Annotated in this window: 215 protein-coding genes, 1 tRNA gene and 1 pseudogene (2 of these 217 running past the window's edge); 105 read left to right on the top strand and 112 right to left on the bottom strand. The window is 56.8% G+C overall.

The features are described 5' to 3' along the window. A protein-coding gene (locus ACT2B1_RS11865; protein ID WP_481667803.1) for a selenium-binding family protein crosses the window boundary here: on the bottom strand, nt 1-1,063 show its 5' portion. Its footprint begins 293 nt before the window's first position; only the first 1,063 of its 1,356 coding nucleotides appear in the window; it begins with the start codon at nt 1,061-1,063; its stop codon lies beyond the left edge, outside the window. A 69-nt stretch (nt 1,064-1,132) separates the two neighbouring features. On the opposite strand from ACT2B1_RS11865, the gene ACT2B1_RS11860 reads away from it, so the two are divergent. Further along, complete coding sequence (locus ACT2B1_RS11860) at nt 1,133-1,894, top strand: IclR family transcriptional regulator (RefSeq protein WP_481667802.1); 762 nt, start codon at nt 1,133-1,135, stop codon at nt 1,892-1,894. A 96-nt stretch (nt 1,895-1,990) separates the two neighbouring features. Next, a complete protein-coding gene (locus ACT2B1_RS11855; protein ID WP_481667801.1) occupies nt 1,991-2,344 on the top strand; it encodes a putative quinol monooxygenase in 354 nt (117 codons plus the stop codon). 253 nt (nt 2,345-2,597) lie between these two features. On the opposite strand, the gene ACT2B1_RS11850 is transcribed toward ACT2B1_RS11855, so the two are convergent. The 4 genes from ACT2B1_RS11850 to ACT2B1_RS11835 form a co-directional block, all read right to left on the bottom strand. Beyond that, nucleotides 2,598-4,310 carry an adenylate/guanylate cyclase domain-containing protein gene (locus ACT2B1_RS11850; RefSeq protein WP_481667800.1) on the bottom strand — a complete coding sequence of 571 codons (1,713 nt, stop codon included), beginning with the start codon at nt 4,308-4,310 and terminating at the stop codon, nt 2,598-2,600. Between the two features lie 306 nt (nt 4,311-4,616). Then, complete coding sequence (locus ACT2B1_RS11845; protein ID WP_481667799.1) at nt 4,617-5,153, bottom strand: restriction endonuclease subunit S; 537 nt, start codon at nt 5,151-5,153, stop codon at nt 4,617-4,619. Then, nucleotides 5,150-6,670, bottom strand: coding sequence for a type I restriction-modification system subunit M (locus ACT2B1_RS11840; protein ID WP_481667798.1), 1,521 nt, complete (start codon nt 6,668-6,670; stop codon nt 5,150-5,152). The genes ACT2B1_RS11845 and ACT2B1_RS11840 overlap by 4 nt, the downstream gene beginning before the upstream one ends. A gap of 181 nt (nt 6,671-6,851) precedes the next feature. Continuing rightward, a complete protein-coding gene (locus ACT2B1_RS11835; RefSeq protein WP_481667797.1) occupies nt 6,852-7,289 on the bottom strand; it encodes a hypothetical protein in 438 nt (145 codons plus the stop codon). Between the two features lie 579 nt (nt 7,290-7,868). On the opposite strand from ACT2B1_RS11835, the gene ACT2B1_RS11830 reads away from it, so the two are divergent. Further along, nucleotides 7,869-8,345 (top strand): hypothetical protein, encoded by a 477-nt coding sequence (locus tag ACT2B1_RS11830; protein WP_481667796.1) that lies wholly within the window; start codon nt 7,869-7,871, stop codon nt 8,343-8,345. A 456-nt stretch (nt 8,346-8,801) separates the two neighbouring features. Beyond that, a complete protein-coding gene (locus ACT2B1_RS11825; RefSeq protein ID WP_481667795.1) occupies nt 8,802-9,065 on the top strand; it encodes a hypothetical protein in 264 nt (87 codons plus the stop codon). Nucleotides 9,066-9,361: 296 nt separating this feature from the next. On the opposite strand, the gene ACT2B1_RS11820 is transcribed toward ACT2B1_RS11825, so the two are convergent. Beyond that, nucleotides 9,362-9,571, bottom strand: coding sequence for a hypothetical protein (locus ACT2B1_RS11820; RefSeq protein WP_481667794.1), 210 nt, complete (start codon nt 9,569-9,571; stop codon nt 9,362-9,364). 502 nt (nt 9,572-10,073) lie between these two features. On the opposite strand from ACT2B1_RS11820, the gene ACT2B1_RS11815 reads away from it, so the two are divergent. Beyond that, nucleotides 10,074-10,871, top strand: coding sequence for a sulfotransferase domain-containing protein (locus ACT2B1_RS11815; RefSeq protein WP_171121110.1), 798 nt, complete (start codon nt 10,074-10,076; stop codon nt 10,869-10,871). A gap of 108 nt (nt 10,872-10,979) precedes the next feature. Here the strand turns inward: ACT2B1_RS11815 and ACT2B1_RS11810 are convergent, their stop codons facing one another. The 4 genes from ACT2B1_RS11810 to ACT2B1_RS11795 form a co-directional block, all read right to left on the bottom strand. After that, on the bottom strand, nt 10,980-11,999 hold the full coding sequence (locus ACT2B1_RS11810; RefSeq protein WP_481667793.1) for a glycosyltransferase family 2 protein: 1,020 nt from the start codon (nt 11,997-11,999) through the stop codon (nt 10,980-10,982). Beyond that, nucleotides 11,989-12,708 (bottom strand): hypothetical protein, encoded by a 720-nt coding sequence (locus ACT2B1_RS11805; RefSeq protein ID WP_481667792.1) that lies wholly within the window; start codon nt 12,706-12,708, stop codon nt 11,989-11,991. The genes ACT2B1_RS11810 and ACT2B1_RS11805 overlap by 11 nt, the downstream gene beginning before the upstream one ends. Then, nucleotides 12,683-13,453 carry a glycosyltransferase family 2 protein gene (locus ACT2B1_RS11800; protein ID WP_481667791.1) on the bottom strand — a complete coding sequence of 257 codons (771 nt, stop codon included), beginning with the start codon at nt 13,451-13,453 and terminating at the stop codon, nt 12,683-12,685. The genes ACT2B1_RS11805 and ACT2B1_RS11800 overlap by 26 nt, the downstream gene beginning before the upstream one ends. A gap of 281 nt (nt 13,454-13,734) precedes the next feature. Then, nucleotides 13,735-14,037: a DUF6476 family protein gene (locus ACT2B1_RS11795; protein ID WP_171122892.1), complete on the bottom strand. Its 303-nt coding sequence runs from the start codon at nt 14,035-14,037 to the stop codon at nt 13,735-13,737. Here ACT2B1_RS11795 and ACT2B1_RS11790 point away from each other — a divergent pair. Both ACT2B1_RS11790 and rpoH read left to right on the top strand, forming a co-directional pair. Beyond that, nucleotides 14,036-15,070, top strand: coding sequence for an RluA family pseudouridine synthase (locus ACT2B1_RS11790; RefSeq protein WP_481667790.1), 1,035 nt, complete (start codon nt 14,036-14,038; stop codon nt 15,068-15,070). The genes ACT2B1_RS11795 and ACT2B1_RS11790 overlap by 2 nt on opposite strands. Before the next feature lie 146 nt (nt 15,071-15,216). Continuing rightward, a complete protein-coding gene (gene rpoH / locus ACT2B1_RS11785) occupies nt 15,217-16,113 on the top strand; it encodes an RNA polymerase sigma factor RpoH (RefSeq protein ID WP_481667789.1) in 897 nt (298 codons plus the stop codon). A 48-nt stretch (nt 16,114-16,161) separates the two neighbouring features. Here the strand turns inward: rpoH and ACT2B1_RS11780 are convergent, their stop codons facing one another. Then, nucleotides 16,162-17,343, bottom strand: a complete 1,182-nt coding sequence (locus ACT2B1_RS11780; RefSeq protein WP_171239444.1) for a dipeptidase — start codon at nt 17,341-17,343, stop codon at nt 16,162-16,164. Between the two features lie 131 nt (nt 17,344-17,474). Between ACT2B1_RS11780 and ACT2B1_RS11775 the strand changes: the two genes are divergently transcribed. The 3 genes from ACT2B1_RS11775 to ACT2B1_RS11765 are packed head-to-tail and all read left to right on the top strand — an operon-like array spanning nt 17,475 to nt 19,680. Then, nucleotides 17,475-18,449 (top strand): Gfo/Idh/MocA family protein, encoded by a 975-nt coding sequence (locus ACT2B1_RS11775; RefSeq protein WP_481667788.1) that lies wholly within the window; start codon nt 17,475-17,477, stop codon nt 18,447-18,449. A 58-nt stretch (nt 18,450-18,507) separates the two neighbouring features. After that, nucleotides 18,508-18,777 carry a DksA/TraR family C4-type zinc finger protein gene (locus ACT2B1_RS11770; protein WP_481667787.1) on the top strand — a complete coding sequence of 90 codons (270 nt, stop codon included), beginning with the start codon at nt 18,508-18,510 and terminating at the stop codon, nt 18,775-18,777. 15 nt (nt 18,778-18,792) lie between these two features. Then, nucleotides 18,793-19,680 carry a DMT family transporter gene (locus ACT2B1_RS11765; RefSeq protein WP_171121117.1) on the top strand — a complete coding sequence of 296 codons (888 nt, stop codon included), beginning with the start codon at nt 18,793-18,795 and terminating at the stop codon, nt 19,678-19,680. Here the strand turns inward: ACT2B1_RS11765 and ACT2B1_RS11760 are convergent, their stop codons facing one another. The 3 genes from ACT2B1_RS11760 to ACT2B1_RS11750 all read right to left on the bottom strand — a co-directional run bounded on the left by ACT2B1_RS11760 (nt 19,681) and on the right by ACT2B1_RS11750 (nt 22,835). Beyond that, the gene (locus ACT2B1_RS11760) at nt 19,681-21,501 is read right to left on the bottom strand and encodes a M3 family oligoendopeptidase (protein WP_171239440.1); all 1,821 of its coding nucleotides are present in this window, start codon (nt 21,499-21,501) and stop codon (nt 19,681-19,683) included. It abuts the gene before it with no gap. 66 nt (nt 21,502-21,567) lie between these two features. Further along, the gene (locus ACT2B1_RS11755; RefSeq protein WP_481667786.1) at nt 21,568-22,545 is read right to left on the bottom strand and encodes an alpha/beta fold hydrolase; all 978 of its coding nucleotides are present in this window, start codon (nt 22,543-22,545) and stop codon (nt 21,568-21,570) included. Next, nucleotides 22,545-22,835, bottom strand: a complete 291-nt coding sequence (locus tag ACT2B1_RS11750) for an SCP2 sterol-binding domain-containing protein (RefSeq protein ID WP_171121120.1) — start codon at nt 22,833-22,835, stop codon at nt 22,545-22,547. The genes ACT2B1_RS11755 and ACT2B1_RS11750 overlap by 1 nt, the downstream gene beginning before the upstream one ends. Nucleotides 22,836-22,866: 31 nt before the next feature. Between ACT2B1_RS11750 and ACT2B1_RS11745 the strand changes: the two genes are divergently transcribed. The 6 genes from ACT2B1_RS11745 to ACT2B1_RS11720 all read left to right on the top strand — a co-directional run bounded on the left by ACT2B1_RS11745 (nt 22,867) and on the right by ACT2B1_RS11720 (nt 28,768). After that, nucleotides 22,867-23,475 carry a tetratricopeptide repeat protein gene (locus tag ACT2B1_RS11745; RefSeq protein WP_171121121.1) on the top strand — a complete coding sequence of 203 codons (609 nt, stop codon included), beginning with the start codon at nt 22,867-22,869 and terminating at the stop codon, nt 23,473-23,475. Between the two features lie 16 nt (nt 23,476-23,491). Then, nucleotides 23,492-26,305, top strand: a complete 2,814-nt coding sequence (locus tag ACT2B1_RS11740) for a helicase-related protein (RefSeq protein ID WP_481667785.1) — start codon at nt 23,492-23,494, stop codon at nt 26,303-26,305. A gap of 6 nt (nt 26,306-26,311) precedes the next feature. Continuing rightward, nucleotides 26,312-26,677: an RNA-binding S4 domain-containing protein gene (locus ACT2B1_RS11735; protein WP_171239437.1), complete on the top strand. Its 366-nt coding sequence runs from the start codon at nt 26,312-26,314 to the stop codon at nt 26,675-26,677. Between the two features lie 66 nt (nt 26,678-26,743). After that, entirely contained in the window at nt 26,744-27,082 is a 339-nt protein-coding gene (gene fdxA / locus ACT2B1_RS11730) for a ferredoxin FdxA (protein ID WP_171121124.1), read from the top strand. A gap of 285 nt (nt 27,083-27,367) precedes the next feature. Next, entirely contained in the window at nt 27,368-27,883 is a 516-nt protein-coding gene (locus ACT2B1_RS11725) for a CarD family transcriptional regulator (RefSeq protein ID WP_170348382.1), read from the top strand. Between the two features lie 114 nt (nt 27,884-27,997). Beyond that, nucleotides 27,998-28,768, top strand: coding sequence for an ion channel (locus ACT2B1_RS11720; RefSeq protein WP_171210602.1), 771 nt, complete (start codon nt 27,998-28,000; stop codon nt 28,766-28,768). Here the strand turns inward: ACT2B1_RS11720 and cobS are convergent. Further along, complete coding sequence (gene cobS, locus ACT2B1_RS11715; protein WP_371808560.1) at nt 28,765-29,577, bottom strand: adenosylcobinamide-GDP ribazoletransferase; 813 nt, start codon at nt 29,575-29,577, stop codon at nt 28,765-28,767. The genes ACT2B1_RS11720 and cobS overlap by 4 nt on opposite strands. 31 nt (nt 29,578-29,608) lie before the next feature. On the opposite strand from cobS, the gene cobT reads away from it, so the two are divergent. Continuing rightward, on the top strand, nt 29,609-30,622 hold the full coding sequence (cobT, locus tag ACT2B1_RS11710; RefSeq protein ID WP_481667784.1) for a nicotinate-nucleotide--dimethylbenzimidazole phosphoribosyltransferase: 1,014 nt from the start codon (nt 29,609-29,611) through the stop codon (nt 30,620-30,622). Nucleotides 30,623-30,647: 25 nt separating this feature from the next. Here cobT and ACT2B1_RS11705 read toward each other — a convergent pair whose 3' ends face one another. Continuing rightward, the gene (locus tag ACT2B1_RS11705) at nt 30,648-32,528 is read right to left on the bottom strand and encodes a monovalent cation:proton antiporter-2 (CPA2) family protein (RefSeq protein ID WP_481667783.1); all 1,881 of its coding nucleotides are present in this window, start codon (nt 32,526-32,528) and stop codon (nt 30,648-30,650) included. 19 nt (nt 32,529-32,547) lie between these two features. Next, complete coding sequence (locus ACT2B1_RS11700) at nt 32,548-33,003, bottom strand: Lrp/AsnC family transcriptional regulator (protein ID WP_171121128.1); 456 nt, start codon at nt 33,001-33,003, stop codon at nt 32,548-32,550. A 147-nt stretch (nt 33,004-33,150) separates the two neighbouring features. On the opposite strand from ACT2B1_RS11700, the gene hppD reads away from it, so the two are divergent. Then, nucleotides 33,151-34,248, top strand: coding sequence for a 4-hydroxyphenylpyruvate dioxygenase (hppD, locus tag ACT2B1_RS11695; protein ID WP_171239434.1), 1,098 nt, complete (start codon nt 33,151-33,153; stop codon nt 34,246-34,248). Nucleotides 34,249-34,303: 55 nt separating this feature from the next. Here hppD and ACT2B1_RS11690 read toward each other — a convergent pair whose 3' ends face one another. Further along, on the bottom strand, nt 34,304-36,229 hold the full coding sequence (locus tag ACT2B1_RS11690) for a hypothetical protein (RefSeq protein ID WP_481667782.1): 1,926 nt from the start codon (nt 36,227-36,229) through the stop codon (nt 34,304-34,306). A gap of 164 nt (nt 36,230-36,393) precedes the next feature. On the opposite strand from ACT2B1_RS11690, the gene ACT2B1_RS11685 reads away from it, so the two are divergent. Further along, on the top strand, nt 36,394-37,089 hold the full coding sequence (locus ACT2B1_RS11685) for an SIMPL domain-containing protein (protein WP_481667781.1): 696 nt from the start codon (nt 36,394-36,396) through the stop codon (nt 37,087-37,089). A 2-nt stretch (nt 37,090-37,091) separates the two neighbouring features. Here ACT2B1_RS11685 and ACT2B1_RS11680 read toward each other — a convergent pair whose 3' ends face one another. From ACT2B1_RS11680 to ACT2B1_RS11670, 3 genes are all read right to left on the bottom strand, one after another. Continuing rightward, complete coding sequence (locus ACT2B1_RS11680) at nt 37,092-37,802, bottom strand: GNAT family N-acetyltransferase (RefSeq protein ID WP_171239431.1); 711 nt, start codon at nt 37,800-37,802, stop codon at nt 37,092-37,094. A 3-nt stretch (nt 37,803-37,805) separates the two neighbouring features. Beyond that, nucleotides 37,806-39,098 carry an O-acetylhomoserine aminocarboxypropyltransferase/cysteine synthase family protein gene (locus tag ACT2B1_RS11675; RefSeq protein ID WP_171210610.1) on the bottom strand — a complete coding sequence of 431 codons (1,293 nt, stop codon included), beginning with the start codon at nt 39,096-39,098 and terminating at the stop codon, nt 37,806-37,808. A gap of 72 nt (nt 39,099-39,170) precedes the next feature. Continuing rightward, nucleotides 39,171-40,166 (bottom strand): hypothetical protein, encoded by a 996-nt coding sequence (locus tag ACT2B1_RS11670; RefSeq protein ID WP_171239430.1) that lies wholly within the window; start codon nt 40,164-40,166, stop codon nt 39,171-39,173. A 169-nt stretch (nt 40,167-40,335) separates the two neighbouring features. Here ACT2B1_RS11670 and ACT2B1_RS11665 point away from each other — a divergent pair, with 169 nt between their 5' ends. The 3 genes from ACT2B1_RS11665 to preA all read left to right on the top strand — a co-directional run bounded on the left by ACT2B1_RS11665 (nt 40,336) and on the right by preA (nt 43,813). Further along, nucleotides 40,336-40,968 (top strand): cupin domain-containing protein, encoded by a 633-nt coding sequence (locus ACT2B1_RS11665; protein WP_481667780.1) that lies wholly within the window; start codon nt 40,336-40,338, stop codon nt 40,966-40,968. A 160-nt stretch (nt 40,969-41,128) separates the two neighbouring features. Beyond that, nucleotides 41,129-42,463 carry an NAD(P)-dependent oxidoreductase gene (locus ACT2B1_RS11660; RefSeq protein ID WP_171121136.1) on the top strand — a complete coding sequence of 445 codons (1,335 nt, stop codon included), beginning with the start codon at nt 41,129-41,131 and terminating at the stop codon, nt 42,461-42,463. Nucleotides 42,464-42,508: 45 nt separating this feature from the next. Then, on the top strand, nt 42,509-43,813 hold the full coding sequence (gene preA, locus ACT2B1_RS11655; RefSeq protein ID WP_171121137.1) for an NAD-dependent dihydropyrimidine dehydrogenase subunit PreA: 1,305 nt from the start codon (nt 42,509-42,511) through the stop codon (nt 43,811-43,813). 30 nt (nt 43,814-43,843) lie between these two features. On the opposite strand, the gene ACT2B1_RS11650 is transcribed toward preA, so the two are convergent. Beyond that, nucleotides 43,844-44,452 (bottom strand): TetR family transcriptional regulator C-terminal domain-containing protein, encoded by a 609-nt coding sequence (locus tag ACT2B1_RS11650; RefSeq protein ID WP_171122934.1) that lies wholly within the window; start codon nt 44,450-44,452, stop codon nt 43,844-43,846. Nucleotides 44,453-44,622: 170 nt separating this feature from the next. Between ACT2B1_RS11650 and ACT2B1_RS11645 the strand changes: the two genes are divergently transcribed. From ACT2B1_RS11645 to ACT2B1_RS11605, 9 genes are all read left to right on the top strand, one after another. Beyond that, nucleotides 44,623-45,873, top strand: coding sequence for a Zn-dependent hydrolase (locus ACT2B1_RS11645; RefSeq protein ID WP_171239428.1), 1,251 nt, complete (start codon nt 44,623-44,625; stop codon nt 45,871-45,873). Nucleotides 45,874-45,964: 91 nt separating this feature from the next. Then, nucleotides 45,965-47,419 (top strand): dihydropyrimidinase, encoded by a 1,455-nt coding sequence (gene hydA, locus ACT2B1_RS11640; RefSeq protein ID WP_481667779.1) that lies wholly within the window; start codon nt 45,965-45,967, stop codon nt 47,417-47,419. A 55-nt stretch (nt 47,420-47,474) separates the two neighbouring features. Then, nucleotides 47,475-48,269 (top strand): ABC transporter ATP-binding protein, encoded by a 795-nt coding sequence (locus ACT2B1_RS11635; RefSeq protein ID WP_481667778.1) that lies wholly within the window; start codon nt 47,475-47,477, stop codon nt 48,267-48,269. Next, nucleotides 48,262-49,194, top strand: coding sequence for an ABC transporter permease (locus ACT2B1_RS11630; RefSeq protein WP_171121142.1), 933 nt, complete (start codon nt 48,262-48,264; stop codon nt 49,192-49,194). The genes ACT2B1_RS11635 and ACT2B1_RS11630 overlap by 8 nt, the downstream gene beginning before the upstream one ends. Next, nucleotides 49,191-50,036, top strand: coding sequence for an ABC transporter permease (locus tag ACT2B1_RS11625; RefSeq protein WP_481667777.1), 846 nt, complete (start codon nt 49,191-49,193; stop codon nt 50,034-50,036). Before ACT2B1_RS11630 ends, ACT2B1_RS11625 begins: the two co-directional genes overlap by 4 nt. A 59-nt stretch (nt 50,037-50,095) precedes the next feature. After that, the gene (locus ACT2B1_RS11620) at nt 50,096-51,085 is read left to right on the top strand and encodes an ABC transporter substrate-binding protein (protein WP_171239424.1); all 990 of its coding nucleotides are present in this window, start codon (nt 50,096-50,098) and stop codon (nt 51,083-51,085) included. Nucleotides 51,086-51,237: 152 nt separating this feature from the next. Further along, nucleotides 51,238-51,951, top strand: coding sequence for an ABC transporter permease (locus ACT2B1_RS11615; protein WP_171210617.1), 714 nt, complete (start codon nt 51,238-51,240; stop codon nt 51,949-51,951). After that, the gene (locus ACT2B1_RS11610; protein ID WP_171239423.1) at nt 51,944-52,678 is read left to right on the top strand and encodes an ATP-binding cassette domain-containing protein; all 735 of its coding nucleotides are present in this window, start codon (nt 51,944-51,946) and stop codon (nt 52,676-52,678) included. The genes ACT2B1_RS11615 and ACT2B1_RS11610 overlap by 8 nt, the downstream gene beginning before the upstream one ends. A 19-nt stretch (nt 52,679-52,697) precedes the next feature. After that, entirely contained in the window at nt 52,698-53,513 is an 816-nt protein-coding gene (locus ACT2B1_RS11605; RefSeq protein WP_481667776.1) for an ABC transporter substrate-binding protein, read from the top strand. Nucleotides 53,514-53,515: 2 nt separating this feature from the next. Here the strand turns inward: ACT2B1_RS11605 and ACT2B1_RS11600 are convergent, their stop codons facing one another. From ACT2B1_RS11600 to ACT2B1_RS11550, 11 genes are all read right to left on the bottom strand, one after another. Further along, nucleotides 53,516-54,388 carry a helix-turn-helix transcriptional regulator gene (locus ACT2B1_RS11600; protein ID WP_171239421.1) on the bottom strand — a complete coding sequence of 291 codons (873 nt, stop codon included), beginning with the start codon at nt 54,386-54,388 and terminating at the stop codon, nt 53,516-53,518. Next, the gene (locus ACT2B1_RS11595; protein ID WP_256367661.1) at nt 54,389-54,514 is read right to left on the bottom strand and encodes a hypothetical protein; all 126 of its coding nucleotides are present in this window, start codon (nt 54,512-54,514) and stop codon (nt 54,389-54,391) included. Between the two features lie 13 nt (nt 54,515-54,527). After that, nucleotides 54,528-55,790: a c-type cytochrome gene (locus ACT2B1_RS11590; RefSeq protein ID WP_481667775.1), complete on the bottom strand. Its 1,263-nt coding sequence runs from the start codon at nt 55,788-55,790 to the stop codon at nt 54,528-54,530. Beyond that, entirely contained in the window at nt 55,791-56,987 is a 1,197-nt protein-coding gene (locus ACT2B1_RS11585) for a formate dehydrogenase subunit gamma (protein WP_171239419.1), read from the bottom strand. Nucleotides 56,988-57,014: 27 nt separating this feature from the next. After that, nucleotides 57,015-57,365, bottom strand: a complete 351-nt coding sequence (locus tag ACT2B1_RS11580) for a putative quinol monooxygenase (protein WP_171121151.1) — start codon at nt 57,363-57,365, stop codon at nt 57,015-57,017. Nucleotides 57,366-57,475: 110 nt separating this feature from the next. Then, nucleotides 57,476-58,069: a formate dehydrogenase FDH3 subunit beta gene (gene fdh3B, locus ACT2B1_RS11575; protein WP_037307340.1), complete on the bottom strand. Its 594-nt coding sequence runs from the start codon at nt 58,067-58,069 to the stop codon at nt 57,476-57,478. Between the two features lie 12 nt (nt 58,070-58,081). After that, nucleotides 58,082-60,976: a formate dehydrogenase subunit alpha gene (locus ACT2B1_RS11570; protein WP_481667774.1), complete on the bottom strand. Its 2,895-nt coding sequence runs from the start codon at nt 60,974-60,976 to the stop codon at nt 58,082-58,084. A 104-nt stretch (nt 60,977-61,080) separates the two neighbouring features. Next, the gene (locus ACT2B1_RS11565; protein WP_039530250.1) at nt 61,081-61,269 is read right to left on the bottom strand and encodes a ubiquinol-cytochrome c reductase iron-sulfur subunit N-terminal domain-containing protein; all 189 of its coding nucleotides are present in this window, start codon (nt 61,267-61,269) and stop codon (nt 61,081-61,083) included. A 57-nt stretch (nt 61,270-61,326) separates the two neighbouring features. After that, nucleotides 61,327-61,935, bottom strand: a complete 609-nt coding sequence (locus ACT2B1_RS11560; protein ID WP_171121153.1) for a TorD/DmsD family molecular chaperone — start codon at nt 61,933-61,935, stop codon at nt 61,327-61,329. A gap of 4 nt (nt 61,936-61,939) precedes the next feature. Beyond that, nucleotides 61,940-62,539: a DUF3306 domain-containing protein gene (locus tag ACT2B1_RS11555; protein ID WP_481667773.1), complete on the bottom strand. Its 600-nt coding sequence runs from the start codon at nt 62,537-62,539 to the stop codon at nt 61,940-61,942. Next, nucleotides 62,536-63,090, bottom strand: coding sequence for a DUF3305 domain-containing protein (locus tag ACT2B1_RS11550; RefSeq protein WP_171121155.1), 555 nt, complete (start codon nt 63,088-63,090; stop codon nt 62,536-62,538). The genes ACT2B1_RS11555 and ACT2B1_RS11550 overlap by 4 nt, the downstream gene beginning before the upstream one ends. A 263-nt stretch (nt 63,091-63,353) precedes the next feature. On the opposite strand from ACT2B1_RS11550, the gene ACT2B1_RS11545 reads away from it, so the two are divergent. After that, entirely contained in the window at nt 63,354-65,306 is a 1,953-nt protein-coding gene (locus ACT2B1_RS11545) for a 4Fe-4S binding protein (protein ID WP_481667772.1), read from the top strand. Here the strand turns inward: ACT2B1_RS11545 and ACT2B1_RS11540 are convergent. Then, nucleotides 65,300-66,028, bottom strand: a complete 729-nt coding sequence (locus ACT2B1_RS11540) for a c-type cytochrome (RefSeq protein WP_171121157.1) — start codon at nt 66,026-66,028, stop codon at nt 65,300-65,302. The two genes, ACT2B1_RS11545 and ACT2B1_RS11540, sit on opposite strands and share 7 nt — an antisense overlap. Nucleotides 66,029-66,117: 89 nt before the next feature. Between ACT2B1_RS11540 and ACT2B1_RS11535 the strand changes: the two genes are divergently transcribed. The 3 genes from ACT2B1_RS11535 to ACT2B1_RS11525 are packed head-to-tail and all read left to right on the top strand — an operon-like array spanning nt 66,118 to nt 68,350. Then, the gene (locus ACT2B1_RS11535) at nt 66,118-67,179 is read left to right on the top strand and encodes an Mrp/NBP35 family ATP-binding protein (RefSeq protein ID WP_481667771.1); all 1,062 of its coding nucleotides are present in this window, start codon (nt 66,118-66,120) and stop codon (nt 67,177-67,179) included. After that, a complete protein-coding gene (locus ACT2B1_RS11530) occupies nt 67,176-67,871 on the top strand; it encodes a biotin/lipoate--protein ligase family protein (protein WP_171134776.1) in 696 nt (231 codons plus the stop codon). The genes ACT2B1_RS11535 and ACT2B1_RS11530 overlap by 4 nt, the downstream gene beginning before the upstream one ends. After that, nucleotides 67,871-68,350 carry a DUF6505 family protein gene (locus ACT2B1_RS11525; protein ID WP_481669020.1) on the top strand — a complete coding sequence of 160 codons (480 nt, stop codon included), beginning with the start codon at nt 67,871-67,873 and terminating at the stop codon, nt 68,348-68,350. Before ACT2B1_RS11530 ends, ACT2B1_RS11525 begins: the two co-directional genes overlap by 1 nt. Before the next feature lie 3 nt (nt 68,351-68,353). Here the strand turns inward: ACT2B1_RS11525 and ACT2B1_RS11520 are convergent, their stop codons facing one another. From ACT2B1_RS11520 to acs, 8 genes are all read right to left on the bottom strand, one after another. Further along, nucleotides 68,354-68,854, bottom strand: coding sequence for a flavin reductase family protein (locus ACT2B1_RS11520; protein ID WP_171239411.1), 501 nt, complete (start codon nt 68,852-68,854; stop codon nt 68,354-68,356). An 88-nt stretch (nt 68,855-68,942) separates the two neighbouring features. Continuing rightward, on the bottom strand, nt 68,943-70,355 hold the full coding sequence (locus ACT2B1_RS11515) for a 3'-5' exonuclease (protein ID WP_481667770.1): 1,413 nt from the start codon (nt 70,353-70,355) through the stop codon (nt 68,943-68,945). Between the two features lies 1 nt (nt 70,356). Next, nucleotides 70,357-70,875: a hypothetical protein gene (locus tag ACT2B1_RS11510; protein ID WP_171121162.1), complete on the bottom strand. Its 519-nt coding sequence runs from the start codon at nt 70,873-70,875 to the stop codon at nt 70,357-70,359. 25 nt (nt 70,876-70,900) lie between these two features. Beyond that, nucleotides 70,901-72,724 (bottom strand): DUF294 nucleotidyltransferase-like domain-containing protein, encoded by a 1,824-nt coding sequence (locus ACT2B1_RS11505; protein WP_481667769.1) that lies wholly within the window; start codon nt 72,722-72,724, stop codon nt 70,901-70,903. A 112-nt stretch (nt 72,725-72,836) separates the two neighbouring features. Next, nucleotides 72,837-74,621: a sodium:solute symporter family protein gene (locus ACT2B1_RS11500; RefSeq protein ID WP_171121164.1), complete on the bottom strand. Its 1,785-nt coding sequence runs from the start codon at nt 74,619-74,621 to the stop codon at nt 72,837-72,839. Nucleotides 74,622-74,626: 5 nt separating this feature from the next. Then, nucleotides 74,627-74,911 (bottom strand): DUF4212 domain-containing protein, encoded by a 285-nt coding sequence (locus ACT2B1_RS11495; protein ID WP_171121165.1) that lies wholly within the window; start codon nt 74,909-74,911, stop codon nt 74,627-74,629. 183 nt (nt 74,912-75,094) lie between these two features. Continuing rightward, the gene (locus ACT2B1_RS11490) at nt 75,095-75,778 is read right to left on the bottom strand and encodes an adenylate kinase (RefSeq protein WP_171239407.1); all 684 of its coding nucleotides are present in this window, start codon (nt 75,776-75,778) and stop codon (nt 75,095-75,097) included. 7 nt (nt 75,779-75,785) lie between these two features. Then, entirely contained in the window at nt 75,786-77,750 is a 1,965-nt protein-coding gene (acs, locus tag ACT2B1_RS11485) for an acetate--CoA ligase (RefSeq protein WP_481667768.1), read from the bottom strand. 429 nt (nt 77,751-78,179) lie between these two features. Between acs and dctP the strand changes: the two genes are divergently transcribed. The 3 genes from dctP (at nt 78,180) to ACT2B1_RS11470 (ending at nt 81,297) form a co-directional block, all read left to right on the top strand. After that, nucleotides 78,180-79,196: a TRAP transporter substrate-binding protein DctP gene (gene dctP, locus ACT2B1_RS11480; RefSeq protein WP_171123582.1), complete on the top strand. Its 1,017-nt coding sequence runs from the start codon at nt 78,180-78,182 to the stop codon at nt 79,194-79,196. A 64-nt stretch (nt 79,197-79,260) separates the two neighbouring features. Continuing rightward, nucleotides 79,261-79,893, top strand: a complete 633-nt coding sequence (locus tag ACT2B1_RS11475) for a TRAP transporter small permease subunit (RefSeq protein WP_171122984.1) — start codon at nt 79,261-79,263, stop codon at nt 79,891-79,893. After that, entirely contained in the window at nt 79,894-81,297 is a 1,404-nt protein-coding gene (locus ACT2B1_RS11470; RefSeq protein WP_171121170.1) for a TRAP transporter large permease, read from the top strand. Nucleotides 81,298-81,430: 133 nt separating this feature from the next. On the opposite strand, the gene ACT2B1_RS11465 is transcribed toward ACT2B1_RS11470, so the two are convergent. Both ACT2B1_RS11465 and rocF read right to left on the bottom strand, forming a co-directional pair. Further along, entirely contained in the window at nt 81,431-82,474 is a 1,044-nt protein-coding gene (locus ACT2B1_RS11465) for an ornithine cyclodeaminase (protein ID WP_481667767.1), read from the bottom strand. Beyond that, nucleotides 82,474-83,394, bottom strand: a complete 921-nt coding sequence (gene rocF / locus ACT2B1_RS11460; RefSeq protein WP_481667766.1) for an arginase — start codon at nt 83,392-83,394, stop codon at nt 82,474-82,476. The genes ACT2B1_RS11465 and rocF overlap by 1 nt, the downstream gene beginning before the upstream one ends. Nucleotides 83,395-83,480: 86 nt before the next feature. Here rocF and ACT2B1_RS11455 point away from each other — a divergent pair, with 86 nt between their 5' ends. Both ACT2B1_RS11455 and mprF read left to right on the top strand, forming a co-directional pair. Then, on the top strand, nt 83,481-83,909 hold the full coding sequence (locus tag ACT2B1_RS11455; protein ID WP_171121173.1) for an Lrp/AsnC family transcriptional regulator: 429 nt from the start codon (nt 83,481-83,483) through the stop codon (nt 83,907-83,909). Between the two features lie 100 nt (nt 83,910-84,009). Further along, on the top strand, nt 84,010-86,619 hold the full coding sequence (mprF, locus tag ACT2B1_RS11450; protein ID WP_481667765.1) for a bifunctional lysylphosphatidylglycerol flippase/synthetase MprF: 2,610 nt from the start codon (nt 84,010-84,012) through the stop codon (nt 86,617-86,619). Between the two features lie 3 nt (nt 86,620-86,622). Here the strand turns inward: mprF and ACT2B1_RS11445 are convergent, their stop codons facing one another. The 6 genes from ACT2B1_RS11445 to ACT2B1_RS11420 form a co-directional block, all read right to left on the bottom strand. Beyond that, nucleotides 86,623-88,185: an efflux transporter outer membrane subunit gene (locus ACT2B1_RS11445; protein ID WP_481667764.1), complete on the bottom strand. Its 1,563-nt coding sequence runs from the start codon at nt 88,183-88,185 to the stop codon at nt 86,623-86,625. An 11-nt stretch (nt 88,186-88,196) separates the two neighbouring features. Continuing rightward, nucleotides 88,197-89,342 (bottom strand): HlyD family secretion protein, encoded by a 1,146-nt coding sequence (locus ACT2B1_RS11440; protein ID WP_171121176.1) that lies wholly within the window; start codon nt 89,340-89,342, stop codon nt 88,197-88,199. A gap of 20 nt (nt 89,343-89,362) precedes the next feature. Continuing rightward, a complete protein-coding gene (locus ACT2B1_RS11435) occupies nt 89,363-89,725 on the bottom strand; it encodes a DUF3302 domain-containing protein (RefSeq protein ID WP_171239400.1) in 363 nt (120 codons plus the stop codon). A gap of 34 nt (nt 89,726-89,759) precedes the next feature. Continuing rightward, entirely contained in the window at nt 89,760-90,329 is a 570-nt protein-coding gene (locus ACT2B1_RS11430; protein WP_171239399.1) for a disulfide bond formation protein B, read from the bottom strand. Between the two features lie 9 nt (nt 90,330-90,338). Further along, a complete protein-coding gene (locus tag ACT2B1_RS11425) occupies nt 90,339-90,494 on the bottom strand; it encodes a DUF5993 family protein (protein WP_171121178.1) in 156 nt (51 codons plus the stop codon). Between the two features lie 115 nt (nt 90,495-90,609). Next, on the bottom strand, nt 90,610-91,371 hold the full coding sequence (locus tag ACT2B1_RS11420; protein ID WP_481667763.1) for a DeoR/GlpR family DNA-binding transcription regulator: 762 nt from the start codon (nt 91,369-91,371) through the stop codon (nt 90,610-90,612). 204 nt (nt 91,372-91,575) lie between these two features. Here ACT2B1_RS11420 and glpD point away from each other — a divergent pair, with 204 nt between their 5' ends. Further along, on the top strand, nt 91,576-93,159 hold the full coding sequence (glpD, locus tag ACT2B1_RS11415; RefSeq protein ID WP_481667762.1) for a glycerol-3-phosphate dehydrogenase: 1,584 nt from the start codon (nt 91,576-91,578) through the stop codon (nt 93,157-93,159). Between the two features lie 53 nt (nt 93,160-93,212). Here the strand turns inward: glpD and ACT2B1_RS11410 are convergent, their stop codons facing one another. The 10 genes from ACT2B1_RS11410 to ACT2B1_RS11365 all read right to left on the bottom strand — a co-directional run bounded on the left by ACT2B1_RS11410 (nt 93,213) and on the right by ACT2B1_RS11365 (nt 106,581). After that, nucleotides 93,213-96,350, bottom strand: coding sequence for an efflux RND transporter permease subunit (locus tag ACT2B1_RS11410; protein ID WP_171121181.1), 3,138 nt, complete (start codon nt 96,348-96,350; stop codon nt 93,213-93,215). A gap of 3 nt (nt 96,351-96,353) precedes the next feature. Further along, a complete protein-coding gene (locus ACT2B1_RS11405; protein ID WP_171239396.1) occupies nt 96,354-97,532 on the bottom strand; it encodes an efflux RND transporter periplasmic adaptor subunit in 1,179 nt (392 codons plus the stop codon). A 284-nt stretch (nt 97,533-97,816) separates the two neighbouring features. Beyond that, a complete protein-coding gene (metG, locus tag ACT2B1_RS11400; RefSeq protein ID WP_171239395.1) occupies nt 97,817-99,535 on the bottom strand; it encodes a methionine--tRNA ligase in 1,719 nt (572 codons plus the stop codon). Nucleotides 99,536-99,640: 105 nt separating this feature from the next. Beyond that, nucleotides 99,641-100,876 (bottom strand): MFS transporter, encoded by a 1,236-nt coding sequence (locus ACT2B1_RS11395; RefSeq protein ID WP_171121184.1) that lies wholly within the window; start codon nt 100,874-100,876, stop codon nt 99,641-99,643. 70 nt (nt 100,877-100,946) lie between these two features. Then, nucleotides 100,947-101,543, bottom strand: coding sequence for a YceI family protein (locus ACT2B1_RS11390; protein WP_171239394.1), 597 nt, complete (start codon nt 101,541-101,543; stop codon nt 100,947-100,949). Then, nucleotides 101,540-102,754, bottom strand: a complete 1,215-nt coding sequence (locus ACT2B1_RS11385) for an MFS transporter (protein WP_481667761.1) — start codon at nt 102,752-102,754, stop codon at nt 101,540-101,542. The genes ACT2B1_RS11390 and ACT2B1_RS11385 overlap by 4 nt, the downstream gene beginning before the upstream one ends. Before the next feature lie 64 nt (nt 102,755-102,818). Further along, on the bottom strand, nt 102,819-103,439 hold the full coding sequence (locus ACT2B1_RS11380) for an ImuA family protein (protein WP_481667760.1): 621 nt from the start codon (nt 103,437-103,439) through the stop codon (nt 102,819-102,821). A 48-nt stretch (nt 103,440-103,487) separates the two neighbouring features. Further along, nucleotides 103,488-104,069: a retropepsin-like aspartic protease family protein gene (locus tag ACT2B1_RS11375; RefSeq protein WP_171239391.1), complete on the bottom strand. Its 582-nt coding sequence runs from the start codon at nt 104,067-104,069 to the stop codon at nt 103,488-103,490. 41 nt (nt 104,070-104,110) lie between these two features. Next, the gene (locus ACT2B1_RS11370; protein WP_171121189.1) at nt 104,111-104,731 is read right to left on the bottom strand and encodes a MarC family protein; all 621 of its coding nucleotides are present in this window, start codon (nt 104,729-104,731) and stop codon (nt 104,111-104,113) included. Continuing rightward, complete coding sequence (locus ACT2B1_RS11365; protein WP_481667759.1) at nt 104,728-106,581, bottom strand: ABC-F family ATP-binding cassette domain-containing protein; 1,854 nt, start codon at nt 106,579-106,581, stop codon at nt 104,728-104,730. The genes ACT2B1_RS11370 and ACT2B1_RS11365 overlap by 4 nt, the downstream gene beginning before the upstream one ends. A gap of 109 nt (nt 106,582-106,690) precedes the next feature. Between ACT2B1_RS11365 and ACT2B1_RS11360 the strand changes: the two genes are divergently transcribed. Both ACT2B1_RS11360 and ndk read left to right on the top strand, forming a co-directional pair. Further along, nucleotides 106,691-107,893: a multidrug effflux MFS transporter gene (locus tag ACT2B1_RS11360; protein WP_481667758.1), complete on the top strand. Its 1,203-nt coding sequence runs from the start codon at nt 106,691-106,693 to the stop codon at nt 107,891-107,893. A gap of 99 nt (nt 107,894-107,992) precedes the next feature. Then, nucleotides 107,993-108,415 (top strand): nucleoside-diphosphate kinase, encoded by a 423-nt coding sequence (gene ndk / locus ACT2B1_RS11355; protein WP_170352964.1) that lies wholly within the window; start codon nt 107,993-107,995, stop codon nt 108,413-108,415. Nucleotides 108,416-108,469: 54 nt separating this feature from the next. Here the strand turns inward: ndk and ACT2B1_RS11350 are convergent, their stop codons facing one another. Then, nucleotides 108,470-108,817: a TfoX/Sxy family protein gene (locus ACT2B1_RS11350; protein WP_171210652.1), complete on the bottom strand. Its 348-nt coding sequence runs from the start codon at nt 108,815-108,817 to the stop codon at nt 108,470-108,472. A 487-nt stretch (nt 108,818-109,304) separates the two neighbouring features. Between ACT2B1_RS11350 and ACT2B1_RS11345 the strand changes: the two genes are divergently transcribed. From ACT2B1_RS11345 to ACT2B1_RS11335, 3 genes are read left to right on the top strand one after another with little or no spacing between them, the layout of a single operon-like run. Next, nucleotides 109,305-110,657: a CHAD domain-containing protein gene (locus tag ACT2B1_RS11345; protein WP_481667757.1), complete on the top strand. Its 1,353-nt coding sequence runs from the start codon at nt 109,305-109,307 to the stop codon at nt 110,655-110,657. A gap of 3 nt (nt 110,658-110,660) precedes the next feature. Further along, nucleotides 110,661-111,416, top strand: a complete 756-nt coding sequence (locus tag ACT2B1_RS11340) for a ParA family protein (RefSeq protein ID WP_171239388.1) — start codon at nt 110,661-110,663, stop codon at nt 111,414-111,416. Beyond that, nucleotides 111,413-111,880, top strand: coding sequence for a CYTH domain-containing protein (locus ACT2B1_RS11335; protein ID WP_171239387.1), 468 nt, complete (start codon nt 111,413-111,415; stop codon nt 111,878-111,880). Before ACT2B1_RS11340 ends, ACT2B1_RS11335 begins: the two co-directional genes overlap by 4 nt. On the opposite strand, the gene ACT2B1_RS11330 is transcribed toward ACT2B1_RS11335, so the two are convergent. From ACT2B1_RS11330 to ACT2B1_RS11295, 8 genes are all read right to left on the bottom strand, one after another. Continuing rightward, complete coding sequence (locus tag ACT2B1_RS11330; protein WP_481667756.1) at nt 111,861-113,171, bottom strand: sensor histidine kinase; 1,311 nt, start codon at nt 113,169-113,171, stop codon at nt 111,861-111,863. The genes ACT2B1_RS11335 and ACT2B1_RS11330 overlap by 20 nt on opposite strands. A gap of 49 nt (nt 113,172-113,220) precedes the next feature. Beyond that, nucleotides 113,221-113,901, bottom strand: a complete 681-nt coding sequence (locus ACT2B1_RS11325) for a response regulator transcription factor (protein WP_171121197.1) — start codon at nt 113,899-113,901, stop codon at nt 113,221-113,223. Nucleotides 113,902-114,084: 183 nt separating this feature from the next. After that, nucleotides 114,085-115,521: a Do family serine endopeptidase gene (locus ACT2B1_RS11320; RefSeq protein WP_171239385.1), complete on the bottom strand. Its 1,437-nt coding sequence runs from the start codon at nt 115,519-115,521 to the stop codon at nt 114,085-114,087. 751 nt (nt 115,522-116,272) lie between these two features. After that, nucleotides 116,273-116,872: a nucleotidyltransferase family protein gene (locus ACT2B1_RS11315; protein WP_171239383.1), complete on the bottom strand. Its 600-nt coding sequence runs from the start codon at nt 116,870-116,872 to the stop codon at nt 116,273-116,275. Nucleotides 116,873-116,903: 31 nt separating this feature from the next. Beyond that, nucleotides 116,904-119,321: a GcvT family protein gene (locus ACT2B1_RS11310; protein ID WP_481667755.1), complete on the bottom strand. Its 2,418-nt coding sequence runs from the start codon at nt 119,319-119,321 to the stop codon at nt 116,904-116,906. Between the two features lie 92 nt (nt 119,322-119,413). Then, nucleotides 119,414-120,721, bottom strand: a complete 1,308-nt coding sequence (locus ACT2B1_RS11305) for an HlyC/CorC family transporter (protein ID WP_171121201.1) — start codon at nt 120,719-120,721, stop codon at nt 119,414-119,416. A gap of 63 nt (nt 120,722-120,784) precedes the next feature. After that, nucleotides 120,785-121,738 carry a site-specific tyrosine recombinase XerD gene (locus ACT2B1_RS11300; RefSeq protein ID WP_171239381.1) on the bottom strand — a complete coding sequence of 318 codons (954 nt, stop codon included), beginning with the start codon at nt 121,736-121,738 and terminating at the stop codon, nt 120,785-120,787. 2 nt (nt 121,739-121,740) lie between these two features. Continuing rightward, the gene (locus ACT2B1_RS11295) at nt 121,741-123,264 is read right to left on the bottom strand and encodes a hypothetical protein (protein WP_481667754.1); all 1,524 of its coding nucleotides are present in this window, start codon (nt 123,262-123,264) and stop codon (nt 121,741-121,743) included. A 218-nt stretch (nt 123,265-123,482) separates the two neighbouring features. Between ACT2B1_RS11295 and ACT2B1_RS11290 the strand changes: the two genes are divergently transcribed. Both ACT2B1_RS11290 and aroB read left to right on the top strand, forming a co-directional pair. Beyond that, on the top strand, nt 123,483-124,070 hold the full coding sequence (locus tag ACT2B1_RS11290) for a shikimate kinase (RefSeq protein WP_171121205.1): 588 nt from the start codon (nt 123,483-123,485) through the stop codon (nt 124,068-124,070). Next, entirely contained in the window at nt 124,070-125,182 is a 1,113-nt protein-coding gene (gene aroB / locus ACT2B1_RS11285) for a 3-dehydroquinate synthase (protein WP_171239379.1), read from the top strand. The genes ACT2B1_RS11290 and aroB overlap by 1 nt, the downstream gene beginning before the upstream one ends. Here aroB and ACT2B1_RS11280 read toward each other — a convergent pair whose 3' ends face one another. Together ACT2B1_RS11280 and ssb are read right to left on the bottom strand one after the other, a co-directional pair. Next, nucleotides 125,183-126,253: a site-2 protease family protein gene (locus ACT2B1_RS11280; RefSeq protein ID WP_481667753.1), complete on the bottom strand. Its 1,071-nt coding sequence runs from the start codon at nt 126,251-126,253 to the stop codon at nt 125,183-125,185. Between the two features lie 18 nt (nt 126,254-126,271). Further along, nucleotides 126,272-126,781, bottom strand: coding sequence for a single-stranded DNA-binding protein (gene ssb, locus ACT2B1_RS11275; protein WP_171123044.1), 510 nt, complete (start codon nt 126,779-126,781; stop codon nt 126,272-126,274). A 209-nt stretch (nt 126,782-126,990) separates the two neighbouring features. On the opposite strand from ssb, the gene ACT2B1_RS11270 reads away from it, so the two are divergent. Continuing rightward, complete coding sequence (locus ACT2B1_RS11270; RefSeq protein ID WP_171123046.1) at nt 126,991-127,575, top strand: lytic transglycosylase domain-containing protein; 585 nt, start codon at nt 126,991-126,993, stop codon at nt 127,573-127,575. A gap of 59 nt (nt 127,576-127,634) precedes the next feature. On the opposite strand, the gene ACT2B1_RS11265 is transcribed toward ACT2B1_RS11270, so the two are convergent. The 5 genes from ACT2B1_RS11265 to miaA all read right to left on the bottom strand — a co-directional run bounded on the left by ACT2B1_RS11265 (nt 127,635) and on the right by miaA (nt 135,354). Continuing rightward, on the bottom strand, nt 127,635-129,722 hold the full coding sequence (locus ACT2B1_RS11265; RefSeq protein WP_481667752.1) for a dipeptide ABC transporter ATP-binding protein: 2,088 nt from the start codon (nt 129,720-129,722) through the stop codon (nt 127,635-127,637). Between the two features lie 94 nt (nt 129,723-129,816). Next, entirely contained in the window at nt 129,817-131,280 is a 1,464-nt protein-coding gene (locus tag ACT2B1_RS11260) for an ABC transporter permease (RefSeq protein ID WP_171121211.1), read from the bottom strand. Nucleotides 131,281-131,293: 13 nt separating this feature from the next. After that, nucleotides 131,294-132,340: an ABC transporter permease gene (locus ACT2B1_RS11255; protein ID WP_171121212.1), complete on the bottom strand. Its 1,047-nt coding sequence runs from the start codon at nt 132,338-132,340 to the stop codon at nt 131,294-131,296. Nucleotides 132,341-132,462: 122 nt separating this feature from the next. Continuing rightward, a complete protein-coding gene (locus tag ACT2B1_RS11250; RefSeq protein ID WP_171239376.1) occupies nt 132,463-134,133 on the bottom strand; it encodes an ABC transporter substrate-binding protein in 1,671 nt (556 codons plus the stop codon). Between the two features lie 327 nt (nt 134,134-134,460). After that, entirely contained in the window at nt 134,461-135,354 is an 894-nt protein-coding gene (gene miaA, locus ACT2B1_RS11245; RefSeq protein WP_171239375.1) for a tRNA (adenosine(37)-N6)-dimethylallyltransferase MiaA, read from the bottom strand. A gap of 96 nt (nt 135,355-135,450) precedes the next feature. On the opposite strand from miaA, the gene pyrH reads away from it, so the two are divergent. From pyrH to ACT2B1_RS11200, 9 genes are all read left to right on the top strand, one after another. Beyond that, nucleotides 135,451-136,203, top strand: coding sequence for a UMP kinase (gene pyrH / locus ACT2B1_RS11240; RefSeq protein ID WP_171121215.1), 753 nt, complete (start codon nt 135,451-135,453; stop codon nt 136,201-136,203). A gap of 240 nt (nt 136,204-136,443) precedes the next feature. Further along, on the top strand, nt 136,444-137,670 hold the full coding sequence (locus tag ACT2B1_RS11235) for an aminotransferase class V-fold PLP-dependent enzyme (RefSeq protein WP_171121216.1): 1,227 nt from the start codon (nt 136,444-136,446) through the stop codon (nt 137,668-137,670). A 45-nt stretch (nt 137,671-137,715) separates the two neighbouring features. After that, complete coding sequence (locus ACT2B1_RS11230; RefSeq protein ID WP_171239373.1) at nt 137,716-139,140, top strand: cryptochrome/photolyase family protein; 1,425 nt, start codon at nt 137,716-137,718, stop codon at nt 139,138-139,140. Between the two features lie 69 nt (nt 139,141-139,209). Then, nucleotides 139,210-140,418, top strand: a complete 1,209-nt coding sequence (locus ACT2B1_RS11225) for an SAM-dependent methyltransferase (RefSeq protein WP_171239372.1) — start codon at nt 139,210-139,212, stop codon at nt 140,416-140,418. Nucleotides 140,419-140,434: 16 nt separating this feature from the next. Next, entirely contained in the window at nt 140,435-140,875 is a 441-nt protein-coding gene (locus ACT2B1_RS11220) for a TrgA family protein (protein WP_171121219.1), read from the top strand. 28 nt (nt 140,876-140,903) lie between these two features. Further along, complete coding sequence (locus ACT2B1_RS11215; protein WP_481667751.1) at nt 140,904-142,019, top strand: NUDIX domain-containing protein; 1,116 nt, start codon at nt 140,904-140,906, stop codon at nt 142,017-142,019. A gap of 69 nt (nt 142,020-142,088) precedes the next feature. Next, the gene (locus tag ACT2B1_RS11210; RefSeq protein WP_171210669.1) at nt 142,089-143,123 is read left to right on the top strand and encodes a cysteine synthase A; all 1,035 of its coding nucleotides are present in this window, start codon (nt 142,089-142,091) and stop codon (nt 143,121-143,123) included. After that, entirely contained in the window at nt 143,123-145,564 is a 2,442-nt protein-coding gene (locus ACT2B1_RS11205) for a DUF3772 domain-containing protein (RefSeq protein ID WP_481667750.1), read from the top strand. The genes ACT2B1_RS11210 and ACT2B1_RS11205 overlap by 1 nt, the downstream gene beginning before the upstream one ends. A 90-nt stretch (nt 145,565-145,654) precedes the next feature. Beyond that, nucleotides 145,655-145,744: transfer RNA gene (locus tag ACT2B1_RS11200), tRNA-Ser, on the top strand. Between the two features lie 6 nt (nt 145,745-145,750). On the opposite strand, the gene nadC is transcribed toward ACT2B1_RS11200, so the two are convergent. The 3 genes from nadC to nadA are packed head-to-tail and all read right to left on the bottom strand — an operon-like array spanning nt 145,751 to nt 149,222. Beyond that, nucleotides 145,751-146,599 carry a carboxylating nicotinate-nucleotide diphosphorylase gene (gene nadC / locus ACT2B1_RS11195; protein ID WP_171123070.1) on the bottom strand — a complete coding sequence of 283 codons (849 nt, stop codon included), beginning with the start codon at nt 146,597-146,599 and terminating at the stop codon, nt 145,751-145,753. Beyond that, nucleotides 146,596-148,161 (bottom strand): L-aspartate oxidase, encoded by a 1,566-nt coding sequence (locus ACT2B1_RS11190; RefSeq protein WP_481667749.1) that lies wholly within the window; start codon nt 148,159-148,161, stop codon nt 146,596-146,598. The genes nadC and ACT2B1_RS11190 overlap by 4 nt, the downstream gene beginning before the upstream one ends. An 8-nt stretch (nt 148,162-148,169) precedes the next feature. Next, the gene (nadA, locus tag ACT2B1_RS11185) at nt 148,170-149,222 is read right to left on the bottom strand and encodes a quinolinate synthase NadA (RefSeq protein ID WP_481667748.1); all 1,053 of its coding nucleotides are present in this window, start codon (nt 149,220-149,222) and stop codon (nt 148,170-148,172) included. Nucleotides 149,223-149,680: 458 nt separating this feature from the next. Between nadA and ACT2B1_RS11180 the strand changes: the two genes are divergently transcribed. The 5 genes from ACT2B1_RS11180 to ACT2B1_RS11160 all read left to right on the top strand — a co-directional run bounded on the left by ACT2B1_RS11180 (nt 149,681) and on the right by ACT2B1_RS11160 (nt 153,922). Next, complete coding sequence (locus ACT2B1_RS11180) at nt 149,681-150,640, top strand: glycosyltransferase family 2 protein (protein WP_171210674.1); 960 nt, start codon at nt 149,681-149,683, stop codon at nt 150,638-150,640. Continuing rightward, a complete protein-coding gene (locus ACT2B1_RS11175; protein WP_171123078.1) occupies nt 150,637-151,023 on the top strand; it encodes a GtrA family protein in 387 nt (128 codons plus the stop codon). Before ACT2B1_RS11180 ends, ACT2B1_RS11175 begins: the two co-directional genes overlap by 4 nt. A gap of 9 nt (nt 151,024-151,032) precedes the next feature. After that, nucleotides 151,033-151,779, top strand: a complete 747-nt coding sequence (locus ACT2B1_RS11170; protein ID WP_171239367.1) for a methyltransferase domain-containing protein — start codon at nt 151,033-151,035, stop codon at nt 151,777-151,779. Continuing rightward, nucleotides 151,779-153,188, top strand: coding sequence for a hypothetical protein (locus tag ACT2B1_RS11165; protein WP_481667747.1), 1,410 nt, complete (start codon nt 151,779-151,781; stop codon nt 153,186-153,188). Before ACT2B1_RS11170 ends, ACT2B1_RS11165 begins: the two co-directional genes overlap by 1 nt. Nucleotides 153,189-153,319: 131 nt before the next feature. Next, on the top strand, nt 153,320-153,922 hold the full coding sequence (locus ACT2B1_RS11160; protein WP_171123084.1) for a YrbL family protein: 603 nt from the start codon (nt 153,320-153,322) through the stop codon (nt 153,920-153,922). A gap of 80 nt (nt 153,923-154,002) precedes the next feature. Here the strand turns inward: ACT2B1_RS11160 and ACT2B1_RS11155 are convergent, their stop codons facing one another. From ACT2B1_RS11155 to ACT2B1_RS11135, 5 genes are all read right to left on the bottom strand, one after another. Continuing rightward, the gene (locus ACT2B1_RS11155) at nt 154,003-154,563 is read right to left on the bottom strand and encodes a sarcosine oxidase subunit gamma (RefSeq protein ID WP_481667746.1); all 561 of its coding nucleotides are present in this window, start codon (nt 154,561-154,563) and stop codon (nt 154,003-154,005) included. After that, the gene (locus ACT2B1_RS11150; protein ID WP_481667745.1) at nt 154,556-157,498 is read right to left on the bottom strand and encodes a sarcosine oxidase subunit alpha family protein; all 2,943 of its coding nucleotides are present in this window, start codon (nt 157,496-157,498) and stop codon (nt 154,556-154,558) included. Before ACT2B1_RS11150 ends, ACT2B1_RS11155 begins: the two co-directional genes overlap by 8 nt. Continuing rightward, nucleotides 157,495-157,782, bottom strand: coding sequence for a sarcosine oxidase subunit delta (locus tag ACT2B1_RS11145; RefSeq protein ID WP_171121233.1), 288 nt, complete (start codon nt 157,780-157,782; stop codon nt 157,495-157,497). The genes ACT2B1_RS11150 and ACT2B1_RS11145 overlap by 4 nt, the downstream gene beginning before the upstream one ends. Before the next feature lie 13 nt (nt 157,783-157,795). Next, the gene (locus ACT2B1_RS11140; RefSeq protein WP_481667744.1) at nt 157,796-159,046 is read right to left on the bottom strand and encodes a sarcosine oxidase subunit beta family protein; all 1,251 of its coding nucleotides are present in this window, start codon (nt 159,044-159,046) and stop codon (nt 157,796-157,798) included. A 77-nt stretch (nt 159,047-159,123) separates the two neighbouring features. Continuing rightward, a complete protein-coding gene (locus ACT2B1_RS11135; protein WP_171121235.1) occupies nt 159,124-159,981 on the bottom strand; it encodes a LysR family transcriptional regulator in 858 nt (285 codons plus the stop codon). 107 nt (nt 159,982-160,088) lie between these two features. Between ACT2B1_RS11135 and ACT2B1_RS11130 the strand changes: the two genes are divergently transcribed. Genes ACT2B1_RS11130 through ACT2B1_RS11105 form a run of 6 tightly spaced genes read left to right on the top strand, consistent with a single transcriptional unit; the run spans nt 160,089 to nt 165,776 of the window. Then, nucleotides 160,089-160,688: an amino acid synthesis family protein gene (locus ACT2B1_RS11130; RefSeq protein ID WP_481667743.1), complete on the top strand. Its 600-nt coding sequence runs from the start codon at nt 160,089-160,091 to the stop codon at nt 160,686-160,688. Then, on the top strand, nt 160,660-161,439 hold the full coding sequence (locus tag ACT2B1_RS11125) for an alpha/beta fold hydrolase (RefSeq protein ID WP_171239361.1): 780 nt from the start codon (nt 160,660-160,662) through the stop codon (nt 161,437-161,439). The genes ACT2B1_RS11130 and ACT2B1_RS11125 overlap by 29 nt, the downstream gene beginning before the upstream one ends. Continuing rightward, nucleotides 161,436-162,356, top strand: coding sequence for a flavin reductase family protein (locus ACT2B1_RS11120; RefSeq protein ID WP_171239360.1), 921 nt, complete (start codon nt 161,436-161,438; stop codon nt 162,354-162,356). The genes ACT2B1_RS11125 and ACT2B1_RS11120 overlap by 4 nt, the downstream gene beginning before the upstream one ends. Then, nucleotides 162,356-163,390 (top strand): LLM class flavin-dependent oxidoreductase, encoded by a 1,035-nt coding sequence (locus ACT2B1_RS11115; protein ID WP_171121239.1) that lies wholly within the window; start codon nt 162,356-162,358, stop codon nt 163,388-163,390. The genes ACT2B1_RS11120 and ACT2B1_RS11115 overlap by 1 nt, the downstream gene beginning before the upstream one ends. 8 nt (nt 163,391-163,398) lie before the next feature. Beyond that, nucleotides 163,399-164,877: an aldehyde dehydrogenase gene (locus tag ACT2B1_RS11110; RefSeq protein ID WP_171239358.1), complete on the top strand. Its 1,479-nt coding sequence runs from the start codon at nt 163,399-163,401 to the stop codon at nt 164,875-164,877. 26 nt (nt 164,878-164,903) lie between these two features. Further along, nucleotides 164,904-165,776, top strand: coding sequence for an urea carboxylase-associated family protein (locus ACT2B1_RS11105; RefSeq protein WP_171239357.1), 873 nt, complete (start codon nt 164,904-164,906; stop codon nt 165,774-165,776). Here the strand turns inward: ACT2B1_RS11105 and argE are convergent. Next, complete coding sequence (argE, locus tag ACT2B1_RS11100) at nt 165,773-166,930, bottom strand: acetylornithine deacetylase (protein ID WP_481667742.1); 1,158 nt, start codon at nt 166,928-166,930, stop codon at nt 165,773-165,775. The genes ACT2B1_RS11105 and argE overlap by 4 nt on opposite strands. Then, nucleotides 166,927-168,111 carry a M24 family metallopeptidase gene (locus ACT2B1_RS11095; RefSeq protein ID WP_171123106.1) on the bottom strand — a complete coding sequence of 395 codons (1,185 nt, stop codon included), beginning with the start codon at nt 168,109-168,111 and terminating at the stop codon, nt 166,927-166,929. Before ACT2B1_RS11095 ends, argE begins: the two co-directional genes overlap by 4 nt. Nucleotides 168,112-168,197: 86 nt before the next feature. On the opposite strand from ACT2B1_RS11095, the gene ACT2B1_RS11090 reads away from it, so the two are divergent. From ACT2B1_RS11090 to ACT2B1_RS11055, 8 genes are all read left to right on the top strand, one after another. Then, nucleotides 168,198-169,241 (top strand): pyridoxal-phosphate dependent enzyme, encoded by a 1,044-nt coding sequence (locus ACT2B1_RS11090; RefSeq protein WP_171123586.1) that lies wholly within the window; start codon nt 168,198-168,200, stop codon nt 169,239-169,241. Beyond that, the gene (locus ACT2B1_RS11085) at nt 169,238-170,383 is read left to right on the top strand and encodes a M24 family metallopeptidase (protein ID WP_171239355.1); all 1,146 of its coding nucleotides are present in this window, start codon (nt 169,238-169,240) and stop codon (nt 170,381-170,383) included. Before ACT2B1_RS11090 ends, ACT2B1_RS11085 begins: the two co-directional genes overlap by 4 nt. Then, complete coding sequence (locus ACT2B1_RS11080) at nt 170,380-171,087, top strand: maleate cis-trans isomerase family protein (RefSeq protein WP_171239354.1); 708 nt, start codon at nt 170,380-170,382, stop codon at nt 171,085-171,087. Before ACT2B1_RS11085 ends, ACT2B1_RS11080 begins: the two co-directional genes overlap by 4 nt. A gap of 148 nt (nt 171,088-171,235) precedes the next feature. Continuing rightward, on the top strand, nt 171,236-172,327 hold the full coding sequence (locus tag ACT2B1_RS11075) for an ABC transporter ATP-binding protein (RefSeq protein ID WP_171239353.1): 1,092 nt from the start codon (nt 171,236-171,238) through the stop codon (nt 172,325-172,327). Nucleotides 172,328-172,425: 98 nt separating this feature from the next. Continuing rightward, the gene (locus tag ACT2B1_RS11070; protein ID WP_171121247.1) at nt 172,426-173,514 is read left to right on the top strand and encodes an extracellular solute-binding protein; all 1,089 of its coding nucleotides are present in this window, start codon (nt 172,426-172,428) and stop codon (nt 173,512-173,514) included. Nucleotides 173,515-173,582: 68 nt separating this feature from the next. Further along, nucleotides 173,583-174,854, top strand: a complete 1,272-nt coding sequence (locus ACT2B1_RS11065) for an ABC transporter permease (RefSeq protein ID WP_170649476.1) — start codon at nt 173,583-173,585, stop codon at nt 174,852-174,854. A 5-nt stretch (nt 174,855-174,859) separates the two neighbouring features. Further along, nucleotides 174,860-176,071 (top strand): ABC transporter permease, encoded by a 1,212-nt coding sequence (locus ACT2B1_RS11060; RefSeq protein WP_481667741.1) that lies wholly within the window; start codon nt 174,860-174,862, stop codon nt 176,069-176,071. A 162-nt stretch (nt 176,072-176,233) separates the two neighbouring features. Then, nucleotides 176,234-177,451, top strand: a complete 1,218-nt coding sequence (locus ACT2B1_RS11055; RefSeq protein WP_171121250.1) for an aminopeptidase P family protein — start codon at nt 176,234-176,236, stop codon at nt 177,449-177,451. 21 nt (nt 177,452-177,472) lie between these two features. Here ACT2B1_RS11055 and speB read toward each other — a convergent pair whose 3' ends face one another. Then, nucleotides 177,473-178,447, bottom strand: coding sequence for an agmatinase (gene speB, locus ACT2B1_RS11050; RefSeq protein ID WP_171134782.1), 975 nt, complete (start codon nt 178,445-178,447; stop codon nt 177,473-177,475). Between the two features lie 139 nt (nt 178,448-178,586). Between speB and ACT2B1_RS11045 the strand changes: the two genes are divergently transcribed. The 3 genes from ACT2B1_RS11045 to ACT2B1_RS11035 all read left to right on the top strand — a co-directional run bounded on the left by ACT2B1_RS11045 (nt 178,587) and on the right by ACT2B1_RS11035 (nt 180,975). Next, on the top strand, nt 178,587-179,429 hold the full coding sequence (locus ACT2B1_RS11045) for a glycosyltransferase family 25 protein (RefSeq protein WP_481667740.1): 843 nt from the start codon (nt 178,587-178,589) through the stop codon (nt 179,427-179,429). Between the two features lie 122 nt (nt 179,430-179,551). Beyond that, on the top strand, nt 179,552-179,920 hold the full coding sequence (locus tag ACT2B1_RS11040; RefSeq protein ID WP_171121253.1) for a group I truncated hemoglobin: 369 nt from the start codon (nt 179,552-179,554) through the stop codon (nt 179,918-179,920). Then, entirely contained in the window at nt 179,917-180,975 is a 1,059-nt protein-coding gene (locus tag ACT2B1_RS11035; RefSeq protein ID WP_481667739.1) for an adenylate/guanylate cyclase domain-containing protein, read from the top strand. The genes ACT2B1_RS11040 and ACT2B1_RS11035 overlap by 4 nt, the downstream gene beginning before the upstream one ends. Here ACT2B1_RS11035 and ACT2B1_RS11030 read toward each other — a convergent pair whose 3' ends face one another. The 9 genes from ACT2B1_RS11030 to guaA all read right to left on the bottom strand — a co-directional run bounded on the left by ACT2B1_RS11030 (nt 180,976) and on the right by guaA (nt 190,246). After that, nucleotides 180,976-181,590, bottom strand: a complete 615-nt coding sequence (locus tag ACT2B1_RS11030) for a TetR/AcrR family transcriptional regulator (protein WP_170384099.1) — start codon at nt 181,588-181,590, stop codon at nt 180,976-180,978. It lies immediately after the preceding gene. A gap of 103 nt (nt 181,591-181,693) precedes the next feature. Beyond that, nucleotides 181,694-182,563, bottom strand: coding sequence for a polyphosphate kinase 2 (gene ppk2, locus ACT2B1_RS11025; RefSeq protein WP_481667738.1), 870 nt, complete (start codon nt 182,561-182,563; stop codon nt 181,694-181,696). A 49-nt stretch (nt 182,564-182,612) separates the two neighbouring features. Further along, nucleotides 182,613-183,572: an alpha/beta fold hydrolase gene (locus ACT2B1_RS11020; protein WP_481667737.1), complete on the bottom strand. Its 960-nt coding sequence runs from the start codon at nt 183,570-183,572 to the stop codon at nt 182,613-182,615. Further along, a complete protein-coding gene (gene metA, locus ACT2B1_RS11015) occupies nt 183,556-184,473 on the bottom strand; it encodes a homoserine O-acetyltransferase MetA (RefSeq protein WP_171121257.1) in 918 nt (305 codons plus the stop codon). The genes ACT2B1_RS11020 and metA overlap by 17 nt, the downstream gene beginning before the upstream one ends. Before the next feature lie 39 nt (nt 184,474-184,512). After that, nucleotides 184,513-185,385, bottom strand: coding sequence for an ATPase (locus ACT2B1_RS11010; RefSeq protein WP_171239348.1), 873 nt, complete (start codon nt 185,383-185,385; stop codon nt 184,513-184,515). A 49-nt stretch (nt 185,386-185,434) separates the two neighbouring features. After that, the gene (locus tag ACT2B1_RS11005; protein ID WP_171239347.1) at nt 185,435-186,331 is read right to left on the bottom strand and encodes a DMT family transporter; all 897 of its coding nucleotides are present in this window, start codon (nt 186,329-186,331) and stop codon (nt 185,435-185,437) included. A gap of 98 nt (nt 186,332-186,429) precedes the next feature. Next, nucleotides 186,430-187,560, bottom strand: coding sequence for an OmpP1/FadL family transporter (locus tag ACT2B1_RS11000; RefSeq protein WP_171239346.1), 1,131 nt, complete (start codon nt 187,558-187,560; stop codon nt 186,430-186,432). Nucleotides 187,561-187,684: 124 nt separating this feature from the next. Continuing rightward, nucleotides 187,685-188,590: a DMT family transporter gene (locus tag ACT2B1_RS10995; protein WP_481667736.1), complete on the bottom strand. Its 906-nt coding sequence runs from the start codon at nt 188,588-188,590 to the stop codon at nt 187,685-187,687. A gap of 96 nt (nt 188,591-188,686) precedes the next feature. Next, the gene (gene guaA, locus ACT2B1_RS10990) at nt 188,687-190,246 is read right to left on the bottom strand and encodes a glutamine-hydrolyzing GMP synthase (protein WP_481667735.1); all 1,560 of its coding nucleotides are present in this window, start codon (nt 190,244-190,246) and stop codon (nt 188,687-188,689) included. Nucleotides 190,247-190,337: 91 nt separating this feature from the next. Between guaA and ACT2B1_RS10985 the strand changes: the two genes are divergently transcribed. Both ACT2B1_RS10985 and ACT2B1_RS10980 read left to right on the top strand, forming a co-directional pair. Continuing rightward, nucleotides 190,338-190,787 carry a GNAT family N-acetyltransferase gene (locus ACT2B1_RS10985; protein WP_171121263.1) on the top strand — a complete coding sequence of 150 codons (450 nt, stop codon included), beginning with the start codon at nt 190,338-190,340 and terminating at the stop codon, nt 190,785-190,787. A 124-nt stretch (nt 190,788-190,911) separates the two neighbouring features. After that, nucleotides 190,912-192,456, top strand: coding sequence for a trimethylamine methyltransferase family protein (locus ACT2B1_RS10980; RefSeq protein ID WP_171121264.1), 1,545 nt, complete (start codon nt 190,912-190,914; stop codon nt 192,454-192,456). Nucleotide 192,457: 1 nt separating this feature from the next. Here ACT2B1_RS10980 and ACT2B1_RS10975 read toward each other — a convergent pair whose 3' ends face one another. Next, nucleotides 192,458-192,757, bottom strand: a complete 300-nt coding sequence (locus ACT2B1_RS10975) for a DUF6477 family protein (protein ID WP_171239342.1) — start codon at nt 192,755-192,757, stop codon at nt 192,458-192,460. Between the two features lie 241 nt (nt 192,758-192,998). Here ACT2B1_RS10975 and ACT2B1_RS10970 point away from each other — a divergent pair. Further along, nucleotides 192,999-194,103 (top strand): annotated as a pseudogene (locus ACT2B1_RS10970) (DUF6456 domain-containing protein). A gap of 56 nt (nt 194,104-194,159) precedes the next feature. Next, the gene (locus ACT2B1_RS10965; RefSeq protein WP_171239341.1) at nt 194,160-195,083 is read left to right on the top strand and encodes a hydrogen peroxide-inducible genes activator; all 924 of its coding nucleotides are present in this window, start codon (nt 194,160-194,162) and stop codon (nt 195,081-195,083) included. Between the two features lie 42 nt (nt 195,084-195,125). Here the strand turns inward: ACT2B1_RS10965 and ACT2B1_RS10960 are convergent, their stop codons facing one another. Then, the gene (locus tag ACT2B1_RS10960; protein WP_171121267.1) at nt 195,126-195,674 is read right to left on the bottom strand and encodes a peroxiredoxin; all 549 of its coding nucleotides are present in this window, start codon (nt 195,672-195,674) and stop codon (nt 195,126-195,128) included. 260 nt (nt 195,675-195,934) lie between these two features. On the opposite strand from ACT2B1_RS10960, the gene lipA reads away from it, so the two are divergent. Then, nucleotides 195,935-196,885, top strand: a complete 951-nt coding sequence (gene lipA, locus ACT2B1_RS10955; protein ID WP_171121268.1) for a lipoyl synthase — start codon at nt 195,935-195,937, stop codon at nt 196,883-196,885. Next, nucleotides 196,882-198,033 (top strand): amidohydrolase, encoded by a 1,152-nt coding sequence (locus ACT2B1_RS10950; protein WP_171210704.1) that lies wholly within the window; start codon nt 196,882-196,884, stop codon nt 198,031-198,033. Before lipA ends, ACT2B1_RS10950 begins: the two co-directional genes overlap by 4 nt. Nucleotides 198,034-198,044: 11 nt before the next feature. Here ACT2B1_RS10950 and ACT2B1_RS10945 read toward each other — a convergent pair whose 3' ends face one another. Together ACT2B1_RS10945 and hpt are read right to left on the bottom strand one after the other, a co-directional pair. Next, complete coding sequence (locus ACT2B1_RS10945) at nt 198,045-198,401, bottom strand: hypothetical protein (RefSeq protein WP_171239339.1); 357 nt, start codon at nt 198,399-198,401, stop codon at nt 198,045-198,047. A gap of 108 nt (nt 198,402-198,509) precedes the next feature. Further along, nucleotides 198,510-199,052 (bottom strand): hypoxanthine phosphoribosyltransferase, encoded by a 543-nt coding sequence (gene hpt, locus ACT2B1_RS10940; RefSeq protein ID WP_171239338.1) that lies wholly within the window; start codon nt 199,050-199,052, stop codon nt 198,510-198,512. A 73-nt stretch (nt 199,053-199,125) separates the two neighbouring features. On the opposite strand from hpt, the gene ACT2B1_RS10935 reads away from it, so the two are divergent. Together ACT2B1_RS10935 and ACT2B1_RS10930 are read left to right on the top strand one after the other, a co-directional pair. Further along, on the top strand, nt 199,126-199,572 hold the full coding sequence (locus ACT2B1_RS10935) for a type II toxin-antitoxin system RatA family toxin (RefSeq protein ID WP_171123150.1): 447 nt from the start codon (nt 199,126-199,128) through the stop codon (nt 199,570-199,572). 38 nt (nt 199,573-199,610) lie between these two features. Then, entirely contained in the window at nt 199,611-200,906 is a 1,296-nt protein-coding gene (locus ACT2B1_RS10930) for an MmgE/PrpD family protein (RefSeq protein WP_481667734.1), read from the top strand. Here the strand turns inward: ACT2B1_RS10930 and pyrC are convergent. Then, the gene (gene pyrC / locus ACT2B1_RS10925; RefSeq protein WP_481667733.1) at nt 200,903-201,940 is read right to left on the bottom strand and encodes a dihydroorotase; all 1,038 of its coding nucleotides are present in this window, start codon (nt 201,938-201,940) and stop codon (nt 200,903-200,905) included. The two genes, ACT2B1_RS10930 and pyrC, sit on opposite strands and share 4 nt — an antisense overlap. Nucleotides 201,941-202,093: 153 nt before the next feature. Here pyrC and ACT2B1_RS10920 point away from each other — a divergent pair, with 153 nt between their 5' ends. Both ACT2B1_RS10920 and ACT2B1_RS10915 read left to right on the top strand, forming a co-directional pair. Continuing rightward, nucleotides 202,094-203,002: an AAA family ATPase gene (locus ACT2B1_RS10920; RefSeq protein ID WP_481667732.1), complete on the top strand. Its 909-nt coding sequence runs from the start codon at nt 202,094-202,096 to the stop codon at nt 203,000-203,002. A gap of 58 nt (nt 203,003-203,060) precedes the next feature. After that, nucleotides 203,061-204,317: a vWA domain-containing protein gene (locus tag ACT2B1_RS10915; RefSeq protein ID WP_171121276.1), complete on the top strand. Its 1,257-nt coding sequence runs from the start codon at nt 203,061-203,063 to the stop codon at nt 204,315-204,317. A 3-nt stretch (nt 204,318-204,320) separates the two neighbouring features. On the opposite strand, the gene ACT2B1_RS10910 is transcribed toward ACT2B1_RS10915, so the two are convergent. Beyond that, nucleotides 204,321-204,821, bottom strand: coding sequence for a hypothetical protein (locus tag ACT2B1_RS10910; RefSeq protein ID WP_171121277.1), 501 nt, complete (start codon nt 204,819-204,821; stop codon nt 204,321-204,323). Nucleotides 204,822-205,068: 247 nt separating this feature from the next. Here ACT2B1_RS10910 and ACT2B1_RS10905 point away from each other — a divergent pair, with 247 nt between their 5' ends. The 5 genes from ACT2B1_RS10905 (at nt 205,069) to ACT2B1_RS10885 (ending at nt 210,903) form a co-directional block, all read left to right on the top strand. Beyond that, nucleotides 205,069-206,037 carry an XdhC family protein gene (locus ACT2B1_RS10905; protein WP_171121278.1) on the top strand — a complete coding sequence of 323 codons (969 nt, stop codon included), beginning with the start codon at nt 205,069-205,071 and terminating at the stop codon, nt 206,035-206,037. Further along, on the top strand, nt 206,034-207,038 hold the full coding sequence (locus tag ACT2B1_RS10900) for a molybdopterin-binding protein (protein WP_481667731.1): 1,005 nt from the start codon (nt 206,034-206,036) through the stop codon (nt 207,036-207,038). Before ACT2B1_RS10905 ends, ACT2B1_RS10900 begins: the two co-directional genes overlap by 4 nt. Nucleotides 207,039-207,144: 106 nt before the next feature. Beyond that, nucleotides 207,145-207,630: a (2Fe-2S)-binding protein gene (locus ACT2B1_RS10895; RefSeq protein WP_171121280.1), complete on the top strand. Its 486-nt coding sequence runs from the start codon at nt 207,145-207,147 to the stop codon at nt 207,628-207,630. Nucleotides 207,631-207,655: 25 nt separating this feature from the next. Next, complete coding sequence (locus tag ACT2B1_RS10890) at nt 207,656-210,016, top strand: xanthine dehydrogenase family protein molybdopterin-binding subunit (RefSeq protein WP_171121281.1); 2,361 nt, start codon at nt 207,656-207,658, stop codon at nt 210,014-210,016. A gap of 95 nt (nt 210,017-210,111) precedes the next feature. Continuing rightward, nucleotides 210,112-210,903, top strand: coding sequence for an FAD binding domain-containing protein (locus tag ACT2B1_RS10885; protein ID WP_171121282.1), 792 nt, complete (start codon nt 210,112-210,114; stop codon nt 210,901-210,903). Nucleotides 210,904-210,942: 39 nt separating this feature from the next. On the opposite strand, the gene ACT2B1_RS10880 is transcribed toward ACT2B1_RS10885, so the two are convergent. Further along, nucleotides 210,943-211,959 (bottom strand): MurR/RpiR family transcriptional regulator, encoded by a 1,017-nt coding sequence (locus ACT2B1_RS10880; protein WP_371808248.1) that lies wholly within the window; start codon nt 211,957-211,959, stop codon nt 210,943-210,945. Between ACT2B1_RS10880 and ACT2B1_RS10875 the strand changes: the two genes are divergently transcribed. From ACT2B1_RS10875 to ACT2B1_RS10865, 3 genes are all read left to right on the top strand, one after another. Further along, nucleotides 211,932-212,699 (top strand): beta-keto acid cleavage family enzyme, encoded by a 768-nt coding sequence (locus tag ACT2B1_RS10875; protein ID WP_481667730.1) that lies wholly within the window; start codon nt 211,932-211,934, stop codon nt 212,697-212,699. The two genes, ACT2B1_RS10880 and ACT2B1_RS10875, sit on opposite strands and share 28 nt — an antisense overlap. After that, nucleotides 212,696-214,012, top strand: coding sequence for an aspartate aminotransferase family protein (locus ACT2B1_RS10870; RefSeq protein ID WP_481667729.1), 1,317 nt, complete (start codon nt 212,696-212,698; stop codon nt 214,010-214,012). The genes ACT2B1_RS10875 and ACT2B1_RS10870 overlap by 4 nt, the downstream gene beginning before the upstream one ends. 71 nt (nt 214,013-214,083) lie before the next feature. Beyond that, complete coding sequence (locus ACT2B1_RS10865) at nt 214,084-214,476, top strand: hypothetical protein (RefSeq protein WP_171211574.1); 393 nt, start codon at nt 214,084-214,086, stop codon at nt 214,474-214,476. A 44-nt stretch (nt 214,477-214,520) separates the two neighbouring features. On the opposite strand, the gene infC is transcribed toward ACT2B1_RS10865, so the two are convergent. The 7 genes from infC to cobA form a co-directional block, all read right to left on the bottom strand. Next, a complete protein-coding gene (gene infC / locus ACT2B1_RS10860) occupies nt 214,521-214,982 on the bottom strand; it encodes a translation initiation factor IF-3 (protein ID WP_480767506.1) in 462 nt (153 codons plus the stop codon). A 246-nt stretch (nt 214,983-215,228) separates the two neighbouring features. Next, the gene (locus tag ACT2B1_RS10855; protein ID WP_171125256.1) at nt 215,229-216,062 is read right to left on the bottom strand and encodes a ferredoxin--NADP reductase; all 834 of its coding nucleotides are present in this window, start codon (nt 216,060-216,062) and stop codon (nt 215,229-215,231) included. A gap of 111 nt (nt 216,063-216,173) precedes the next feature. Further along, the gene (locus ACT2B1_RS10850; protein ID WP_171121302.1) at nt 216,174-216,581 is read right to left on the bottom strand and encodes a DUF934 domain-containing protein; all 408 of its coding nucleotides are present in this window, start codon (nt 216,579-216,581) and stop codon (nt 216,174-216,176) included. Then, entirely contained in the window at nt 216,578-217,339 is a 762-nt protein-coding gene (locus ACT2B1_RS10845; RefSeq protein ID WP_481667728.1) for a phosphoadenylyl-sulfate reductase, read from the bottom strand. The genes ACT2B1_RS10850 and ACT2B1_RS10845 overlap by 4 nt, the downstream gene beginning before the upstream one ends. Continuing rightward, nucleotides 217,329-218,993, bottom strand: coding sequence for a nitrite/sulfite reductase (locus ACT2B1_RS10840; RefSeq protein WP_481667727.1), 1,665 nt, complete (start codon nt 218,991-218,993; stop codon nt 217,329-217,331). Before ACT2B1_RS10840 ends, ACT2B1_RS10845 begins: the two co-directional genes overlap by 11 nt. A gap of 65 nt (nt 218,994-219,058) precedes the next feature. Next, nucleotides 219,059-219,373 carry a DUF2849 domain-containing protein gene (locus ACT2B1_RS10835; protein ID WP_171121305.1) on the bottom strand — a complete coding sequence of 105 codons (315 nt, stop codon included), beginning with the start codon at nt 219,371-219,373 and terminating at the stop codon, nt 219,059-219,061. Continuing rightward, nucleotides 219,373-220,149, bottom strand: coding sequence for a uroporphyrinogen-III C-methyltransferase (gene cobA, locus ACT2B1_RS10830; protein ID WP_171240889.1), 777 nt, complete (start codon nt 220,147-220,149; stop codon nt 219,373-219,375). The genes ACT2B1_RS10835 and cobA overlap by 1 nt, the downstream gene beginning before the upstream one ends. Nucleotides 220,150-220,292: 143 nt before the next feature. Here cobA and ACT2B1_RS10825 point away from each other — a divergent pair, with 143 nt between their 5' ends. After that, on the top strand, nt 220,293-220,772 hold the full coding sequence (locus ACT2B1_RS10825) for an Lrp/AsnC family transcriptional regulator (protein WP_170442447.1): 480 nt from the start codon (nt 220,293-220,295) through the stop codon (nt 220,770-220,772). A 4-nt stretch (nt 220,773-220,776) separates the two neighbouring features. Here ACT2B1_RS10825 and ACT2B1_RS10820 read toward each other — a convergent pair whose 3' ends face one another. Further along, the gene (locus ACT2B1_RS10820; RefSeq protein WP_171240888.1) at nt 220,777-221,958 is read right to left on the bottom strand and encodes a cytochrome P450; all 1,182 of its coding nucleotides are present in this window, start codon (nt 221,956-221,958) and stop codon (nt 220,777-220,779) included. A gap of 47 nt (nt 221,959-222,005) precedes the next feature. On the opposite strand from ACT2B1_RS10820, the gene ACT2B1_RS10815 reads away from it, so the two are divergent. The 6 genes from ACT2B1_RS10815 (at nt 222,006) to ACT2B1_RS10790 (ending at nt 228,965) form a co-directional block, all read left to right on the top strand. Then, a complete protein-coding gene (locus tag ACT2B1_RS10815) occupies nt 222,006-223,745 on the top strand; it encodes a sensor histidine kinase (RefSeq protein WP_171240911.1) in 1,740 nt (579 codons plus the stop codon). Continuing rightward, on the top strand, nt 223,742-224,971 hold the full coding sequence (locus tag ACT2B1_RS10810; protein ID WP_171240887.1) for a sigma-54-dependent transcriptional regulator: 1,230 nt from the start codon (nt 223,742-223,744) through the stop codon (nt 224,969-224,971). The genes ACT2B1_RS10815 and ACT2B1_RS10810 overlap by 4 nt, the downstream gene beginning before the upstream one ends. Nucleotides 224,972-225,329: 358 nt before the next feature. After that, the gene (locus tag ACT2B1_RS10805) at nt 225,330-226,331 is read left to right on the top strand and encodes a DctP family TRAP transporter solute-binding subunit (protein ID WP_305849916.1); all 1,002 of its coding nucleotides are present in this window, start codon (nt 225,330-225,332) and stop codon (nt 226,329-226,331) included. 114 nt (nt 226,332-226,445) lie between these two features. Then, nucleotides 226,446-227,123 (top strand): TRAP transporter small permease, encoded by a 678-nt coding sequence (locus tag ACT2B1_RS10800; protein ID WP_171125241.1) that lies wholly within the window; start codon nt 226,446-226,448, stop codon nt 227,121-227,123. Then, on the top strand, nt 227,123-228,499 hold the full coding sequence (locus tag ACT2B1_RS10795) for a TRAP transporter large permease (protein WP_171211567.1): 1,377 nt from the start codon (nt 227,123-227,125) through the stop codon (nt 228,497-228,499). Before ACT2B1_RS10800 ends, ACT2B1_RS10795 begins: the two co-directional genes overlap by 1 nt. A gap of 154 nt (nt 228,500-228,653) precedes the next feature. Beyond that, nucleotides 228,654-228,965, top strand: coding sequence for a DMT family transporter (locus ACT2B1_RS10790; protein WP_171240885.1), 312 nt, complete (start codon nt 228,654-228,656; stop codon nt 228,963-228,965). A 3-nt stretch (nt 228,966-228,968) separates the two neighbouring features. Here ACT2B1_RS10790 and tpiA read toward each other — a convergent pair whose 3' ends face one another. Next, nucleotides 228,969-229,467, bottom strand: partial view of a triose-phosphate isomerase gene (gene tpiA, locus ACT2B1_RS10785; protein WP_171240884.1) — the 3' portion only. 251 nt of this gene lie beyond the right edge of the window; the window shows 499 of its 750 coding nt (coding positions 252-750); the start codon falls outside the window, past its right edge; it ends in the stop codon at nt 228,969-228,971.

Raw genomic sequence — 229,467 nt, 5'->3', positions numbered from 1 at the left:
GAGTTTTACCCAAAAGCCCTCCCATAAACACTTGGCCGGTTAGCTTGGGATTATGCGGGTCGGTGATGTCATACTGGCGCATATCTCCATGCAGCCAATTGTTCAGGTACAAGTATTTGTCGTCCATCGAGATCAGGATCGCCGACATTACCCCCGGCAACGGGATCGGCCATTCGGGGTGCATCTCGTTTTCCACGTCGATGATCTTTTCCCACTGCCACTTTTTAGCATCGTCTTGCCACCAATGGATCACATTGGTCGAAAGAGCTGCGCCACAGAACCCATGCGTGCTGTCGGGGTCATGGTGGAACTTGACTTCCAGTGGCAACAGCCCGTCTTCACCCAAATAGAAACTTTCGACCGGTTCGCGCTTTTCGAAATTCCAAAAATGCAGCTCCCGCCCATATTTCAGATGGCCCACTTCTTCCAGATCGAAGCCTGGCATGAAGGTATTGGGCGCAGCCCATTCGGAACTGACCATCACGTTGTGGCGTGGTTGGTACCAGAAGTCATAGCCGAATTTGATATCGCCCATCGAGGTTTCCCAGCGACCGACGATGTTGAACTCTTTGTCGAGATGCAGATAGCCTCCAGGAGCCTCACCCTTGGCATTTCCAAGGAAGGAAATGATAATTTCCGAGCCCAAACAATGCACCGTATGCGGGCCCGATAAATCTGCCTTGGCCTTGATTTCGGCCCCGTCGATGACCTTATGCAACCGCGGCGCACGCGGGTCAGTGGCTGTATCAACGATGTGAAGGTTGTTAGAGCGTACGCCCGGCAGGATCAGGTATTTGCGGGACATCGAGCCGTCGTCGTGACAGGACGAACAGGCGTTCCACCCCATGTGGTGAAGCTCGTCCCCAATCCCCGGCATTTCCAGCCTATTGATTACCTGAGAATAGGTCGGGCTGTCAGGGTCGACATCCACTGTAGCAAGGTAATCAGGTTTCTGGATCCCTGTCCCGGTGTAGATGGCGATCGTGTAGAGTAGCTTTTCTCGGGGGGCTTTGATGGCTTCTTGCGGACTCTTGAAGCCCGGTCCACAGCATTGTCCATCCATCGAGTGCTCCTCCCTTGATTCCCTAAATTGTATCGTATATCGAAAACTTAGTTATCAAAAAGTGAGAAAATGCATCTCGAACGATTAGCGCTGATTTTGGAAATCGTGGGTCAAAAAGGACGTGCGTCCGTAGCGGATATCTGTGCTCAGTCCGATATACCTAAACCGACGGCCTACAGGCTGGTTCAAGACCTTGTTTCGTCCGGCCTCCTTGAATCACCAACCCGCGGAGAGTTCGCGATTGGTAATAGGCTAAAGCGTATCACGTTGAGCGATCACTCTGATCCCGCTCTTTTGCAAGTGATTGCGCCTGTCCTATCTGGCGCCGCGAATGACTATGGCGCTGCGTTTTTCTTGTCTCGGCTACGGGGCCATTGGGTCGAGATTATTCATGTGGAGACACCGCAGACGGGCGTGTCTTTTCTTCATCCAGGTATGGGCAAACGACCAATGCACGCGTGCTCTTGCGCCAAGGCAATCGCCGCCGTTTCGCCTGAACTGCTGTCTCAAGACCGATTGGATGGTCAGCTTAAGCAGTACACAGATCGCACGATTACAGACCCCAAGGATCTGGCCGCGGAACTTGATGTCATTCGAGCCAAAGGGTATGCCGAATGTGTTGAAGAGCTCGAGCGCGGAATCAGTTCTGTCGCTACAACTCTGACGAAGACAGGTGTTGGCGCGACGCTTTCAATCGGCGCTACGGCGTCTCTTCGGGTGTTCACACCTTCCGAGCGAGAAAAGATTGGCCATACACTTACCACAATGTCACACGAACTTGCTCGCGCGCTAGGATGGGGTGAAGCAGATGAAGAAAGGATATCCGCTTAGGTTCATGGGTATCGCAGTGCTTTAGGTTTATGCCATCCAGCAGGATAGGTGTGTTTTGCGACCTTCGCCGCTTTCAGGTCAATGAGGGAGACAAATATGGACGATGCAATGTTTGGTGGGTTCTTCGTGATCAACGTAAAACCTGAGTATCGGCAGCCCTTTTTGGACGCCAGCATCTTCCAAGCGCAAAATGTTGTCAGTGAAGAACCCGAAGTTTTCCAGTTTCATATTATGGTGGATGAAACAAACCCAAATCGTTTCTATTTCTACGAAGTGTTCCGGAACGAAGCCGCAGTCCAGGATCATTGGGAATCTGAAGCCTTCAATAACTGGTTAAACACTGTCCGAAAGATGCTGGATGGTGAGATCGAACTTGTTGCTAGGATGCGCTCGCTTTTTCCGACACCAAAAGGTTTCGAGGCGCAAAAAGCAAGCCTGCTCCTATGGTGAAATTGACCGACGTTTGAAGCTACCACCGGTACGAGAAAATTATGAGATTTGGTGCTTGTCCGCTTTGGGCTCAACGCGGCCGTTCAGCAGAACTCAGTGAATGTCTGCTACGCGAACAGTAAGGATTTTGAGTGGGACAAAAGGTAAAAAGCCTTTACCACCGGGATTCAGTTTTCTTGGTTTCACATTTCTGAGATTTCGCTAACTTCGCGTGGAGTGGCGTCAATTTATGTTCACCAACCTTACCAGTCACCTATTGAGGCAGCCCTGCATTTTTCCAACCTTCACGCCAATTGCTTGCACAAGATGGAACAGTGAATATTGGTATTTGAGTCTGCGCTGAGGCTGCTGTCAGGCCCGGGCGTAATGCCTGAAGGTCCGCAACCGCTTGGCGAGCAGCAGCATCATCGGTGAGGTGTCCAAGGGCAGCAATCAGCATGAGATGACTCATAACGAAGCTTGAACGCACAGATAAGGCATTTCGACAAGCCTTAACAGATTCTTCATAGCGCCCAAGATGAAATAGTGCACTTGCTTGAGCGAGGTAAGCAGCATGGCGCAACGGATCGTGCGGGCTAAGGTCCACAGATTGAGTCGCGTGGCTGAGTGCCTCCTCGGGGCGATTAAGCAGAAACAGGTTGATGGACGCCAGCATGTGAACTGTTGCGGCGTTTGGGTTTTGCTCGAGAGCTTGTTTGAACGCAACCCGCGCGCGTGGTAAATCCCGCGCCAGCATTGAGATTGAATGCGCAGCATACGCCAGTGCAACCCCGTCTGCACGATCGCTAAGCAGCACCCGTTCGGCTGCTTTTACGGCCTCTTTCGGCCCTTCACCGATAGGTTCAAGCCCTTGGACCATGCGTTGAATATGCAACCAAGCCAACAAACCTGATGCGGACGCATATTCCGGGTCGCGACCCAGTGCGAGGGTCGTCAGCCTTATGGCCTCTCGATTGTCTTCATCCGTCAAAAGATGGAAGTGCGATTGAGCTCGCAGGTAAAGTTCATAGGCTTCCAAATTATCCGTGGGTTTCGCGCGCGCTCGGTTTGTTTCGGCGTGCCGTAGAGATGGCTCAATCGCTGTAACGACTTCCAGCGTGACTTTGTCTTGAAGGTCGAAAATATCATCAAGCACGCCGTCAAAGCGTTCTGCCCAGAGATGACTGCCGTTTTCCGCATCAATCAACTGCCCAGTAATGCGGACGCGTTGACCTGCTCGTCTGACTGAGCCCTCGAGAACATAGCGCACTCCAAGTATGCGACCAACTTCGCGAATATCCGTGCATTTGCCTTTAAAAGTGAAGGACGAATTTCGAGCCACGACCATCAGCCAGCGGAAACGAGACAACTCTGTGATGATGTCTTCTGTGATACCGTCCGCAAAGAAATCCTGTTCGGGATCATCAGACATATTGTCGAATGGGAGCACTGCAATCCCAGGTCTAACATCCGTTATTTGCGATAGGTTGGCTGAAGTGCCCTTAGGCCAGCACCAAACACCAATGCGGCGCGTGATGTTTTTGAGTTCCGTCTGCTCACCGCCGTCGAACTTGGATGCGTCGCCTCGATCAAGACTGTTGTGAGATGTATCCGACAACAATACCTGATCTGGCTCGGCCATTGCTTCGAGACGAGCGGCGACATTTATTCCATCACCAAAAATGTCGTCACCTTCGGTGACAACCTCGCCGGTATGAATGCCAATTCGAAGCTTGATACTGTCTGGTTTTTGAGCCGATTGTATTGCAATAGCGCAATCTGCAGCGTCTGATGTGGACTTAAACTCGGCGATCCAACCATCGCCCAAGCTTTTGATCATTGTCCCGCCATGGGCTTTCAGAAGCAATTGGAGCGTATCTTCACGAAATGATCGGAGCGCACTAATCGTACCTTCCCGGTCCTGATCCATCAGTGCTGAATAGCCGACAATGTCCGCGGCAAGCACCGTCGTAAGACGTCTGTCCATTCGTTCCCCCTGTTTTAAGGAACTTAACGCGACACTCGACTTCTGTCAGCCCGACAAGGTCGCCTTTCAAGGTCACCTTTGGACTCAAAGCAATCACCTGCTTCTTTTTGTTGGATAACGGGTTCTCCATGCTGAGCGAACATTGCGGTGACTGGTTCAATTAACTTCGCAGATTATTGTTCCCCAATTTGGGTCCCCTCACAGGCGGCTAAGGAAGAAGTTGGGGGAGTCGCTCGCAATCGAGACCAAATTGACTATCAGCAAGACAAATATGGTAAAAAGCGAGGCATTCTTCACCAGGTAATGCTAAGCTCGAGCCTTGGCGTGCACTGGGTCAAAATCAACGAACCATGATCGGTAGAGTGCCCGGGCCATTTCTTCGAGAGTGGTGGCAGTCGTGCGGTTCAGCTCGATCTTGTCGTCAAGAGCGCCGAGGATAGCTGCAATTTCATTCTGCTCACTAACTAAAGGCCAAAGAACTTGTATTGGATGAACATGGTTTCTATTCAAAGTTGGGTTTGAAGAACCCACATCCAGGCTCTTGGTATCCAGCGTCTGCAGAAAATAGTACACAAATCTTCTGCAGTTTCCTTTGAAATCTTTTACCCAAAGAGTCGTATCGTGCGGCCAGTAAGGCCCCTTTGACCAATGAACAGTTCCAAGACTACCCTTTCGCCCGATAACAACACCTGGGCCATCGTCAACGGCTGTATCATGGTAAGAACTAGGGCCACCGGATGAGATGACTGGGATATTACCAGGACGCGCCTGTTTCTTGGTGATATCCACACCTCGTTGCAGCGTGATTTGGTCACCAATTGTGCATCGTAACCATTGGTTCATTCCAGCGCTCCCAACCGGTCCGCGATTTCCGCTTCCAGCTTTCTTCCTTCAGCAAATTGCGCTTCCAGTTCTGCCTTCAGACGCTCGAACTTCTCCTCGAATGGCTCGTCGTCTTCTTCGGCAGCTCCAGCACCCACGTAGCGGCCCGGTGTCAGGACGAAGTTGTGTTTGGCGATCTCTTCCAAGGACGCTGATTTGCAGAACCCCGGTTCATCTTCATAGGTACCCGCGTCTGGCTCTCCGCGCCAAGCGTGGTAAGCGGTAGCGATGCGCGTGACTTCATCCTCGGACATTTCCTTTTGCTTCCGGCTGCCCGGTACCAGCGCCCCCATTTTTCTGGCGTCGATGAACAGAACCTCTCCGCGCCGGTCGCGAAGTTTGACGTCTCGTGCCACGCCGTTTGATTTATCCTTGGCCAGAATCCACAGGCAGGCAGGGATTTGAGTTCCATAGAAAAGTTGACCGGGCAGGGCGACCATCGCATCTACTGCGTCGGCTTCCACCATCGCGCGGCGGATATCGCCTTCGCCACCGGACATAGACGACATCGAACCGTTGGCCATTACCACCCCACCGATGCCCGATGCGGACAGGTGGTGGTAGATGTGCTGAATCCAGGCGAAGTTAGCGTTGCCTACTGGTGGAGCCGAGAATTTCCAGCGCACGTCTTCGCGCAATGACTCCCCGGACCAGTCAGAGATGTTGAAAGGCGGATTGGCGAGGATGAAGTCGAACCGCTCGTCTGGGAAGGCGTTCTTTACCAGCGTGCCTTCCGAATTCCAGCGGATGTCGCCAAAGATACCCCTGATTGCAAGGTTCATACGAGCGAGGCCGAAGGTGGTGTGGTTCCGCTCTTGGCCATAGATGGCGATGTCGGTCTTTTGACCTTTATGGGCCTCGATGAACTTTTCGGATTGTACGAAGAAGCCGCCGGTTCCGCAGCATGGGTCATAAACCCGGCCCTTGGTGGGTTCGATCATTTCGATCAGCGTGTCGACTACGGATTTAGGTGTGTAGAACTCGCCACCGCGTTTACCTTCGGACGAAGCGAATTCGCCGATACAGTATTCGTAGATGCGGCCAATAAGGTCGAAGTCTTGTTTGCTGCCCTCGAACTTGATGTTGGAGAAGAGGTCCATCAGCCCTGTGAGCATGGCGCGGTCGATACTGTCCTTGCCAAAGACTTTCGGCAGAGCGCCTTTCAGCGTCTCGTTGTCCTTTTCAATGGCGCGCATTGCGTCATCCAGCATAACGCCGATCCGGGAGTCCTTGGATTGCTTGGCGAGGTTCGACCACCGCGCTTCTTCCGGCACCCAGAACACGCTTTCCGCCAGATACTCGTCGCGATCTTCAGGGTCCGCGTAGTCATCCTTGGAAAGCTGGTCATGAAGCCGCTGAAACGACATCGACACATAGCGCAAGAACAGTAGGCCTAGTGCTATGTGTTTGTATTCGCCTGCATCCATAGAGCCGCGCATTTTGTCAGCGGCTTTAAACAGCGTTGCTTCAATTGTCATGGTTTGCCCCTAAGTCTTTGTTTCGCCTGCGATGGATTCGCCGGACGAGCATTTTCGGCTGATAGTTCCGCATCGCGTACCAGAATTCAATACAGTCTCAGGTTGAGCTTTGCGGAAATTTTGCTTTCTGCCTTGCTTGGGTTGTTTTGAACCTGCAGCTGCAGAAAACTATTTGGAAAGTTTAGTCCTCTACCTTCGATTTCAGTTTTACAAAGTCGGCATCCAGAGCTGCGCGGAGAGCTTTGGTTTGCGAAACCACTTGTTCTTCGCTGGCTCCATCGGCCACTACAAAAACGTATCCCGACCCGCTAGCTGGCCCCTGATCTGGCGGACAGTCATAGAGGGCTTCCACTGCGGGAAGAGCGTCGAGGAACTCGTGCATGTACCAAGCCTCTGTAGCGATTTCGATGGTGCTCCCACCGATATCAACACTGAGCTTTCGCCAACCCTCGTCGAGTTCGTCGGCGACCATAGCGTAATCGGACCAGTCAAAGTCAGCAATCGCGTCGAGATTTCCTCCGGCGGTGAAGTAGCCGTCAAAGATGTTCCCAAGATACCCCGGGGTCTCTTCCACCGGGATTGGATCACCGTTTGCGTCTTCGTAAATCAACTCCGCCATAACTTTCCCCTTCAACTTCATCAGTAGTCTTGGTCATTACGTGGGGTCACGCATCCCGGGGCGCTTGCGAAAAGTTGCCATTTCTAAATTAAATTAGAGGTTTAGTGGCAGGATAAATCAATCCGACGCATGATCGGAAAAATTAGGGCAGGGGTCGCGGCAACGACACCGCGCACCGGGCCGCTGATGAACCCGATCCAAGAGTGAATAGGCTGTCGTTAAACTGTCATAAAAGCGTGACGTTCCTGGACTAGACGATGCTTTGGTAGGTTGAACTCCTCCAACTACCGCTCCGCGTCCGTCTATCGTCTGTTTATCGTCCATCCCCGGGCGGCGCGGGGCTTTGTTTTGGTAGTGACAGTCCGCCGCACGTCCATGTTCTCAGCTGGTGCGTAATTCCTTTACATCACTCGCGGAACGGCCCGTGCCGCCAAAAGTGTCCCCTCTATCCAGCCGGTGGCACGGGTTTAAGGGATTGTGCCAGAAAGCCGCCAACTATCTGAAAAATTGGCATCAACTCACACGTCGCTTCATTTGACCAAGCCTACATGACGGTCAGATCATATGAAGGTGCGAGTTATGTTTAGGATAATACCATTCGCATTAGCGGCTGCGCTGGCGATCCCTGCGAGCGCAAAGGCTTGGATTCTGGAAGATATTGTAACTCCTGACAATCTCGAGAAGGTTGCCGTTAGGGTCTTTGACAGTGCTGAAAATGGCTGTTGGACCAACATTGGCGAAACGAGGACCTATGCCGAGGATAAACTGAAAGAGCTAGGTTATGTCGTCGTGAAAGACCCCCAAAAGGCTGATCTTCGGTTGGACTTATCTGTAAATAGCGAGCGATCTACGGGTGGATGTTGGGGATCCCTTGACGTCGAGCTAAAAACCCATGCTTCGCTTCTGTCGGGGTATGGATTCGCAGATGCAATAGTAGGCGAAATCGGAACCAGTTTTGTGGATTATGACAACGCTAACATACTGATGTTGGATTGCATCAAAGACATATTCGATGAGATGGAGAGTGCGGCGAAAGTCCACGAGATGGACACCTGACTTCAACATTGCCGGCTGCATCATTACTTCAGGTTCAGCAGGTAGCTGATCTTCTTCTTGAGTTGCTAAACAACTCGTTCACATCGCACGTTTCTCATCCACCAATAGCGATGAGCCGTATTTGAATACGTCTGGTTTATTGTCGACCGGACACTGCCCGTACTTTGGTTCGCAGCCCTGAACCGCAGTACGGGCAATCTGATCCAATCACATACATCCGCCGTAATATGAATGTTCCCGAACAGCCAGCCGGGATCGTCTCATGAGTGACTGCACCTCGCCTCCGTGCGGGGTGCAGTTTTTTTCGCAATCCAGTTTTCGACATGACGCGTATTACCTACGGTTTCAGCTTCCCCCTGAAACCCTACGTGGTTTGACTTGCCCCGCCTTAGTGCGGGGTTTTTTTTGGTCCGGAGCGCATTTCGACCCGTACCCCTTATAGAAGGGAGATAAGTCATGACCAATAGTTTCGACATAAAATCATCCTGGGCTTCGGTGATGGATGAAACCAAAAACCCGTTGAAAAAGTACTCTTTGCCAACTGCTCACATGCTGATGCAACTGCTAGCATGGATGTGGAGCGCAATCTTTTCACTGATGGTTGGCAGCTATTTTGTGTTTGGAGTTTCTGCAGTCGGTCACATGCTGTTAATCGGCGGACTGTTTGTAACGCTTATGGTTTTTCACAAAGCTGAAGCTGAGGAAAATCAAACCAACTGACCTAAAAATGACCGACCGGACCCCTTTGTTCTGGTTCGGTCGGTAGCGGGTGGTCGGGCGGCTCCACCCCGTGTTTGTTAAGCCACTCAAACACTGCACCCCATTCATCTTGTAGAGAGGGTGCGCTGCGGTATTCGCGCAGCTGTTCCAGCTTACATTTCAGATCAAAAGGGATGGTTCGCGGCCAGCTTCGCATGGGAACTTTGGTAGAACATTTGGGGGTTCAGTCAAGTTCAGATAACGCCAAAAATAGAAAGTGGGCACCGGGAGATGCCGATGCCCGACAGTACAGACGTTTACATTTTTGGATGCGCGTCAGCTCGCTGGGAGCTGTTGTTTTGAAGTTCCACAGCCGGATGGCGGTCTGCACTCTTTCCTAGAGGCAACATGCTCGCAAGGACGACACCCCAAAAAACCAAGACGGCAATAAACGGGCCGCCCAAGGCATATGTAATTCCGAACAGTACGAAGAAGGACGCCAGTACCAGCCAATGCTTAATGGTCATAATTGTCACTCCTTTTCTGTCTGAAACTCTCTGATCGTTACATGGGTGCTTAAACCGCACTAAGCATGTGAAAACCTGCCAAAACACAGTAAATTTTTGCCGCTTCTGAACACCGGCACCACGAGAGGCATTTCGGCTAATTGTGAATGACCTCTAAGGCACGGTCTTTATTAGCTTTTTGGGCCGATCCCCACTTCCTCTCGACCGCACCAATACAATCCTCCGGGTTTTCATAGGTTTTCATGCCATGTGTGACCAGACTGTCATAAGTCGTTATTTTGTCACTCTTTTCGCGCAGTGAATAGCGCTGATTGTTCATAGGACACCATTAAGCACGCCGTGCATGACGAATTGGTTGAGGCGGTCACGCGTCTTTATTATTAGTGCCTTAAATGCCTTTGGTATCTGAACACAATTTCCAGGAAATGCCGTGTCAGGCGCTAGGCTCAACGCAACAGCGAATTGACGTGTTCAAAACATCAACTCAAGAGAACTTTCCGCGATGAAGCCTAGATTTTTGTGCGTCGGTACACATCACAAGACTGGCACAATTTGGATGCGAAAGGTTTTTCGTGAAATCCATCAAGATCAATCCATCCCATTTATGCAGTGCTACAGAGCGAAAAGACTTGCTGACGCGGCTGAGACAGGGCCACAGATTATTGTGAATTGGTCGTCTAAATTTCCTAGAGAGCTCCTGGAGCTGGGTCACGCCAGATTTCTGCACGTTATCCGAGACCCGCGTGATGTGCTGCTGTCCGGCACCCGCTATCACCAGATAGCGCCGACCGGCAATGAGAAGTTTCTGCGAGAGACAAGAGTAGAATGGGATGGCAAGACTTACAAAGAGTATATTTCCAGCCTGCCAAATGAGCTCGACAAGCTCATGTTTGAAATGGAAAACAAGCACCATCAAACTCTGACCGAAATGATGGCTTGGCCATATGGTCATGAGAACGCGATAGACGTGAAGTACGAGGATTTGATCGAAGACTCGACGTGTGATTTGTTCCGAGAAATTCTTAGCAATTTTGACATTGAAGGATTGGATATCGACAAAGCCGTGCGGTCCTATTGGAAGCACTCTTTGTTTGGGGGCTTGAAAAAGAAAACTGACCGAGCGGAACGGATTTCGTTGCATATCGGGTCAGGGGCTAAAGCGCAGTGGCAAAGCAAACTGCCACGTGAAGTCGCCGAGGTTTATGAGGCGCGCTATGGTGGTGCTCTGAGGAAGCTTGGCTATGAAAGTAACTCGGATTGGGTGAAGACCTGCCCGCCAAGCAGTCAAATCTTCGCATAATTGCCGTCGAAAAACCGGAATAGCGTGGCTCGGTGTGTCGCGCCGCAATCGGTCGGATTCAAATGAGCCGTGACTTTGGCTTGCATCAAAGATGCAACGACCCATGCTTCATGAAGTTTCAGCTTCCGGTTTCGGAAAATACCCAGAATCCACAAACTCTCGAAACTCGGGCGCCTCAAGTTGATAATCCAGAACACGTCGCGCGCAGTCGTGGCAGGATCGAAGCAGAGCCGCCAGATCGCCATCTTTCAGCCAATCAGACATAATTGAACGAATGGCTGAGGTGTCGATTAAATCGTCATGGCTTGTGTTGATGTCGTATTTCCCAAAATACTCCATGTCGATGCGGTCTTTGTTTTTTGAATTGGCAGTTCCACGTAACCGCTTGAGCAAAAACTCTTCCCGGCTTTTGACCGCATAGTGATTTACTTGTGCAGTTTTGCCTGTGACGTTGTCTCTGTTGCCGCGCCATCCTTTTTGAAGAATATTCCCGCCCATTGGCTTTCCGTCCGCGTTTGTCCAACGCGCCATGTCTGGCTCGATCTCGCGGTGTTTGAAAAAGCGGGGGCGGTGCACTCCGAAATAGTCAAACGTTGAAGGGCGGAACAGCGTTTTGAAACCCCAGACCAAACCGTTTTCAGGGGCCTCGAAAGTTGATCCGCGCGTGAAGCGTTCCGTGACCAGAGCTTCTGGGTCCCAATGTTCCAGCCCACATGACCCCATAAGGCGCCAGTTGACGGATATCGCGTCTGGCGCGCCACAATTGTCGATCAATGCATCTATGCTGCGATCACCTACGTGGACGTTAAGGAATTCATCTGCGTCAAGTATGAGCACCCAATCGGCATCCCGCACCCAGTCCATTCGGTTCGCTCGTGAGTAGGCAGCGCGCTGCGGGTCCATCCTCGGGCCGATGGGGTTATCAAAGTGACGGACCACCCCCAATTGATCAAGGCGGTTGAGCATTAGATTGGTGCCATCGCTGCAGTCGTTGGAAAAGATGCAGAAATCGTCAATGCCAATTGATTTGTGATAGGCCAGCCATTCCAGCAGGTATATTCCTTCGTTTTTTACCGTAGAAAGCAACAGCTTGCGGCCTGCGTTCGGGGGGGTGTCTTCAGTTTTCATCCTCATCCCCGTTGGTCGGTCGTTTCAATGCCCCCTTGGCACTGTATCTGCCAACTGCGTGTTTCACGGATTGGGCTTTACCTACCACGTCAGAAACGCGGTTGTCGGCCTCATCTGCCGCTTGAGCAGCCAACGCCATTTTAAGGGTGCGGTCCTTGGACAATGGTACACCCAAACCTGCGGCAGCCTCAGTGTTCATAAATGGATTGTCCGGGCCGTTTTCGTCATCCATTCGGTTGTCGGCCCCCGGTTCGTCGCCTTCAAGGGCGTTTGCCGGGGCCTTGCCGGAAAGTTCAAGCAACTCGCGGCGCGTTTGACCTTTTTTCGCCGTCTGAGTCTGAGCGATCATTTTGGCAATCTCGCTGTCGGATACTCCTTGTGCCTGCAGCTCCTTGACCTTCAACTGCCATTCTTTTGGCAAGTGTTGAACAAAGAGAACTTCGTCAAGCTTATTCAGCGGAACCTGACCCGCTGTCTTCAACTCTTCCAGCCATCCTTCATATTCTTCGGTCTCGCGCAGTTGTCGAACGCGGTTCTCATGGTGGTGGATTGCTTTGTCCTGCAGTTCCCGCATTATCGGGTCGGCCAGGATCGCTTCGATTTTTCGCTTGGTCGCGCGAATATGACGCTTCACGTTGGTGGCTTCGGACTCGTTTCGATCAAAAAGCGCGAAATAGGCGGCGTTATACTTGTCTGGTTTGTTGTTCACATTGCCCCGAATGCGCCTGAGCAAATATGAACTCGTATGACTTGACCGCATAGTGGTTCATCTCGACCAAGTCATACCCCAAGGTCGGTTTCGTAGAGCGCCAGCCTGACAAAGAAAACTCGTGCGGCATGGGATCGCCTGATCCGTTTAGCCAGAACTGGTCCAAAAGCAGTTTGGCGTTGGCGGGAAGTTTCTTGGCTTTTTTTATGTGCGGTCGGTGGATGCCAAGTTTCATGTCCCGATATGGCTTGAAGAGGGTTTTCACCCCCCAGCCTTTTGGAAACCTATCCGGCGCGGATCGGGTGTAAGATTCGATTGCCAACCCTGGGTCCCATCGCGTCAGGTCATTCGATCCGAAAAAGCGCCAGGTAATGGCAATCCCATCTGCCTTGGGGTCAATGTTTTCCACAAGGTCTGTGATCCGGCCGCGCCCAACTTTGATGGAAAGGAATTCGTCCGCGTCCATCGTCAGAATCCATTCGCTGTCGGTCACTTCCGGATTTCTGGTTCCAAGCGCAAGGGCATTTGGCTGCGGTTTGCGCCCCTCGGGTACGTCGTTGCGGAAGTGTTGTACCCATCCCAGCTCTTGCAGACGGATCAGCATGTCGTCTGTGCCGTCGGTGCAGTCGTTTGTATAAACGACGATATTATCGAAACCTATGTGCTTGTGATAGGCGACCCATTCCACCAACGAATGACCTTCATCCTTCATCATGGACATGATCGTGAAGCGGTGTTTGGGCATTAGTTCTCCATGCCTATCAGTTCCGGCGATAAACAGCTCTTACGAGGGTCTTTCCCGATCCAAGCGGTTCGAGGTTTTTCGCGCATAGTGATGTTCACGGACATTCAGTAGCAAATTCAATGCTCAAGTTAAATTCCACAATCTGGCGAAAGCGGGTATTTTTGAACCTTTTGATGGAAGCCTGATGGCGCAAGCTGCGGGGCATTCTGCCTTGAGGTTGTCAAAATGGTTCGATCAGACGCAGCCAGACCAAATCAAACACAGCCTGTCCTTCCAAAGCGTTACTCGACCTGAACTTCGCTGCGCAGCTTTCCGGTTGTTTTGTCAAATATCAAAATACGATTGTCATCGGTCACGACCGCGTACCAATTGTTGCCAATTGTCACAGCCTGTGCCTTTGCGCCGCCCGGCAGTTCAATCTGGTCGGGCAGAGTGGGGGTTCGGTCCGATAGCCGGATGACAATCAGGGCGAATGTCACTAGAACGCCGCCAATCATCACCGCGGTCAGCAGCATGACCATTCGCCGCAACAATCTGATCTGCGGCGTTTCCAGCGGTTCTTGGGGTTCGGAAGGGACAGTCATGGGCACTCGCCAGATTGAATTTCACATCGCGGCTGATCCGCCGTCACGCCTTGATAAGGCGCTTTCGCGTGATGTGCCAGCCGAGGAAAACCTTTCGCGTACCCGGTTGGGGCGTCTGATCGAAAGCGGTGCTGTTCTGGTTGACGGTTCTCAGGTCACGGATCCTAAGGCCAAGGTCACAGAAGGGGCCACGGTCAAGATAACCGTCGCAGAAGCCGAGGATAGCCATATCGGACCCGAAGAAATTCCCTTGGATGTCGTGTACGAGGATGACGATTTGATCGTCATAAACAAACCAGCGGGGATGGTGGTTCATCCGGCGCCGGGGTCTCCGAACGGGACGCTGGTAAACGCGCTGCTGCATCATTGCGGATCGGATTTGTCCGGCGTCGGTGGTGTAAAGCGCCCCGGCATCGTCCATAGAATTGATAAAGAAACCAGTGGCTTGCTGGTTGTCGCTAAATCAGACGCAGCGCATCACGGGTTAGCCGCCCAGTTTGAGGCGCATACGGTCGAGAGGTATTACCGCGCTATCTGTTTCGGGGTGCCGGATGCGAACGAACCCAGATTGCGTGGGGTCAAAGGGGTCAGTTTTGAGCCCGGCAATGTCATGCGTCTGACCACGCAACTGGCCCGCCACAAGACGGATCGTCAAAGGCAGGCCGTTCTGTTTCATGGCGGCAGGCACGCGGTGACGCGGGCGCGGGTCGTTGAGACTTTTGGCGCTCCTGCTGGGTTGGCCCTGATCGAATGCTGGCTGGAAACGGGACGCACGCATCAAATCCGGGTCCATATGGCGCATGTGGGGCACGGTTTGGTCGGTGATCCGGTCTATGGAGGTAAGCGAAAGCTGGCCGTCAAAGCCTTTGATCCCGCAACTGTCGAAGCGGTGCGCGCCTTTCCCAGACAGGCCCTGCACGCGGCTGTTTTGGGTTTTGAGCACCCGATCACAGGCGAATCTTTGCGGTTTGAGGCAAATCTTCCCAAAGACATGGAGAATCTGATTGATCGGCTTCGCGCGCCACTGTCATAATGTGCAAACCATTGTGAGTAACGCGTTCTTATCTTTCCTTTATAGATCGTTAATTCCAAACTGTTACAGGTACCTCTTGAATGGATCGGGACGACCTCCCATATCCTATGTTAACGAACTAAACATTTGTCGGAGGGACATGAAACATGGCAAATTACGCAAATCTCCCCGCGCCGACGCCGGAAGGCGGACTGAACCGCTATATGCAGGAAATTCGCAAGTTTCCCCTACTGGAGCCGGAAGAAGAATATATGCTCGCCAAACGTTGGGTGGAGGAGCAAGATACTAAATCTGCGCATAAAATGGTCACATCGCACCTGCGATTGGCGGCCAAGATCGCCATGGGCTATCGCGGCTATGGATTGCCTCAGGCCGAGGTGATCTCTGAGGCCAATGTGGGTCTGATGCAAGCCGTGAAACGGTTTGACCCAGAAAAGGGCTTTCGCCTGGCGACCTATGCGATGTGGTGGATTCGTGCCTCGATTCAGGAGTATATCCTGCGGTCGTGGTCGCTGGTGAAGTTGGGTACGACTTCGGCGCAGAAAAAGCTGTTCTTTAACCTGCGCAAGGCCAAAGCCCGTATCGGCGCGTTGGAAGAGGGCGACTTGCGTCCCGAAAACGTGACACAGATCGCCAACGATCTGGGCGTGACCGAAGAGGAAGTGATCAGCATGAACCGCCGGATGTCCGGTGGCGATGCTTCGCTCAACGCGACGGTGGGGTCCGAAGGCGAAGGCACCATGCAGTGGCAGGACTGGCTTGAGGACGAAGATGCCGATCAAGCTGGTGACTATGAGGCGCGTGATGAATTGGACGCACGGCGCGAGCTGCTGGCCGCTGCTTTGGAGGTTCTGAATGACCGTGAGAAGGACATTCTGACTCAGCGCCGTCTGATGGATCAGGCCGTCACGCTGGAAGAGTTGAGCACGCAGTACAATGTCAGCCGTGAGCGCATTCGTCAGATTGAGGTGCGCGCGTTTGAAAAGCTGCAGAAAAAGATGCGTGATCTCGCGCGTGAAAAGGGAATGTTGGGAACGGTTTAAGCCACCCTAATTCTGGAAAAGCCCGCCGAAGTTGGCGGGCTTTTTTTGTTACTGGGCAAGCTGTTGCCTGAACACGCGCACCATGTTTCCGCCCATCACCTTGCGGATTTGATCCTCGGTCAACCCTTCGTAAAGTAGGGCAGAGGTCAGAGCCGCCAGTTCGGATGTGTCAAACGCGGTCTCGACCGAACCGTCATAATCTGACCCAAGCGAAACATGGTCTTCGCCAACCGTTTCAACGGCGGCCATGATCATCTTGGCGATACCGGTTGGCGTGATGTCCCCACAGGTGACGTCCGCCCAATATCCCATGCCGATGACGCCCCCGGTTTCGGCAATATCCAGCATCAGATCGTCAGGGTAGTTCCGTTTGACGGGGCAGAACCCATGCAACCCACCGTGGCTGACGATCAGGGGGACGTCTGTCATTGCGATCACGTCCCGCGCGACCTGCGGGCTGGAATGCGCAAGGTCGATCACAACTGGCATCGCTGCCAACTCTGCTACGACCTCACGCCCGAAATCTGACAGTCCGGTATTTGCCTGCCCGTGAAGCGATGCACCCAGTTCGTTGTCGAAAAAGTGGTGAAGCCCGAACACCCGATGCCCGGCGTCAAAAATGTCATTGAGATTGGCCAAATCACCTTCCAGTGGATGACTACCTTCGATGCCCAGAATTCCGCCTACGATTGGCTTGCCCGCGGCGCGCGCTTCAAGCACCTGTTCCAGATCACCGCGTGTCTTAACGACTTTAAGCTGGCCATTGGACGCGGCCTCGAACTGGTGGAGCTTTTCTGCCTGATATATCGCGCGTTCCTTCAGACTGCCCCATGTACGCAGCGGCCATAACTGACCGACGGCCAGAAGGGTGATGTTGTCAAACGACTCCGCGGAATTGGCTTCATAGTTCTGGCCCGCCGGGGATTTCGTTACAGCTGTGAAAACCTGCAGGGCCACGTTTCCTTCGATCAGGCGCGGGATATCGACCTGTCCGCGTGTACCACGCTCAGTCAGGTCCCGGCTCCACAGCAATGGGTCGGCGTGAAGATCACCGACGATGAGGGTCTCGTGCAAGGCGGCGGCATCATTCGTTACATCGTAGGGGGCGTGCGCAATGACATTGTTGCGTTCCGCTTCGATGTAAGGTGGTAGAAACACGAAGAAAACCAACGCCCCGATAACCACCGTGACGGCGATCAGGATACCAACCCATTTGAAAAACCTGCGCATTTGCTCTCCCTCTCCTTGTTGGCGCTAGGTTACGGAGAATGCCTGCCGAGAAAAGCCTGACTTAACGTCCACTGGTTGATAAAGAGGTCACGGCGGCACGGGCCGGCTGAGACTGGATTGGGAGGAGACACATGCAAAAACCTGTTCAATGGGGCGTTTTGGGCGCTGCCAATTTCGCGCGTCGCTATATGGCTCCGGCGATCCATGCGGCAAATGGTTCGCGTTTAGCCGGGCTTGCCACGTCTAGCGCAGAAAAAGTCCAGCCGTTTCAGGCGTTTTGCCCTGATCTGAAAGTCTATGACGACTATGAGGCGATGTTGGGGGATCCGAACATCGAGGCCGTCTATATCCCGCTGCCCAATCATCTGCACGTGGAATGGAGCCTGAAGGCGCTCGAGGCTGGCAAGCACGTATTGTGTGAAAAGCCGATGACGATGCAGGCCGCTGAATTCGATGCGTTGATTGCGAAACGTGACCAAACTGGGCTGCTGGCGGCCGAAGCGTATATGATCGTGCACCACCCCCAGTGGCAGTTCACGCGCAATCTTATTGCGGACGGAGCGATTGGGAAGCTGGCGCATGTGACCGGCGCATTCAGTTTCGACAATCGCACCGACACCGGAAACATCCGAAATCGGGCTGAGACTGGCGGCGGTGGCCTTCGCGATATCGGCGTCTACGTAATCGGAAGTGCCCGGTTTGCAACGGGGCAGGAACCCGTTTCGGTGCAGTCCGCGATCCGCTGGGAAGACGGCATTGACGCCTTTACCGAAATTCGTGCGCAGTTCCCGGATTTCACCTATTCCAGCTATGTCTCCATCCGAATGCATCCGCATCAGGAAATGGTGTTTCACGGCGAAGGGGGTGTAATCCGCCTTACGGCACCGTTCAACGCGCGGGTTTTCGGCGAGGCGCGCGTGGAATTGCATCGCCCCGGTCTGGAAGTGCAGGTCACGCGTTTTCCCGGCGACAATCACTACAAGCTGCAGGTCGAAGCGTTCTGCCGATCGGTCCGTGACGGTGCAGATTACCCATGCTCACTTGAATTCTCGCGCGGCACGCAAGAGGTTATCGACCGCGTTTTCGAGGGCGCGGAACCCCTCTGACTTGCACGCCGCCGCGCAACTGGACTAACCTGTCGGGTACCGGATGAGGAGAGTGCAAATGGCTGGCGGCTGGGCGCGCGATGGCGCGGTGGGTGAACAGATCGAGGCGTCAATTTCAGACGAGCTTGCTCGCATGCGGGCCCAAAAGCGCCCTGTGGGGCAAAGCCTGACCCATTGCGCTGAGTGCGAAGAACCGATCCCCGAAAAGCGGCGGGTCGCCATACCGGGCGTGAAACTGTGTCTGGATTGTCAGCAAGACCGCGACGGGACCTACAAGTCGCGCGTTGGGATCAATCGGCGCGGGTCGAAAGACAGCCAGCTTAAATAACGCCGGAGGTACCGCTTGTCCGACATCCGCACCCAGCAGTCGATATGGCAAAACGGGCTGGTTTTGGGGTTTATGGCGGCGTTCCTGTGGGGCACGCATAGTGTCATCGTTCGGTTTCTGACCAACGATCTTGGTGGAATGCAGATCGCCGTATCACGTCTGTTTATTGCTGCGCTGGCGATCTATGGCCTGCTGCGTGTTTTGAACGTTCCGGTGTCAGTCCGATGGCGCGATCGCTATTTTCAGCTTGCTGTCTTGTCCACCGTTATCAACTACATCCTCTTTCACATAGGCCTGGAACATACCGGGGCCGCAAATGCCATGGTGCTCGAGAACACGGCACCGTTCTTCGTGTTGGTATTTTTGTACTTTTTCGCCGAAACACCCGTTACCCGAACCGATGTTCTGGCGACGGGCCTCGCGATTTTGGGCGTGTTTCTGACCGTTTTTCAAGATTTTCAGGGCGGTGGCGAACCGTTGTTCGGCGATATTCTTGAAATCGGCGCGGGCCTGAGTTGGGCGGTATTCCTGATCGCAAGCAGCCGGGCAATGCGAAACTCGAAATCCACTGGCGAGCGTTTGAATTTTCTATTCGGGATATTCTTGTGCTCGGGACTGCTGTTGCTACCATTCGCGGCACTGTCCATGCAGGTGCCGACGGCAACAGACCTTGTGTTCCTGATCCTTCTTGGTGTTTTGCCGACGGCGTTGGCATATTATCTGTGGTACGAGGCTGCTGCGCGTGTCTCTACTCTGACCGCGACACTCATGTTCGCGGCCTCGGTCGTGTTCACATTCATCAATGCGGCGATATTCTTGGGGGCCGCGATCACGCCAATCGCGGCCACAGGTGCTGTACTGATTGTGATCGCCGTCTTTTTGACGACCAAGAAACAGACGTGATCAGTCTTCCATCGCTTCCAGTTCGTCGATGAAGCCCGAGATCATGCTTAGCCCTTTGTCCCAGAACTTCGGATCGCTCGCGTCCAGCCCGAAAGGGGCCAGCAAGTCTTTATGATGCTTTGACCCACCTGCGCGCAGCATTTCAAAGTACTTGTCCTCGAACCCTTCTGATCCGCTTTCGTAAACCGAGTAGAGCGCGTTCACCAAACCATCGCCAAACGCATAGGCGTAAACGTAGAAGGGCGAGTGGACGAAGTGCGGAATATAGGCCCAGAAGGTCTCGTACCCTTCCATGAACTCGAATGCGGGCCCAAGGCTTTCGGCCTGAACGCTCATCCAAAGGGCGTTAATGTCGTCGGGCGTCAGTTCACCTTCGCGGCGGGCTGCGTGGAGTTTGCATTCAAAGTCATAAAACGCAATTTGGCGGACGACCGTGTTGATCATGTCCTCGACTTTTCCGGCCAGCAGCACCTTGCGCTGTTCCGGCGTATCGGCCTGATCCAGCATCTTGCGGAAGGTCAGCATTTCGCCAAACACCGACGCTGTCTCGGCCAGAGTCAGCGGGGTCGAAGACAACATCTCACCTTGATCTGCAGCCAGTACCTGATGAACGCCATGGCCCAGCTCATGCGCAAGCGTCATCACATCGCGAGGTTTACCCAGATAGTTCAGCATCACATAGGGGTGCACGTCAGTCACGGTCGGATGTGCAAACGCACCGGGCGCCTTGCCCGGTTTCACCGCCGCGTCGATCCAGCCCTTAGAAAAGAAGGGGGCCGCGATCTCACCCATGCGGGGATCGAATGCATTATAGGCGTCCATCACCGTTTTCTCGGCCTCGTCCCAGCCTACGACACGCGTGTCTTCCATCGGTAGCGGTGCGTTGCGGTCCCAGACCTGCATGATGTCCAGCCCCAGCCATTTGCGTTTTAGCTCGTAATAGCGATGACTCAGCTTGGGATAAGCGGCCACAACCGCCTCGCGCAGCGCCTCTACCACCTCAGGCTCGACATCGTTTGATAGATGGCGACCGGTTTGGGCGGTCGGCATGTTACGCCAGCGGTCCACGATTTCTTTTTCCTTGGCCTGCGTGTTGTGAACGCGGGCAAAGGTCTTGATGTTGTCCTGAAAGACCGAGGCCAGCTCTCGCGCTGCTGCTTCGCGCTTGTTGCGGTCTTGCTCGGTCAAGAAATTCAATGTGCCTTCGATGTTCAGTTCTTCGCCGTCGACCGTAAAGGTCAGTCCGGCGATGGTTTCGTCGAAAAGACGTTCCCATGCGTCGCCAACCACACCGAGGTCATGCAAAAACTTTTCCAGTTCATCAGACAGTTGATAGGGTTTCATCGCGCGGATACGGCGGAATACGGGCTCATACCGGGCAAGATCAGCATTCTCCGCGAAATGCGTCTTCAGCACTTCGTCGTCGATGCGGTTGATTTCCAGGGTGAAGAAGACCAGCGGGGTTGTGAAGATCGTGATCTTCTCCTGCATGTCCGACAGGAATTTTGCGCGCTCGGCATCCGTGGTCAGTTGGTAATAGCGAAGCCCGGCAAAGGACATGATCCGTCCGGCTATCGCGTTGATCTTTTCGTTGCGCAGAACGCATTGCAGCAGGCCGTCGGCATCCAAATCAGCCAGCTTACCTTCGTAATCGGCGGCGAAAGAAGTACATTCCCCTTCCAGCCATTCCAGATCGGCAGCCAGTTCAGGCGCGTCCTCAGAGCTGTAAAGGTCCGTCAGGTCCCATTCCGGCAGGTCGCCAAGATTGTCGGCTCCTCCGATTGCATTTGCGTCACGGACGGGAAAGGGAAGGTCGCGCATGGATCACCTCGAAAATCTGCATTTGCAAACATCTAGGCGCGACGCTCAAGGATCACAAGCAGGGTCTTAGCTCGACAGGGCCGCTTTCGCCTCAGGGTCGGTGCTGGCTGCGCCGAAATGGGCTGCAAGCTGGTCAAATACGGGGCCGCGGACATCCGGCGCTTCCATCATCACTTCGTGTTCACCGTCTGGAATTTCGACCAGAGTTCCATTTGGCCAATTCGCCATACGCGCACGGATCGCCTTGCGGTCGACGATCTGCTCATGCGAGCCAAGGAAGGTCAAGCAAGGGGTGGAAGGGGCGGTCTGCGCCATCAGCCACGAACACTCATCCAGCGCCTCGCGCAGCCAGATGGTCGACGGCGCGCCCAAGGTCAGCTCAGGATGCGCGACCAGTTGATCCTGCATCATCTTGTACATGTCGGGATCGCGGGTCAGTACATTGCCGTCAAAGGGTTGGGACAGAACATAGCTTTCCAGCGACGTGGTCGGGGGCGTCTTTTCACCAAGGCCAAACCGAGGTCCCCAATAAGCCGTCAACCGGCCAAGAGGTTTCATCAGGGGCGTAAAGAAGATTCCCCACATCGGCCCGGTAAAGGCGCAGGCGGCAAAGCAGTCGTTTTCCAGTACCGCCCGCAAACCGATTGCACCGCCCATCGAGTGGCCGATGACATACGAGGGTTTTGGCAGGTTCTGACGCTGGGCCAGATCAAGAACGGCCCTTACGTCGTGTTGGTAATCGGTGAACTTGTCGACATGTCCAACACGATTGTCATCCAGCAGGCGATCCGCCAGCCCCTGACCACGCCAGTCAACAGAAAGAACAGCATACCCACGGCCCACAAATTCGGATGCGGCTTCGCCATATTTTTCGATATATTCTGTTCGCCCCGGGAATATCATTACCGTTCCGCGGGCTTCGTCTTTGGGCGACCAATGGGCGGCGCGAATGCGCACGCCATCTTCGGTGTCCAACCAGTGCGCCACACCGCCAGAGGGTGCGCCGGCCACGTCTTCAAACAAAGGGGCCGGCGACATTTTCATCAGGCCAGAGCCGATGCTAGCTGCATGGCGATACTCATGTCGCCATCAACGCTGAGTTTGCCGGCCATGAACGCACCGGTCGGGTTCAGCTCACCGCTGAGAATTTGTTCGAACGTGTCGACATCCGCGCTCATGGTGACGTCGGTTTCTTCATCGCCAACGCGTGCACCGCTGCCGTCCAGAACAATCGAACCAAGACCTTCGATGGCAAATTTGGCCGATGCGCCAAAACCGCTGCCGTCCAGTTTTTCGTTCAGCGCTGCTGCGGCTTTCTCCAGAGTGTCGCTCATGATTCTCCTCACTTTGATTTGAGCGCGAGGAATGGACATCCTTCTGCGCTACGCTACACTGAACGTTGTTATGGGCACTAATTACACAAATCTCAAAGGTATCGTTGCGGCAACCGCAATGCTAGTCACGTTTTCCATTCCTTGTGTCGCTCAGACCGCCGATTCCCGGGACGAAACCGAATTGCTTGAACAACTGGCGCAGTCGACGCCGGAACAGGCGCTGGGGTTAGACCGGCAGCTTAAGGCGCTGTGGGCTTTGTCCGGGTCTGCATCGGCGGACCTGTTGCTGGAACGCGGGCGTGAGGCATTGGATGACGGTGACACAAAGGCAGCAATTGATCACTTGACGGCTTTGACCGACCACGCGCCCGAGTTCGCAGAGGGCTGGCATGTCCGTGCCTCGGCGTTTTTCGGGATCGAGCGTTTTGGAATGGCTGCGGCCGATCTGGAGCAGGCCCTGACTTTAAATCCCAACAATTACGAGGCGATTTACGGCTTGGGTTTGATTTTCGAGATTGTCGGTCAGCCTGATAAGGCGCTTGCGGCTTATGAACGCGCGCTGGCTATACATCCCCATCACGAAGAAGTAACCAATGCCGTGAATCGACTGAAGCCTCAGGTCGAGGGCTCGGCCCTCTAAGGGGCAGGGGGCAAGAGTGAGCGGGTCATCCCGAATTGTGGCCGTACTTGGCCCGACGAACACAGGTAAAACCCATTACGCGATCGAGCGGATGCTGGGTCACCGGACAGGTGTGATCGGTCTGCCGCTACGCCTGCTAGCACGCGAGGTCTATGACAAGATCGTTGCCATTCGCGGGCCGTCTGTCGTGGCGCTGGTCACGGGTGAGGAACGCATTGTGCCCCCGCGCACCCAGTATTGGGTCTGCACCGTCGAAGCGATGCCCGAGGGCATGGGCGCTGATTTTGTGGCCATCGACGAAATCCAGCTCTGCACCGACCCCGAGCGCGGCCATGTCTTCACCGATCGCCTGTTGCGGTCGCGCGGCACAAGCGAAACGCTTTTTCTGGGCTCGGACACAATGCGCGGCCCCATCGCGGCGTTGGTCCCCGAGGCGCAGTTTGTGCGGCGCGAACGCATGTCTCAGCTTGTTTATGCCGGGTCGAAAAAGATCAGCCGGATGCCTCCGCGTAGCGCCATCGTCGGGTTCTCGGTCGATAGTGTTTATGCCATTGCGGAACTTCTGCGCCGTCAAAAGGGTGGGGCGGCGGTCGTCATGGGCGCGCTTAGCCCGCGCACGCGGAATGCGCAGGTGGACCTCTATCAGAGTGGCGAGGTCGATTATCTGGTCGCCACCGATGCCATCGGCATGGGGCTGAATCTGGATGTAAATCATGTGGCGTTTTCCTCGCTGACCAAATTCGACGGTCGGCGGATGCGACCCTTGGCCCCCAACGAACTGGCACAGATCGCTGGCCGGGCAGGGCGTGGCATGTCGGACGGCACGTTCGGCGTCACGGGCGAGGCCCCTCCGCTGGATGAAGGTGTGGCGCAGGCGATCATGGACAGCCGCTTTACGCCGATGAAAAAGCTGAACTGGCGGAATGCCGCCCTGCGGTTTGGCTCGATCGAGGCGCTGATCACATCGCTTGAGGTTGGCCCGGACAATGAAAACCTGCTCAAGGCGCGCCCGGCCGACGACCTGAACGTGCTGAAATCGCTGTCACAAGTGACCGAGGTCATGGCCCGCGCCAGCGATCCGCAATCCATCCGTCTGCTGTGGGATGTCTGCCGAATCCCCGATTTTCGCGGTATCAGCCATGCCGAACATGCCAGCCTGCTCGAGGTGATCTACGGCTATCTGCATGAGCGTCAGTCGATCCCTGATGACTTTATGGCGCGGCAAATCCGCCGGATTGACCGGACAGACGGAGATATTGATGCACTGTCCAAACGGCTGGCATATATTCGCACCTGGACATATGTTGCGCAACGAAACGGATGGGTGCGTGACGAATCCCATTGGCGTGAGGAAACGCGCACTGTAGAAGACAGGCTGTCGGACGCTTTGCATGACCGTCTGACCCAACGATTTGTGGACCGGCGCACATCCGTTTTGCTGCGGCGGCTCAAACAGAAGGAGGCCCTTTTGGCCGAAGTAAATGACAAGGGTGAAGTGACCGTCGAAGGCGAATTCGTCGGTCGTCTGGAAGGGTTCCGGTTCATTCCGGACAAAGCCGCGCAGGGGACCGAGGCGAAAGCCTTGAAATCGGCGTCCTTGCAGGCTCTCGCGCCGCAATTCCATCTGCGTGCCGACCGCTTCTACAACGCGCCCGATACCGAAATTGATTTCACCGAACAAGGTGGCCTGATGTGGGGCGAATATGCTGTCGGCAAGTTGGTCGCCGGGGCTGAGCCACTCAAGCCCATGGTTGAAGTCTTCGTGGACGAAGCCGCAGGCCCTGACGTTGAACAGAAGGTGCAGCGCCGTCTGCAACACTTCATCGACCGTAAGGTTGCCGCGCTGTTCGAGCCGCTGCTGAACCTGTCGCGGGACGAGGAACTGTCCGGTCTGGCCAAAGGCTTTGCCTTCCGCATGGTCGAAGCTTTGGGCGTGCTGCCCCGCGCGCAGGTCGCGCAAGAGGTCAAGGATCTGGATCAGGACACCCGCGGTGCGCTGCGCAAGCACGGCATCCGGTTCGGTCAGTTCACCATCTTCATGCCACTGCTGCTGAAACCCGCGCCGACGCGCCTGCGTCTGGTGTTGTGGGCACTGTCCAGCGGGCTGCAGGAATTCCCCGAAGCACCACCTCCGGGTCTTGTGACTGTTCCTGTCGCTAAAGATGCGCCCAAAGGCTATGACACAATGTGCGGCTATCGTGACGCAGGTGAACGCTCGATCCGCATCGACATGCTGGAGCGTCTGGCCGATATGCTGCGGTCTGAGGACAGCCGTGGCGGGTTCGAAGCCAAGCCCGACATGCTGTCGATCACCGGCATGACGTTGGAACAATTCGCCGACCTGATGCAGGGTCTGGGCTATAAGGCTGAGCGTGGCGAGCGTGAAAAGATCAAAGTCACGCCTGCGGAACAACCTGCGGTAGATGCGCCCGAGCAACCTGCCGCCGAAGAAACTCCGGCAGATGCAGTCGCGACAGATAATGCAACTGTATCCGCCGAGGCGCCAGCCGAGGCCACCGACAGCACCGAGGCGGCAGCCGAGGCTCCGGCTGCGGAACCCGTCACTGACGAACCCGAAGTTGAGGTGTTTTACACCTTCACATGGGGTCGTCAGCGCCAGCCGAACCGTGGCCCGCGCCGCGAGCAGGGGCAGGGCAAGGGCAAGCCGCGTGGCAAACCTCAGGACGGTCGTGGCAAGCCGCAGGGCAAAAAGGGTGGCAAGCCGCAGGGCGCGAAATCCTTCTCGGCCCGTCCGCCCAAGAAAGAAAAAGCCATTGATCCCGATAACCCCTTCGCCGCTGCGCTGATGGGGCTTAAGGACGGCAATTAAGCGCGGATGTCCGAGGCCAAGCTGCGGATCGACAAATGGTTGTGGCAGGCGCGGTTCTTCAAGACCCGCAGCCTGTCTGCCAAACAGGTCAGCGGCGGCCATGTGCGCGTTAACGGCAACCGGGTGCTGAAACCGGCGACAGCCATCGGCACCGGTGATGTATTAACCTTCCCGCAGGGCCGCATCGTTCGGGTTGTCCGCGTGGAAAAGCTGGGTGATCGTCGCGGGCCTGCGACCGAAGCTCAAACGCTTTATGTTGATTTGACCGAAAAACAGGACACACCGCCACGAAATCCCGGGTTCGAGGGAAAAGGTCGTCCAAACAAGAAAGATCGGCGTGCTCTTGATCTTTCTCGCACTCAAGATAGCTGATCCTATCTTGAAGCTGACGCCAGACTGATTTAGCTAGACGCCCAAAGCGCAAACGGGAATCCGACCATGACCTACGTTGTCACTGAAAACTGCATTGGCTGCAAATACACTGACTGTGTCGAGGTATGCCCGGTGGATTGTTTCTATGAAGGTGAGAACACGTTGGTCATTCATCCCGATGAATGCATCGACTGCGGCGTGTGTGAACCCGAATGCCCTGCAGACGCCATCCGCCCCGATACCGAGCCGGGGATGGATCAATGGGTCGAGTTCAACCGGAAATACTCGGAAATGTGGCCGGTGATCGTAACCAAGAAGGACCCGCTGCCCGAGGCCGAAGAACGTGACGGCGAAGAAGGTAAGATGGAGAAGTATTTCTCTGAAGCTCCGGGTGAGGGCGGCTAACCGATTCGTTTTTATCAACCGGTCAGTCAATATCGGAAATACCGCCTAAGCTATTGGACGCAAATAGTTTTGTAAGGCACCTGAACTGTGCTGCTTTCGTATGTCTCAGTTTTGTGATATACTCGAAAGCTGAATGATGACTGAGTTGGGGATGTGCTCCGTAAGTATGTGCGCTTTGGAGTTCTGATTTATTGACAAATACACCGCCTGACCGGGCCGAAGATGGCGCGGGCTGGTGTGTCTTGTTTTGTCTGTCCTTCGCTCTGGAAACAAGGATGAACCTGTATGTCTAAGTCGAAAAAGCTTGAGTTCCGCCCGAACGATTACGTTGTTTACCCTGCCCATGGCGTGGGTCAGATCATCTCGATCGAAGAACAGGAAGTCGCGGGATACTCGCTTGAGCTGTTCGTCATCTCGTTTGAAAAAGACAAAATGACCCTACGGGTCCCAACCAACAAGGTCACCGAATCCGGTCTGCGCTCGCTGAGTTCGCCAGATGTGATTAGTCAGGCGATGAAAACCCTAAAAGGTAAGGCCAAGGTAAAGCGGGCCATGTGGTCGCGCCGTGCGCAGGAATACGAACAAAAGATCAACTCGGGCGATCTGATCTCGATCGCCGAGGTGGTTCGTGACCTGCACCGCACCGATGACCAGCGTGAGCAGAGCTATTCCGAGCGTCAGCTTTACGAAGCTGCGTTGGAACGTCTGACCCGTGAAGTTGCCGCTGTTTCCGGCGCCGGCGAAGTGTCTGCTGCCAAACAAGTGGATGAGGTTCTGACCTCGCGCGCAGCCGCCGCCTGACCCGGCAGAATGACGATTTAAGGCCGCTCTGGTAACAGGGCGGCCTTTTTCGTGCCCGAGCGCTTGGTGAATTGCCTGATTGCGGGTAATTTCCCTGTAAACAGAGGCGGGTACATGGCCAAGGTAAAGCAGACCCTCAAGTATCTCTATATCGGGCGCGATCCGATCTCCGTCTGGTTCCGCTATGGGCTGATCCTGTTTGATCTGGTGACGATCGTGTTCTTTGTCGCTACGGCCCATGTTCCGCACGGGCCGGGGCTGACGGTTCTAAGCATGTTCATCGGTCTGTTGATCCTGTGCGATTTCTCGGCGCGGCTTTGGATATCAAAGGATCGGTGGAAACTTTTCTTCAAGGTCTACACGCTTGCTGATCTGGTCGTGATCATTTCGTTGATGCTGGATCCATTCGTTTCCGGCAATCTGGCGTTCCTGCGTATTCTGCGCGCGTTGCGATTGATTCACTCCTATCACCTGCTCAGAGATTTGCGCCGTGATGTTGAGTTCTTCCGAACCCACGAAGACGCCGTGATAGCGGCCATTAACCTGTTGGTGTTCGTGTTCGTGACCTCAACCGCTGTTCTGGTCTTTTTTATCCCCGAGGAGAGTCAGACTGCCTATATCGACGCGCTGTATTTTACGATGGCAACGCTGACGACCACCGGTTTTGGTGACATCACCTTGGCGACACCGGGGGGGAAGCTGTTTTCAGTGTTCATTATGGTTGTTGGCGTCGCGCTGTTTGTTCGATTGGCGCAAGCGATCTTTATGCCGCAGAAAGTGCGCCACAAGTGCCCAAGCTGTGGTCTGTTTCGCCATGATCCCGACGCAGTGCATTGCAAGCATTGCGGCGAAGTTCTGAAAATCGAAACCGGAGGCGTTTCTTAGGACGCTACGACCAGAACCAGCAGGAATGCGATTTCGGACACTTGTTGCGTTGCGCCCAGAACATCTCCGGTTTGGCCTCTGATCTTGGCTTTTGCGACAACGGCGATAACAAACAGGCATATGGCAATAACCAGTATCGCGGCCATTGCTGGGGCACCTACCAAAACCATCGCACATACCAGTGCAACCAACGCGCCCAATGCGACTGAACCAGCACTGGGTGCCCCGACCGAGTGGCTTAGGCCCGCGCGCCGTGCATTTGGAAGTGAGGCCATCAAAACCGGCATCGCTGCGCGGGAAACGATGCATGCGGCTAAGATGCCCGACAAGCCACCCTGGGACAGCAGCGTCGCTATCAAAACGACGCGCAGGCCTTGCGATATCAACAGAGCCAGGACGCCATAGGTTCCGATTTGGCTGTCTTTCATGATTTCAAGCCGTCGTTCGGGGGTAAACCCTCCCCAAAACCCATCTACCGTGTCCGCAAGCCCATCTTCGTGCATGGCACCCGTGCACAGTACCAGAACGGCAATGACGAGTATTGCGCTGGCCAAGGGCGGAAGGTTTACTGCAACGCTGGCCCACCCGATAGCGCTGGCAAGTAGGCCGACGACCAGCCCAACAACAGGGAAGGCCCAGGCCGCATCTGCCTGGCGTTCAAAAACGTGTTCAGGCAGTCGCGGAAGCGGTAGGCGTGTCAAAAGAACCAGCGCCACAGGAATATCCCATCTGGAAACGAGGTTGGTGTCGGTTTTTTGCACTCCCATGCCTTTCTGGGTCTTGCCGGATTGATCGCTTTGGTTAAACACGCAGGACCACTCTGATGCAACGAGGCTTTGAATGCTGCCCGAACTGACCGATCTGAATTCCTTTCGTCAAGCTCTGAGCGGGGCCCCCGGTCCTGACGATGATGCCGCGCAAGGTGCGGCTGAACGAAACGGTCAATTGACAAAACCACCGGGAGCGTTGGGGCGGCTGGAAGATCTGGCGATCTGGTATGCCGGATGGCGTCAAGATGCGCGCCCTCAGATAACCGCGCCTCAGGTCATCGTTTTTGCTGGCAATCATGGGGTCACTGCGCAGGGTGTATCAGCTTTTCCGCCTGAAGTGACCGTTCAGATGGTTGCGAATTTTGAGCATGGCGGAGCGGCGATCAACCAATTGGCCAAGGCCGCCGGTGCCACCATGGACGTACACGCGCTGAATCTGGATGTCCCGACAACGGATTTCACAACCGGACCAGCCCTGTCGGAAGATGAGTTGCTGCAGGCGTTGCAAACCGGGTGGAGCTCGGTGAACCCCAATGCTGACCTTTTGGTTGTTGGTGAGATGGGGATAGGAAATACCACCCCGGCGGCTGCGATTGCGTGTGCGTTGTTCGGCGGCGAGGCGTCCGATTGGACCGGGCGTGGAACCGGCGTTGACGATGCGGGTCTGGCAAACAAGACGCGGGTCGTCGCCGAAGGTGTGTCCTTGCATGCAGGCACGGGCGATGGTCTGGAAATTCTGCGCCGACTTGGGGGACGGGAAATCGCGGCCATGGCCGGAGCGATCGCTGCCGCCCGTGCATTGCGCATTCCTGTCATCTTGGATGGGTTCATCTGTTCTGCTGCCGCAGCTTGTTTGGCTGAGACGGTCAAAGGCGCGTTGGACCACACCGTAGCAGGCCATCAAAGTGCCGAAGGCGCGCATGGGGCCGTTTTGGCAAAGTTGGGTAAAGAGCCGCTCTTGAACCTTGGCCTGCGTCTTGGCGAAGGCTCTGGAGGGGCGTTGGCAATCAATATCCTGAAAAGCGCCGTGGCCTGCCATTCCGGAATGGCGACATTTGCCGAGGCAGGCGTGTCGGACGGGTGATCAATGCAGCCTGATCCACGACGGATCAGGCGGACTTTTCCGCGTGTTTTTCGGAAAGCTCCAGCAACTCGGTCTCAAGGTCTTTTTCCAGTTGCTGTGCGCGTTCGATGTATTTCTTGTTTTCAGCCGTCGGCATTCCGGGAACCCAAAGTTCAGCAAGCTCGCGGACGGACATCCTGTCGTGGTGATAAAAGGTCTGTTCAGCGTGGGCTGCCTCGTACTCACTAAGTCCGATATTTTCGAGGACATACCGGCCCGCACGTAGTGATCCGTCGAACATCTCGCGCACGATATCGTCCGCGCCGGCCTGGTACAGCTCATAAACATGGGTACGATCATGCGCGCGCGCGACGATGTGCAGGTCGGGGCGCTGGCGGCGTGCAAAACTGACAAGACGGGTGACCGTCTTTGGATCGTCCATCGCCGCAACCAGAACCGCAGCTTTCTCAAGCCCCGCGGCCCGCAAAAGTTCTGGTCGGGTGGGGTCGCCTAGGAACCCCTTGACCCCGAAGCGGCGCATAAGCTGGATCGTTTCGATGTCGTGATCCAAAACGATCGTCTTAAAACCGCTGGCGCGCACCAAACGGTTTACGATCTGACCAAAGCGACCGATGCCTGCAATGATCACTGGGCCTTTCTCGTCGATCTCATCCGGTTCAGGGGTTGGTGTTCCTTCGCCGATACGCCGCGAGAGCAGGTCGAAGATGATGAACAAAAGCGGTGTGATCAGCATCGTCAACGCGATGATCATCAACAGTTTTTGCGACAGGTCCGGGGGGATCACGTTCTGCTGGGTCGAAAAGGCCAGAAGAACAAAGCCAAACTCACCAGCTTGTGCCAGACCTAAGGTGAACAGCCAGTGATCACGTCCCCGCAGCTTAAATGCGCGACCAACCAGATACAGAATGATCCCTTTGGCCAGGATGACCAGCAAGGCCAACCCGATTAGATCAAACGGGTCATTGAAGAAATAACCGATATCAATTCCGGCGCCGACCGTGATGAAGAACAGGCCAAGAAACAGGCCTTTGAACGGCTCCAGATCGCTTTCCATCTCGTGACGGAATTCTGAGCTGGCGAGAACCACGCCGGCCAGAAACGCACCAAGGGCAGGGGACAGGCCCACGAGGGTCATCAGGAAGGAAATGCCGACAACGATCATAAGGGCAAGCGCCGTATACATTTCGCGCAGACGGGTTGCGTGGATAAAGCGGAACAAGGGGCGCGTCAGGTAAATCCCGGCAAGAATGACAAATGCAACCGCGCCGATGGTGACAAGCGTCACGGCCCAACCCGGTAGCCCTTCAACCAGCGACAAGCTGTGATGCGCGGTATCGTGAAGGTCCTTCACCCCACGGTCGATAGAGCCGTCATCTTCGAAATGAGGCATGGCAGGCATGGCCAAAAGCGGCAGCAACGCCAGAATTGGGATAACCGCGATGTCCTGTGTCAAAAGCACGGAAAAGGTGGCGCGCCCCCCGTTCGTTTGCATCAACCCCTTTTCCGAAAGGGTTTGCAAGACGATCGCCGTTGAAGACAAAGACAAGGTCAATCCAACGGCCAGGGCAACAGACCACGGATGGTTTGCATAAATAGCAACACCCGCGATCACAGCCGTCGATAGCAGGACTTGCAGACCACCCAAGCCCAACAGCCTGTCCCGCATATCCCAAAGGGCGCGCGGCTCAAGCTCTAGCCCGATCAGGAACAGCATCATGACGACGCCAAATTCGGCGACATGCTGCAGGCTTTCTGTTTCAGCCCCGACAAGGCCGAACATGGGGCCGATCACAATCCCGGCTGCCAGATATCCAAGAACAGATCCCAAACCCAGACGGGCCGACAAAGGCACGGCAATCACCGCGGCGGCCAGATAGATTGTCGCCTGATAAAGGAAGTCGTCCATTTTGGTCCTTTCGTTCGGGTCAGGTGGGCAGCGGCGCATCGCGCTTGAGCTGGTCCATCACAATCTGGCTTTGCACTCTGGCTACTGCAGGATGCGGCAGTATCACCTGGTGAAGCAAGCGGTTCAGGGCAGAAAGATCGTCGCAATAAACATGGAGCAAATAATCCGCTTCTCCAGTCATCGTCCACGCGCTGGTGATCTCTGGGCGGGTGTCGACCATGCGGGAAAAGCTTTCGGATTGCTCGGGGCCGTGGGTGCCCAGATGAACCTGTATGAAGCCTTGAACCTGTAGTCCCAATTTCAGCGGATCCAGCCGGGCAGCATAGCCTGTGATATAGCCTTCAGCCTCAAGCCTTTGCCGTCGCCGCCCTGCCTGACTAGGCGACAGGTTCAACATTTCCCCCAACTGATGCGCAGTCAAATGCGCATTCTTCTGCAGCTCGGACAAAAGGCGTGTGTCGGTGGAGTCCAGCATATGCGAAAATTCTCTAAAATATTCGTAAACCATGCGCAAATCGCGCGCTCTATATCAGGTTACACGAAAACAATGCGCAGAAAAAGCATTGGATAAGGCGTATTTTGGAATCAGCAAAGAAATTCCTGTTATTTACGGAGACGCGCCATGGGTCCTTTCCCGCACAACGCCCCGAAATCTGTCATCAGCTCTGAAAACCCCGCCGGAACCGACGGGTTCGAGTTTGTTGAGTTTGCTCACCCCGATCCTCAGGAACTGCGCGACCTGTTTGCCAAGATGGGGTTCGAACTGGTTGGGCATCACAAGGACAAGCCGGCGGTTGAACTCTGGCAACAGGGGGATGTGACATACATTCTGAACGCAGACGAAGATAGCTTTGCCGCGAAATTTGTGGCCGAGCACGGCCCCTGCGCCCCTTCGATGGGGTGGCGGGTAGTGGACGCCCAAAAAGCGTATGAGCACGCTGTGTCCAAAGGGGCAGAGCCTTATGACGCCGAAGACAAGACAATGAACGTCCCTGCGATCAAGGGGATTGGTGGGTCGCTGATCTATTTTATTGATCAGTATTACGATACCTCGCCCTATAACGAAGAATTCACCTGGACCAAGCAATCAAAGCCGCGCGGTGACGGGTTTTATTACCTCGATCACCTGACGCACAATGTCTACAAGGGCAACATGGACAAATGGTTCAAGTTCTACGGTGATCTGTTTAACTTCCGCGAAATTCGTTTCTTTGACATTCAGGGCAAGTTCACGGGCCTTTTCAGCCGCGCATTGACGTCGCCCTGCGGACGCATTCGCATTCCGATCAATGAAGATCGTGGCGAAACGGGCCAGATCGTGTCGTACCTGAAAAAGTACAAGGGTGAAGGCATTCAGCATATCGCCGTGGGCAGCGAAGATATCTACGCCTCGACCGACGCTATTGCGGAAAAGGGTTTGAAATTCATGCCAGGTCCGAACGAAGCCTATTACAAGATGTCTACGGATCGGGTCGCCGACCACGAAGAGCCGCTGGACCGGATGATGAAACACGGAATCCTGATCGACGGAGAAGGTGTTCTGGATGGGGGCGAGACCCGCATTCTGCTTCAGATATTCTCAAAGACCGTCATCGGTCCGATCTTCTTCGAGTTCATTCAACGCAAAGGTGACGATGGGTTTGGCGAAGGTAACTTCCAGGCCCTGTTCGAATCCATCGAGCGTGAGCAGATCGAAAGCGGAGAAATTTCCGCGGCTTAAAAGGGCTGGCTAACGTAATGCTCAGAGGGTGTGATCCAGCCTCTGAGCCTTTTCCTCAGCTTCGTGGCATTCGCAGGGTCACGTTCTGACCGCGTTTTTGATAGCGTAACTCGCTGTCACTAATGGCGACCACATTTCCGCCATCCAGCCGATCCCCGACCTTCAGCTTTTTGTAGCGGCCACTGGGAAGCCGCACCAGCGCGCGCCTGTTTGCCGGGGAGCCGTAGACGCCAATCAGATTAAGTTTGCGCAGGTTGATCGCATTGTCGATTGTCGCCTGACGGGCAACTGATGCAGATGACGGAATTTTCGGAGCAACGGCCCGTGCCTGGAAAGAACCCGCCTCATCGTTATTTTGTGGAACTGCTGCGGTTGACCCCAGCCGGGCCGTATTTGTTTCCTGTCTTTGAATAAGCCCTGCCGGGCGCGGTTTGGGGCGCGGTACGCGCACCACCGCCAGCGCCGTTGGCGTGTGATCAACCTGTGGCCGCTCTTGAACAGATTTGGGGCGCAGCTTGGGCCTGACGCTGGCCAGTTCTTCGCGCGTTCGTCCACCCAATTGCTGACGCTCGAAGCGCTCAATCAAGTCACTGGGCCGGGGTTTCGGGCGTAACTCTGCCAAACGCGAGGTCAGTTCTTCGACGATGGGTTCTTGTTCAAAGCGAACCGGAACGTCTGGCGGCACCTTCGCTGGGCGCCCTAAATAGACCACGATGCCATCGGGATTCAGTGTGCCATCCACTGTGGCCGCAACAAGCCCCCGGTCGTCCAGATCGAAACGCGTGCCGGGCTTGGTCGGGTCGGCGACCTGCTCAAACGGGGTGTCTGTGTCAAAGCTGCCGACCTCCGGCAGGGCGATCGCATCCCGCGAAAGATCGGATTTGTCGATTGACGTAAGATAGACCGTCTCAGGTACGGCGGGTTCGGGCTCAGGCAGGAGGGCGGGGACGACGATCCGTGCACTGGCATGTACCTGTACGGGCTCCGGCTCTGGGTCTTTTGCGACATCTTCAACGACCGTCGGGGCGATTTTTAGCGCCTCAAGAATTGCGGCGTCTGTCGGTGTTTCGTTCAACGCCTCAAGGATCGCGGCGTCGGTTGGGGAAATCTCACCCGCCAAGTCTTCATCTGCCGGCGGCGCCTTGGGTTCCGGTAGGGTGACGCTTGCCGTTTCCGATTCTTCGACGTCCAAAGCTTCGGTTTGCAAAGGCAACGGCACAGGTTCAACCGGTTCTTCCTGTACGTCGGCAAGTTCCGTATCCAAAGGCACATCGCCATCAGAGCCGAAAACGCCCCAACCGATCAAAACCACCGCGATCACCGCCGCTGCTGCCAATGGAATCGCAAGGCCTTGGGGCAGTTTCATTCCCGCAGTAGAACCTTGACCAGCGGTCGCTTGCGACGGGGCCGAGCGGAACTCAGCCGGGGTCGAAGATGCGGCTATCGCATGAACAGCAAGGCCGTCAGGCTCCTCTGGGGTGATGGGGGCGGCAGGGTGCGCAATCGGTTGGTCTGCCAAGGAAAACAGAGGGTCGGCCGGATAGTCCTGATCGTCCACTTGTGTTGTAAATTCTACCGGGATGAACCCGTGATCGGCAGCAAATGCCTGCGCCTCTTTCAGGGTCTGCTTGGCGACCGCGGCGATATAAGTGGTTGAGCCGCTGCTGACGGTGTCGAACGCCAATTCGTCCAGTTCATAGGGCGTTGCCTCGGACAAAGCGTTGCAAACGCGTTGCTCCGTCCCGGCAGGATCGGACGCATCGGTTTCGACCGAAAGGAACCGGGCCTGATCAGTTGGAAGGATCAGCCTACAGCTCAGGTCGTTTTCCAGTGCGAAACCCTTGTTGCGCAGGTCTTCGATCTGCGCGTTCAGGTCTTCCACATCCAAGGAAACTTCGCCAACGCAGAACCATTCATCGTCCGCGAAGTGGTGCAAAGAAATCCCGGCAGAAGAAAAAGACAGCGCAAAGGCAGGTTTCATATTCCGGAGGAACCACAATTGTCATCATCAACGCGGGCGATGTCTCGTCCGCAGACTGACATTAAAGCAGGATCCCGCCGAGGGAAAGAAAAAGCCAATCCTTCCCCTTGTTCGGCAGACCGTTGCCACCCCATCTTAGTATAAATGAATTTGGAGGGAAGACCTTGAAGAACCTTGCTTTTCTGGCCGCCGTGCTGGCCATAACCACTGCGGGAATGGCACATGCGGAAGAACGTCGCATCTCAGTCGCCGCCGCTGGCACCGTTCAGACGGCCCCGGATATGGCGACGATCAATCTGGGTGTCACGAATGAGGATGCGCAAGCGTCAACCGCGATGCAGGCCACGTCGGACTCTGTATCTCAGATCCTCAGCAGGTTGGAGGAACTGGGAGTAGAAGCGCAGGATATCCAGACCCGAGATATCTCTTTGTCGCCTGTGTGGTCTGGGCGCGGCAACCAGGCCGGAGAAAAGGCAGAGATCACGGGATTTGTCGCCTCGAACCGGGTGATCGTACGTGTTCAGGACCTTTCGCAGCTTGGATCGCTCATGGACGCTGTTATTCAGGACGGTGCTAATGACTTCGGCGGCCTCAGTTTCGGTGTCAAAGACCCGAAACCCCTTGAGGCCGAAGCGCGCGCCAAGGCCGTGGCCGAAGCGACCGCCAAGGCTGAACAATTGGCACAAGCTGCGAACCTGACGCTGGGTCCGGTCAAAACGATCAATGAGCAGGTGGCGAGCGTCCGGCCTGCCGCGCAAATGCGCGAGTTCAACATGGCGGATTCCGGTGGAGTGCCAGTCGCAGGCGGGGAAATCTCGATCTCTGTCACCGTTTCGATGGAGTTCGGAATTTCACAGTAACCCTAGCTTTTGGCGCGGGCCTGCAGCGATTGGCGTTGCTGGCCCGTTTGGTCGAAATTGTCGGGCGACAGCCATGCTTCGAACGCGGAACGGACGCGGGGCCATTCAGTGTCGAGTATGGAATACCAAGCCGTATCCCGGTTGCGGCCCTTGTAATGCGCGGCCTGCCGGAAAACCCCTTCGAATGTGAATCCCAGACGTTCGGCCGCGCTGCGTGACGGGGCATTCAGTGCGTCGCATTTCCATTCATAGCGCCGGTAGCCCAGCTCATCGAACACGCGGCGCATCATCAGAAACATTGTTTCGGTCGAGGGCGGCTTGCGCTGCAATAGCGGCGAAAAGTGGATGTGCCCAACCTCGATGACGCCCGCAGCGGGGTCGATCCGAAGGAACGAGGCCATCCCAACCGGGGTGCCCTCGTGATCCAGTACCGTGTGAAACATCGGATCAGCGTCTACGCACGATGCACGCGCCCAAACTTCAAAGTCTTCTTCGGCCTTGAACGGACCGTATGGCAGGTAGGTCCAGTTCCGTCCGTCAGTATCGTTGGCAAACGCCCGGTATAATCCGGGCGCATGCCGGTTCACGTCCAGTGGCACGACCGAACAATAGCGCCCCTCCATCGGCGTGTAGGGCGGAGTCGGGCGTGGAAACTCGCCCGAAACCGGCAATCCGATGGGTTGGCCCAAGTCGTTCGTTACGTGCTCGACCATGATTTAGGCCGACGCTTTTGCCAGTGCCTGATCCAGGTCAGCGATCAGATCGCCGGCGTCTTCGATCCCGATGGATACGCGCACAACGCCGGGGCCGGCACCTGCGGCCTCTTGCTGTTCGGGGGTCAACTGGCGGTGGGTGGTCGAGGCCGAGTGGATGATCAGTGACCGTGCATCGCCCAGGTTGGCCACATGGCTAAAGATTTCCAACGCATTCACCAGCTTGACGCAGGCGTCATACCCACCTTTGACAGCAAAGGTGAACAGCGCGCCAGCGCCCTTCTTGTACTGCGCCTTGACCCGGTCGTTGTAAGGCGACGAGGGCAGCCCTGCATAGGTCACGTATTCCACCCGGTCATCCGCTTCGAGCCAGGCCGCGATTTTCTGAGCGTTCTCGACATGGCGCTCCATCCGCAGCGACAGGGTCTCTATCCCCATCAACGTATAGTGGGCAGCTTGCGGATTCATCGTCATGCCAAGATCGCGCAGACCGATGGCGATGCCATGGAAGGTGAAAGCCAACGGGCCGAACGTTTCGTGGAACTTCAGGCCGTGATAGGCGGGTTCAGGCTGGCCGAGCGAGGGGAATTTGTCATTCGCCGACCAGTCGAATTTGCCCGAATCCACGACGCAGCCGCCCGTTACGGTGCCGTTGCCGGTCAGGTATTTGGTGGTCGAATGCACCACCAGCGTCGCGCCATGCTCAATCGGGCGGCACAGGTATGGGGTGGCCGAGGTGTTGTCGACGATCAGAGGAATGCCCGCATCGTCGGCGACATCTGCCAGCGCACGGATATCGGTGACGTATCCGCCTGGGTTGGCGATGGATTCGCAGAATATCGCGCGGGTGTTGTCGTCGATGGCGGCCTTCACCGCGTCTACGTCATCCGTATCCACAAATGTGGCGGACCAGCCAAAGCGTTTGATGGTTTGGCTGAACTGCGTAACGGTCCCCCCATAAAGGCGCGTCGAAGCAACGATATTGCAGCCCGGAGTCATCAACGGGAACAACGCCATGATCTGCGCCGCGTGGCCCGAAGAACAGCAGACAGCGCCCACACCACCTTCCAGCGTGGCGATACGCTCCTGCAGAACGGCCACGGTTGGGTTGGTCAGGCGAGAGTAGATAAAGCCGACTTCCTGCAGATTGAACAGGGCGGCCGCATGGTCTGCGTCACGAAAGACGTACGCCGTTGTCTGGTAAATCGGGGTCTGACGCGCCCCCGTTGCCGGATCAGGGCGCGCACCAGCGTGAATTTGAAGCGTGTCAAAGCCGTAGGTTGGACCGTCTGACATCGTTGAACTCTCCCTCTGGAATGTGTGTTGCTGACTCTCTAGGCGATTGGGCGCTTGCGCACAACAACCCAGTCAACGCATCCAAAGGCCGCTAGTTTTGATCCTGTTGCGAATGACTTGTTCGCGTTGGGGCAGGTTGTCGCGGTCGAACATCTGACGGATCTTATGCCCTTTGCGCTGGATCACCAGCTTTCTGATCGGCTCATACCCCTTGAGCACTTTCTTGATCTTGTTCGGTGCAACGACGGTTTCTAACACCTCGACCACATGGTCACTCTCGCGTGCGTATAGCAGTGGAAACAGGCGGTAATGGCAGCTCACCGATCCATCCAGCAGACCTTGGGGCAGGGTGTCACGCCCTCCGCCAAGCGAATGGATGACAAGGGGAAGTGCGATTTGATCCAACCAAGGGGTCAGCGTTTGCCCGGCCATTTCGGGGATGTCTTCGTCCCGGATGGTGCGGGCATATTCCAGATAGCGTTCCCCGAACTCTTTGGGACAGCGGTAATAGAAAAAACCGGCATTGAAATACAGATACCGCCGCCAGTAGTCGTGCGGCTGCGATCTGTCCAAAGAGCTGTCAAAATCCAGTCCGAACCGGCGGTACAATGCGCCCCAAATGCCATCAAAGCCGGGTCCATACAGTGTTGGGCGGGGCCATGTCCCCTCGACTTTTTGCGAGGCGCTTGGACGATCAAAATCGAATGCGACGCTGTTCAGATCCCCGATGATCAGCGTGTCGCTGTCAAAAAACACAAACGGCTCACCCTCGGGCAGCGCGAGCAAGGCTTCAATCTTGTTGCCGTTGGGATAGCTTTCACCAAATACGAGGTTGTCGAATGGCAAAACCTCGGCGTCCAACTGCTTCAAAGCCTTAAGTACATCCTCGTTTTGTAGCCCGGGGTCTTGGGACCAACGCGGCCCGGAATTGGGTGAGGCAACGAATAATCTGCCCGCAAAATCCGGTGAGCTGTGCCGCAACGAAGCGGCAAACAAAAGCGCCTCGTACTGTAGGCGGTTGTTCTGTCCGACGATTACGACGTTGAACTTTGGGGTCTTGGCCTGCATCGAGGGACTTTCGGAATTTGGCCGCTCATTGGCGCATTATTTGTGTTGCACGTACTGTACGCAGCAAGGCTCGTCAAAACCAGAGTTCACGCGGCACCAGAAATGGGAATTTTGAAATTGGCGGCAGCACGCCCATCTATTGGACACGGGACGAAACAGGAGAAGACTCATGAGGGTCAACGCAGATTTCACCAGGCGCGTGGCAGTTCATTTCGACGAAAACGAATGGGTCGCGTCCCCGGCTGCTGGGGTTGAACGGAAAATGCTTGATCGGATCGGCGAAGAGGTCGCTCGCGCGACGACGATTGTTCGGTTTGCACCGGGGAGCGCGTTTGCCGCGCATACCCATGATGGGGGTGAGGAATACCTTGTTCTGGATGGCGTCTTTCAGGATGAAACGGGTGACTTCCCTGTGGGCAGTTACGTGCGGAACCCGCCGACATCGTCCCATACGCCTTCGGCAAAGGAAGGAGCGACGATATTGGTCAAGCTGCACCAATTCGACCCCGAGGACCGGACCCAAGTGCGGCGTTCAATCAACGGAGAGGGCAACATGCAACTCTTCAAAGACGCGCAAGAGGACGTGCGGGTTCTGACGTTAGGCCCCGGCGAAACGGTGGAATTGGACGCTGCCGGAGGGCTTGAGCTGTTCATAATCGAAGGCTCGGTGCAGGAATTGTCCGAGGATTTTGCGGTCTGGGACTGGCTCAGGCTACCACCCGGAGAGAAGTCTAGCGCGCAAGCCGGGGCATCTGGCGCACGTGTTTGGATGAAGTCCGGCCACCTGAACCAGATGATCTGAATTCCGCGATTGCTTTAAAAACAGGCATTAGAACGGTGAAGCCGGGCTTTTTGGCCCGGTTTTTTCATTTTTTGACCAATTGGCAAATTTTACCAATTGATAAAAAATCAGATTGTGGCAAGCTGAGATCATAACGAACATATCTACAGGGAGTAGAGCGATGGCACAGGGCCAGATGGTCCCCGGCATAGTTTCCGGGCGACTTTCCAGCGATGAGCTGACCTCGAATTTCACGGATCTGCATCCGCCATTGGCCCCGCATGAGGCTGCCGTGGCTGCTGATCGGTGCTATTTTTGCTATGACGCGCCGTGTGTGACGGCTTGTCCCACAGACATCGACATACCGCTGTTCATGCGACAGATTCAGGCCGGACAACCCGAAGCGGCGGGTGAAACTATTCTGGCGCAGAATATCCTTGGTGGAATGTGCGCCCGCGTTTGCCCGACCGAAACGCTGTGTGAAGAAGCCTGCGTGCGCGAAACCGCAGAAGGCTCGCCAGTGGAAATCGGACGTTTGCAGCGTTATGCGACAGATAGCGTGATGGCCGATGGTGCGCACCCGTTTGAGCGTGCTGCACCTACCGGCAAGACAGTGGCCGTTGTAGGGGCTGGCCCTGCGGGTCTGGCCTGTGCGCATCGTTTGGCCATGCTGGGTCATGACGTTGTCATTCACGAAAGCAAACCCAAGCCGGGCGGATTGAACGAATACGGAATCGCGGCCTACAAATCGACCAACGATTTCGCGCAGGCCGAGGTGGATTGGCTGCTTGGAATCGGCGGGATCACCATTGAGACGGGTTCGGTTCTGGGCGAGGGGATTTCGCTGGAAGGTCTGTCTGCAAATTATGACGCTGTCTTTTTGTCAATCGGTTTGGCCGGGGTGAACGCCCTGCGCGCGGGTGGTGTCGACAAGGACGGTGTGCGGGCCGCAGTCGACTTTATTGCTGATGTACGGCAGGCCGGCGACTTGGCGGATTTGCCGGTCGGTAGGAATGTCGTGGTCATCGGTGGCGGAATGACGGCCGTAGATGCAGCGGTGAAGTCCAAGTTGCTAGGGGCCGAACACGTCACAATCGCGTATCGGCGCGGCCGTGATGCGATGGGGGCCAGCCGATACGAACAGGACTTGGCTGCTTCGCATGGGGTCAAAATCATGACCAACGTGCAGCCTGTGGCCGTGCACGGAAACGGGGCAGCCGCTGAGATCGAACTGGAGTATACTGCCAGCCATGACGGTCAACTGACCGGCACGGGTGAGATGGTCCGCGTTCCTGCTGATCAGGTACTCAAGGCGATTGGTCAGACATTGGAAGGCGCGCCGGAAGGCTTGGAACTGGACGGCAACAAGATTGCTGTAACTGGGGCCGGGCGTACTTCGATCGCAGGTGTCTGGGCCGGGGGCGACTGCGCTGCTGGTGGTGAAGACCTGACCGTGACTGCCGTGGCCGAGGGCCGCGATGCCGCAATGGATATCCACGCAAGCCTGACTGCGTGAAACCCACAGATAAAGATGCTGAACTGCATCAGGGAGGCCGGATAGATGGCTGATTTAAAAACAAACTTTCTGGGTATTGAAAGCCCGAACCCGTATTGGTTGGCCTCGGCGCCGCCGACCGACAAGGAATACAACGTCCGCCGCGCTTTCGAGGCCGGATGGGGTGGCGTGGTCTGGAAAACGCTCGGGGCCGAGGGGCCTCCGGTCGTGAACGTGAACGGGCCGCGTTATGGCGCGATCTATGGTGCCGATCGGCGGCTTTTGGGCCTGAACAACATCGAGTTGATCACGGACCGCCCGTTGGAGGTGAACCTTGAAGAAATGGCGCGGGTTAAATCGGATTACCCGGACCGTGCGCTGATCGCTTCGATCATGGTGCCGTGCGAGGAAGAGGCTTGGCAAGCCATCCTGCCGCGCGTGGCGGAAACCGGCGCAGACGGGATTGAGCTGAACTTTGGCTGTCCGCACGGGATGAGTGAACGCGGCATGGGCTCCGCCGTGGGGCAGGTACCGGAATATATCGAGATGGTCACGCGTTGGTGCAAAAAGTACTATGATCGCCCGGTCATCGTGAAGCTGACGCCGAACATCACAGACATTCGCAAACCTGCCGAGGCGGCAAAGAACGGCGGTGCCGATGCGGTGTCGCTGATCAACACGATTAACTCGATCACCAGCGTCAATCTGGATACGTTCAGCCCCGAGCCTTCGATTGATGGCAAGGGCAGCCATGGCGGGTATTGCGGCCCTGCGGTGAAACCGATTGCTCTGTCGATGGTGTCCGAGATTTCGCGGGCGCAAGCGACGCACGGCTTGCCGATTTCCGGCATCGGCGGCGTGACCACGTGGCGCGACGCGGCAGAGTTCATGGCGTTGGGATGTGGCACCGTTCAGGTTTGTACGGCGGCGATGACCTATGGCTTCAAGATCATCGACGAGTTGACCGCTGGCCTGTCCAAATGGATGGACGAAAAGGGCTATAAGGACGTTTCGGAAATTGTTGGTCTTGCCGTTCCGAATGTCACAGATTGGCAGTATCTGAACCTGAACTACGTGGCGAAGGCCAAAATTGATCAGGACCAGTGCATCAAGTGTGGCCGGTGCTATGCGGCTTGCGAAGACACCAGTCATCAGGCGATTTCCATGTCCGATGACCGCGTGTTCGAGGTCATGGATGACGAATGTGTCGCCTGTAATCTTTGCGTGGATGTCTGCCCGGTTGACGGCTGTATCTCGATGGTGCCGATGACGGCCGGAGAGGTTGACCCACGTACAGGACGCGAGGTTCAGCCAGACTATGCCAACTGGACGACGCACCCGAACAATCCCATGGCAAAAGCAGCTGAGTAAGCAAAGAAAGGGGCCAGCGCTGGCCCCTTTTTATGGCGTCAGTAGCTTACGATAGAGCGTATCAACGAACGGCTCGGCCCCTTCATATGGGTCTTCATCCCCTAGGATCGCCCGAACCTGAACGTCAAAATCCGCATAGTGCTGGGTCAGCGCCCAGATGGAGAAAATCAGGTGATAGGGGTGCAGTCGCGCAATCCTTCCCTGATCCATCCAATCGGACAATATCGCGGTTTTTTCATCGACCAGGGCCTTTAGGTCATTGGACAGCGAATCGTGAATGCGTGGCGCGCCCTGTACCAGTTCATTTGCAAACAGACGGCTTTCACGGGGCAGATCGCGGCTCATCTCTAGCTTGCGTTGGATATACGCCAGGATTTCTTCCATCGGGTCGCCTTGTGCATCAAGATCGTGCAAAGGGGCCAGCCATGTTTCCAGAAGGCCAGACAACAGCGCGGTGTGAATCGCTTCTTTCGATGGGAAATAATACAGCAGATTGGGCTTGCTTAATCCGGCTTCGGCGGCAATCTGGTCAACCGTTGCGCCACGGAATCCATGGGCTGAGAACACATTAAGTGCGGCGTCGAGAATTGCGGCGCGGTTCTTTTTCTGAATTCTGGTCGGGGCGCGGTCTTCAGGCATGTTTTCAGGGTGTCTCTTTTTCCGGCAGGCGGGTGCTGAATAGGGCAAAAAATCTGGCTGAGTCCTGCAATTTCTTGACTGATCTCGAACCCGTGATAGCGTGAGTTTGACCAGATGGTCAAATCAAGACACCAAAAGCGAGCCAAATCGCAAGCAACAGGGAAAACAAGATGGCAGCTCCGGCGCAGAACCTCAGGATCAATGGCGACAGGTTGTGGGACAGCCTGATGGAGATGGCCAAGATTGGCCCCGGTGTGGCGGGTGGCAACAACCGTCAAACGCTGACGGATGAGGATGCCGAAGGCCGCGCGCTGTTCCAAAAATGGTGCGAGGACGCGGGCTGTTCGATGGGGCTGGACCAGATGGGCAACATGTTCGCGCGTCGCGAGGGGACGGATCCCGAAGCCTTGCCAGTCTATGTCGGCTCGCATTTGGACACGCAGCCTACGGGCGGAAAATACGATGGTGTCTTGGGAGTTCTGGGCGGGCTGGAGATTATCCGCACTCTGAATGATCTGGGGATTAAGACCAAGCACCCGATCGTCGCGACCAATTGGACAAATGAAGAGGGCACGCGCTATGCACCTGCGATGTTGTCCTCAGGCGTGTTCGCAGGGATGCACACGCAGGACTGGGCCTATGATCGCGAGGATGCCGAGGGCAAGAAGTTCGGCGACGAATTGCAGCGGATCGGTTGGCGCGGGGATGAAGAGGTCGGAGCGCGCAAGATGCACGCCTTCTTTGAGCTGCACATCGAGCAAGGTCCGATTCTCGAAGCCGAAGGAAAAGACATCGGTGTCGTTACCCATGGTCAGGGCCTAAGCTGGACGCAAATCACAGTCACCGGAAAGGACGCGCATACTGGCTCGACCCCGATGCCGATGCGCAAGAATGCTGGCCTCGCCATGGCGCGAATTCTTGAAAAAGTAGATGAGATTGCGTGGTCCCATGCACCTCATGCGGTTGGGGCGGCGGGGCATATCGATGTCTTCCCGAACTCTCGCAATGTGATCCCCGGCAAGGTTGTGTTTACGGTTGATTTCCGGTCACCTGAACTGGATGTGATCAAAGATATGGAGGCGCGCCTTCGGGTTGCGGCTGAGGACATCGTGGAAGAGATGGGCCTTGAGATTGAGTTCGAAAAGGTTGGTGGGTTTGACCCGGTGAAGTTTGACGACAGTTGCGTCGCGGCGGTGCGGGATGCGGCCGAACGGCTGGGCTATTCGCATACCGATATCATCTCGGGGGCGGGGCATGATGCGTGTTGGATCAATCGGGTGGCGCCGACGGCCATGGTGATGTGCCCCTGTGTGGATGGGTTGAGCCACAACGAGGCTGAAGAGATCAGCAAGGACTGGGCGGCTGCCGGGGCGGATGTTCTGTTTCATGCGGTCGTCGAGACAGCGGAGATCGTGGAATAGGGGGCGCTGCCCCCGTCGCCCGAGGGCGACTCCCCCGGGATATTTTTAGCCAGATGAAGCAAGCGGCGCAGACCGCAACAGGGAGATCAAAATGAGCACTGTTATCAAGAACGGGACCGTCGTGACCGCGGATTTGTCCTATAAGGCGGATGTGATGGTCGAAGATGGCGTGATCACTGAAATCGGGATGGATCTGAAGGGTGACAAGGAACTGGATGCGACCGGATGTTATGTGATGCCGGGCGGGATTGATCCGCATACGCATCTGGAGATGCCGTTCATGGGCACCTATTCCAGCGATGACTTCGAAAGCGGGACGCGGGCGGCTTTGGCCGGGGGCACCACGATGGTGGTAGATTTCGCGCTGCCTAATCCGGGCGAAAGCCTGCTGGATGCGTTGAAACGCTGGGACAATAAGTCTACGCGCGCGAATTGTGATTATTCGTTCCACATGGCCGTCACCTGGTGGGGCGAGCAGGTGTTTGATGACATCAAGACCGTGATCGAGACGCGGGGGATCAACACTTTCAAGCATTTCATGGCCTATAAGGGCGCGCTGATGGTGAATGACGATGAGCTGTTCGCCTCGTTCAAGCGTCTGGCCGAACTGGGCGGGATTGCGATGGTTCATGCCGAGAATGGCGATGTGGTCGCTGAGCTCAGCGCCAAGCTGCTGGCCGAGGGTAATACCGGGCCGGAAGCGCACGCTTATTCCCGCCCTCCGCAGGTTGAGGGGGAGGCGACGAACCGTGCCATCATGATTGCAGATATGGCGGGGGTACCTTTGTATGTGGTCCATACCTCGTGTGAAGAGGCGCATGAGGCCATTCGCCGGGCCAAGATGCAGGGCAAGCGGGTTTGGGGGGAGCCTTTGATCCAGCACCTGACCTTGGATGAGAGCGAGTATTTCCACCAAGATTGGGATCATGCCGCGCGCCGGGTCATGAGCCCTCCGTTTCGGAACAAGCAGCATCAGGACAGCCTTTGGAACGGGCTGCATTCGGGAACGCTGAGCGTGGTGGCGACCGACCATTGCGCCTTTACGACCGAGCAGAAACGCTATGGCGTGGGTGATTTCACCAAGATTCCGAATGGTACTGGCGGGTTGGAAGATCGGATGCCGATGTTGTGGACCTATGGGGTGAATACCGGGCGTCTGACCCCGAATGAGTTTGTGGCCGTTACATCAACAAACATCGCTAAGATCATGAATTGCTATCCAAAAAAGGGTGCGATACTTGTGGGCGCGGATGCGGATATCGTGGTTTGGGATCCTGAAAAGACCAAGACGATCACTGCCGACGCGCAGCAATCCTCGATTGACTACAACGTGTTCGAGGGAAAAGAGGTCAAGGGCCTGCCGCGCTTTACTCTTACACGGGGCCAGGTTGCGGTTCATGATGGGGAAATTCGTACTCAGGAAGGACATGGTGACTTTGTGGCTCGAGAACCGAACGGGCATGTGAACCGCGCGCTGAGTACGTGGAAGGAATTGACGGCCCCGCGGCCCGTTGAACGGACGGGAATCCCGGCGACGGGCGTGTGATCTGGTTGGGCTGCTTTGGAAGCGGCCCATAACCGAACCTTTTCAAGGCACTGGAATGAATACTGAAAGCACTGCGCAGCCTGTAATAGAGGCGAAACAACTGGATCTCACCTTCCAGACAAACGACGGTCCGGTTCACGCGCTGAAGGACGTGAACCTCACTATCGACAAGGGGGATTTCGTCAGCTTTATCGGCCCCTCGGGCTGCGGCAAAACCACCTTTTTGCGCTGTATCGCGGCGCTTGAGACGCCGACGGCTGGGACGTTGACCGTCAACGGCATGACCCCGGATGAGGCGCGGCGGAACCGGGCCTATGGCTATGTGTTTCAGGCGGCGGGCCTGTATCCGTGGCGGACCATCTCCAAGAACATCAAACTGCCGCTTGAGATTATGGGCTATTCCTCAGCCGAGCAAGAGGATCGCGTCAAGAAGGTCTTGGAACTCGTTGACCTTGAAGGGTTTGGTGGGAAGTTTCCATGGCAGTTGTCAGGCGGGATGCAGCAGCGGGCCAGTATCGCGCGGGCATTGGCCTTTGATGCTGATATCCTTCTGATGGACGAACCCTTTGGCGCGCTGGATGAGATCGTGCGCGACCACCTGAATGAACAGCTTCTGGCGCTGTGGGCACGGACGGAAAAGACTATCGGGTTCGTGACGCACTCGATCCCCGAGGCGGTCTATCTCAGCACCAAGATTGTGGTCATGAGCCCCCGGCCGGGTCGGATTACGGATGTGATCGACAGCCCTCTGCCCAAAGAGCGGCCTCTGGATATCCGCGACACGCCGGAATTCATCGAAGTTGCCCATCGCGTGCGTGAAGGGCTGCGGGCGGGGCACTCGGATGAATAGTTCTGGTTTCAAAGCGTTCTGGGCGGTTCTTACTGTCCTCGCCGTGATCGTGGCCTTCTGGTATGCGGCGTGTGTTCCGATGAATATCAAAGGGGTTCTGACCGAGCAGGAACGCGCAGGTGCCGAAGTGCAGCCGCCTTCGGCCAAGGATCGCCGGGATATGTCCGAGCTGGGTCTGGTGCTAAACAACAGCTTTGCCATTCCCGCAACATGGGAACAGGATCGCCCCCGTCTGCCCGCACCGCATCAAGTTGCGATTGAGATGTGGGAGACGACGGTTCTGAAGAAGATTACCTCGAAACGGTCGCTGATCTATCACGGCTGGGTGACGCTCAGCGCGACGGTTCTGGGCTTTGCGATTGGAACAGGTTTGGGCATTTTGCTGGCGGTCGGAATTGTGCATAGCCGCGTTATGGATATGTCGGTGATGCCTTGGGCCATTGTCAGTCAAACGATCCCGATCATCGCTTTGGCCCCGATGATCATTGTGGTTCTTTATTCCGTAGGCATTCAGGGGATTATCCCCAAGGCCGTCATTTCGGCTTATCTGAGTTTTTTCCCGGTTGTCGTGGGTATGGTCAAAGGTCTACGAAGCCCCGATGCGATGCAGCTTGACCTGTTGCGCACCTATAACGCCAGTCGGTCTCAGGGGTTCTGGAAACTGCGCCTGCCTGCGTCGATGCCGTACCTGTTCACCTCATTGAAGATAGGTATCGCTGCCTCGCTGGTCGGGGCCATTGTCGGAGAACTGCCGACCGGTGCTGTCGCCGGGCTGGGAGCGCGTCTGCTCGCCGGCAGCTACTATGGTCAGACGGTGCAAATCTGGTCGGCGCTGTTTGCTGCCGCGATATTGGCGGCCTGTCTTGTCGGTTTGCTTGGGCTGATCGAACGGACGGTTCTAAAGCGGATGGGGATAGCGCAATGATGTGGGTTTTGTGTGCAATCCTGCTGTGGCTGTTTGGCTGGTGGCTAAACAGTCGCCTCGCCAGCGGGCCTTATGCGGATACGCGAATGGTTCGGTTCCTTGCACCGTTGATCTTTGGCCTGACGATTATCGGGATTTGGGAACTGGTCGTCCGCGGGCTTGAGGTGCCATTGGTCATTCTGCCGGCCCCGTCGGTCATCGCCGTGCGGTTTGCCGACAGTTTGCCCATCCTGTGGGCTGACTTTGTGCAGACCATCATCAAGGGGGCCTTGAGCGGGTATATTATTGGGTGCGGCGCGGCCTTCCTGACGGCAATCGCGGTGGATCGCTGGGACTTTCTTCGCCTAGGGCTACTGCCTGTGGGGAACTTCGTGGCAGCCCTGCCGATTGTAGGGACGGCGCCCATTCTGGTCATGTGGTTCGGGTTTGATTGGCAGTCCAAGGCGGCGGTTGTCGTTGTCATGGTGTTCTTCCCAATGCTGGTAAACACGGTCGCAGGGCTGCGCGAGGCGACTGCCATGCAGCGCGATCTGATGGAGACCTATGCCGCAACCTATTGGCAGAGTTTCCTCAAGCTGCGCCTGCCTGCTGCAATGCCGTTTATTTTCAATGGCTTGAAAATCTCTACGACCCTTGCTTTGATCGGTGCTATTGTGGCCGAGTTTTTTGGCTCGCCAACATTGGGAATGGGCTTTCGGATTTCGACCAGCGTTGGTCAGCTTTCGCTGGATATGGTCTGGGCGGAAATCGTGGTCGCGGCTTTGGCCGGAACAGCGTTCTATGGCTTGATGGCGATGATCGAAAAGGCGGTGACATTCTGGCATCCGTCGCAACGTGGATAACAACAAAACCTTAACAGACCCCGAAAACGGGGCATCAACAGCAACTAGGAGACATGAAGATGAAGAAGCTACTTAGCGGGGCGGTCGCCGCCTTTAGTTTGGCAGCCAGTGCTGCACTGGCAGCGGACGAAGTGACACTGCAATTGAAGTGGGTCACGCAAGCTCAGTTCGCGGGATACTACGTGGCCAAGGACAAAGGGTTCTACGAGGAAGAAGGGCTGGACGTCACAATTTTGCCTGGTGGTCCCGACATCGCGCCCACTCAGGTGATTGCGGGCGGCGGTGCGGATGTAACCGTTGAATGGATGCCTGCGGCGCTTGCTGCACGGGAAAAGGGTTTGCCGCTGGTGAACATTGCGCAGCCTTTCAAAAGCTCGGGCATGATGCTGACCTGCTGGAAGGATGCAGGTATTTCCTCGCCCGAAGATCTTAAGAACCGCACGCTGGGCGTCTGGTTCTTTGGCAATGAATTCCCGTTCATGAGCTGGATGAGCCAGCTTGGTATCGACACAGGCGGCAAGAGCGAAACCGGTGTCGAAGTTCTGAAGCAGGGCTTTAACGTTGACCCGCTGTTGCAGCATCAGGCCGATTGCATCAGCACTATGACCTACAATGAATACTGGCAGGTCATTGATGCAGGCGTCAGCCCCGATGAGCTGGTGACCTTCAAATACGAAGATCAGGGCGTCGCGACGCTGGAAGACGGTCTGTATGTTCTGGAAGAGAACCTTAGTGATGATGCATTCGTCGATAAGATGGAGCGGTTCGTACGTGCCTCGATGAAGGGTTGGAAATACGCCGAAGAAAACCCGGATGAAGCAGCGGATATCGTTTTGGAAAATGATGCGACGGGCGCTCAGACCGAAGAACATCAAAAGCGCATGATGGGCGAGATTGCCAAGCTGACCGCAGGTTCGAATGGCGCGCTGGATCCGGCGGATTTTGAGCGGACTGTTGGCACTCTGCTGGCAGGTGGTTCGGACCCGGTGATCACCAAGCAGCCTGATGGTGCCTGGACCCATCAAATTACCGATGCAGCCCTGAACTGAACCTGTTCATTAGAGCAACATTACGCGGTCCCATTCGGGGCCGCGTTTCTTTTTTCAGTGTCGTAAATGTGCGTGTACTTAACCCGAAAATGGCCTAGTATTATCCTGAAATTAGTGGCGTTTAGCGAGTATTTCACACCTGAAGGGAGAATATGCAAGGTTTTGCATCAGAATTCAGCGCAGCGATATCTCTGATCCTTGAAGGCGATTCAGAGCTTTGGGCGATTGTGTTGCTCTCCCTTAAGGTTTCGGTATTTGCGGTGCTGATTTCAGCGTTGATAGGGATGCCGGTTGGGGCGGCGCTGGCCGTTGCACGGTTTCCGGGACGAAGGGTTCTGATCATAGTCATGAACGCTTTGATGGGGTTCCCTCCGGTTGTTGTTGGCCTTTTGGTTTATCTGATGCTGTCACGATCGGGACCGTTGGGCGTGTTGGAGCTACTTTATACGCCGACGGCGATGATCATCGCTCAGGTGGTTTTGGTCACACCCATCGTCGCTGCGCTGACCCGGCAGGTGATCGAAATGCTGGCCGAAGAATACTCGGAACAGTTGCGGTCGCTTGGGGTGTCGCGCCTGGCCTCGGTCCCAGTACTTTTGTGGGACGCAAGGCTGGCTTTGATAACTGCGCTACTGGCCGGTTTTGGACGCGCGATTGCCGAAGTGGGCGCGGTCATCATTGTCGGCGGAAATATCAACCATGTGACGCGGGTGATGACCACGACCATCGCGCTTGAGACATCCAAGGGCAATCTTGCGCTGGCGCTGGCCTTGGGCGCGATCCTGATCGGAATAGCTGTGGCCGTGAATGCGATAGTCAGCACGCTTAGCCTGCGTGCCGAGCAAGAGGGGCTGCGCCATGCGTGATCTGACCCCCGAGATAGTCCGGCGTCTGTCCGTTCGCAATCTTGAGATAGCGCGCAACGGTAAGGCTCTGTTGACGGTGCCGCGTCTGTCTTTGGATGGCCCGGGGCCAACTTTGATCCTTGGCCCGAACGGGTCGGGGAAAAGCCTGCTTTTGCGTTGCCTACATGGGCTGATTGCACCGGATCGGGGGCAAGTCGAACAGGACGGAGCGCCACTTGGTCTGGAACACAAAGCTCGGCAGGCGATGGTATTTCAACAACCCGTTTTGTTGCGGCGATCCGTTGCGGCCAATCTAGATTTTGTTTTGAAGCGACAAGGCGTTCCACGCCGTATCCGCAAAGCCCGGATCGAGGAATTGCTGGGCGAGGGTGGGCTTGAAGGCAAGGCGCGCCAGTCTGCAAGATCGTTATCTGGGGGCGAGGCACAGCGCCTTGCTATCCTGCGTGCGCTGGCGTTGGACCCTGAAACCTTGTTCCTTGACGAACCAACCAGCGCACTGGACCCCGGTGCCACACAAACGATCGAAAGAATGATCCAGCGGGCCTCGAACCGGGGGGTGCGGATCGTCATGGTCACCCACGATATTGGACAGGCGCGCCGCTTGGCCGCTGATATCGTGATGATGCAAGGCGGGCGCGTGGTTGAACATGGGGCCGCCAAACAAGTACTGGATGCACCGGAAAGCGATGCATCGCGCCGTTATCTTGCCGGTGGGTTGGTAACATAATCAATTAGCGGAGATCAGAATGATCCGGAAATTCGTTCGGGCAGCATTGGTAACGCTCGGCCTGACAGTTACGGCAGCCGTGGCCGAAGCACCTTTTATCGTGGTGCAATCAACAACCTCGACGCAGAATTCGGGTCTGCTGGATTATATCCTACCGGGGTTTGAGGCAGAAACCGGGATCGACGTCAGGGTTGTTGCCGTAGGTACGGGGCAGGCGATACGCAATGCGATCAACGGGGATGGTGATGTTTTGTTGGTCCATGCAAAGCCGGCCGAGCAGAAGTTCGTGGCCGACGGATGGGGGGTCGAGCGGTTTGACGTGATGTATAACGACTTTGTCCTCGTCGGGCCAAAATCAGATCCTGCAAAAGTCAAAGGCGGGACAGATATTGCCGCCGCTTTGACGGCCGTATCACGGGCGGAGGCTCCGTTCGCCTCGCGTGGGGACGACAGCGGGACGCACAAGGCAGAACTAGATCATTGGGCGGCAGCAGGGATTGACCCGACCGAGGCGTCAGGCACTTGGTACCGCGAAACGGGGTCCGGTATGGGTGCGACGCTTAATGTCTCTAGCGGAATGGGGGCCTACGCCCTGACGGACCGCGCGACGTGGCAGTCATTCGGGAACAAGGGAAACCTTGATATTCTGGTCGAGGGCGACCCGCGCTTGTTCAACCAGTACGGAGTTATACTGGTTAACCCTGAAAAGCATCCAGGCGTTCGGGCTGCCGCAGGGCAGCGGTTCATTGACTGGTTGATCGGTCCTGACGGGCAGGCTGCGATCGAGTCCTACAAACTAGACGGTCAGCAGCTATTCTTCCCGAACGCGCAGTAAGATCAGCCGCTGGCCCCGTTATGGTGGATCGAGCCCAGCCCTGACAGGTCATATCCACCAAACTCAGCAGCGCGTGTGGCAAACCTGTCGGATTGAACAAAGCTGAGGAGCTTGAGCATAGGCTCATCAAAATAGGCGCGCCGCCAGATGGCAAGGTCCAGCCGTTCACTGTGGGTCGGCACGAACTCAAGATCGTAAAGGCCGGCCAATGCACCAAGGCCAAAACCCGCTTCGGCCTTACCGTCATGCAGGGCGATGGCCAGTTCTTCTTCGGTTCGGGCACAGGTTGGAAGGGTGTCCAGATCATCGCGCGTCAACCCGAGGGTGGCGAGCTGAGTGTCAAACAACCTTTGGCTGGCCGCGCTGTCCTGCCTTAAAATGACATGTCGGCCTTTCAGGTCACCGAACTCTGAAATTCCAGTGACACCGGGGGCAAGAAGCAATCCGCGTTGCCGCTGTGCTATCTCGTATAAGACGACGGGGGCTTCACCCAACTGATCCCGCAAAGCGCCTTCGTTGAACCCGTCATCTTCGTGAATGTGGAGGGCTGCGGCCTGCGCGGTTCGGTCCCGGAGCCGGTTCAAACCGTCGAACGAGCCATCGTAATATGTCGCAAGGCCAGAACCGCTTTCACGCAAGGCCCAATCCAGCAATGGATCATGGCTGCCCGCGACAATCGGGGGCAGGGGCGGTTCAGCCACCTGCGGGCCAGTCCGTGACGCGTTCAACCAGGCGATAACCTCGGCTCGTGGAAACAACAGCTTTCCCATCGCGCGCACACAAGGCACTTCGCCCGAAGAGGCAAGGTCATAGGCTTTACGCTCGCCAATGCGCAGCAGGTCAGCCAGCTCTTTCGTGGTCAGGTATTCGGGCATCTAGTCCAATCGCACGGATGAGCCGGTCCCGGCATCTGCGGCACTGAAACCAAGCTGGCCCAAAGCGTACGGGGCTGCCACGGTAATCACGACCATCGCGGCGACGGCGGCAAGAAAGGCTTTCATGTTCTCCTCCGGCTCAGTTTTCGGGCGCCGTGGCACGACGCAAGAAAGCGATAAGGTCTGTCCTGTCGCTGGGTTGCGTGATCCGCTGCATCGGCATCTTTGACCCCGGAATGTAGTGGTCAGGCCCTTCGTCGAAAAGAGCATTTATCGTTTCGCTATTCCAAACGATATCAGAGTCTTGCAGCGTCTCCGAGTAGAAATATCCCGGCAGCGTACCTGCCTTGCGGCCGAAGACACCGTGCAACGTCGGTCCGGCGCGCCGCTGACCATCGGGTGTCAGGCTGTGGCAGATCGAGCATTTGCGGGCGAATTGGCGTTCACCATTGCCCATTTCGTTTGGGTTTTTCAGAAAGCTGGGTTCGGAAGACGCCATCTTTTCCCGATCGCCAAGATCTGAAACCGGCCAGCTATACATGGCCTCATCAATGCCTCCGGCGTGGATATTGCGGCCATCTGCGGAAAAGGCCAAGGCCCAGACCGGTCCGCGCAGGGTGGCGCGAAAATCCTGTGCAATGCGCCATTCGACTGTGTCGATGACCATGATATAGCCTTCTCCGTCACCCACCGCCAAAAGGCTCCGGTCTGGGCTGAGGGCCAGGGCGAGGATCGGGCGTCGATCCAGGGTAAAATCCTGTTCTTCCCCGGTGGTCAGGTCCCGGATGCGGGTAACGCCGTCAACGGCCCCATATGCGATCCAATTGTCCTGAGAGTTCAGAATAAGCTCGTTGATGCCGAAACCATGCTCTACCAAACGCAAGGTTTCCTGACCTGTGCTCAGGTCCCACACCCGTAGCGCGCCATCCATTCCTGCGGAATATAGTTTCGATCCGTCAGGCGAAAACACCACTGTATTCACACCACTTCCGGTCGGGCCAAGCACCACGGGGGCTGACCCGTCCACCGGCCAAACGCCTATCGTGCGGTCCCAGCTTGCCGTTGCAATATGGGTTTTTGAGGCCGCGATACTGACGATCTTGCCTTGATGCCTCCCCACAACTTCACCACCGGGCCAGCGTCTGAGTGTGAAGTCATCCCCGGCGGAGTAAATGGATGTACCGTTGAACACGACGGAATTCACCGCCGCTTCGTGTCCTTCCAGCCATTCGGGAGTCTGGTCAGACCAAAGACCCACGGAATTGTCGAAACTTGCCGTTGCGATACGCCCGTCAGGTGCCGTGGCTATACCCATGATCGGGCCGCCGTGACCCTTGAGCGTAAAGAACTCCGCCCAGGCGGGCAGGGGTAGCAATACCAGTGCAAAGGCCAGAGCGCGCATTTATTCCGCAGGTGAGGCCGCTGCTTTTCCTGCCTCTTTTTCCTGCACCTCTTCCAGCCACAGGGAATGGTGTTCACGCGCCCATTGCTCCTCGACCTCTCCAGTGCCCATTGCGTCAAACGCGCCTTCCATACCGACAGACCCAAGGTAGATATGTGCGATGATTATGGCGATGAAGATATACGCAACCATCACGTGCCATACCTGCGCATATTGCATCTCTTCTTGCGGGGACATCTGCGTCGGCAGGTCCAGACCCAGCAGTTGGGGCAAGCCCGTTGCATTGGCAACCGAGAAGGTCTTGGCAAATAGCGGCATCTCAAACGGGAAGAGCAGGGACAGACCCGAGAGGCTGATCGAAATTCCCAACAGGATACAGGACCAGAAGATAATCTTTTGACCCGCGTTAAACTTCTTGGCGGGTGGGTGTGATCCCTTGGTGAAAAGCCCTCCGCCTGCGGCCAGCCATTTCAGATCGACGCGGTTCGGGATGTTGTGCGAAATCCAGTTGATAGTGACAATCACCAGCCCGATCATAAAGGCCCAGGCAAGGTTGTTGTGAAGCCATTTGCACCCCTGTGCGATCGTCGCAAATCCTTCCTTGCCAAAAATAGGCATCAGAAAATCTCGACCATAAAGCGTCAGCAGCCCGGTAATCCCAAGGATCAGAAACGACCCGGCAAACAGCCAGTGGCCAAAGCGCTCGAACCCATTGAATCGAAGAACGGTGCGACCCGTTTTTTCTCCGTCGATGCGGATTTTTCCACGGATCAGGAAGAACAGCAGAATGATCGCGGCCATGCCAGCAATGATATAGCTACCATATTCGCGCAGGGGGCCGGTGCGAAAGTTCAGCCACCACATGCCTCCGTCCTGAATAAGGACACTGGCGGCGGGTCCCTTCGAGGATACTGTGACATCGGCCGACCCATAGCGCAGCGCGCGATATACATCGCTGTCGGACGCAACGCCCCGCGTGCCAAGCTGGCCCAAAAGGCCCTCGGCATTTCCTTGACCGGTGTTTTCGGACCGGTACGAGTTATCGACCTTTTCGCCGCGCTGTCTGGCAAGGATGTCCTCTAGCGTGGTTGCCCCGCCGGTCGAGGCGCGTTCGGGCTCCTGAGCTTCGGAAGTGTCCTGCGCCCAAGCGACCCCTGTTAGGAATATCGAAACAAGCAGGAAGTAGATCAGGCGCATTTGGACACCCTCCTGTGGGTTAATGACTTAGCGGTCGAACCCGCCGATCTGTTGGTGAAAGACCGCGCCAACCGGGGATAGGGCCGCACGCAGGTCATCTTTCGCAGGTCCGTAAACTTCAAGTTGCACGGGTGTCAGTAGGGACATGAACCGCTCGGCGAAGTTGGCGCCGAAATTCTGCATATGGATCAGGGCATCGTCAGAGCTGGCGTAACGCTCATAGATATGGATCGCATTGCCGCTCTGGTGCCATTCATAGCTTTTGGCGCCGTTTTCCTGAAGGGTGGCCGCCACCATCTCGGCCATCAGTGCCTCGAAATCAGATTGTTTTTCGGGGTTCAGATCCAGCTTCAGCAGCCAGTAGATATCTTCGGTCATTTCAACTCCGTCACGGTCAAGTCGTACGGCGGAACCAATCAGTGGATGCCGCGCAAAATAGTGCGATAGCCCCCGACGTGACGCGGGGACTATCGTTTTGTTTTAAGGCCTTAGCCGTCTTTCTGGTCGTAGGCGGTGCCCCAACCCCACGCGCCCGAGCCAAACCCGCGCGCAACAACGCGCTCGCGGTAGATGGCCGAGACCACGTCGCCGTCACCGGCAAGCAGGGCCTTGGTGGAGCACATCTCGGCGCAGATGGGCAGTTTGCCCTCGGCGATCCGGTTGCGACCATATTTGGCGAACTCTGCGGTCGAGTGCGTTTCCTCGGGGCCGCCGGCGCAGAAGGTACATTTGTCCATCTTGCCGCGCGATCCGAAGTTGCCCGCCTGCGGATATTGCGGCGCGCCAAACGGGCACGCGTAGAAGCAATAGCCGCAGCCAATGCACAGGTCTTTGGAGTGCAGGACGACACCTTCTTCGTTCTGATAGAAGCAGTCGACCGGGCACACCGCCATGCAAGGCGCATCCGAGCAATGCATACAGGCCACCGAGATCGAGCGTTCGCCCGGGTTGCCGTCATTGATCGTTACCACCCTGCGGCGGTTGATGCCCCATGGCACCTCGTGTTCGTTCTTACACGCGGTGACACAGGCGTTGCACTCGATGCAGCGTTCAGCGTCGCAGAGAAACTTTGCTCTAGCCATTCGTTTTCCTCCTTACGCTGCCCAGATCTTGCAGAGAGTACACTTGGACTCCTGCATCTGGGTCACTAAATCGTAGCCATAGGTCTGGGCGGTGTTTGAACTTTCGCCCAAGACATAGGGGTCTGCACCTGCGGGGTACTTCGACCGCAGATCATCCCCCTGGAAATGGCCGCCAAAGTGGAACGGCATGAAGGCCACACCGGCACCGACCCTGTTGGTCAGCATCGCCATCACCTTGACCTTTCCGCCTTCGGGACCTTCGACCCAGACCTGTTGCCCATCACGGATACCAAGGTTGTTGGCATCCCGGGGGTTGATCTCGACGAACATGTCCTGCTGCAGTTCAGCCAGCCACGGGTTTGACCGTGTCTCATCACCGCCGCCTTCATATTCGACCAGACGACCAGACGTCAGGATCATCGGATAATCCTTTGAAAAGTCGTTCTTCTGAATCGAAGCGTAGAGGGTTGGCAGGCGATAGGCCTGACGGTCCTCGTAGGTCGGATAGTCCTCGACCAGATCGCGCCGGTTTGTATACAGCGGTTCGCGATGCAGTGGGATCGGATCCGGGAAGGTCCAGACGACCGCGCGGGCTTTGGCGTTCCCGAAGGGCGCACAGCCATGCTTGATCGCAACCCGCTGGATACCGCCAGACAGGTCGGTTTTCCAGTTGGTCTCTGGTCCCGCAACGGCGTCGATTGCCGCGCGTTCCTCGTCCGTGAGGTCGCCGTCCCAGCCAAGATCCATCAGCATCTGCATCGTGAACTCGGGATATCCATCCTGAATTTCCGATCCAACGCTATAGACCCCTTCGGCCAGCAGGTTGTCACCGTCGCGTTCCACACCGAAACGGGCGCGGAAAGTCAGGCCACCTTCGGCCACCGGCTTGGACATGTCATAGAGGTTCGGTGTCCCCGTATGACCCATTTCCGGTGTTCCCCAGCAGGGCCAGGGCAGGCCGTAATATTCGCCGTCGTTGGGTCCACCAATGGCTTGCAGCGTGGTTCTGTCGAACGTGTGCTGGTTAGCCATATGGCTTTTCAGACGTTCCGGCGACTGACCGGTGTAACCGATGGTCCAAAGACCCGAGTTGAACTCACGCGTGATGCTTTCAACATTCGGCGTTTCCGGGTCTTCCATCTCGATATTGCGGAAGAAACGGTCCGCCCAGCCGAACTTGTTGGCGAACTTGGCCATGATGACCTCGTCCGGCAAACTTTCGAACAGCGGATCAACCACTTTGTCGCGCCACTGCAGCGACCGGTTCGATGCAGTGGCCGAACCACGTGTTTCGAACTGCGTACAGGCAGGCAACAGGTAGACACCGTCGGTGCGGTCATGCAGCACGGCGGAAACAGTGGGATACGGGTCGATTACGACCAGCATATCCAGCTTTTCCATCGCCGTCTTCATTTCCGTCATGCGGGTCTGCGAGTTGGGCGCGTGGCCCCACAGAACCATGGCACGGACGTTGTTGTCCTGATCCATGTTGGCCGGATCTTCCAGAACACCGTCGATCCAGCGGGAAACCGGGATGCCACGCTCATTCATGAGCGGCTTGTCCTTGCCTTCCTTGTCCTTGATCGTGGCGAACTGACCTTTCAGCCAATCCAGATCTTCACCCCAGACACGGCTCCAATGGCCCCATGCCCCTGCGGACAGGCCGTAATAGCCGGGCAGGGTGTGGGACAGAACACCAAGGTCCGTCGCGCCCTGCACGTTGTCATGGCCACGGAAGATGTTGGTGCCACCACCCGAGGTGCCCATGTTGCCCAGCGCAAGCTGAAGAACACAGTAGGCGCGGGTGTTGTTGTTGCCGTTGGTGTGCTGTGTGCCGCCCATGCACCACACAACGGTGCCGGGACGGTTGTTCACCATGGTCCGTGCGACGCGGCGTAGCTGAGAGCCGGGCGTGCCGGTGACGCGCTCAACCTCATCCGGGTTCCACTTAGCAACTTCCTCGCGGATCTGGTTCATGCCCCAGACACGGGTGCGGATGAACTCTTTGTCCTCCCAACCGTTGTCGAAGATATGCCACAGGATACCCCAGACCAGAGCGACGTCGGTGCCGGGGCGGAAACGGACATATTCATCCGCATGGGCCGCGGTTCGCGTGAAACGCGGGTCGCAGACGATCAGAGGGGCGTTGTTCTGCTCTTTCGCACGCAGGATATGCAGCAGCGAGACGGGGTGCGCCTCGGCCGGGTTACCACCGATGATAAAGATGGCCCGGCTGTTGTGCATGTCGTTATACGAGTTGGTCATGGCGCCGTAGCCCCATGTGTTCGCAACGCCCGCAACAGTGGTCGAGTGGCAGATACGGGCCTGATGGTCCACGTTGTTCGTGCCCCAGTAGGCAGCGAACTTGCGGAACAGATAGGCCTGTTCGTTATTATGTTTCGCGGACCCCAGCCAGTACACGCTGTCCGGACCGGATTCCTGACGGATGTTCATCATGCCGTCGCCGATCTCGTCGATCGCCTGTTCCCAGCTGATGCGCTTCCACTCTCCGCCTTCCTTTTTCATCGGGTATTTAAGGCGGCGCTCGCCATGGGCGTGCTCGCGGACCGAGGCCCCCTTGGCGCAGTGTGCACCCAGGTTGAACGGGCTGTCCCAGCCGGGTTCCTGCCCGACCCATACACCGTTCTGCACTTCGGCAACGACGGTACAACCGACCGAGCAGTGAGTGCAGACGGATTTGATATTCTCAACGGCAGTGTTGGCCGCTGTCTGGGCACTGGCTGGCGTCACGGTTCCACCCGTGGCGCTGATCGCGGCAAGGCCGCCGATCGTCAGGCCCGAGCCACGCAGGAATGCGCGGCGATCGACGGTTTTCTCGCCGACCTGGGACAGGATACTTGTCCGCTGGGGGCGTCTCGCAACCCCGTTGGTCTTTTTCCTAAGCATTTCTTTCCTCCCTTGCTGGCCATGTAAGCCATGGCTGGCTTGGTACTGTTGGTGCCGACGTCAGGGCCAATCGCAACCGTCAGTCGGGTGTGACGTCGTCCGGCTTAGAACCGGGCGCTGTCGAGATAGGCGCGTGTGTGCGCTGTGTCCTGCATCCGGGTTTCGTCCGTCGGCAGCTCGGCTGCTTCGGCTTTCCCGGTCAGGCTGGCGGCGGCTACGGCAGCGGGCGCTGCGGTTCCGGCCAGTTTGAGGAAGTCGCGGCGCGTTGCGCCTTCTTCCTTGGTCTTGCTCATGGGCTCCTCCTGTCCCAATTGCGGTTTGATGCCCATCGGGCACCGGCGAGCGGCGGGTTACGCCGACATTCGGAAGGCTTCGCGCTCGATCTCCATAAAGACCCGACCGGCAGTACCGACCGAGGCATAAAGAACCGAGTTCTCGGCGCCTTCCAAATCTGAATAGAAATGCGTGGCCCAGGGGCCAATGTGCTTGTTCCAGAACGCTTTCTGGTCGTCCAACGTAGCAGGCGGTCCGAAACGCCCGACGATCATGCCCGCCATCATCTCCATCAACGAGGCGATGTTGTCTTCTGGTTCAAACACGTTCTGCGCGCGGGTTATCCCACGCGCGGCCATGTCATTGCGAAGCTGGGCCAAAGGTTTTTCGTTCAGGAAACCTGTCAGGTAGTAACTTGCATAAGGCAGCAACTCTCCGCGTCCCAAACCGATGAACAATGCGTTGAACTCGCGCTCGGCCGCTGCGGGCTTGGTGACCTTTGCCACCCGTGCCATTGCCTGAACGGCCTGACCCAGATCTGTATCATCCCCGCTGAGGCCCACCACCTGATCCAGCAGCAACTGATCCGGTGGACCTGACAAAAGCAGACCCAGAAAATTGTAGAAATCCGCGCGCAGGCGATCCTCGGCCGAGACATCCATCTGTTGCGCTTCATTTGCGGTCATTCGGTCATCCTTCGAATTCAAATTTCATACGGCGCGGGGCAGGGGCCAGTTCGACCTCGTCCGGCTCATCAAGTTCTATTTCGGCCGCCATCAAAACGGGTTCCGCATCGGGCGTGTCGGTTTCTTCCAACTCGATCTGAGGTTCTTCAGCCTCGCTCTCGTCAGCCTCGGTCTCGTCAGCCTCGGCCTCGTCAGCCTCGGCTTGGGCGGCCAATGCTTCGACATGAGCCAGCATTCCCTTACCGACCTGATAAGCGGTCTGCAGATTTTCGATGACACAGGCCGCGTCTGTGTAATCCTCGCCATAGTCAACAAGCCCGTCGACATTGGCCAGAACCGGGTTCAGCCGCCACAGCCGACGCAGTGCACGGCGACGCAGGCGGTCAGGCACAGCTTTGGCCATAAAGCCCGACACGTCATCTCCGGCCTGCAAATGATCGGGATCGGGCAGATTGAACTCGGCAAGAATTTCGGCGTCTGTCTTTTCTTCCAGTTCGGCCTTTTGCGCAGAAATTGCCTGTTCCTCGGCAGTCAGCAGTTCGGCATCGGCTTCGGCCTGAACAGCAGCCTTGCGGCGGGACCAGAAATCGCGCGCTTCGGTCACTGCAGAATCCTCCGCGGGGCACGGTAGACATCCGAGGTTTGCCGTATGCGTGCATCGCCCTTGCCATCTTCGACCAGATCAGTGCGTTTTTTGTCTCGCTTGCGTTTGACGAAGACCTCATCGCGGTGATGTTCCAACGCAAAATCCCGAACCCAGGCAATCAATCCTTCGGTCATCGGGATTTTTTCGACAATCTCTTCTCCGGTATCCGCATAGTCCTGCCCCTCGAACGGGGATGCGGTGACCAGAACTGCGTCCATCGGGCGCTTCCCATCCAGCGCATCACGCAAAACCAAATAGATCGACGGTTGCCCGTCCGACAGGTTCACCATGTAGGCTTCTGTTTCATCTGCCCAGAGGGTCAGTGGCAAGGTGGCGGCATGGTATTCAATGGCCTCACCTTCGCGTCGCATTTCAAGCCAATCAGCCGGTCCCGCACCGGGCAGAACGGCAACGGCGCGCCAGTTCCATTTGGCCCAGCGGGTTACACCGGGTGTTTTGCGCACGACGACGCCAATTGGCATTTCGATCTGGCTTGCGGCCTTCGCCACTTAATCCTCCCCGGAAGGCTCTCCCCTGCCTTCCCCTCGGTCCACTATGGTACACAAAATAGCTCTGTGCCAAGCCCGACATCTACGACCTTAGTCGTAGACCGTGATCGCAAGTTTGCGAGGAACCCGTGGGATGCCTTGGTTTTAAGGCTTGAATGGGATCATAAACCTGCACCCAACCGTTTTTGAGGTGGGGTTTACATTGCCAGTTTGGGAATACAGCCTACTGTGCTGAGAAAAGGCGCGACGTCCGGGGAGGGGATATGACCACCAAAATACTTCTTTGTGACTGCGCGGGGTCTCAATCCATTGACGCCGAAAAGCTGGCGTCGGCCTGTGATGTGGCGTGCTCAAAGGTTCACACCGCCCTATGTACCCGTGAGATCGAAGCGGCGGCTGCGTTAATGCAAGAAGGCGACACACTTATCGCCTGCGGGCAGGAGCAGGACGTATTTCGTGCGCTAGCGGAAGAATTGGAATTGGATGCGCCGGGGTTCGTCGACCTGCGGGATCGTGCAGGCTGGTCCGAGCAAGGGAAAGATGCAGCGCCCAAGATGGCCGCCCTTGCGGCCGAGGCTTTGTTGCCCCAGCCCATAACGCCAAGTATGGATGTTTTCAGCGAAGGGACCTGTTTTATTATCGGACCCGGAGCTGTCGCTTTTGACGTGGCCGAGCGGTTGGCAACCGCGCTAGCCGTCACAGTTTTGGTGACGGACGACGCCGAACCAATGTCGCGCGCCTACGACGTTGTTCGGGGGCGCATCAAATCGCTGAATGGGGCATTGGGCGGGTTCACCCTGTCGATGGACGCCTTGCAGCAACTTGAACCCGGTGGGCGAGGTGCCTTTGCCTGGAGCGAGCCGCGCGATAAGGCTAAATCGTCCTGCGACATCGTATTGGGCCTTACGGGCGGGACCCCGTTTGTGCAGGCCCCCGCCAAACGTGAGGGGTATCTGAGTGCGGACCCTAAGGATGCTGCCGCCGTCGAACGGATGATGTTCGACGCCGCGCAATTGGTCGGCACGTTTGAGAAACCTCTTTACGTTCGGGTTGAGGAAAGCCTTTGCGCACATTCCCGGGCCGAGCAGGTCGGGTGTACGAATTGCCTGGACATCTGCCCGACCGGAGCAATCACTCCGGCAGGTGAGCATGTGGCAATTGACCCGATGATTTGCGCGGGATGCGGAGCGTGCGCAGCACTCTGCCCATCGACCGCAATCACGTATGAAGACCCGCCTGTATCGGCCTTGCTGTCGCGGATGCATATCCTTGCGCGGACTTATCGCCGGGCCGGAGGGCAGGCCCCTCGGCTGCTGGTCCACGATTTACATGGGGCGGAAATGATCCGGCTTGCCGCTCGTTTCGGCAGGGGTCTGCCGTCAGATGTAATTCCGATCGAGTTGGCTGTGATTTCCGGTTTTGGTCATGCCGAAATGCTGGCTGCCCTGGCACACGGATTTGCACGGGTTGATGTCGTTCTTGCACCGACAACGGAACGGGACGCATTGGATCGTGAGCTTGAACTGGCGCAGGCGATTGCCGGAATTGGCGCGCTTGGTCTGATTGACGAGGCAGACCCGGATGCGCTGTGCGACGCGTTGTATGAACAAAACGCCCCGGTTCCGCTGGCTGATCCGGTTCTGCCGCTTGGCAACCGCCGGCAGATTGCGCGGTTGTCAGCTCAGGCCCTCAATCCACAAGCTGAGGCACCGTTGCCATTGCCCGAAGGCGCGCCCTATGGTGCCGTTGCGGTCAACACCGACGCCTGTACCTTGTGCCTGAGTTGCGTGTCGTTGTGCCCATCCGGAGCATTGATCGACAACCCGGACAAGCCGCAGTTGAACTTTCAGCAGGACGCCTGTCTGCAATGCGGGATGTGCAAAACGATCTGCCCCGAGAACGCGATTACGCTTGTTCCGCAACTGGACCTCAGCGATGCGGCCCTGTCTCAGCAGGTGTTGAATGAGGAAGAACCCTTCGCCTGTGTCGAATGCGGGGCGCTGTTCGGGGTCAAATCGACAGTCGAGCATATCATGGAAAAACTGTCGGGCACGCACCCGATGTTCGCAACCTCGGACAAGGCGCGGATGATCCAGATGTGCGACAACTGCCGCGTGAACGCGCAGTTTCAGCAGACGGACAACCCCTTCCAGTCCAATCCGAAGCCAAAGGTCGTCACCACTGACGACTATTTTTTAAAAAGAAAGGATCACTGAAGCTGAAGCGGCGCGCCAAGATCGGCGGCTTTTATGACGGATACGAAAGCCAAAATAGCCTCCAAGTCATCCAGCGTCATTTCGACAGGATGGATGGGGGACGGGCGTTCAGGATCGAACGGAGCAGTCAGCCCTTCAATTTGCGTGAAGGCCGGATGGGGGTTGAGGGCAAAAAACGCCTCAAACCGTTCAGACCAGTCAGGCATCGCGCGCAGCACCGCAAAAGATGGGGTAGAGCCCAGACCGTTCATTCGGTTCCTGGGGCCGATCACGTGGCACCGCCCGCAATGAGTCATCGACAGTTCTTCGCCCAATGCTGCATTGCCGTCGATTACGGTTTCCTGCTGAACGGCGGCGACCTCAAAGCTGGCAGAAAACGGCGGGCCGCTGTTGGGGCTGAACCCTTCCACGGTGCGTTTGCCGATATCCGAAAGCAGCCAGTCACGGAACCTTTCGTGTTTGGCGTCATCTTGGATACGCAAGTGGTAAATTACGCCGTTCCGGGCAAAGACAGGATCGCCCGGCGGTTCCGCCTCCAGAACAAGAACGCCTGTGTCATCCGTAATAACGCGTATCCCGGTCTTGAGAGAGAAGCGCGGAAGGATATGTTGCAACAGACCAGAGTCTGTAACCTCTGTGGGGGCAGCAAGTCCCAACGCCTCTTGCGACCAAGAGGGGGTAGCGGAGAGCGTCAGGCTCAGGCACAAAAGGACACGGCGCATGGCAGCAGCCTAAGGGCACCGCCCCGGATGCGTCAAATAAACAGAAAGAGACAAAGACACATGGTAGGTCAACTAAGTGGGTTTTCGGCATGAGCGTGCGTGACGCGGTTCTGGCGAACCTGAAGAAGATCACGGATCCTGTTTCCGGACAGGATATCGTCAGCGCGGGTGTTGTACGTGCACTGAATGTCGAAGGCGATAGCGTCAGATTTGTTCTGGAAATCGACCCGAAACAGGCCGAGCGGATGGAGCCGGTTCGCGCTGCTGCGGAACAGGCCGCGCAGATAGTGGACGGGGTTGCCAAGGTTTCGGCGCTTATGACCGCGCATTCGGACAAGGCACCGCCCGATCTTAAGCCCAAGCCCAAACCGTCGCAGACCGGACCGCAAGCTGTGCCGGGTGTTGACCGGATCATTGCCGTGGCGTCGGGCAAGGGGGGCGTCGGTAAATCCACTGTTTCCTCAAACTTAGCCTGCGCACTTGCAGCGGAAGGGCGACGTGTTGGCCTGTTGGATGCTGATGTGTATGGCCCGTCGCAACCCCGGATGCTGGGTGTTTCTGGTCGTCCTGCCAGCCCAGATGGAAAGACGATCCTGCCGCTGCGCAATCACGGCGTCACCATGATGTCGATGGGATTGATGACGAACGAAGGTCAGGCGGTTGTTTGGCGCGGGCCGATGCTGATGGGCGCACTGCAACAGATGATGAACCAGGTGCAGTGGGGTGCGCTTGACGTACTGATCGTCGACTTGCCGCCGGGTACCGGTGATGTCCAGCTAACGCTGAGCCAGAAGTTCAAGGTGGATGGGGCGATCGTTGTGTCGACTCCGCAGGATGTTGCCCTGATCGACGCCCGAAAGGGGATCGACATGTTCAACCAACTCAAGACACCGATCGTCGGGATGATTGAGAATATGTCCACTCATATCTGTTCGAACTGCGGGCATGAGGAACACGTGTTCGGTCACGGTGGCGTTGCCTCCGAAGCCGAGTCGCTGGGTGTTCCGTTGTTGGGGGAAATTCCCTTGCACCTGGACATTCGGGTCGCGGCGGATGGTGGAGCCCCCATCGTGGTCAGTAAACCCGACAGCCCTCAGGCCGAGGCATTCCGCAAGATTGCCCGCGACCTGATTGCCAAGGGCAACGTATGAGCGAACCGGTCTTTCCCCCATTGCTGACGGGTCACCCAGTTCAGGGCGGAGAGGACCCGTTCCAGCGTGCTCAGGCCATGGCCGCGCTGGGATGTGATGCGGGAACAGTGGTCTACAACATCCAGGCCGACCGCCTGCGGGTTGCCATTGTCTTTGCGCCCGAAGTTTCCTTGCAGGATGCAATGGCTATGCTGCCGCTTTGTTCGGTGGGATTCCAGAATGCGCTGGGTGCCTTGGCCCCGCCCGAGGTCGCGGTGCATCTGGATTGGGACGGACCGATCCGCGTGAACGGCGCCACGTGCGGTGTGTTTCACGTCGCGGCATCAACTAACGCGCCGGATGAGGAGCCGGATTGGTTGATTGTTGGTTGGGAACTGGCTTTGCTGCAAACCAGCGACGCGCCGGGCGAAAACCCAGATATAACAGCACTTTATGACGAAGGGTGTGCCGAAGTCACGGCGCCCCAGTTGGTCGAAAGCTGGTCGCGCCACACGCTGACATGGCTCAACCGCTGGCAAGAGGACGGTAACGCGTCGCTCCATGCTGAATGGATGGGTCTATTGCGTGGGGTTGGTGAGCCTTATGGCGATAAGGGCGTTTTTCTGGGAACGGATGAAAGATTCGGTATGCTGATCCGAGATGGGTCAGACACACACCTGGTGCCGCTGACGGAGTTATTGGAGAACGGATGATGAAACTGGCCCGAGCCATCCATTTCGATGAAAGCGACTTGAATGTGTTTCAATCTCCGGCCCGAACGGGTGAGTGGTGCATTTCCGGTGGGTTCGAGTTCTCGAACTGGGGCGAAGGCGATCTTGAAGGCAAGGCACGGCAGGCTTTTGCAAATGGGTGGTTGGGGCTGGAAACCTTTGGTCGTGTGACTTTTGTTGCCGTCACGCAAATTGAACAGGCCGAGATTGATCAGATCACCCGGAACCTTGCTGAACACTTCGTTCACCTTTACGGGGCACCATCCGTCGATGCGGCGTTGGACGTCGCGCGGTCTGAAATCGCGCACATGAACGAACTGTGCGAAGAACACGCGCCCAATACGTTGCTGACGGTTGCCCGTGAATTGTCAGATACAGGTGTTCATGAGGCGTACCGGATAATCACGCCACAAGAAACGCAGCTTGAAGCATTGGCCGTTCACGGCTCGCTTGACGACTGACGCCTAAAGCAGGTCGGCGAAACCGCCAAATTGACCGCGTTTGAAGATCAGGCCTTTACCAGTGCGATACATGACTTTTTCGACCAGACCCACAAGGATCAAGTGATCCCCCGCTTCGTGACAGGCGTGCAGGTGACAGTCGAACCGCGCCAGACAATTCTCCAGTTGCGGGCGGCCGATATGGTCAGAAACCCAATCCGCATGCGAGAAGTCCTCGCCATTCCGCGCGAATTTCACGGCCTGTTCCTGTTGTTCCTCGGCCATCACGTGAATGGAATAGTGCCGACAATCCTTGAACGCATCGTATCTGTTCGAGTCCTTGGCCAGACACCACAACACGAGAGGCGGGTCCAAAGACACGGATGAGAACGAATTCACCGTGATTGCCCGCGGCCCCTGTGCCGTATTGGTGGTTACAACGGTTACACCTGTGCCAAAGCACCCCAAGGCCTCGCGGAACGCGGTGCTTTGGTCTGTCGTTGGTGTAAAGGTGTTTTCCGTCATCTTCCGCTCAATCCGTGGCCGCGCATCAGGTGCCACGGCATGTGGGGATTGTCCACGAAAAGCTGAGTCTGCGGCGTATTTTTCCCGCTCAGTTCAGGTCTTCCAGCAGTCGACCGTGCTGACGCGTTGCTTCGATCACCGCCCCAAACGTGTTCATCCCGCGCGCCTGTAGCATCGGCAGCATTTTGACGAGGGCTTCAGCCGTCGCCACCGCATCACCTAGTGCCGTATGGCGCAGTTCAACCGGGATGGTGATGTCTAGCCTGTCGCACAAAGCATCCAGCGTGTGTTTGTCGCTGGCACCGAACAGCACGGCCGACAAAAGAACTGTATCAAGTATCGGGTGGTTCCAATCCACATCCATCCGTTTCGCGTGCCGTCGCAGGAACGCCATGTCAAACGGTGCATTATGGGCGACGATGACCGCATCACGCGCGAATTTGTGGAATACGCGCCCGGCTTCCGTGATGTCCGGCGAGTCTTGGACCATCCGGTCATTGATCTTGTGCACTTTGGTCGAAGCCGGCGGGATGGGTATGCCGGGGTTCACCAATATTTCAAGGTTTTCACCTGCAACGATGCGCCCATTCACAACCCGGACTGCTCCGATCTGAACGATCTCATCCTTATGCGGTAAAAGCCCCGTGGTTTCGGTATCGAATACAACAAAACACAAGTCCCGCAACGCCTTGGAGTCAAACTCGGTGTCAGTGTCAGAGTTCAAAAGGTCAAAATCATACACAAGTGGTCGGGCTGCCTCGGGCGAAATGTTGGCCGCGCTGTCTTCGAGGATCAACATATATCCCGGCGCATCCCCCAGGGGTTTCATCCGGGCAGAAAATGTTTGCGTTCCGTCGATACTCGTAAGGTCGCAGATGACTTCCCGCCCTGTTTTTGCCAAGGCAGCATAGGCGTCTTCCAACGGGCGCGGCTTCAAGTATTCAAACAGCGACGAATTCAAGCGGGGGTGGGCGATTTGCGCCAGAACTTGCGCGGCCTGTCCGTCGTACAGAACGATCTTATGCGTCGGACTTGCCAGAACCATGGCAACCGGAATTTCGGTCAGAAGAGCGGTCAGCCTTTGCTTTTCGGCAGCCAGATGAGCGGTTTCGGCAGCGACAGCTTCGGCGACACCCATGGTTTTTTCCGACAACTGACCTGCCAACCCGGCGGCGGCCGGGGCCAGATCCCCAAGATACCTTGCGGCCTGAACGTCCATGTCGGTGCTGACCCCCGCATGGGCCCGGGCACGCAGTTCAGCCGAGAGCCGCTCAATCGGTTTTGCGACGTTGTCGTCGAACAACAGCCAAACCGCGACGATCAGAGCGACAAATCCGAACGCCATGAGGATTTCCGCAAAGACAAACGCATTGATAAGTTCTGGGTCAGCGATGCGCTGATAACTGACCCACAGCGCGGTCGAACTAACCGCCAGGCCACCAACAGCCAGCAGGCAGAAAAACAGGAAAATGCGCAGGCGCAGGCTTAGCCGGATCAGCATGTTACACTCCGCAGGTGGCCTCGATGATCGGGTCGTTGGTTTCCCCCTTGATCCAGTCAGCGTTCAGCAACTGGCCGTCCGCGCTGAATTCCGCGCCGTCTGCCAGATTGGCCCGCAGATTCTGAGCGCAGTCGACCGCGACCGGCAGTTTCGAAACCGGTGACCAGCGGCCAAAGAAATAGATATCAACCAGCCGTTGATCCGGCACTTGTTCGTTGCTGCGGACCGAGGCGGTGTCGATTGCCGCAAAGCGTTCCACATAAGGCACCGCATACGTCCACGGGCGATAGAAGGCACGACTTTCAACTTGTTGGATGACCTCCATGCCTTCGGGCAGGGTGTCAGACGTGCGGTCGTACCACGAATATTCGCTGCTGATCGTCGCCACGATCATGCCCAGCCCAGCGGCGACAGGGGCTATCCATTTGGGCAGACGCCCTTTGACCAGCTTGTTCACCAGCATCACGACGCCCGCACAGGCGATGCCGACAAAGATTGTGGCGATCAATTCCAGGAACATTCATTCTCTCCCAATTCCGGCTGGTTCAGCCGAGCATTCCTTTTCCATGCCCTACCGCGGATTGCATCGTTTTTACCACAACGAAGGCGTCGCGCAGATGGCTTCGCTCAAAGTCCGACAAGTCAGAGGGGGGCAGGAAATTGTCCGGTGCCTTTTCGCCTTTCACAAGTCGAACCTGATGCGCTAACCGGGTTTCGGCAATCAGATCGTAAGCGTCCAACAAGTCACGCGCGCCGGAGTCGCTGAGGATGCCGGCGCTGGCTGCGGCCTTGAGCCGGGCGCGTGTATTGGCCTCGGGCAGTTCCCCCTGCAGGCTGTAGATGCGCGCCAAATCCACAACTGGAACAACGCCATTATGCTTTAGATCCAGCGTGTTGCGATGCTCACCTGATCTAATTGTCGCGAAGCCGCGCAGCAGTCCTAGCGGCGGGGTGTGTTTCAGTGAATTCGAGATCATGTGCGCGACAAAAATCGAGTTTGCTTTGGCCGCGGCAAGCGTGTCGGCTTGCAGGTCATCAAACAATTTAAATGCGCCACCGATCGGACGCAGGTCGAACATGACCGAGGCCAGCATCTGTGCCTCGGGGTTGGGTTTGGCGATCCAGCCTTTGAAATAGTCGCGCCATACGCGCACCGGCTGACACCAGCGCGGGTTCGTCGCCATCATGTCGCCGGGGCAATAGAAATACCCACAGGTGTCCAGCCCGTCCGAGACGAATTTGGCCAGAGCCGCGAAATAGGCCATATCGTCATCCGTGACGTCGTCATCCAGCATCAGGCAGTTGTCCTGATCCGATACACCCGTCTGTTCCTGTCGACCCTGCGATCCACAGGCCAACCACAGGTAAGGGACGGGCGGCGCGCCAAGTTCTGCTTCGGCCAGTGTCAGCAACCTGCGGGTTGCCGTATCCGCGATGTCCGTGATCAGGCGTGTCACGATCTCATGCCGGTTTCCGGCGGCGACCAATTGCACTAAAAGCTGCGGGATTTCCTCGGTCACCGCTGCCATTTGCTGCGCCGTCTGCGCCGAAGCGATCCGGCGGACAAGTTCGGCGGAATTCACCGCCTGATAGTGGGTCAGGTCGGTCTGCGTTACGATACCGACAAGCCGCCCACCTTCCGAGATCGGGATATGGCCAATCCCGCGCTCCATCATGATGTGCAGAACATCTGATCCAATGTCCGAGGGTAACAAGGTAATCGGATCAGCCGTCATGATGCCCGACACAGGTGTGTCGTTCGGCAGCCCATCGGCCACGAATTTACCCGAGATATCGCGCAGCGTTACGATTCCAAGCAGCGCCTCGCCTTCGGTCACGCAGAGCGATGAGATGTTTTTGTCGCGCATCATCTTCGCCGCCTCGCGCACTGTTGTGGTAGGCGGGCAGGTGGCCGGGTTATGCGCCATCAAAACGTCTATGGCGCTTGTCGCCAAACTCTGAGGGCCAGACCGGGTGTCGCGGGTTCGATTGAAGAATTTGGATACGACCGGATGCCCGTCGATCAGATCACGCACCAGATCGGGTGGCAAAACCAGCAGCACCGAGGACGTATGCGCCTTGGCCTTCGTCGCGGCCTTTCCACCCTTTAAAAGGCCTCGTTCGCCAAAGGAGTTTCGCAATCCCAGATGAGATACGACCGCGTCATTCCCATCCTTTATTTCCACCTGTCCTTCGTAGATCACAAAGACGCCGGGCAGGGTGTGGCCCAGCTCGTATACCGGGTAACCCTCTTCGACTTCCCAGACTTCGATCTGATGGGCTACCGCGTCCAGAACATCCGCTGGCAGGGCGTCATAAGGATGTACGGATTTCAGAAACCGAGTGATCTCGTCATGGGACAGGGGCATCGGATACTCCGCGGTTTCGGGGTTGAAAAATCCCGCCCGGTGGTGTGCCGGGCGGGAGTAGTCAGTCGAAAGATGCAGCCTTTGGCAAGAGGCCTTGGGGCCGCATCATGGCTCAGTGATCCTGAGCTGCGCCCGCGCCACGGGGAATGCGGATGCTTTCGACCATATCTTTGATCTCTTCCGGGGTCTCTTTGGTCGCGCCTGCTACAAAGTAGGCGACGGCAAAGTTGACCATGGCACCGATCGCACCGAACGAGGTCGACTTGATCGGACCCAGCAGCGGATCAGCATCTGTGAACGAGTTGGTGCCCGGAATGAACAGCCAGCCTTTGTGCAGGAAGATGTAGATCAGGGTCACAACCAGACCGGCCAGCATACCCGCGACCGCGCCGACATTGTTGATGCGGGTCGAGAAGATCCCCATCATCAGCGCCGGGAAGATCGAGGCCGCCGCCAGACCGAAGGCCAGCGCAACTGTCTGCGCCGCAAATCCCGGAGGATTCAGACCCAGATAGGTTGCAACCGCGATGGCAACAGCCATTGCGATCCGTGCCGACAGAAGCTCTCCTTTTTCCGAGATCTGCGGGTTGATCGCACCTTTGATCAGGTCGTGGGACACCGCCGACGAGATCGCCAGCAGCAGGCCCGCAGCGGTTGACAGAGCGGCCGCAAGACCACCGGCAGCAACCAGACCGATAACCCAGCTTGGCAGGTTTGCGATCTCGGGGTTGGCCAGAACCAGGATGTCACGGTTGAACTTGGTCAGCTCGTTTCCGACCCAGCCTTTTTCCTCGGCAAGTGCCTGCATGTCGGCATTTGCGTCGTTGTAGTACTGGATCTTGCCGTCGCCGTTCTTGTCTTCCCAGTCCAGCAGGCCGGTTTTCTGCCATGTCTGCATCCAGTCATAGCGTGCGTCATTGTCGATCTGTTCGACCGAAACGGCGCCACCTTCGATGCCACCATTGGGCCACATCATGTCGGTGATGTTCAGGCGGGCCATGGCACCAACTGCGGGCGCAGTCAGGTACAGCAGCGCGATGAACACCAGTGCCCAACCGGCGGACCAGCGTGCGTCAGACACCTTGGGAACGGTGAAAAAGCGCATGATGACGTGCGGCAGACCGGCGGTACCGATCATCAGCGACAGCGTAAACAGCACCATGTTCAGAGTGTCCGAATGGTGGGTGGTGTATTCGTTGAAACCCAGCTCGGTCACGATGGCGTCCAACTTGGCCAGCAGCGGTTCACCGCTGGCGGTATCGCCAAACAGACCCAGCGCCGGAACAGGTGTGCCTGTCAGTTGCAACGAGATGAAGATCGCCGGGATAGTATAGGCCGTAATCAGCACGCAGTACTGAGCGACCTGCGTGTAGGTCACACCTTTCATGCCGCCAAACACCGCATAGGCGAACACCACACAGGCACCGATCAGCAGACCGGCAGTGTTGCTGACCTCAAGGAAACGGCCAAAGGCAACACCAACGCCGGTCATCTGACCGATCACGTAGGTCACCGATGCGACGATCAGACAGATCACAGCAACGATACGGGCGGTCTGGCTGTAGAACCGGTCGCCGATGAATTCGGACACAGTGAACTTGCCGAACTTGCGCAGATAGGGCGCCAGAAGCAGGGCCAGCAGCACATAGCCGCCCGTCCACCCCATCAGGTAGGTCGAGTTGTCATAGCCGGTAAAGGCAATCAGGCCCGCCATCGAAATGAACGAGGCCGCAGACATCCAGTCCGCCGCTGTCGCCATACCGTTGGTAACCGGGTGAACGCCGCGACCAGCAGCGTAGAATTCCGATGTAGAACCCGCACGGGCCCAGATCGCGATGCCGATGTACAGCGCGAAGGATGCGCCGACAAATAGCAGGTTGATGGTAAACTGGTCCATGGGACTTATTCCTCCTCAACGCCGTATTCGGCGTCCAGTTTGTTCATGCGCCAGGCGTAGTTGAAGATCAGCACCAGAAAGACCAGGATTGATCCCTGCTGGGCAAACCAAAAGCCCAGATCGGTGCCGCCCACGGAAATACCCGACAGCAGCGGACGCAGCAGAATGCCGAATCCAAAAGACACCAGCGCCCAGATCACGAGGCTGATGTAGATGAGACGCAGATTGGCCTGCCAATAGCCCTTGTCGGCCTCGGCAGTCTGCGCGGAGTTTGTTGATTGATCCGCCATCGCGGGGTCCTCCTTCGCTTCCTCCTGTTGCGACCCTTTGCCCAATCCACCGGTGCTTGGGGCCGCTTTCCGATACGCCCAAGGCCGGTTGGCATCAGGCAAAACCTCTCCGGTCCGCCAAGGCGGGTCCGATGAAGTATCCGTTTAGGAATTCAGCCCTTATTCAGGGCGGGCTGCATTCCCTTAGTTCATCGCGCTGCTGACAACTTTCTCAAGCTGGCTTGCGATGTCGTCGATATTGCCCATGGCGTTCAGTCCTTCCAGAACGCCATGGTCTTGGTAATACGTGATCAGAGGCGCAGTTTGCGCGTGGTAGGCCGCAAGGCGCGAGGCGACGGTTTCGGCGTTATCATCTGCGCGACGTTTGAATTCGGAACTGCCACACTTGTCGCATTTCCCGTCGGTCGCCGGGATTTTGAACGTGTCGTGATACCCTTCACCACACATTGCACAGGTGTAACGGCCCGATATACGCGTGACCATTTCCGCATCTTCAACCTCAAGGCTGATTGCGGCGTTGATCCTCTGGCTGGTTTCGGACAGCAACGTATCCAGTGCCTGCGCCTGAACTGTCGTGCGCGGGAAGCCGTCAAGGATGACACCCTTGCCGCAGTCCGGCTCGGCCAGACGGTCGCGCAGGATGGCGATGACAATATCGTCACTAACCAACTCGCCAGCTTCCATGACGGCCTTGGCGGTTTTGCCTGCCTCTGTTCCCGCAGCGACCGCTGCGCGCAGCAGGTCGCCGGTGCTCAGTTGAACCAGTCCGAACTTGTCTTCCAGCATCCGGGCCTGCGTTCCCTTCCCGGCACCCGGAGGGCCGAGAAGGATCAGAACAGCGGGTGTGGTGATCGTGGCAGCGTCCATCACATCCTCACTTATTTGCGCGGTTTTCGATCAGGTCTTCAACCACCGATGGATCAGCCAGCGTCGAGGTGTCACCGAGCGAGCCAAAGTCATTCTCGGCGATCTTGCGTAGGATACGGCGCATGATTTTACCCGAGCGGGTTTTTGGCAGACCTGGCGCCCACTGGATCACGTCCGGCGAGGCAATCGGTCCGATCTCGGTCCGTACCCAAGTGCGCAGTTCTTTCAGCAGATCATCCGAAGGCTCACGATCATTCATCAGAGTGACATAGCAATAGATGCCCTGACCCTTGATTTCATGGGGATACCCGACCACAGCGGCTTCAGCCACGGCAGCGTGGGCAACCAGCGCGCTTTCCACCTCGGCGGTGCCCATGCGGTGCCCCGAGACGTTGATTACGTCGTCAACACGTCCGGTGATCCAGTAATCGCCACCCTCGTCACGACGGCAGCCGTCACCGGTGAAGTAATAGCCTTTGTAGTCCGAGAAATAGGTCTTTTCGAACCGCTCATGATCGCCCCAGATGGTGCGCATTTGCCCGGGCCAACTGTCCTTGATGCACAACACACCCTCGACCCCGTTGCCTTGGATCTCGACACCCGACTGCGGGTCCAGAACCACGGGCTGCACACCAAAGAAGGGCTTCATCGCCGAGCCGGGCTTGGTCGCATGTGCGCCGGGCAGGGGGGTCATCATGTGACCGCCAGTTTCAGTCTGCCACCACGTATCGACGATCGGGCATTTACCCTGGCCGACCACGTCATTGTACCAGTTCCACGCTTCTGGGTTGATCGGTTCACCCACCGTGCCCAGCAGGCGCAGGTCGCTGAGGTCGTGCTTTTCAACAAACTCTTTGCCCTGACCCATCAGCGCGCGGATCGCGGTAGGGGCGGTGTAGAATTGGTTTACCTTGTGCTTGGCGCAAACCTCCCAAAAGCGGCCTGCATCGGGATAGGTCGGGACGCCTTCGAACATCAGTGTAGTCGCACCGTTGGCCAGTGGGCCATAGACGATATAGCTGTGGCCGGTAACCCAGCCCACATCCGCTGTACACCAATAGATGTCGCCGTCGTGGTAATCGAACGTCACTTCGTGAGTCAGCGATGCATAAACGATGTAGCCGCCAGTGGTGTGTACAACACCCTTGGGCTGACCTGTCGAACCAGAGGTATAGAGGATGAACAGCGGGTCTTCGGCATTCATTTCCGCCGGGGCGCAATAGTCATTCGCCTCAAGCGCCATTTCGTTGTAGTCAAAGTCGCGGCCGCTGATCCACGTGGTCTGGCCGTTGGTGCGCTTGACCACAAGGCATTTAACAGTGTCCTTGCAGTGCAGCAGCGCCGCATCGGCGTTGGATTTCAGCGGGGTCTTGCGGCCTCCGCGCGGCGCTTCGTCTGCTGTGATGACAACCTTCGCGTCGCAGCCATTGATCCGCGCCGCCAGAGCGTCCGGCGAGAAACCTGCAAACACAATAGAATGGATCGCGCCGATCCGCGCACAAGCCAGCATCGCATAGGCTGCTTCGGGGACCATCGGCAGATAGATCACCACGCGGTCGCCTTTGCGCACACCCATCGACTCGAGGATATTTGCCATCCGGCAGGTGCGACGGTGCAGTTCCGAATAGGTGATATGCTGGGCCGCGTCATTTGGATCATCCGGCTCCCAGATGATCGCTGTCTGATCGCCGCGTGTTTCAAGATGGCGATCCAGACAGTTGGCTGAAACGTTCAGCGTGCCATCAGCAAACCAGTTGATTCCGACCGAGCCGAAATCATAGCTGACATCCTTGACCTGGGTGAAAGGTTTGATCCAATCGATACGCTTTCCCTGCTCGCCCCAAAAGGCGTCGGGATCGTTGACGGAGGCTGCGTACATTTCGGAATATTTGTCAGCATCGACATGTGCACGCGCAACGGTTTCTGCGGATGGCGGATAAACATTGGCATCTGCCTGGGCAGCGGTTGTCATTCTGAGGCTCCTCCCTCTAGGACTGAAATTTACGGGCCCGATTTTGCCTGCTGATTTGGCAATGTCGACCCGCATCCTCCCGGTACCGAATAATACGGAGAACTGAAAACAAGGGAATAAATTACAGAAAACTAAAGATTAGTTTGTAAATAAATTTCTGTGCATCTCGGAAAACAGAAAATGAATTTAAAAATTTTTCCTAAAAATATTTCAAAAACAGATAATTAGTTGTAATTGAATTGACGTGTAAAAGCTGACATCTGAACCATAGGCAATAGGTATTAGAAAATCATCTTTTGGTTGTTAGCGCCCAACAGATTCGAGGAACAAGAGGATGTACTGTGTGCCGGGGGTTGGCACGTTCAAATGTTGGCGCTAGCTTTGTTCCCAAGCGCCCCGGTAGGAGGCGCAACAAAGGGAGAAATCATGATGAATAAGATGTTGAGCGGTGCCGCCGTCGCCGCTTTGACCGTTGCTTTCGTGTCCGAAGCCGCAGCAACCGAATGGAGCGCCTCGGTTTGGGGCAAGCGCCGCGCCTTTACCGAGCATGTTGAGAAGCTGGCCGAACTGGTCAGCGAAAAGACAGGCGGTGAATTTACGATCAATGTCAGCTATGGCGGTTTGTCCAAGCCACGTGAAAACCTGGATGGGATCGAGATAGGAGCCTTTGAAATGGCTCAGTTCTGCGCTGGGTATCACCGCGACAAGAACCGGGCGATCACGGTTCTGGAGCTGCCGTTCCTGGGCGTAAACACGTTGGACGAAGAAGTGGCCGTCAGCCATGCCGTTTACGACCATCCAGCAGTCCAGGATGAGATGGCCCAGTGGAACGCGCGCATCATCATGACCTCGCCGATGCCGCAGTATAACCTTGTTGGCACAGGCGATCCGCGCGCAACCTTGGCGGATTTCGATGGAATGCGGGTACGTGCGACGGGCGGTCTGGGACAGGCATTCGAGGCCGTTGGCGGCGTACCGACATCGGTTCCCGCGACCGAGGCGTTCAATGCAATGGAATCAGGTGTTGTTGACACTGTTGCATTTGCCCAGCACGCACACCTGTCCTTTGGAACCATTAACGAAGCAGACTGGTGGACCGCAAACCTGAACCCCGGCACTGTTAACTGCCCCGTTGTTGTAAACATCGACGCGTATGAGGCACTGCCGGCCGAGCACCGTGAAGCGCTCAACAGTTCGATCGACGAGGCGATTGAACACTACCTTGCCAACTATGGCGGGCTGTTGGAGCAGTGGGACGGCGTTTTGTCCGAAAAGGGCGTTGAAAAGGTCATGATCGACGATGCGGTGATCGAAGAATTCCGCACAAAGGCCGCCGATCCGATCCGTGAACAGTGGATTGCTGACATGTCTGCGCAGGGTCTGCCTGCACAGGACTTGTATGATCTGGTTCAAACCACGTTGCAACAGCAGCGCAGCGGAAACTGATCTGCATGTTCCGGGTGCCTGGCAGGGCACCCGGATACCAATAATAAACAAGGGGATCACCGGAATGGCAGGACAGGCCACGGTGCTGGAAGATGGCAGTCGCCTCAGCCGGCTTGATCACCATCTGCTTAGGATAGAGCGGTTTCTTGCCCTGATAAGCGGCCTCGCTGTCTTTGGCCTGATGGTTCTTGCGGTTGTGTCAGTCAGCGGACGCAACGCATTCAACGCGCCTTTACCCGGCTATGTGGACTGGATCGAACAGGCCATGCCACTGATTGCGTTTCTTGGCGTGTCTTTCGTTCAGCGTGACGGGGGACATATACGTATGGATATCGTGATCTCTCGCCTGCACGGTCGGGCGCTTTGGCTGTTCGAACTGATCTCGGTCGTCCTTATCCTTGTGTTGATGCTGGCTCTTGTCTGGGGAAGCTGGTCGCATTTCGACCGCTCATTCGATTTCGGCGCACCATTGTGGAGCCGCGACAGCTCGATCGACATTGGTATCCCGCTTTGGCCTGCAAAACTGTTGGCACCTGTCGCGTTTTCTGTGCTGTGTGTGCGTTTGGTCCTGCAAATCTGGGGATATGGGCGGGCCTTTATTCTTGGGTTGGAAAACCCCGTGGCCGTGCCCTTAATTCAGGATGCCGCCGCGCAAGCCGCAGCCGAAGCCGAGCAATTTGAGGGGCAGGACGAGTAGATGGACAGTATTGACATCGGGCTCTGGGTCACCGGTGGCCTGCTTGTATTGGTCGTCACAGGTATGCGCGTGGCCTTTGCTGCTGGTCTGGCCGGATTGGTGGGGTTGGTTTGGATTTTCTGGGCCAAGTTCGGTTACGACCCGGACCGGTTCGGCAAGGCTCTGACGGTTGCCGTCAAAACGGCGGGGCAGGTGCCGCATTCCAAAGTCGCAGCCCACACCCTTAGCCTGATCCCGACTTTCATCCTGATCGGGTACCTTGCTTACTATGCAGGCCTGACCCGCGCATTGTTTGAGGCGGCCAAGCGTTGGGTCGCCTGGGTGCCGGGAGGGTTGGCCGTATCGACCGTATTCGCGACGGCGGGCTTCGCGGCTGTATCCGGCGCCTCGGTTGCGACGTCAGCAGTATTCGCACGCATCGCGATCCCCGAGATGCTGAAGGTCGGGTACAACAAGCAGTTCGCCGCGGGTGTGGTTGCGGCTGGCGGAACTTTGGCGTCATTGATCCCACCCTCTGCGATCCTTGTGATCTATGCCATTATCGTTGAACAGGACGTTGGAAAGCTCCTGTTGGCCGGTTTCATTCCGGGCGCGTTCTCGGCCGTGGTCTATGGATTGCTGATCGTGGGGATTGCGGTTGTGTTCAAGTCCGTTGGCCCACCGGTCACCGGCTTTACATGGAAACAGCGTTTTGCCGCGCTGCCGGGTGCATTTCCGATCGTGGCCGTGATCCTGATAATCATCTGTTTCGTCTATAACCCATTTGGTGAAAAAGCATGGGGCACACCGACCGAAGGCGGAGCAATCGGCGCATTTATCGTGTTCTGCTTCGCTCTTTTCCACGGGATGCGCTGGACCGAGCTGAAGTCCGCACTGCTCGAGACTGCAAAGCTGACTGCGATGATCTTTTCGATCATCTGGGGCGTTCTGATCTACGTGCGTTTTTTGGGATTTGCCGACTTGCCGGGCGCTTTCTCGGATTGGATCACCGGGTTGGAAATGTCCCCGATGCTGATCCTGATTTGTATCCTGCTCGCCTATGCGGTGCTGGGGATGTTCATGGATGCCATCGGGATGCTCTTGCTGACCTTGCCGGTTGTTTACCCGGCGGTCATGGCGCTGAACGGTGGCGAGACTGTCAGCGCAGCAGATAGTGCTTTTGGCATGTCTGGGCCGATGTGCGCCATCTGGTTTGGAATCCTTGTAGTCAAGATGGCCGAGTTCTGCCTCATCACACCACCGATCGGTTTGAATTGCTTTGTTGTTGCAGGTGTACGCCCAGACCTGAGTGTTCAGGACGTTTTTAAAGGGGTGACCCCCTTCTTTGTCGCAGACGCGGTCACTATCGCATTGCTTGTCGCGTTCCCGGGCATAGTTCTCTATCTTCCGTCGCTTGCCAGTTAGCAGTTTGTATTTTGCGAGGCTCTGCCTCGCGCTCCGGGATATTTTTGGCAAGATGAAGAACGGATCCCGCACTTCATCTGGCTCTAAATATCCCGGGGAGTCGCCCGCAGGGCGGCGGGGGCAGCGCCCCCAATCAACTTGCTCGCATCAACATTCCGTACAGGTCGCGCGGATCGTCAGGGTCAGCCAGCATATCGAGCGGCTCGTAGAAATCTGTCCCGTCGATTGCGGTTTTGATGTAGCGCAGGGCCGAGAAATCCTCGATTGCAAAACCGACACTGTCGAACAGGGTGATTTGTCGGTCGTCGCGCCGACCCGGAGCTTGCCCAGTTATGACCTGCCACATTTCGGTGACGGGGTGATCCTGATCAAGCGCCTGGATTTCACCTTCAATGCGGGTTTGTTCAGGATATTCGACGAAAATCTCTGACCTTAGCAGGATATCCCGGTGCAACTCGGTTTTGCCGGGGCAGTCGCCGCCGATGGCGTTGATATGAACGCCGGGGCCGACCATGTTATCGGTCAGAATTGTTGCGTATTTCTTGTCGGCGGTGCAGGTGGTGATGATCTGAGCACCCTCAATGGCGTCTTCAGGCGTTTTGCAGCAAACGACCGTCAGGCCAGATGCCTCGAGGTTCGAGGCGCATTTCTGAGTTGCATTTGGATCGGTGTCATACAAGCGTACCGTATCAATTTCGCACATTGCCTTGAAGGCCAGGCATTGGAACTCGGACTGCGCGCCATTGCCGATCATAGCCATCGATGTGGCCGATTTCGGAGCCAAATAGCTGCCCACAAGCGCAGAGGTCGCCGCGGTTCGCAATGCCGTCAAAAGGGTCATCTCGGTCAGCAATGTGGGATAGCCGGTATACACGTCGGCCAGCAGACCAAAGGCCGTGACGGTTTGCAGCCCTTCTGACGTGTTTTTGGGATGACCGTTGACGTATTTGAATCCGTAGGCTTCACCGTCCGACGTTGGCATAAGCTCGATAACGCCATGCGGTGAGTGCGCAGGTATACGCGGTGTTTTGTCGAAACTTTCCCACCGCTTGAAGTCGGCTTCAATCTGGGTCGCGATCTGCGTGATCATGCGCTCGACGCCGATGTGGTGTACCAATCGCATCATGTTGTCGACAGAAACAAATGGCACCAGTGCCTTGTCAGAAGGTTGTGTCATCAAAAACTCCGGGTCGGGCGGTCAAAGATTCGACGCCCCAGCAAAGAGGCGGCCAGATCGACCATCAGTTTTGCGGTTCTACCGCGTTCATCCAGAAAGGGGTTCAGCTCAACCAGGTCCAATGAGCACACAAGCCCGCTTTCGTGTAGAAGCTCCATAACCAGATGCGCTTCGCGTTCGGTTGCGCCGCCGGGAACGGTCGTGCCGACGGCTGGTGCGATCGAGGGGTCGAGGAAATCCACATCGAGCGAAACATGCAGGATTCCGTTTGCTGCCCGTACCCTGTCAAGGAATGCCATCAGAGGGGCTTTGATTCCATGTTCGTCGATGCTGCGCATGTCGGCCAGCATCGCGTTGTCTTGTTCAAGCCTTTGCCGCTCGGCTGGGTCAACAGAACGCAGACCGATCATGCCAACGCGATCGGTTGGAACTGGGATCGTTACCGCCGGAAAGCCATCAAAACCCGGCTGACCGGTGAAATAGGCGACAGGTGTGCCGTGCAGGTTGCCGCTGTCGGTGCTGCCGGGCGTGTGGAAGTCGCTATGCGCATCCAGCCAGAGCACAAACAGGGGTCGGTCAATTCCGTCGGCATATTCAGACATGCCTTTGACCGTTCCCATCGACAAAGCGTGGTCGCCGCCCATAAAGATAGGCAGTCCCTTCGCCGCGGTTTCTTGGGCGACGCGACTTAGCGCGTGCGTCCAGCCCACGCATTCCGGCAGGGCAAACAGGTGATCATGCGGCGGTATGTCAGTGTCGTCTGCACGAATGTCACCGACGTCCTGAACCGTATGTCCCAAGTTTGCCAGAGCCTGCTCCAATCCCGCTACTCGATAAGCGACAGGACCCATTCGACAACCTTGCCGGCGTTTACCCGCATCCATCGGAGCGCCGACCAATATTACGTTTCCTGTATCCATATTACTATCTAACCACTCGTTGCGGGTTGCGAATAGACTGCAAAGTGTTCAAAAAGATATCTGTCAATACAAAGTGAGAAGTAGTTATGGACGATTTGGATGGTCGATTGCTCAGTGCTTTGCACCGCGATGCCCGCGCGTCGCTGTCAGAGCTTGCCGAAACGCTGGGAGTAACGCGCGCGACAGTGCGCAACCGCTTGCAGCGCCTCAAGCAGTCGGGCGAAATCGTAGGGTTTACGGTGCTGACTCGGCAAGATGTGGCGCAAAGCCCGGTTCGCGGCTTGATGACGCTTGAGATCGAAGGCCGCGGCACCGAACGGACCATGTCGCGGATCGCGGCTTTGCCGCAGGTTCGAGCCGTGCATTCGACCAATGGAAGCTGGGATCTGATTGCGGAAATCGGGACCGAAACCTTGGCTGAATTGGATGAGATCCTCTTTCAAATTCGGCGGATGGAAGGGATCACCCGTTCTGAGACCAATCTGCTGCTCTCGACCCGCAAGGGGCGCGTCTGACGCCCGTAGTGCTTTGACGTTCAATGAAATTGTGCAACAGTTTCCCGGCGTAGTGATACGCACGAGTGACCATAATCGGGCCTGAGAGCAGGGGAACATTATGACGACGCAGGACACAGGCGAAGAACTGTGGGCGGTTCGCTGGGCCGAACGTGCGACAGGTTTTCTTGAGCGACCTCTGGTCCGTATCGCAATTCCGGTGTTGGTCACATTGATCGCGCTGGTCGTTTTGCATGAGTTGTCGTCGCATGTGAAATGGTCAGACGTTCAGACAGACGTGGCAAATACGTCTTGGAAGCTGATGTTCTTTGCCGTCTGCTGGACGGCATTCAGCTTTGTTTCCCTGTCCATGTACGACGTTTTTGCAGTTCAAAGCGTGGCGGATGGTGAAGTTCCCTTGCCCGTCGCGGGGATGGCGGGGGCGTGTGGCTATGCCGTGTCGAACTGTTTGGGCTTTTCCTACATCACGGGAACGGCGATCAGGTACCGCATTTATGCCTCACTTGGACTGGACCTTGGGCGGGTCGCGGGTGTTATCGCTACATCGTGGATAGCGTTCTGGTCAGGTATGGTCTTGTTGCTGGGCTGCCTGTTGACCCTTCATCCTGACGGGATTTCCAAGATACTGCCGATCAACGAAACTGTCGAAACCGTCATAGGTATCGGTCTTCTTATCGGCCTTGCGACGTTGTTGATCTGGCTGGCAAAGGGCGGGCGCAGGCTGGCCTATGGTGGGCTGGGGTTCAATCTGCCCGGTGGGAAATTGGCCGGATTGCTAACCCTCGCAGCCATTGGTGATCTGTTCGGAGCGTCCATGACGCTATATGTCCTGATGCCAGATGATCTGGGTATCGGTTTCCCGTTCTTTTTTGCTGTGTACATTGGCGCCATCGCGGTCGGTATTCTAAGCCACGCTCCGGGCGGGATTGGCGCGTTTGAGGCAACGCTGATCGCAGGGCTGGGGGCCTCGGGCCGCTCGGACGTCATTGCTGCCTTGTTGCTGTACCGGTTGGTTTATACGTTCCTGCCATTCGCTATCGCTAGCCTTTCAATCGCGGTCGCGTCTGCCTTGACGCATCGTCGCAGAATTGGCGGAGCCGCCACGTGGGTTTACCGCGTCCTACGCCCCATCGTGCCGATGGTCGCTGCGGGTGTGTCAGCCGTTGCCGGGGTGATCCTGCTTGTCTCTGGGGCGCTTCCGACCAGCAGCCAAAACCTTGGGGTCCTGCGGGATTTCCTGCCTTTATCTTTTGTCGAGGCGTCGCACCTTGCAGGAAGCGCGGTTGGCGTTCTGTTGATCCTTGTCTCGCGCGGGCTGTTCCGAAAACTCTATCGTGCTTGGATCGTGGCTATGCTGCTGATGGTTGCCGGCTTTTTTGCGTCACTGACCAAGGGCCTGGGTACGCATGAAGCCGTTAGTATGCTGGGTACAATCGGTTTGCTTGCCATGTTCCGGGGCGCATTCTATCGCGTCAGCGGTGCGTCGATTTTTAGGTTGAATATCCCGTGGCTTGTCAGTGTGATTGCCCTGCTGGCCGTCATTTTCTGGATTGGTTTGTTCGCCTATTCCCACGTGGAATATCAAAATTCCCTATGGTGGGAGTTCGCGTGGAACGGTGACGCCTCGCGTTTCCTGCGCTCCAGCCTGATTGTGGCGGTCATTTTGGGCGTGGTTGCCGTGAACACGCTGTTTGGAAGGGACATTCCACCACCAGTTCGCACCGAGATCCCCAAAGCGGTCGAACGTCTGGCGATGGAAAGCGAAGATACCGAGGCGCAAATCTCATTGACTGGCGACAAGCAGTTTTTGATGTCGCCCGAGGAAAACGCTTTTCTGGCCTACGCCGATACCGGCAATGCCCTGATCAGCAAGGGCGAGCCTGTCGGTGATGAAACCGCCGGTCAGCAACTGATCTGGCAACTTCGTGAAATGGCGGATCGTGAGGGCAAGCTTTGTGCGTTCTACAGTGTTTCGACCAAATACCTGCCGACCTTTCTTGATCTGGGTCTGTCGATTCTGAAAATCGGTGAGGTCGCGCGTGTGCCGCTGAATGACTTTTCCCTGGACGGAAAGTCGCGAAAACGCTTCCGTCAGGCCAAAAACCGGGCCGAGCGGGAGGGGTATGTGTTCGAAATCATCCCTAAAGAGCAGCTTGCACCGGTTCTGCCCGAGTTGCGGAAGATTTCCGATGATTGGCTCGCGCAAAAAGCAGGTGAAGAAAAGGGGTTCGCCCTCGGTGGGTTTGACGACGAATACCTTTCATATTTTGACCATGCGGTTCTGCGTAATGGGGCGACGGGTGAAATCGTTGCGTTTGCCAATCTGTTTCAGGGTGGTCACAAATCTGAACTGTCGCTGGACCTGATGCGGTATGAGCCCGACAGTCCCAGCTTTGTCATGGACGCCCTGTTTGCCGAGATGATGTCTTGGGGGGCAGAGCAGGGGTTCCAATGGTTTTCGCTGGGTGCCGCGCCGTTTTCAGGGATCGAAAACCGTCAGCTTGCCTCGATCTGGAATCGCATTGGCGGGTTCGTTTACGAACATGGTGAACAGTTTTATCACTTTGAGGGGCTTCGATCCTTCAAGCAGAAGTTCGATCCGGACTGGAGCCCGAACTATCTGGCCAGCCCCGGAGGTCTGGCGGCCCCCCGAATATTGTATGAGGTGAACATCCTTATCTCAGGCGGGTTGAGGGGCCTGACGAAATAGCGATCAATTCAGGCTGACCCCGGTGGGCGCTTCCTGCAGCAGTTCGCCCCAATCCGTGCGGTATGCCATTTCTGCCAATACGGTCTCGGGCAGGAATTCCTGATTCTGACGAATTTGCCAACCTCCGCCCAGCCCCTTGTAGACTGCGACCAGATTGCTGGAGACCTGCTGTCTGGCTTCGATCAAATTCGCCTGCGACTGCAACAGCACGGTTTGCGTGTTCAGAATGCGGGAATAGCTGGCAGCCCCATCGCGGTACTGATCCACCGCAATCTCAGCCGCCTTGCGTGAGGCAGCGACGCTGTTTTCATAAAAGCCAACCTGCTTGCGGGACTGAGTATAGGCGACCATCGCGCTTTCAACTTCGGAATAGGCCGTAAGGACAGTGTTCTGGTAGTTTGCGATAAGGGCTTGATAGGCTGCGTCCTGCGCGCGGACGTTGTTCTTGATCCGGCCATAGTTCAGGACGTTCCAGACCACCCCGGCATTGGCAAGCCCGGTCGTGCTAGCCGCCGAAAACAAATCGCGGCCGCCCGAAGCCTGCACTCCGATAGAACCCGACAGGATGAACTGTGGGTAAAGGTCCGCGAGAGCAATCCCGACCTGCGCCGATTGCGTAGCTGCCGCCAATTCAGCCGCACGCACGTCCGGGCGGCGCCGCAAAAGCTCTGCCGGAACGCCAACAGATACATTGGAACGAGCGGACGGAATGCGGCCAGAACTTCCCAACAGGCCGGACATTCGTGACGGGGTCGCGCCCAGCAGCACCGCCAGCGCGTTCTTTGTTTGCTGCAAGTCGCTTTCGATTGCGGGGACCAGAGCCTTGGTGTTATTCAGCAGCGCTTGAGACTCCTGAACATCCAGCTCGGTCGTGACGCCGTTCTTGAACCGGAGTTCGGTCAGGTTCGCGCTTTCCTGCTGCAACTGAATGTTCTCACGTGCGACAGAGAGCGACTCTTGCAACGCTCGGATGTTGACGTAAAGCGCGGCGACATCGCCTGTCAAAGTAACCAAGGCGTCGTCATAGTTGGCGACCTGAAGCGCAAGGTTAGATCGTGCTGCCTGCACACCCCGCCGTTGCGCGCCCCAGACATCCAGCTCCCATTGTGCATCAAAGCCGACTTGCGAGGTCGAAAATTCGGTATCCAAAGGGATGATCCGGTTGATGTCCGAAATCGGCCCGAGATTTTCGCTGATTTGGCGCCGTTCGATAGAGCCGCCGATAGCCTGTGATTGCGGATAAAGCTCGCCAAACGCGATACCCAACTGCGCGCGGGCCTGCAAAACGCGGGCACCTGCCACTTGCAGGTCAAGGTTCTGGGCATAGGCTTCTGCGATCAGCTTGTTCAAGGTGGGGTCGTTGAATGTCTCCCACCAGCGGACCACGGGGGCGCTGCGCGAGGTCAAGCCACTGGGCCCTGTGCTTGGGCTGTTCACCTCGATCCATTCCTTCACGACCGGAGAGTTCGGCCGCACGAAATCGGGGCCAACTGGTGTGCACGCCACAAGCAAAGCTGCGCTTAGTGCTGTACCGATGATCCTGCTGCGGAAGTTGGCCCGGTTCATGGCGTGCGTCCTCAGATGTCCAGTGGTCGGATGAAGTTGGCGAAGGAATAAAGCCGGATATTGATGCGTCGCAGGAACTCAAAGCTTTTGCCCTGGCCTGTGTAGATCGCCACGGCTGCGTGCCCACCGGCGGGCAAAGTGTGGCCGTCGGGAAGATCGACCGTGATCTGCACCGCAATGCGACCCGGCAATTTGGGCAGTTCAAAACCGGGCAGGCGGCCGGATGGCAGGTATTGACCTTGGCGTGTGGCCCACCAGATCGCCTCGACCTTGCCGGTAAGGATTTCGCCCGGATACAGGTCCAACGCGACCTCGACCTCTTGACCGGGCTCAACAAATTTGAGGTTCTGCTGACGATAAGTCGCAAGAAGATAGGGGTTATCCTTGGTCACAAAGCTGGCGATCGCACCTAAACGAATATCCCCGACAACAAGACCGGGGCGCGCCTGTTGCGACACGATCATCCCGTCTTCAGGGGCGTATATCGTGGTGTTCTCAAGGAAGTACTCGGCCTTTTCCAACTGTGCCTGCGCTTGCAGGATGCCGGTATTCACCCCGTCGATTTGAGAATTCAGAGCAAGTTCCGCCTTTTCAAGGTTCGCTTCGGCCTCTTTGATCGACGCCTGGTCTTCGGTGACTTGTTCGTTCCAGCGATCCAACTCATCCTGTCGTGCGCCGCCTGCGGGAACAAGGTTTTCATACCGCGTTTGTTGCGTCAGCGAATAGGCAAGCTTGGCGTTCGCGCGTTCGACGGCTTCTGCGGCAACGATGACGTCCTGTTCAAGGATCTTCGCGTTCTGCTGTGCGGCAACCAATTGCGCGTTGGCTTCTTCAACTTCCAGCGAAAAAACGGTGTCGTCGAACCGGTATAGTGGGTCCCCTTTTTTGACCTCGGTGTTGGGTTCAACCAAAACCTCCGTCAGGATCGTCGGCTCGGTCAGGCGGGGGACGATCTGGATGGTCGAACGGACAACATGGCTGTCGATGGAAAACGGTTGAAAGAACCGCAAAGCAACAAGGAAGATCAGCAGCAGGTGTGCGCCCACCCAAAAGGACACGATGCCCCAGGCGATGTTGAAGCGCAGCCATTGCATTTTGAAGAAAATGAACCAGACGAAAATGATGTAGAAAAGCGTAATGCCGAGGGCGACAAACATGGTGTTTCAGTTCCTTTGGCTTAGCTTTTCTGCGTCTCGTCAAGGTCAAGCGGATCGCGGTATTCGTCGGTCAGTGTTCCGCCCAACCGCTTAATTTCTTTGCGCACGGCGTCCCGTTCATCGTCTGGCATACGGCGAATATCGACGGTTGTTCCATCGTGGAAGGCCCAGATAAAGGCGTGAACCCAAGGCACGATCGCCAAGAACCCCATCCAGCCCATGATCTTGACCGCCTCGGCATGAGGATGGTTTCGCTTGATCGCGATACGGCCGGGCAGCCCCATCAGGAACAGGAACAATCCCATAACCGCAGCAAGCAGCAATATCAGTGAAAGAAATGTCAGGTAGTCATAGTAGCCCAGCGGCTGCCCCAATAGTCCCATGCTCGTGCCTCCTTGAGGGACGGTTGACCCATCCTCAGTTGTTGGTCCCCAGTTCGTCAATCAGTTTGTAGTCCGTCGGCGGGTCAGCGCAGATGCCGGGGCCGCATTCCAGCAGGGTCGAGATTGCGTTCAAGGCGGCCAAGCCCAGCATTATGAAGAATGCAGCCTTCGCCAATGTGCTGCCACCGAACCGAGGCTGATCGGATGTGTCGTCAGCATATTGCCGGTCGAACATCAGCATGATGGCAGTTCCCAGCAAGATCAGGAAAAAGCAGATCGCTGCCCAAGTGTAGTAGTGGTAACCCAGTACGGGTGAGCCGTAATGCCCCGTACCCGGCACGATATGCAGCAGTATTTGCCTGACCGAAACGCTGATACCAAAGAGCGCGGCAATCAGCATCAGCGCATAATGTCTGGGCCGCGCGCCGTACAAAAGGTTCAAACCCAGCCCAACCCCAACGGCGACAAAGCCAACGCGTTGAAGCAGGCAAAGGGGGCAGGGCAGTTCGTACAGGGTCAACTGATAGATGTAGGCCAGAAGCAAAACCAGACTGACGGCCAGAGTGCCAAGGGCGTTCAGGTTTCGGGACAGATCAGGTGTCATCGCAGCCCCCTATAGTTGAATCGTCAATTGGCTGGTTGCATGGAACTTGAACCAGTAGACACTCATCGCAAGGGTGATGAAAAACAGCACATTGGCCGCTGTGGTCAATCGAAAGTAATTCAGCCCCATGGTGGCAGTAAGCAACGCAAACAAAAGCGCGATCATGGCCCGTACCCTCCCTGCCGTGCAACGATTGCAATATGTTGTGATAGTGTCAGGCTAAGTCGCACCTGACAAGAACGGGTTTTAGAATAAGCCCCAAATACGGGAATGCAGCGCCTCACTGACCTATATTCAGCCGTGTCTGCCATTCCGCACATTTGTGCTGAAGATCACCAGTCACCGGTAAATCTGTATAGAAAACATCAACCTCAGCGAGTGAAGCTATCCTTGCCGGAGCGGTTCTTTGGAACTTGGAATGGTCCGCTACCAGCAATGTCTGTCTTGCTTGGGCGATGATTGTCTGGCTGACCCGAACTTCCTGAAAGTCAAAATCCAGCAGATCGCCTTCTGCATCAAGGGCGGAACACCCAATCACCGCATAGTCGAATTTGAACTGTTCAATTGTCGATATCGTCAGGTTTCCGACCAAGCCCCCATCTGACCTACGCAGGACGCCCCCGGCGACCACGATCTCGCAATCCGTGTTTTCGACAAGGATATTCGCAACGTTCATGTTGTTCGTCACAACCATCAGGTCCTTATGGTTCAGCAATTGGCGCGCAACCGCTTCGGTCGAGGTGCCGATGTTCATGAAAAGGGATGCGCCATCTGGGATGTCTTGTGCGCAGGTTTGCGCGATGCGGGTTTTTGTATCCGCATTCAGCGCACGGCGGTCTTCATACCCAATGTTCGAAACACCCGATCGCAACACAGCCCCGCCATGCACGCGGTCCAGTTTTCCCATATCCGCAAGCTCTGACAGGTCTCTGCGAATGGTTTGCACGGTGACATCAAAGGTTTCGGCCAGCTCCTCAACCATGACGCGCCCGTCCTGCTTGGCGATTTTCAGGATGTCAGACTGGCGGAATGAAAGTGACACGGGCATCTCCAACTGTACTGCGTATTCGTTTTTGTTCGTTTTTGGTGAAAATGCAAGGGATTGGAGTAGGATTTGCATTCTGATTTGCAGTAATTATGGCGTTTGGCGTGTCAAATACGAATAAAAACGAAAATCAACGTTGACGAACCGAGCGTCTGCCGGGTTAATGGCGGCGAATATGCCGGCAAGGGGAATCGACTGGATATGGCTGGGCGCAGCGAAGAGGTTACCGATCTTTTTATCATCGGTGGGGGGATCAACGGATGTGGTATCGCCAGGGATGCGGCAGGGCGTGGATTGTCTGTTGTGTTGGCCGAGATGAACGATCTGGCTTCGGCTACATCTTCGGCCTCGACCAAGCTGTTTCATGGCGGCCTGCGGTATCTTGAGTATTTTGAATTCCGGCTGGTCCGCGAAGCATTGGTCGAGCGCGAAACCCTGTTGCGAGCCATGCCGCACATTAGCTGGCCGATGCGATTTGTGCTGCCCTATCACGAGGATATGCGGTTTGAATCGGATACGCCGACGTCACGCTTGCTAAGTACTGTCATGCCGTGGATGCGCGGAAGGCGACCGGCGTGGCTGATCCGCTTGGGCCTGTTCATGTATGACCACCTTGGCGGGCGGAAAATTCTTCCGGGTACAACCTCATTAAACCTTCGGACCGAGGTAGAAGGTGGCCCCCTTCAAGACAGGTTTGAAACGGCTTACGAGTATTCGGATTGTTGGATCGAAGACTCGCGGTTGGTCGTCCTGAACGCCCGCGATGCCGAGGCCCGCGGTGCTCAGATTTTGGTTCGGACCAAAGTGATGTCGGCCGAACGAGTAGATGACCTGTGGAATGTCACAATCCTCGACGAAATCAGCGGCGACACTCGGATGATACAGGCGAAGATGCTGATCAACGCTGGAGGTCCATGGGTTGGCGACATCATCCAGACCAAAATCCGTGTGAACTCGCGCGAGGGCGTGCGGCTGGTTCGCGGCAGCCATATCGTGACCCGCAAATTGTTCGACCATGATAAGTGCTATTTCTTTCAGGGCGAAGATGGCCGCATCATCTTCGCTATCCCTTACGAGCGTGAATTTACCCTGATTGGCACCACAGATCAGGATCATCCGAACCCCTCTGAACCGCCGGTATGCACCGAGGCCGAGCAGGATTACTTGTGCGCCTTTGCGTCGAAATATTTCAAAACGCCTGTTACGCGGGAAGACGTCGTTTGGACATATTCCGGCGTGCGTCCGCTTTATGATGACGGGGCCAGCAGCGCCACGGCCGCCACACGGGACTATACGTTGAAGGTGGATGCGCAGGGTGGTGCGCCAGTATTGAATGTGTTTGGTGGAAAGATCACCACCTATCGCCGCTTGGCCGAAAGCGCGCTTGAAAAGGTTGCTGAGCATTTTCCGCACCTGCCGGGGCCTTGGACGGCTGGCGTCGCACTTCCCGGCGGTGACTTTCCGGTTGACGGTGTGCAGGAACTGATTGCCGGGTTGGAAGCTGATTATTCCTTCTTGAACAGGGAGTGGGCAGAGCGGCTGGTGCGCGCCTACGGCACCGATGCTCGGGGCATTCTTGCAGACGCCAAAAGCGCCAGTGACTTAGGCCAAGAGTTTGGTGCGACACTGACTGAGCGCGAGTTGGAGTGGCTGGCCGATAAAGAATACGCAAGAACCGCCGAAGACGTTGTGTGGCGGCGCAATAAGCTTGGGTTGAAGCTGACCACAGACCAAATCGACCAGATCGGGCGATGGTTGGACAAGCGGCAAAGATCAGCTTTGTAGATCCTCTACACTCTAAAAGGCCCCACTGTTTCAGCGGGGCCCTTTTTCAATGTTCAGGCTGTTTTTTCAGACGGCCCGGGATCGTTCTTGGTGCCTTTCAGCCACTCTCGCAACCCTTGTAGCAGCGCGTAGAGGACCGGAACAACAATCACCCCGACCAATGTCGCCGCCAGCATCCCGCCAAACACTGCGACGCCGATTGCCTTCTGACTGGCTGCACCCGCTCCGTTTGCGGCCAAAAGGGGCACAACGCCCAGCAGGAAAGACAGGGCAGTCATCATGACCGCGCGGAAACGCTGGAACGCAGCTTCGGCTGCGGCTTCTTTGATCGGCAGACCGTTTGCGCGCTGTTCCATTGCGAATTCGACGATCAGAATACCGTTCTTGGACGCAAGCCCCACAAGCATGATCATCCCGATCTGCGTATACAGGTTGATGTCGCTGCCTACGATAGCCACCGCAGCAACGGCCCCGAACAGGGCAACCACCACGGATAACAGGATAGAGACCGGCAGCGTCCAGCTTTCGTATTGCCCGACAAGGAACAGATACCCAAACAGGATTGCCAGTCCCAAGATCACGATGACCAATCCGCCAGACGCAAGCTGTTGCTGCGCTGTGCCGGTCCATTCGAAGGCATACCCAGGGGGCAGGGCGGTCGCGGACTCTTCGGTCATTGTATTGATCGCATCCCCGGTTGATAGCCCTGCGGCTGGAACTGCTGTTACCGTCGCGGACCGGAACAGGTTGTGGCGTTTCAGCAGAACCGGCCCAAGCACGTTCTCAACATCAACCAGTGTTCCAAGCGGCACCATCTCGCCCTTGGTGGAGCGCACATAGAGGTTCGAAATATCCTCGACGTTGTCGCGATAGCTTCCGTCGGCCTGGATCATCACGCGGTAGACCCGCCCAAACAGGTTGAAGTCATTCACGTAATACGACCCCAATTGCGCCTGCATGGTCTGGAAGACTTCGGCCACCGACACTTGCAGCGTCTTGGCTTTCTCACGGTCCAGATCAACAAACAATTGAGGCACGTTTGCCCGGAAGGTGGTGTAGGCCTGTGCGATCTCGGGCCGTTGGTTGGCTGAGTACACAAAAGAGCCCACGGCAGATGCCAGATCCTGAGGTGAGCCGCCGCCGGTTTGCTGGACTTCCATCTCGACGCCCGCCGACATGCCCAAACCTTGAATAGGCGGTGGGTTGAAGGCCACGATCGAGGCTGCGGATTCGCCATTTGCGATGGCCAGTACCTTGCCCAAAATCGCATTGGCGCTCAGGTCGTCTTCCTGACGCTCATCCCAGTTGTCCAGGTTCACAAAGATTGCGGCACCGTTGGTGATCGTTCCATTCAGCAGCGAGAAGCCGTTGATCAGAACCGTGCTTGCGACGCCCGGGATTTGGCGAATTTGGTCGTCCACGCGGCTCGAGACCGCCTCGGTGCGTTCAAGCGTTGCGGCGTCGGGCAACTGGATGTCAACGAACAGGTAGCCGTTGTCCTCAAGCGGGATAAAGCCGCTCGAAGTTTTTGACATGATTGTTCCTGTTCCCATCGCAAGGGCAACAACGATCCCCAAAGCGATGACCGGCAGGATCAGCAGCTTGCGCACGATCGCGACATAGCCGGACCGAACCGTGCCAATGAACTTTTCGAACAGAGCCAGCAACCCCTTGGGCGGGCCAGAGCGGGCGCGCAGAACAAGTCCGCACAAAGCCGGCGACAACGTAAGGGCGTTGATCGACGAGATGACCACAGCCGTCGAAATCGTCACGGCGAACTGAGAGTACAGCCGCCCTGAAATTCCGGGCATGAAGGTCACAGGTACAAACACCGCCAGCAGAACCAGCGTGGTTGCAATCACCGGCCCGGTGATCTGCCCCATGGCCTTGCGGGTCGCTTCTGCCGGGGGCAACCCCTCATCCGCGATAATGCGTTCTACGTTTTCCACGACAACAATGGCGTCGTCGACCACAATCCCGATCGCAAGCACCAAGGCGAACAATGAGATCGTATTTAGCGACATTCCAAAGGCCAGCAGAAACGCGAACGTCCCGATAAGCGAGACAGGGATCGCAACGGCAGGAATAATAGTTGCGCGCCAACTGCCCAGAAACACGAACACGACCGAGATCACCAGAATGAAGGTCAGGATCAAGGTTGAGACAACGTCCTTCAGAGATTGCTCTACAAAGTCGGTGGTGTTGAACGGAACCTGATATTCCACATCCGTCGGGAACGAGCGGGACAGGCGCTGCAGTTCCGCCTCAACCCGCTCGGATACGGCAAGTGCGTTCGCGCCGGGGGCCTGATAGATGCCGATAACGGTCGCGGGGACGCTTTGGAAATAACCTGAGGCGGCGTAGTATTCAGCCCCCAACTCGACCCGAGCGATATCTTTGACGCGGACGATCGAGCCCGCTTCCCCGGTCCGAATGACAATGTCACCAAACTCTTCCGCCGATGTCAGTCGACCCTTGGTTTTGATCGTATATTGGAATGTCTGTCCCTTCGGTACCGGCGGGGCGCCGATCGAACCCGCAGACACCTCGACGTTTTGTTCGCGGATGGCGCTGATCACATCGCCGGGTGTGATAGACAGCGCAGCCATCTGATCCGGGTCCATCCAGATCCGCATAGCGTATTCCAGATTGGTCAGAACATCGGCCTTACCAACCCCCTGAACCCGTGCCAGCGCGTCTTTCAGATTGATAGAGGCATAGTTCGACAGGAACACGCTGTCATATGTACCTTCGGGCGAAGTCAGCGTGACCAGCAACAGCATGTTCGTCGACGCTTTTTGCGTAACCACCCCCGATGATGTCACCTCGGCCGGCAGCGACGACATGGCCTGCGCAACGCGGTTTTGCACGTTCACGGAGGCGATATCCGGGTCGGTTCCGACTTCGAAGGTAATATTCAGCGAATAGCTTCCGTTGTCCGAGGAGGTCGACGTCATGTAAATCATGTCGTCCACGCCGTTTACCTGCGCCTCGATCGGGGCGGCTACGGTATTTTCAACAGTCTCGGCATTGGCCCCGGTGTAGGTTGTCGTCACACTGACCACTGGGGGCGTGATGTCGGGGAACTGGGCGACCGGCAGGACCATATAGCCAATGGCGCCCATAATTGTGAGGACAAGCGAAATAACAAGGGCCAGCTTTGGCCGGCTGATGAACAGGGCTGAGAACATGGGTTATTCTCCCGGCTGCTCAGACGCCACGACAGCGTCGACCGCGACGCCGGGGCGGACCCGTTGCAGGCCCTCGACGATGACGCTTTCTCCTTCACGCAACCCGTCCTTGACGATCACGGCGGTGCCTTCGTTGTTGCCAGTCGTGATATAGCGCTGTTCGACCATTTGCTGATCGTTGACGACCAGAACGAACTCACCCCGTTGATCACGTTGCAGCGCGGCTTGCGGGATCAGCACTTCGAGCGTGGGTTGCAGGGCTTCGATCCTGACGTTCAAAAATGCCCCATCGACGATCAGCCGTTTGGCATTCGCAAACTCGGCCCGCATCGAAATCGCGCCGGTCAATGGGTCGATCCGGTTGTCGACGAACACGATCTTGCCAGTCTCATCCAGTTTCGTTCCATTTGGAAGGTCGATGTGAACATTCGGGCTTTTGTCGCTTTCTGCAAGGGACGCAGGATTTTCGCCAACAGTTTCCAAAACCGAGGTAAATTGCTTTTCGTTTACCGAAAAATTCACGTAAATCGGCGCTTCGCTGACGATATTGACCAAGGGTGGATTGGTCGGACCAACCACATCCCCGACGCTTATTCCGACGCGGCCAATTCGACCGTCAAAGGGTGCGTGGATTTCAGTATAGCTCAGGTCCAGTTGGGCCTGTTGAATAGCAGCTTTCGAGGCTTTGACCTCAGCTTCGGCAACCAACTCATTGGCCCGCGCAATGTCGCGTTCCGATTCCGGCGTGGCATCCCGCTCATACAGCTCTTGCTTTCTTGTCAGCTCGACCTTGGCAAGCTCCAGATTGGCTTCGGCCCGGTCGAGATCGGCGTTACGGGCGTCTAGTGTCGCCTGATACAGATCGGGTTCAATGGTGAACAACAGATCGCCTTGTTTCACCAGAGCCCCATCTTCCACGTTCTGAGATTCCAGAAACCCGCTAACGCGTGCAACGATATCGGCTTTATTCAGCGCCTCGGCCCGTCCGATGAACGCGGCTTCCTCGGTGATTTCCTGCGTGTAGGCCGCGGCGATGGACACTTTGGGCGGCGCTGCGTCGTCCTGATCCTGAGCAATGGCAGGATGTGCCAGTCCGATTACGGTCAAAGCCACGGCGTGCCTCAGAAAACTGGGTTCCGCTTTGCTTTGGCCAAGTTTCAACAACGTCGATGCAAGGGACATGGCAATTGCCTCATTAAATTAAACTGTACGCAACCCGGATTTCCGGCCGCGATCCGAGTCGAGTGAACTTTTAGGCAGGATGGCGGGTTTGTTTCTTTTTCTCAAGCATGTTGACGCGTTTCCGCCGGATCGCTGGCGGAATTTCTTGCGGTAGCGTACGGGGTTACGAGCGCGCTTGCGCGAAAGATCGCGCGCCGGGCAGGTTAAAGGACGAGTCTGAGCACGAACCTGTCAACAAAAAGGGGGCAAATTGCCCCCTTCGTGTTCAATGCTGTCGCGTGGCTTTAGTCGCGTGTACCGGCAAAACGGGTTTGCCAATCTTCGCGCTGTTCGTCGGTGATTTTGGCGAACAGAACGTCGGGAACAGAAAATTCATGCCCCGCTGGTAGTGCTTTCAGCGCCTCGGTCACGTCGTCAGGCCAGCTTGTGTCCAGCGTGTTCATCGCGCTCAGCATCTTGGCCGAGGTTTCGGGGATGAACGGCGCGCTCAGGACCGCGTAAAGGCGGATCAGGTTCAGACCCAAGCGGACCTGCGCAGCGGCCTGTTCGGGGTCTTCCTTGAAGGTCGACCAAGGGGCTGAAGATTGCAGATATTCGTTGCCCGCCACCCAGATTGCGCGCAGCTCCTGTGCCGATTTGCGAACTTCCATCGCCTCCATGAACCCTTCATAGGCGCGGACGCGCCGGGTAAGTTCCGCGATAAGTTCTTGTTCACGCTCGCCAAATGCGCCGCCTTCGGGAACCGCTTCACCGAATTTCGAACGGCAGAACTTGGTGATCCGGCTGACAAAGTTGCCCAACACGTCGGCCAAATCCTTGTTCACCGATTGCTGGAAATTCTCCCACGTGAACTCACTATCGCTGCTTTCGGGCGCATGGCTCAGCAGCCACCAGCGCCAGAAATCGGCAGGCAGAATGTCCAGCGCCTGATCCATGAACACGCCACGGCCCTGAGAGGTCGAGAACTGGCCGCCGTCATAGTTGAGGTAGTTGAAGGATTTCAGGTGATCGACCATCTTCCACGGCTCGCCCGAACCCAGAATGGTGGCAGGGAAACTGAGCGTATGGAAGGGCACGTTGTCCTTGCCCATGAACTGCACATAACGAACATCATCTGCGCCTTTGTCGGTGCGCCACCAGCGTTCCCATTCGGAATCCGGTTTGCCGCTGGCATCGGCCCATTCCTTGGCGCAGGCGATATATTCGATCGGCGCATCGAACCAGACATAGAAGACCTTGCCTTCCATCCCCGGCCAGTCCTGATCACCTTTTTTGACCGGAACACCCCAGTCCAGATCGCGGGTGATGCCGCGATCCTGCAACCCGTCGCCGTCATGCAGCCATTTCTTGGCAATGGATGTGGTCAGGATCGGCCAGTCGGTTTTGCTGTCGATCCACTCATCTAGTTGATCCTTCATCGCGGATTGACGCAGATACAGGTGCTTGGTCTCGCGCACCTCAAGGTCGGTCGAGCCACTGATCGCGCTGCGTGGCTCAATCAGGTCAGTGGGGTCCAACTGTTTGGTACAGTTCTCGCACTGATCCCCACGGGCACGGTCGTACCCGCAGTTGGGGCAGGTGCCCTCGATATAGCGGTCGGGCAAGAAACGACCATCAGCGTTGGAATAGACCTGTTTCTCGCTGACCTCGCGGATCAGGCCCGCATCGTCCAGCTTGCCCGCGAAATGCTGCGTCAGGTGCTTGTTCTGGTCGCTGGAGGACCGGCCAAAGTGATCGAAGCTTAGGCCAAACCGGTCGGCGATATCGGCCTGCACGCCGTGCATCTCGGCACAATACTCTCCTACTGGCTTGCCCGCCTTGGCGGCGGCCAGTTCCGCCGGAGTACCGTGCTCATCGGTGGCACACAGGAACATGACCTCATTCCCGCGGCCACGCTGATAGCGTGCGTACAGATCGGCGGGCAATTGTGAGCCGATCAGGTTGCCGAGGTGCTTGATCCCGTTGATGTAAGGGATCGCCGAGGTGATGAGAATCCGAGCCATTTTGTGCTTCCACGTAACTGTCTGCGCGCCCGTCTACATGATGTGACCGGCCAGCAAAACCCCAGCTTTTGCTTACCTGCCAGTTTGGACGTGAAAATCCAGAGTTCAGGGGCCGGACTTATGCTCTTCCCGTGACTTCTTCAGTAGCCGCCCGATTGTGAAAGAGGTGCGCGGTGCATAGACGTAATTCGTGCGCTCTTCTGGTGTTGGGCGCGATTGCATCCGGGCCAGACCAAAGACGATCAGCCCGACATGACCAACCGCCACAAATGCAAACAGCGCACCCGGTCCGAATTGCTGAATCAGGGTTGATGAGATGAATGGTGAGGCGATCGCCCCGAGCGCGTACCAGAACATCAATGCAGCAGAGAGTTCGACCCGCTGTTCCGTTGTGGCAAAGTCGTTGGCGTGGGCGGACGAGACCGAAAAGATGGGAAAGGTTGTCAGGCCAAATAGTCCTGCGGCCAGCATCACGCCGAACGTCCCGGCACCGCTAGCTGCCATGGTCACACCACAGCTTAGTACAGCGGCGACCGACAGCCAGATCAACACCCAGCGGCGGTCATATTTGTCCGCCAGCCAGCCCAAAGGATACTGTGCCAGCGCCCCACCCAAGACAAAGGACGCTAGGAAGAAAGCGATCTGATCTACGTCCAAGCCAACTTCTTGCCCGTAAACCGGCCCGACCATCCGAAACGATGCCGAGCTTAACGCAGCCACGATCACGCCCGCCACCGCCAAGGGGGAGCTGCGCCAGGCAAGCTTGGGTCGCAGTCGCGGCGCGTCAGGGGTTTTCGGCTGGCTTGCCCGTGTCAGGGTCAAGGGCAACAGGGACGCGCAACACAATATCGCCAACAGGTTGTACGAGACATAAGAGGCAGGCGGCAAAACGGCGATGATCAACTGGGCACATAAGGACGCGCCCATATCCGCGATCCGGTAAGTGCCCATCGCGCGCCCGCGTGTTTCGTTGGTCACCTTGGCGTTCAGCCAAGCCTCGATCACGGTATAACACCCGGCGACGCAGGTGCCCGATGCGATACGAAGCACCGCCCAAACATACGGATTTTCCGTCAACGTATGCCCCAACAGACCCATTGCACCCAAGGCAGTACAGACCGCAAAAGCGCGCGAGTGACCCACGCTTCCCATCAGGCGCGGCGCCCACCAGCAACCGATAAAGAACCCGATGAAATGCGCCGAGCCCAAAAGACCGATCTGCTCGGTCGTGAACTCAAGCGTCAGGCCCGAGATGGCATCCAGCGGGCCGACGCCGCCTGTTGATAGCTGCAACAGTATGACCGAGAGGAACAGGGCGGCAAAAGAAATGATGGTGCGCATAATGGCCTCAGATTGGCGCATCCTAAGCGGGACGCGCGCAGCTTATCGACTTTGTCACGTCGTTTTTCACCTATCCGATGCGTTTGATGCGGGCCTGAATGTCCAGCCCGACTGTATCCTGCACCAGATCAGCATAACCGGACGCGCCGAAGTCGTGCCTGTTTAGTGCTCCGGTCAAGTTGATTGAAAGATCGTCAAGATTGTCGGTGGCGCTGCCGCGTTCCCGAAACAGGTTCGCCTGGAGCGCGATAGGGCGGGTAACGCCGCGCAAAGTCAGATCACCGATAACCATCGCCCCGCGAGAGATACGCCCGCCTTCGCCTAACAGAATGCTGGTCGATTCGAATTGTATGGTCGGAAACGCGGCGGCGTCCAGAACGCTTTCGCTTAGCATCGGTTTGCGTGCAAACGGGACTTTGGTGCGTGCTTCGGCAACGCTCAGGACGACTGCAACGCGGCTGTTTGGCAGGTCGAGAAGGTCGATCTGAATATCGGCGCTTTGGATCGGCATCGTGCCGGATTGGGTGATGCCCGATAGCGCAAAGGTAAAGTCAACTGATGTTCCGTCCTGCAGCAGTTCGTAAGGCTGTAGCGCGGCCAGTGCAGGGCGGACCATCGGTAGGGTGACAAGCCCGGCCAGTAAGGTACGCCGTGACAGTATGGTCATGCGGGTACCTCTTGCCTGCGCGGGCGTGATCGGTTGAGCAGGGTCAAAAGAATGACGATGTTCAGACCATTCCAGAGAATGCCGTTGATAAATGCCAGTTGGTAGTTTCCGGTAAAGTCGTAAATCCACCCGGACATCCACCCGCCTAGGGCCATGCCCATGATTGTCATCATCATGACAAAGCCGACCCGCGCTCCGGCCTCTTGCGGAGGCATGTATTCGCGCACGACCAAAGCATAGCTGGGTACGATCCCACCTTGCGCCAGCCCGAACATAAGGCTGATGACATACAGGGAAACCATCCCGTCATACGGAAGGAACAGGAACAGGGCGATGCATTGCAGGACCGAGCCGATCAGCAATGTGTACAGACCGCCCAGCTTGTCCGCGACCATCCCCGAGATAACCCGGCTGACCACACCGCCAAGAAGCATCAGAGACAGCATTTCGGCCCCGACAGCAGGGCCATAACCCAGCCCCACGCAGTACGAAACGATATGAACCTGTGGCATCGACATCGCCACGCAACAGCCGATCCCGGCTAGACCCAGAATGTACTGCAGTGTTCGTGGGGATATGCCGACACTACGCGCGTTGATTTGCGCGTTTGCGGCTGCGGTTTGATGGGCCTCGACCGGGACCTGACGGCGCAGTAGCAGGGACAGGGGGATCACGACGACCAGTGTGATAATCGCCAATGTCAGATAGACCTGCTGCCATCCCTCGCGCGCCAGAATGCCAGACAGCAGGGTCGGCCAGATTGCGCCAGATAGATAGTTCCCGCTGGCCACCAGCGCCACGGCGATGCCGCGCCGCTTCATGAACCAGTGCGAGATATCGGCGATCAGCGGACCAAATCCGATCGAGGTTCCCAGGCCCAGCAACAGATGAGCCGCAGACAGTAGCGCCATGTTCGGTGCCCAAGTTGCAAGCAGGTAGCTGATTGCGCTCAGTGCCGCGGCCCCTATCAGCGCCTTGGTCACACCCAGCCGATCCACCAGTTGGCCCAGCCACATGTTGCCCAGCGCAAAGCCGATCATGGACAGGACATACGGGAACGATGCCTCGGCCCGGCCAGCGTCGAACTGCGCCTCGATTGCGGGCATCACCACGATCACGGCCCACATGCCTACATTCGCCACCGTCGCAATGGCGAGCGTGATCAAGAGGCGAAGCCAGGAATAGCGGCTGTTGTGGATCGCGTGGCTCATCCCGGCACGCTAGGGCGCAGGTTTGGTTTTGGCTAGTCACATCTTGCGTGATCTTCCGCCAGTGTCACACGCGGGCGTCTTCGGTTTTCATCTGGCGCAGGTTCAGCCCCGCGCGCGGTTTGGTCTGAGTGGCGTGCCAACTGACCGGGGGCAGGGCGCGGGCACGGCTGCGGGTCAGGGTCCAGCGGCGGACTTCCCCCGCATGATCGGCTGCCATATGCCAGCGCGTTTCGACACCCTGCGCACCGCCATCGCCGGGGGTCAGCAGCAACCCCAGCGGAGCCCGCCCCATCGCGCCGCCCTGTTCGGCGGCCAGATGCATCCGGCGCACGGGTGTCAGGCCGGGGGCACCGGGCAGGTCACCGATCACCAGCGGAATGGCCCCGCTGCGCAGCGCCTCTTCAAGGCACCACAGTACGTCTTCGGCACGGGTCGGGTGGACAAAGATGAACCGGGCCGGATCCGCAAAGGGCATCATCCCGTCGGGGTTTAGTTGACCGGGCTCCCACGCGGGGGAAATCCACAGCACCGGTCCCTGCGCCTGACCCGCCAGCCACATGGCAAAGCTGCGCCGGGCGGGGCCGCAGGCTTCGTGCACGCGACCCAGTTGCAGGGCGACTTGCGGATCAAGATTTATGCCCGGCGCTTCACGCGCGGGTTTGCGGCCAAGAAGATGAGTAGACATGCTTTCAATCTAGCATGTTCTCATTTTGTTCTCAATTTGGAAATGCCCTCAGCGGGACAAAATCATTCGACCGTCGGCAAACTGAATGTTCGAGAACCTGTGCAGGTAGTCCATCCCCAGAAGGGACTTGTGCAGCTCACCCTCATTGATCCAGGCCGAGACATTCTGGTCGGTGATCGGACCAACTGTAAAGGTTTCAAGCCGAACGGGTGCTGTCCGGACCTCACCGTTCGCAGTGGCCGCGCGGCCGAAATAGTTCAACTGATCGGGATCAATACCAACGCGGGAGGCGTCCTGTGCGCTCAGCACAATCTGACTGGCACCGGTGTCGACAAGGAAGGTAATCGGCTCTCCGTTCACCACAACGGGCAAATAATAGTGGCCATCATGGGCGCGGGGGACTTCGATCGTTTCGCCCGTCACAGTCATCTGCGGGGCAGGGCCGACGGTCGTGCGAATGTCTTCCCACAGACCCACAACGGCAATCACGCCGATAAAAATGAACACCCAGGCCATCGCCTGTTGCAGCGTCTTGTTCAGCGTCTGCCTGTTCTGCGAAATAAACCAGGCCACGACAGCCGCGCCAAGCAGTCCCAGATACGCAATGCGAGCTATGCTGTCGCCATCCATACTTTCACCTTAAACCATGAGCTTGGGTGATATATGGGGAGTCAGGACGCAAATCCAAAGGCTTTGAGGCCGTCCAGAATGAACTGTACGGACAGGGCGGCCAGCAGCATTCCCAGCAGGCGTGTTAGGACGTTCAGGCCGGTCTTGCCCAGAATGCGCGCGATAACGCCCCCAGACAGAAAAAAGGCGAAAACAACGGCCATAACGGCCAACATGACCACACAAGCCTCGACAATTCCCAGAACGCCGGGGTGTTGACCGGCCAGCAGAATGATCGTTGCAATCGACCCCGGCCCAGCGATCAGGGGAATGGCCAGTGGAAAGACCGATGGGTCAGGGTGCTCCTCTTCTTCGGCCCGGTCCTCGCGCCGTTTGGTGCGGCGGTCAAACAGCATATCGAGCGCGGTCAGGAACAGCAGCGCGCCACCCGCCACGCGGAAGGCGGGCATTGAGATGCCGACAAAGCCCAGCACGGCCTCGCCAAAGGCGGCGAAGGCAATCAGGATGCAGACGGCGGTCAGGCAACTGCGGATCGCAGTTTTGCGACGGGTTGCGGCGTCCATATCCTGCGTTAGCGCCACGAAGATGGGCGTGGTGCCGAATGGGTCGATGACCACGAATAGAGTGGTGAATGCGGTTACGAAAAAGGCCAGATCAATCATGCCGCGCTCTCTGCTTGTTCCAGGCGTTCGGCGGCTGCGACCCACAACGCTTCGGCTTTTTGCATGGCTTCGACCACCTCGGCGAACTTGCGGTTCCACGATTCCAGATCGCTGATCCGGTCATCTTCATACAGCGCCGGGTCCGCCAGTTTCGCAGACAGCTTTTCATGCATGTCTGTCAGCTTTTCAATCCGGTCCTCGCATTTGCGCAGATCGGCACGCAGGGCCAGCATGGTGTCACGTGACGGGCGTTTGGGCTTGGCGATTGCTGGCTTTTCCTTCACCGGTTTGTCACGGGCCAGCAGCATGGCACGATATGCCTCCAGATCACCCTCGAACGGCTTGACCGTCCCTTCCGAAACCAGCCACAGCCGATCCGCCACCAGTGACAGAAGATGCATGTCGTGACTGACCAGAACCACCGCGCCGGAATAGGCGGTCAGCGCCTCGACCAGCGCCTCGCGACTTTCGATATCCAAGTGGTTGGTCGGTTCATCAAGGATCAGCATATGCGGCGCGTCGATCGTCGCGATCAGCAGCGACAGGCGGGCTTTCTGACCGCCTGACAGACGACCGACCTGCGTTTCTGCCTGATCGGCGTTCAGCCCAAAACCGGCTAGACGGGATCGCCATTTGCCCGGTGCCTCATCCGGGCGCAAACGGCGCAGATGGTCCAGAGGGGTTTCGTCCACATACAGTTCATCCACCTGATGCTGCGCGAAATAGCCGATGCGCAGCTTGGAACTGCGGGTCATCTTGCCCGCCATCAGGGGCAGGCGATCGGACAGCAGTTTGGACAGGGTCGATTTACCCTGACCGTTCTTGCCCAGCAGGGCGATGCGGTCATCCTGATCAATGCGCAGGTTCAAACGGCGCAGCACCTCTGTGTCGCCATAGCCTGTGATCCCGCCTTCAAGATGGATGATCGGGGGCGACAGTTCTTCTGGCACGGGGAAAGAGAACGCGCGCAGGGCGGCCTCTTGCGGGGTCGAGACCAGTTGGATGCGTTCGATCATTTTCAGGCGCGACTGGGCTTGCACGGCCTTGGTGGCCTTGGCGCGGAACCTGTCCACAAAGCTTTGCAGGTGGGCGATGCGGGCCTTGGCCTTGGTGTTCTCCGATTCCACCTGCGCAATACGTTCCGCGCGGCGTTCGGCGAATTTATCGTAAGGCACCGCGTAATAGGTCAGCTTGCGGTCTTCCAGATGCAGGATCGAGCCCACCGCGCGGTTCAACAGTCCGCGGTCGTGGCTGATGATGATGACTGTATGCGGGTATTTGGCCAGATAGCTTTCCAGCCACAGCGCACCTTCAAGGTCCAGATAGTTGGTCGGTTCGTCCAGCAGCAACAGATCGGGTTGAGAAAACAACACCGCCGCCAGAGCGACGCGCATCCGCCAGCCGCCCGAGAAATCCGAGCAGGGTTTCAGTTGATCCTTATCATCAAACCCCAGACCTTTGAGGATGGAGGCCGCGCGCGCCTCGGCCGACCATGCGTCGATATCGGCCAGACGGGTCTGAATCTCGGCAATGCGCGAGGGGTCTGTGGCACTGTCGGCCTCGGCCATCAAGGCGCTGCGTTCGGTATCGGCGGCTAGCACCGTGTTGATCAGTGAGACATCGGACGAGGGCACCTCTTGCGCCACGCCACCGATCCGCGCGCGTTTCGGCAGTACGATATTGCCCGATTCCAGCGCAAGTTCCCCTCGGATCAGGCGGAAAAGGGTGGTCTTGCCGGTGCCATTGCGCCCCACAAGGCCCACCTTGTGTCCATCGGGAATGGTCGCACTGGCCCCATCGAACAGGGGGCGGCCTTCGACGGCATAGTTGATGTCTTCGATCCGTAACATGAGCCGCTCTTAGCAGAGCCGTGTTGCCGCCGCCAGCGGCTTGGCATGTTCTTCCCGGACACGATGTGATAGCGCTGGTCCGATTGGATTTCAGACGGTTTCTTGACCCATGCGAGCGGCCCAGACGCCCCCTTCCTTGGTCACCTTGATCTTTGCGACGGCACTGTCGGTGCTGTCGCTAAACATGTTCCTGCCGTCACTGGCACGCATGGCCGAGGATTTTCAGGTCGACTACGCACTGGTTAACTTCTCGGTCGCCGGTTACCTGGCGGTTTCAGCGATATTGCAACTTATCGTGGGCCCCTTGTCGGACCGGTTCGGGCGCCGACCTATAATGTTGATCGGGTTGGGGATATTCGCAATCGCCTCGCTGGGGTGCGTTTTGGCCGAGTCGATCTGGGTCTTTCTGGGTTTTCGATTGCTGCAGGCGGCCGTGGTTGCTGGCCCGGTTTTATCAAGCGCGTCGATCCGTGACAGATACGCCCCGAATGAAGCTGCCAGCAAACTGGGATACGTCGCCATGGCGATGGCCTTGGCGCCGATGCTGGGTCCGATGCTGGGTGGGGCCTTGGATATGCTGTTCGGTTGGAAGGCCGGATTCACATTGTTCACCATGCTGGGGGCAGGGATGTTTGCGCTGCTTTGGCTGGATATGGGCGAGACGAACAGCACCCCATCAGCAACGTTTGCGGCTCAACTGCGCGAATACCCGCATCTGTTTCGGGCCCGCCGATTCTGGGGATACGCCTTGTGCGCGGCATTTTCGATCGGTGGGTTCTTTACCTTTATCACGGGAGCGCCCCTTGTGGCCGCCGCTTGGTTCGACCTTAGCCCGGCGTCGTTGGGGCTGGGTATTGGTATTATCACTGGCGGGTTCATGGTGGGGAATTTCATCACCGGGCGGATCGCGGCCCGAACACGCCTAACGACGATGATCCTGATCGGGCGAGTCGTGGCATCGACCGGTCCATTCTGCGGACTGCTGTTATTCTTGGCAGACTTGGGGTCTGTCTGGGTCTTCTTCGGATCAGCGATCTGTGTAGGCTTTGGAAACGGTTTGACCAACGCAAATGCATCGGCCGGAGTAATGTCGGTTCGACCGAAACTGGCAGGCAGCGCGGCGGGTTTATCTGGCGCGATGATTGTCGCTTTAGGGGCGGTGCTGACATCAATGACCGGGGCGCTGGTCAGCCCCGAAAACGGTCCTTACCTGGTGCTGGGCATGATGAGCGCGTGCAGTTTTGCAGGGCTGTTGGCCATTTTGTACGTGCGCTGGGTCGACCGGGTAGAGCCGTTGCCCGACGCGATCTGACGGTCAGGTCATCATAACGCTTTTCTTGGGTCAAATACCGTGCTAGGCGGCGCGCGATGGATTTCGGCGCAGCGCGCCAAACACGAAGGAGAGGCCGACATGGCACTGGAACGCACATTCTCGATCATCAAACCCGATGCAACCCGCCGCAACCTGACTGGCAAGATTAACGCCAAGTTCGAAGACGCGGGCCTGCGCATCGTCGCGCAAAAGCGCATCCACATGACCAAAGAACAGGCTGGCAAGTTCTACGAAGTCCATGCCGAGCGTCCTTTCTATGATGAACTGTGCGAATTCATGTCGTCGGCTCCGGTCGTTGTTCAGGTTCTGGAAGGCGAAGGCGCCATTGCAAAGAACCGTGAAGTCATGGGCGCAACCAATCCCGCAGACGCGGCCGCCGGCACCATCCGTGCCGAGTTTGCTGAATCGGTTGGCGAAAACTCGGTCCACGGTTCGGACGCACCTGAAACTGCAGCGGTTGAGATCGCTTACTTCTTCTCGGGCATTGAACTGGTCGGCTAAATCGTTGCCGGAACAAGTTGAAAAGCCGTCCTCAAAACTTGAGGGCGGCTTTTTCTATGCGGGTTTCAAATCGTCCGGTGACACCCGCACGCCGATCGCATCAAGGTCGGAAATCATTTGCGCCTCAGGCGCTGTTCCGACACTTGCTTTGATTGCGTCAAACCGTTTGCGCAGCGCCTTTTTCTCATCACCCTTGCAATCGTTCCAAGGGCGACCCTGCAGCCCCATAACCAGCACGTAATAGCCGATGAAATGCGGGCGTGATCCGGACTGTAGCAACTTGGTATACGCAGCATCTGCGCCCATCTCGCGCAGGTCCTGAGCCGAGTGTATGCCCGCACGCGCGCAGGCCTGTTCAAACGCGGGGCCAAGGTTGCGGATGGATGAAACCGGGTCAGTCATACATGCGTCTTAGCGATGCCAGTTGCTGCTGTCATCCACTTGTTCCGACCGCGTATGTAAGGTCAGCCAGATCAGGTGAGGTTTGGCAGGCTTGCTTTTGACAGACGTATGCGATTGCATGACAACATCCTGTCAAGCGAGGTGCCGATGTCCAAGAACAAGGAATCCGCAAAGAACGAAGCCAAGGCAAAAAGAAAAAATCTTTGCCGCTGGATGGGAACCCACTCAAGCTTCGCGCGATTGAAGAAGGTGAAAGCGCGCAGAACTTCGTGGAAGTCCTTGTGAGCGAGCACCTTGCAGCGCCACGGAAGGAACGCACGCTATGACAAGGGCGGACGCTTTGTTCGTTATTCATGGCGGGTTTGAACCTTCTTTGCTTGCGAAGCCGCTAAAGAAACTTTGCTTGAGGGTTGAGCCCGCAAAGGCCGCTCAGAAATTTCAGATACTGGACTGCTTTGATCAGTCAATCAGGATGTCCGGAGACGCCTTGGTTGAAACGTCCGGGTCGCTATTGCTTTTTCAATTCAGTGGTGAGGTATTGGCGCAGAACGCCCGGGGGAACGGCGCGTTTGTTCAAGATCTTCCAGACGGAGCCGTAAAGTCGGCTTTGCAGGGCTTTCCCAAATTACGCGCGTTGACCAGCATTGGAACAGGAACGCTCCGAGTTCACGAGTTTTCGGTTCTGGATGGCCTACAAAAAACTCAGGTCCGTGGATGCGTATATGCCTTGGACTCTGAGGTTGGTAAAATAAGTATCGTGTTCGTTCAGCGGCTGAAAGGATACGACAGTGCATTCAGCGCCGTTTGCACAAGGTTGAAAGGACTGGCAGCGAAGACAAACGGAGCAGACGCTTTGTTCGGGACGCTCTTTCCAGACGCGGTTCCGTACCGCGTAAAACCGGATATCACATTGAGCAAGGAAGAGCCGTCCATCGAGGTGGCAACGGACATCATTCGAACTTTCCTAGCCGTAGCGCGCCAAAATGAGGCAGGTGTAATTGCAGATATCGACACCGAGTATCTGCATGATTACCGAGTGTCCCTGCGTCGTGTCAGGTCGGTGTTGAGCCTGTTTAAAGGTGTGTTTTCAACTGAGCAGACAATCGAGCTGAAACACGCGTTCTCAGAGTTGATGGCCCCGACGGGACGGGTTCGTGATCTTGATGTGTATTTGCTGGATAAAGATAGATATTTCAAATTATTACCCTCCGGCCTTCACTTAGGCACCGAGGCCATGTTCGCGCAGTTTGAAAAAGAGCGTTTGCAAGCCCTTGGCACTCTTTCGCGACGGTTCAAATCTGCTGAATATGATCGTCAGTTGAATGATCTGACCGCACTCTTTTCAGATGTTGGAAGCCTTGAGCCCGGGCCCAACGCAAGTCGGGGGGCTTATGGGTATGCCTGCGCCCTGATTTGGAAACGCTACCGAAAGGTTTGCAAACTGGCGCGGCAGATCACCCCCGAAACCCCAGACGAATTGGTTCATGATTTACGGATCGACTGCAAGAAGCTGCGATATCTGATGGAGTTCTTTGGGCCTTTGTTCGACGCAGGGGATTTCAAAACAATCATCAAGCCGTTGAAAAAGCTGCAAGATAACCTTGGATTGTTCAATGACTGCTCGGTTCAGCAAGAGGCGCTTTTGGAATTTGTTGCACGGGAAAGTAACTCTCAAAATCGTGCAAACGCTCAACTTGCTATGTCTGTCGGCGGGTTGGTTGCCATGCTGTATCGGCGGCAGAAATCAGAGCGAGCGCGCGTCATTGCCAATTTTCAGCATTTCGACAGCCCGAACATCCGACACCTGTTTCGCAGTCTGTTTCACCACAAGGAGGACTAGGGATTGAAGATCATAGCCTGTTACAGCAACAAGGGCGGCGTTGGAAAAACTGCGACTGCGGTCAATCTGGCCTATGCCTATGCGAAGGCAGGGAAAACTGTTCTTCTGTGTGATCTCGATCCGCAAGGGGCGTCAGGATTTTATCTGCGTGTCAAACCTTCGAAGAAACTGACGGATGCCCGTTTTTTCGAGGATGTAGAGCGCTTTACCAAATCTATCCGTGCCAGCGATTTCGAAGGGCTGGACGTTCTGCCGGCGAATATGACCTTTCGCGACTTTGATGTGTTTCTGTCTCGGATGCGCAACAAGAGATCGCGGTTGAAGAAAGCTCTGGTTGCGGCAGGCAGTGATTATGACGTGATCGTTTTGGACTGCCCGCCGAATTTTTCGACCTTGTCCGAGAACATTTTCAAAGCCGCAGACCAGATTGTTGTACCCGTCATACCGACGACACTGTCCGAACGGACCTTCGACCAACTGGTGAATTTCTTTGATCAGAAGGGGCTGCCAAAGAAAAAATTACGCGCCTTCTTTTCGATGGTCCAACGCCGAAAGACGTTGCATGTGGAAACGATGATGGTGATGCGAAAACTGTATCGAAAACGGTTCTTGCAGGCGTCGGTCCCGTTTGCCGCGGATGCCGAGCGGATGGGGCAGAATAGGGCGCCCGTCAGCGTCTATGCGGGACGCAGCGCGGCCAGTGCCGCGTATCGCGCGCTTTATGATGAGTTGGAAAACGGAGTGGTTTCAGACAAATGAGTACCGAAATCGAACGCAAATTCCTTGTGGCTGACCTGCCGGATTTAAGCCGTGCGGATAAGGCCATCGTGCGGCAGGGCTATCTGACATCTCCTAACGATTCGGCCGAATTGCGCCTTCGGCAGAAGAACGATCACTACTACCTGACCCTCAAGGGCGGTGGCTCGATGGTTCGGGTCGAGCGTGAGGCGGAAATTTCAGCCGAGCAGTTCGAAACCTTTTGGCCTGAAACCGAAGGACGCCGGGTCGAGAAAGAGAGGTATACCGGCGTGCTCTCGGATGGGCGTGTGTTTGAACTGGATGTGTTTCAAGGGGACCTAGCCCCGCTGCAACTTGTCGAGGTCGAGTTTTCGACCGAGGCCGAGGCGGTGGCCTTTACGCCCCCGGATTGGTTCGGCGCAGACGTGACGTCGGACAACCGGTACAAGAATAAGACAATGGCGACTAATGGCGTCCCAGCTTGATGGTCGCTTGCAGGCCGGGGTTGCTGTTTGAGGCCATGAAAGCACCGCCATGCATGTGCGAGATCGCGACAACCAGTGCCAACCCAAGCCCCGCGTTTCGTTCGGTACGTGCGGGATCCAGCGTGACGAACGGCACTTGAAGGCGGGGCAGGTCTTCGTCTGGAACGCCGGGGCCGTGATCGCGGACACTCATGCACATGAACGGGCCATCCTCGGAAATTGTTATGTCGATGGATGTATCTTCAGGTGCATAGCGCATTGCATTTTCCAGCAGGTTTGACAGGGCCTGCGACAGCAAAGGGCGGTGACCCTGAATTGGTCTTGCCGTTCCATTGACGGTGATCTGAACTCCTTGATCCGAGGCCACGGGTTCATAAAGTTCAACAACATCGCCAACCAGTTGTTGCAGGTCGACGATTTCAAATTGCTCGCGTCCCACACCGGCCTCGGCACGCGAGATGTCAGTAAGCTGGCCCAGCACTCTGAGAACATGATCAATTTCCGCTGCGGCTCGTGCCACATCAATCTCGCGGTCCAGATCAGTTTTGCTTGGGTCGGACAGGGTTTCAATTCTCTGGCGCAGGCGCGACAGAGGGGATCTGAGGTCGTGCGCGATCGAGTTTGAGGTCGTGCGCAGATTGCTGATCAGTTCCTCGTTTTTGTCCAGCATGGTGTTGAGCGTGCGGGCCACCTGATCAAACTCATCACCTGTCCCGCGTAGGGGCATACGCCGGGACAAGTCTCCGGACACGATATTCTCGGCGGTGCTGGCTATATCTGACAGGCGAGAGAACACTAGTCGTGTAAACAACCACCCTGTTAAGACACTGAGCGCAAGGGCAATCGCCAGTGCTATGCCAACCGAGCGTAACAGAACCCTGTCAAACTGCTGCCGCGCCAGGGCGTCCCGTCCGACCAGCAGACGTTCACCACCCGGTAAGCGGATCGAGGCGGCGGAAATGGGGACCAGTTCATCATTGTCGGCGCGCCGAAGTTCAAGATCCACCCATCCGCTGCCGGCGGTGACGTCCGCAGGCCATTGTTTGAGATTGCCTGCAAGCTTCGCGCCAAAGCGATCGGTTAACAGGTACAGCGCATCCCTCTCGGACGCTGAGGGCAAGCGGCGTTCGATGGCCGTCAACAGACCTATAAGGCCGCGTCTTTCGTATTCATCGGCCAACCCGGTCAGTTCGGCGGATACAACCGATCGTGTTTCACCTTCGATACTGCGGTTGGCCGTGACATAGACCAAAGCCAGCACCGTCGCTGTCAGCAAGGTGCTGAGGACCATGCTGGCGAAAACCAATCTCGTTCGGGAATTATTGAAGGAAAGTTGAAGGTTATCCATCAGAGATCATGTAGCCGGCACCCCGGACGGTTTCAATCAAAGGCGGTCCGCCACCTTCATCCAACTGACGCCGCAGTTTTGAGATATGGACGTCAACCACGTTCGTATTCGGATCGAAGTGGTAATCCCAGACACCCTCAAGCAGCATCGTGCGCGACACCACGCGGTTCTTTCTGCGCAGAAAATACTCAAGGATCTGGAACTCTCGCGGGGTCAGCGAAACCTCGTGCCCGTCGCGCGTGACCTTGCGGGTCAGCAGGTCCATCTCAAGGTCGCGGCAGGTCAAGGTCGCGTTTTCTTCGGCCTCCTGAGGGCGCCGCAACAACGCTTCGATCCGCGCGTGCAGCTCTTGGAAAGAGAACGGTTTTACAAGGTAGTCATCCGCGCCCGAGCGCAGCCCCTTAACCCGCTCATCAACTGCGCTCATCGCGGTGAGCATCAGGACGGGGGTCTTCAGACCCGCAGCCCGAAGGGATCGGATCAGCGACAACCCGTCCAGCCCCGGCAGCATCCGGTCCAGCACAATGGCGTCAAACCCGCCGTCGGTGGCATGATACAGACCTTCACGGCCATCAGCGGCCTGTTCGACCACATAGCCCTCTTCGCCAAACCCTTTGGCGATGAACTCGCGGGTGTCTTCATCGTCTTCAACGATCAGCAGGCGACGGCTCATGGTCCGAACTCCTTTCTACCGGTATTTAAACACAAAATTTCGGGTAAAGCACTGGTTTTAGGGAAAGAACGTGCCGGGTGCGTCGTTGCGCACCCGGCAGTCCCGGCAGATAGCGGACAATTCAATCCGCCGGGGAGGCGCACGCCAGATATTCCCCATCACGTGGCGCGCGCGGGTGTCTGATCAGGCGATTTCAACCGCGACGAAGATCTGGTTGCCGCCACGATTGATCAAAACCAGCGCAGGATCGGTCTTTTCGCTGTCGAGTGCGGCCTTCAGCGCATCCGGCGAAACGGTTTCCTGCCCGCCAAGTTTCACGATCACGTCGCCGCGTTGCAGGCCAGCCTTGGCCGCCGGGCTTTCGGGCGTAAGGTCGGTCACGACGACGCCGTTGACATTTTCACCCACTCCCATCTCGGCACGGGTCGTATCGGTCAGCGGTGCGACGGTTACACCCAATGCGGTCCCCGAGATGGTTTCATCAACGGATTTGTCGATGTCTGCCGAGGCGCTTTGATGCTGGCCGATGGTCAGCTCAAGCTTTTGTTCCTTGCCATCGCGCAGAACTGTCAAAGTGCTGTCAGTCCCCACCTTCGTCGTGCCGACCAATAAGGGCAGGTCGCTGCTGGAGTCGACGGATTCATTGTTGAAGGTCAGAATGACATCGCCCTGTTCCAGGATTCCCTGGGCCGGGCTTCCATCGACCACTTCGGAAACCAGCGCACCTTTTGAGGCATCAATTCCCATCGCTGCGGCAATTTCAGGGCTGACATTCTGGATCGAAACACCCAACCAACCACGACTGACCTGACCGTCATCACGCAGGTCGGCAGTGATATGTTCCACGATGTTTGAAGTCACCGCAAAGCCTAGGCCAACAGACCCGCCGCTGGGCGAATAAATCGCCGAGTTCACGCCGACAACTTCGCCTTCCATGTTGAACAGCGGTCCGCCTGAATTGCCCTTGTTAATTGCCGCATCGGTCTGGATGAACTCGGCATATGGTCCTTGAGAAATGTTACGACCCTTGGCCGAAACGATGCCCGTTGTCACGGTCGAGCTCAGGCCGAAGGGATTGCCGATTGCCACAACGTCTTCGCCCACGCGGATCACGTCGCTGTCGCCCAACTCAACGGCCTGAAGGGACTCACCCGCGTCGATCTTCAGAACTGCGATGTCCGTCAGCGGGTCGGTCCCGACAACCTCGGCGTCAAAGGTGCGATCGTCGCTCAGGCGAACGGTGACGTTGGACGCGTTGTCGACAACGTGGTGATTGGTGACGATGTATCCTGCCTCATCCAGAACAAAGCCCGATCCGAGACCTTGTGCCGGGCCGCGTTGCGGGGCGTTGAACCCTTCTGGCGTACCAAACCGCTTGAAAAATTCACCGAACGGGTGGCTTTCAAAATCAAAGTCCTGTCCTCTGGCCGGAACCGCGGTGGCGTCCTGTTCCGCGATGATCGTCACGACGGATGGTGACACGCTCTCAACCAGATCGGCCAGTGCTTCGTCCGCTTTCGAGGGCAGGGCAGTCGTCGCAAGCAGAGCGGTGCTCAGTGCGGTGACACCCACCCAATTGGACGTGCGTGGCGTAAGAAGAGAGGATTTACGGATGCTCATATTGGTCTCCTGTTTGTATCACGCGGTTGCGGCCGCGCGTTACATCAGCAGATGATGTATCAGTCTTTGTGTTTCCTGTTTGAAAGATTAAGAAATCTTAATTTCGCCACATTGGGCCCGTCTTATTCGCGGGTTGGGCGGTAAGACTTCGTGCGCCCAGGCGAATCAACGGCTCGAATCACTGGATTGTTGACGCACATGCGGGCAATGCCTGAAAAGGGCTGAATTGAAACAGTTTGGTTAACAAAGGAACGGATCCACAGATCCTTTGGCAATCGCTCGTGTTTTGGTTGTGACCAGGTATGGGGTTTAGTCTTTACTGGCTTCAACAAGCCTAAAAGTGACTGGTCTTTAGTTGAATAAGAGCGCTCATAATGGCGATTTTAGCGCCGTTAGCACAAATTCCGGTTCCCTCAATGATTGTTTTTTCTTCGGCAGGATGTTGCGCAAAAACCATTCTGATACGTCGAAAATTTACCGTTCTTTCCAGTTTCCCGTTGTCTGATCCGGCGCGATGGGTGACGATGATCAGGCCCAAGCGAGGGGAGCCGAAGGCACTAGGGGGTGCCAACGGCCGTCACAGTCACTGGAAGCGCTGAGCGGCATGTTAACGAGGGGGTCTTGTTTAGGTTCAGCGGCGGAATAGCCAGCGTGCTACATGGCACAAATGGCCGCGCTTTCAAGATTGATGAAAAGTGGTAGTCCTGTTTTGGGCACCGGCCCGGTCTGAAAAGACCGGGCCGTGTTCTTTTCAGGCGTTTCTTTTTTGGTGCCATGCATCCCAGTCTTCCGGGGTGTCCAAGTCCAACAACGCGTTTTGATCCGGTAGGGGAACAAGGCACACGCGGTCAGCATGTGCCCGGACAACGGCCTGTGCGCCTTCATCGCCCGTCAGTCTTGCAAGGTCATCAAATAGTGATCGGTGGAAAACAACTGGATGGCCGGGTTTTCCGTTAGCCGTCGCGCCGCGCCAAACTAGGTTGTCCGGATGGTGTTGAACCGTGTCGATCACTGCTTTCAGGTCACCGGGCGTGATATCGGGTAAGTCTGCCAACAAAACCATGACGGCGGTGGCTTCAGGTGGGACGTGCCGCATCGCTCCGCGCAGGCTGGCATTCATTCCTTCGACAGCATCTGGAATTTCTACCATCTGCGCGTCCAGACCTTTGATCACGTCGTAACGCGGGTGCGGCTTTGGAGGAAGGGCGACGATGGTCGGCCCGGCCTGCAGCGCCGTTTCGAGTGAGCGACGCAACAAAGGCATACGGTCAACAGCTTGCAATAGCTTGTCCTTGCCACCCATACGACGTGACTGTCCGGCGGCCAAAAGGATAATGGGTAACGGAATCATGTGGCTAGAATGCCGCTGCCGGGGACGTATGTCATCCCCGCATGCGTGCGCCATCCGCGTCAAATAGTGGTTCCGAAATCACTCGAGCCTTCCTCAACTGGCCGAGAATTTCGATCTCGACCTCAAGCCCGTCGCTGATTTCTTCGACTGGCAGGAACCCCATCGCCACCGATTTTCTGGCATAGTGCGAATATCCGCCAGATGTACAGAAGCCGACGACCTGACCGCCCAGCCAGATCGGCTCATATGCGTTTACATCTGTGTCGTCCGCGTCAACTTCAAAGGCCACAAGTCTGCGTGCCGGGCCTTCGGCACGTTCTAATTCGGTCGCCGCACGGCCGATGAAATCCACGTTTTTCGAAAATGCAATGAAGCGGTCCAGCCCTGTTTCTGCTGCGGTGTAATCTGGTGAGTATTCGCGCATCCAGGACCCAAAGAACTTGTCCAGACGCAGGCTCATCATGGCGCGCATCCCAAAGGGCACCATGCCATGAGGCTGCCCAGCCTGCCACAAAGTCCACCAAAGTTGCCTCTGCGCCATAGGATCGCAATAGATTTCAAACCCCAAGTCGCCGGTATAACTGACCCGTTGAACGATGCAGTCCGTCATACCGATTGTCATGCGCCGCACATCCAGAAAGCGGAGGATTGCGACGTCGTCTCGCGTGCAGGCTGATAACACGTCGGCGGCCTTGGGACCGGCGATCTGAAACCCGTTCAAACGATCGCTGACATTTTCGATGATCACGCCGTCGGTTTGATTTTGCAGGAACCACCTCATGTGGAACGCTTGGCTGCCATAAGAGGCGGTGAGCTGAAATTCTTCGTCGCCAAGGCAGGATATGGTGAAGTCGCCAATCAACTTGCCCTTAGACGACAGCATGGGGGTCAGTGACAATCGTCCCGGTTGTGGAGTTCGCCCCGCCATGATCCGATCCAACCATGCCCGCGCATTGGCGCCAGAGATGCGATATTTGCCGAAGTTGTGCACCTCGTTGATACCGACGCCGTTGCGGACAGCGTTGACCTCGCGGCCCGTCGCCGAGAATGCATCCGAGCGTCGGAACGAGGGGGTTTCATAGTCCGGCTCATCGCCTTGGGCGAAATAGTTGGGCACCTCCAGCCCGTATTGCTGGCCCCAGACCGCGCCCAGATCACTGAAGATGTCGTACATCGGCGTCGTTCGGTTCGGGCGGGCGGCGGGTAGTTCCTCGTTCGGGTAGGCGACGCTGAATCGCTTCTGGTAGTTTTCGATCACCTTGGGGCGAGTGTAGCCGGGGCCGATCCAGTCGCCGAAACGTGCCACGTCCATGGCAAAGACATCGCGTTCGGGTTCGCCTTCGATCATCCATTGGGCCAGCGTCAGTCCAACGCCACCGCCCTGACTGAACCCGGCCATCACACCGCAGGCCGACCAGTAATTCCGCAGCCCCGGCACAGGTCCGACCAAAGGGTTGCCGTCTGGCGCAAAGGTAAACGGCCCATGGATCACCGATTTCACACCGGCCTCGGCCAGAACAGGAAAGCGGCGATAGGCGAATTCGATACTGTCGGTGATCTTGTCAAAGTCGTCCGGCAGGAGTTCGTGCCCAAACTCCCACGGGGTCCCATCCACGGCCCAGGGTTTGCAGGGTTGCTCATAAAACCCAATGCACAAGCCCCGACCTTCCTGCCGCAGATAGCTTTCGCCTGCGGGGTCCATCACATGCGGGTGTTCGCCCCCTGCATCAATGATGGCTTCGATCTGAGGAATCGAGTCGGTGACCAGATACTGATGCTCCATCGGGTGTAGCGGGAAATACACACCTGCCATGGCGCCGACCTCGCGCGCCCAAAGACCACCGGCATTGACCACATGTTCGGCATGAATCGTGCCTTTGTCGGTGACGACATCCCAAGTTCCGTCCCGCCGTTGAAGCGTTTCATGCACCATGCAATGTGTTTCGATGGTTGCACCGCCCATGCGGGCAGCCTTGGCATAGGCATGAGTTGTGCCGGACGGGTCCAAGTGGCCATCCAGCGGATCATAAAGCGCGCCGATTATCCCATCCGTGTTGGTGATAGGCGCAATTTTCTTGATCTCTTCGGGGACCACAATTTCGGTCTCAAGGCCCATGAAGCGGTGCTTGGCACGCTCGGCCAGCAGCATGTCGAACCGATCCTGATTGTCGGCCAGCGTAACACCGCCCACATGATGCAGGCCGCAGGACATGCCGGTGATCTCTTCCAGTTCCTTGTAAAGACGGATGGTATAGCCTTGCAGGGCGGCCATGTTGGTGTCGCCGTTGAGCGTGTGAAAACCGCCTGCCGCATGCCATGTGGAGCCGCTGGTCAGTTCGGACCGCTCCAGCAGCATCACGTCTGACCAGCCCAGTTTGGTCAGGTGATACAGGACCGAGCACCCGACAACACCACCCCCAATGACTGCCACCTGCGTTGTCGTCTTCACGTTGCTGCCTCCATCCGGTTTCGGCCCGAGCCTGCAAGCGCAGGCTTGGGTTTACTGTTCCGTTCCCGACATGCTGTGTCGCTGGTCGCGCGTCAGAGAGGGCGGATTTTCAACTCGGTTATCCGGTTGCCCTCGCGCGCCGTGACTTCGAAGCGGAAGCCGTGGAACGAGAAAACCTGGCCCGTTACCGGGATCATCTGCGCCTCGTGAATAACCAGACCTGCGACGGTGTTGGCTTCTTCGTCGGGCAGGGACCATTCCATCGCACGGTTCACGTCGCGGATTGTCATCGCTCCTTCGACCAAAAACTGACCGTCCTCGGTTCGCGTAACGGGGACGTCCTCTTCAAGATCAAATTCGTCGGCAATTTCACCCACGATTTCTTCAAGGATATCTTCCAGTGTGATCAGACCGCGCAGCGAACCATATTCATCCACGACCAGCGCAAAATGGCTGTGCATCCGCAGGAATTCTCGCATCTGGTCGTCCAAAGTCGTTGTTTCAGGGACGAAATACGGGTCGTTGGCAACCTTTGAGATATCAAACTCTTTCAGCCGGTTTGCATCCCCTTCGCTGCTGCCTGCATGCGCATACATGGCGCGGAACAAGTCCTTGGCATGAACGACACCCACGATGTTTTCAGGCTCATCCCGGAAAACGGGCAGGCGGGTATGGGGGCTTTTCAGGCACTGCTGTAGGATAACCTCGGGCGTATCCTCTGCATCGATCATTTCAATGTTCGAGCGATGAAGCATGATTTCTTCCACGGTTCGATCACCCAGATCCAAAGCACCCAGAATGCGGTCGCGATCTTCTTTTTCAACAACTCCTTCGGAATGGCCCAGTTGCAGCGCGCCTGCGATCTCTTCTCGTACCGCAAGGATGTTACTGTCGGGGTCGATCTGCACCCCAAACAGGCGCAAAACGCCGCGCACCAGCAAGCGCACCGCGGAAACGACCGGGGAAAACACGGTCACCACTACGCTGATCAATGGGGCCACGGCCGAGGCCGCTTTTTCTGCGTTGGTGATGGCGTAGGTCTTGGGCAGAACCTCGGCAAAGATCAGAACCAGAAGGGTCATGACCAGTGTCGCCAAAGCGACGCCGCTTTCCCCAAAGAGACGCGTGAACAAAGCGGTGGCCAAAGACGCCGCGAGGATGTTCACCAAATTGTTGCCCAGCAGGACCGAGCCGATCAGGCGTTCGTTGTCATCGGTGATATCCAGCGCCTTTTGCGCCCCGCGTGACCCTTTGTCGGCCTGCGCCCGTAGCTTGCCGCGCGACGAGGCGGTCAACGCTGTTTCAGAACCCGAGAAAAAGCCCGAAAGGACGAGCAAAAACAGAATGGCGCCGGTCGTAAACCAGAATGCGCCGTCGATCAGAGAAGAAGAGGGTTCCATCGGTCCTTGGTTGTTCGTGTTGCTGCAATGGTTATGGGGGCGCTGCCCCTGCAGATCAAGGGGTTAGCCCTTGTCGACGGGGTCTTTGGCAAGCGGGTGATGCTCGTACACCAGTTCGGCAAGCCGTTCGTCTAGTACATGCGTGTAAATTTCCGTGGTCGCAACATCTGCGTGGCCAAGTAAAGTCTGGATCGAACGCAAATCTGCGCCGTTGGCCAGCAAATGTGTTGCAAAGGCATGGCGCAACGTGTGTGGCGTGACTTTTTCGGGCGAAACGCCCCCTTGAACCGCAAGGTCCTTGATCAGTTGAAAGAACATATGCCGCGTCAGATGCCCGGATTTACCACGCGAGGGAAACAGGAATTTTGAGCGCTGAGCGCCATCTGAAACTTTTTGATCCTCGGTCTCATCCCGCACACTCAACCACGCGGCAAGCGCCTCTCGTGCGGGTGGAGACAACGGGACCATCCGCTCTTTGCCGCCCTTGCCAAGAACCAGCAGCATGCGTGGATCACCCCGTGCCGATGACACAGGCAAAGAAACCAGTTCGGTCACGCGCATTCCGGTGGCGTATAGCAGTTCCATCAGGCAGGTGTTGCGCACACGATCTTCCTTGGTACGCCCGGTTTCGCGCGCTGCTTGCAACAACCGGTCGACTTCGGGCACGTCCAGCGTTTTTGGCAGGCGCTTTTGACGGCCCGGTCCTTTGATCTGAATTGCGGGGTTGGCCTCACGCCAGCCTTCTTCAAACGCAAATCGGTAAATCTGTTTGATAGCTGAAAGCCTGCGCGCACGGGTGGATTGTGAAAGCCCCTGCGCGTCACAGTAGATCAGGTAGCTCTCGATCTGGTCGCGGCTTGCTTCTGGAAAACCGGTTTTTCGCCGATCCAACCATTCGGCAAAGTCCTTCAGATCCCTGCCATATGCCAGCAGCGTATTCGTGGCTGCACCTAATTCGGCCGCTTGTGCCTGTAGAAACGTGGAAATCCAAAGCTCCTGAGTGGCGGGGGCGGTCATGATCAGGTGCCCTGCAGGATCAACAGGTTCAGTGCAGCGCGTCGCGCGGTGTCCTCAAGACCCACGCGGCGCAACGTGGCAATAGCCGCCGTCAGATCAACAAGGTTCCCGCGCGAGCCATGCGCGAAAAGCTCCATCGTCTCAAGGATCGCTTCGCCCAACTGGTCATTGGACAGCAGGGCATTGATGTCCGAAGGCACTGGCGCGGCCCATGCAAACCCTTCTGCCACCGCATCCGCCAACGGAGAGGGGGACGGGGCGCGCCCGGGATCACCTTGCGCCAGCGCCGCCAGAAACTGACTTTCCTCTGACTGATCGGGGGCGGAAAGGGCCGCAGTTTCGTAAAGGTCAGACAACAGCATAATCCGCCACCGCAATTGCTCGACCGCCGGGTCGTCCAATGTGACGTGAGACAACTGACCTGCGAACAGTTCCGAAAATGGCACCTCTAGCCCGACGCTGCGCATTTGCTCCCATACGATGGGTAATGCCTCTGTGATGGCGGTCGGGTCGCCCGAGTTCAACGCGGTTTCAAATTGTTGAACCGCTGTGACCCTGTCCCACACGGCACCTGAGGCCGCCGGGGATCGTTCCGTATAGAGCCCAAGTAACTGGTTCGGTGTCAGCGCACCCACACGCGTCAGACGCTCAGCCGCTTCGATCTGGGCTTTCCAGCCTGCAACGTCGCGCAGATCGGCGTTCGCAAAGACTCGGGGCAGAGAGGCAGAGGGTAAACGCTCGCCAATGGCTTCATAAAGGCGGAAGCTCAGCGGATCAGGGTTTTCCGGCTGCGGCAAGTATTCTGCGTCTTCGAACAGTTCCGGGCTGAGAAACCGGTCAAGGACATCAAGATCCTCGGGGGGCAAGACCTCTAGCGCGTGCGCGGCTTCCAGGGTGAGCGCAGCAGAGGGCCAATCCCCCCGGCGGGCTTTGCAGAAAATCTGCGCGGCATAGTCCTGTGACAAGTGGGGCTGGGCAATCAATGCGGTGCAGCTTCGGTCTTCGTCACCGGTCAGCAAGGTCGCGTCGAACCAGCGTTTGAAATGCTCGCGGCTGTTGGTCGGGCCGGCAAGCTGAACGAGAGATTGCGCCGGATCAGCCGCCCCTAGCTGCATCAGCCTGTCCAGACGTGCCAGCAATAGTGTTTCTTCGGCCTCGGGTCCGGACGGCGCGCGCGCCTCCGACAACAGCAAGGTAAACAGCAGGCGTTGCATGGCCGGGTTGTACTTGACCGGGACTCGGGCGATCAGTTCTGCCAGACGATCCGTTTCGCTGTTCTGCCAAAGACCGATGGGCAGGCCAGTTACGTTCGATGAAACAAGACCCAAGGGATGCGACAGCGCCTCCAGACGCGTGACCTCGACCTTGGGTCCGAGACCTGTTTGTGTCACCGGTGGTTCCAGCAAGACAGTACCCGGCAGGTTTTCGGGTGGCTCGCTCAGCCACTCAATAACAGAAAGAGGTTCCTGCTGCGCGTGGACCGAAGTGGCGAGAAACAGCGCAGCAACTGCGGCCTTATTCGACATTCAGGATTACCGGTTCTCGTATCTCTTGCTGCGGGGAGGAAAAATCCACGCCGAAGAGAGGGCCTAGATAGGCGTAGCCCACCAGCCCGATGAAACACAGGCAAACCAGATATATCAGGAACTTGATCAGACGACCCATTGCTCAACGCTGCCTCAATTTTGTGTTTTGTCCAAGTTATAACTGGCATTTTTCTTAAGATCACGTCATTCACGGTGAAATGAGCGAAATTAAGCATAACACCGTGACGTCCGAACACGATCACAGCTTCATACTGCACAAAACAGTGGTTTTGGTAGGTATGATGGGGGCTGGTAAAACAGCCGTTGGCCGTGCTTTGGCTGCAAGGCTTGGTGTTCCGTTCCTCGATAGCGATGCCGAGATCGAATCGGCGGCCAATATGACTATCCCGGAAATCTTTGAACGCGACGGTGAGCCGTTTTTTCGTGCGAAGGAAAGTCAGGTCATTGGGCGGCTTCTGGACGAAGAAAAAGGTGTTCTGTCCACCGGCGGCGGGGCGTTTTTGGCCGGTCAGAATCGCCAGATGATTACCGATCGCGGGGTTTCTGTCTGGTTAAAGGCCGATTTGAACGTGCTGTGGAATCGGGTCAAGCACAAGGACACGCGGCCCTTGCTGCGCACAGCGGACCCTCATGCGACGTTGCGCGCCTTGTATGAGGAACGTGTGCCGGTCTATTCGCAAGCCGACCTCTCGGTGACTTCTGACGGAGAGACGTCGATAGAAAATATGGTGGACAGGGTCGTCGATGCCTTGATGACGCGCCCGGATGTTTTGGAACGGAATTAATGCACCAAACCGTACATGTAGAGCTGGGTGAGCGATCCTACGATGTAGAGATCGGGCCTGATTTGCTGGGCCAGTCGGGGAAGATGATCGCACCTTTGCTCAACCGTCCCAAAGTTGCGGTTCTGACGGACGAAAACGTCGCAGCTTTGCATCTGGACGCGCTGCGGGAAGGTCTGGCCGATGCGGGTATCGAGATGTCGGCGCTGGCTCTACCTGCCGGAGAAGCCACCAAAAGCTGGCCGCATTTTGAGCGCGCGGTCGAATGGCTGCTAGCCGAAAAAGTCGAACGCCGCGATGTTGTCGTGGCCCTTGGGGGCGGCGTCATTGGCGATCTTGCAGGCTTTGCCGCCGCCGTTTTGCGGCGCGGCGTTCGGTTCGTGCAAATCCCGACCTCTTTGCTGGCACAAGTGGACAGTTCGGTTGGGGGAAAAACCGGGATCAACGCGCCGCAGGGGAAAAACCTGATCGGGGCTTTTCACCAACCCTCGCTGGTTCTGGCTGATACCTCGGTATTGGGTACAATGACCCAAAGGGATTTTCTGTCAGGCTATGGTGAGGTCGTAAAATACGGTCTGCTGGGCGATGCCGCGTTCTTTGAGTGGCTCGAGGCCAACGGCACCGATGTATCGGGCGGCGACATGGCAGCGCGCGTCCGGGCCGTGACGCGATCGGTTCAGATGAAGGCCGATATCGTCGCGCGCGATGAAACCGAACAGGGCGATCGCGCGTTGCTGAACCTTGGCCACACCTTCTGTCATGCGTTGGAGGCCGCAACCTGCTATTCGGACCGCTTGCTGCATGGCGAGGGTGTAGCTATTGGCTGCGCGCTTGCGTTTGAGCTGTCGTCGCGCCTTGGTTTGTGCGCGCAAGAAGACCCCAGCCGCGTTCGCGCGCACCTGCGTCAGATGGGAATGAAGACGGACCTTGCCGACATTCCGGGCGATCTTCCGGGGGCAGAGGCATTGGTCAATCTGATGGCGCAGGACAAAAAGGTTATCGACGGGCAGTTGCGCTTCATTCTGGCACGAGGAATCGGTCAGGCATTCGTAACCTCGGATGTCCCGCGCGAAGCTGTCTTGTCGGTGCTCGAGGACGCTCTGGCCGCCGCTTGATTAGCGTCCCCGGATGACCATCAACTCACCGATGTTTTCGCGCGTAATGTAGCCCACCATGTGACCGGCCTTGGTACAAACCGCTATGGCTGGCGCGCCTTTGTGCAGACGTTCCAGAACTGTCTCCAACCCGCTGGTGAGCTCTACCTGCGGAATATCGGCTTCCATTATGGAAATGGCGAGGTCTGATCGCGGAGTTTCCGCAGCCAGAGCCGCAAACAGGCGGTTGCGGGTCACGAAACCCTTTAGCGTTCCGTCTGCGTCCAACACTGGGAATTCATGCTGTGTGGTATGAATAACGGCTTGGGCGGCCGTCGCCAGAGTGTCTGACGGCGACAGCGATTGGTATTCGGTGATCATCGCATCGCGCGCCATAACCCGCCGCGCGACAGATCGCATGGCCACGTCCTGACTCTCTGCGTTGGCTGCAACGAAGACAAACACAGCGATCAGAACCAGCAGTGGATTGCCCGTGCTGAGACCAAGAAAGCCAAAGCCCACAGCGACCGCTTGTCCGGCAAGCGCCGCGACCCGCGTTGCCTTGACGCGATCCATTTTAAGGCAAAGCAAGGCGCGAAAGACCCGTCCGCCGTCCATTGGAAAGGCCGGTATCATGTTGAAGGCGGCCAACAGCAGATTGACATAGGCCAACCGGTTCAAAAGGCCGGGGGCCGTGCTGTCGATTTGCGTCATCGTTTCCCAAGGCATTCCGGCCCCGAACGCAATCAGAATGATCCAGATGACGATGTTTACCGCAGGGCCAGCAAGGGCGACCCAGACTTCCTGCATTGGCTTCTCCGGCATTCGTTCCAGCCGAGCCAGCCCGCCAATTGGCAAAAGGGTAATGTCAGGAGTCTTGATCCCGTAACGCCGAGCCATCAGCGCATGGCCGAATTCATGCGCCACTACACAGGCAAACAGGGCGAGTACGAAGATCAGGTTCTCGACGACCGCCGACATGCCGCCGTTGGAGTATGCCGCAAAGCCGACCCAGGCCAGCAGCAGAAAAAAAGTGACATGGACCCTCAGTTCCGACCCAAATAACCGGCCGAGTGAGAAGGACCATGTCATCACCAATCTCCGTTTTGCTTAGAACGGAATCTCGTCGTCGTCGATTCCGCCGGATGCAGGGGCAGGGGATCCAGAGGGCGCGCCGTAGGGGTCGCCGTAACCGCCGCCGGCCTGACCGCCGCCATAGCCGCCAGACTGGCCTCCGCCGTAACCGCCGGACTGTCCGCCGCCGTCGCCACGACTATCCAGCAACGTCAGTTCGCCGCGATAGGGGCGCAAAACAACTTCTGTCGTATATCGGTCTTGGCCGGACTGGTCCTGCCATTTACGTGTTTCCAACTGGCCTTCGATATAAACCTTGCTGCCTTTGCGCAGGTACTGTTCAGCAATGCGGGCCAGAGGTTCCGAAAAGATCGCGACCGAGTGCCACTGTGTCCGGTCACGCCGTTCGCCGGTGTTGCGGTCCTTCCACGTTTCTGACGTGGCAAGGCGCAGGTTGCACACCTTGCCGCCGTTCTGAAACGACCGGACCTCGGGGTCTGCGCCCAGATTTCCGACCAGAATGACCTTGTTTACTGAACCCGCCATGTATGTCCTCGTTCTTGTCTGACTGGATCGCGCCCGAATCTGGCGCTTGTGTTCTGCTGCCGACCCTATACGGCCTGCGGCGCGGTTAAAACATAGTTGATGAAGACCGCACCGAGCAGCAAATCACTCAGAAAATTTTTACCAAGCTTTCATTTTTTACTGAAATATCTATACTCGGTCGGGTTCGTGGACGAGCGGGATTGGCATTAATGCGTTTTCTGGTTGGTTGGTTTTTAGGGTTTTGCCTTGCGCTGGTTTCAGTTCCGGCTGCGGCTCAGACATTGTCTACCAAAAGCCGCAAGGACATTTTTCTGAAGCAGGCCAAGATTTTGGACACTCGCGCGGCGACTCAGTATCGCGATTCCGAACGGCTGAAGCCCAAGCGAAAAACAGCTTCGGGGACGTTCAACAAGCGCTATAACGGTAAGTACCGCGGTCAATACCTTTCGTTGGCACGTCAAGCGGCCCGCAAGCACAATGTGCCTGAAGATCTATTTCTTCGACTTGTTCAGCAGGAAAGTGGCTGGAATCCCCATGCCGTATCGCACAAGGGTGCGCTGGGTCTTGCGCAGCTAATGCCCGGTACTGCGCAGCTATTGGGTGTGAATCCGCATGATCCCAAACAGAACCTTGAAGGTGGTGCGCGTTACCTGTCGTGGCAGTACCGCAAGTTCAAATCGTGGCGCTTGGCTTTGGCGGCCTATAACGCGGGGCCAAAGGCGGTTGAAAAGCACGGTGGTGTTCCGCCGTACAAAGAAACCCAGAACTACGTAAAGGTCATCTGGGGCGGGTAATTCAAACGATCTAGGGATAAAAGAACCGGCACTGTGACCGGTTCCGTCGCTATGATCGTTTATTCCGCCGCAATTTTGATGACGGGCTCCATCCGCGCCAAAATATCATCAGCCAAATGGCATTTTATCTGATGGCCGTCGGCAAGGGCTTTGACGGGCGGCACGTCATGCTCACACCGTCCGTCCGGCACCTCGGATTTCCAGCGGCAACGCGTCTGGAAAGGGCAGCCGGGTGGCGGGCTCATTGCGGACGGAATGTCGCCTTCAAGAACGATATGCTGTTTTTCGATCGACGTATCAGCGATCGGGACAGCACTCAGCAGGGCCTCGGTATATGGGTGATACGGAGGTGAGAACACCTGGTCCGTCGTCCCCAACTCGACCACATGACCCAGATACATCACCATCACTCGGTCACTCAGGTATCGCACAATAGACAGGTCATGGCTGATGAACAAAAGCGTGGTTTTGTGTTCGCGTTGAATCTCCATTAGCAGATCCGTGACCGCAGCCTGCACCGATACATCCAGCGCTGAGACCGGTTCGTCCGCAACCACGATCCGCGCGTCTCCGGCAAAGGCGCGGGCGATACCGACACGCTGCTTCTGCCCACCTGACAATTGCCGCGGCATTCGATCGGCAAAGGCGCGTGGAAGCTTCACCAGATCCAAAAGCTCCAGCATCCGCTTTTTGCGTTCAGCCTCAGAGTTCCCAACGCCGAAAATCTCCAGCGCCCGAATGATCTGACGGCCGACGGTCATGGATGGGTTCAGCGTGTCAAACGGGTTCTGGAATACCATTTGCACTTCACCCACGGTCTTGGCGTCGCGCTCTTCGATCGGCACAGCTTCGATGTTGCGATTATCCAGCAAAATCTGACCATCGGTCGCTGTTTCCAGCCCCATCAGAACCTTGGCAAATGTGGATTTGCCACAGCCAGACTCACCCACGATGGCCAGAGTTTCAAACTCATGAGCCTCAAAACTCAGGGTTTCATTGGCCTTTACAACTTTCTTTTCACCGCCACCGAATAGGGCATTTGCGGCCACCTCATAGTATTTCTTGAGGTTGTCCATCTTCAGAACAGTACGGCCGATTTCCGCTTTTTCCTTCTGCTCAGACACAGTGATCGGCGCGTTCCAGTCGATTTCCTTGAATTTCAGGCACCGCGTATGGTGGCGGTCGTTGCCCGGCACCGCCTCCATCAGAATGTTCTGCGCGTCACACCGGCCTTCCTCGAAATAGTCACAACGCGGCCCGAAATTACACCCCGGCGGGCGTTCGTGCGGCAAAGGAAAGTTTCCCGGAATTGCCACCAGAGGCCGCGCGTTCTTGTCAGCCCCAGGCAGGGGGATCGAGCGGAACAGCGCCTGCGTGTAAGGGTGCTGCATTTCGTCGAACACGTCATGGATCGAACCACGCTCAACAGCCTCACCGGAATACATCACGCAAAGCCGGTCGCAGGTCTCTAGCACCAGCCCCAGATTGTGCGAGATGAACAGCATCGAAGTGCCGTATTTCTTGCCCAAGTCCTTGACCAGCTCGACCACGGCAGCCTCGACCGTCACATCCAGCGCCGTTGTCGGCTCGTCCAGTATCAAAAGCGCGGGCTTCGACATCAGCGCCATAGCGATCACAATCCGCTGCTGCTGCCCCCCCGACAACTGATGTGGGAATGAGTTCAGCATCCGCTCAGGGTCAGGCAGGCGTACATCTGTAACCACCTCCAGAGCGCGCGCATAGGCTTCTTCTGCACCGACGCCTTCATGGATCATCGGCACTTCCATTAACTGCTTGCCGATCTTCATGGCAGGATTCAGCGATGCCATCGGCTCCTGATAGATCATCGCGATCTCATTGCCGCGAATATCGCGTAGTTCGTCCGATGTCATCTCGGCCAGATCGCGCCCTTTGAACTTGATGGTACCTCCGACAATGCGCCCGTTCTTGCCAAGGTCCTGCATGACCCCCAGTGCGACGGTGGACTTGCCGCAGCCGGATTCACCGACCAGTCCGACAGCCTCCCCGGGCTGGACGCTGACCGAAAAATCCATAACGGCCGGAATTTCCCGCAAACGGGTAAAAAACGAAATCGACAGCTTGTCGATCTCAAGAATTGGCCCGTCATAATCCGCCAGTTTGTTCATCTTGCTTACTCCTCGCGAGAGTCAGGGGATCCCCTTCATCTGGCTAAAAATATCCTGGGGGTCCGGGGGCAAAGCCCCCGGCCTTCGATCACAATCAGTCCTTCAGACTTTCTTCGCGCAAACCATCCGCCAACAGGTTCAGTCCCAGAACCAAAGACAACAGGGCCAAGGCAGGCGGCAGGGCGGGGTGCAGATAGATCGACAACAGCTTACGCCCTTCGTTGATCGTTGATCCCCAATCCGGGCTTTCCGGTGGCAATCCCAGCCCAAAGAAACCCAAAGTCCCCAAAAGGATGGTGGTATAACCAATCCGCAGACAGAAATCGACGATCAGCGGACCCCGCGCGTTGGGCAGGATTTCCCACAGCATGATATACCACGGCCCTTCACCGCGTGTCTGAGCCGCAGCGACATAGTCGCGGGTTTTGATGTCCATCGCCAAACCGCGCACGATACGGAACACGGTTGGTGAGTTTACAAAAACCACCGACACAAAGACGACTAAAATCCCTCCGGGCACATCAAAAAGGTCCAGATAGGTGGGCAGTCCCCAAATGCTGTAGTTGTCCGTGTTTACGATGTAGCCATTCGTTGAGATCAGCGACAGATACAGCCACAGCGCAACACCCAGAACACCAATCAATAGCGGTGTGCGGAACGTCGGCCTTGTGTAATAGCGCGAGTTCAGAAGCACACCAAGGAAGATGATCGGGAAGATGAACAGGATAGCGGCCATATAGTTCGGCACACCTGTTGCCACGATCTCGGGCGTCACAAGCAGGTAGAACAGCAGGATCACCGGGAAGGCCAGGATCAGGTTCGCCAGGAACGACAGCAGCGTGTCCAGACGTCCACCGTAGTAACCGGCGGGCAGGCCCAGCGTGATCCCGACCATGAAGGCAAACATCGTTGCCAGCGGCGCAATCTGAACAACGATCCACGCCCCTTTGACCATACGGCTGAACACGTCCCGGGCAAGATTGTCGCCCCCTAGCAGATACCAGGCGTACTCCCCGTCTTCTATACTGGGCAGAGGTGTCCCGGGTACTTTGTTTTTCATCCCCGAAACCTGCGAGAGCGGGTCGTGTGTCACGATCAGGTCAAGCGCGCCAAAGATGCCGGTAAACACCCAGAACATCACAAGCCCAAAGCCGATCATACCAATCGGGCTGTCAAACAGTTTACCGTACAGACCCAGCTTACGTTTGAATGCAATCGACATGGCGTAGAGAAGGACCAGCGACAACCAGACAGGCAGGAATTGTTGGGCCATGGCCCCGATGATACCGGCGCTTGTTCCCATGAGGACGCCCAGAACGATATAGGCAACGCCCAGCCCGACGCTTGCCAGAAAGCTAAAGCGCAGCACGGTTTGAATGAGGTTTCTCACACCCGATCCAGACGTCAGCGTCCCATCTGGGTTCACGGTCATCTGGGGTTCCGGCAGGATGATGCTGGCCAGTATCCAGGCCAAGATCGAAATAACCATCAGCGCCAAGGCTATGGCCAGTAACGGGTTCAGGAAGGCGATAGAGCCGGTCCAGGTAAGTGGTTCCATGATCTATCCCTCCTTACGAAATGCGGATGCGCGGGTTGAGGTAGACATAGCCGATATCCGAGATCAGCTGCGTCACCAGCACCACAAAGACCGACACGACCGATATCGCCAGCAAGAGCTGGATGTCGTTATTCCCCGCCGCCTGCACCAGCGCCCAGCCAAAGCCCTTGTAGTTGAACAGGGTCTCGACGATTACCACGCCATTCAGCAGCCATGGGAACTGCAGCATGATGACGGTGAACGGCGCGATAAGCGCGTTGCGCAGTGCGTGTTTCATAACGATGTTCGGGAACGACACACCTTTCAGGCGCGCGGTTCGGATGTATTGCGCCGTCATCACCTCGGTCATCGAGGCGCGGGTCATGCGGGCAATGTAACCCATCCCGTATAGGGCAATGGTCAACACTGGCAGGAAAAAGTTCTCGAACGTTGGATTTTCCATCGCTTGCGTGGCGGTCCCTTTGAACCATTTCAGCCCGACGGCAGACGAGGTGAAGATCGCGATGAAGATAACACCAGACACATATTCCGGCGTTGCCGTGGTGGTGATCGCAAAGGTCGAAAGGGTCCGGTCGGTGGCTGACCCTTCTTTCATGCCCGCCAGAATTCCAAGGATCAAAGCGGATGGAACCATCAACAGCATGACCCAGAACATCAGACGTCCCGTAAGCGCAAGCCGGTTACCAACAACAGTTGAGACTTCTTCTTTGAAGACCGTCGAATATCCCCAATACCCCTGCAAAATCCCGCAGAAATTCGGAGATTCTTCGGCTGTTTTGCCGGGCAGGATACATCTGCCTTGCACCGTGCCGTCTTCATTCGTGTGTCTGTAAGAAGGCAAGACACCCAGCCATTCGCCGTACTTTATGGGCGTTGGCTGAAGGTATCCGCCTTTTTCCAGAAAGCTTTCGACTTGCTCGTCCGACATCCTGAAATTGCCCTGCGTCTTCGCAAGCTTTTCAAGGTTCGGGTAGAGGTTGGTCAGAAAGAAGACCAGGAAGGTAAGGCACAGTGCGGTCAACAGCATAATGCCGACGCGCCTTAGTATGAAAAGTCCCATGGTAGCCCCTGTTGGTAGGCTAGCGTGTCGGTGGTTTTACCGCACGCATCGCTGTTTTTCTGGTCGCCGTGGTCAGGACGAAAAGGCCGCCCCCGGTAGGCGCGGCCTTGTGTTTTTTTGGCTTAGGAAACGATGCCGAACTTATACAGCTGCGGCAGATCCGCGATGTGCTTTTCGACGCCCACCATGTTGTCACGGTGGTGGCGCATTGCGGTCCTCCAGTATGGCTGGATGACGACGCCTTCGTCGATCATGATCGCTTGCAGCTTGGCCATCACTTCGCGGCGCTGGTCGACATCCGCGATCGAGTTTGCCTCGGCCAGCAGCGTATCGAACTCGTCATTGGCAAAGCCGGACTCGTTCCAGGCCACCCCGGACTTGTAAGCCAAAGCCAGAACCTGCGTGCCGAGCGGACGGTGGTTCCAGTTGGTCGACGAGTAGGGGTACTTGGTCCAGTCGTTCCAGAAGGTCGAGCCGGGCAGGATCGTATGCTTGGCTTTGATGCCCGCGTCGTTAAGCTGCGCGACGACGGCCGCTGTGGTGTTGCGACGCCAGTCATCGTCAATGGACTGAACTTCATGCTCAAAATCGCCCATGCCCGCTTCGTCCATCAGGGCTTTCGCCGCTGCAGGATCATACGGGATGCGGGTTACAGCCGAGTCGTGCTCGGGGTGCATCGGGCCAACGTGGCAGTTGTCGGCGGGAATGCCGTAACCTGACATCCCAAGTTCCAGACAGACTTCGTTATCGACCGCCATGGCCAGAGCCTGACGGACACGCTTGTCGCCATAGATCTTGTTGCCGTTCTCATCCTCGGCCAACTGGTTGGGGCGAATGACGATGGTAAAGCCCGACGGGATTTCCGAACGCACAAGACCGATGCTGTCAAAGATATCGACAAATTCGCCGACCGACTCCCAGTTCATGTCGATCTCTTCGGCCTCATAAGCAGCCAGGAATGCCGCAGGGTCGGTGCCGTAGTCGATGAACTCGATCCGGTCGATGTAGCCGCCTTTGCCGGCCTCATAGCCCCACCATTCGAATTCTTCGTTGCGTACAAGAACACCTTTGACGCCAACTTCGTGGCTTTCGGGGATCATGAAGCCCGTGCCGACAGGGTTGGCCAGCATATTATTTGCGTCAAAGCTGCTGTGCACGATAGCCGCCGGATAGTCGGCCATGCCCGGAATGATCGTGATGTCCGGGGCGCTGCATTTCAGCTTAACGGTATGAGTGTCGACAACAGTGATGGCCCCGTCTGCGGCTTTCTGGGTGCTCTCATCTACAAGCGATGCCATGCGTGACGCCATCGAGTTACCCTCGAGCCCTGCATCACACCAGCCTTCGATGTTGCGCGCAACGTCTTCGGCGGTGAAGTCGTCGCCGTTATTCCACTTGACACCCTTGCGGACATTCAGCGTGTACTCGGTCGCGTCATCGTTTGCTTCCCAGCTTTCCAGCAGCATGGGCTTGAACGAGCCGTCATTGTTGTATTCGACCAGATATTCCAGCCAGCCCGCGGTGAAGGTGGCAATCTGTGTCCAGTCATAGGTGCGCGGGTCCTTCAGGGCGCGGACTTCCATCTGATAGCGAATGGTGCCGCCACGCTGGGGTTCTTGGGCTGCCGCAGGTGACTTCAGGCCGATCATGCCATAGGCGGCTGGAACGGCGACACCCAATGCAGTTGCGCGCGCCATGAATTCGCGCCGACTAAGTTTACCGTCCCGATACTCTTGCGCATGCATTTCTGCCGCCCAGTGCATCGGTGCTCCGGTGATTGTTTGGTTTTCCATTTATGTCTCTCCCTGTGACATAGTATTTTTATTGATAGAGTTTCGAACAGCTCAGACCCGAACACGTCGGGCAGCAGGTTCTCGGGTTCTTGTTTTTCGGAATTTGAACACCCCCATGGGGACATTCGGCACCAGAATTTAAATCAGGTCAATGTTCGAAATCGTCATTCGAGGTACAAAAGCGACATCGGTGGCCAGAGTTTGTTAGCAACAATGTCCGGTTAACGTGCGCCGTTGTACCTCTTTGGCTGCGTCAGCAGCGGAGATTCGGGGAAATTTGAGGGGCCGTTGGAAACGCAGATCTTGGAGTTCAGCCTGCACAAGGTATCACTTTGAGAAATCTACCCGATTCCAGTTTTTCATTCTTGCGCGAAACCACGTCCGCTGCCGCTTGGCAAACTGCCGGGTCGAGATAGTTGCGCGCTCACGGGCATCCTGCAACGACATATGACCTTCAAGGTAGGCCATAAGCTCGGGTACGCCGATGGCTTTACAGGCTGGAAGCGTGGGATCGTACTTGTCGCGCATCGCTTCCACTTCCTCAAGCGCGCCAGTGTCCAGCATCATGTCAAAACGCCGCGTTATCCTGTCCAGAAGCCATTGTTTGTCCACGTCAAAGACGATGGGTACGGTGTCGTGTAGCCGTAGTATCGGGGGCGGTGTGTCGGCCTGCCAGTCGCGCAGGCTTCGGCCTGTGGACCGCTGCACTTCCCAGGCACGTTGAACACGGGCACGGTTTTGCGTGTCGATGCCCGCCAGGGTTTCTGCGTCGACACCATCCATAAGAGTGGACAAGTCCAGCCTGTCCGCCTCGGCCCGCACATCGGCGGGCGTGGCTGGAATATCTGCCATACCTTCGGTGAGGGCCGAGAAATACAACCCGGTCCCACCTACGACGATCGGGCGTTGACCGCCCGCCAATATCGGTTTGACGTCACGCAGCCAGTGACCCGTTGAATAGTCCTGATCGAATGCGACATGGCCGTATAACACGTGCGGTGCGCGCGCCTCCTCTTCGACTGAGGGACGGGCCGAGATAACGCGCCAGCAGTCATATACCTGACTGGCATCCGCATTGACGATGACGCCGCCGAACTGTTCGGCGATCTCTAACGCAAGGGCGGATTTTCCAGACGCCGTCGGGCCTGCGATCAGCACCGGAACACCATCCGGAATCTTGGGCAGGCGACCCAGGGTCTGCAGAGTTTTGCCATTGGTCATCCCGGCACGCCTCATTCCTTACCATCCGCATTGAACCTGCCGAGGTTTTGCTTCATTTTGCGCCGGAATTAAACCCGTGCCAGCCCGGAGCGCAACATGAGCCATTCCCCGACAACCAACACAGTTGAACCCCCTAAAACAAAGTACAAGCGCGTGATGCTGAAGATATCCGGCGAGGCACTGATGGGGGATCAAGGCTTTGGCCTGCATCCACCGACCGTTCAGCGTATCGCGCAAGAAGTGAAATCGGTTCACGATCTAGGCGTCGAAATCTGCATGGTCATTGGCGGCGGCAACATTTTCCGCGGCCTAAGCGGTTCGGCACAGGGGATGGAACGCACGACCGCTGATTATATGGGAATGCTAGCGACCGTGATGAACGCGCTTGGGATGCAGTCCGCCTTGGAAGAGGTCGGCGTATTTACCCGCGTTATCTCGGCCATTCGGATGGATGAGGTCTGTGAGCCCTACATCCGCCGCCGCGCCGTGCGTCACCTTGAGAAAAAGCGGGTTTGTATTTTTGCGGCCGGAACCGGAAACCCTTATTTCACCACCGACACCGCCGCGACGCTACGCGCCAACGAAATGGCGTGCGAGGCGATCTTCATGGGCAAAAACGGTGTCGATGGCGTGTATGACAAAGACCCCAAAGAACACTCAGATGCCGTGCGCTATGACACGGTGACCTATGACGATGTACTGGCCAAGCGACTGCGGGTGATGGATGCATCGGCCATTGCGCTTGCACGGGATAACAACTTGCCGCTGATCGTTTTTGGTTTGGATGAGCCGGGCGGCTTTCGCGGTATTCTTGCGGGCGAGGGGACCTACACCAAGGTTCAGGGTTAAATTGCCCAAATCACGTCGCAAAGCCGGGTCTAAATGCTCGGCTTTTTTTGTCGTGAAGGAGGGCTCGCTTGACGACTAACGGTGTTCTGGGCAATTTGGCCCCGTCCTTGTGATCCGCAAGGGCTGCCGGTGTTTCCAAAGCACAGGCTGGGCTGGAAGACCTGCCATGATTTTCGAGGGGACCGAAATCATGCGCGGGCTCCTCATGGATTTAAGTGCATGATCAAGGAGGCCCGTGCCATGAGCACTCTGGATATCAACTTTGTTCGGTCACAGTTTCCGGCGTTTTCCGAACCTAGCCTGCAGGGGCAGGCGTTTTTTGAGAATGCAGGCGGTTCTTACACCTGCAAACCGGTTCTCGACAGGCTGAGCCGATATTATACCCAACGCAAGGTTCAACCTTATGGTCCCTATGAAGCCAGCCGATTGGCGGGGGAAGAAATGGACGAGGCCCGCAGCCGGATGGCGACCATACTGGGCGTTGAAACTGATGAACTCAGTTTTGGCCCGTCGACCACTCAAAACACCTATGTTCTGGCACAGGCATTTCGCCAGTGGATGAAGCCGGGCGACGCCATTGTCGTGACCAATCAGGATCACGAGGCGAATTCAGGTCCTTGGCGGCGGCTTGCGGATGAAGGCATTGAGGTCCGCGAATGGCAGATCGACCCCGAGACCGGGTCGCTGAACCCGCACGATCTTGAACACTTGCTGGATGAAAAGGTGCGTCTGGTTTGTTTCCCCCACTGTTCGAACGTGATCGGTGAGATCAATCCGGTTACCGAAATCACGGCCATCGCACATGCGGCGGGCGCTTTCGTTTGCGTCGACGGTGTTTCATACGCGCCGCACGGGTTTCCGAATGTCGGAGACCTTGGGCCGGATATTTACCTGTTTTCCGCCTACAAAACCTATGGACCGCATCAGGGCTGCATGGTGATCCGGAAATCTCTTGGAGAACTGCTGCCCAATCAGGCGCATTATTTCAACGCGGATGTGCTGTATAAACGATTTACGCCCGCTGGCCCCGACCATGCGCAAATCGCGGCGAGCGCAGGTATGGCGGATTATGTCGACCTTCTGTGTGACCATCACAACGGGCCGGATGGCGACGCCACTGAACGCGGTGCCTTTGTACATGACCTTATGCGCGGGCAGGAAGTGGCCTTGCTTCAGCCGGTTCTGGACGCAGTCAAGGATCGGAATGCCGTTCGGCTGATCGGAACCTCCGATGCCACTCGGCGCGCGCCGACGGTGGCACTGGCTCTTACGCGCAACGCCGAGTCGGTGGCGGCTGATCTCGTGAAATACGGTATCATGGCAGGCGGGGGCGACTTCTATGCAGTGCGGCCATTGAAGGCGATGGGGGTTGATCTAACCCAAGGCGTGCTGCGCGTCAGCTTTACGCACTACACCTCTCAACAGGAAATTGATCAATTATTGAATGCACTTGACGCTGTTTTGTGATCCACTTTCAGCCCTGTTTCGTAGATCGAAGAAAACAGGGCAAAAATGGAAAACGAGCGGCCACCGATTATTGTTTGGTTCCGACGGGATTTGCGCCTGTCGGACCATCCCGCGCTGACGGCTGCCGTCGCCTCAGGACGGCCGGTCATTCCATTGTTTATTCTGGACGATCAGGCCGAAGCGCTCGGGGCTGCACCCAAATGGCGTTTGGGATTGGGCGTAGATGCGCTGGCGCGGGCGCTGAACAATTTGGGCAGTCGTTTGGTTCTGCGTCGCGGGCGCGCTCTTGCGGTTCTACAAGATATTATCGCGCGGACAGGTGCAACGGCCGTACACTGGACGAGGGCATATGATCCCGATGCAATTACTCGGGACAGGGATGTAAAGTCGCGATTGTCGGAGCAGGGCATCGAGGCAAAGTCTTTCACCGGTCATCTGCTGTTCGAGCCTTGGACCGTTGCGACCAAAGCGGGCCAGCCGTTCCGCGTTTTCACACCAATGTGGCGGGCAGTACGAGTTCGGGACGTCGCGCCGCCTGAACCGGGCCCCGCCACGTTGCGGGGTCCGCAGAGTTGGCCGAATTCAGACGATCTGTCAGAGTGGAATTTGGCCCAAGGTATGAACCGTGGGGCGACAATCGTGGCCCCTTATGTGCAGGCAGGCGAAGCCGCAGCGTTCGAAGCGCTTCAAGGCTTTCTGGACCGGATTGCGCATTATTCTGAAAACAGGGATCGGCTGGATCGTGATGCAACGTCCAATCTGTCCGAATATCTGTCTTTGGGGGAAATAAGCCCGCGCTCCGTTTGGCACTCCGTTCAAAACGCGGCGATGACTGGAGTGTCAGGGACCGATGCCTTCTTGCGCCAGCTTGTGTGGAGAGAGTTCGCTTACCACCTGATGTTCCATACGCCACACCTGTTGGCAGAAAATTGGAAACCAGAGTGGGAGATGTTTCCGTGGAATACGGACGCCACTCGCCCCGAGGTGATTGCTTGGCAAACGGCCAGAACCGGAATTCCGGTTATAGATGCCGCGATGCGCCAGATGTACGTCACGGGCCGGATGCATAACCGGGCACGGATGATAACATCCAGTTACCTGACCAAGCATTTGATGACGCATTGGAAAATTGGGATGCAGTGGTTTGCTGACTGTCTGATCGACTGGGACTCAGCCTGTAACGCGATGGGCTGGCAGTGGGTTGCAGGCTCGGGGCCTGATGCCTCTCCGTTTTTCCGTATCTTTAACCCTCTGACTCAGCAGGAAAAATTCGATCCGAGCGGGGAGTATGTGCGCCGTTGGATTGCCGAAGGGCAGTCAACGCCACCCGCGACGGCGTGTGCGTATTTTGACGCCGTTCCACGTTCTTGGGGCATCTCTGAGACCGATTTGTATCCCAACCCGATTGTTGAATTGCCTGCCGGTCGCGCACGTGCACTTGCGGCTTATGAAGGCCTAAAAAACCACTAAGGAACTGAAAACTTGCCAGAAACACAAACTCGTCCTAGCCTGAAACAACAACCGCATAGGGGAAAGCGGATGATCCATACGACAACGGAAGGGCAAAAGGGCCTGCCGAGGTATTTCGCGCAAGTTCTGAAAATGCTGAACAAGATGGAATCCGGGCGGCTTGATATCGCTCTGCCGGATGGCCGCATTTTTCGAACCGAGGGCGCCAAGCCCGGACCGGTCGCACGGGTGGACATTCACAACCCCGACGTTTTCGCGCGACTGATCCGCGAAGGAGAGCTGGGTTTTTCCGACGCCTATCTGGAAGGAGACTGGAGCACCCCAGACCTGCGGTCCTTCATGGATCTTGTGCATTTGGGCACTGAAACGGTCTATGACGACTTTACCGGCAAGTTCCTTGTTCAGACCTATGAACGTTTACGGTTCTGGTTGCATGGCAATAGCCGGAAACAGGCAAAGAAGAACATCTCGTACCACTATGATTTGGGCAATGATTTCTATGCCTTATGGCTGGATGATACGATGACCTATTCCAGCGCCTTGTTTGAGACGGGGCAGGAAAGTCTCGAAAACGCGCAGACGGCGAAATACGCCAGTCTAGTTGATGAAATGGGCGCAAAGCCGGGTGATCATATTCTTGAAATTGGCTGCGGCTGGGGCGGATTCGCGGAATACGCTGCGAAAGAGCGTGGCTTGCGGGTCACAGGGCTGACGATTAGCCAAGAGCAGTTGAAGTTTGCCAGGCAAAGAATTGAAAAAGCCGGGCTTTCTGATTTGGTCGAGTTCAAGCTTCAGGACTATCGCGACGAGCGGGGCCAATACGATGGCATCGCGTCGATTGAAATGTTCGAAGCGGTTGGGCAGAAATATTGGCCAGCATATTTCGAAACTGTGAGAGAGCGCCTTAAACCAGGCGCGCAGGCGACATTGCAGATCATTACCGTGGCTGATCATCGGTGGGACGTCTACCGAAATGGTGTTGATTTCATTCAGAAATATATCTTTCCGGGTGGAATGCTTCCGGCACCTTCGGTGTTAAAAGAGCAGGTCACGCAAGCCGGGCTGAACGTCGTGACATCAAAGGAATTTGGCAAAAGCTATGATCTGACCCTGCGACGCTGGTACGAGACATTCAACGACAAATGGGATGTCATTTCAGAAATGGGATTTGATGAGCGTTTTCGCCGCATGTGGAATTATTATTTGACCGCCTGCGGCGCAGCCTTTGACACCGGCAATTGCGATGTGACACAGATTACCGTAGCAAAACCAACATAGTTAACGGATCTGCCCAATGCCCAGTGCCTCACGTCTTATTGCCGCCATCTGTCTATTGGTGGTGGCATTTCTCGTGTCGAGCATGATCATCGAGAATGGGGAAGAGGGTAAAGATTACGGCGCTTTCACCTTTGTTAACATGGTTTTGGGCGTTGTTTGTGGCTGGACCGTCATGGGTAAGCGCGCGGGCAAAGGATGGACTGCGGCGATCAATAACGGCATGACGGGAATTGCCACTTTGGTTTTCTGGGGGCTGTTCCTTCAAGGCTGTTACGAAATGTTCAGTCTGGCGATGCGCCACAGATACAATGGCCCATTCGAAGCCCTGTTGGCGATTTTCCAGATCGGTATTGAGTATGGTCAATTGCTTCTGACGTCCGAAATCCTGCTGACCTTGGCTATCGGTGGGGTGGTGGCAGGCCTTGCCACAGAAGAGGCCAGCCGCCGCTGGCGATAAATTCCTGTCTGCAAACGAGACTTCTTCTTTGTCTAATCTCTTTTTCTACGGAACGCTCAGATACCTGCCATTGTTGGAATTGGTATTGGGTCGTCCATTGTCACGTCTTGAGGTAAAGCAGGCTGCTTTACCGGGGCACGCAGTGTACAGCGTAGATGGGCAGCCATTTCCGATGATCGTCAAAGAAAAATCTGGCCAAGCAGACGGTCTGCTGGTGCAAGGGCTGGGTCCAGAAGACCTGCGGCGTCTGGTGTTTTATGAAGGCGGGTTCGATTATGACCTGAGCCCGCAAACGATCCATTTGGAAGACGGTTCGCAAACGCAGGCAAGCGTCTTTTTCCCCGAACCCGATCTGTGGTTTCCCGGCGACCGCTGGTCCTTGCAAGCTTGGATCGATCAGTGGGGGGAGTTGTCGATCGCCGCAGCTCAGGAGGTTATGAGCTTTTACGGTCGGATGGATGCCAAAGCGGTCGCACGCTGCTTTCCGTCGATCCGAACCCGGGCGTGGGCGCGAATGGCCGCGCGGCGTCGACAGACCGGTGATCTGCGCGATGTTGGGTCAGATGTCGTTCTGCATCAGCATGAACGGGCGTACCTAAGCTATTTCGGCATGAACGAGATTCGAGTGCAGCACCGCCAGCATGACGGAACCATGGGGCCGGTCCTGAATCGCAGCGCCTTGATGCAGGGCAGCGCTGTCGTGGTGTTGCCCTATGATCCTGCAAGGGACACGGTCCTGCTGGTGGAGCAGTTCCGAGCCCCGGTTTACTTGATTGACGATCCCGAACCCTGGATGTGGGAGCCGGTGGCAGGAATGATTGACCCCGGAGAATCCCCCGCGCAGGCGGCGCAGCGGGAAGTGCTTGAAGAGGCGCAAGTAGACCTGAGCAGCTTGGAATATGTAGGGGGTGCTTATTCCTCAAGCGGGTCGTCAACCGAGTACATTCACCTTTATGTCGGACTGGCCGATCTGACCAAGACAGTTGAAAACGGTGGGGTCGCTTCGGAAGGCGAGGATATTCGCACTCAAATTCTGCCATTTGCCGAGTTCATGGACCGTGTGGACAACAATGGGTTCAAGGACTTACCCCTGTTGATGTTGGCCAATTGGCTGGCGCGTCACAAGAACCGTTTGCGGGCATAGTTATCGCGGCTTGTGGTTGTCGCGCGTCGACTGTAAATCTTCGTTGATATGTAAAGAAAAGAGGGTGCCATGCGCATTGCACGAGACCTTGCTGACGCAGTAGGAAAAACGCCGTTGATCCGGCTGAAACGCATCAGCGAAGAAACCGGGTGTGAAATCCTTGGCAAGGCCGAGTTCATGAACCCCGGCCAATCGGTCAAGGACCGCGCAGCGCTTTATATAATCAAGGACGCCATCGCGCGGGGTGAGCTGAAGCCCGGCGGAACCATTGTCGAAGGCACCGCAGGAAACACCGGAATCGGCCTTGCGCTGGTTGGGGCATCGATGGGGTTCAAGACCGTGATCGTGATCCCGGAAACCCAGTCCGAAGAAAAGAAGGACATGCTGCGGCTTGCCGGGGCGCAACTGGTGCAGGTTCCCGCCGCGCCTTACCGCAACCCCAATAACTTTGTGCATTACTCGCGCCGACTGGCCGAGGAACTGGCGCAGACCGAACCCAATGGTGCGATCTGGGCCAACCAGTTCGACAATGTGGCAAACCGTCAGGCGCATGTGGAAACCACTGGCCCAGAGATCTGGGAGCAAACCGGCGGCAAGGTTGACGGTTTTGTAAGCGCCGTGGGCTCCGGTGGGACTTTGGCAGGCGTCGCGGATGCTTTGCAGCCCAAAGGGGTCAAGATCGGCCTGGTCGATCCGATGGGCGCGGGGCTTTATTCCTATTACACTACCGGTGAAATCGCGATGGAGGGCAGCTCGATCGCCGAAGGGATCGGTCAGGTGCGCATCACCAAGAACCTTGAGGGTTTCAAGCCCGACTATGCCTATCAGATGACAGATAACGAGGCGCTGCCCTACATCTTTAGTTTGCTGCGCGAGGAAGGTCTGGTCATGGGCGGCTCGACCGCAATCAACATGGCCGGTGCCGTGCGTCTGGCCAAGGATCTTGGGCCGGGCCATACCATTGTGACGATCCTCTGCGACTATGGCACACGCTATCAGTCCAAACTGTTCAACCCGGAATTCCTGCGTGAAAAAGAGCTGCCGGTGCCTGATTGGATGACCGAAGCCCCCCGCAGCATTCCTGGCGTGTTCGAGGACGTATGATGCCGCGGCAGGTCCGCCTGTTTCTTGCCCTTGTAACGGTTTGTTTGGCCGTTTGGGGCGGCCCTGTTGCCGCCCAACTGACCGACCGACAAAGTGAGTATTATCAGGGCTGGATCAGCACGGCGGACCGGGCCGAAGCGGTAATCGAAGCGAACCGCGCTTCGAATGCTGCTTTGGAGAACCTGCGTTCTGAAATCAACGAGTACCGAGAGGTCTTTAATCGCGCGCGGGATGCAAATACGGAACGTATTCAGACGCTGGAAAGTCAACTCAAGGCATTGGGGCCAGAACCTGAGGGTGACGCCTCTGAACCCGAAGACATTGCGACAATCCGTGCGCATCTGGAAGAACAGCTCAACAGCCTTCGGGTCCCGCGTGTTGTATCCGAAGAGGCGTATAGCAGGGCCAACGGGCTTATCAGTGAAATAGACCAGATCATCCGGCACCGTCAGACCAAAGAGTTGTTGGAACGAGGTCCGTCGCCTCTTAATCCTACATATTGGGCACCTGCCTGGGTGGACGTGAAAGAAGCCGCCCGTGGCTTGATCAATGAAATAACCGAAAACCTGAGAACGGATGTCGCCCGCGAGCAAATGAGAGAGCGCGGGTTGGGGATATTTGTCCTGTTGGTCATATCGGCGGTGTTGCTGATTTTCGGGCGGCACTGGTCGGAAAAGGGCGGTGATTACCTGCGGAAGTTGGGGGGCTCTGGCACGGGCGTCTGGACTTTTGTGATATCCCTGTTGCGGATCATCTTGCCGTGGTTGGGCGTCCTAGCCGCAGTTGTCGCAATTCACCTGACCGGGGTGCTGGGTGTGCGGGGCACCTTGCTGCTTGAGGAAGTGCCATACTGGGCCGGAATTATCTTCTTTTATGACTGGATCGGGCGGCAAGTATACCTGATGGGGCAGGCCAGAGGGTTCAAGCGTCTGTCCGCTGCCAGGATCAAGGAACTTCGCGTCTATATTGATCTGCTGGCTGCGATGCTCATCCTTCATGAACTGGCCGTCTTGTTCGAGCAGATCGAAAATATCTCGGATTCCACGCGTGCAGTAGTCAGTTTTCCTGTCATCGTGGCCACGGCTTTGTTGCTGCTTCGGGTGCGCCATATCCGGACCAATGACGCGCAACCAGACGAGGCCGAAGCCCCAAGTGTAGCTCGGGCGGCAGGCTTCAGCCAACTGGTCGAATTTCTGCGGCGCGCCTTGTTGCTTCTGGGTATTGCGACACCTGTTCTGGCCGTCTTTGGGTATACCAATGCGGCCGAAGCCATAGTCTTTCCCGCAGTAAAAACGCTGGTTCTGATTGCTGCGTTGGTCATTTTTCAGCGCTTCATTACGCAGGTCTACGGCTGGATCACGGGGCAGGGCGAAGCTGTCTGGGATTCGCTGTTTTCGGTTCTGGTCGGTTTCGCGTTGGCTATCTTTGCTTTGCCGATCCTTGCCCTTTACTGGGGGGCGCGTCAGACCGATTTGCTTGAAGCTTGGTCACGTCTGTTGCTGGGCTTTGATATCGGCGGAGTGACGATATCGCCAAGCAACTTCTTCGTCTTCGTGATCGTGTTCCTGATCGGTTACGGTCTGACCCGAATGCTGCAAGGCGGATTGCGCAACTCTTTGCTGCCAAAGACAAGCATTGACCCCGGTGGTCAGAACGCGATCGTTTCCGGCACCGGGTATATCGGAATTTTTCTGGCCGCGCTGGTTGCCATTATGGTTGCCGGGTTCGACTTGTCCTCGCTGGCAATTGTCGCCGGTGCCTTGTCCGTTGGGATCGGTTTCGGGTTGCAGACCATCGTCTCGAATTTCGTGTCTGGGATCATCCTGCTGGTCGAACGTCCGATTTCAAAAGGGGATTGGATCGACGTTAACGGGATGATGGGCTACGTGCGCGACATCTCGGTCCGGTCTACGCGGATTGAGACGTTTGATCGTACGGATGTGATCGTTCCCAATTCTGACCTGATCAGCGGCGTTGTAACCAACTATACGCGCGGCAATACCATCGGGCGTGTCATTGTTCCGGTTGGCGTCGCTTATGGGACGGATACCAAACTGGTTGAAACGATACTGGGCGAAGTCGCCAATGCGCACCCAATGGTTTTGGCCAATCCCGCGCCCAGTGTCGTGTTTCAGGGATTTGGTGCGGATTCGTTGGATTTTGAGATCCGGGCCATCCTGCGCGACGTGAACTGGGTGCTTTCGGTAAAATCGGACATGAATCACGAGATTAACCGGCGCTTTGCCGACGAAGGTATCGAGATTCCGTTCGCCCAACGCGACGTCTGGCTGCGTAATCCGGATACGCTTAGGGAATCGTCAGCCGCGCCTACGCCTGAACCGGCAAATGAGGCGGGGGACACCCCGACCGACACAGACAAGTCTTCCCCGATCGAGATGACCGAGGCGGATATGCCCGACAGCGACGGGGATGAGGTCTGAGGCCGGTTTAAGCGCGATCCGAAAAGGTTGAATTTTCGCTATATTCGGGCCTTGCAAATCCCCAAGCGATAGTCCAAATATCGCGCCCACGGAGAGGTGGCCGAGTGGTCGAAGGCGCACGCCTGGAAAGTGTGTAGGCGGGAAACCGTCTCCAGGGTTCGAATCCCTGTCTCTCCGCCATTCACCCTAAAAATCCAGACCCAGATCGATTGTCCTGTAGGAATGCGTCAGCGCCCCGGATGAGATGTAGTCGACGCCCGTTGCTGCGATCGCGGCCACGGTTTCTTTGGTCACGTTGCCAGAGGCTTCGGTTGTGATTTGCCCGTTTGCCATCGAAACCGCTTTGGACAGCATGTCTGGGGTCATGTTGTCCAACAAGACGACATCCGCACCTCCAACCGCAAGCACGTCTTCCAGTTGTTCCAAATGGTCCACTTCGATTTCAACCTTCATCATGTGGGACGCACGCGCCTTGGTTGCTTCGAGGACCGCCCGAACGCCTCCGGCGGCGGCGATGTGGTTGTCCTTAATCAGAATTGCGTCGGACAATGAAAAGCGGTGATTAAAGCCGCCGCCGTGCAGTACGGCCTGTTTTTCGACGATACGCAGGCCGGGCGTTGTCTTGCGGGTGCAGGTGATACGCGTATTGGTGCCTTTGGTTTCAGCGACCAGAGCGGCAGTCGCAGTAGCCACCCCTGTAAGGCGTCCGGCAAAGTTCAACGCCACACGTTCACCAGACAGGATCGAGGCTGCATTGCCGCGTATCTCCATCAGGGTCTCGCCCTTGGCGCAGCGTTGGCCATCTTGCACGTGGCGAACGATCTCAAGCGCAGGGTCGACCAGACGAAAGGCAAGCTCTGCCACTTGCATGCCGGACACCACCGCATCTTCACGCGCGTTTAGCCGAGCAGAGTAGGTTGTTTCTGGCGGTATGACCGTCAACGAGGTGACGTCGCCGTTGGATCCCAAATCCTCCATCAACGCCGCGCGGACAATCGGTTCTAGGATTAGATCGGGTAGGGCAGGAACGGTCATACGTTTTCCTTTGTGTATTTGTCTCGAAACGCCAGCGCCTGTTCAAGCGTCAGCATTGATCGTTGTCCGGGGCCGGAATGCGTCTGTGGAAAATCCGACCTGTAGTGTGCGCCGCGACTTTCTTCTCGCATCAAAGCCGCCGCCGCGATCAGTGTCGCGGTCGCCGTCATATTGAGAAATGCCGGTGAGTTTTGGTTTTCGGCTTCGAGCAGAGCTATGCGGCTCAACGCTTGGCGCAAACCTGTTCCCGTGCGAACGACGCCGACCAGATCCATCATGATCCCGCGCAGCTCTGCCGTGGCTTGCAAGATCGCTGTTTGGCAACTGGGCGCAAAATTTAGATCTACCGGTTCGGCATCGTCACAAGGGACATGCTTTGCAATGTCTCGCGCGCAGGTACGAGCAAACACCAACGCCTCTAGCAATCCGTTTGAAGCGAGCCGGTTTGCCCCATGCAGCCCGGTCGAGGCCGCCTCACCACAAGCCCAAAGCCCGCCCAATGTGCTGCGCCCGGACAGGTCTGCCGCGACGCCACCCATATGATAATGCGCTGCGGCCGTGACAGGTATGGGCGACAGCACAGGATCGACGCCATTGCGACGACAGGCTTCAGTAACTGCGGGGAACTGCGACGCGATGTCGACGCCGATGGCCTGCCGCGTATCCAGCGCAGGTCGCAGGCCGGACTGGGTTTGCAGAAAGACCGCGCGGGCAACAATGTCCCTAGGCGCGAGCTCTCCATCCGGATGCAGTTCAGGCATAAACCTGTGCCCGGTCTTGTCGATCAATACCGCACCCTCGCCGCGCAGCGCTTCGGTGGCCAGTGGGCAGGGGTCTTCGCCGACATTGATCGCCGTTGGGTGGAACTGAACGAATTCTGCATCTGCAATTTTCGCTCCGGCTCGCGCCGCCATGCCTATGCCCTGACCTCGGATACGGGTGGGGTTGGTTGTTTGCGCGTAAAGCCCGGCGGACCCACCAGTTGCCAATACATAAGCCGCCCCGTGCAACGCAATCGAGGGCGTATCTGATCCATTCGCCGGGGTCAGGTAGACGCCCTGAACCTGCTGGCCATCACTGTCAAAGCCGATGGCCTGTACCCCTTCAATTACTTGGATCGACGGCGTCGCACGTAGTGCGGTGACCAATGCGCGCATGATTTCCGCACCCGCCTGATCGCCTTTCACACGGACGACCCGGGCGGCCGAGTGGGCGGCCTCGCGGGATTGAACAAAGGCCCCGTCGCTGGTTCGGTCAAAGTCGGTGCCAAGATTTGACAGGTCAAGAATATGATCCGGCGCGGCGCGCGTTACGAAATCGGCTACCTCTTGCAGAACCGAACCGGCCCCTGCGCGCACTGTATCTTCCGCATGAGCCTCAGGGCTGTCAGTTTCGGCCATCGCAGCGGCGACCCCCCCCTGCGCCCAGGCCGAGCTGGCGCCGGTCCCCAGCGCCTCGGGCGAGATCATCACGACGGGTCGCGGTGCCAGTTTCAGCGCGGCATAGACGGCGGCCAATCCAGCGCCGATGATCACCACGCGCTTGGTGCTGACGTGTTGCATCCGCCCGGTCAGATACCCAGTTTGCGCGAAAGGTCTATCATCCGCTGAACTGACAAGCGGGCTTTGTCGGCCACATCTGCTTCAACTTCGACCTGTCCGGTCATGGTATCCAGCGCATAAAGCACTTTTTCGAGGGTGATTTTCTTCATGTATGGGCACATGTTGCAAGGACCCACAAAGTCGACCTCGGGCAGTTCGTCCGCAATGTTCGAAGCCATGGAGCATTCGGTGATCAGCAGCGCTTTTTCGGGTTTTTCATCCGTGACGTATTTGATGATGCCGCTGGTCGAGCCCGAGAAATCTGCCTCGGCCACCACGTCGGGGGGGCATTCCGGATGCGCGATCAGTCGGGTGCCCGGGTTCCATTCGCGGAAGTCTCGCAGGTCGCTGGCCGAGTATTGTTCGTGAACGATGCACGATCCTTCCCACCAGACAATGTTCTTTTGTGGAACGTCCCGTGCCACGTTCTGCGCCAAGTACTGATCAGGGGTCATGATGATGGTGTCGCTGTCCAGTGCCGCAACGATCTGTGCCGCGTTAGACGATGTGCAGCAGATGTCAGAGGCCGCTTTGACCTCGGCCGTGGTGTTGACGTAAGACACCACCGGTGCACCGGGATAACGACGGCGCATTTCGGCCACGCCGTCCGCCGTTATGGATTCGGCCAAAGAACACCCAGCTTCCATATCGGGCATTAAAACCGTCTTGTCCGGGCTAAGGATTTTGGATGTTTCGGCCATGAAGTGCACACCGCATTGCACGATCACGTCCGCTTCGACCTCGGTTGCCTTGATCGCCAGTTGCAGGCTGTCGCCGCCGAAATCCGAGATGCCGTGAAAAATCTCGGGCGTCATGTAGTTGTGGCCAAGGACAACTGCATTGCGTTCGGCCTTTAGGTCGTTGATCGCTTTGACATAAGGCGCATAGATCGCCCAATCCATCGGCGAAACGACGCGGGACATGCGCGCATAGATGTCTTCCATGCTGGCTGCCAGTTCCGCTGAGGGGCTAAGGTCGTACTTTTCGGAAAGATGCGCACGCTGCGCAGGTAGGTCGAACACGGGTCTGATATCTGCCTGTTTTACACTCGCGGCACTGAATATGTGATTTGAAAGTGATTGACCACCGCTCCGCTGGGAAGAATGTTCCAAAATTCCCGGCATCCACGGAACTATATTGTTTTCGTGTGGGATTTTTCTGTTCTATGAGTGCATTTGCCGCGCAAGGCACCGAATTTCGACAGCTTTCCGTCCTTTGTCGCAAGATTGGCGCAATGCTGCCACAAGGGGTGGCAATAACTCCGGTATTGCATCATTGGGTTGGTCGTTGGCGACTGACCCCAAGGATGTGTCGCGGCGGTAACTACGGTTTGGAAACTGGAACTTACCGATTAGCGAAATGTGACAGTTGAGATATCAAGGGCAGCGACCCAAAACGAGAAAAAACCAAAGCGACGTGTTCTAGAAAACGCGATCCCATCGCAAATAATCGAGCAGGACAGTTCGCGTTCGGAGGTTAAATGTTATTGTCTGTAGTCGTTCCTTGTATGAACGAAGAGGACTCTGTGCCGATGCTGGTCGAGCGTCTGGTCGCGGCAACTGATCCCTGGTCCACTGACCGGGAGATCGTGCTGGTGGATGATGGCTCTACCGATGGCACGTGGGACGAAATCTGCAAGCAGAGCGAAAGCCACGCAGGTGTTCGCGGCATAAAGCTGTCAACGAACCGTGGGCACCAAGTCGCTTTGACGGCGGGTTTGATGGCGGCCAAGGGGCAGCGGATTTTCATGCTGGACGCCGATTTGCAGGACCCGCCCGAACTGCTGCAAGATATGATGGCCATGATGGATCGCGGGTATGACGTGGTCTATGGGCGCCGCAGCGAACGCAAGGGCGAGAGCTGGTTCAAGAAGATGACCGCGCATGGGTTTTACCGGGTGCTGAATCGGCTGTCGGATGTGCCTATTCCCAACGATACGGGTGATTTCCGTTTAGTGAGCCGCCGCGCATTGGATGCGGTTTTGGATATGCCCGAGCGGTCCCGGTTCATCCGGGGAATGTTCGCTTGGGCTGGGTTCAAGCAGATTGGCATTGAATATGTTCGCGACCCGCGCGTGGCGGGTGAGACCAAGTACCCGATGTCCAAGATGATCCGTCTTGCGTTTGATGCCTTGTCCAGCTTCTCGATCAAGCCCTTGCAGATGGCCACCCGGCTGGCCTTTCTGACCTTGCTCATCGCCGCATTGATGGCTGTATACGTGTTCTGGTCACTGATCTTGTACAGCACGGTTGCTGGTTGGGCGTCGACCGTTTTGGTCATCAGCTTCTTTTCAGGCATTCAGTTGCTGACCCTTGGCATTATCGGAGAATACCTTGGACGGCTTTATGTCGAAGCAAAGGGGCGGCCCTTGTTCTTTGTGGATGAACAGGTTGGCAATGGTGTCGAAACTCTGTCCGAGAGAGCGCAGAAGACGTCATGAGTGAACCCAAACGCATATTTCGGTTTGCAGTGGTCGGAACCGGTGTCGCCGCATACTATTTTGTCACGTATCTTGGCCTGCTGCAGATATTCAATTCCCCTTGGATCGCAAACCTGCTGGCATTCGGGTCTGCAATCCTTATCCAGTATGTTGGCCAAACCGCTTGGACGTTTGGTAGGCCAGTGGTCGCGCCGGGTCAGTTTGGCCGCTTTTTGTGCATGATTGCGATCGGCTTAGTCGTTTCCTCGATGATAACGGGCATCCTTGCACCTAGGCTGGCCCTCGCCGAACCGGTCGCCGCCGGTTTGGTCGTAGTTGTTCTTCCCATCATAAATTTCGTGATCCTGCGTTTGTGGGTCTATCGCGAAGAAAGCTCAATTTAGAGAGTGGTCATGTCGCATATCTATTCCAACGAGTTCTTTGACTACATCGACCGTGGAGCGCGCAGCTCGGCTGTTCGGCTGATCGAAACGCTTCAATCCCATGTCAAACCAGACAGTGTCGTGGATTTTGGGTGTGGGCGCGGCGTCTGGTTGTCAGAATGGGCAGCCGCCGGGTGTCAGGATGTCGCAGGTGTGGATGGCGATTATGTCGATCGCGAGACATTGGCCATTCCAAAGGACTGCTTTTTTGGCAAAGACCTGAGTCAGCCTGTCGATTTGGGCCGTAAGTTTGGGTTGGCGCAATCGCTGGAAGTAGGCGAGCATTTGCCCCATGAGGCATCGGCCAGCCTGGTTCAAAGCCTAACAACGCATAGCGATCTGGTTCTGTTCTCAGCCGCCGTGCCGGGGCAGGGTGGTGAGTTCCACATCAATGAACAGCCTTTGTCGTTCTGGCAGGGACTGTTCGCTGAGCAGGGCTATGCGGCCTATGACTGTCTGCGCTCTATTCTGTTTGACGATGCCTCGATCGAACCCTGGTATCGCTATAACAGCGTCCTTTACGCAAACGAAGCTGGCGCCGCGACGCTTCCGGCAGAGGTTCTGTCGACCGAAGTGAAACCGGGCGCGTTGAAAGAGGTGGGCACGTTCGGCTGGAATTTGCGGAAAATGATCGTTCGCAGATTGCCACAAACGGCGGTCACCAAAATAGCACAGGTCCGCGCATCCGTCATCGCGCGCTCGCACCGGAGCCAGTGATGAACGTAAGACCTCTGTGGCAGGACCTATTGCGCCTGTGGTTGCTGGCTTTTGCGGCTTTGCTGGTGATTTACGGGCCGCTGGTTATTGATCCGCTTGTGCGCCACGATGACTTCCCCGCACTGCTGGGGCAAAAATTTATGGCCAATCGAAAAGCCTTGGATGAAGGGCGGTGGCTGAATTATTGGTGGCAGTTCAGGCCGTTTCTGTGGTCTTCGCCCGTTAGCTTTGCCTTATACCTGATGGCCTGGGCCACATTTTCCGCCTGTACATCAATCACGATGCTCGGGCGCGAGGCACCTGGATGGTACAAGGGTTATTTTGCGCTGTTTGTCGCGCTTTCTATCCCGGCATTCATGATCGCATTTTGGTTTAACACGCTACTGCCAGGCGTTTGGATCATTACTTTTTATGCGTTGGGCGTCGTGTTCCTGCCGCATCGGGTTTCGGTCGCATTGCTGATCGTCGCGGTGCCGTTGTCCTTTATGGCCTATACAACTTATCCGTTCCTTTTAATGGCCTTGGCGCTGATGTCCTACAAGGCGCCGAAAACATACAAGAGCATGGCGATTACTCTGTTCGTGTTCTTTTTCAGCCTCGGTGTAGGTATGCTGTCCGTTTACAGTCTGAATTACATCTATCACGGTGTTTTTGGCATACCGATTGCCGACTGGCGCGCCCCGTCCGAGGTCCAATCAACCGAGGATCTGATAAGGAACCTCGGTAAGTTGCGCATCTATCTTCAAACGACGATTAGACAGCTTGGAGGCGGAGCGGCTGGCAGTGGCGTTGTGCTACTGGCATTCTTCGCTATCGGTTGGGGCATATTGTTCCGCTCTCAGCGGTTCGTTGCCATTACGGTGTTGGTTGCGATGTTGGCGGGTCTTGTACCGTTGCTTGGCAAATCACTGATGTCGGGTGTTTTTGTCCCGGCCCGTGCATTTGGCTGGATTTGGCTATTGCTTGGGTTCACCTTCACCGCCGCAACTTTGCATCTGTCGTTGACGCCGGGAAGGGTGGCAAGTATCGCCCGGATCACCATTATGTACGTTCTGCTGATCAAGATCATTCTTTTTGGACGTGCGACATATGTCAGGGTTCCGCCATGGCAAGAAGCCACTCGGGACTTGGCTTCAGCGATACCTGACACCACGGAAACCGTGTATATCTATGGGCACTATCTTGGCCTGACTGGTGCAGGACCCGCCGGCATTCAGTTCCCCCGAGGTTTGAGGTTGCGTCTGGTTTATCTCACAGGTTTAGACGTCGTTATATGTGATGAGACACCCGACGAATGTGCTGACGTCGAGCCGCCGATTGATCCACGGGGTTGGACGCATATCCCAATTATAGAGTCCGAAGGTAATCAAACCTTCATGCTGATGCCTTACCCGCCGATCGGACCGTAGTCTGCGCGCATTTTGCTCATGCCGAAAAAAGCAATTTGTAACACTTAGGAGAAGGATTTATGAACGGGTTTCAGTTTAGCATTTAATCCAGTGGCGGGATGTTCGGCTTCTGGCCCTAGATAGCAGGCAAAATGATAGATCTGAGCGAATTGAAACCCTTGCGCAAAAGCCGCAACTACCTGATTTTTCAGCACCCCGAAAATGACAAGGCTTTGCTGAAGGTCAGGGTAGATGAGCCTGTCCGCAACCACCTTATCCCTCGATACGCCGAATGGCGCTATGGGAACCTGCGGCAATGGAACCGTGAGGCAAACGAATATCTGGCGGCGCTGCATCGTGGCCGCCCCGAGATTGAGCGTTTGGCGCGTTTTATGGGCTATGCTCCGACCTCGTTGGGGCCGGCAATTGTGGTCGAGAAACTGACAGGCCCGGATGGTGATCTTGCACCGACGCTGCATAAGGAACGGTTGGGCCTAAGGAATGATCCCGAAGGGTTGGAACGTCTGCGCCAGGAATTCATGGGTCTTCTGGATGATCTCGAAAAAGGCCGCATCATCGTTGGCGACATGAGCTATGAAAACATAGTGCGTGCACAAGAACGGGGTGGAAAACTCACTATCATCGACGGTCTGGGAGAGAGGGTTTTGTTCCCGCTTGCCTTAATCAGCGACTGGGCGTTTCGCTTGTCGATTCAACGGCGCCGCGATCGCTTGGGTGGCGGCTTCGGGTTTTGACCAAGCGGGTCTGAGATTTCACTAAGTCTTGAAAGCGTGCGGCTGCCTTAACTCTCAGGCTGACCGCCTGCTTGGTAGTATTAGTGGGCCGATCTCATGGCGGTAATGATCGCATGATGCAGTGACCCGGCCGAGGATCTGGGTCCATAAAGGCTAACATGGTCGGTACCGCGACACAGGGCGAAACACCCAATATGGTGAATTGAACCGCGCGCCGCGTACCCGGGCTCAAACCGTCGCAGATCCAATTGACACAGAAGTTCCAGAACCGCATTGATCCCATCGCCCTGCAAATCGAACCGCGCCCAGGCATCCGTTTGCTCCGTGACCGAAGCTATATCGCCGAAGATTGCCTTCACCTGATCCGCAAGGTCTTCGTGGCTGTCAATGGGTGCTTCGATCATCCACTGGTCTGGCCCTGACCAAAAGGCGATCACCTGATCTCCGGTAAATCGCTGAACTTCGGGCGCTGGCGCCCCAATCATTTTGGCCATGGCCTTTTGCGCCTGTGTTTCCTTCCCACGGCGCGCAGCGACCGAGGCCAAGGCCACACCTGGAACTTCAGTACATGTGACCGACCCAACTGTGTCAACACGCGGCTCAGACCCACCAAGGGCGGTTGTGGCGACAAGATCATGCACGAAGACGTTCTCCTTCGGGATCAACAAAATGGGCCGAGACGATTTCGACTTCGATCGTCAGGTCGGTCAGCGGGGAAACAAGGTGCATCTTCTCGCCCAGCCGTTCATCGCCACGTTTCAGCAGGCCCAGACCGATGTTGCTGTTCAGGCTGGGGGAATAGGCCACCGAGGTCACATATCCCTGATCATGCGCTGCATCGATGGGGCCTTCGACGTTCATAAGGTGGCCTCCGGCAGTTACCTTATCTTCAGGAGTGATCGGCTTTAGCCCCACCAGTTTCAATATGTCCGGTGCGGTCAAAGCCTCTCGCTCGGACAAAACCGACCCGATACTGTCCTTTTTCTTTGAGACCACCTTGCCCATGCCAAGGTTCAGAGCCGTGGTGGTTCCGTTCAACTCATTGCCGACCGGGTGGCCTTTTTCGATCCTCATTACGCTTAGTGCCTCGGTGCCATAGGGCGTGACGTCGAACTCCTCACCCTCAGTCATCAACCTTCGCATCAGCGCATCGCCATAGCGCGCGGGGACGGCGATCTCGAAGGCCAACTCGCCCGAGAACGAGATGCGGAACAGCCGTGCCCGCAGCCCACCGCAGACAGTGATCTTGCCGCAGGCCATGAAGGGAAACGCCTCGTTCGAGATATCGAATTCGGGGTCTACGATCTTTTGCAGAAGCTTGCGCGAATTTGGCCCTGCGACCGCGTATTGCGCCCAGCCGTCTGTGGTCGAGATCAGCTGCACATCCAGGTCTGGGAACAGGCACTGGCGCACAAATTCCATGTGGCGATAGACACTTACAGCGTTTGCGGTTGTGGTGGTGACGACGAAATGATCCTCGGCAAGACGCGCGGCGGTGCCGTCATCCATGACCATCCCATCCTCGCGCAGCATCAGGCCATACCGCGTTTTGCCGACCGCCAGCTTGGCGAAGCCGTTGGCGTAGACGCGGTTGAGGAAATCGGCGGCATCCGTGCCTTGAACGTCGATCTTGCCCAGCGTGGTGCAATCGCACACCCCGACCGAGGCTCGAGTCTGGCGCACCTCACGGTCGACGGATTCGCGCCAATGCGTTTCACCGGGTTGAGGGAACCACTGCGCGCGCAGCCAGTTCCCGGCCTCGACAAACACCGCTCCGCGCTCCTTGGCCCAATGATGTGACGGGGTCAGGCGGGTTGGGTGGAACTCCTTGCCAATCATCCGTCCTGCAAACGCGCCGATAGGAACGGGCGTGTACGGTGGGCGGAAAATGGTGGTGCCGGTTTCAGGGATCGACTTGCCCGCGACCTCGGCCATGATCGCAAGCCCCGTGATGTTCGAGGTCTTGCCCTGATCGGTTGCCATGCCCAGCGTAGTATAGCGTTTCAGATGCTCGACCGAGCGGAAGCCTTCCTGATAGCTGAGTTTCACATCCTTGACGGTCACGTCATTCTGCTGATCAACCCATGCCCGTTTGCAGCCCTGCACATACCAGAACGGCTTTTGTGCAATGGGCGAGTCCTCGGTCTCGGGCAGGTCGGGCAGGGTGGTTAGGTCCAGCGCGGTGGCGGCTGCTTGGGCGCCTGAGCGAAGCGCGCCATGGGTCGACATGACTCCATTGGCAGCGCCAGCGACGGACATGCCGACCGGTAGGTTTTCTCCCGGCACGAATGAAGCAAGGGCTTCGTTCCAAACAGGCTGCCCGCGCTGGTGGCAGGTCAGGTGGACATTCGGGTTCCAGCCGCCTGACACGCCCAGCGCGCCGCAATCCAGCATTCGGGTCGAGCCATCGGGCAGGGCGATCTCGACAAAGCTCAGGCCCAGACGACCCTTGGTGTTCAAGACCTGCGCGCCCTTTAAGACCTCGTAGTCATAGCTGAGCGGTGCGTCTTCGCGCACATCCACCACGGCGGCGATTTTCACACCTTTGGCGTGCAGGTCCGAGGCTGTGCGGTGACCGTCATCATTGTTGGTAAAGATCGCCACGCGCGGCGCGGCGGTTACTGCAAAGCGGTTGGCGTAGGTTCGAAGCGCGCTGGCGGTCATGATGCCGGGTCGATCATTGTTTTCAAACGCAATCGGCCGCTCGGTCGCCCCTGCACACAGCAGCGCCTTTTGACTATGGATCCGCCACAGGATCTGGCGCGGTTTTCCAGCGGGCAGCGAAGGCAGGTGATCGCCAGTCCGTTCCACGGCCCCATAGATTCCGTGGTCAAACGCTCCGATCACAGTGGTGCGCGGCATCAGCCGGACGTTCGGCATGGCGGAAAGTTCGGCAACGGCCTGCGCCGCCCAGTCGGTTGCGCTGTGGTCGCCGACCGAAAAGGTCTCGCTGTTCAGACGTCCGCCGAGCATGAAGTCCTCATCCGCCAGTATGACATCTGCGCCCGCGCGTCCGGCGGCCAGCGCTGCCATCAGACCTGCAGGCCCGGTACCGATGATCAACAGATCACAATGACGGAAGCCTTTGTCATATTCATCCGGGTCAGGCTGCATCGACAGCGATCCAAGGCCAGCGGCGCGGCGGATGATCGGCTCGTACAGCTTCTCCCAAAAGGCGGCGGGCCACATAAAGGTTTTGTAGTAGAACCCTGCCGACAGGAAGTTAGAAAACATGTCATTCACGGCCATCGCGTCGAACCGAAGACTTGGCCAACGGTTTTGCGAGTTTGCGATCAACCCGTCAAACATCTCGATGGTCGTGGCGCGGGTGTTGGGTTCTTTGTGCGCTCCGCTGCGCAGTTCCACCATACCGTTGGGTTCTTCGGAACCCGCCGTTAGCAACCCGCGCGGACGATGGTATTTGAACGACCGCCCAATCAGCCGCACATTGTTGGCCAGCAGCGCCGAGGCCAGAGTATCGCCGGGATGCGCAGTATAGCTGCGCCCGTCAAATCGGAAGTTCAGGGTCGTATCGCGGTCGATCTGCCCACCGGTCAGCCGGTTCGCCTGTGTCATTTCGAACGCCCCCGCGCGCGGGCCACATCGCGGGCCAGTTCCACCTTGGAAATCTCGTGGGTCAGTGTGTTGCGAGTGATGACCAGCCAAGACCGATCCCCGGCTTCGTGATACCAAAGCTCTTGATGCTCACCGGCGGGGTTGTCGCGCAGATAGGCATAGTTATAGAACGCGTCGGCGGCATTTTCGGCCATCCCGTCAGGCCGGTCGATCAGGGAGGCATCGCCCAGATATGTGAACTCCGAAGCATCGCGGGGCCCAAGCAGGGGGTGGTTGATGATCATGTCCGTGTTCCCCTTAGTGCAGGTTGGGCTGGTTGCCCGCGCCTTTTTCGTCGATCATCCGGCCAGTGCGGAACCGGTCCAGACGATAGGCGGTGGCAACGGGGTGCGGTTCATCTTTTGCCAGCAGGTGCGCAAAGCAATAGCCCGAGGCAGGCGTGGCCTTGAACCCTCCGTAGCACCAGCCGCCGTTGAAATAGAGCCCCTGAACCGGGGTGCGGTCGATGATCGGAGAGCCATCCATCGACATGTCCATCACACCACCCCACATCCGCAGTAATCGCGCGCGGCCGATCATGGGCATCAGGGCCATGCCGCCCTCACACACATCCTCGACCACAGGCAGATTGCCGCGTTGGGCATAGGTGTTATAGCCGTCGATATCGCCGCCAAAAACCAGCCCGCCCTTGTCGGATTGGCTGACATAGAAATGGCCCGCACCAAAGGTGATGACGCTGGGCAGAATGGGCTTTAGCCCCTCAGACACAAACGCCTGCAAGACGTGGCTTTCAATGGGCAGGCGCATCCCGGCCATGCCCATCACACGGCCCGAGTTTCCAGCGACCGCACAGCCCACTTTGCTGGCCCCGATAAAGCCCCGGCTGGTTTCGACCCCCAGACAGGTGCCGTTTTCGATCCGCAGGCCAGTGACCTCGCAATTTTGGATGATGTCGACCCCGTGTAAATCCGCCGACCTTGCATAACCCCAAGCCACCGCGTCATGGCGGGCCGTGCCCGCGCGACGCTGAACCAGACCTCCCTTGATAGGAAAGCGTGCGTCGTCGAAATTCAGATAGGGATGCTCGGCCCGGACCTGGTCGGCGTCCAGCAGTTCCGCATCCGCGCCGTTCAGGATCATCGCATTGCCGCGCCTTATATAGGCGTCGCGTTGTCCGTCGGTGTGAAATAGGTTGATGATCCCGCGCTGGCTCATCATCGCGTTATAGTTGACGTCCTGTTCCAACCCTTCCCACAGTTTAAGCGAGAATTCGTAGAAAGGCTCATTCCCGTCCAGCAAATAGTTCGAGCGTACAATCGTCGTATTTCGCCCTACGTTGCCGCCCCCGATCCAGCCTTTCTCGACCACGGCCACGTTGCGCAGTCCAAACACCTTGGACAGGTAGTGCGCCGTGGCCAGACCATGACCGCCGCCGCCAATGATGATGACGTCGTAGTGGGGCTTGGGCTCAGGCTCACGCCAGACCGGTTTCCAGCCCTTGTGACCGGTCAACGCCTCTTTGATGACTCGAAAGCCAGAATATCGCATGAATCGGACCTTTTTCGCCAGAATTCACTATTTTGGGGCGGTTGGATATCCTCAGATGCGACATCGACATGTCTGAATCAGACCCTTGCCTGAAAACGCACCAAGTCCGAGAACCAGTCGGCAAATTCGGACACGGCGGCAGAGTCGCGTTGGACCGACAGGAAATACCCCTCGCTGGCCGCCGCGGGTTGATCAAAAGCGGGCTGAACGGCCCCGGTTTTAAAGGCATGAGCTGCGATGATCGAGTTAACCAAGGCCACACCGTTTCCAGCCACTGCGAGTTGCAGCGCCAAACCATAGGAATCCACAAAATAAGTTGGGTGCCCGACCTGTTGGCCAGTTACCTCGGACCACGAAGCCCAACTGTCGGAGGTTCCCACAGATTCAATTAAAGGCAAGGTTTGCAGATCGCCAACCAACGCAGGTGCCTTGACTGGGATAAGGCGGTTCGGCTGCAAAGGAACCGCGTTCTTGCCGACCTGCTTTTCCGACCCGAACCTGATTTCGATATCCGCACGCGATGCCGCGTATTCGTCGGGCCAGATCGTGCTGACAAATCGCACTGATGTTTCGGGATGCTGCGACCTGAACCGTGGCAGGGCGGGTGCAATGACCCATTCGATTATACTGATCGAGGCCGCCACGGTGATATGCCGCTCTTTTTTCTCGGTCAGGTAGGGCGATGCGGCGGTCTCCAGCATCTCAAGCGCTGCTTCGACCTGTGGCAGCAGTTTTCGGCCTTCATCCGTCAGGGACAGCCCGCGCGCGTGCCGGTGAAACAGGACCACACCCAACCGCGTTTCCAGCGCGCGGATTTGCTGGCTGACGGCGGATTGCGTCAGGCCGATCTCATCAGCGGCAGCGGTAGAGCTTAGCCTGCGGGCGGCTGCTTCAAAGGACCTGAACCATGTAAGCGGGGGCAGTGTTTTTGCCATCGGTAACTGACCTATTAGTGATGGTAATACCTAAGGCTAAAGTTCTTTCGTTTGTCAAAAGATGATTCCGGCGGTGATATTTTGCCTGACTGAAAAAGGGGGCAACCGTGAAGCCAAACATCCGAAAAATCGTAACCTATGATGAGGAAGTTATGGTCGAAGGATTTCGTAAAGCCGACCGTACTTGGCGCATGTTTGCCGTTGCAGCGGTTGTGTCGAACCCGTGGGCTGGTCGGTATGTCGACGATCTGCGCGCTGAAATCCTTGCTTATGGACCGATCTTGGGTGAATTGCTGACCAACCGAATGGTCGCGCTGGCCGGAGGGGGCGATGCGATCGAGGCCTATGGCAAAGCTGCCGTTGTCGGATTGGACGGTGAGGTCGAGCACGCCTCGGGTCTGATCCACACCCTGCATTTCGGGAATTTTTTCCGGCAGGCGGTTGGTGCAAAATCCTACCTGTCTTTCACCAATACACGCGGGCCCGCGAACACGCCGATCATGGTGCCGATGATGGATAAGAACGACGCGGGCCGTCGGTCGCATTACCTGACGCTGCAATTTGCGATTCCCGACGCGCCGCGCGCTGATGAGGTTGTTGTGGTTCTGGGTGGTGCGACTTCGGGGCGGCCACATCATCGTATCGGAGACCGCTATCAGGATTTGAAGGATCTGGGTCATGACGTGGACAACCCGGCCTCGGTTTGAGTTTGGCGATCTTGCCGTCATAGAGTCAGGCGAGGGGCCGCTGGTCATCCTGTTACACGGGGTTGGCCTGCGGGCTGAGGCGTGGAATGCGCAGATTGATGCATTCGGCGCGGCAGGCTTCCGCGTGTTGTGTCCGGACATGTCTGGCCACGGTCGGTCACCCTTCCGTGACCCCGGTGGGCTGCTCAGCTACGTTAAAGCCGTTGAACCCCTATTGTCCGAACCATCCGTTCTAGTCGGACATTCGATGGGCGCGTTGGTAGCGTTGTCGTTGGCCGCGTCTGGACATGAGCATGTCAGGGGTGTTGCAGCCCTGAATGCAGTTTACCAGCGTGATCCCAAGGCGCGTGAGGCGGTTATTGCACGCGCCACTTCATTGAGTGCAGACGCATCGAACGATCCGTCAGGTACACTTAGACGCTGGTTCGGCGGTCACGAGACCAAAGAACGCGACGCGTGTGCCCAATGGCTGACCGAGGTGAACCCGGCGGCCTATAAAGCCGCCTACAGCGTCTTTGCTGAAAGCGATGGGTTGTCGGATGATGACCTATCCAAAATCACGTGTCCCGCGCTGTTCATGACAGGCGCGGACGAGCCGAACTCAACCCCCACTATGTCCCGCAAGATGGCAGATCTGGTGGCGCAGGGACGTGCCGAGATCGTGCCCGGCGCGGCGCACATGATGCCAATGACTCATCCGGTTGAGGTGAATTCGTATCTGTCGGGGTTCGTGCAGGAGTGCCTGATATGACGACCATCGACCCAAGGGCGCTGCGTGACGCTTTCGGCAGCTTCATGACCGGCGTAACCGTTGTGACCACACTTGATCCCAATGGGGCTCCGGTCGGATTCACGGCAAACTCATTTTCGTCCGTATCGCTGGATCCGCCTTTGTTGTTGGTTTGTCCGGGCAAGTTTCTGTCCAGCCACGATGTTTTTGCCAAGTGCTCGCATTTCGCTGTCAACATCCTGTCTGAGGGTCAGCAGGAAGTGTCCAACACCTTTGCAGGCTTTAAAGGCGACCGTTTTGCCAAGGTTGACCACTCCAGAGGGTTAGGTGACCTGCCATTGATCCAAGGGGCATTGGCCCAATTTTGTTGTGAAACGCATGCCGTTGTCCCTGCCGGGGATCATACGGTTTTGATCGGCCGAGTTCAGGAGTTTTCACACGCCAAGGGCAATGGTCTGGGTTATGTCGGCGGGGCGTATTTCAGCCTGGGTCTGGAGCGCGAGATCGACGCGAAAGAGCCAACAATCTGCGGTGCGTTGGTGCGGTCGAACGGCCATGTTTTGCTTGAGGTTCACAACGGTCGGCACCAACCGCTTCAGATCGCAGGTGTCGAACCCGGAGGGCAGCGCAATAGGTTGGCGCAAGGGCTGTCAGACCGTGGTGTGACTGCGCGGGTAGATCAGGTGTATTCCTCGTTTAGCGACGCGGCAAACGCGCTACACTATACGTTCTTTTTGACCACTTGCCACGATACCCCCGCAGTAGAAGGCACCAAATGGGTGCCTGTCGATGCATTGCCCAAGCTCACCTATACCACTCAAGCCATCCACGACATGATGACCCGCTTTGCGATCGAGGCGCAGGAGGGGAATTTCTCTCTCTACCTTGGCGACGCGAAACAAGGTGACATCCACAGTTTGAATGAAGGAGCCCGTTGATGGAGTTTTCCCTGTTTGCCCATATGGAGCGTCTGACGCCGCAGCAGCCTCATGACGTTCTTTACGATGAATTCGTTGGGCTTGTTAAAATGGCGGACGAGGGCGGGATGCGCGCGGTCTGGACGGGCGAGCATCATGGGATGGAGTTCACCATCGCGCCGAACCCATTTCTATCGTTGGTCGATCTGGCGCATCACACGCGCAACGTCCGTTTGGGGACTGGGACGGTTGTCGCCCCATTCTGGCATCCGATCAAACTGGCGGGTGAGGCAGCGGCAGCGGATCAGATCACCAAAGGGCGAATAGAGTTGGGGATCGCGCGCGGGGCGTATTCCTTTGAATACGAACGCCTAATGCCGGGCATGGACGCGTGGGAAGCGGGTCAAAGGATGCGCGAGTCGACGCCGTTGTTGAAAGAAATCTGGCGAGGGGACTGTGCACATGATGGTGAGTTCTATTCCTTCCCCGCAACGACGTCCGCGCCGAAGCCATTGCAAGAGGACGGACCCCCGATCTGGATCGCAGCACGCGACCCCAACAGTCACGAGTTTGGCGTCCATAATGGGTTTAACATTCAGGTCACCCCCTTGTGGCAAGGCATGGAAGAGATCGAAACCCTGATGGGGCGGTTCAACGATGCCTGCGACAGCTATTCTGGACCGCGCCCCAAAATCATGTTGCTTCATCACACATATGTCGGCGCTGATGAAGATGATGTTGCTCGGGGCGTCCAGGACTTGCGTCGGTATTACAATTATTTCGGTGCGTGGTTCTTGAACAAGCGCCCGATCACTCAGGGCTTGATTCAGCCGATCTCGCCAGACGAAATGGACGCGAACCCTATGTACACGACCGAGAAGCTGGCGGCCGATCTGACCGTCGGCACCCCGCAACAGGTCATCGACCGCATCAAGCGGTACGAAGATTTGGGCTATGATGAGTTTTCGTTCTGGATCGACAGTGGAATGACCAACGATCGCAAACGCGCGTCGTTGGCTCGGTTCATTGACGAAGTCATGCCGGTTTTTCAGTGAGGATCACGATGGGTAACTTGCCGCACTTTAAGCTTTTCATTGATGGCCGCCGGACCGAAGGCGCGTCGACACAGGTTATGACGTCTGAAAACCCGGCTACCGGTCAGGGTTGGGCGACCTTCGCCTGCGCCGCGCCCGAGGATGTTGACCGCGCTGTCGCAGCAGCAAAACGCGCGTTGGACGATCCGCTGTGGCGCGATCTGTCAGCAACCGCTCGGGGGAAACTGCTGTATCGACTGGCTGATCTGGTTGCCGAAAACGCATCGCGTCTGGCCGAGCTTGAGACAACGGACAGCGGTAAGTTGCTGGCGGAAACTGCGGCGCAAACGGGGTATGTCGCGGACTATTATCGGTATTTCGCGGGGTTGGCTGATAAGGTCGAGGGGACGGTTCTGCCAATCGACAAACCGGACATGCACGTGTTTACGACGCGCGAACCGATTGGAGTGGTCGCCGCGATCGTGCCGTGGAACGCGCAGATGTTCCTGACTGCAACAAAACTAGGCCCCGCTCTTGCGGCTGGGTGTGCCGTGATTCTGAAAGCCTCGGAAATCGCACCGGCCCCGATGCTGGAATTCGCTCGATTGATCGATGAGGCCGGTTTTCCGCCAGGTGTTGTGTCGGTTATCACAGGGGATGCCGAAAATTGCGCCATACCCCTGACGCGCCATCCCGACGTGGATCGCATCGCTTTCACAGGCGGGCCGGAAACCGCGCGCCACGTTGTGCGAAACTCGGCTGAAAATTTCGCGGTTACCTCTTTGGAACTGGGCGGTAAATCCCCGATACTGGTGTTTGAGGACGCGGATCTGGATGGGGCGGCGAACGGCTTGATTGCAGGTAACTTCGGCGCGTCCGGCCAAAGCTGCGTCGCGGGAACCCGTGGGCTGGTGCACCGGCCTGTTCTGGATGCTTTGATAGAGCGGATCGAAGAAAAATCCCGCGCGATTCAGGTGGGTGATCCTTTGCATGGGGACACGCATGTTGGCCCGCTCTGCACGCAAGCTCAGGTTCGCAAGATCCAAGAGACGCTGGCTGCAGCACGCGGGCAGGGTGCAGTGATACGGTTCGGTGGGGATACCGCAGACAGGCTGGGGAATTACATGAATCCGACGCTGGTTCAGTGCAACTCGCCCGAAACGGAGACCCTGAAGGTCGAAATGTTTGGCCCTGTGATGTCCCTATTGCCGTTTGATACCGAGGAGGAGGCCATATCGCTGGCAAATGCCACACCCTACGGGCTTGGATCTGGCGTTTTCACGCAGAACCTTGCGCGCGCGCACAGGGTTTCCAAGCGGATCAGGGCTGGCATCTGCTGGGTAAATACGTATCGCGCAATCTCGCCCATCGCGCCGTTTGGCGGGTTCAATCAATCCGGCTATGGGCGCGAGGCCGGGGTCGAGGCGGTATTGGATTACACACGGACCAAAACAACATGGATCAGCACCGCGCAAGAGCCGATGGCGAACCCGTTTGTAATGCGCTAAGTCTGGGCCGAAACAGGGAAGGGAGTATGCCCGTGAAATTGAAGAACCCGCATTTCAGGGCGCCAACGGACGCAAACCAGCGCAAGGGAATCCCTCCGGTCATCTGCTATTCGCCAGATACGTTGCCGCAGCCTGATTTGGGCGCGCTGAGCGCGCTTAGGCAGCAGGCATCCAAGATTGCCGAGGTGACTGCCGCACCGCGGGACGCGGCCTGCATAGATGTGCCTGCCGGCGCTTTCGTTCGGGTTGTTTCGGTCGATGGCCCACAGGTCGGCGATCTGAATATGTGGAACAAACACGACCTGTCTGAGCGGTTCTATTCCGGCAAAACCCGCGCCCTGCACGGGACACATCTGTCGACCGGAGATCGCATGTGGTCCAGCTTTCCCAACATGCGCCCAATGGCGACCATCGTGGGTGATACGTTGGACTGGTACGGGTTTGACGAATTTGGCGGCTCTGTTCATGACGTGATCGGCACGCGTTGTGATCCCTATACGGGCCGCCTTCTGTCTGGCGACGACTATCACTATTGCTGCCACTCGAACCTGACGCGGGCTCTGGCCAGCCATTGCGACCTGCCGCTTCATGAGGCGGAAATGCATGTGCATGACGTTCTGAATGTGTTCATGTGCACGGGGTTCACGCGCGATACCGGACAGTATTTCATGAAAGCCAGCCCAGTGCGCCCCGGCGATTTTCTGGAATTCTACGCTGAGATTGATCTGATCGTCGGGCTTTCGGCCTGTCCGGGAGGGGACTGTTCGTCCGAGCACTCCTCGGATTCCGCGGCCTGCTATCCGTTGCTGATTGAGGTGTATGATCCGGGGCAAGACGCGCGAGATGCGCATGTCCAGCCCGCACGATCAGCTTATGATCGTTCTCACGGCGCAGGCTAGGCGGTCATTCGACGCCCCAAGCGGTCGAGCATCCGACAGCAAAGCTCAAGCTGTTCAATCTCGACATATTCGTCTGCTTTATGGGCTTGGGTGATTGATCCCGGCCCGCAGACAATTGCCTGAACCCCAAGCTGTTGAAACAGCCCCGCTTCTGTCGCGAATGAAACGACGCCCGTGCCGTTGGCACCGGTCAGCTCGGCCACAAGGTCTCGGGCTGCGTTTTTGTCCATCGGTTCAAGGCCTGCAACTTCGGCGACGGCCTGTTGCGTAATATTGGCGGCGCTGTGCACGGCCTGCATTTCAGGCAGCAACGTGCGTTTGACATAGTCGGACAGAGTGCGCTTGACCAGATCCGCATCGCTGGACTGAACGGGCCGCATTTCCCAAGCAACCTCGGCTTTGCTGGCGATCACATTGTGCGCGACACCACCGGAAATAAGCCCGATATTCACGGTCGTCCAAGGTGGTTCAAACGGGCTGCCGGATGGTGCGCGGGACTTTAGGACTTGCCGCAATTCCAGCAGCTTTCCGATATAGCGGGCTGCATACTCAGCCGCGTTTACTCCGTCATCCGGGGCTGAGCTGTGCCCTTCGAGCCCGATAAAGGACGTGGTGTATTCATAGCAGCCCTTGTGGCCCTCAATCACGCGCATTTCTGTCGGTTCACCTATGATGGCGATATCTGGAACGATGCCACGCTCGGACAGGTCATCCACCAGATTGCGCGCGCCAAGGCACCCGGTTTCCTCGTCATAGGTGAACGAGAAATGCAGCGGTTGGGTCAACTGCTTCGCATCAAGAGTTTCCGCAAAAGCCAATGCCGCGGCTATGAACCCCTTCATGTCGCAGGTACCGCGCCCATACAGCTTTCCGTCACGCTCGACCATCTGGAACGGATCGCTGGTCCAGTCTTGATCGGCCACGGGAACAACATCCGTATGTCCGGACAAAACAATGCCGCCATCCATCTCTGGCCCAAGCTTGGCAAAGACGTTGGCCTTTGTTCCAGTCGCATCCTGAGTCTGAATACACCGCGCACCCAGTGCCGTAAGAAAGTCGGTCAAATAGTGGATGATCTCAAGATTGCTATCCGCCGAAACCGTTTCAAACGCGGTCAAATCGGACAGGATTTCCTTGGTTCTTTGCAATGTCATGGCTTTACGAACAGTTTGCGGGGGCGGTCACAGAAACACTCTGCTGGCCCGGATTCAGTGATCAGGATGGACTCGGTGATCTCAAGCCCCCAGTCATCCATCCAAAGGCCGGGCATGAAATGGAAGGTCATGCCAGGTTCAAGAACGGTTTCATCCTCGGGTCGAAGGGATATGGTGCGCTCGCCCCAATCTGGCGGATAACTGAGGCCAACAGGATAGCCGCACCGCGCGCCGCGTTCGATCCCGGAGCGTTCCAGCGGCGCGGCCAACGCAAGCGCAATATCGCGGGCCTGATTGCCCGCGCGGGCTGCATTCAAGCCTGCTTCGAGCCCCTCAACCAACGCCGCTTCGGCGCGCAGCAGGTGATCAGGTGGCTGACCAAGGAACACCGACCGGCAAAACGGGGTATGATAGCGGCGATAGCAGCCAGAAAGTTCAAAGAACGTGCACTCACCCGATCTGAACGGCGCGCCATCCCACGTTAGGTGGGGTGCCGCCGCGTCTGGCCCCGAAGGAAGCAAGGGCACAATGGCCGCATAGTCACCCCAATTCCCGTCAGCGCCATGAATTGCATCGCTATAAATCTGGGCCACTAATTCGTTTTTTCTAAGCCCCGGTTCCACGCGTTCCAGAACGCCGTCGATGATATGTTCTGAGATACGCGCGGCCTTGCGCATCAAGACAATCTCTTCGTCGGACTTAACCGCGCGTTGCCAATTGATCAGCGCGTTTGCGTCAATCAGTTCGGCGTTGGGAAGCTCTGCCTGAAGGGTCAGGTGGGCCTTGGCCGAATAATAGTAGTTGTCTAATTCGACACCGATACGCCCGTCGGCAAGACCGCAATCTGCAATCAACGCTGCAAGGTCCTGCATCGGGTGACGAACGGTCGACTGAACATATTCGTCCGCATAGCCGCGAATGCGGTCGTTCGTCATCCAGACAGTGCGGCGTGCCCCGTTGGCATCCTGACCTCGACCCCACCAGATCGGATCGGCATCGTGTAAAACCACGACGCCTTGATGCACGTAGAACGACCAGCCCTCATACCCCGTCAGCCACGCCATGTTCGAGGGGTCTTCGACAAACAGCGCGTCCAGGCCAGCCTTTGCCATCGCCGCGCGCGTCTTGGTCATGCGGCGGTCATACTCTGCCTGAGTAAATGCCGGATCAGCGTGGGCCATGGGCTGCTCCTGTCTGGTGTGAAGTCTTGTTGACAGAACTTGACGAAATCGGTCACGTCAATGGGCAACACAGGAAAGGCAGGCAATTGAAGATCTCATCCAACCCGTATCGCGGTGGTCAGAAACTGATCCCAGAGGCGCCATTCCCCTCAACCGACGCCGCGCGAGTTGCGGCCCTGTTGGGTCAGTGCCCCGCGGCCGCTGAAACTCCGCTGACTGAGGTTGGCGGCCTTGCCGGTGTCGCAAATCTCTGGGTGAAGGATGAGCGTGGGCGGATGAACCTTGGGTCGTTCAAGGCGTTGGGCGCGGCATATGTGATTGCGCGCCACGCTGCGGATATCTCCGACGCCCCCGACGATACAACCTTAACCGGGCGGACTTATGTGACCGCCAGCGCGGGCAATCACGGCATGAGTGTTGCGGCTGGTGCGCGGATATTTGGTGCAGATGCAGTGGTGTATATCGCTGAAACTGTGCCCGAAAGCTTTGCGGATCGCTTGCGGTCTCAGAACGCGCGGGTCGTGCGTCAGGGTGTTGATTATGCGGCCAGTATGGAGGCTGCGGCGCAGGCCGCTCGGGATAATGGCTGGACGTTGCTGTCTGACAGTTCCTGGCCCGGCTACTATGAACTGCCGCATATTCTGATGGAAGGCTACCTGCAAATGGCGGCCGAGGCCGTGCGTCAATGCCCACAGGTGCCCACGCATATCTTCTTGCAGGCTGGCGTAGGTGGGTTGGCAGGGGCCGTCGCCGCCTATGCCCGCCATGTATGGAAAGATGCTCCTCAGATTGTCGTGGTCGAGCCCGAGGCCGCGCCCGCTTTGCAGGCCAGTATCGAGGCGGGCGCGTGTGTCTTCGCCGATGGGCCAGACAGCGTAATGGGCCGCCTTGACTGTAAAGAGCCGTCGCTGATTGCGCTGAATGGTCTGGCACGAGACGCGGATATGTTTCTGACGCTCTCGGATGAAGAAGTTCTGCGTTATCTGCCGGCAATGGCCAAGGCAGGCATCGCAACAACGGCGTCTGGCGGAGCAGGGATCGCGGCGGTTATGAATGCTGGCCTGCGCACTGAATTGGGTATTGGCCCCGAGGCGCGGGTTCTATGCTTTTTGTCCGAGATCGCCGAATGAAGGGGTTTGAGGATACCGAATTCGCGGCACGCACCGAACGTGCCCAGCGTTTGATGAGCGAGCATGGGCTTTCGGCATTGCTGCTAACCACCGAGCCCGAAGTGCGCTATTTCACAGGTTACTTGACCCGGTTCTGGGAAAGTCCGACGCGCCCTTGGTTTCTGATCGTGCCTGCATCTGGCAGACCCATTGCCGTCATTCCTTCGATTGGCGCGGCGCTGATGGGACAAACGTGGATTGATGATATCCGTACGTGGAGCTCGCCGGATCTAAGCGATGATGGGATCAACCTGCTGGCAGACACACTACGAGAGGTGACTCAGCCTGGTTCCCGTATCGGATTACCAGACGGGCACGAAACACATATCCGAATGCCCCTGGCCGATTTATATCGCCTGAAACAGTTGGCGGACGATCGCGTATTTGCAGGCGACGCGGGTATTTTGCGCAGGCTCCGAATGGTGAAATCCGAAGCCGAGGTTGCAAAGATCGAAGCGGCTTGTACCATCGCGGGCCGTGCCTTCGCGCGTGTCCCAGAAATTGCGGGAGCCGGTGTCACGGTTGCCTCTGTTTTTCGCCACTTTCAGATGTTGTGTTTGGAAGAAGGGGCGGATTGGGTGCCTTACCTCGCCGGAGGCGCGGAACAGGGCGGGTATGCAGACGTGATTTCACCAGCCCGAGATACCGCTATGGCACCCGGAGATGTTCTGATGTTGGACACGGGATTGGTTTGGGACGGCTATTTTTGCGATTATGACCGCAACTGGTCGATCGGTCCGGCCACGGCAGGTGTCAAATCGGCATATGCAACCTTGATTGAGGCGACTGATGCCGCGTTTGAAGTCGCCCGTGCAGGCGCGCGTGCGTGCGATTTGTATCAGGCGATGAACTCTGTTCTGTCACGCCAAAGCGGGGACACCGGGGCAGGTCGGTTGGGGCATGGGCTTGGAATGTCATTGACAGAGTGGCCGTCGCTCATACCCGGCGATGAAACAGTTCTTGAGGCTGGTATGGTACTGACGCTTGAACCCGGCATCGCAGTTGGTGACAAAATTCTGGTTCACGAGGAAAACATAGTTATCACCGAAGACGCGCCGCAGTTTATCAGTCCTAAGTCTGGGACGGAGTTGATTGAGATATGAGTTACTTACCATACACTCTTGATGCAGATGACCCATCCGTCAGTCCGCTTGGATTGATTGTCCTGCAAACAGACGAAACAATCGAGCCCGAGTTCAGCGCCTATTTCGCGGATCGCAGCGTTCCGCTTTACGTATCAAGGATTCCAAGCGGGGCCGAAGTCACGACGGACACCCTGTCAGAAATGGAGAAATCATTGCCTGCGGCTGCGGACCTGTTGCCAAAAATCCGGCCGTACAAGGTTGTGGGATATGGCTGCACCTCAGCCAGTTCTGTGATTGGCTCAGATCAGGTTGAACGGATGGTTCAGCGCACATGTGACGTTGCAACCGTCACGAATCCTTTGCGCGCAGCTTCGGCCTGTGCCGCAGAACTTGAGGTTTCGAAATTCGCGCTTTTGTCCCCATATATCGAAGAAGTGAACGAACCTCTTCGACATGCTTTCTCTCAAAATGGGATTTCGATGGATGTTTTTGGCTCTTTTGGGGAGGCAGAGGAATCCAAAGTCGTGCGGATATCCCAACGATCCGTCACCGATGCCGCCATCCGGCTGGGTTCTGATTCGGCGGTCGAAGCTGTTTTCATAAGTTGCACGAATCTCAGAACTTTTGACGCGATCCCGGAAATCGAAAAACAGCTTGGTAAGCCCGTGCTTTCTAGCAATCAGAGCCTTGCCTGGCACATGCGGCACCTGAATTCCGCCTGAATATCAGGCGCGTGCCAATTTCTTTGTCATTCTCTAGACATATTTTGGTTGCGCGACGCGTCCCGCTTGTCCTTAAATGGGCCGGACAGGTCTTTGAGATCCGGATGAACCGGGCAACCAAGGACGGCACAGGGGAGCCAAGTTGGTAATGACTAATGACGCAGCGTTCGTCGAATTTCAGCGTGTCCAGAAATCTTATGATGGCGAAATACTCGTCGTAAAAGATTTAAATCTTTCAATGCCAAAGGGGGAATTCCTCACGATGCTGGGCCCGTCGGGTTCCGGCAAAACGACGTGTTTGATGATGCTTGCCGGTTTTGAAACGGCAACGCATGGCGAGATCATGTTGGACGGGCGACCGATCAACAACATCCCACCGCATAAGCGCGGCATTGGCATGGTTTTCCAAAACTATGCGCTGTTCCCGCACATGACTGTCGCCGAGAACCTATCGTTCCCGCTTGAGGTTCGGAAGATTTGCAAGGATGAGCGCGAAGAAAAGGTCAAACGCGCTTTGGATATGGTTCAGATGGGCGCCTTTGGCAGTCGTCGCCCTGCGCAATTGTCGGGTGGCCAACAGCAGCGTATCGCTCTTGCGCGTGCCTTGGTGTTCGAGCCTGAGCTTGTCTTGATGGACGAACCGCTGGGGGCCTTGGACAAGCAACTGCGTGAGCATATGCAGTTCGAAATCACACGTCTGGCTCATGAGTTGGGGATCACAACTGTTTACGTGACCCACGATCAGACCGAAGCCCTGACAATGTCGGATCGTGTCGCCGTGTTTGACGACGGACGCATTCAGCAACTTGCGCCGCCGGATCTGCTGTACGAAGAGCCGGAAAACAGTTTTGTTGCCCAGTTCATTGGGGAAAACAACACGTTGGAAGGTGTTGTTAAATCTATTGATGGCGACTCGTGCGTGGTCACACTTGACGATGGTTCTGAAATTGACGCCAAGCCAGTGAACGTCACCAAGGCAGGTGAGCGGACCAAGGTGTCGATCCGGCCTGAACGTGTTGAATTCAACAAGGATCGCCTGCACGCCGATGCCCACACTCTGAAGGCAACGGTGAAGGAGTTCATCTATATGGGTGACGTGTTCCGTTTCCGCCTGTCAGTGGCGGGCAATGATGACTTCATCATCAAGACCCGGAACGCACCTGACGCCATCAGGCTGTCCCCCGGCCAAGAGGTCGAGATCGGCTGGCTGGCGCATGATTGCCGGGCGCTTGACGCCTGAGGCATGAATACCCCGCCGTTGCGGGGCAAGAGTTGGCCGGGTTGCCCCGTGACCCGGTCTCAAAATCTAAATTTAACGGGTATAACAGGGAGTTAAACATGAAAGTTAAAACCACTCTGATGGCAAGCGCAGTTGCTGCCGTTGCCGGTGGCGCGATGGCCGAAGAGATGACCATCGTCTCCTGGGGCGGCGCGTATTCCAAGTCGCAGCTCAAAGCGTATCACGAACCCTATTCGGAAAAGACCGGCGTCACCATCCTGAATGATGACAGCTCGGCCGAGGCCGTTGCAAAGCTGCGCGCGATGAATGAAGCGGGCAACATCACTTGGGATGTGGTGGACGTTGTTGCCGCGGACGCGATCCGTCTGTGCGATGAAGGTCTGGCGCTTGAAATCGACTTTGACAGCCAACTTGCCGCTGCACCGGACGGGACACCGGCGTCCGAAGATTTCGGCGATCTTCTGGTTAGCGACTGCTTTATTCCGCAGATCGTGTATTCGACTACATTCGGCTATCGCACCGATCTGGTAGGCGATAACCCTCCGACCGAGATCTGCGCCGTTTTCGATCTGGAGAACTATCCGGGCAAGCGCTCGCTTGAAAAGCGTCCGATCAACAACATGGAATGGGCGCTACTGTGTGACGGCGTGGCCAAGGAAGACGTTTATGATGTTCTGGCAACACCGGAAGGTCAGGATCAGGCGCTGGCCAAGCTGGGTACCATCAAGGACAACGTTGTTTGGTGGTCTGCCGGTGCCGACACGCCGCAGTTGTTGGCCGACGGCGAAGTCATCATGGGCTCGACCTATAACGGTCGTCTGTTCAGCGTGATCGAAGAGCAGAAACAGCCCGTCGCAATGCTGTGGGACGCGCAGGTGTTCGATCTGGACGGCTGGATCATCCCCGCCGGTCTGAGCGAAGAGCGTCAGCAGCGCGCGTTGGACTACATCATGTTCGCAACCGACACGCAGCGTCTGGCGGATCAGGCCAAGTACATCTCGTACGGTCCGGCCCGTGCGTCTTCGGCGCCGCTGGTGGGTCAGCACGCCGATCTGGGTATCGACATGGCGCCGCACATGCCGACCGATCCGGAGAACGCCAAGAACACGTTCCTGTACAACTACGAGTTCTGGGCTGACTACCGCGACGACATCGACGCCAAGTTCCAGGCGTGGTTGGCGCAATAAGCCTGCTTTAAGTCATTGGTCGGGGCCGCCATTGGCCCCGATCCACCAAGAAAGACCAAGGGACGCAGATGACTGACGCAACTCAATCCGGTCCGATGCTGGCCGCCGATGGCACGCCGCTGAAGAAATCTCTGGCGCGGTCTTTGCGCCGCCGCAAGCTGAGGGCACTGGCCCTGATTGCGCCGCTGCTGCTGTTTGTCCTGCTTTCCTTTGTGATTCCGATCATGTCTATGCTGTTCCGCTCGGTCGAAAACAGCATCGTGGCCGACACGCTGCCTTTGACTGTGGTCGAATTACGAAATTGGGATGCCGACAGCGGTGAACTTCCGGATGAGGCGCTTTATGCGGCCTTCACCAAGGACATGATCACAGCGATCGACGAGAAAACGCACACCCGTCTGGGCTCGCGTTTGAACTATGAACAAACGGGTATGTCTTCGATGTTCCGCCGGTCTGGTCGTCAGATCAAAAAGTTGGATCCGGAAACAGACGGCCCGTTCAAAGACAAGCTGATTGATATTCACGATGGCTGGGGGGATGTTGAGACTTGGCGCACGATCAAGACGCACGCGGTTCCCATCACTAACGGCTATTTCCTGAATGCAATCGACATGCGCCGCACCCCCGAAGGCGCGCAGGCGCAACCTGAAGATAAGCAAATTCTGATCAAGCTGTTTGGCCGCACGCTGATGATGTCGCTGATTATTACGGCGTCTTGTATCCTGCTGGCTTACCCAGTGTCCTATCTGTTGGCGACGCTGCCGATGCGTGTGTCGAACCTGTTGATGATCCTTGTGTTGTTACCTTTCTGGACGTCACTTCTGGTGCGAACCTCGGCGTGGAAGGTGATGTTGCAACAGCAGGGCGTGATCAACGAAACGCTGGTCTGGCTGGGGCTGGTGGCTGATGATGCGCGATTGGTGATCATCAACAACCAATTCGGGACGATCATTGCGATGACGCATATCCTGCTGCCGTTTATGATCTTGCCGATGTATTCGGTGATGCAGACCATTCCAGACTCCTACACACGCGCGGCAAAATCCATGGGCGCGACCAACTGGACGACTTTCTGGCGCATCTACTTCCCGCAATCCATTCCAGGCATCGGCGCAGGGTCGATCCTCGTGTTCATCCTCGCAATCGGCTACTACATCACTCCCGAGATCGTGGGCGGCACTAAGGGTGTCTTCATCTCGAACCGGATCGCTTATCACATCTCGTCCTCGTTGAACTGGGGGCTGGCGGCGGCCTTGGGTACGATCCTGCTGGCGGTCGTTCTGTTACTCTACTGGTGCTATGACAAGATCGTGGGCATCGACAACGTGAAGCTGGGATAAAGACGATGGCAGCACTTACACCTATATCCCGCAAACCCATGTCGGTGGTTCTGCCCGCGGTGGCCATTGCCGGAGGTTTCCTTGGCATGTTCGTCGGGGCCGGGCAGGGCAGCGTCCTGCTGGGGATTTTGATCGGAGCCGCGCTTATGGCGGGGCTGGCCTGGGTCTATATGAACGTTCTGGACAATGAGAGCGTGGCTCGGTGGATCACTATACTAGGGCTGGGCGGGCTTGGCTTGCTGTTTGCCGGTGTTACCGGGCTGATTGTCGGGCTGCTGGCCGGATGGTTCTTCGCCTTCTTCATCTTCTGGCTTTATGAAGGCCGTTACCGGCAGAAACTGCTGCCGTATATGACCGGTCAACAGGTGTTCTGGCACTATACGTTCCGTGGGATCTGTGGTGCGATCTTCGTGTTCCTGATCACGCCGATCCTTGTGGTCCTGCCGCTGTCGTTCAACGCGCAGGATTTCTTCACCTTCACGCCCGAGATGCTGAGGCTGGACCCTGAAGGATATTCGCTGAAGCACTACCGCGACTTCTTCACCAATAATGAATGGCAGCGCAGCTTCAAAAACTCGCTGATCATCGCGCCGATTGCGACGTTCATTTCGGTTTCGCTGGGTACTTTGGCGGCCATCGGCCTCAGCCAGAGTCATGTTCCCGGGCGGCGTGCGATTATGGGTATCCTGATCTCACCCATGATCGTGCCGCTGATCATCTCGGCCACTGGTATGTTCTTTTTCTACAGCGATATTGGCCGGTTCCTTGAAGGCACATTGGGAATGGACAAGAACTTTGTGGGCTATGTGAAGGTCATTCTTGCCCACGCGGTTCTGGGTATTCCGTTTGTGATCATCACCGTGACGGCGACTCTGGTCGGGTTTGACCAGTCACTGACGCGGGCAGCGGCAAATATGGGGGCAGGGCCGGTGCGGACCTTCTTCAAGATCCAGATGCCGCTGATCCTGCCGGGTGTGATCTCGGGCGGATTGTTCGCCTTTATCACCTCGTTTGACGAGGTGGTTGTGGTGCTGTTCGTCGGCTCGGCCAGCCAGAAGACGCTGCCGTGGCAGATGTTCACCGGCCTGCGCGAACAGATCAGCCCGACCATTCTGGCGGTGGCGACGATCCTTGTGGTGATCTCAATCGCGCTGCTGACCACGGTTGAATTGCTGCGCCGCCGGTCCGAGCGTCTGCGGGGACTTTCCCCCGCTTGACGCACTCCGCGGCGTGATTTAGCCATTGCGACATGTAGCCCGGTCACGATGGCGTCGTGACAGTCAAACGGGCGCATGGCTCTCGGTTCCCGAGGCCGCTTGTCCTGAACGCCGGGACTTGTGGCCGGGCACCCTTCGTCCGGCATTGCAGGAGAGAGCATGATGACAGATCTGACAAACCGCCCCGAGTTCTTCACCAGCCACAATGGCGACAAGGCCCCGCTGCCGTTCAGCAAGGCAGAATACGCCCGCCGCCTGTCGGGCCTGCGCGCCATGATGGCCGCGCGGGATATACCGGCGGTGTTACTGACCTCGATGCACAATATCGCCTATTACTCGGGCTTTCTGTATTGCGCCTTTGGCCGTCCTTACGGCTGTGTTGTGACGCAGGACGCGTGTACGACGGTTTCGGCCAATATCGACGCGGGCCAGCCTTGGCGACGCTCGGTCGAGGAAAACGTCATCTACACCGACTGGAAACGCGACAATTACTGGCGCGCGGTGGCCGACCTGATCGGTGGTGCTAAGCGGATCGGTATTGAAGGCGACCACATGACACTGGCCGCACGCGACACGGCGCTTGCAATGCTGGGACAGCCCGAGTTGGTGGATGTGGCCGGTGATACGATGGCGGCCCGGATGGTGAAATCCGCAGAAGAGATAGAACTGATCAAGGGTGGGGCCCGCACCGCAGATGTGGGCGGTGCCGCTATCCACGCCGCGATCCGCGAAGGCGCGACTGAGATCGAGATCGCTATGGCCGGGCGTGACGCGATGGAGGCTGAGATTGCCCGCGCATACCCGGATGCCGAATACCGCGACACCTGGGTCTGGTTCCAGTCTGGCCTGAACACTGATGGCGCGCATAACCCCGTAACCAAGCGGGCCCTGCAAAAGGGCGATATCCTGTCGCTGAACACCTTCCCGATGATCTCGGGCTATTACACCGCGTTGGAGCGTACGCTGTTCCTGGGCGAGCCAGACGCTGACAGCCTGCGCATCTGGAAGGCCAACGTCGCCGCGCACGAATTGGGCCTAAGCCTGATTAAACCCGGCGCGACCTGTTCGGGCATCACCGCCGAGATCAACCGGTTCTTCGCTGATGAGGGCCTGCTGCAATACCGGTCGTTCGGCTATGGCCACTCGTTCGGCGTCCTCAGCCACTACTATGGGCGCGAAGCGGGGCTGGAGCTGCGCGAGGATATCGACACGGTGCTGGAGCCGGGCATGGTCGTGTCAATCGAGCCGATGCTGTGGATTCCCGAAGGTCAGCCCGGCGCGGGTGGTTATCGTGAGCATGACATTCTGGTTGTCGGCGATGACGGAGCCGAGAACATCACCGGCTTCCCCTATGGGCCGGAACACAACACGATCAACTGACACAAAGGGCAAGAGGGGCGTTTAGCCCCTCTTGCCACGTTCGTGAAAAATGAAGCCGATGAAATTCAGCAACACCTGCGCGGCTAGAATTTGTGTGCTTTCGGTTGGGTCGTAATTCGGCGCGACTTCGACCAGATCAATGCCTACCACATCGCCGCGTTGCGCCAGACCTTGCAGGATTTCCAGCACGTCATAATACAGAAAACCCCCGTGGCTGGGCGTGCCGGTGCCTGACGCAATCGAAGGGCAAAAAGCGTCGATATCAATCGTCACATAATACCGCGCGCCCTCAGGGATGCGGGCCAATACGCCCTCGGTTCCCAGTTTGCGGACCTGCCGCACCGACAGAATGTCTGAGCCACGGGCGCGGGCATCCTCGTAGCCTTCTTTCGCGGTCGAGGACACGTTGCGAATGCCCAACTGGGTCATGCCCGAGACATAGTCTTTCTCGATCGCGCGCCGCATCGGGTTGCCGTGCCCGGCAGTGACACCATGGCGTTCATCAACGAAATCCAGATGCGCGTCGATCTGGACCACATGGATAGGACCATTCTCGGCACAATTCGCGGCAAATGCGTTGATGCAAGGGATATTGACCGAGTGATCGCCGCCAATGGTGACAGGTAGGGCCCCTGCGTTCAGGATTTTCTGCACTCCGAACTGGATGTTGGCGTGGCTTTCCTCGGTCTTGGTGTGGATGATGTCGGCGTCCCCGATATCAACCATGCGGACCGAGCTATCCAGATAGGTCGCGTCATCTTCGTGATCATAGGCCCCCGCGTGACCAAAGCTGAACAAGGTCGACGCCTCGCGCACGGCACGCGGCCCGAACCGAGCGCCCGACCGCCACTGGGTGCCGAAATCGAACGGAGCGCCAAGAACGGCCACGTCTGCGTCTATCTGATCCCAGTCCTCGACATAGGGTGATTTGCCGAAGGTTGATATGCCTACGAAAGGTAGGTTGAGGCGTCCGCTGGAATACCCATGTGATGACATAGCTGAAGACCTGTTTCTTGTTTTCAAATCAAAACTTAGCCGGGTTCTTGGTCGGTGGATAGATCATCCAGATGAAGTTGGCGGTTGAATGTCCCCGCCGCCGGTGTCTATCTGACGGGGCGACTGGAAAGGAAATGCCGTGAGTGATCACGAACTGCCCCCGGAAACGGGTATTTTCTATATCAACTTGGACCGTGTCCCCGCACGGCGTGACTTTATGGAAGGGCAGTTTACCGCTGCAGGCGTGGCCGGTGCCGCACGGTTCAGCGCAGTCGATGGTCAGGTGCCGGGCGCCTTGGACAATAACGGCTATGTGCCGGGTGCAGGCAGCCGCTGGGGGCTGAAGCAAAGTGAAATTGCGTGCTTTGAAAGCCACCGTGCGGTTTGGCAGGCTGCGTTGGATCGCGGCCTTCAGTCGGTTGCAATATTTGAAGATGACGTGGAATTGTCTGCGGAAACGGGCAAGACAGTCTCGACCTTGCTGAGTAATCCGGCTGAGTACGATATGGTCAAGCTCGATTATTCCCCAAGGTCAATGAGGTTTGGAGAAGTAGGCCACATTTCGGACGTTCCGGTCAGACCTATGCTTGAGATGGCTCCTAGCTCAGCCGCTTATATTGTGACCCAAACCGCGTGTCGGAAGCTTCTTTCCTGGTCCGAGCAGTATTCAGACCATCTGGATGACTTCATTTCCTATCCGCGTACAGATTGGCGCATGTATCAGTGTTTTCCCGCCGTGGGCGTTCAGATGATCTGGTCAAAGCAACAGGATCAGACAGATGAAGAAGTAAAGGTCAGTGAGCGGTCGATAGACACCAAAACGAATACCGGTCTGGATAAAGGACCAAGCTGGTTCCGCATTCGGCGTGAACTTCGCGCGGCTCTGAGGAAATTGTACTGGCGGGTGGGCGGTGAAAAGCGATTGTTGGAGCAGGGCGGTTACGTCGGATTTATCCCCTGCGCAAAGGATCTAAAGGTGTAAGCGCGCAACGATTGCAGCGTCATTTGCACCGAACGTGGTCATTTGCCCTATAAGCGTTAACAAAACTACCATTTTGATATAACCTCGCGGTGTTGTTTCCAATTGGCACTTGGGTTTTTGGTATGAGTCAGACGATTTATGAACGCTATGGCGGCTTCAAAACGATCAGCCGGATCGTGATGACGTTCTACGAGATGGCTTTGGATTCCGACCAGATCGGAGATCATTTCGAAGACATTGACATGCCTCGCCTGATTGATCACCAAACCAAGTTTGTTTCTTCGCTTGTGGGCGGCCCGGCGTCGTTCAGCGATGACAGGATCGAGGCCGTTCATCGACACCTGAATATTTCTCATGCTGATTTTGACGAAATGGCGGATTTGTTCGGCCAGGCTTTGGAAATGCACGGTATGGAGGACGCTCATATCAAGATCGCGCTGAATGCCATTGAATCCAAGCGCGCAATCATCGTGACGCGCAACGCAGCATGAGCATTCTGGCGATAAATGAACAATTGCTGCGGGCAATTGGAGTGGGGATTGCCGTTGTGCGGGCCTCGGACCTTGGGTTTGTATTCTATAATGGTCCCTTTTCCGAATGGTTCGGAGCACCGTCCGAAGGGCAGACATTGCTGGATATGTTCCCCGATCTGGACCCGCGCGAGTTGGATGACGTCAAACAATCGGGTCTGCGCTACTCGGTCGAAATGCAGATCAAACCAAAGCGTCGGACTCTGGTCTTTGCGATGGCCGTGTCTCTGGCAAATGGTTCGGAAGAGCAGTTGCTGGTTGTTGAATACCAGAACATCACGCGCATCCGCGAGTTGGAGAGTATGATCGACAGCTACTCGACAATGGTCGAGCGTAACACACGTGAACTGGAGCGTGAAAAAGAGCGTGTCGAGCGTCTGTTGCTGAACCTGATGCCGCGCGCGGTGTATGAGGAGTTCAAGACCTTCGGCGTTGTCACGCCGCAGCTTTATGATCAGGTTTCAGTGGTCATGCTGGATTTCGTCGGTTTTACGGATTTCGCTGCGAAAACAGATCCCACAGTCACGTTGAGCGAGTTGAACGACATTTTCACGGCCTTTGACCGGATCGTCGAGCAATTCGGATGCGAGCGGATCAAAACAATCGGGGACGCCTACCTTGCCGTGTCCGGGATGCCGGACGCAACCCCGGATCACGCGACGGCGGTTGCGCATTGTGCGGTCAAATTCCTGCGTTATCTGGAAAGGCGCAACGAAAGCCACCCTCATAAATGGCAGGCCCGCATCGGGCTTGGAATGGGGCCTGCAGTGGGCTCTGTTGTCGGGATTCAGAAATATGTCTACGACGTGTTTGGACCGGCGGTGAACATCGCCTCGCGGCTGCAAGTCTTTGCTAACCCTATGAATATTGTCGCCCCTGAAGACATGAAATACGCCCTGATTGATGAATTCCAGGTTTCGGAGTTAGGACGTGTGGACATCAAGGGGATGGGGGAGATGGATCTGATCAATGTAACCTCTGGCCTTAGCTTGCCGCAGCCAAGGTCAGTGTTCTGATCAATCGTCTTGCGGCACCAATCCCAAACCCCTGAGATAAATGCCAATACCCGACTCCAGTAAGTCTTCGGGAGGGAAGGGCGATGTTGCACCGGTGTTTCTTGCATAAAGTTCCACGACACCGTGGCTCATGGCCCAAATATGGGCGCTGAACATGGAGGCTGGAGGGCGTTTTTCAGGTGGTATGTGCTGCGACAAGTCCGCTGCGGCCTTTTCCAATACGCTTTTTGCCCGGTTGGCAGCCAAGGAAAGTTCAGGCGTGCGGTTGATGGAAACGCCACTTTCGAACATCGCGATGTAATGGCCCGGGTGCTTGCGCGCAAATGCAAGATAGGCGCGCCCCGTTGCTTCGAACGCAGCAAGTGCCGACGGTTGCCCCTTGTCATAGGCATATTGCATGAGGTCCGCAAACATCTCGAACCCTTGTCTGGCTGCTTCGGCAATCAGGTCTTCACGGCCCTGAAAGTGCCGGTAGACCGCCGCTGGCGTCACCCCGGCGGTTTTGGCGGCCTCAGACAGGGTAAAACCCGTTGGGCCCTTTTCCTCGATCAGGGATAAAGCGGCCTCGATCAGGGCTTGTTTGAGGTTGCCGTGGTGATAGCCGCGTTTCGTCATCCCTGGGTCAGGTGCCTTTGTTGTCGTGAATGGGCGAAACTTGACATAATCCGAGTTGGCGCCTTCGTCCAATGTCTATCGCGTTGGAGACACGTGAATTTCATCACGAATCCCAGATTTCGGGGCCGCCGCAGATTTTCGTGTCGACCTCGCCTATGGCTTTGACGTCTTTCTCGTCATAGTCCAAGGCGTGTAGAACGGTTCGAATGGCGGCAAGGCGCGCACGTTTCTTGTCATCCGATCGCACGATGGTCCACGGGCACTGTTCGGTGTGGCTGCGCGTCAGGGTTTCCGAGATCGACTGGCTGTATTCATCCCATTTACCAAGTCCCTGAATATCAATCGGGCTGAGTTTCCATTGTTTCAACGGGTCAGTCTCGCGGGACAAGAACCGGTTAAGCTGCTCGGCCCGTCCCACATTCAGCCAGAACTTGAACAGATGAATTCCGTCGTTGATCAGACTGGTTTCCAGCGGCAAAACCTGTCGAAAGAACCTTTCGCGTTCTTCCGGGGTGCAAAACCCAAATACGTTCTCGACGACACCACGATTATACCAACTTCGGTCGAAGAACACGATTTCTCCAGCTGCGGGCAGGTGCGGGATATATCGTTGGAAATACCATTGGCTGCGTTCTTGATCAGAGGGTTTGCTAAGGGCAACGTTTCTGGCGCCCCGAGGGTTTAGGTTTTCTCGAAAGCGTTTGATCGTGCCGCCTTTGCCCGCCGCGTCGCGCCCTTCGAAAATGATAGCGATCCGGCGTTCGGTTTCCTTCACACAAGATTGCATCTTGACCAATTCAATCTGCAACGCCTCCATCTGTTTTTCATATTCTTTGCGCTTCATTCGCTCGTCATATGGAAAGCCGGGATTCAGGATGTCATCCTTATCTGCTTTCTCGATAGCGGATCGAACGTCCTTAGGAGCGTCTTTGCGGAAGTACTTTTCGATGGAACCTTTTTCAGACCGGGCCATGAACTACCTCTCGATAAAATCCAATTCCTACTATGGATTAGCCGAGGCTTTAACGCAAACCCGCCCGTTGAGCCGCCCGGTCGATGGCTTCGGCCACTTCAGGCGCGGCGACCACTTGTGGCATGTGTCCAATTCCCGGCAGTTCGATCAATTCGGCGCCGGGGATTTGTTCAATCAGGCGCTCGGAGTGCCACCCCAGCCCAACTGTATCGTCCGCAGTTCCATGCACAATCTCGGTAGGAACGGAAATGTCTATGTAACGCGGTTGCAGGGCGCGGATTTCTTCAAGAAGATTTGAGCGCTGTTTGGCATTTGCATGCATCGACGCTCGGCGAATGGTCAGGCCGGGCCCAAAGTGGCTGGCGTAGCCGTCTGGTGCGGACTGAGGGGCAAAAACCTGATCAAGCGCTTTTTCTACATACCAGTCCGGCACAAATGCGCTGATCAAAGGCAAAGCCAGTGTGTTGCCTGCCGAAGTTGACGCGAGCCTGTTGAACCCATCCAGCGGGGTTTCCCACGGGATCGCGGCGGGGGCGATCAGGACCAAACCCGCGATATTGTCCGGACGTGTAACGGCCCATGCAAGCGAGACTGAACCGCCATAACTCTGACCGGCAACAATCGGTTTGTCTGCGCCAAGCAGCGCGGCAGCTTTCTGAAGGATTTCTGCTTGTTCTTCAATCGTTTCCCCGTCGGGGTTAAAGCTTCCGCTATAGCCAAGACCGGGGCGGTCAAAAACGATCACCCGGAAGTTTTCAGCCAAAATCGGAGCCAACGCAAACGTCATATCTCGCGTATTCCCGCTGGACCCATGGATCAGAACCACATCCGGGCCTTGCCCCATCACGACCGCATGGATTGGGATGCCGTCCACATCGACAATCTGTCCTTCGGGCGGGAAGGATACTTCGGCGCGCGCTTCGTTTTGTGACGCGCGCCAAGCCGTTAATAGTGTAAGGCCAGATAGGAACAGCCCGAGGGTTATGACGGTTTTAACGGCCAATTGCATTCATATCGAATGGGGTCGACTGATAGATCTCATTGATCCAGTTGCCATAGAGCAGATGCGCGTGGCTACGCCACCGGTTCTGCGGAGATTGGCTTGGATCGTCATCCGGATAGTAGTTCTTTGGCACATTGATGGGCGCGCCGCTCGCTACGTCACGATCATATTCCTGCTTTAGCGTGTCACTGTCATATTCGAAGTGATTGAAAATGTAGATTGCGCGGTGCGCGGGGTCCTCGACAAGGCAGGGACCAACTTCTTCGCTGCCCAGCAAGGTCTTCAGTCCCTCAGCACTGTCAATCTCATCCTGTTTCATTTCGGTCCAGCGGCTGACAGGGATCACGCAATCGTCTGAAAATCCACGAAGAAACGGCGAGGCCGAGTCCAAGTTTCGATGCCGGAAGCACCCGAAAGCCTTGGCGTCCAGCATGTGTTTTTTGACGTCATGGAAGTGGTTGATCATCGCCATCCCACCCCAGCAAACGCCAAAGGTCGAGTGTACGTTGGTTTGTGTCCAGTCGAACACTTCGCTGATTTCGTCCCAATACGTCACATCCTGAAACTCCAGATGTTCGATTGGTGCGCCAGTGATGATCAGGCCATCGAATTTCTGATCCTTGACCTCCTGAAACGGGCGATAAAACTCGGCCATGTGTTCGGCTGCTGTGGTTTTGGTCCGATGCTCGGTCATGCGGATCAGCGACAGATCAATCTGCAATGGGGTCGCGCCGATTAGACGGGCAAACTGGTTTTCCGTCTGGATTTTCTTGGGCATCAAGTTCAACAGCCCGATGCGCAAGGGGCGAATATCCTGACGCATAGCCTGATCCTCGGCCATGACCATGACGCCCTCATTGGTGAGGACGTCAAATGCGGGCAGGTCGGCGGGAATCTTGATTGGCATCAGGTGCTAGCCTTTAGAATTATTGTGTAAGAGCGATAGTTAAGCGCGGTTTGGGCGTGTCTCAAGGGTGCGTTCGATCAACTCGTCGAAATCAGAGGCATCTCTGACGTCGTGCATGTCTTTAGCCGAGATGGATACACCCCAATTGTCGGCCATCGCCTGATAGCGCGGCTGCCGATGTGCAAGCGCGCGCGCATAGGTCCATCGGACGAAGGCATCCGGGTCAACTTGCGCGGGCTGGCACCCGTGTTCATCCAAATATTCCTCCCAGACCCGTGTAAGGAATTCGGGCTGGTAGGACATCGGTTTGGGGGCCTTGTCAAAACGGCGGATCAGCTCGGCTGTATGTTCCTCGTCGCCCTTTAGCCAGATCATCAGTGTCTGGCGTGACAATTCGGATAAGACCTGATCACGAGGGTCGTTTGGATCAACCCACTCACAGATCGAACCACCCGTGTCGCAAATGAAATGAGGGTACTGATACAGGCGTTCTGCGCGGTCGATGAAGTATTCCGTATCCAAAAGGGCGTGAATCTCGGCCATGCGAAACTGTTCCTGCCTGCGGCGATATTCTGACAGTTCCAGCCCGCCCAGCGCCGGATCACCCGGTTTGCCGAGATAAGCGGCAACCGGAGTTAGGTTTTCAAACGTGATGTTCGAGCCGATATAGATTGAGTCCGACAGCAGAAGGTCGCGCAGAAACGGCACTTTCATGGCCTGCGCTTTGGCATTGTCTGCGATGTACTCGCCCATGTATCGCGTTCCGATACGGTAATCGATCGAGTAGTGGAACCAGTCGCCAGAATCACGCAGGACATTGGAAACATAGGTCTTGCCAAGGCCCGACATGCCGAAAAACAGCACCTTCTTTCTTGCCGCCTCGCGCCACTCTTTTGCCGAGCTGTAGATCATGGTCCGCTATCCCTTTTTGCGACCTTGCTAAATGGGGCAGGGGGCGGCGTCAATCAGGAGTGGATGAGCGGTTGAGTATCAGCAGCCCCAGCGCGAGCACGGCGAACCCCGCATAGGCCTGAGGCTGCAAGGTTTCATCCCGAAGGATTGCGCCCAAAACAATCGCCACGGGCGGGATTATGAGGGTTACTAGCAATAGGTTTCCAGCACCTGCCATGGCCAGTACGCGGTAATACAACAGATATGCGCCCGCCGTGGCAATCAGCGCGTAATACGCGATGGCCAGCCAAGTTGATGCGGGCAACGCCAGCGATGGAACACCATCAACTGCAAGTGTTATCGGCAGGATAACGATGGTTGAGCTTGTAAGCATTCCCGCTGCCGCAACAATCGGTGGGAGGCCAGACAAAGTCTTTCGGGCCCATGCACCGGCCAATGCATATGAGATTGCGCCAGCGATGATCGCCAGTTGTGCGGCACTTTGCAGATCGAATTTGGTGAAGTTGTTTAGCCCAATAGCAATCGCCACGCCCGTAAAGCCCAGCCCCACGCCCAGGGCACGACCCTGAGTCAGTTTTTCATCTTTGAAGAACATGGCCGCGATCAATACGCCAAAGATCGCTGTCGCCGCATTCAGGATCGAGGTCAGGCCCGTTTCGATATGCAACTGCCCCCATGCCATCAAGGTAAAGGGTATCGCGTTATTCAGAAGCCCCATAACCAGAAACGCGCCCCAGATACGCGGGTTATTCGGGATTTTTGTTCCTTTGATCCATACGACGATCCAAAGTGCCAACATCGCCCACAGGACACGATGAAGAACCGAAGTCATGACGGGAATGGTGTCCAGCGCAATCCTGATAGAAACAAAGGATGCGCCCCAGATCAGCCCAAGCAACAAAAGCTCGGCCCAAGCCTGAGTGGATATGCGTTTCTGCGGTGCCATGCTGATGTTTCGCATTCAGCCGAAGGAAACGCGACCCGAAACATGCGAAAAGGCCCCGCCGATTGGCGAGGCCTCTATTCAGATCGTTTGACGCTTGATCAGTTCAGAGCGTAGGTCAGCTGCAGACCAACACTCCAGGCTGAGTTGCCCGAGAACTGACCGCCGGTGGTGGTCGTCGCATCACCAATGTCGGTGTAGCGGATACCGCCCGAAATCTGCGCCTGCTCGAACGAGTATGTGCCGCCCAGACCAAGGCTCCAGAACCCGTCAGTCGGGCCCAGGTTGGAGACCAGTGCGTCAGTCGAAGTTTCGTAACCAACGGAAACGGCCCCCGAGAATGCTTCGGAGAACTGATAGCCTACGCCCAGCGTGTAGGTGAAGGTATCGTCTTCGTAATCCACAAGGTTAGAACCGGTGATTGCAACATAGCTTGGCGGAGCCAGAACCGTTTGCGGCCAGTCAACCCAACGGACCGATCCAAAGACCAGAGTCTTGGGTGCAACACCTGTCTGAAAGTCCAGGTTGACCGATTGCGGTGTTTCTACCTCGGTTTCGGAAGAAACCGAAACAAGCGGGGCAGGAACCGGCGGTGGGCGCAAGTTGAAGGTCTCGGTGCCGGTGAAGTCGTGCGTGATCTTCGAGTTGTAGACCAGCGAGACACGCGCCGCGATCTCAGGGCGTTCCCATGCGACACCGACAACATAGCCGAAGTCAACTTCGGCGCCGGGATCAAACGAATACCCAGCAGCAGCAGGGACCGCAACGGACGCATCTGCACGCTGGCCACGGATACCACCAATGGCGCTGAAACCGCCATCGAACTTGTAGCGAAGCAGCGCAGTAATTGCGTCTACGTCAGCTTCGGCGCGCAGGACGTCGTTGTTGCGTCCGCCTGCAATAGCAAGCGGGTTTTGCGACAGCGGATAGGCGCTGGGATAGCTGACATCCGCACCGAACGGCTCGTCGTAGATGACCGCAAAATCCAGACGGTCATTGAACGAATGCTTGTACGCAAGGCCCGGCGAAAAGAAGCTGTTTGCCACGTTGCCGGACGGAACGCCATTCTGCGACCCGCTCACGTCCGGGTCAGCGTAGCCAAGCCGCAACTGAACAACATTGCCTTCTTCGAACAGAATGTTGACGCCCTGGCCGCTGCGGTCCAAACCGCCAGCATAGGCCCCAGTAGCACCAACGCACACAGCGCACGCCTGTAGAAGCGCTTTTTTCATCTAGTTCCTCCCTCAAAGGTCACTTGTTCGGTCAGCACTAGTGCTTGAGTGGATAAGGCTGACCACCTACATGATGCTCGTTATTCTCTGATGCTTTACCTTATCGTCAACAGGTGACGGTGCGTTACTTGTTTGGCTGGTCGCCGGGGAGTGTTGCTAATCGGTTACGATTTTCGGCGTGAACATTCATAAGGATACCTGAGAAGATCACGGCAGCGCCCAGAAGGGTCCATTGGTCAAGCGGTTCTTGGTAGAGAATCATACCGACGATCGCGATTGTCGGCAGTCGCGCAAAGTCAAAAGGCACCACGACAGTCGCCGGAGCAATCGCCAAAGCGTTCGTTATACAATAGTGGGCAAGCAGCCCCGCCAGACCAACCAACAGCAAAAACGGAGCCGTTTGTGCCGATGGCAAAGCGATTTGTCCGTCTATCCCAGATGCCACCAAACCCAGAATGGCCTGAATGATAGTCAGCCAGAACATGATGCATCCAATACTGGCGAATTGGGTTAGTTTCTTTGTCGATATTGTCGTGAGTGCAAAGAACACTGCTGAAAGAGCTGCAGTAATCAGGCCGGTACTCAGGGGGGCGGCTCCGGGGCGGGCGACGATTAGGATACCCGCGAACCCGATAAGTGCCGACATTACCCTTACGGTTGTCAGCCTTTCCCCCAGTAGCAAAGGAGAAAGAAGAATGACCCAGATCGGTTGCGTAAACTCAAGCGCGAAAACCTGCGCCAAAGGAATAACCGTAACGGCATAAAACCACAGGTTTTGCCCGGTGAAATGCATGACATTTCGCACACAATGCAGGCCAATGCGCTTGGTGGTAACGTGATGCCACGTGCCGGACAGAGTTAGAACCAAGGACACGACGACGATTCCAACAAGGCTGCGGTAAAACATGATTTCAAACGTGTCGTGCGTCACGCTCAACTCACGGCCCGCGATTGCCATTGACGAGAAGGACGCAATGGCCCCCGTCATCCAGAGCGCAGCCTTTCCGATCTGAGGTTTACTACTGTCCATTCACCAGCCTGAAGGAATCGTGGTTTCTGACATGAAACCTATGGGTTTCTGGGTGAAGTTAAATAAAAAAGCCGGGACAGAGCCCGGCTTTTTGTTTCATTCCCACTCGATCGTTCCGGGTGGTTTTGAGGTGATATCATATGTGCACCGATTGATGCCTTTGACCTCGTTGATAATCCGCGTGGCGGTTTCACCAAGGAATTCGTGGGTGAAGGGGTAATAATCGGCGGTCATGCCGTCCACCGACGTCACTGCCCGAAGCGCGCAGGCGTAATCATATGTGCGTCCGTCCCCCATCACGCCCACGGTGCGCACCGGCAGGATGGCCACGAAAGCCTGCCAGATCTCATCATAAAGGCCGTGCTTGCGAATCTGGTCGATATAGACGGCATCCGCCTCGCGCAGGATGTCCAGTTTCTCGCGGGTGATTTCACCGGGGCAACGGATCGCCAGACCAGGGCCGGGGAAGGGGTGTCGGCCGATGAAGCTGGATGGCAGGCCCAGTTCGCGGCCCAAAGCGCGGACCTCGTCCTTGAACAGTTCGCGCAGGGGTTCGACCAGTTTCAGGCCCATTTTCTCGGGCAGGCCGCCGACATTGTGGTGCGACTTGATCGTGACCGACGGGCCGCCGGAAAAGGACACCGATTCAATGACATCGGGGTAGAGCGTGCCCTGCGCCAGGAACTCGGCCCCGTCGATAGTGTCGGCATGTTTCTGGAACACGTCGATAAACAGCTTGCCGATGATCTTGCGCTTAGTCTCGGGGTCGGACTGGCCTTCGAGTTCGCCAAGGAACAACTCGCTTTCGTCAGCGTGGATCAGTTGGATGTTGTAGTTGTCGCGGAACATGCCGACGACTTCCTGGGCCTCGTTCTTGCGCAGCAGGCCGTGATCGACGAACACACAGGTCAACTGATCTCCGATCGCCTCATGGATCAGGATCGCCGCGACCGAGCTGTCGACGCCGCCAGACAACCCGCAGATGACCTTTTTGTCGCCCACCTGCTCGCGTATTTTGCGGATCATCTCGTCACGATAGGCACCCATCGTCCAGTCACCCTTGAACCCGGCCAGTTTGACGAAATTCTCGTACAGTTTCGCGCCTTTGGGGGTGTGATGCACCTCGGGGTGGAACTGAACGGCATAGAAGTGGCGTGTGCTGTCGGCAGTGATCGCAAAAGGCGCGTTGGGCGAGGTGCCGAACACCTCAAAACCCGGTGCGATTTCGCTGACGTGATCACCGTGGCTCATCCAGACCTGCTCGTCACCCTCGGAAAACCAGCCATCTAGAATGTCCAATTTGCCCTTGGGTGTGACAAAAGCACGACCGAATTCGGCGGTGCCGTGGCCGCTTTCGACCTTGCCACCCAATTGGTGCATCATCACCTGCTGGCCATAGCAGATGCCCAAAATCGGCACGCCATAGTCGAAAATCTCTTGCGGGGCGCGCGGTGAACCCTCGCGCGTTACGCTGTCGGGGCCGCCCGAGAAAATCACAGCTTTTGGCGCCATCTTGCGCACAAAGTCCATCGTGACATTCTGGTAGGGGTGGATTTCGCAATAGACGTTCAGCTCACGAAGGCGTCGCGCAATAAGCTGCGTTACCTGGCTGCCGAAGTCGATGATCAGAAGGCGGTCATGGGTGTCCTGGGTCATGGTTGGCTATTAGGTCGCAAGCCTTGCATGTGCAAGCGCAATGACATCATTTGTGCAATTGTGCCTCAGGATAACGCCAATAGGATCTTACATGTCAGAGATCACGTTGCGAAAAGCCACTCTTGCTGATGTAGGCAAGGTCACGAATTGTCTCGCCGCCGCTTATGCACCCGCATTGCGCGATATTCCGGATCTGCCGGATGTAACAGGGGGTGTGGCCGATGACATCCGGTCCCATGGCGGGGTTGTGGCCGAGATGAATGCTGAAATCGTTGGATACATCGTTTTTGGGCAAGTGGACGATGCAGTGATGATATTCAATCTTGCGGTGGCACCCAACGCACAAGGCCGAGGGATCGCGGGACGATTGCTGGACCAAGCAGAAAGCGTTGCGCGCGACAGGGGAATATCGCGCCTCACGCTGCGGACTCACCGTTTGATGCATTCCACGGTGTCCATGTACCAACATCTGGGTTGGAACGTGGAAAAACAAAGCGAAAACAGATTACTATTGGGTAAGTCTATATCAAAGTCGCCCTAATCAGCTAACTGGTGCGCTCAACGGAAATGTCGCTTTTTCACCTGTAGCGCCGTAATTTATATGCTTTGCCCCTGTCAGCTCCTGTAACAGAATTCTCAAACCAACCAACACACGGGATCTTCACATGGCTGAGGCAAACACCCGGCGCAGGGCGAGAGGTGGCGGTGGCGCTGCCCGCCGCGCCGAGCGCACCGCGGTACGAATCGAAACGGCAAAATACATCGAACGCAATATTCCGAACTTCGAAGTTCTGAACGAAGAAGCGTTGCAGATCATCGAAACCAACGCCGAAACCATTCTGGCCGAGGTCGGTGTCAACTTTGTCGACAACCCCGCCGCACTGGAGCGTTGGAAGGATGCGGGTGCAGATGTGGATGGCGAGCGTGTCCGCATCCCCCGAGGTCTTGCGCGCGAGCTGATCAAGACCGCCCCCAGCGAGTTCACCCAGCACGCACGCAACCCCGAGAAATCGGTGGTCATCGGTGGCCGTAATCTGGTTCTGGCCCCGGTCTATGGCCCGCCCTTCGTGCGTGATGCGCAGGGTGGCCGTCGCTATGCGACCATGGACGATTTCAACAAGTTCGTGAAGCTGGCTTATATGTCCAAGTGGCTGCATCACTCGGGCGGGACAGTCTGCGAACCCACCGACATCCCGGTGAACAAGCGTCACCTCGACATGCTGATGGCGCATATGACCCTGTCGGACAAACCGTTCATGGGATCCGTTACAGATCCGTCACGCGCGCAGGATTCGGTTGAGATGTGCGAGATCCTGTTCGGCAAGGAATTCGTGCAGGAAAACACGGTCATGACGTCGCTGACCAACATCAACTCGCCGATGACCTTCGATGATGTGATGATGGGCTCTTTGGAAGTCTACGCGGCCAACAATCAGGCCTGCATCATTTCGCCCTTTATTGTGGGTGGCGCGATGGCGCCGGTCTCGGTCGCTGGAACGCTGACGCAGGTTCTGGCCGAAGTTCTGGCTGGTGTAGCCTATAGCCAGATCATCCGTCCGGGTGCGCCTGCAATCTTTGGTGCGTTCGTGTCGTCGATCGACATGAACTCGGGTGCGCCGACCTTTGGGACACCCGAGGCGTCTATGGTCACCTACGGCGCGGGCCAGCTGGCACGTCGTCTGGGGCTGCCGTTCCGATCGGCGGGCTCGTTCTGCGGCTCAAAGCTGCCGGACGCACAGGCCGCGTATGAAACCGCGAACTCGCTGAACATGGGTCTGATGTCCGGCGTGAACTTCATGCTGCATTCCTGCGGCTGGCTGGAGGGCGGTCTGGTGGCCGACTTTGAAAAGTTCGTCATGGATGCCGACCAATTGGGCGTTCTGCACGGTATCGCCAAAGGCGTGGCCTATGATGAAAACGCGCAGGCCATGGATGCTATCCGCGAAGTCGGCCCCGGAGGACACTATCTGGGATGCGCTCATACGCAGGCCAACTTCAAAGAGGCGTTCTGGAAGTCCGATCTGCTGGATTACAAGCCGTTCGAAACCTGGGAAGACGAGGGCGGTCGTGACACGCGTCAACTGGCGACGTCGCGGGTCGAACACTTGCTGGCCAACTATCAGCAACCGCAGCTCGACCCAGGCGTCCATGCCGCTCTGAACGAGTACATTGAAAAGAAAAAGGCATCCATGCCGGACGCCTTTACCTAAGTCAGTGATATTGAGGGGCGCGACTGGCTTTGAACAGTTGCGCCTCTCCCAGTAGCGCGATCAAAATATCCAGATGCCGAACCAGAGAATAGGCAGCGTCTTCGGCCATTCTTTGCGCGTTGGCTTCTTTCTCCATCTCTATCAAGCGAACGAGGGCCGCCCCGTTTCCGGGCAATGAGCCATATCCCAAAATTCGCTGTAGATGACGATCCCGATCATAGTCTTGCGCGCCGTGCTTTGCAGCGCGGGCCAACAGGCGCGGGCGGCGTAGGGTCGAGATCATTGTCATCAGGTCTTGCATTTCAAAGTTCCATTGCAGTGTGGCAGTTGCCCTGCGTGTCACACAACCTAAGCGTGTGTTGCCTCAGCCACGGTCTGGCCGAACTCTGACTTCATGAGTGTTTATGTTTTTAAAACAAATCTGGTTCTTGTCCTCGCTGGTTAACGAACGAGTAACGAAAGCGACTCTAGTTAGAATTGGTTAACAAATTCACCGGGGGCGATAGAGAACAGAATTGCATTGTCTACGAGGGCAACTAACTATGGAAAATAACATGGCTTTCACCATTCCGGCTTGGGTTCCCGAAGGGGCGCAGCGGTATCTTGCGCATACCGAAACCGGACAGTCGATCCGCGACATTGCGCGGTCAGCAGGGTGCCATGCGTCAACCATACTCAGGCAGATACGACGTATCGAGTCGCGTCGGGACGATCCATTGGTGGATGCCGCGCTGCAATCTTTGGCTGCCGAGCATTTTTCGGAAAACGCGGCCAAAGATGAACCATTGTCTGGCCTTCGGGGCGATGACATCGCCGCAGCTGAAGAAGAATTTGAGCGTGAGGCACTAAGAGTTCTGCGACGGCTTTGCGAGACCGGGTCAGTCTTAGCCTTCGCCAAAGATATGGACAAAGCCGTGGTCGTTCGTGGCACGGGCGATCAGGGAAGCACACGAACGGCTGTCGTCGATTGCAGGGTTGCTCAGGCGCTTGCCCTAAAGGACTGGATTGCCTGTGATAATCCGGGCCGTATCTCACGGTACCGTATCTCTTCTGCCGGACGAACCGCGCTGAGTCAGTTGATGGCCGAGGTGGAAAACCGGGCGCGGACACGCAATGAACTCGGGATGTCCGAGGCGCAAACTCCGTTCCAGCCAATGACTGCACAGGCTCAGGCTGGGGGGGGCGGGGGATCGACCCCGCAGAATTCGCTACAGTGTCGCGGAAAGCCCATTGATCGGGCTGGCGCGCCGACGTGATCGGGACGGAAAGCCGTTTCTGGACGAAACGCTGGTCAGCGCCGGAGAACGCCTGCGGGAGGATTTTGAGTTGGCGCAAGTCGGGCCAAGGGTCGCGCAGAACTGGGATCACTTCCTGACCGCCGGAGGGCGCGGCAGCTTTGGGAACCATAGCGGTGATGGTTGCGGGTCATCGGATGCCCGTAATCGGGTTGAGAGTGCCCTTTCCGATCTTGGCCCCGGATTAAGTGACGTTGCATTGCGTTGTTGTTGTTATCTTGAAGGGTTGGAATTGGCAGAAAAGCGGATGGGGTGGTCTGCCCGGTCCGGAAAAATCGTACTGCGGATCGCACTTCAAAGGCTCAAACGACACTATGAGGAAAAGGCTGAACAAAACCGACTTATAGGGTGATCGGACCAGCGATAGTTCTGCCTTGCGGGTCTGGCGCGATATGATAATCAAAGGTTATGAATTTTACCCTTAGGCAATTGCAGTATTTTAACGCCGTGGCGGAACAGCGGAATTTTGGCAGGGCTGCGCAGGTCTGCCATGTTTCGCAACCCGCTTTGTCCGTTCAGATCAAGGCGTTGGAAGAGACACTTGGCGGAACGCTGTTTGAACGGCAAGCCCGCGATATTCTGCTGACCCCGTTGGGACGGGATGTGCTGGACTATGCACGGCAGGTTCTGGGGGCTGCGGATCGGCTGGATCAATTTGCAAAGGATCAGTCGGGTGGCCATAGATCGCTTTCGATTGGGATAATTCCAACAATTGCTCCGTACCTGCTGCCTGGGGTTCTTGCCGGGCTTCGCGCGGCGGATGTTTCTCTGAAGGTTCAGATACGAGAGGCAAGGACAGAAAGACTGCTCTCGATGCTTCGCGCGGGTGAGGTTGATGCCGGATTGTTGGCACTGCCGGCTGGAGGCTCCGAGTTGTTTGAGCTTCCGTTATTCGAAGACCGCTTTCTGTTGGCGGGCAGCGCCGGGCGGCTACAGTCTATGCCGCAACACCCTGAGGCGCTGCATCCATTGGATCTGCAGGCGACACAACTCATGCTGCTGGATGACGGTCATTGCCTAACGGATCAGGCGTTGGAGGTGTGTGGACAGGATCGAAGCAGTGGGTTGATCAACATGGGTGCGTCTTCGCTGGCCACCTTGTCCCGGCTGGTCGCCGAGGGGTTTGGCCTGACGCTGATGCCCGAACTTGCCGCCCGCGCCGAGACTGAGGCCGTTCCCGGCCTAAAGCTGCAGCGTTTCGGTGCGCCCCAACCATTCCGAACAATCGGTCTGGTGCGTCGTATGTCCACCAGCGCAGAAGATTGGTTCGACAGTCTCGCGGATGTCATACGTCAGGTTGGCGAAGACATCGTTGCTGGGACGCGAAAATAGTAAGACCCGCCGGGACGGGTCTTAATCTTTGAGCTTATGCGATTAAGCGAGGGCGGGTTCTTTCGCCTCATCCAGATGCTTCATCAGGTTATCGGGCGATGACACGCCGTAAGGATCTTCGGGGCAGTTGTCCATCAAGCCTGGTTCTTCAAACCAAGCCTCGACCACGCCGTCATTGACAATGGCAGCGTAACGCCAAGACCGCATTCCGAAACCAAGGTTGTCCTTGTCGACCAACATGCCCATTTTCCGGGTGAATTCCCCGGAACCATCAGGAATGACCTTTACGTTCTTCAGGCCTTGATCCTGCGCCCATTTGTTCATGACAAAGCTGTCATTCACAGACATGCAGTAAATGGCGTCGATTCCCTTTTCCGCAAAGTCGGCAAAACCGTTTTCGAACCCCGGAAGCTGATAGGTCGAGCATGTTGGCGTAAACGCGCCCGGCAGGGAAAACAGGATGACCCGCTTGCCCGAGAAAAAGTCCGCTGTGGTTTTGTCTTCCCAGCGATATGGATTTGGCCCTTCGACGGCCTCATCGCGAACGCGGGTGTGGAAGGTGACAGCAGGTAATTTTGTGCCGGTTTTCATCAACAAGCTCCTGTGATTCATGATGATTTGGCACGTATTTAAAATAGTTCTAAATTGGCTTCAACGTCAGAATTGCTGCAACCGCGAATTCCCCGAGGTTATTGAGAGAACGTCCATAATTTGCCCAGGATTGTTCATATGTTCTACGTTTCCGAAAAGCAGATACTATGTTGCATGTCAGGTATGTGTCGGTGGCATGGTACAGTTTGACGTACTATGTTAGAGCAAAGCAAATTGACCCAAAGTCAGGAAAGCCAGCCGTGCGTGATCTGAAGATCCCCGAACAACGTCACCCTGAAAAGGCGCATCGCCCGGACAACGCGCAGCCCAAAAAGCCCAGTTGGATTCGCGTCAAAGCACCGGGCGGCAAGGGCTATGCCGATACCCGCAAGATTATGCGGGACAACAACCTTGTCACCGTCTGCGAAGAAGCCGGTTGCCCGAACGTCGGCGAATGCTGGAGCCAGGGCCACGCCACCATGATGATCATGGGCGAAATTTGCACGCGCGGCTGCACCTTCTGCAATATCGCGACGGGACGGCCTGACGATCTGGATGTTTTCGAACCCGGACGCGTTGCCCATGCGGTCGAAAAACTGGGTCTGAACCATGTCGTCATCACCTCGGTCGATCGTGATGATCTTGCGGATGGCGGGGCGGATCATTTTGCGCAAACTATTCGCGCCATTCGTCATCGGTCCCCCAAAACGACCATCGAAATTCTGACGCCTGACTTTCTGAAATGTGAGCCCGAGGTTTTGGAAGTCGTGGTCGAAGCCAAGCCGGACGTGTTTAACCATAACCTTGAAACCGTACCGGGGCTTTATCCCGAGGTTCGGCCCGGCGCGCGGTATTTCCATTCTTTGCGCCTTTTGCAGCGTGTGAAAGAGCTTGACCCGTCTATCTTTACCAAGTCCGGCATCATGGTTGGTCTGGGTGAAAAGGAACAAGAGGTGCGGCAGGTCATGGACGACATGCGCGCGGCGGACATCGACTTTTTGACGATCGGCCAATACTTGCAACCCACGCCGAAGCACCACGGCGTCGACAGGTTCGTAACACCGGAAGAGTTCTCATCGTATGAGAAAGCGGCTTATGGCAAAGGGTTCCTGATGGTGTCGGCAACGCCGCTGACCCGCTCGTCCTACCACGCTGGCGATGACTTTGCGCGCCTGCGGGATGCGCGTCAAAAAATGCTGGAGCAAGGGTGACCCCGGACGCCCTTGAACGGCTCACGGTCTTACGCCGCGATCTTCACAGCTACCCCGAACTATCCGGGCAGGAGCGAGAGACTTCGGCGCGCGTGGTCGGTTTGTTGTCCGATCTTGGTGCGGACCGTATCTTGCAAGGGTTGGGCGGCTATGGAGTCGCTGCAGTCTTTGAGGGCAACAGGCCCGGCCCGACGGTCGCCATCCGCTGCGAGTTGGACGGCTTGCCAATTCAAGAGATCAGCAATGCGGAATACGCGTCGCAGAACGCTGGTAATGGCCATTTGTGTGGGCATGACGGCCATATGGTCATGGTGCTGGGTGTCGCTGAGGCGCTAAAGCGGTGTAGACCCTCCAAAGGGCGCGTCGTGCTGATTTTTCAGCCCGCCGAAGAAACCGGCAAAGGCGCTGCGGCGTTCCGAAATTCAACTGGTTTTTCGAACATCGCCCCAGATTATGTGTTTTCTCTTCACAACTTGCCGGGATTGGACCTTGGTTCGGTCGAACTGTGCGAAGGGCCCGCAAATTGTGCCTCTCGCGGAATGAAGGTGACACTGGTCGGGAAAACCTCACATGCCGCGGCACCGCAAGATGGGGTGTCTCCGGCATTTGCGTTGTCTGAGCTAGTCCCGAAATTGGCCAACCTAAGCCGCGGTGACGATCTGGACGAGGATTTTGCGCTGGTGACGGTCACTCATGCGAATTTGGGCGAGCGGACATTCGGCGTTGCACCTGGACAAGCAGAGCTATGGGTGACCTTGCGCACTGTGACGGATGCCAGAATGCATCAGATGATTGCGGACGCCGAAGCGTTGGTGCAGGACGCTGCGGCGTCTGATGGGTTGGCGTGCCAGATCACTTACGACGATGTGTTTGAAGCCTGCGTCAACCATCCTGAGGCGGTCGAATATCTGCAGACTGCATGCAAGACGTACGGCGTGCCTTGCAAGCTTGTCCAAAGCCCACAGAAATTCTCCGAGGACTTCGGCCAGTTTTCCAAAGGTGCAAAGACGGCCATGTTCTGGTTGGGTGCAGGTCGGACGCACCCGCAATTGCACAACCCGGATTATGATTTTCCGGATGACTTGATACCTGTAGGAACCGGCGTGTTCCTAAGCGCCATAGACGCAGTGCTGGAAGGGGTGTTCTAGTATCGGCCCGCCTAGTTGGCCAAATCGCTAACAATTCCAACGGCTTCTATTACAGTTTTCGTGTCGTCCGAGATGGAAAGAATTTCGTCGTCGACCCGAATGTAGCGTTGACCGGGACCCAGCGGCTTCAGCTTCCAGTTATCGAGGTCGTCAATGTAGTCAAAGTTCAGATCATTCGGCAATTTCTGGCCGCGCGTATACCGCTTGATTTGTCCGGGCGGAACAGCCTTGCCGTTTGAGTTTATAACTTTCTCAGCTTTATTTTTTTTAGCTCCGTGCCCTTTGCCCTTATTGTCCTTCGCGGACGATGCACCGGCAAACGCTACAATCGCCATAACTACACCAACGGTCGCAACAAGTCGCTTCATCAAATTCCTCCCACTTTCATGGAAAGAGTAAGGGTATTTCGCGGTCCTTGTCTATTTGTATTCGAAAGTTTGAATTTAGTTGGCTACGCAGACACGTGTTTTGTCATCTTAGCCGTCCACAAAACGCACCTTGCCGATGAAGGGCAGGTTGCGATTGCGTTGGGCGTAGTCGATGCCATAGCCGACGACAAATTCGTCCGGTATTTCAAACCCGATCCAGTCCGAGCGAAAGTCAACCTCACGCCGACTGGGTTTGTCGAGCAGGGCAATAGACTTGAGGCGGCTGGGCTTCCGACTGTTCAACAGCTTGGTTACATGATTCAACGTATGGCCTGTGTCGACGATGTCTTCGACCACCAGCACGTCACGCCCTTCAATTGCCCCACGCAAGTCTTTGAGAATACGAACTTCACGACTGCTTTCCATTGAGTTTCCGTAGGATGACGCCTCGAGGAAGTCCACCTCGATCGGCAGGTCGAGTTCGCGCACAAGATCGGCGATGAAGACAAAACTGCCACGCAGCAGGCCGACCACGATCAGCTTGTCGGTATTCCCGAATTCCTGCGTTATCTCGCGGCAAAGCTCTTCGATCCGGGCGGCGATCGCCTTGGCCGAGATCATCTCATCTATCACATATGCGCGGTCTGTCATCACTGCCCCCTTGATCTTTGGCGCGCAACATACGACATGACGCGCCATTGTCACCTGCAAATAGCGGACCGCCATGCCAACCCATTCCGAGACACGTCACCTGCCTTATACAGCCCAGCAGATGTATGACCTTGTCGCAGATGTGGCCAAGTATCCGCAGTTTCTACCGTGGTGCGCGGCAGCCCGGATCAGACGCACCTATGCGGCGGGCGAGGCGCAGGTGCTTGAGGCCGATCTTGTGATCTCGTTCAAAGTGTTCCGCGAACGGTTCGGCAGCCGTGTGACATTGCACGCCGAGGCTCGGCGGATCGACACCGAGTATCTGGACGGGCCATTCAAATACATGAAATCCGATTGGCAGTTCGCGGATGCGCCCGAGGGGGGATGCAACATCTCATTCCACGTGGATTTTGAGTTCAAGAACGCAATCTTACAGGGCATCATCGGAGTCGTCTTTAACGAGGCCATGCACCGGATTGTTCAGGCGTTCGAGAGCCGGGCTTCCGATTTATACGGCTAAGCCTTTACCAGGAATGGGCGCACGCTAGACTGCGCCTCATGACCGATTTCACTTCAGCTCTGGCCGAGTTTGCATCCGGCCCAATTTCGACTTCGTCCCAGACCCGTATTGTGAGGTCCCTTTCGGTACTCGACTGGATGGCCGTTGGTCGTGCGGGCGCCAACGAACCCGTTTCTATGACGGTGCGCGATCTTGTTTTGGGCGAAGGCGGCACAGGGCAGGCGCATCTATTTGGTGGCGGCCGCGCACCTTTGCGAGGGGCCGCGTTGGTTAATGGGACAGTTTCTCATGCTCTGGATTACGACGATACGCATTTCGCTCATATCGGGCACCCGTCGGTCGCGGTGCTGCCAGCAGCGTTGGCGCTATGTGAATGGGATGATCGGATACTTGTAGATTTTCTCGAGGCCGCTTTGGTCGGGATGGAGCTGTCCATCCGGATGGGGCTGTGGCTAGGGCGGGACCATTATCAGGCCGGGTTCCACCAAACCGCGACGTCCGGAGCGTTTGGAGCGGCGGCTGCAGCGGGCCGGGTGCTTGGCTTCGATGTGGATCAGATGCGCAAGGCTCTGGGTCTGACCGCCACCCGGGCGGCAGGTTTGAAAGCTCAGTTTGGAACGATGGGCAAACCCTATAATGCGGGGCTTGCAGCATCAGCGGGCGTCGAAGCCGCGCTGTTGGTCGCCAAGGGGTTCGAGCCTAGTTCCGATGCGTTGGAAGGTCCTTTTGGTTTCGGTGCAACGCATCAAGGTCAATCCGAGGCAGAAGCAGCATTGAACGGGCTAGGGGATGATTGGTTGTTCGAGTCGGTCAGCCACAAATTTCATGCCTGTTGTCATGGCCTGCACGCGGCGCTTGAGGCCGCCTTGGAACTGGACATAGCAGAACCAGAAGTGGCCGAAATCAAGATCAGGACCCATCCACGCTGGATGAGCGTGTGCAATCAGATGTCGCCCACAACGGGGTTGGGGGCCAAGTTTTCCTATCGGACAGTGATTGCGATGCAGGCGCTGGGTTATGACACGGCGTTGCCAGCCAGCTATTGCGAAAAAACATGCGCCGATCCGCGTCTACTTTCGCTGCGCGACCGTGTGACGGTCGAGGCAGATGAGACTTTATCTGAGACTCAAGCCCACCTGACCCTGCTGCGCCGTGACGGTATCCGCAAAGAGGCGAGCCATGATCTGTTGACCCAGTTGCCTCTGTCCGAGCGCGAGGATCGGGTGCGCGGCAAGGCCACCAAGCTGATCGGAGGGGATGAAGCGGACGCGATCTGGTCGATGCTACGCACCGGAGGCCGCGCCCGTGATCTGGCAGAGCTTCTGGCGGGTTAGACCACGCGCCAGTGCAGCGGAAATCCCGGATCGAACACTGTGACAGGCCCGTCACCGGACTCGATCTTGTCGGGATAGACGACCGGTTCGCCCTTGGTCAGCGTAATTGTGCCCTCATTAACCGGCAGGCCGTAAAATCCGGGGCCATTGAGCGACGTAAACCCTTCCAGCTTGTCCAAAGCGCCTTCACGGTCGAACATCTCGGCCACCAGCGACATGGTGTTTGTCGCGGTGAAACACCCGGCGCAGCCACAAGCCATTTCCTTGTTCGCATCCGTATGCGGCGCGCTGTCGGTACCCAAAAAGAACCTTGCATCGCCCGAGGTCGCAGCAGCCAAAAGCGCCAGCCGGTGTTCCTCGCGCTTGGCGACGGGCAGGCAATAGTAATGCGGCTTGATGCCACCGACCAGAATGTGGTTGCGGTTGATGATCAGATGATGAGCTGTGATCGTCGCGCCCAGATCACTGCCATTGGCCTTGACGTAGTCTACACCGTTCGCGGTGGTAATATGCTCCATCACCACACGCAGGCCGGGCGTCGACTTGCGGATCGGGTCCAGAACACGGTCGATGAACACGGCCTCGCGGTCAAAGATGTCGATCTCTGCATCCGTGACTTCGCCATGCACACACATGGGCAGGCCAATCTCGGCCATCTTTTCAAGCACCGGACGCATCTTGTCGAAATTCCGCACGCCCGAGGCCGAATTGGTCGTGGCCCCCGCCGGATACAGCTTGCACGCCTTGATCAGCCCGCTGGCATGGGCTGCAGCGACGTCCTCGGCGTCTGTGTTCTCGGTCAGATATAGGGTCATCAGCGGCTCGAACGTCATCCCGTCGGGCAGGGCGGCCAGAATGCGGTCGCGATAGGCGGCGGCCTGATCACCGCGCACCACGGGCGGCACGAGGTTCGGCATGATGATCGCACGGGCAAAATGGCGCGCGGTTTCGGGCAGGACGGCTTCCAGCATCGCGCCATCGCGCAGATGCAGATGCCAGTCGTCGGGGCGGCGGATCGTCAGGGTATCGGTCATGGCCCCCGGCTAGCACAGTGCGCGCAGCCGCGAAAGGCCCCGATTTTGCACCTATCTCTTGTCAACTTGTCGGAACGTCGTAAGTCACCTGAAAGCCGATGGTCTTGACGCGCGCGTTCGGTCATGACCTGTTGTGCCGAAGGGGAGAAAACCATGACGCAGCCAAATTCTATCGACGCCGTTCAGACCATGCTGGGCGAACAGGGCTATGTCTGTGGCCGGGCCTTGGCCACGGTCGTCTTCCTGTCGCTGAAACTGGGCCGCCCGCTGTTTCTGGAAGGCGAGGCCGGGGTCGGAAAGACCGAGATCGCCAAGGCGCTGGCCGCCGGGCTAAACCGCCGATTGATCCGACTGCAATGTTATGAGGGGCTGGATGCGTCCTCTGCCGTCTATGAATGGAACTTCCCGGCGCAGATGGTAGCGATCCGTACCGCCGAGGCATCTGGTGGCGCGGACCGGGGCGCACTTCAGACTGAGCTTTTCTCGGACGACTACCTTATCGAACGCCCTTTGCTGCAGGCCATGCGCCCGGACGAACACGGTGCGCCGGTCTTGCTGATTGATGAACTCGACCGCACGGATGAACCATTCGAGGCCTTCCTGCTCGAAGCCCTCAGCGATTTTCAGGTGACGATCCCCGAGCTGGGCACTGTGCAAGCGCCCGAGCCACCTATTGTCATCGTCACCTCAAACCGCACGCGCGAAGTGCATGATGCCCTTAAACGCCGCTGCCTCTACCACTGGGTCGACTACCCGGACTTCGAGCGTGAGATCGAAATCCTCCACGCCCGTGCCCCCGAAGCGGCCGAAGCCCTCAGCCGCGAGGTGGTGGCTTTTGTTCAGCACTTGCGCACCGAAGATCTTTTCAAGAAACCGGGTGTGGCTGAAACGATTGACTGGGCCAAGTGTCTGCTGGCCCTTGATGTGATCAACCTCAGCCCTGAAGTCATCGGCGACACGCTGGGCGCGATCCTGAAATACCAGGACGACATTCAGAAACTTCAGGGGTCCGAGGCGAAACGCATTTTGGACGAAGCCAAAGCCACTCTTGAACCGGCCTGATGTTTCTTCTGTTCAAAAATACTTCGGGGGTATGGGGGCAGAGCCCCCTTGATTTTTGATGGTCGAGCAACTCCCGCTGGATATCCCTGAAAATCCAAAGCTGGCGCAGAACATCACGCATTTTGCCCGGGCTCTGCGCAAAGCCGGACTGCCTATTGGCACAGGCCGTGTCGTGGACGCCATTCGTGCGGTGCAGGCGGCAGGATTCTCCGAGAAACAGGATTTCTATTGGACCCTCCATGCCTGTTTCGTGAACCGACCTGAACATCGAACTGTTTTCGCGCAAGTCTTTCGCATGTACTGGCGTGATCCGCGCTATATGGAGCACATGATGGCCATGATGCTGCCTGCCGTGCGGGGCGTTCAAGAGGATCGCAAGGCCGATGCGGGCGAAAAACGCGCGGCCGAGGCTCTATTGGACGGTGTCGAGCGTGACCTTCCTGAAACGTCTGAATCCGAGGAAGAGACCGAACTTGAAATTGACGCATCACAAACGGCGTCGTCCGAGGAACGGCTGCGCAGCCTTGACTTTGAACAGATGAGCACGGCCGAAATCGCATTGGCTAAGCGCATGTTGGCGCGGATGACCCTGCCGGTAAAACCCATCGAGTCGCGGCGTGGACAGGCCAGCCATTTAGGCAACCGCATTGACCGCGCCCGAACCCTGCGCGCGGCCATGCGCCAGGGTGGAGAACTGCGGGACATCCAGCATCTCAAGCCGAAACCGCGCTGGCCCAATCTTGTCGTGCTTTGCGATATTTCGGGGTCAATGAGCCAATACAGCAGGATCATCCTGCATTTCCTTCATACGGTTTCAAACGCAAAGGGGGCGGGCTGGGCCAAGGTTCACGCGTTTACCTTCGGCACCCGACTGACCAACATCACTCGGCATTTGCAGCAACGCGATGTGGATGCAGCCCTTGCGGCGGCAGGGTCCGAAGCGCAGGATTGGGAAGGGGGAACCCGCATTGGTGATTGCCTGCACACCTTCAATCGAGACTGGTCTCGGCGTGTTATGGGGCAGGGTGCGGTCGTGTTGTTGATTTCCGACGGGCTGGACCGCGGAGAACCCGAGGCTCTGGCCAAGGAAACTGAACGTTTGCACTTGTCATCGCGCCGCCTGATCTGGCTGAACCCGTTGCTGCGCTGGGACGGGTTTGCGCCCAAGGCGCAAGGTGTTGCAGCAATGCTGCCTCATGTGGACAGCTTTCGCGCGGGACATTCCATTGCCACGCTAGAAGACCTAGCAGACGTAATTTCTAAACCCGACGATGTGGGTGAGAAAGCGCGGCTCATGTCCGCGCTTTCCGGGTGAAGTCTAACTTAGTTGTTCTTCGTTGCATTTGCGGGCCATTTCCATGGCCTTGTAGGTGCCCGTCAGATCAACGGTAAAGGCGAATTCCTTTTCGGGGAACACGACCATGACCTTTTGCTTGGCGATGTCTTCGGCAAATTGCGGGTCGTCCGACAAGACATAGCCGCCCGAGTACCCTTTGGTAATGTTGCCCTTCATGCCGGTCGCTTCGCCGATATAAAGGTTATCACCCAACAGAACGGCCACGGCCTCGGTGTCGCCGCGTTTGATATCGGTCTTGGCTTTGGTGAAAACGCCGACATATCCAACACCGCGATCTTCGGTTAGGCCCATCTGAACCACATTTTCCGAGTCATCCACCGCTTCGATCAGGCAGGATTTCTTGTCTTGGTCGATGAATACTTTCCAGCCCTCAACCTCGCCATAGCGCAGGAATGTGTCTGCAGATGCGATCGTCGATGTGAACAGACCAATGGCTATTCCCAGTGTAACAATGCGTTTCAACTCTCTGTCTCCGTTGTAAAAATGAGATCTGTTATACGCTGGATGCTGCCAGCGGTGGGCTCAAGCTACGACCAAAGAACACGACAATCAACGGTTTGAAAAATCCGCCTCGAACTGAGCCTTTTTGCGCCGAACGGGCGCGATGAACCAATGGGTTAGAAACGGTCACGAACATATTGGCCTTTAGGCTCACTTTTCATTACGGCAAACCTCCCTATGTTGGATCAGAATACGCCGGGAGGGTGCCATGGACAGATTCGACAACAGCCCGGAAACGGCTTTGCGTTGGTATGATGAGGGTAAATCTGCCGCTCTTGCCACTGTCGTTGAAACCTGGGGCAGCGCGCCGCGCCGCGTCGGAGCGCAATTGGTCATCGCCGGAGATGGCCGGATCGAAGGGTCAGTGTCAGGCGGTTGCGTCGAAGGCGCAGTCATTGTCGAGGCGCTGGAAGCGATCGACGAGAAAGAGGCGCGATTGCTGGAATTCGGTGTCAGCGACGAAGACGCCTTTGCCGTTGGGCTTGCCTGCGGCGGTACGATCCGGGTTCTGGTCGAGCCCATCGGAAGCGTGCTGCCCGAAGCCATGTTGCGTGAACTGGTCGATGCGCGGGCCGGGCGCGAGCCTGTCGTGTACGAAGTTAATGTCGAAACGGGCCACAGAGCCCTGAAACGAGATGCCTATCCGCAGCGTGTGCGCATGGACCGATCGGGTTTTGAGGAAGACGGAAAGACATTTGTGGCGGTCCATAACCCTCCGCTACGTCTGATTATCGTGGGTGCTGTTCATATTGCGCAGGCGTTGGTGCCAATGGCGCGGATTGCCGGGTACGACCCCGCGATCATCGACCCGAGGGATGCATTTGCCTCGGACTCGCGTTTTCCCGGGGAAACCATACTGACCGATTGGCCTGACGAAGCCGTTGCCAAGCTCGGGTTGGATGTGCGCACTGCCGTCGTTTTGCTGACCCATGACCCCAAGCTGGATGATCCGGCGCTTGAATCTGCGCTTCGGGCCGGGGTGTTCTATATCGGTGCCTTGGGGTCCACCCGAACGCATGCGAAACGCGTTGCACGACTGACTGAGGCAGGCTTCACCAAAGCCCAGATCGCCCGAATCCACGGCCCGATTGGTTTGGATATCGGGGCCGCCGACCCGTCGGAGATTGCGGTGGCAATTCTGGCTCAGATGACCGCTGTACTAAGAGGCAAAGCGTGAAATTCGGACCCATTCCCGTGGCTGATGCAAACGGCGCGATACTTGCCCACTCGGTCAAGGTTGGTGAAAGCAAACTGCGCAAGGGGATTGTTCTTGCGCCTGAACATCTTGATCAGTTGACGGCTGCGGGCCACACCTCGGTTACAGTTGCGCGACTGGAACCGGGTGACTGCCATGAAGATGATGCCGCGCAGATGTTGGCGGACTCGCTTGCGCCAGACCCGGGCGCTGTCGGGCTGCGCGTGACGTCGCCCTTCACCGGCCGTGTGAACCTGCTTGCGGATGGGCCGGGTGTCGTCGTTTTGGATGTCGACGCGCTTGAGGAATTCAATCGGGTCAATCCGATGATTACCGTGGCGACCGTGCCGCAGTATCAGCAGATGAGCGAAGGGGGGATGGTCGCGACAATCAAGATCATTTCCTATGCCGTGCCGGGGGCTGATGTGCTGCATGCCTCTCGTCTTGCGAAAGCTTCCATTCGATTGGTCCAACCAACGCTGAAAACAGCGGGGCTTGTGGTGACAGATATCCCCGGCGGACCGTCCAACGAAAAGGGAATTGCGGCAATCCGCAACCGGGTCGAAACCTTGGGAATGCAGCTTACAGATGTGCGCATTGTCCCGCATAGCCCCGAGCCTTTGGCTGAGGCGATTGCAGCAATGTCCGGTGATCTGGTGATGATCTTAACCGGTTCTGCAACATCCGACGCTTATGATGTGGCACCCCAAGCGGTTCGCGCCGCCGGAGGGCAGGTGGATCGGTTTGGCATGCCTGTAGACCCCGGAAACCTGCTGTTTTTGGGGTCATTGGAATCCCGGCCGGTGATCGGTCTACCGGGATGTGCGCGCTCTCCGGCATTGAACGGGGCTGACTGGGTGTTGTCCCGCGTGGCGTGCGGGGTCGAAACTACGGGTGTCGATATTGCCGGGATGGGCGTTGGTGGCTTGCTCAAGGAAATTCCGACACGGCCACAGCCACGGTCATCGCGAAAGCGTAATTGAGTTCCGGCAATTCGCCAGACCGCAGAAAAATCGCAGTTTTTTGTTCTCAAATGAAAATCCTCGTGTTTAACTCTCGTTAAGGGAAAACACGAAATGGGAGGAATTCATGACACAGGTCTCGATGACTGTGAATGGCGTAGCTGTGAGCGGTGAGGTTGAGGGTCGGACGTTGTTGTCTGGTTTTTTGCGCGAGCATTTGTCTTTGACTGGTACGCATGTTGGGTGTGACACGGCGCAATGTGGTGCGTGTGTTGTGCATGTGGATGGTCAGGCTGTGAAGTCGTGCAACATGTTGGCTTTGGAGGCGGATGGAGCCGATGTTGGCACGATTGAGGGTCAGGCCAATGCGGATGGGTCGTTGAACGTGATTCAGCAGGCGTTTCAGGATCATCACGGTCTTCAGTGCGGCTTTTGCACGCCGGGGATGGTGATGAGCGCGGCGGCTTTGCTGAAAGAGAACCCGCGCCCGACGGAAGGAGAGATCCGGCATTACTTGGAGGGCAACCTGTGCCGGTGCACGGGCTATCATAACATCGTCAAGGCGATCATGGCCGCATCTGGTCAGGACGTGAGCAACATCGCCGCCGAATAAGCGGCCCGAGGGAGGAGAACAAGCAATGCCCAAAGACAGTGGCATCGGAGCCAGTTCCAAGCGGCGCGAGGACGTGCGCTTTCTGACCGGAGCAGGCAATTACACCGACGACATCAACGTGGCCGGACAGGCCTATGTGTATTTTCTGCGCTCGGATATCGCGCATGGTAAGATCAACAGCATCGACACCTCGGCGGCCGAGGCCATGCCGGGTGTGGTCAAGGTGTTTACCGGCAAGGATTTCGAAGGGGTGGGCGGCATCCCCTGCGGCTGGGAAGTGACCGACAAGCACGGCGCACCCATGCAGGAACCGGCGCATCCCATTCTGGCACAGGGCAAGGTGCGCCATGTGGGCGATCCCATCGCCGCCGTGGTGGCCGACAGCCTGGCCCAGGCCCGCGATGCGGCCGAGGCGATTGACGTCGACCTCGAGGAACTGCCTGCCGTGATCGACATGAAGGCGGCGGTGCAGGATGGCGCGACGCTGGTCCATGACGATCTGAAGAACAATGTCTGCTATGACTGGCAGTTGGGCGAGACCGACGATGCCAAGGTCAACGAGGTGTTCGCCAATGCGGCCCATGTGACCACGCTGGATCTGGTGAACAACCGTCTGGTTGCCAACCCGATGGAGCCGCGCGTGGCGGTGGCGGAATACAGCCGCGGGACCGAGGATTATACGCTCTATACCACCTCGCAGAACCCGCATGTGATCCGGCTGCTGATGTGTGCCTTTGTGTTGGGCCTGCCCGAGCATAAGGTGCGCGTGGTGGCCCCGGATGTGGGCGGTGGCTTTGGCACCAAGATCTTCCACTATGCGGAAGAGGCATTTGTGACCTTTGCCGCCAAGGCCTGCAACCGGCCCGTCAAATGGTCGGCCAGCCGGTCCGAGGCGTTCATGTCCGATGCCCATGGCCGCGATCACGTGACCACGATCGAACTGGCGCTGGATGCGGAGAACAACTTTGTCGGGCTGCGCACCAATACGCTGGCCAATATGGGGGCTTATCTGTCGACCTTTGCCAGCTCGGTACCCACATGGCTGCATGGCACGCTGGCGGCGGGCAATTACACCACGCCGGTCATTCAGGTGAACGTCAAGGCGACCTTCACCAACACGGTTCCGGTGGATGCCTATCGCGGCGCGGGCCGGCCCGAGGCGACGTACCAACTGGAGCGCGTGATCGACAAGGCCGCGCGCGAGCTGGGGGTCGACCCGATTGCCCTGCGGCGTCAGAACTTCATCACCCAGTTCCCCTATGACACGCCGGTCGCGCTGACCTATGACACCGGGGACTATAACGGGACCATGGACAAGCTTGAGGCTGCCGCCGATCTGGCGGGCTTTGCCGCGCGGCGTGCGGAAAGCGAAGCCAGGGGCAAGCTGCGGGGCCTGGGCATCAACTGCTATATTGAGGCGTGCGGCATTGCGCCCTCGAACATCGTGGGGATGCTGGGCGCGCGTGCGGGTCTGTATGATGCCGCCACCGTGCGGGTGAATGCCACCGGCTCGATCAGTGTCATGGTGGGCGCGCACAGCCATGGGCAAGGGCATGAGACCGCCTTCCCGCAGATTGTGGCCGACATGATCGGCATCGACGAGTCGATGGTCGAGATCGTGCATGGCGATACGTCCAAGATCCCGTTCGGCATGGGCACCTATGGCTCGCGCAGCCTCGCGGTCTGTGGCTCGGCCATGGTCAAGGCCACCGAGAAGGTGATCGACAAGGCCAAGAAGATCGCAGCCCACCTGCTCGAGGCCTCCGAGGCGGATATCGAGCTGAAGGACGGTCAGTTCAGCGTCGCGGGCACCGACAAGTCGGTGGCCTGGGGCGATGTGACCCTGACGGCTTATGTGCCGCATAACTACCCGCTGGAAGTCGAGCCGGGGCTGGAGGAGACCGCGTTTTACGACCCGGCCAACTTTACCTTCCCCTCGGGCGCCTATGCCTGCGAGGTCGAGCTGGACCCTGAGACCGGCAAGGTCACCATCGAGGCGTTCACCGCGGCCGATGACTTTGGCAACATCGTCAACCCGATGATCGTGGATGGCCAGGTGCATGGCGGTATCGGTCAGGGCATCGGTCAGGCGCTGCTGGAGAACTGCGCCTATGACGAGAACGGTCAACTGCTGAGTGCGTCCTATATGGACTACGCCATGCCGCGGGCCGATGACGTGCCTTTCTATGGCGTGGATCATTCCAGCCAGACGCCGTGTACGCATAACCCGCTGGGTGTGAAGGGCTGTGGTGAGGCCGGGGCCATCGGCTCGCCCCCCGCTGTGGTCAATGCGGTTCTGGATGCGATGCATTCGGGTGGCAAGGCTGTCGATCACATCGACATGCCGGTGAGCCCGTCGCGCGTCTGGGCGGCGATGAACAGTTGAGAGGTTGGGGTGCGAGGGGCCAGCCCCTCGCGCTCCCCGGGATATTTATAGCCAGATGAAGAACGGATCCGTGTTCTTCGGAAAGGAAATGCGAAATGTACAGTTTCGAGTTTGAGAAGCCTTCGACCATTGCCGATGCGGTTGCCGCGTTGGGGGCCGAGGACGCACAGGCGTTGGGCGGGGGGCAGACGCTGATCCCGACGCTGAAGCAGCGGTTGGCGGCCCCTTCGGCGCTGGTATCGCTGGGTGGGATTGCCGAGATGCAGGGCGTGTGCGTCGAGGATGACGGCTCGGTCTCGATCGGCGGGGCCACGCCCCATGCGGTGGTGGCGCGCGAGGCGGCGGGGTCCTATCCTGGGCTGGCGGCTTTGGCCGGGCAAATCGGTGATCCGGCGGTGCGCAATCGCGGCACCATTGGTGGCTCGGTGGCCAACAATGATCCGGCGGCCTGTTATCCGGCGGGCGTGCTGGGATCGGGCGCGACCATTGTGACCAACGCGCGGCAGATCGCGGCGGATGACTTTTTTCAGGGCATGTTCACAACGGCGTTGGACGAGGGCGAGATCATCACCCAGATCCGCTTTCCCGTGCCGCAGGCCGCGAGCTATCAGAAGTTCCTGCAACCTGCGTCGCGCTTTGCGTTGGTCGGCGTCTATCTGGCGCGGTTCGCAGATGGCGTGCGCGTGGCTGTCACCGGCGCCAGCGAGGATGGCGTGTTCCGTTGGTCCGAGGCTGAACAAGCGCTCAACACCGAGTTCCGCCCCGACGCCCTGACCGGCCTGAGCATCAACCCCGCAAACATGATCGGCGACCTGCACGGCAGCAAGGACTACCGCGCCCACCTCGTCAGCGTCATGACTAAACGCGCAATCAATGCCTGCTCGTAACACACCAATAAACCAAGGCCCGGAAACAAAGGGCCTTGGTTATGGTTTTCGAATTTTGGGTGCTTTCGAAGGCCTCCAATAAGCGCCGGTGTTTTCGCGCGCTTGTTGATATTGTCTTGCACGGTGGTGTGCGTCTTTGCCGCCCGCTTCGAAAAGATGCCCCAGGATACAGTCCAAAACAGCCATCGCGCCGGTAAAATTCGAGAAATCATGTAGGGAGCGGACGCTGACGGGAAACGTCACGTCAGGCTCAACTTTTGGCGCAATGACATCGCTGTCGGACACAAGGATGATTTTCATCCCTTTCTGCCTTGCGAACCGCATCGATTGAATTGTTTCGGCTGAATATGGGTGGACTGTAATCGCAATAAGACAGTCACTGTGGTCTGCGTCCAGCAAATCATCAACAGCCGACCCGACATGCCGGGGTGCAAGTTGAATGCCGGGATGTGCCATTCGTCCGACATAGGAAAAATAGTATGACAGCGCATAGCTGGCACGCGTGGCCGTCACAAAACACCTTTTGGATTTGGTGATGAAGTCAACGGCCCTGCGTATCTTTTCCGGGTGGATGAGCCTGAGCGATCGGGTTACGACGTTCTGAGCATTCTGCGCGTATTTTGCTTGTGATTGGCTTAGCTGGTCCCCTGATTGCAGATTTGCCAGCCAATCTTGACCCAATTCGCCCTCTCGGTCCGTAACCAGAGCTTGCCGAAAAGGTTCACGAAAAGCATCGAAGCCATCAAACCCCATGCGGTGGGCGAGGCGAACCAAAACGTTTGAACTGACGCCAATATGTGCAGCCGTTAGGCGAATAGGGTTCAGGCCAAAATCGCCCGGATAATCTATGATGTACTTTGCTGCGGCTTGAAGGCTGGGGGGCATCTGTTCGATGTCCCGGCGTAGCTTGTTGGTGAGGTTGTTGAGCGTGTCTTTCATAGCATGAAAAAAACATATGTTTTGCAAATTGCAAATTGAAAACACGGTGTGTGGGGGTAGATAAAATTGAACCGTGGAAGGCCGCTTTGATGACACCCGAGCAATTACAGCATGCACCGTATATTCTTGTGGCACCGAACGGCGCGCGCCGCGGGATAAGTGACCATCATAATCTGCCCGTTACGACCGAGCAGATTGTAGCGGCGGCGCAGGCCTGTTTCGATGCTGGTGCGCAAGGTATTCATCTGCACGTGCGCGATGAAAATGGGCAGCACAGTTTGGATGCTGGCCGATACATTGAAACGATTGCCGAGTTGCACAGGGTCGTCCCTGAAATGGACGTTCAGATTACGACCGAAGCTGCTGACATGTACGACGTTTCCGCTCAGTTAGAGTGTCTAGAGCGGGTCTGCCCCAAATGGGTTTCGATCGCGGTCAGAGAAATTGCCAGATCACCGGAGCTGGTCGACAAGGTTTATGGCGTTTGCGCCGAGCAAGGAACCCAGGTGCAACATATCTTGTACGATGCCGATGATGCCGCAGTGTTGGGTCGCTGGCAGGAACAGGGGCTGATCAGGTCGGGTCAGACAGACAGGTTGTTGGTTCTTGGTCGGTATGTGGAAGGACAGCAATCAAATCCGAAGGAACTGGACCTGTTTCCAACCGCTCAATCGCGATGGATGGCTTGTGCGTTTGGCCGGCAAGAGCATGAATGCCTGTTGGCAGCCGCCAGACGTGGCGGTGATGTGCGCGTCGGTTTTGAAAACAGCATGACTGATCGGGATGACATGCCCTGGAAGGACAATGGGTCCTCGGTGAAGGCATTTGTCGCAGCATTGAAGGAGAATGTTTCATGAGCCACGTCTTTCCACGCCATACAAAATCCAACTTGCCGATCGCTGTTGCAGGGGACGGGTGTTACGTCATTGACGCTGTAGGAAAGCGTTATCTGGATTGCGGGGATGCTGCGGTGTCTTGTTTAGGTCATTCGGATCAATCGGTTATTGAGGCCGTGCAGGATCAAGTGGGCAAGATCGCCTTTGCGCATACCGGTTTCATGACATCCGAACCAGCCGAAGCCTTGGCAGACCTGTTGATTGAACATGCGCCGGGTAATCTGGACCGCGTCTATTTTGTGTCCGGTGGGTCCGAGGCGACCGAAGCGGCGATCAAGCTGGCGCGACAGTATTTCCTTGAGATTGGTCAACCCGAACGCCGTCATGTGATTGCGCGTCGTCAAAGCTATCATGGAAATACGTTGGGGGCGTTGTCTGCGGGTGGCAATGCGTGGCGACGTGCGCAGTTCGCGCCGATGCTGATCGAGATGACACATATCGCCCCGTGTTATGAATACGCTGAGAAGCCGGATGACGAGAGCAGTTACGACTACGGTCAGCGTGTTGCAAACGAACTTAAGTCAGAGATTTTGCGATTGGGGCCTGAAACGGTGATGGCGTTCATGGCCGAGCCGGTTGTCGGCGCGACGTTGGGCGCGGTCCCGGCGGTCGAGGGGTATTTTCGCCGCATCCGAGAGATTTGCGATCAGTATGGTGTTCTGTTGATTCTGGACGAAGTGATGTGCGGTATGGGGCGAACCGGGCATTTGTTTGCTTGTGACCACGACGGAGTCTCTCCGGATATCCTGTGTATCGCAAAAGGTTTGGGGGCAGGGTATCAGCCTATCGGAGCGATGCTGTGCACCAGTAAGTTGTATGGCGCGATTGAGGAAGGTTCCGGTTTCTTTCAGCACGGGCACACGTATGTTGGCCATCCTGTAGCAACGGCTGCGTCCTTGGCAGTTGTTCAGCAACTGATACAACGCAACCTTCCAACGCGGGCCACCGAGCTGGGGGACGTTTTGCAAAATGCGCTGCTGGAGGAGTTTGGCCAGCATCCGAATGTCGGCGATATCCGGGGTCGTGGGTTGTTCCGAGGGTTGGAACTGGTTGGAGATCGTGCGACAAAAACACCGATTGATCCATCGCACGGCACAGCAGCCAAGATAAAAAAAGCCGCGTTTTCTGAAGGACTAATCTGTTATCCCATGTCCGGTACGCGGGATGGCAGGCATGGCGATCATATCCTATTGGCGCCGCCCTTCATTATCGGAAACTCGGAAATCGGCGAATTAGTCACAAAGTTGAGTAAAGCGCTATCTGCAGCCGTTTAACGTGTTTGTGAACTGACTAATCCTGTGTATCAATTAAAGTAATTGATTAGTTAATAGTGCACAGGTGACGAATGGTTCGCGATATTTGGCTGAGCTTTAGGGAATTACCCCTTTGGGTTCAGTTTTGGATGGCTTTCATACTTATTCCCGTCAACTTGGCTCCACTAGCATTTGTCGATCAACCACAAGGTGCATTGATCGCTGCGCTGTCGGTGACTGGAATGGCCCTGAACATTCCTATCATGCGCGCGGCCAGAGGTATGACAAAGGCGATGGCGCTGCCGCATTTGGTCTGTTGGGTTCCAATGCTGGCAATCGTCATAATGCTGTTGATGGATGCTTCCGCATTGTCACCGGGTTATGTGCAGTTTTTGGTGCTGCTGTTGGTGGTCGATCTCATTTCTCTTGGTTTCGATGTGAACGACTCGATCGTTTGGCTGCGTGAACGACAGGCGGAACAATAAAGCCCCCTGAAAAGGGGGCTTTGAAAAATTAAACAGAGTCAGATTTATTTCTGCGGCAACGGCCCGATCATCATGATCATTTGGCGGCCTTCCATCTTGGGCATGTTCTCGACCTTGCCCAGTTCCTTGATGTCCTCGGCCACACGTTCCAACAGCTCACGTCCCAGATTTTGGTGTGCCATTTCACGACCACGGAAGCGCAGGGTGACTTTGACCTTGTCGCCCTTTTCCAGAAACTTGAAGACGTTCTTCATCTTGACGTCATAGTCATGCGTATCGGTGTTGGGCCGGAATTTGACCTCTTTCACTTCGATGACTTTTTGTTTCTTGCGGGCTTCGCTTTCGCGTTTCTGCTGTTCGTACTTGAACTTGCCAAAATCCATGATCTTGCAGACCGGGGGGTTCGCGTTGGGCGAAATCTCAACCAGGTCGAGGCCGGCATCGGCGGCAAGTTGCATGGCTTTAGCGGGATGAACCACCCCGACGTTGTCACCATCGGCACCAATCAGGCGAATTTCGGGGGCACGGATCTTTTCATTGACGCGCGGGCCGGTTTCTCGTTGCGGCGGCGCGTTGTGAGGTCTGCGGGCTATGGGTTCATTCCTTTGATGATTGCAGAATTTCGAGCCCGAAATTTAGACTGCCACGCGCCCTGTTTCAAGCGCCAACCGCGCTGAAACGATTGAAATTCACATGATTCACGGCAGGTTTATGCGCCGGTCACAGTCTGTGCGGTGACCGGCACGGTCTGATCAGCCGACAAAGGCTTTTTCGATCACAAATTCCTTGGGCTCGGAATTTGCACCCTCGCGCAGGCCGAACCCTTCAAGGATTTCCTTGATATCGAGGTTAAAGGCCAGCGAACCACACACCATCGCGCGGTCGGTTTCAGGTTTGATGCCGCCTTCGATGCCAAGGTCCGCGAAAACGGTGCCGTCGTTCAGCAAATTGGTTATGCGGCCCATCTTTGGGCTCTCTTCCCGAGTCGTGGTCGGGTAGTAGCGGATCTTGTCTGCAAAACCTTCGCCCATCAGTTCGGCAAGCATCTCATCCTGACGTATGTCTTCGATCAGTTGACGGCCATATTCCAGCTCGGCCACTTCGCGGCAGGTGTGGGTGATGATGACTTCGTCGTAATCTTCGTAGGTCTGCGGCTCGCGCAGCAGCGAAGCGAAAGGCGCGAAACCGGTGCCGGTGGCAAAGAACCACAATCGCTTGCCCGGCAGCAGGGCGTCGTGGACCAGCGTGCCCACGGGCTTGGGCCGCAGGATGATCTGATCGCCGGGCTTGATATGCTGTAGCTTCGAGGTCAGCGGGCCATCCTGAACCTTGATCGAGTAGAACTCCAGCTCTTCATCCCACGATGGCGAAGCGATCGAATAGGCGCGCAGCAAAGGCTTTCCGTTGTCGCCCAACAGGCCGATCATCACGAACTCACCCGAGCGGAAGCGTAGCGAGGCAGGGCGCGATACCTTGAAGGAAAACAGGCTGTCGGTCCAATGCTTGACGTCAGTTACGGTCTGCGCGTCCGGCAGAACGGGGGCCTTCACGGTGGTTGCTTCGGTCACGGGCTTCATCTCTGTCATCGTTTCACTGTCGGTTTGCTAAACCGACATCTCCGTTTAATCTTTGATCCAAGTCAGGAAAAGGGGGCAGTTGCCGCAACGTCCTGTCGACAAGCTGTCGATTAGTTGCGGTTAACCGCGCAGGCGGGCTTGGTAGTTGTTCTCTTCCCAGTTCGCACGCGCTAGCCACTGATCTTCGGGCTGCCGATTTGCAAGGTTGTGATCTATTTCAACTTCGTCGAATCCGCTGCGGCGGGCCATGGCGTATTGATCGGCCAGGACATGCCCCTTTGCGCGCAAGCGGCCTGAATAGCCTTTCAAGCGCAGAATGCGTGCGATTGTAAAACCACGTCCGTCTGCCGAGGACGGAAAATCCACGCGTACCATCTTGGCGTTGCCCAGGCGTTCAAAAAGTTCATCGGGGTCAGTGTCCGAGGCAACGTCCAGCGCAACAACGTCGTTGGCGGTGTCTTCCAGTGTGACAAACCCATCGGTCCAGTCGTCGGGGGCAAAGCCCTCATCGGTAACGATTACGTTCATGATGTCTCTCCGGCGCGCATCATCTTGCCATCGACAAAATGGATGCCGCATTCTTCCTTGTTCTGGTCGCGCCAGCGTCCGGCGCGCGGGTCTTCGCCATCCTTGACCGGCGAGGTGCAGGGCGCACAGCCGATCGAAGGGTATCCTTTGGCCACCAGCGGATGCCGAGGCAGGTTGTTTTCGTCCATGTAGGCGCGCACATCCTCGGGTGCCCAATGCGCCAGCGGGTTGACCTTGATCCGGCCCGTTCCGTCCTCGACCTCAAAGAAGTCAAGCGCAGCGCGGGTGCCGGACTGAAACCGTTTGCGCCCAGTTATCCAACCGCTATAGCCCATAAGGGCCTTTTGCAGCGGAAAGGTCTTGCGCAAGTTGCAGCACGCATCCGTATCCCGCAAGCGCAAGGCTCCATAGGGGTCGTCACGTTGCACATCTTCGTCCTCGGCGCGGATGATCTGCAAGTTTTTCAGGCCCAGACGTTCGCTCACCCCCTGCTGGTATTCCAGCGTTTCGGTGAACAGCATCTGCGTGTCCACGAACAGCACCGGGGTCATCTTGTCGACGACCGCCGCCATGTGCAGCAACACCACCGACTCGGCCCCGAAACTAGACACCAGGGCAAGGTCTTCAATCTGGTCGATGGCACCGTGCATCACGTCATGCGCACTGTGGTGCCGGAACCGGGCGTTCAGCGCATCGACCTTTTCGGTCAGCTCGCTGCGGTCCTTGCCCAGTTCCGTCTGGATCAGATCAAGCGGCATTCGCCTGAGCCTCGGGGTACAGAGCAGCCTTGAACGGAGCCATGCCAACACGGCGGTAGGTTTGCAGGAACTCCTCTTCGGCGCTGTCGCGCTGTTCCAGATAGGTGTTCACGATCCGCTCGACTGCCGGGACGATCTCATCATAGGCAAAGCCGGGACCGGTGCGATCGCCAATGGCTGCTGTCTCGGTGCCGTCACCGCCCAGAGTGATCTGGTAGTTCTCGACTCCTGCACGATCCAGGCCCAGGATACCGATGTGACCCACATGGTGATGCCCACAGGCGTTGATGCAGCCCGAGATCTTGATCTTCAGGTGGCCGATATCATGCTCCAGCTTCAGGTCATCGAAGCGGGTTGCGATTTCCTGCGCAACCGGGATCGAGCGTGCTGTCGCCAGCGCGCAATAGTCCATGCCGGGGCAGGCGATAATGTCGCTGATCAGGCCAATATTGGCGGTGGCCAGTTCGTATTCCTTCAGCTTCGCGTGGATCGCGGGCAGGTCCGACTTGTGGACATGCGGCAGGATCACGTTCTGCTCATGGCTGATGCGCAGTTCGTCATAGGCGAATTCTTCGGCTAGGTCGGCCATCACACGCATCTGTTCGGCGGTCGCATCGCCCGGCGTTGCGCCGTGCTTTTTGATCGAGATCGTGACAATCGCGTGGTCCGCGTTCTTATGCGGCGCGATGTTGGTGTCGACCCACGAACGGAACACCGGATCGTTGCTGTAGGCACTCTCGAACGAGGCAACCGAAGTTTCGCGGAAATCGGGCGCGGCAAAGTGGGTTTTGATCTCATCCAGCAAGGCCATGTCGGCGCCCTTGAACTGCGGGCGAACCTGCAGGAAACGCTCGTTGACCTTGGCGCGGATCGTGTCGATGCCGTTTTCGTGCACAGTGATCTTGATGCGCGCCTTGTACTTGTTGTCGCGGCGACCGATCTGGTTCCACACGGACACTGTGGCCTCAAGGTACGCCAGCAGGTCATCAAAGGCGACGAAGTCCGACAGTTCTTTGCCGATCATCGGTGTGCGGCCTAGACCGCCGCCTATGACGACGCGGGCGCCCAGAACGCCGTCACGCTCGACCAGTTGCAAACCGATGTCATGTGCCTTGATCACGGCGCGGTCGTTTTCGCTGCCGGTGATGGCGATCTTGAACTTGCGCGGCATGAACTGGAATTCCGGGTGGTCGGTGGACCACTGGCGCAACAGTTCGGCATAGGGGCGCGGGTCGGCGACCTCATCCGCGGCGGCACCGGCGAAATGGTCGGCAGTTACGTTGCGGATGGTGTTGCCCGAGGTCTGAATGGCGTGCATTCCCACTTCGGCCAGCGCGTCCAGCATATCCGGCACGTCTTTTAGCTTGGGCCAGTTGTACTGGATGTTCTGCCGCGTGGTGAAATGGCCGTAACCTTTGTCCCACTTTTCGGCCAGCAGGGCCAGTTGGCGCATCTGCGCACTGGAGAGTGTGCCGTAAGGGATAGCGACCCTCAGCATATAGGCGTGCAATTGCAGATACAGGCCGTTCATCAGGCGCAGGGGTTTGAACTCGTCCTCGGTCAATGAGCCGTCAATGCGGCGCTCGACCTGTGCGCGGAACTGTTTGTTGCGTTCTGCCAAAAATGCTGTGTCGAACTCGGAGTAGCGATACATGATTAGCTGTCCTTGGTTGCAGCCCCGATACCTGGGGGCTTAATGGGGAGAGAGAGGGCCTGATCTCAGGTCCGGGGCTGCGGGGAAGTTTCCTGTTTGCCATGGGCATAATTGGACGGGCCAGTCCGACGGAAGTCTTCCCGAAAATGGGTCGGTTCGGGGCCGTTTTCACCGGCCACAGCGTCCGCAAGATACGCGCCGACGATGACATTTGCCTGACGTTCAGCATCCAGCAGGCGGACTTGCGCATGTGCTTCGTCGGTAATTAGCTCGGCCTCGGACAGGTCACGGGACCAGCGGTCGTCCTCGGTCAGATAGATCACGTCGCCTTCCAGCAAATGATTTGCGGTGATTACTTTTGGAGTAAAAGCGCGGGGCATCAGGCGTGCTCCTTCTTGTATTGGGTCAGGGCAGTAACCGCGTTGCGCGGTTCGAGGCCATAAAACATAAGGGTTGGGCCATCCATTTCGGCGGCAATTAAATCGTCAGGCAGTTGATCAAGTGTGGTCGCCATTACGTGCTGATCGGGTCGGGATGCGTTTTCGATCAGCGTTACCGGAGTCGCGCGATCTGCGCCGTGCATGATCAGACGACCTTGAATGAACCGAGCGGACTTTTTGCCCATATAGATCGCAGCGACAGATCCGGATTGGGCAAGCGCAGTCCAATCGTGGTCCGCGAAACCTTTCATGTCGTGGCCCGTCAGGAACCGGACCGAGGAATTGCGCCCCCGTTGGGTCAGGCTTTGACCGATCCCGGCAACAGCGGCAGAGGCCGCAGTAACGCCCGGAACAATGGTCCACGAGATCCCTGCGGCCTGAACCGCTTGGATTTCTTCATCAAGACGTCCAAACACCGTGGGATCGCCGGACTTAAGGCGAACTACGTGCTGACCGTTGGCAGCGTGACTGACGAGAAGGGCGTCGATGTCTTCTTGTTTCCAAGACGGACCAAACCCGGCCTTGCCTACGTCGACCAAAACAGCGTTTCGGCCAGCCAGCGCCAGTACCTCGGTGCTGATCAGTCGGTCATGCAGGACGACATCTGCACGCTCAAAGGCTTTTAGCGCCTTGAGGGTCAGCAACTCGGGATCGCCCGGACCTGCGCCGACAAAGTCGACGTGCCCAATGCCATCATTTGTTTGCGAATGCCGCATGTCCCGTTCCACGGTTGGTTTGACTTGGCTTGCAATATAGGAAATATTCCCAGTAATGCGCCATATGGGCGGGTAAATAAGAACAATCGTTCCAGTGGAGGGCCCATTTGGAACGAAAGTTTTAAAACGAAGGAAAAATTGGAATGTCGGTGCGGATTGACGATACGGATCGGAAAATTCTGGTAGAGCTTCAGCGCGATGCCAGTCAATCACTGGACGAAATTGCGGCTCGGGTCGGCAGTTCGAAGACCCCGGTCTGGAATCGTATTCGCAAGCTCAAGGGCGCAGGCGTTATTGGTCAACAAACCGTTTTGTTGGACGCCGAGGCGCTTGGATTCGAAGCGACTTTCTTTGTTCTAATTCGCACGTCCGAGCATGAGGCAGACTGGCAGAGAAAGTTCTTGAAAGCCCTTCGTGATCGTCCCGAAGTTCAGGAGGCTCACAGGCTGGCTGGTGACATTGACTATATCCTGAAAGTCCGGGTCAAAAACGCGCGTGCCTATGACGAATTCTATCAGACACTGATTTCTGAGGTGCGCGTTCATAATGTTACGGCGTTGCTGTCTATGGAGGAAATCAAATCCACGACAATGCTGCCCCTGAATGCCTTGATCGAAAGCTGAAGCTTTAAACCTCGACTATAAGTTGGCTCAACCCGTGAAAGTGATAACTGTTTGAATAGTCGGGGCCTTTGCTAAGGCGCAAATTCGGGCACCGTTCGAACAGAACTGAAAGCGCGATACGCATCTCGAGCCGTGCAAGCGGCGCGCCAACGCAGAAATGCAAGCCCCCTCCGAAGCTGCTGTTCGTTACTATCGTGCGGGTCGGATCGAAGGTATTGGGGTTTGCCCATACAACCGGATCACGGTTTGCCGCGCCTAGCAACAGTGCTACCTGATCCCCTCGCTTGAAGCTGTGATTGAATATCTCAATGTCTTCATAGGCATAGCGTGTGAACATATGCAGCGGAGGGTCAAAGCGCAGAACTTCTTCGACCGTCTTGTCGATCGCATCTGGTGAAAACGCGTCCTTGTGAATTCCAAGTTCTAATACCGTTTTGATCCCATTTCCCAGGGAATGAACCGTTGCTTCGTGCCCAGCGTTCAGCAGCAGGATGCAGGTGGCCACCAACTCTTCTTTGCTGAGTTTCTCACCATGCTCCTCGGCCTCGATCAGGCGGGTGATCAGGTCGTCGCGAGGATCATCGCGGCGCATTTCGATGTATGACGACAGAAACGCAGTGAAGTCCCGGGACGCGGTCGCCGCGTTGTCTTCGGTCTCACGGGTTTTGCTGGCCTGATACATGGCGACCATATCATGCGACCACCTAAGAAGGTCGGGCGACTTTTCCTCGGGAACGCCCAGAAGCCTGCAAATTGTAACGACAGGTATCTGAGTGCAGAAACCGCCCAGTATGTCAAACGGAGTTGCTGGAAACTGTTCAATCAGGGAATGGCTCAGATCGTAGATGGAATCTTCAAGGCCCGTAATGGCGCGGGACGTAAAGGCGCGCATCACAAGGGCGCGCAGGCGTGTGTGACGCGGCGGCTCTGCCTCTAGCAAAGAGTGCGCTTCGACGGCGAGCCACGGCGCAAGGTGGCTGGGGCCGGGGCTTTGCATTTCAACCGGGACTTCGCGGCCAAAACGACGGTCTTTCAGCAGTGTCTGCACGGCCTTGTGCGAAACGGCTGCGGGCATTTTGTACTCAGACCAATAGAACAGGTCGCCGTGCTCTCGGGCCCGGTCATAAAAAGGATAGGGGTTTTGGACGAAATCCGGGTCGACCGGCGATTGTGATAGGGTCTTCATGACGGGCACACTTGCCATGCGGCCCGGTGAATGCAAGACCCTATGACATGCAAAGGGTTTGGGTCGTACTGGGATTTTTGTTTGCTGTCGCGCTGTTGGCGGCCGGGGTGTGGTCCTATGGTTTCCGGCAGGCGTTGTCACAACTCAGCGAAAAAGCCCAGGCGGATTTGGAACTGGCAGCCGACCGCTTAAGCACGCAACTGCAAGTATATCAGGAATTGGCTGTTCTTATGGCCGGTCACCCGGACCTGAGAAACCTTCAGGGGGCGGATACCCCGGCGCAGGCGCGCGCTCTGTTGCTGGAGGTCGCCGACAAAACAGCGGCTGTCGACGTAATCTACGCCGATCCAACGGGCCGGGTACTGGCCGCTGCCCATGACGTGGTTGGCGGCAGCGTTTCCGGGCATCCGGCCTTCGAACGTGCGATGCAAGGCGCCCTCGGAAGCGAGCACGGTGTTTTGACAAGTCAGGGCGACCGGTTCTTTTCCTATGCGGCCCCGGATTTTTCCCCAAGCGGTCAGGTATCCGGCGCGCTGGTGGTGATTGCCGATGTTGAGGACATCGAACAGGAATGGCGCGGCAGCACCGAAGCTGTGTTTTTCGTAGATCGCAACGGGGTCGTCTTCATCAGCAACAGGACTGAACTGTTGTTCTGGAAGCGCGAGAAAGGTCAACCCGGCCTTACGCCGCCGGACGGTCAGACCTTATCGTTTGCCGCAGATCAGGTTGGTCCTTTTGAGGTTTGGGATTTGGGATGGGGGCCATACCTTCCCGCGCGGGCGTTGCATCTGAGCCGTGATTTGCCGGTGATCGGCATGACGGGCGAAGTTGTCATGGACATTGCGCCAGCCCAACGTCTTGCCAGTCTTCAGGCGGCAACTGTTGCCGCGATCTGCCTTGCGTTCGGTGCCTTGCTGTTCCTCGCGACCGAGCGCAGGCGTACCCTTGCGCAAGCCAATGCAGTTTTGGAAAGCCGGGTCGCGCAGAGAACCCACGCTCTCACGGCTGCGAATACGGCACTTCGCCGTGAAGTGCGCGAGCGGCAGGAGGCTGAGACAGCCTTGAAGCACGCCCAAGAGGACCTTATTCAAGCGGGTAAGTTGAATGCGCTGGGTCAGATGTCAGCCGGTATCAGTCACGAGTTGAACCAACCATTGATGGCCATCCAACAATTTGCGGACAATGGCACCGCGTTCCTGACACGAGGGCGCGAAGAAAGGGCAGCGGAAAACCTGATTCGTATCTCCGAGATGGCGGCGCGCATGGCGCGGATCATCAAGAACTTGCGTGCTTTTTCCCGAAATGAAAGCGAACCGATGGGCAAGGTCAATTTGGTACAGGTCATTGATACTGCGGTGGAGTTGACCCAAGCCCGGCTAAGGTCGGAACAGGTGCAAATGGATTGGGTCTCACCTGCGGAACCAGTTTATGCGTGGGGCGGTGAGGTGCGGCTGGTTCAGGTCTTTGTAAACCTCATCAATAACGCCGCTGATGCCATGAGCCATCAGGATGAAAGGCTGGTCCGAATTCGTATTCACATCGGATCGGGGTCCAAATTGTCTGTTACTGTTCGGGATATTGGTCCGGGCATAGAAAACTCGGAAAAACTGTTCGAGCCGTTTTACACGACAAAGACGGTTGGGTCTTCGGAAGGCATGGGGCTGGGGCTTTCGATTTCTTATGGTCTGATCCAGAGTTTTGGCGGAAATATTCGTGGCTCCAACACTGAAAGGGGTGCAGAGTTCACTGTTGAACTTGAACATTTCAGGGAAAAAGAAGCGATATGACCCGAAAGGTATTACTGGTCGATGACGATGCCGCCGTTCGCGAGGCACTGGCGCAAACGCTTGAACTGGCTGATTATGCGCCTGTGACAGCCGGGTCATTCGTTGCGGCCAAGGATCACATTCGGACCGATTTTCAGGGGGTAATTGTTTCGGATATCCGTATGCCCGGTCGGGATGGATTTCATCTGCTCACCTACGCGCACGGGGTCGATCCCGAGTTGCCGGTCATTCTGTTGACCGGAGAAGGCGACATCCCGATGGCTGTTCAGGCGATGGGGAAGGGGGCTTTTGATTTTCTGGAAAAGCCCTGTGCCGCCGCCGAGTTGCTCGAAGTTATTGGGCGGGCGACGGACGCGCGATCGCAGGTTTTGGAACAGCGGGCGCTTAAGCGAGAGCTTGAGCGCGGCGATCCGGCGGCCCGATTGCTGTTTGGGCATTCTCCCCAAGCGGAAGAACTACGAAACCGCACCCGGACCGTTGCCCCGACCAAAGCCGAGGTCCTTGTAACGGGGCCGGCGGGCAGTGGTATCGCCAAGGTCGCCGAGGTCATTCATATGCTGTCACCGCAGGCACAGGGTGCTTTTGTCAAACGACAGGTTTCCGGGCTTTCGCGTGAGGATTTGGTGCGGGCATGTGAAGATGCTGCGGGCGGCTCCTTGTTTCTGGATGAGATCGGGACGATGCCCGAGGCAACGCAATATGCAGCCCTTGAGATGCTGGAGCAGGGCGTCGAGGCAAGGATTCTGGCAGGAACGACGACCGACTTGGCCAGTTTGTCAGCCAAGGGACAGTTTAACGCCGATCTTTTCTATCGGTTGGACGTAATGCGGGTGCGCATTCCCTCTCTGGCTGAACGTCGTGAGGATATACCGGTAATTTTCAGGCACTATGTGGGGCAGGCGGCCGAGCAGACGGGGATTGCGGCCCCAGAAGTGACATCAGAGCATTTGGCATCGCTTATGGCCAGTGATTGGCCGGGTAACTCTCGGTCTTTGATGTCGGCTGCGATGCGCTTTGTCCTAGGTATGCCCGAAGAGGTATCCCGGGCAGCGGATTTGGGGTTGAATGAGCAGATGGCGCAAGTGGAAAGGTCATTGCTGATCGCGGCATTGGGTCGCTACAACGGCAAGGCGGCAGACGCAGCAAAGGCACTGAAACTTCCTAGGAAGACTTTCTATGACAAGCTTGCCCGATATCAGATTCGCCCAGAAGACTATCGCAGGTAGCATGCCCTCCCGCCCCCTTTTTCTGCATTGTCATGCAGTTAAAGGCGTTGGGGGTGGCAGTTCGCCCAAGCGAACTGCGGTCGATTCCGGGTGATTCTCGGTAAACGAATCGTCAATCGTGCGGAATTTCGCACAAAGTGGTTCAAACCTGTGCGGAATTTCGCACTGGCCTAATTCCCTTGACGCAGAGTTGGTTGGGAATGTCCAATAGGTATCTGAAAATAAACAAAAATAAGTTTTGAAACCTGGAATCGAACAAAAAGTTGAGGCGTAAGGGACGATTCGGTTCACTCCCCGGCATGCGACGCAGTCCATGCGTCCTTTGAATGCATCTATGAAGTCTGGGAGGAAGAGACTGATGAAATTCCTGACAACGGCTGCAACCGCTGTTGCGCTGACCGTAACTGCAACTGCTGGTATGGCGGCCTGCGATGACGGCGAAATCGTAGTGAAATTCGCCCATGTGACAAACACGGACAAACACCCCAAGGGTATTGCGGCCTCGCTGCTGGAACAGCGCGTCAATGATGAGATGAACGGCGTGATGTGCATGGAGGTGTTCCCAAACTCGACCCTCTATAATGACGACAAAGTGCTGGAAGCGATGCTGCAGGGCGACGTGCAACTGGCCGCTCCGTCGCTGTCAAAATTCGAGAAATTCACCAAGCAGTTCCGCCTGTTTGACCTGCCGTTCATGTTTAAGAACATCGACGCGGTCGATGCATTCCAGGCATCGGCAGACGGTCAGGCCATGAAAGACAGCATGCAGCGCCGCGGCCTGCAAGGGTTGGCGTTCTGGCACAATGGCATGAAGCAAATGTCGGCCAACAAACCTCTGGTCGATCCGACGGATGCGGATGGTCTGAAGTTCCGCGTTCAGTCCTCGGACGTTCTTGTGGCGCAGATGGAAGCTATCGGTGGCAGCCCGCAAAAAATGGCGTTCTCGGAAGTCTACGGCGCGTTGCAACAGGGTGTTGTGGACGGGCAGGAAAACACCTGGTCCAACATCTATGGCAAGAAGTTCTTTGAGGTACAGGACGGCATCACCGAGACCAACCACGGCATCATTGACTATCTGGTCGTGACCTCGGTCGACTGGCTGGACAGTCTCGAACCGGAAGTGCGTGAACAGTTCCTGACCATTCTGGACGAAGTGACAGAAACCCGGAACAAAGAAGCCTTTGCTGTGAACGAAGCGGCCAAAGCTTCGATCACCGACGCGGGTGGTATCATCCGTGACCTGAACCCTGAACAGCGTCAGGCCTGGGTCGATGCGATGAAGCCCGTCTGGGACAAATTCGCTGATGACGTGGGTCAGGACAAGATCGACGCCGCTCAGGCGATCAACGCCGGGTTCTAATCCCGGTTCAGGCAACGCGTCGGGGGACTGGGGAGTTATCGACGCGTCGCCCGGGCGGGCCATAATGTGCCCGCCCCAATATTTCTCATCACAAGAAAATGTGGGGACAGAAAGATGTCTGGTGCGAATCCCGGCCAAGGCGGGCTGATCGACCATATCGAGGAAACCCTGATCGCGGTGTTGCTTGGCCTGATGACGGCTGTGACCTTTGCCAATGTGATCGCGCGGTTTGCTTTCAATTCCAATATTCTGTGGGCGCTTGAGCTGACAGTGTTCATGTTCGGCTGGCTGGTTCTGCTGGGCGCATCCTATGCGGTCAAAAAGCACGCACATCTGGGCGTGGACGCGATCCTGAACATGCTGGCCCCTGGGCCGCGCCGCATTCTGGCGCTGATTTCGGTGGCGTGTTGCTTGGTTTTCTCGCTGTTGCTGCTGAAGGGGTCATACGACTATTGGGCGGTATTTGCAGACCTGCCGCCCACCTCCGGGCGTTGGTTCCCGACCGGGTTCGACACCGGCGCGCGCAGCCAGAGCTTCTATGAAGTTGACGACATTCCAATGGTCGCACCGCTGCGCTTTCTGGAAGATCTGATCAACTATGGCGAGGGCTACGAGAAGATCCCGAAAGTCATCCCGTATCTGGTTTTGCCGGTTTCCATGCTGCTGCTGGTAATCCGGTTTTCGCAGGTCGCTGTACAAATCTGGCGCGGCGAAACCGACCGCCTTGTCGCCAGCCACGAAGTCGAGGACGAGATTGAAGAAGTCCGCGCTCAGCAAGGAGAGCATAACTAATGGACGTCGTTCTTCTATTCTCAATGGTCATCGGCCTGCTGCTGATCGGTGTTCCGATTGCGGTGGCGCTTGGCCTCAGCTCGACACTGTTCCTGCTGATCTATTCCGATAGCTCTCTGGCCTCGGTCGCGGGCACGCTGTTTGAGGCATTCGAGGGGCATTTTACCCTGCTGGCGATCCCGTTCTTTATCCTCGCGTCGTCCTTCATGACGACGGGCGGGGTGGCGCGTCGGATCATCCGGTTCTCGATTGCCTGTGTTGGGCATCTGCCGGGCGGGTTGGCGATTGCGGGTGTGTTTGCCTGTATGTTGTTTGCCGCTTTGTCGGGGTCGTCCCCGGCGACTGTGGTAGCCATCGGTTCGATCGTGATCGCAGGTATGCGTCAGGTGGGCTATTCCAAAGAATTCGCCGCCGGTGTGATCTGTAACGCCGGTACGCTGGGCATCCTGATCCCGCCCTCCATCGTGATGGTGGTCTATGCCGCTGCGGTCGAGGTTTCGGTCGGGCGCATGTTCCTGGCCGGGGTTATTCCGGGCCTGATGGCTGGTCTGATGCTGATGATCACCATCTATGTCATGGCAAAGGTCAAGAACCTGCCCAAAGGTGACTGGAAAGGGTGGGGCGAGATCTTCGCCTCGGCCCGTGAGGCCGGGTGGGGCCTGTTCCTGATCGTTATTATTCTGGGTGGTATCTACGGCGGTATCTTCACCCCGACCGAGGCCGCAGCCGTGGCCGCCGTCTATGCGTTCCTGATCGCCAGCTTTGTCTACAAGGACATGGGCCCCCTGAGTACGGAAGAGGGGCAACCCAACCTGCCGCTGATCAAAAAGCCCTATGCGTTGATCACGGCGTTCATCCACCCCGACACCAAGCACACGCTGTTTGAGGCTGGGAAGTTGACCGTCACGCTGCTGTTCGTGATCGCCAACGCGCTGATCCTGAAACATGTGCTGACGGACGAGCAGGTACCGCAACATATCGCCAGCGCGATGCTTTCGGCTGGTCTGGGTCCGGTGACCTTCCTGATCGTGGTAAACGTGATCCTGCTGATCGGCGGTCAGTTCATGGAGCCCTCGGGCTTGCTGGTCATCGTTGCACCCTTGGTGTTTCCGATTGCCATCGAGCTGGGCATCGACCCGATCCATCTGGGCATCATCATGGTGGTCAACATGGAGATCGGGATGATCACACCTCCGGTCGGGCTGAACCTGTTCGTGACCTCGGGCGTTGCCGGAATGCCTATGATGAGCGTCGTGAAGGCGGCGCTGCCCTTCCTGGCGGTTCTGTTCGTCTTCCTAATCATGGTCACATATATCCCATGGATATCGACCTTCTTGCCCAACACCTTCATGGGGCCAGAGATCATAACGAACTAGCCGAAGCGGCACAAAAGCCGGGCCTCATCGGTCCGGCTTTTTCTTTTCTACCCCTCTTGATGACACTTCCGCCATCCCCATCTTGAGGGCAGAGGACGACCTCACCATTATGGTCAATCATTCGGGACGACCCGAACGGACATGAGGTGCCTCAATGCCTTGGGTTTTTCTGTTATTTGCCGGTCTGCTGGAAATCGTCTGGGCGGTTGCGATGAAGCAATCGGCAGGATATACGCGGCTTTGGCCTACGGCCCTGATGGGTGTTTCAATGATCGGATCGTTTGGCCTGTTGGCGCTGGCGATGCGCGACCTGCCACTGGGAACGGCCTACACAATCTGGACCGGGATCGGTGCGGTTGGCGCTTTTATGTTCGGGTTAATGTTTCTGGGCGAGGCTCTTACAGCCCCGCGCCTTGTTGCAGCGGCCTTGATCGTGGCTGGTCTGGTAATGATGAAGCTGGCCTGACGCTCAGGCGTTTTGCAGCGCGTCGATGATACCGGCGAAATCTTGCGCCTTGAGGCTGGCTCCGCCGACCAAAGCCCCGTCCACATTGGACACGGCAAAGATTTCAGCGGCATTACCCGGCTTGACCGACCCGCCATACAGCAGCCGGACCGAGCGGCCTACGCCCTCGCCAAATCGCCGTTCCAGACGGGCGCGGATAAAGTCGTGAACCTCACCAATTTCGTCCAAGGTCGGCACCTTGCCGGTGCCGATGGCCCAGATGGGTTCATATGCGACGATCAGGTTCTCGCCGGTGGATAGATCAGGAATCGAGCCCGACATCTGTCCACCGATGATATCCAGCGTATTGGCCGCCTCGCGCTGTTCAAGGCTTTCGCCAACGCAGATAATTGCCTTTAGACCTGCGTCTATGGCAGCGCGAGCCTTGGCGCGGACGTCTTCGTTTTGCTCATCATGATCTTCGCGCCGTTCGGAATGACCCAGGATAACGGCCGTGGCCCCC

The organism is Ruegeria sp. S263, from assembly GCF_056780525.1.
This window is presented reverse-complemented; position numbering and strand designations above follow the sequence as displayed.

Coding starts and splice junctions, on each gene's coding strand:
- hydA (WP_481667779.1), top strand. CDS start 45,965: ATGAGCACTGTTATCAAGAACGGGACCGTCGTGACCGCGGATTTGTCC.
- ACT2B1_RS10865 (WP_171211574.1), top strand. CDS start 214,084: ATGGTTCGCGATATTTGGCTGAGCTTTAGGGAATTACCCCTTTGGGTT.
- guaA (WP_481667735.1), bottom strand. CDS start 190,246: ATGACCCAGGACACCCATGACCGCCTTCTGATCATCGACTTCGGCAGC.
- ACT2B1_RS11205 (WP_481667750.1), top strand. CDS start 143,123: ATGCCGCGGCAGGTCCGCCTGTTTCTTGCCCTTGTAACGGTTTGTTTG.
- ACT2B1_RS10820 (WP_171240888.1), bottom strand. CDS start 221,958: ATGAAGACCCTATCACAATCGCCGGTCGACCCGGATTTCGTCCAAAAC.
- ACT2B1_RS11300 (WP_171239381.1), bottom strand. CDS start 121,738: ATGACCGCCCCCGCCACTCAGGAGCTTTGGATTTCCACGTTTCTACAG.
- ACT2B1_RS11675 (WP_171210610.1), bottom strand. CDS start 39,098: ATGTCAGACGGTCCAACCTACGGCTTTGACACGCTTCAAATTCACGCT.
- ACT2B1_RS11535 (WP_481667771.1), top strand. CDS start 66,118: ATGAGCGTGCGTGACGCGGTTCTGGCGAACCTGAAGAAGATCACGGAT.
- ACT2B1_RS11465 (WP_481667767.1), bottom strand. CDS start 82,474: ATGACACAACCTTCTGACAAGGCACTGGTGCCATTTGTTTCTGTCGAC.
- ACT2B1_RS11430 (WP_171239399.1), bottom strand. CDS start 90,329: ATGACACCTGATCTGTCCCGAAACCTGAACGCCCTTGGCACTCTGGCC.
- ACT2B1_RS10945 (WP_171239339.1), bottom strand. CDS start 198,401: ATGAAGCGACTTGTTGCGACCGTTGGTGTAGTTATGGCGATTGTAGCG.
- ACT2B1_RS11475 (WP_171122984.1), top strand. CDS start 79,261: ATGGCAGGACAGGCCACGGTGCTGGAAGATGGCAGTCGCCTCAGCCGG.
- ACT2B1_RS11260 (WP_171121211.1), bottom strand. CDS start 131,280: ATGGAACCACTTACCTGGACCGGCTCTATCGCCTTCCTGAACCCGTTA.
- ACT2B1_RS11605 (WP_481667776.1), top strand. CDS start 52,698: ATGATCCGGAAATTCGTTCGGGCAGCATTGGTAACGCTCGGCCTGACA.
- ACT2B1_RS11745 (WP_171121121.1), top strand. CDS start 22,867: ATGGACATCCTTCTGCGCTACGCTACACTGAACGTTGTTATGGGCACT.
- ACT2B1_RS11350 (WP_171210652.1), bottom strand. CDS start 108,817: ATGACTGACCCGGTTTCATCCATCCGCAACCTTGGCCCCGCGTTTGAA.
- ACT2B1_RS10875 (WP_481667730.1), top strand. CDS start 211,932: ATGACACCCGAGCAATTACAGCATGCACCGTATATTCTTGTGGCACCG.
- ACT2B1_RS10960 (WP_171121267.1), bottom strand. CDS start 195,674: ATGAAAACCGGCACAAAATTACCTGCTGTCACCTTCCACACCCGCGTT.
- ACT2B1_RS11405 (WP_171239396.1), bottom strand. CDS start 97,532: ATGTCCCTTGCATCGACGTTGTTGAAACTTGGCCAAAGCAAAGCGGAA.
- ACT2B1_RS11630 (WP_171121142.1), top strand. CDS start 48,262: ATGAATAGTTCTGGTTTCAAAGCGTTCTGGGCGGTTCTTACTGTCCTC.
- ACT2B1_RS11530 (WP_171134776.1), top strand. CDS start 67,176: ATGAGCGAACCGGTCTTTCCCCCATTGCTGACGGGTCACCCAGTTCAG.
- ACT2B1_RS11425 (WP_171121178.1), bottom strand. CDS start 90,494: ATGATCGCGCTTTTGTTTGCGTTGCTTACTGCCACCATGGGGCTGAAT.
- ACT2B1_RS11395 (WP_171121184.1), bottom strand. CDS start 100,876: ATGCGCACCATCATTTCTTTTGCCGCCCTGTTCCTCTCGGTCATACTG.
- ACT2B1_RS10795 (WP_171211567.1), top strand. CDS start 227,123: ATGGACGTCGTTCTTCTATTCTCAATGGTCATCGGCCTGCTGCTGATC.
- glpD (WP_481667762.1), top strand. CDS start 91,576: ATGGCTGGGCGCAGCGAAGAGGTTACCGATCTTTTTATCATCGGTGGG.
- ACT2B1_RS11735 (WP_171239437.1), top strand. CDS start 26,312: ATGTCCGAGGCCAAGCTGCGGATCGACAAATGGTTGTGGCAGGCGCGG.
- ACT2B1_RS11375 (WP_171239391.1), bottom strand. CDS start 104,069: ATGGATGGCGACAGCATAGCTCGCATTGCGTATCTGGGACTGCTTGGC.
- ACT2B1_RS10980 (WP_171121264.1), top strand. CDS start 190,912: ATGGCTGAGGCAAACACCCGGCGCAGGGCGAGAGGTGGCGGTGGCGCT.
- ACT2B1_RS11120 (WP_171239360.1), top strand. CDS start 161,436: ATGACGACCATCGACCCAAGGGCGCTGCGTGACGCTTTCGGCAGCTTC.
- ACT2B1_RS11065 (WP_170649476.1), top strand. CDS start 173,583: ATGACTGACGCAACTCAATCCGGTCCGATGCTGGCCGCCGATGGCACG.
- ACT2B1_RS11645 (WP_171239428.1), top strand. CDS start 44,623: ATGGCAGCTCCGGCGCAGAACCTCAGGATCAATGGCGACAGGTTGTGG.
- ACT2B1_RS11070 (WP_171121247.1), top strand. CDS start 172,426: ATGAAAGTTAAAACCACTCTGATGGCAAGCGCAGTTGCTGCCGTTGCC.
- argE (WP_481667742.1), bottom strand. CDS start 166,930: ATGACATTGCAAAGAACCAAGGAAATCCTGTCCGATTTGACCGCGTTT.
- mprF (WP_481667765.1), top strand. CDS start 84,010: ATGACGACGCAGGACACAGGCGAAGAACTGTGGGCGGTTCGCTGGGCC.
- ACT2B1_RS10805 (WP_305849916.1), top strand. CDS start 225,330: ATGAAATTCCTGACAACGGCTGCAACCGCTGTTGCGCTGACCGTAACT.
- ACT2B1_RS10930 (WP_481667734.1), top strand. CDS start 199,611: ATGACCGATTTCACTTCAGCTCTGGCCGAGTTTGCATCCGGCCCAATT.
- ACT2B1_RS11220 (WP_171121219.1), top strand. CDS start 140,435: ATGCCCAGTGCCTCACGTCTTATTGCCGCCATCTGTCTATTGGTGGTG.
- ACT2B1_RS11225 (WP_171239372.1), top strand. CDS start 139,210: ATGATCCATACGACAACGGAAGGGCAAAAGGGCCTGCCGAGGTATTTC.
- ACT2B1_RS11470 (WP_171121170.1), top strand. CDS start 79,894: ATGGACAGTATTGACATCGGGCTCTGGGTCACCGGTGGCCTGCTTGTA.
- ndk (WP_170352964.1), top strand. CDS start 107,993: ATGGCACTGGAACGCACATTCTCGATCATCAAACCCGATGCAACCCGC.
- ACT2B1_RS11435 (WP_171239400.1), bottom strand. CDS start 89,725: ATGGGACTATTGGGGCAGCCGCTGGGCTACTATGACTACCTGACATTT.
- ACT2B1_RS11000 (WP_171239346.1), bottom strand. CDS start 187,560: ATGAAAAAAGCGCTTCTACAGGCGTGCGCTGTGTGCGTTGGTGCTACT.
- ACT2B1_RS11585 (WP_171239419.1), bottom strand. CDS start 56,987: ATGCGCCTGATCTACTTCCTGCTTGTTTCGATATTCCTAACAGGGGTC.
- ACT2B1_RS11610 (WP_171239423.1), top strand. CDS start 51,944: ATGCGTGATCTGACCCCCGAGATAGTCCGGCGTCTGTCCGTTCGCAAT.
- ACT2B1_RS10855 (WP_171125256.1), bottom strand. CDS start 216,062: ATGACAGAGATGAAGCCCGTGACCGAAGCAACCACCGTGAAGGCCCCC.
- ACT2B1_RS11520 (WP_171239411.1), bottom strand. CDS start 68,854: ATGACGGAAAACACCTTTACACCAACGACAGACCAAAGCACCGCGTTC.
- ACT2B1_RS11600 (WP_171239421.1), bottom strand. CDS start 54,388: ATGCCCGAATACCTGACCACGAAAGAGCTGGCTGACCTGCTGCGCATT.
- ACT2B1_RS10995 (WP_481667736.1), bottom strand. CDS start 188,590: ATGGACAGTAGTAAACCTCAGATCGGAAAGGCTGCGCTCTGGATGACG.
- ACT2B1_RS11030 (WP_170384099.1), bottom strand. CDS start 181,590: ATGACGAAACGCGGCTATCACCACGGCAACCTCAAACAAGCCCTGATC.
- ACT2B1_RS11650 (WP_171122934.1), bottom strand. CDS start 44,452: ATGCCTGAAGACCGCGCCCCGACCAGAATTCAGAAAAAGAACCGCGCC.
- ssb (WP_171123044.1), bottom strand. CDS start 126,781: ATGGCGGGTTCAGTAAACAAGGTCATTCTGGTCGGAAATCTGGGCGCA.
- ACT2B1_RS10840 (WP_481667727.1), bottom strand. CDS start 218,993: ATGTATCGCTACTCCGAGTTCGACACAGCATTTTTGGCAGAACGCAAC.
- ACT2B1_RS11810 (WP_481667793.1), bottom strand. CDS start 11,999: ATGAAAACTGAAGACACCCCCCCGAACGCAGGCCGCAAGCTGTTGCTT.
- ACT2B1_RS11495 (WP_171121165.1), bottom strand. CDS start 74,911: ATGGCGGATCAATCAACAAACTCCGCGCAGACTGCCGAGGCCGACAAG.
- ACT2B1_RS11295 (WP_481667754.1), bottom strand. CDS start 123,264: ATGTCGAATAAGGCCGCAGTTGCTGCGCTGTTTCTCGCCACTTCGGTC.
- ACT2B1_RS11670 (WP_171239430.1), bottom strand. CDS start 40,166: ATGCAGGCCAAGACCCCAAAGTTCAACGTCGTAATCGTCGGACAGAAC.
- ACT2B1_RS11320 (WP_171239385.1), bottom strand. CDS start 115,521: ATGAGCATCCGTAAATCCTCTCTTCTTACGCCACGCACGTCCAATTGG.
- ACT2B1_RS11590 (WP_481667775.1), bottom strand. CDS start 55,790: ATGCGCGCTCTGGCCTTTGCACTGGTATTGCTACCCCTGCCCGCCTGG.
- ACT2B1_RS11150 (WP_481667745.1), bottom strand. CDS start 157,498: ATGACACAGGCGAACCGGCTGACCGGTGGGCAGATCGACCGCGATACG.
- ACT2B1_RS11850 (WP_481667800.1), bottom strand. CDS start 4,310: ATGGACAGACGTCTTACGACGGTGCTTGCCGCGGACATTGTCGGCTAT.
- ACT2B1_RS11315 (WP_171239383.1), bottom strand. CDS start 116,872: ATGATTCCGTTACCCATTATCCTTTTGGCCGCCGGACAGTCACGTCGT.
- ACT2B1_RS11510 (WP_171121162.1), bottom strand. CDS start 70,875: ATGTTCCTGGAATTGATCGCCACAATCTTTGTCGGCATCGCCTGTGCG.
- ACT2B1_RS11540 (WP_171121157.1), bottom strand. CDS start 66,028: ATGCGCCGTGTCCTTTTGTGCCTGAGCCTGACGCTCTCCGCTACCCCC.
- metG (WP_171239395.1), bottom strand. CDS start 99,535: ATGGCTCGGATTCTCATCACCTCGGCGATCCCTTACATCAACGGGATC.
- ACT2B1_RS11230 (WP_171239373.1), top strand. CDS start 137,716: ATGGAAAACGAGCGGCCACCGATTATTGTTTGGTTCCGACGGGATTTG.
- ACT2B1_RS10915 (WP_171121276.1), top strand. CDS start 203,061: ATGGTCGAGCAACTCCCGCTGGATATCCCTGAAAATCCAAAGCTGGCG.
- cobT (WP_481667784.1), top strand. CDS start 29,609: ATGCTGCCCGAACTGACCGATCTGAATTCCTTTCGTCAAGCTCTGAGC.
- ACT2B1_RS11010 (WP_171239348.1), bottom strand. CDS start 185,385: ATGATCTACAGCTCGGCAAAAGAGTGGCGCGAGGCGGCAAGAAAGAAG.
- ACT2B1_RS10905 (WP_171121278.1), top strand. CDS start 205,069: ATGGACAGATTCGACAACAGCCCGGAAACGGCTTTGCGTTGGTATGAT.
- pyrC (WP_481667733.1), bottom strand. CDS start 201,940: ATGACCGATACCCTGACGATCCGCCGCCCCGACGACTGGCATCTGCAT.
- ACT2B1_RS11570 (WP_481667774.1), bottom strand. CDS start 60,976: ATGCTTAGGAAAAAGACCAACGGGGTTGCGAGACGCCCCCAGCGGACA.
- miaA (WP_171239375.1), bottom strand. CDS start 135,354: ATGACCAATGGCAAAACTCTGCAGACCCTGGGTCGCCTGCCCAAGATT.
- ACT2B1_RS11595 (WP_256367661.1), bottom strand. CDS start 54,514: ATGAAAGCCTTTCTTGCCGCCGTCGCCGCGATGGTCGTGATTACCGTG.
- ACT2B1_RS11280 (WP_481667753.1), bottom strand. CDS start 126,253: ATGACATGGTCCTTCTCACTCGGCCGGTTATTTGGGTCGGAACTGAGG.
- ACT2B1_RS11750 (WP_171121120.1), bottom strand. CDS start 22,835: ATGAGCGACACTCTGGAGAAAGCCGCAGCAGCGCTGAACGAAAAACTG.
- ACT2B1_RS11140 (WP_481667744.1), bottom strand. CDS start 159,046: ATGCGATATTCTGGCTTTCGAGTCATCAAAGAGGCGTTGACCGGTCAC.
- ACT2B1_RS11255 (WP_171121212.1), bottom strand. CDS start 132,340: ATGGGACTTTTCATACTAAGGCGCGTCGGCATTATGCTGTTGACCGCA.
- ACT2B1_RS11560 (WP_171121153.1), bottom strand. CDS start 61,935: ATGACCGCAAATGAAGCGCAACAGATGGATGTCTCGGCCGAGGATCGC.
- ACT2B1_RS10985 (WP_171121263.1), top strand. CDS start 190,338: ATGTCAGAGATCACGTTGCGAAAAGCCACTCTTGCTGATGTAGGCAAG.
- ACT2B1_RS11040 (WP_171121253.1), top strand. CDS start 179,552: ATGAGTCAGACGATTTATGAACGCTATGGCGGCTTCAAAACGATCAGC.
- ACT2B1_RS11780 (WP_171239444.1), bottom strand. CDS start 17,343: ATGCGCAGGTTTTTCAAATGGGTTGGTATCCTGATCGCCGTCACGGTG.
- ACT2B1_RS11250 (WP_171239376.1), bottom strand. CDS start 134,133: ATGGAAAACCAAACAATCACCGGAGCACCGATGCACTGGGCGGCAGAA.
- ACT2B1_RS11180 (WP_171210674.1), top strand. CDS start 149,681: ATGTTATTGTCTGTAGTCGTTCCTTGTATGAACGAAGAGGACTCTGTG.
- ACT2B1_RS11160 (WP_171123084.1), top strand. CDS start 153,320: ATGATAGATCTGAGCGAATTGAAACCCTTGCGCAAAAGCCGCAACTAC.
- ACT2B1_RS11365 (WP_481667759.1), bottom strand. CDS start 106,581: ATGTTACGGATCGAAGACATCAACTATGCCGTCGAAGGCCGCCCCCTG.
- ACT2B1_RS10845 (WP_481667728.1), bottom strand. CDS start 217,339: ATGCCGCTTGATCTGATCCAGACGGAACTGGGCAAGGACCGCAGCGAG.
- ACT2B1_RS10790 (WP_171240885.1), top strand. CDS start 228,654: ATGCCTTGGGTTTTTCTGTTATTTGCCGGTCTGCTGGAAATCGTCTGG.
- ACT2B1_RS11455 (WP_171121173.1), top strand. CDS start 83,481: ATGGACGATTTGGATGGTCGATTGCTCAGTGCTTTGCACCGCGATGCC.
- ACT2B1_RS11170 (WP_171239367.1), top strand. CDS start 151,033: ATGTCGCATATCTATTCCAACGAGTTCTTTGACTACATCGACCGTGGA.
- ACT2B1_RS11085 (WP_171239355.1), top strand. CDS start 169,238: ATGAAGGGGTTTGAGGATACCGAATTCGCGGCACGCACCGAACGTGCC.
- ACT2B1_RS11505 (WP_481667769.1), bottom strand. CDS start 72,724: ATGCCCCTGTCCCATGACGAGATCACTCGGTTTCTGAAATCCGTACAT.
- ACT2B1_RS11490 (WP_171239407.1), bottom strand. CDS start 75,778: ATGGACGCTGCCACGATCACCACACCCGCTGTTCTGATCCTTCTCGGC.
- ACT2B1_RS11060 (WP_481667741.1), top strand. CDS start 174,860: ATGGCAGCACTTACACCTATATCCCGCAAACCCATGTCGGTGGTTCTG.
- hpt (WP_171239338.1), bottom strand. CDS start 199,052: ATGACAGACCGCGCATATGTGATAGATGAGATGATCTCGGCCAAGGCG.
- ACT2B1_RS11035 (WP_481667739.1), top strand. CDS start 179,917: ATGAGCATTCTGGCGATAAATGAACAATTGCTGCGGGCAATTGGAGTG.
- ACT2B1_RS11390 (WP_171239394.1), bottom strand. CDS start 101,543: ATGACCATACTGTCACGGCGTACCTTACTGGCCGGGCTTGTCACCCTA.
- ACT2B1_RS11830 (WP_481667796.1), top strand. CDS start 7,869: ATGTTTAGGATAATACCATTCGCATTAGCGGCTGCGCTGGCGATCCCT.
- ACT2B1_RS11385 (WP_481667761.1), bottom strand. CDS start 102,754: ATGAGCCACGCGATCCACAACAGCCGCTATTCCTGGCTTCGCCTCTTG.
- ACT2B1_RS11635 (WP_481667778.1), top strand. CDS start 47,475: ATGAATACTGAAAGCACTGCGCAGCCTGTAATAGAGGCGAAACAACTG.
- ACT2B1_RS11500 (WP_171121164.1), bottom strand. CDS start 74,621: ATGGACCAGTTTACCATCAACCTGCTATTTGTCGGCGCATCCTTCGCG.
- fdxA (WP_171121124.1), top strand. CDS start 26,744: ATGACCTACGTTGTCACTGAAAACTGCATTGGCTGCAAATACACTGAC.
- rocF (WP_481667766.1), bottom strand. CDS start 83,394: ATGGATACAGGAAACGTAATATTGGTCGGCGCTCCGATGGATGCGGGT.
- ACT2B1_RS11680 (WP_171239431.1), bottom strand. CDS start 37,802: ATGGTCGAGCACGTAACGAACGACTTGGGCCAACCCATCGGATTGCCG.
- ACT2B1_RS11690 (WP_481667782.1), bottom strand. CDS start 36,229: ATGAAACCTGCCTTTGCGCTGTCTTTTTCTTCTGCCGGGATTTCTTTG.
- ACT2B1_RS10870 (WP_481667729.1), top strand. CDS start 212,696: ATGAGCCACGTCTTTCCACGCCATACAAAATCCAACTTGCCGATCGCT.
- ACT2B1_RS11615 (WP_171210617.1), top strand. CDS start 51,238: ATGCAAGGTTTTGCATCAGAATTCAGCGCAGCGATATCTCTGATCCTT.
- ACT2B1_RS11055 (WP_171121250.1), top strand. CDS start 176,234: ATGACAGATCTGACAAACCGCCCCGAGTTCTTCACCAGCCACAATGGC.
- ACT2B1_RS11795 (WP_171122892.1), bottom strand. CDS start 14,037: ATGACTGTCCCTTCCGAACCCCAAGAACCGCTGGAAACGCCGCAGATC.
- ACT2B1_RS11080 (WP_171239354.1), top strand. CDS start 170,380: ATGAGTTACTTACCATACACTCTTGATGCAGATGACCCATCCGTCAGT.
- ACT2B1_RS11270 (WP_171123046.1), top strand. CDS start 126,991: ATGCGTTTTCTGGTTGGTTGGTTTTTAGGGTTTTGCCTTGCGCTGGTT.
- cobA (WP_171240889.1), bottom strand. CDS start 220,149: ATGCGGCATTCGCAAACAAATGATGGCATTGGGCACGTCGACTTTGTC.
- ACT2B1_RS11800 (WP_481667791.1), bottom strand. CDS start 13,453: ATGCCCAAACACCGCTTCACGATCATGTCCATGATGAAGGATGAAGGT.
- ACT2B1_RS11440 (WP_171121176.1), bottom strand. CDS start 89,342: ATGTTTGTCGCCCTCGGCATTACGCTTTTCTACATCATTTTCGTCTGG.
- ACT2B1_RS10965 (WP_171239341.1), top strand. CDS start 194,160: ATGAATTTTACCCTTAGGCAATTGCAGTATTTTAACGCCGTGGCGGAA.
- ACT2B1_RS10935 (WP_171123150.1), top strand. CDS start 199,126: ATGCCAACCCATTCCGAGACACGTCACCTGCCTTATACAGCCCAGCAG.
- ACT2B1_RS11775 (WP_481667788.1), top strand. CDS start 17,475: ATGCAAAAACCTGTTCAATGGGGCGTTTTGGGCGCTGCCAATTTCGCG.
- ACT2B1_RS11020 (WP_481667737.1), bottom strand. CDS start 183,572: ATGCAATTGGCCGTTAAAACCGTCATAACCCTCGGGCTGTTCCTATCT.
- ACT2B1_RS11725 (WP_170348382.1), top strand. CDS start 27,368: ATGTCTAAGTCGAAAAAGCTTGAGTTCCGCCCGAACGATTACGTTGTT.
- ACT2B1_RS11110 (WP_171239358.1), top strand. CDS start 163,399: ATGGGTAACTTGCCGCACTTTAAGCTTTTCATTGATGGCCGCCGGACC.
- ACT2B1_RS11135 (WP_171121235.1), bottom strand. CDS start 159,981: ATGGCAAAAACACTGCCCCCGCTTACATGGTTCAGGTCCTTTGAAGCA.
- ACT2B1_RS11620 (WP_171239424.1), top strand. CDS start 50,096: ATGAAGAAGCTACTTAGCGGGGCGGTCGCCGCCTTTAGTTTGGCAGCC.
- ACT2B1_RS11855 (WP_481667801.1), top strand. CDS start 1,991: ATGGACGATGCAATGTTTGGTGGGTTCTTCGTGATCAACGTAAAACCT.
- ACT2B1_RS11380 (WP_481667760.1), bottom strand. CDS start 103,439: ATGTCTACTCATCTTCTTGGCCGCAAACCCGCGCGTGAAGCGCCGGGC.
- ACT2B1_RS11290 (WP_171121205.1), top strand. CDS start 123,483: ATGAGCGAAATTAAGCATAACACCGTGACGTCCGAACACGATCACAGC.
- ACT2B1_RS11545 (WP_481667772.1), top strand. CDS start 63,354: ATGACCACCAAAATACTTCTTTGTGACTGCGCGGGGTCTCAATCCATT.
- ACT2B1_RS11790 (WP_481667790.1), top strand. CDS start 14,036: ATGGGCACTCGCCAGATTGAATTTCACATCGCGGCTGATCCGCCGTCA.
- ACT2B1_RS11305 (WP_171121201.1), bottom strand. CDS start 120,721: ATGGAACCCTCTTCTTCTCTGATCGACGGCGCATTCTGGTTTACGACC.
- ACT2B1_RS11075 (WP_171239353.1), top strand. CDS start 171,236: ATGACTAATGACGCAGCGTTCGTCGAATTTCAGCGTGTCCAGAAATCT.
- ACT2B1_RS10825 (WP_170442447.1), top strand. CDS start 220,293: ATGTCGGTGCGGATTGACGATACGGATCGGAAAATTCTGGTAGAGCTT.
- ACT2B1_RS11330 (WP_481667756.1), bottom strand. CDS start 113,171: ATGGTCCTCAGCACCTTGCTGACAGCGACGGTGCTGGCTTTGGTCTAT.
- ACT2B1_RS11580 (WP_171121151.1), bottom strand. CDS start 57,365: ATGACCGAAGATATCTACTGGCTGCTGAAGCTGGATCTGAACCCCGAA.
- ACT2B1_RS11145 (WP_171121233.1), bottom strand. CDS start 157,782: ATGATCATCAACCACCCCCTGCTTGGGCCCCGCGATGCTTCGGAGTTC.
- ACT2B1_RS11095 (WP_171123106.1), bottom strand. CDS start 168,111: ATGGCCCACGCTGATCCGGCATTTACTCAGGCAGAGTATGACCGCCGC.
- ACT2B1_RS11105 (WP_171239357.1), top strand. CDS start 164,904: ATGCCCGTGAAATTGAAGAACCCGCATTTCAGGGCGCCAACGGACGCA.
- ACT2B1_RS11125 (WP_171239361.1), top strand. CDS start 160,660: ATGACGTGGACAACCCGGCCTCGGTTTGAGTTTGGCGATCTTGCCGTC.
- ACT2B1_RS11235 (WP_171121216.1), top strand. CDS start 136,444: ATGAGCACTCTGGATATCAACTTTGTTCGGTCACAGTTTCCGGCGTTT.
- ACT2B1_RS11760 (WP_171239440.1), bottom strand. CDS start 21,501: ATGCGCGACCTTCCCTTTCCCGTCCGTGACGCAAATGCAATCGGAGGA.
- ACT2B1_RS10800 (WP_171125241.1), top strand. CDS start 226,446: ATGTCTGGTGCGAATCCCGGCCAAGGCGGGCTGATCGACCATATCGAG.
- ACT2B1_RS11625 (WP_481667777.1), top strand. CDS start 49,191: ATGATGTGGGTTTTGTGTGCAATCCTGCTGTGGCTGTTTGGCTGGTGG.
- preA (WP_171121137.1), top strand. CDS start 42,509: ATGGCTGATTTAAAAACAAACTTTCTGGGTATTGAAAGCCCGAACCCG.
- ppk2 (WP_481667738.1), bottom strand. CDS start 182,563: ATGGCCCGGTCTGAAAAAGGTTCCATCGAAAAGTACTTCCGCAAAGAC.
- ACT2B1_RS11770 (WP_481667787.1), top strand. CDS start 18,508: ATGGCTGGCGGCTGGGCGCGCGATGGCGCGGTGGGTGAACAGATCGAG.
- ACT2B1_RS11840 (WP_481667798.1), bottom strand. CDS start 6,670: ATGACAATTGAAGCAACGCTGTTTAAAGCCGCTGACAAAATGCGCGGC.
- ACT2B1_RS11115 (WP_171121239.1), top strand. CDS start 162,356: ATGGAGTTTTCCCTGTTTGCCCATATGGAGCGTCTGACGCCGCAGCAG.
- ACT2B1_RS11755 (WP_481667786.1), bottom strand. CDS start 22,545: ATGAAAATGTCGCCGGCCCCTTTGTTTGAAGACGTGGCCGGCGCACCC.
- ACT2B1_RS11660 (WP_171121136.1), top strand. CDS start 41,129: ATGGCACAGGGCCAGATGGTCCCCGGCATAGTTTCCGGGCGACTTTCC.
- ACT2B1_RS11370 (WP_171121189.1), bottom strand. CDS start 104,731: ATGATTGATCTGGCCTTTTTCGTAACCGCATTCACCACTCTATTCGTG.
- ACT2B1_RS10815 (WP_171240911.1), top strand. CDS start 222,006: ATGCAAAGGGTTTGGGTCGTACTGGGATTTTTGTTTGCTGTCGCGCTG.
- ACT2B1_RS11335 (WP_171239387.1), top strand. CDS start 111,413: ATGAGTACCGAAATCGAACGCAAATTCCTTGTGGCTGACCTGCCGGAT.
- rpoH (WP_481667789.1), top strand. CDS start 15,217: ATGGCAAATTACGCAAATCTCCCCGCGCCGACGCCGGAAGGCGGACTG.
- ACT2B1_RS11835 (WP_481667797.1), bottom strand. CDS start 7,289: ATGGCGGAGTTGATTTACGAAGACGCAAACGGTGATCCAATCCCGGTG.
- hppD (WP_171239434.1), top strand. CDS start 33,151: ATGGGTCCTTTCCCGCACAACGCCCCGAAATCTGTCATCAGCTCTGAA.
- ACT2B1_RS10885 (WP_171121282.1), top strand. CDS start 210,112: ATGTACAGTTTCGAGTTTGAGAAGCCTTCGACCATTGCCGATGCGGTT.
- ACT2B1_RS11720 (WP_171210602.1), top strand. CDS start 27,998: ATGGCCAAGGTAAAGCAGACCCTCAAGTATCTCTATATCGGGCGCGAT.
- ACT2B1_RS11005 (WP_171239347.1), bottom strand. CDS start 186,331: ATGGCACCGCAGAAACGCATATCCACTCAGGCTTGGGCCGAGCTTTTG.
- ACT2B1_RS11360 (WP_481667758.1), top strand. CDS start 106,691: ATGCGAGCGGCCCAGACGCCCCCTTCCTTGGTCACCTTGATCTTTGCG.
- ACT2B1_RS11165 (WP_481667747.1), top strand. CDS start 151,779: ATGAACGTAAGACCTCTGTGGCAGGACCTATTGCGCCTGTGGTTGCTG.
- ACT2B1_RS11210 (WP_171210669.1), top strand. CDS start 142,089: ATGCGCATTGCACGAGACCTTGCTGACGCAGTAGGAAAAACGCCGTTG.
- ACT2B1_RS11190 (WP_481667749.1), bottom strand. CDS start 148,161: ATGCAACACGTCAGCACCAAGCGCGTGGTGATCATCGGCGCTGGATTG.
- ACT2B1_RS10850 (WP_171121302.1), bottom strand. CDS start 216,581: ATGAACGTAATCGTTACCGATGAGGGCTTTGCCCCCGACGACTGGACC.
- ACT2B1_RS11265 (WP_481667752.1), bottom strand. CDS start 129,722: ATGAACAAACTGGCGGATTATGACGGGCCAATTCTTGAGATCGACAAG.
- ACT2B1_RS11175 (WP_171123078.1), top strand. CDS start 150,637: ATGAGTGAACCCAAACGCATATTTCGGTTTGCAGTGGTCGGAACCGGT.
- pyrH (WP_171121215.1), top strand. CDS start 135,451: ATGAGCCATTCCCCGACAACCAACACAGTTGAACCCCCTAAAACAAAG.
- ACT2B1_RS11820 (WP_481667794.1), bottom strand. CDS start 9,571: ATGACCATTAAGCATTGGCTGGTACTGGCGTCCTTCTTCGTACTGTTC.
- acs (WP_481667768.1), bottom strand. CDS start 77,750: ATGACAACCGCTGCCCAGGCAGATGCCAATGTTTATCCGCCATCCGCA.
- ACT2B1_RS11445 (WP_481667764.1), bottom strand. CDS start 88,185: ATGAACCGGGCCAACTTCCGCAGCAGGATCATCGGTACAGCACTAAGC.
- ACT2B1_RS11705 (WP_481667783.1), bottom strand. CDS start 32,528: ATGGACGACTTCCTTTATCAGGCGACAATCTATCTGGCCGCCGCGGTG.
- ACT2B1_RS11665 (WP_481667780.1), top strand. CDS start 40,336: ATGAGGGTCAACGCAGATTTCACCAGGCGCGTGGCAGTTCATTTCGAC.
- ACT2B1_RS10835 (WP_171121305.1), bottom strand. CDS start 219,373: ATGCCCCGCGCTTTTACTCCAAAAGTAATCACCGCAAATCATTTGCTG.
- ACT2B1_RS10890 (WP_171121281.1), top strand. CDS start 207,656: ATGCCCAAAGACAGTGGCATCGGAGCCAGTTCCAAGCGGCGCGAGGAC.
- ACT2B1_RS11860 (WP_481667802.1), top strand. CDS start 1,133: ATGCATCTCGAACGATTAGCGCTGATTTTGGAAATCGTGGGTCAAAAA.
- ACT2B1_RS10810 (WP_171240887.1), top strand. CDS start 223,742: ATGACCCGAAAGGTATTACTGGTCGATGACGATGCCGCCGTTCGCGAG.
- ACT2B1_RS11845 (WP_481667799.1), bottom strand. CDS start 5,153: ATGAACCAATGGTTACGATGCACAATTGGTGACCAAATCACGCTGCAA.
- ACT2B1_RS11825 (WP_481667795.1), top strand. CDS start 8,802: ATGACCAATAGTTTCGACATAAAATCATCCTGGGCTTCGGTGATGGAT.
- ACT2B1_RS11525 (WP_481669020.1), top strand. CDS start 67,871: ATGAAACTGGCCCGAGCCATCCATTTCGATGAAAGCGACTTGAATGTG.
- ACT2B1_RS10975 (WP_171239342.1), bottom strand. CDS start 192,757: ATGCAAGACCTGATGACAATGATCTCGACCCTACGCCGCCCGCGCCTG.
- ACT2B1_RS10895 (WP_171121280.1), top strand. CDS start 207,145: ATGACACAGGTCTCGATGACTGTGAATGGCGTAGCTGTGAGCGGTGAG.
- ACT2B1_RS11515 (WP_481667770.1), bottom strand. CDS start 70,355: ATGCTGATCCGGCTAAGCCTGCGCCTGCGCATTTTCCTGTTTTTCTGC.
- fdh3B (WP_037307340.1), bottom strand. CDS start 58,069: ATGGCTAGAGCAAAGTTTCTCTGCGACGCTGAACGCTGCATCGAGTGC.
- nadC (WP_171123070.1), bottom strand. CDS start 146,599: ATGACCGTTCCTGCCCTACCCGATCTAATCCTAGAACCGATTGTCCGC.
- ACT2B1_RS11410 (WP_171121181.1), bottom strand. CDS start 96,350: ATGTTCTCAGCCCTGTTCATCAGCCGGCCAAAGCTGGCCCTTGTTATT.
- ACT2B1_RS11325 (WP_171121197.1), bottom strand. CDS start 113,901: ATGAGCCGTCGCCTGCTGATCGTTGAAGACGATGAAGACACCCGCGAG.
- ACT2B1_RS10920 (WP_481667732.1), top strand. CDS start 202,094: ATGACGCAGCCAAATTCTATCGACGCCGTTCAGACCATGCTGGGCGAA.
- dctP (WP_171123582.1), top strand. CDS start 78,180: ATGAATAAGATGTTGAGCGGTGCCGCCGTCGCCGCTTTGACCGTTGCT.
- ACT2B1_RS11700 (WP_171121128.1), bottom strand. CDS start 33,003: ATGCTGGACTCCACCGACACACGCCTTTTGTCCGAGCTGCAGAAGAAT.
- ACT2B1_RS11815 (WP_171121110.1), top strand. CDS start 10,074: ATGAAGCCTAGATTTTTGTGCGTCGGTACACATCACAAGACTGGCACA.
- metA (WP_171121257.1), bottom strand. CDS start 184,473: ATGCCAATCAAGATTCCCGCCGACCTGCCCGCATTTGACGTCCTCACC.
- aroB (WP_171239379.1), top strand. CDS start 124,070: ATGCACCAAACCGTACATGTAGAGCTGGGTGAGCGATCCTACGATGTA.
- ACT2B1_RS11565 (WP_039530250.1), bottom strand. CDS start 61,269: ATGAGCAAGACCAAGGAAGAAGGCGCAACGCGCCGCGACTTCCTCAAA.
- speB (WP_171134782.1), bottom strand. CDS start 178,447: ATGTCATCACATGGGTATTCCAGCGGACGCCTCAACCTACCTTTCGTA.